The following is a 192,602-nucleotide window of genomic DNA, read 5'->3' on the forward strand; positions in this document are numbered from 1 at the left end:
TCCGTATGGATATGAGTAAGTACAACCTCTCATCCCTCAGATACTGTACAACAGCGGGTGAGGCACTTAACCCTGAGGTATTTGACGTATTCAAGGAGAAGACAGGATTCACTATATATGAAGGATTTGGTCAGACAGAGACGACTCTTACCATTGGTAACCTTGAGAATACTACTCCAAGACCGGGATCAATGGGTAAGGCAAGCCCAATGTATGACGTGAGGATCATGAAGGCAGACGGAACATTTGCTGCACCTGGTGAGACAGGTGAGATCGTCATCAACATCGCAGACGGTGCGCCGGACGGACTGTTCATGGAGTACTACAGGGATCCACAGAGAACAGCCGAGGTTATGCATGACGGCTTCTATCACACAGGTGATACGGCTTACCAGGATGAGGATGGATATTTCTGGTTCGTTGGACGTGTGGATGATATCATCAAGGTTGCAGGCTACAGAGTAGGACCTTTCGAGATAGAGAATGAGATCATGAGAATCCCTTATGTCCTTGAGTGTGCAGTTACATCAGTACCTGACAGCACAAGAGGTCAGGCAATAAAGGCCACTATAGTTCTCACAGAGGGTACAGTTGGCGATGAGAACCTCAAGAAGGAGCTCAAGAGATACTTTAAAGAGAACATCGCAAGCTACAAGAGACCTAGAGTTATCGAGTTCGTTGATGAGATGCCAAAGACCATCAGCGGCAAGGTAAGACGTGTTGAGATCAAGGAAAAGGACTGGAAGTAAGTCAGAAATCAGGTGAAGAAAAATGATAGATATGAGTAAGATCAAGCCATATGATAGATCGGTTTATTATTATGAGACGGACAGGATGCAGATAGTACACCACTCCAATTACATCAGATGGATCGAGGAGGCAAGGCTGGACTGGATGAAGCAGATAGGCTGGGATTACAAGTCTATAGAGGATGACGGATATATAATTCCTGTGCTTGGTGTGACGGCTGAGTATAAGAGTATGTGCCACTTCGGCGATGATGTGCTGATACATGTCAGTCTTTCGGAGTATACAGGTGTCCGTGTAGGGTTTTCATATGAGATCGTGGACAAGAAGACAGGCGAGCTTAGAACACTTTGCACAAGCTCACATTGTCTGCTGGATGGCAACAACAAGCTTGTGTTCATCAGAAAGGCATATCCTGAGCATGATAAGCTGTTTAAGGAGCTGCTTGAGGATTACAAGAAACGTCAGAGCAAATAAACAGAGCTGTTGTCTGGTGTATAAATAATTTAATATTGTATTAATTGATGGTTATTAATAGCTGGTAAAATTGTTTGTGTAACTTTTTTATCAGCTATTTTTATCTATTTAGACATGTAATTAGTTAAAACATCCTTTTTATATTATGGCGTAAATGCTATAATGGAAACGGTTGCGTGGGAATATATGGCAGGCTGGATGCTGCTGCAAGGAGGGATCTTTTGAAAGAAGTATCACTTGATAAACAATACTACAAAGAACATATACAGAACATATTATATGATAATTATGTGAAACTGGCGCTGGTCAACATTGATACTGGGGAGTATGTGAGTGTTATCAGTGTGGACAAGAATGCAGATAATTATAAAAGTACCTCTGACGTATCTTCCTATTTTAAGGATAACAAGGGACTGGACTGCTGTCATCCTGATGAAGTCAGAGAATTTGCATATATGTGTGATATGAAGCATGTCAAAGCACTCATAGAAGCCGGAGCCAGATCCATCGTGCGTAATTTCAGGTTTAGATTGAGACTTGGCGAGGACTATGAGTGGGTTTCCATGGATATAGAAGCTGAGAAAGAGCCGAGAGAGGACGGACAATGGGTTGTGTTCGGCATGAGGGCAGTCAGCCTTGACACCCTGGTGCTGGAGGATAGTCTCAGGACACTGACAAGGGTATACAGGCGTATATTCAGGATTGATGTGACGCACAATATTTGCGAGACATTGAGAGGCGGATATATAAGAAGCAGAGATGAGGTTAAGCATGACTGCCTTGGAGAGTATATGAAAGACATGACTATAGGCGGTGAGATATTCCCTGACGATGTGGACAGGGTAAGAAAGTGCCTGTCTCCTGAGTTTCTCATAAAATATTTTGCGAGTGGACATGACAGATTTACCATTAGATATAAGCGTAAAATGGATATGGTGTACAGATGGGTGATGACAGAGGTCATACCTACTGCTGACTATAGAGATGACAATAAGGTATTCTATCTTTATACGAGGGATATACATGAGGAGTATTCTGAGAGCATAGAGAAACAGGAGCTGTTGGAATTTTACAGTTACAAGGATACACTCACTCGTCTCGGCAATAGAAATGCATTTAACATTCTGTGCGACGCGTATGCAGACCGAAATGATAAGCGGTCGGTCGGATTCGTATTCAACGATGTGAACAAATTGAAGTACGTGAATGATCATTATGGACATAAAGAAGGAGATCTATATCTTCAGAGGGTATCGCAGATGTTGGCACAGCATTTTGGCGAAAATGCATGTTACAGGATAAGTGGCGATGAATTTGTTGTCATCATTATGGATATTGCTGAGCAGTCGTTTAACTCAATGATCGCCAGATATAAAGAGGTAATTGATGAGCAGGAGGAGGCTCCGGTTGCGTTCGGCGCAGTCTGGAAGGCTGAGGCTGATTCCATAGACAAGATAATGAACGAAGCCGAAAGACTGATGTATGAGGATAAGAAGAGATTCTATTCGAAGCATCCTGAGGTCAAGAGGCGCGAGAGCGTGGAGAATGAGGCAAATATAGCTGTAGGAACTACAAAGGATGGAGTCCCGCATTACAGGAATCTTGGAAAGACAGACAGGATATTTGATGCCCTTGCAGCTACAACACTCAGAAATTATATATTTATGGATGATCTCGATACGAATGTTACAAAATGGTCTGCAAGTGCGGTGGATTACTTTGGGCTTCCGGGGCAATACATATATGATACACAGAAAGTGTGGGAGAAGCTTATACATCCAGATGACAGAGCAATATTTGAACAGGATATTACAGAGGTATTTGCGGGGCGCAAAAAGTATCATGATGTAGAATATAGAATGAGAAACAAAAATGGTGAATATGTGGTCTGCACCTGCAGAGGTTTCATAACCAAGAAAGAAAATGGTGATCCGGAGTTCTTTGTGGGCACTGTCATAAACCACGGTGTCATAGATGGGGTTGATCCGGTGACTAACCTGCACAATCAGCATGAGTATACCAAGTATATATCAATACATTTGAGAAACAAGCAGATGATGAGCATTCTGGCAATAGGAATATCCATGTTCAACAGTATCAATATGATGTATGGATATGCATATGGCAATGCTGTTCTTAAGGATTTTGCCACAAAGCTCAAAAATGTCGTCGGTGGAAAGGGACTCGTGTTCAGACTTGACGGTGCAAAATTTGCGATTTGTTCAAACGTGTATACCAAACAGGAACTCAAAGAGGTATACAGACATGTACAGAATCTTGCACTTGACAATGTGGGTCTGAGCGGCACATCGATCCCGCTTAAATTGTACGGAGGTGGTCTGATATATGACCATGTAGGAGCCGATGAGGACGTGATAAAGAGCAGTGTGGAATATGCCCTGGAGAGATCCAAGGAGGATCATCATGGTGAACTTGTATTCTTCAATGAGGAGATCAAGGACAATGATAGAATGAGACTGCAGCTGTACAGCACAATACACAAATGTGTGGCAAACAACATGGAAGGCTTTTTCATGTGCTATCAGCCTATAGCAAATTCCGAGACGGGACACATAATAGGTATGGAGGCTCTTCTCAGATGGAAACACAAGGAATTTGGAGTGGTTCCACCGGGAATATTTATACCGTGGCTTGAGATGGAGCCGTGTTTCTTTGAACTTGGCAACTGGATAATAGAGCAGGCACTCACGGATGGTATGGAGATCCGCAAGATCAGACCTGATTTTGTGGTGAATGTCAATATATCAGCGACTCAGCTTGAGAATCATGGATTTAGGCAGGCTGTTGTGGATATATTAAAAAAGACGAAGTTCCCTCCTGAGTATTTGTGCATAGAGCTCACAGAGAGATGTAAGAATATGGATATAGCATTTCTGAAAAATGAGCTGGAATATTTCAGGAAACTTGGAATAAAGATCGCTATCGATGATTTTGGAACGGGAAATGCTACCCTAAATCTGCTCACGGAATTACCGATAGATGAGCTTAAGGTCGATATGTCATTTGTCAGGGGAATACAGGAGAGCAAGCCTAATCAGGTCCTTGTACAGGCGGTTGTGTCCTGTGCACATCAACTCGGATACAAGAGCTGCATTGAAGGTGTCGAGGACAAGGCACTGTTCGATTACCTTCATAGGTATGGTTCCACTTACTATCAGGGATATCATTTCTCCAGACCGGTTTGCCTGGAGGATTTTAAGAAATTGTTGTGAGGACGGACGAAGGCTGGCCCATTAGTGAGGGGGTACTGTGGTATCTTCAATCACGCTTGACTACTGTCGCTTCGATTTACTTCCATATACACTCGGTTCCAGCAGCGATAAGGGCGTTGCTGCTTACACCTCGGCAGGAAGCAGCGAAGCTTTGTAGTCCGCGCTACCGATTGCAGATATCACAGTACCCCCTCACCTACATTGGCCGGCCTTCTGACTTCATTGGTGCTATTGAGGTTTCGGGGCTGGGCGTCGGCGGATCTGCGCACCAGCAAGCACCATCGAAGCACAGACGTCTGCGCTACCGATTGTCGGATATATATATTACCAAGCGGGTCTTACGTTGTGTGAGGAAGGACATTTGCGTTATATGCGCTTCCAGCAGCGATAAGGGCGTTGCTGCTTACACCTCGGCAGGAAGCATCGAAGCTCGGTAGTCCGCGCTACCGATTGCAGATATCACAGTATCCCCTCTTCTGGGAATTGGTGTTATTTTAGGTGCTTTTTTGCGAAAAAGATAAAATTTTGTGCTCTTTGACTTGATTGCTTCAGGTTGACATAGAACATGAGCGTTGATAAGATTGGGGTAATTGTGACAATATAATATGTTGGGTGTATAGTCCCGGAGAATTCCGGCGAATGAGACATACCACACACATTGCGGACTGGGCGTATAAGGAAGCTTATGGTGCCTGGGAGGATGTTGTAAACGAGGTGTGCTCAGTAAGAAGAGAAGTGCGGTGAGAATCCGTCGCAACAGCCATTACTGTATGCAGAGCATAGACTCTGGCAAGTCAGATCGCTTGCTATATATCCATTCGGAATAATGTGAAAGGAGACACGATTATGAAGAGAAGAATTTTTGCTGTGTGTATGGCGATGTGCACGATGGCAATGGTTATGTTCACGGGAACAACAGGAAATGCTGTGAACGTGTATGCGGCGGCTGATGTAACGGATTCTACGATATATGCAGAGTCGGATGGTGTAACAGATTCTACGATATACACAGTGCCAGACGATATGACGAATCCAGCAGTATCTACAGCGACGAATGACGAGACGGATCCGGTGACAGGAACTGCGACAGAGGAAACTGCAGATGTGGCTGCAGTTGATTACACACAGGCCCTTGGCAATACTCTTGTATATCTGCGGAAGACTGCGGATGATCCACAGTATGAGGCTGAGTGGAATGTGATGACTCTTGCCAGATGCGGTTATGAGGATGAGGCATGGTATGGAAAATACTATGACAATATTGCGAAATATGTTCAGTCATGTGTTGAGGAGACAGGTTCTCTGAAGCTCGATAAAAAGCAGTATAAGGGTACGGATAATTCCAGGGTAATACTGGCCTTAACTGCGATTGGCGCTGATGCCACAGATGTTGGTGGATACAATCTGCTTGAGCCATTGGCCGATATGAATTATGTAACAACACAGGGAATCAATGGCCCGGTGTTTGCGTTGATTGCATTTGACACGGTAGGTTATGATATTCCGAAGCTTCCGGATGGAAGTGACGGTGTTCAGACGACAAGAGAAGGACTTGTTGAATATATCCTTGGACGGGAGCTTTCTAGCGGTGGTTGGGCATTTTCTGGTAGTAATGCTGACCCGGATATGACAGGTATGACAATTCAGGCACTTGCGCCGTATTACAAGTCTAACACAGAGGTTAAGACGGCGGTTGACAGGGCGCTTGATGTAATGTCGGGGCTGCAGAAGGCTGATGGTGGATTTGCTTCATGGGGAACTGTGAATTCTGAGAGCTGTGCGCAGGTGATATGTGGATTGCTTGATATAGGCAGGGATGCCGGAACAGATGAGGCATTTGTCAAAAATGGACATTCTGTGCTGGATGCTTTGATGGGATTCTATGTTGCGAGTGCCGGCGGGTTTGCCCATTATGTAAAACAGAATGGTGAACTGGCTGTAAATGGAATGGCTTCGCAGCAGGCTGGATATGCTCTGGCTGCCTATGACAGATTCAAAAAAGGAAAGAACACACTGTATGATATGTCTGATGCAAAGTCATTATATATCCGATCCGTGGCGACAGCGGATGTGAAACTCAGCACCAGCACGTATGTGTACGACGGCAAGGCCAAGAAGCCGGGCGTGACGGTGAAGATTGGTGACAGAGTGCTTAAGGATGGCGTGGATTACACCATTTCATATCAGAACAATGTCAATATTGGCAATTCGGCAAAGGTAGTGGTGACCGGCAAGGGAATATTCAAGGGCTCAGCCAGCAAGACATTTGTCATAAAGATGGCTGCGCCGGCTAAGACGAGTGTGTCGGCGGGTAATGGAGCAGCAGGCATAACAGTAAAGTGGAAGAAAGCGGCACGGGCTGACAGATATGTGGTGCTCAGAAAGGTTGGAAATGCAAAGAATTGGACGACTGTGGCCACCACAAAATCTCTGAGCTACACTGACCGGAAGGTCGCAAATGGCAAGAAATATATCTATGCAGTTAAGCCTGTTGGAAGTGGCGGGGAGGCTGCGTATACGACCCAGACAATATACAGGGTCAATCAGGAAAAGATAACAAAGATAAAGTCAACGGTGAAGAAAAAGTGCACTGTGACTTATAAAAAAAATGCGAGTGCTTCGGGTTACAGGGTGATGTATTCCACGGATAAGACATTTAAAAAGAATGTCAAGGTGTACAGGGCATCGGTAAACAAGAAGACAAATGTGACGTTGAGCGGACTCAAGGCGGGAAAGCGGTATTATGTCAGAGTTCAGGGATTCAAGAAGGTTGGAAAGACTTATTATTACGGAGCATGGAGCAAGACTGTAAACGTTGTGATCCGAAAGAAGTAGGCATATGGATAAGATCAAAGAATTTGTAAAAAAATATAAGAAACACATAAGCGGAGCTGTGATTGTTCTGCTGATCCTGGTGTGGGCTTTCTGGTATGGGGGGAATGCGCCGGGAGCCAGAGGCTTCAAGCTGGAAAAGACCGAAGAGGGACTCACAACTGAAGCTGTAGGCGGTGCGGAACTGACGGAGACAACGAAGAGTGCGACAGAGGAAAATACTGATGCAGGGAATGACAGGAAAAAGAAATCAGACAGTTCTGTAACCGATATCTCCTCAGAGACTCATTCGGATTCTGATACATCGGAAACAGAATATCAGACTTCCGCTGAGAGCACATCGGAGAATGTGACGGAGCGAAATTCTGAGACTACCACGGAGAAGAAGACGGAGGCTACTACAAAGAAGAATACCACCACGGAGTCTCAAAAAACAACGGAGAATAAGCCGGGGACCACGGCGACTACGGAAAAGCGGAAACCGGATAAGACAACTGCTGATTCTTCTGCCACGACAAAGGCAACCACAGAGAATACAACTGAGGCGCCGAAGAAAACCTACAGCTGCACTATATCAATAGGATGTTCCACAATATTTGACAATCTGGAACTGCTAAGACCGGAGAAAAAGGACTATGTGCCTGATGATGGCGTCATTCTGGGAACTGTGACAGCCACATTTGAAGAGGGGGACACAGTATTCGAAGTGCTTAAGTCGGTGTGCAGGGATTATGGTATACAGCTTGAATATTCATGGACACCTATGTACGGAAGCTATTATATAGAAGGAATTCACAATCTGTATGAATTTGACTGTGGTGATGGCTCAGGCTGGATGTACTCGGTAAATGGCTGGTTCCCGAATTATGGCTGTTCAAGCTATGAACTCAAGCAGGGAGATGTGATAAAATGGCTCTATACATGTGACCTGGGAGCAGATGTTGGATCCGAGATGCATTGACAGATTCGCTGAGACATGGGTACTGGACATAGTGATTGATAGGAGATAAAAATATAATTGTGAAAAGACAGGATTCATTTTCCACATATCACCCTATAGTCAATCTGGTATACTTTATATTCACTATAGGATATGCCCTGGCATTTACCCATCCGGTTTGCCTGGGCATGTCTTTTATAGGGGCATTTGTGTATTCGGTATTGCTTAGGGGATATGATGGCTTCAGGACTAATATAAAATATATGATCCCACTTATATTGCTGACGGCGCTCATCAACCCGGCGTTCAGCCATCAGGGAGTGACGATACTCACATATTTTCCGTCTGGAAATCCGTTGACATTGGAGTCTATAATGTATGGAATCATGGCTGCGTTTATGCTGGTGACAGTGATATGCTGGTTTTCGTGCTTTAACTGCGTTATATCATCGGACAAGATGGTGTATCTGTTCGGCAAGGCGGCGCCAGTGTTGTCACTGATACTTTCCATGACACTGAGGTTTATTCCGGACATATCAGGACAGTTTGGAAAGGTGTACAGAGCTCAGAGGGCATCTGGATACAAACCAAAAGGTTCGCATTTTGTGAGAATTAGAACGGGCTGCCATGTGTTTTCTGCCGTTGTAACCTGGGCTCTTGAACGGGCGCTTGTCACTGCAGACAGTATGAGATCAAGGGGATATGGACTTTCCGGAAGATCTGCATATTCACTGTATATATTTAGAAAAAGTGATACTAAAGCGCTTGCATTTATACTTGTGTGTGGATTGTATGTGCTGGCCGGCAGTGTGTGCGGAGGATTTGCGTTCTGGTATTATCCGTCTATAAGAGGAAGTATAAGTGGTACACTTACTGTAAGTATGTATGTAGTGTATGTATGTCTTATATGTGTTCCAGTATATATGCAGGCAAAAGAAAATTTTAAGATTCGCAAAATGTGACAAAGGAGAAGCGGTGAATATATTAGATATAAAAGAATTGACATTTGCATATCCCGATAGCAATGATGATTCGGGCGAGAGATACTTGCCTGATGCATTGAAAAATGTGACACTATCAGTGGGACAGGGGGAATTCGTGGTCATATTGGGAAGTTCCGGATGTGGAAAGACCACACTTCTTAGGCAGTTGAAGACAAGTATCGCTCCTCACGGAAGATCGTCCGGGAAGATAGAGTTCAAAGGAAGAAGCCTGGAGGAGATGGATGACCGGACATCAGCAAGGCAGATCGGATTTGTACAGCAGGATGTCGATGCACAGCTTGTCACTGATAAAGTGTGGCATGAGCTGGCATTTGGATTGGAGAGTCTGGGATACGATAATGGATATATCAGACGACGCGTTGCGGAGATGTGTTCATTCTTCGGATTATCCGGGATATTCCACAGGCGTGTCGCAGAGCTGTCTGGCGGACAGAAGCAGATGGTGAATCTTGCGTCGGTCATGGCTCTGTCTCCGGAGGTGCTGATACTGGATGAACCAACCAGCCAGCTCGATCCGATAGCTGCGAATGAATTCATAGCATGTCTTGTGAGAATCAACAGGGAGCTTGGCACGACCATCATCATGACTGAGCATAGGCTGGAGGAGGTGCTTCCGGTGTGCAGCAGAGCGGTGGTCATGGATGAAGGCACAGTGCTGTGTCAGGGAACTGTCAAGGAGGTAGCTGCCACCCTGAAAAATGAAGGACAGAGGTTAAAGGAAAAAGGTATAAACAGAAATGGATTGTATCTCTCCATGCCGGCGGCTGTCCAGGTGTATCTGGGGCTTGATGGCTCGGATGAATCTCCGGTGACCGTAGCGGAGGGGCGAAACTGGTTGTCACAGTTTGACAGTAAGTACAGGGAATCGGGGCATGAGGTTGCGCCTGGGTATGTGCTGGTGGATGAAGGGGATGCCAGGGAGGCAGATGGTCAGAAAACTGACCATGGTGCTGTAGAAACTACAAGAAAAATTGCGAATCGTCAGGACAAGTCCTGGGCAGTCAGGATAGATGAGGTTCACTTCAGATACGACAAGGGTTCGCAGGAAGTACTTCGCGGTCTGGATCTTGACATATACGATAATGAGATACTTATGATAAATGGAAGCAACGGATGCGGCAAGTCGACGTTGCTCTCCCTGATAGCGGGGGTAAATAAGCCGTACCGTGGAAGAATAAAGATAAAACAGGGTAAAAGTGTGGGCATGCTCCCACAGAACCCGGAGCTTCTTTTCACAAGACGTTCTGTACGGGAAGAACTGGTGGACGCAAGTGACAGAAAAAAGCTGGTGGACATAGTGAGGTTCTGTAAGTTGGAGCATTTGATGGACAGACATCCTTACGATTTGTCAGGAGGAGAGAAGCAGAGGCTGGCACTTGCAAAGGTGCTTCTGTATGATCCTGATATTCTGCTCATGGATGAGCCGACAAAGGGGCTTGATAATGGGTTTAAGGCAGAACTCAAGTGTATGCTCAGAGATCTGCAGCGACATGGCAAGACCATAGTGGTGGTGAGCCATGACGTGGAATTCTGCGCTGTGGCGGGAGACCGCATAGCTCTGTTGTTTGATGGGGAACTGGCTACAGTCAGCGGTGTTCAGGAATATCTGACAGGTAACAATTTCTTCACCACTGCGGCGGCAAGGATCTCCCAGGGGATACTTTGCGGTGCGGTTACTGTGACCGACATATTGAGGGCATATGGCGTTTCTGACAGCGAAGCCGGAGGGGAAGGCAGCTCTGGTGGTGACTCACGTGAGCCCAGATGTGAAGATGCAGATGTGGATGATGATAACAGGATTCCTGACGCTGAAATAACCAGAGATATTGTGCTGACGAAGGAGCGGGAGACGGACCCCCTGAAATGGTGGCAGATACTCACGATATCTGTCACGTCGGTGATCATCATATTCTGCTTCTGGCAGACTATGGTCCAGTCCAATCTGGCAGATCTTGTGCAGAGAGGGATGACCATCACGTCAAAGGGATGGAAATATCTGGCTATGTATGGAGTGATGATATGTGCCATAGCGGGGCTGCTCCTTGCTATAAGACCTGTCACCAGAAAGAAGAACGAGGATATCGTCATGGAAGCTGCCGGTCACAGATCCGTCAGGAGAACGATATTAAGTATAGTGGCTATGCTCGTTGTGATTCCACTTACGATATGGTTTGGATGCGAGAGACTTGGAGACAAAAAATATTATTTTATATCTCTGTTGATTATAATAGAGGCTATGATCCCGTTCTTCGTATCATTTGAGGGAAGAAAGCCCAAGGTAAGGGATATAGTCATATTGGCGGTTATGTGTGCTCTGGCCGTCACGGGCAGGGCGGCATTCTTCATGCTCCCAAACTTCAGCCCGACCATGGCCATAGTGATCATATCCGGAGTGGCATTTGGCTGCGAAGGAGGATTTGTGGTCGGCGCAATGTCCATGTTCGTGTCTAATTTTCTGATGGGGCAGGGCCCGTGGACTCCGTGGCAGATGTTTGCCATGGGACTGGTGGGGTTCATGGCGGGACTCTTCTTCTCCAAAAGCGGAGTGCGGACAAAGAACACGACAAAGCTTGGACTGTGCATATTCGGTGCACTTATCTGTATCCTGATATACGGCGGAATAATGAATCCGGCGTCGGTGATAATCTGGCAGCCGGCTGTGAACAGGAGCATGATCATAGCGTCATATGTGACGGGATTCCCATTTGACGTGGTGCATGGAACTGCAACGGTGATATTCCTGTGGCTACTGGCAAGACCATTTCTTGAGAAGCTTGACAGGGTGCGGATCAAGTATGGTGTTCTGTAGACAAATAATAAAATGATTGAGGATTACTGCTATGATAAGAAATGAGAAACTGGAAGATATCTCAGATGGAAGATTATACGATGCAAATGATATGGTGAAGGCGTACTGCGATGAGTGCAAGGGGTGCCATGCCTGCTGCACAGGGATGGGGAGTTCCATCATCCTTGATCCACTGGACGTGATGAGACTTTGTAAGGAGACCGGAAAGAACTTTACACAGCTGCTTGAAAAGGAGCTTGAGGTCAATGTGGTGGATGGTCTGGTGCTTCCAAATATAAGGATGACGGCGGATAAGTGCCCATTCTTAAACGATGATGGCAGATGCAGCATCCATAGCGCGAGACCTGGCTTTTGCAGACTCTTTCCACTTGGCAGATATTACACCGATGACGGATTCAGATACATCCTGCAGATACATGAGTGTGAGCGCGCGGGCAGGACTAAGGTCAAGGTGTCGAAATGGATAGATACAGAGGACTTGCCGCGGTACACGAAATATATAAATGACTGGCACAAGTTCCAGAAGGACATGCAGAGAAACCTGATCGAGTATATGCGCGCTGGCGAGGATGAGACAGCGAGAAATCAGACCATGCTGGTGCTGCAGGTTATGTATGTGGGAATGTATGATGCGGAGAAGGATTTCTATGATCAGTTTGATGCCAGACTTGCGCACATTAGGAGTCTGCTGTGTATGACGGAGTAGAAAGGGATGGAATGGAGTATCTGGATGTAACTTTGTTTACCTTGTATCGGAAATCACTTGATCATACAGAGTTATAAATGTAAAAACAGGGTATAGAGTTTATATGGGAAAAGTTAGAGATATCATAGATAAGACATTTGAATATGGACAGGGCAGAGGTGAACTGCCGGGAGTCAATGAGCTGGGTGAAGCTATAAGAATTTTGTCGGATTCAGAGAACCCTCAGAGCTCTCAGGATGATCTCTCTGACTTTGAGTATCTCAGAAGGAAGGCTTACGATCTGGCTCATCAGAGTTTTGGCAACAGGATATATATAAGAGGACTTATCGAGTTTACGAACATTTGCAAGAATGATTGCTACTACTGCGGTATCAGGAAGAGCAACAGCCATGTGGACAGATATCGTCTGACAATGGATCAGATTCTGGCTTGTGCCGATGAGGGATATGTGTTGGGATTTCGCACATTTGTGCTTCAGGGAGGCGAGGACGGAGGCTTTTCGGATGAGGCTATAGCTGACATAGTGAGGTGCATCAAGGAGAGATATCCGGACTGTGCTGTCACGCTGTCATTTGGCGAGCATCCATATGAGACTTACAGGCTGTGGCGGATGGCCGGGGCGGACAGATATCTTCTGAGACATGAGACCGCGGACAGGGTGCATTATGAAAGATTACACCCGGATTCGATGAGCTATGACAACAGAGTCAGATGTCTGTATAATCTTAAAAGTCTTGGGTATCAGGTGGGAAGCGGATTCATGGTGGGATCGCCGTATCAGACGCCGGTGAATCTGGCCGAGGATCTGCATTTCCTTGCGAAGCTGCAACCACAGATGATAGGAATCGGGCCGTATGTTCCTCACAAGGAGACGCCATTTGCGAAGATGAAGCAGGGAACGGTCAGGCAGACGTTGGTGATGATAAGCCTGCTGAGACTGATGTTCCCGAAGGCACTCATACCATCCACCACATCTCTCGGAACGATAGCGGCGGATGGCAGGGAGCGTGGGTTTATGCACGGTGCGAATGTGGTCATGCCGAATCTGTCTCCTGTGTCTGTCCGAAAGAAATACGAGCTCTACGACAACAAGATATGCACGGGGGAGGAATCAGCTCAGTGCCGCGGCTGCCTTGACAGGCGCGCAGAGGCGTTCGGATTCCAGATTGTTGTCGATAGAGGAGACTACTGATCTGCGTCTGCTCCTTGAGGACTCGCGTAAGCTCATTTTTACTCTCTCTCTTCCTTGATGAACATGAACAGGAAGCTTACGAACAACAGACAGCAGGAGAACCAGATAGTTCTCATGTCAAATATACGGATGAAGTGACCGCCCACAGCGGCACCGATTCCGAATAGCAGGATGATCGCCCAGTAGCACAGAGATTTGAACAGTGTGTTCCTGTCCTTTGTTCTGAAGTATGCACACAGGGCATCTGTGCCGCTTCGGATATTTCCAATGCACATGGTGCTGGCAAATGCGTAGCCATTGACCTTCCTGAATGCCTGAACCTGCATGGCACATGAAAATGAAACCATGGCATTTGCGAGAAGATTGAGTTTTATGGGAAGAAATCCCACGATAAGAAGCAGAAAAATCTCACACAATACAACGATCTGTCTCCAGTGAAACTGCTGCATATTCTGAAATTTCTGTTTTATACACTCGGCAGCAGCAATTCCAAGCGCAAAAAATAATAGAGGAACGGCATAGTGTACACACATTCTCCAGTTTCGGTCTACAAGATTCTGACCGAGAAGAACTATGTTGCCTGTCTGTGCATTTGCAAATACCTTTCCTCTGAATATATAGGTATATGCATCCTGCAGACCTCCTGATACTGACAGGAAGGCCGCGGTGATGAAAGATTCTGACATTTGTCTATGTGGATAAAACTTCATGGTTCATATACTCCTTGGTTGTAGATTTGACATTCAGGCGCTGATCCCATCTGGGGGACGGAGGTGCCTGTCCCCATTTGGGGATCAGGTGCAGTACCTGAAGGTTTTGTCCGTCAGGATCCTTGCAAATATCAGTCCAAGTGGCAGGGCTATGATGATCATGATGGCAGCCGCAAACCAGGACACGGCATCGGAAAGTGACATGATTCCAAAGTTGTATATTGCACGATAAAGATAAAGCCCTGGAACCATGATGACTATGGATGGGACTGTCAGTGAGATTCGCGGATAACCGTTGGTGCTTTTGATGAATGAAGCGAGCAGTCCGGCCGTGAGGGCTCCGGCAAATGCGGCGGCAGCTGCAGGGATGCCGGCAAGATCTACCAGTTCAAGACGGAGAGTGTTGGCTATGGCACCGATGGCAGCGGCTGTGGCGGCCATGTGTATGGAGCTGTTGAACATGATGGAGAATCCGAACACACCACAGAAGCTGGCAATCAATCTGAATACCAGATGAAGTCCTGGTGTTATGTCGAGTGCTACAAAATCCTGTGGGTGAAGCTTCAGCAGAAGCGCCATGATCCATGCGAACATCGTTGCCACAAGCACAATGATGATCGAGTATGTAAGTCTCTCAAGTCCGGATCTCAGATCCAGCTTTGCAAGGTCTATACCGCTGGTGATGAATGGAAATCCCGGTATGATGAACAGCATTGAGCAGATATATCCGGCTTCGTGGAAGGCGGGTATATGAAATGCCAGCTCGGCGGCCTTTAGCAGCAGTGCGTACACAAGACAAGCGGCTGACACGGATACAGCTATGTTCATATATAAAGTAAAATGGTGTTTGATAAGCTTTGTCCTTATGAGGTTTCCGATTCCGGCTGCGACAAATGCCAGCATCATTTCTACAGGCCCGCCGCCTAGAAGAAATGTGAAGGCACAGCAGGCGAGGGCAGAGGCAAGTCCGAGACGGAGAGGAGAGTACAAGGTATGTATTTTTTCTATTTCATCAAGTCTCTGATGGATTTCCTCACCGGTCAGATGCGCCTCTTCATTTGGAAAATTGTCAACAAACTGCTCCATTCTGTAGAGTTTTGAGGTGTTCACGCCTGTATTGGCGATGCACAGGGACTGTGATACACAGTCGTGACCGTCAAAACAGTTGAATTCTATGGACATGAGTCCGACATCGACGGTACATGTGACGCCCAGTTCCTTGGAAAGCCTGTTCATGGAAGTACGGACACGCCATGCACCTGTTCCGCATGAGAGCATGATAAGACCGACTCTGCCTATGACAGAAGCCTTTTCAATCAGACCTGCCTTGCATATGAGTACATTGCTGTCGGCACTGGCGTAGTCATGCCATGGGATCTCCATGTGATTTTTCTCCATAATGTCTATGTACGATTCTGCATTTGCGTTTTTTGCATTCTTACTTTTCCGCATATATGATCGCCTCGGCTTTCGCAACGTGTCTTTCCAGATTCTTCATGAGCAGTGAATCCGGCAGGAATATTCCAAGCTCGTCATATCGCATGCCTTGTTTGCCCAAAGTATCCTGACCGTAGAATACAAATGCCATGGGAAGATTCTTCTCCAGTTCAACCATGATATCCCACACAGCACAGTATGCCTCAGCTTCGGTCTCCTTGAGCTTTACCGTGTCCGGCAGCTCTCTGATGAGCAGGACTCCAGTGCACTCCTCAAGGATCTTCTGTTCGACTTCCATGTTGTCAGAAATGTATTCATGGCTGTATCTGTATGCCTTTGCAAGATACATATTCTCGTTGTGTGTCATATGTGTGTATATATCGTGAAAGTGCTGATAATCCTTTTCTCTTACAGAGTTTCTGTATTCAGGCAGAAGTTCGCCGTGCTCACCGGTCATGATGACAGGATTGGTCTTGCCATCGGCGTTGAAGCGATATGGGATGAGGTAGGAATTCCTTAGCAGATCGAACATGGTATTGTTGCAGATGGACATGAGGAATGCCGACATATCTCTGTCCAGATAAGCTGAGAGCAGTGATTTTGTAAATTCTTCCGGTGAAAGATTGCAGTCGAAGTCATCATTGCAGAACAGATAATTACAGAATGTGTCCATGAGCTTTTCACATGCCCAGGGATCCCTGAGGATTTTTTCAAATAATATTTCTGATTTTTCTTCCCTTGGGAAAATGGTCTTTTCTTCCATAGATATGCGCATCCTTTCATATGATAAATGCTGTCTTGTCATTTAAATCTGGTTAGATTATACTATTGGAGTAGCAATAAGTGAAAATCATAATTGATATGACAGTAATAACAAAATGATATGCTGGGGATGCTGCATGGAAAATAATTTTAAGAAAGGGAGTATAGCAGACATGTAATATAGTCTGTGGCTAACAATAGATTATGAACGTTAATTTCGAGTATTATAAGATATTTTATTATGTTGCGAGATATCATAACTTTACCAAAGCCGCAAAGGTTCTTGGAAACAGTCAGCCAAATGTGACCAGGGCGATGAACTGCCTGGAGCAGCAGCTTGGAAGGATACTATTTGTCAGGACAAACAGGGGTGTACAGCTCACAAGAGACGGGGAACAGCTCTATTCATATGTGGAGGCTGCAATGTCACAGCTTCTGACGGCGGAGGATGAGCTGGCAGATGGTGAGAATCTCACTCACGGAAGTATAACGATAGGTGTCAGTGAGACGGCGTTAAATATATATCTGCTGGACAGACTGCGGGCATTTCACATGGCGTATCCGGGTATAAATCTCAAGATATACAACCATTCTACACCTCAGGCTGTGGATGAAGTGAAGAATGGAAGTATAGACTTTGCAGTAGTTACAACTCCGGCTGATGTGGAGGCTCCTCTCAAGAAGATCGTGCTGCAGTCATATCGTGAGATACTTATCGGCGGAACGACATTTTCTTCACTTAAAAAGCAAAAACTGTCCATTGCGGAGATGAGGAACTATCCTATGATCTGTCTAGGCAGGGAGACTATGACATTCAGATTCTACGACAGAATATTCAGGGAGCATGGCGTGGAGCTTGCGCCGGACACGGAGGCGGCCACCACGGATCAGATACTGCCACTTGTGAAGTGTGAGCTTGGACTTGCATTTATACCGGAACTGATGGCGAGGGAGGCAGTAAAGAACAAAGAGGTTGTAAAACTTTCACTTGAGGAAAAGCTTCCGGACAGGAATGTATGTCTTGTGTATGACTGCTTGCACCCGCTGAATGAGGCAGCAAAGCAGTTCAAGAAAATAATAGTAGAAAGCAGGTGAGAATATGACACTTCAGCAGCTTAGATATGTGGTGATGGTTGCGGATACGGGCACGATCACCGAGGCAGCGAACCGGTTGTATATATCCCAGCCAAGCCTGACAAATGCCATCCATGAGCTGGAAAAAGAGATGGGGATAAATATATTCAACAGGTCAAATAAGGGAATAAGTCCGTCCATAGAGGGCGAGGTCTTCCTCGGCTATGCGAGACAGGTGCTTGAGCAGGCGAAGGTCCTTGAGGACAAATACAAGGGGGACGATGGCGGCAAGAAGAGCTTCTGCGTGTCCACCCAGCATTATTCATTTGCGGTAAATGCATTTGTTGACCTGATAAAGAGGTATGGACAGGACGAATATGATTTCAGCATAAGGGAGACACAGACCTATGAGATCATAGATGATGTCGCCAGGATGAGAAGCGAGATCGGAATATTGTTCATGAATGACTTCAATGAGAAGGTGCTGAACAAGATCCTCCGGGCAAATGACCTGGAATTTCATGAGCTGTTTGTGGCAAAGCCTCACGTGTTCATAAGCAGAAAGCATCCACTGGCGAAGAACGATATCATAACAAATGAAGAGCTGGAGGCGTATCCATACCTGTCATTTGAGCAGGGAGAGCACAACTCTTTTTACTTCTCGGAGGAAATATTCTCTACGACGGAGCGAAAGAAGAATATAAGAGTCAGGGACAGAGCGACACTGTTCAATCTGCTTATAGGCCTGAATGGATATACTGTGTGCAGCGGTGTCATAGATGAAAAGCTGAACGGCAAGGACATTATATCGGTGCCGCTGGCAGATGAGAGCGATATGAGGATTGGCTATATCGTCCACAGAAAGGCGATCCTCAGCAGACTTGGAAATACCTATCTCGGTGCGTTGGCAAATTATCTCACGGCTGGCAGTGACGAGCCGGAGGATTCAGTAAAAATTCCTCAGAGAAAGCTCCAGCGCAGAGGGCGCTTCAATGAGATGAGGGATGACGGAGAGCCTGCCTGTGGAGATGTGACGGAGAAGGCTGCGGAACATATGAGAAGGGTTAAAGCCACATAGCTGACATAGAATACAAGATATAAATATAGCGCGGATATAGCGTAAAACTATATTCACGCTATATTTTTATGTATTATACAAGTGAGGGATGTCTTTATATAATGTGGAGCAGACGCATGAAAGGCGCTTCGCACGGCGTCTGCGTACTTCGCAAGGAATCTCCCGCAAGCGGGTCCTCCTTACGAAAATTTGTGGAGCAGACGCATGAAATTACAGGAGGATATGATGAAGACATCGGTTATAGGATTTCCAAGGGTGGGAACATTAAGAGAGTTAAAATTTGCATCTGAAAAATATTTCAGACATGAGATAACGGCGCAGGAGCTTACAGGAATTGCAGCGGATCTCAGACACAGACACTGGATGACACAGGTGGCAGCAGGGATAGGCTTTATTCCATGCAACGACTTTTCATTTTACGATATCGTGCTTGACACAGCAGTTCTTCTCGGAATCGTGCCAAAGAGATATAGAGAGCTAAATGTCTCAAAGCTCGACACGTACTTTGCCATGGCAAGGGGGTATCAGGGAGAATCCGGGGATGTGAAGGCTCTTGCGATGAAGAAGTGGTTTAACACAAACTATCATTACATAGTTCCGGAGATAGAGGATGACACAGTGATAAGCCTTGACTGCGAGAAACTTACAGGTGAATACGAGGAGGCCAAGGAGCTGGGGATCAAGACAAAGCCTGTGGTTATAGGACCGTACACAATGCTTAAGCTCTGCAGATATGTGGGATCAAAGAATGCAGAAGACTTTGCTGATGATGTGGCAGAGGCTTACAGACAGCTCATCGCCGAGTGTGATGAAGAGAATGTGGAGTGGCTGCAATTTGATGAACCATCATTGGTGAGAGATATGGATGACGATGATAAGGCACTTTTCCACAGGGTGTATGACAGGGTATTTGCAGATCGTGCAGACTGTAAGATACTTCTCCAGACATACTTCGGTGATGTGAGGGATGTGTATGAAGATATCATAAATATGCCATTTGCCGGAATAGGCCTTGATTTTATAGAGGGCAAACAGACCGGTCAGCTTATAGACGGATACGGCTTCCCTGGGGATAAGGTACTTTTTGCCGGCCTGGTAAATGGCAAAAATATATGGAGAAATCATTACGACAAGACTCTCAAGGTAGTAGGACAGCTCCGCGATAAGAAGATAGATGTGGTTCTGTCTACATCATGCTCACTGCTTCATGTGCCATACACACTTAAGCAAGAGACGAAGCTGTCACAGGACTATCTGAGGTTCTTTGCATTTGCGGAGGAGAAACTTACTGAACTCTCGGAGCTTGCGACACTTGCTGAGAGTTATAACTATACAGAGCTTGAGGCATACCACAAGAATCAGGAGTTATTTGCGGGAACAAGAGACTGCAACAGCGACGAGGTGAGACAGAGGCTTGCGGCAGTGACTGAGGCAGATTATGCAAGACTTCCGAAGAGAAGCGAGAGGCAGGCACTTCAGAAGAAGGAATTTGGGCTTCCTGAGCTTCCGACAACCACTATAGGTTCATTCCCACAGACTAAGGATGTGAAGTCACAGAGAGCACAGCTCAGAAAGGGAGAGATATCTGAGCAGGAATATGTGGACTTTGTAAAGGGAAAGATAAAGGAATGTGTAAAGTGGCAGGAGGACATCGGACTGGATGTGCTAGTGCATGGCGAGTATGAACGAAATGACATGGTTGAATATTTCGGTGAGGCACTTGGCGGATTCCTGTTCACTGAGAAAGCATGGGTACAGTCATATGGAACGAGATGCGTAAAGCCGCCTGTGATATGGGGTGACGTATACCGCAAAAAGCCGATCACGGTTGATTGGTCTGTATATGCGCAGTCGCTCACAGACAAGATCATGAAGGGAATGTTGACCGGTCCGGTGACGATACTCAACTGGTCATTCCCAAGGGAGGATATATCAATCAAGGAATCTATATCACAGATAGCGCTTGCGATCAGAGATGAGGTGCTGGATCTGGAGGCGCATGGAATAAAGATGATACAGATAGATGAGGCTGCACTCAGAGAAAAGCTTCCACTCAGAAAATCTGATTGGTATACGGAGTACCTTGATTTTGCGATACCTGCATTCCGTCTGACACACAGCGGTGTGAAGGCTGAGACACAGATACACACACATATGTGCTACAGTGAATTTACGGATATCATACCTGCCATAGATGATATGGACGCGGATGTGATCACATTTGAGGCGTCAAGATCCGATCTGCAGATCCTGGATTCTCTCAGGGAGAACAACTTTGAGACAGAGGTGGGACCTGGCGTATATGATATTCACTCTCCAAGAGTTCCGTCGGTGGCAGAGATCGTGAAGGCGGTAAATGTCATGCTCACGAAGATAGGCAGGGATAAGCTCTGGATCAATCCGGACTGCGGTCTTAAGACCAGAGGTGTGCCTGAGACTGACGCCAGCCTCAGAAATATGGTTGAGGCTGCCAGACAGGTAAGAAAATAATATATAAAATGCTTGACAAATTCACATAAATATTACGCAAGTCAGTCATAATGATGATCTGGTTATACGGCTGGAGAAAGAGGATGAATACCGGGAAGTCGAGAATCTGGTGCGGGACAGTTTCTGGAATGTGTATCGTCCCGGCTGCCTGGAACACTATGTGCTCAATCAGCTGAGAAATGACAGTGCATTTGTCCCGGAACTGGATTTTGTAATGCTGTTAAATGGAGAACTCATCGGCCAGAATATGTTTATGAGAGCAGAAATAACTGCGGATGACGGAAGCAGTGTTCCAATTATGACGATGGGCCCTATATGCATAAAGAATGAACTTAAGCGTAAGGGCTATGGAAAGATACTGCTGGATTATTCGTTGCAGAAGGCTGCAGGACTTGGCTGCGGAGCACTATGTTTTGAGGGGAATATTGATTTCTATGGCAAGAGCGGATTCAGACCGGCAAGTGGGTTTGGCATTCGCTATCATGGACTTGATGAGGGGGAGGATGCATCGTTTTTCCTCTGCAAGGAGCTGATTCCCGGATATCTTGATGGAGTCACGGGTGAGTACGTTCCGCCAGAAGGATATTTCGTGGACGAAAAGGCTGTGGAAGAATTTGACAGCCAGTTTCCATATAAAGAGAAAAAGACACTGCCCGGACAGATATTTTCATAAGGAGGACCCGCCGTAAAATAAAAGAAAATTGTTACTAAAGCTCGCAAAGTTGCATAATCTGCCGAAAAAAGGTTGGAAAAGTTGCAAAAATCACCGCGAAAAGGTTGGAAAAGTTGCAAAAAATTGATATCATAGGGATAGAAAAGTTGCAAATGCAGTATGTGGGGTGATTTTATGCTGGAAAGATCGGCAAAAAAATATATAGATTCATGGATTCAGAGCGGCAGAGACGCTTTGCTCATAACGGGAGCGAGACAGATTGGTAAGACATATCTTATAAAAGAATGCCTCAGGGAAAGTGGAGTGCCATATGTGGAATTGAATTTTATTGACCAGCCGGAGCTTGCCACATTGTTTGGCGGTGCCAGAGATGCAAAGGATCTGCTTATGAGACTTAGTCTGGTGACAAAACAGCCTCTTGAGAAAGGCCGTACGATCATATTTCTGGATGAGGTGCAGGAGTTTAAAGATATAGTGACAAGAGTGAAGTTTCTGGTGGAAGATGGAAGCTACAGGTATATCATGAGCGGTTCGCTTTTGGGCGTAGAGCTGAATGATCTCAGATCTGCGCCGGTTGGATATCTGCGTGTATGTGATATGTATCCGATGGATCTGCACGAATTTATGGTTTCTGTTGGTGTGAATCAGAATGTGATCGACACACTGAAGGAATGCTTTACGCAGAGGCTGCCTGTTGATTCGTTTGTACATGAAAAAATGCTTGATGTATTTAATCTGTATCTTATCGTGGGCGGAATGCCGGAGGCGGTCAATACCTATGTGGAGACAAATGATCTTGCGAAGGTAGCGGAGGTACATGAAAAGATAGTTAAATTGTACAAGAGTGATTTTACAAAGTATGAGACAAGGTACAAGCTGAAACTGCAGGAGATATATGATGTTATGCCGGGACAGCTTGATCAGAAAAATAAACGATTCCAGATCAATAGTATAGGTAAAGGCCTCAGTTATGATAGGGTTGCAAATGATTTTCTGTGGCTTAAGGATGCTGGGGTTGCGATACCGGTCTACAATATAAGTGAGCCGAAACTTCCGCTTGTGATCAGTGAGAATAGGAATCTCTTTAAACTATTTTTCTCCGATGTAGGGCTGCTGACAAGTAGGTATTCGGATCAGGTGAAAATGGCGATACTGAATAAAGAAAAGTCTATAAACAATGGTGCGCTATTTGAAAATGTGGTTTCCCAGGAACTACTCAGCAAAGGTCATAAAGAATATTATTTTAACAGCAAAAAGCAGGGTGAGCTTGATTTTGTAATAGAACTGAATGGTAAAGTAGTTCCACTGGAGATAAAATCGGGTAAGGATTACAAACGACACTCTGCGCTGTGCAATGTCTTGGCTGATGAAAATTACGGAATAGAATATGCATATGTTTTTTCGGAGGGAAATGTAGAGGTCAGCGGCAAAAAAGTATATTTTCCGATATATATGACAATGTTTCTGGAAAACGAAAAGATGGCTGATACGGTATATAAACTCGACCTATCAGGGTTGACGTTCGATAAGGATATGTAGCATCAGTTTTCGCCTGTTGGCGAGCCGATGTTAAAAAAATAGGAGAGACAGCATGAAGATAAAGATGTGCGGAATCACGACCCCGGCCGATGTGGCCGCGGTGAATGAAGTGAGACCTGATTATATAGGAATGGTGATGTATTTCCCGAAATCAAAGAGAAATGTCAGTGCGGAGACTGCGCGCAGGTTGCTTGAAGAACTGAGGAAAGATGTGAAGAAGGTTGCAGTGGTGGTATCCCCGGATGCGGAGCAGATAGCGGAGATAGGTGAGCTGGGATTTGATGTGATACAGATTCATGGACAGACCAGCGATGAGCTTATAGAGAGTGCGCATTTGCCTGTGTGGAAGGCGTTCAATGTGAAGGATATGGATATGTACCCACATTATCAAAGCCTTTCGAATGTTGCAGGTTATGTGTTCGATGCCGGTGAACCTGGAAGTGGCAAGACATTTGACTGGAACAGTTTGACGGATATCGACAGAGATGGAAGGCTGTTTGTGCTTGCCGGAGGTCTCACGCCGGACAATGTGCGGCGGGCGATAGAGCAGGTGCATCCTGACGTAGTCGATGTGTCATCTGGCATAGAGTACGATGTGGTAGGTGGCGTCCAAAAATCGGGCAAGGATCCGGAGAAGATGCGCCGGATGAAGAGGAATACCGCTGCTTGGCAGATTTCGGGTAAATCTGATAATTGATTCTCGCTAATCACAGTCAAAATGGTGAAAAAGATACAAAATTGTATCTAAATACTCATATAAGCGGAAAAAAGGACAAAGTTTGGAGGCTTTGTCCTTTTTCATGAGATAAACTTAATTTAGCGATAATTTTGTATCTATTTCACATGCATGGTAAATCCAAATTCCCACTCATCCTCGTCAAATCTGTATTTCTCATCAAGCTCGGGGCCGCAGCTGTTGGAGCCGATTCCGTTCTGGCGATAGTCTATGCACAGGACGGATTTGCCGCTCTCCGGCAGCTCGTAGTTGTGGGCTGCATTGGTCAGTTCCTCTGCGGTGTAAGGCGAGGCGTTCATTGAAAATGGCACAGCGGATGTCACGGTTATGCTGTGGGCTGTTGTAGCTGCGATCGTTTCGGCTGTCTGCGCATTGCAAATGCTCTGATATGATGAACCGTTGACAAAGTTATTTTTGTCTGAGCTATTCCTGTCAGACTCGTCGCTTGCTCCAGTGGCACTGACCTGAACAAGGCTACAGTCAAAGTGGCTTCCATTTTCCTGTGGCATGATATAGTCCTCGTGCATCTCGTCAATGGATGCAGAAAATGAGCCATGCCAGCTTGCATGGTGCTTGTCTGCGTAGCTTTCATATGGACCCATACCGATATAATTTACATTTCGCATATCTTCTCTCAAAATCATCCTCACGCCAAATCTTGGGAGCGTAGGGAATTCAGCATTTTTCTTTACATGCATTTTTGATTTTATAGTTCCTTCAGGTGTTATTATCCATTCAGCGTTTATCCTCAGAACCGGCTGTACCGTCGGTGCAGAGAGGCTGGATGTACATGTAATCACAGCACATCCGTCTTTCACAATACAGCTTGTATCATAGGTCCGCTCGGATACCATATCATAGTGCGCTCTTAACCACTCGTTCTTTATATTTCTGTCATTGTCCGTAGGTGCGCGCCAGATTGTCTTATCGCATGGAGCAGCGAGAAGTTCCTGACCGTCAATTGCTAAGCCTGTAAAGTTTCCTGCGTTCCTGTCAAATATATATTCAAAATTACTTCCGCTGACAACAAATTCTGTGTCGCTTTCCGATACATGAAGATGGGCAGAAGCTGTATCCTGAGTAGTCAGATATTGTTCCGCCAAATTCTGCGCCTTGTCCAAAAACGATGCTTTATCCAGGACCTTGTCTGCGTTCTGTTTTTGTGTGGCAAGTTCTATCTCGTCAAATCCCAACACATCACCTTCCTTGACAAATGCACTGTCACAAGCTGCCTTATATATCACACGGAGAAACATTCTGTGTGTAATAATATCTTTTGTGCAATCGGCGACATCTGAACATTCAACAACACTTGAATAATCGGTAACATCTGAGCTGCCAGAAATGTCAGCATGACTTGCTGCATATAAGTCTGACAATGATTTCTGTATATTTGTAGTAGGGCTCAGGCTGACAGTTCCATCGCCGTGAGGTGCCACGGAAGGAACATCAATATTCCCGGATGTAACCACCTGTCCATCACAAGTGACTTCATAGCTCATAGTGAGGTAATCTCTGATATCAGTGAAATCCATGTAGTTGTGCAGCGTCAGAATTCCATTTGCCCCATCATAGCCGGTGATCCTGGCCGGACGGTGGATATTCTTGAATTCAAGCAGTCCGGTGTGTGGCCTGCGGTCAGGATAGACCAGGCCATCCATACAGAAATTGCCATCGTGGATAGTCTCGCCGCTGTCACCTCCGTAGGCATACATAGCCTTGCCGTTTGCCGCTTTGCCCTTGTATATGGCGTGATCGCACCACTCCCACACAAATCCTCCGCAAGTGGTTTCGTGGCTGTCGAAGAACTGGAAGTAGTCCTCCAGATCTCCAGGGCCGTTGCCCATGGCATGACAATATTCGCACAGGATGTAAGGCTTGTCGCCATCACCATCTATATATTCAGCCATCTCGGATATGGATGGATACATTCTGCTGTAGAGATCCAGATTACTGTAATCGTATTTTCTCTTGCCGTCTGTATACTGGGCACTCTCGTAGTGGGTGAGACGGGAGCTGTCATAGGACTTGACCCATGCCAGAGCCTCCTCAAATGTTACGCCGTATGCACTCTCATTTCCCATGGACCAGATGACCACGCTGGCACGGTTCTTGTCCCTGATGACGCAGCGCCTGATGCGGTCAAGAATGGATTCACAGAATTCAGGATTGTTGGCGATCGGCTCATTCCACCTTGCTGCCTTGTTATCCCAATTATTATCAGAATAGAACAATTCACTTGGACCGTGTGCCTCTATGTCAGCCTCGTCTATTACATAGAATCCATATTCGTCGCAGAGCTCATAGAAATAAGGAACATTTGGATAATGGCTTGTCCTTATGGCGTTGACATTGTGCCGCTTCATGAGAGACATATCCCTGATGATCTGTTCTCTGCTGATGGTAAATCCTGTCACAGGGTCAGAGTCGTGTCTGTTCACTCCATGGAACTTGATCGGCATGCCGTTGATGTACACGATCTTATTCTCTATCGTTATCTCCCTGATTCCTATCCTGTCAGTGATGACCTCTCCGGCACATCTGATGATGACAGTGTAGAGATATGGCTTTTCTGCATTCCACAGCACAGGGGAGTCAATCGACAAAGTAATGCTGCTGGAGCTGGCTGCGGTTTTGCCTTCGTCTGCATTGGTATTGGCATCGCTCTGAGCGGAAATTTCACATTTTACACAGCCTGATGAACATATGCTGCCATCGGCGTCCAGAATGGTAACTTCAATATCAAAATTTGAATCAGCGCCTTTATCAACCACTGTTTCTGGTTTTGATGAAAAACGGTCTTCAACGCAGGAATATTCTGTAAATGCTGTGAAGTCTATGGTTACATCTGCCTTAGTTGGATCCTTTATATCGTCACAGCTGGTCTTTATGAAATAGTCGTATACAGCACCCTCAGAGCGTTTCAGGATATATACATCCCTGAAAATACCGCTCATGCGGAACTTATCCTGATCCTCAAGATAGCTTCCGTCGCACCATTTGAGAACCAGCACGCAGAGCCTGTTGGAGCCGTTTCTTATGAATTCGGTTATGTCAAATTCACTGGTTGAGTGGGACACCTGGCTGTAGCCAACATACCTGCCGTTGAGCCATACATAGAAACAGGAATCTATACCCTCAAAGTTCAAGTGCGCGAGTGGTGCGTCCTCGTTCTGATCGTAGTCGAAGTCGGTCACATATGCTCCGCATGGGTTGTCCTTTGGAACATAAGGTGGGTCAAATGCAAATGGATACCTGACATTGGTGTACTGGTGATAGTCGTATCCGTGCATCTGCCATACTGATGGAACCGGAATATCATCGAAACCGGATATATCATATCCCTCACTGTGGAATTCGTCCTGAAGCTTATAAATGCTGTCATAGTAGCGGAACTTCCAGGTTCCATTCAGAAACTGTACTCTGTCCGAGTGATCCCTTGCATCAAGGGATGTGCTGTATGCCTTCCCAGCAGGAATATAGTAATTCCTATCCGGCATGGTGTTCTCATGCAGAATATGCAGATTTTCGTAGTGACGCGGAATGATCATAACAATACCTCCTGTGGTTAATTTAATATATAAAACGTTGTATATTCGTCGTTTGTTAGATATATTATAAGATAACGGCACATGAAAAGTCCATACATATAATGAGACAAAATATGCACATTCTAGTTTTATAAGGCGGATACGCCGCACCCTGCAAGTCCGCTTGCAGGGTGAAGTCTCTGAACAGACAAAAGAAAAAGTATAAAGCATACAGGATGTGCCTGCACACGCTTCAAAATAGTGTAAAAATAGTGAAATAATAGTGTAATTTGCCATATAGAAAGGAGCCACACATGTATACAAACTCAGCATATCTTCACAACTCACTGCTCGACATAGTGGACAAGAGCAGACCGCTCATAGTCACAAGCTGCGGAACTTACAAGCTGTATACGCAGAAGGAGTTTACAACCTACAGACCAAAAGGGCGAAAAGATTATCAGCTAATATACGTGGCGGCGGGTAAAGCACATTTTGAGATAGACGGAAAGGACATGATTGCCTGCCCCGGAAATATGGTTATCTACAGACCAAGACAGATGCAGAGGTATGTGTATTACGGGGACGAACACACGGAAGTATTCTGGGTGCATTTCACCGGGGGAGAGGTGAAGCAGATATTCAGACGATATGGGATAGATGATGATGTGAATATATTTTATGGTGGAGACCATGCGGAGTACAGAATTTTGTTCAGGCAAATGATACAGGAGCTACAGCTCTGCCGGGATGACTATGAGGAGATGTTGGAATACATATTCAGACAGATGCTTATCTCAGCTCACAGACAGCAGGAGCAGGATGATTCAAAAACCTTTTCGGTCATGGCAGAGGAGATGGACCGTGCGGCGGCATATTTGGGAGAGCATTATAACGAAGAGATAGTGGTGGAAAGTTATGCAAATGAGCATAACATGAGCGTGAGCTGGTTCATACGGAACTTTAGACAGCGCATCGGCACCACGCCCACACAGTACATTATGTCAAAGCGTATAGCCAACGCCCAGATGCTTCTCGAGAGCTCGGACTACAACATGACGGAGATAGCAAAGATAGTTGGATACGATAATCCGCTCTACTTCAGCAGAGTATTCAAGAAGGAAAAGGGTATGTCACCTATGGAGTATAGGAAGTCGCTCAGACATTGACAAATAACTGGAAAAAATTTATCAATAAGTGTATATATAATATAGAAGAAACTGCCATGTGTGTGTGGCGGTGGAAATTAACATGGAGGGATAAAACGTGAGCAGCAATTTATACAAATCAATATTATTTGTAATTTTGGCTATAGTATTTGTGGTGGCTAAGCTGATAAAAAAGTCAGTGTATTCCCTGGGCATGATGGTATTCTGTGTCAGCGTTTTGCTTGTACTGGCGATAATATTTTTAGTCAAATATATAAAAGAAAAGAGAACTGCTGATAAGTAATCGACAGTTACATATAAATAGTGGTGTAAATGATTGGAGGAACTGAATATGAAGGTTTTAATGTTGAATGGAAGCGCGAAGCCGCAGGGCAATACATACCGTGCACTTTACGAGGTAGGCGAGCAGCTCAAGAAAGAGGGAATAGACTATGAGATATTCCAGATCGGAGCAGCTCCACTGAGAGACTGCATAGGCTGTGGACAGTGTACGGAAAAAGGCTGTGTGTTTGATGACGATAAGGTAAATGAGTTCGTTGCCAAGGCAAAGGAAGCAGACGGACTGGTATTTGGAACACCTGTATACTATGCTCATCCAAGCGGACGTGTGCAGTCATTCCTTGACAGAGTATTCTACAGCAGCGGCCGTGCATTTGCATTCAAGCCGGGTGCATCTGTGGCAGTTGCAAGACGTGGCGGAACATCAGCATCATTCGATGTGATGAATAAATACTTTGGAATATCACAGATGCCGGTGGCTGGCTCTACATACTGGAATCTTGTACACGGACGCGTGCCTGGAGAGGCTGAGCTGGATGCGGAGGGTATGCAGACCATGAGGAATCTTGCTAAGAACCTTGCATGGATGCTCAAATGCTTTGAAGCCGGCAAGGCAGCAGGTGTTGCACTCCCTGACACGGAGAGAGGCAACCAGACGAACTTTATAAGATAAATTAGTAAAGATTATAATATCGTGAAGCAAATGACAAAGATTGAGTTTAACCTAAATCAGAACATAGTGTTAATGGTAGAAAGAGAGATTACATATGTAATCTCTTGAACTATAGTCAAGGTATGGAAATGGTAAGTATTCTACTGCTAACACTTTTTAAAATATAAATGCGTTTGATTCAAAGGAGATTTGGTTTGTGTTTGTTATTGCTGATAATGTGGCATCCGACAATGATCTGGTGATTCATGTAATTGCGTTTATATTGTGCTTATGATAAATAGAATATGTCAAAATGATAAGCGAGCTGTGGCCTTGTAAAGATCACAGCTCGTCGTCCGTCTCGATATAATCCGGCCGGTTATTGTTCATGGTTTCCTGGCTGGAGATGGTTCTCTGGCGTTTTTCCTGCCGGTAGGCATTAGGCGACATGCCGGTGGTCTTGCGGAAAATCTTGTGGAAAGCCTCGGCGGACTGGTAGCCGCATGAAAATGCAATACTTTCTATAGAAAGCTCAGATATGGTAAGCATATGCTGGGCTTTTGTTATGCGGAAATTCTGCAGGTATTTCACAGGACTCATCCCGGTGTACTGCTTGAACAGGTCAGAGAAATAGCTTCTGTTGATTCCAACGTAGTCAGACAGCTCCTCCACCTTCATTGGCATATAGAGATGTCGTTGTAACTGAACATATTAGCAAAATAATTTGTTGACATCAATATAGATATACTACATTATTGAATTACAAACTAGGTTGATCTGAACTTATATATAATTAAAGAGGGGGATAAAACACAATGAAAAAAATAAGACTAATTCTGGTAATGTTGGCTATTATATGCTCCGTTAATTTTTAAAAAATTACAGTGATTAAAGTTTATGGGGCGGAAGTGCCTGTAGAAAGTTCACAGCAGGCATATGGAAAAGAGGGAAAAAATAAATATAATGGACGAACATCAAACAAAATTAATACAGATAATAATATTTTAATTGGGAAAAGTCAAAAAGAAATCGATAAAATATTAAATGCTAATAAATTTGTTGGAGGTAAGAACAATCCGAAAGTTAATTCGGCGATAGAAAATCCTGTAAGTTATTTGAAAAAGAATGTTGGTAAAAAGACAGATGTTTATAGCCTAAAAAGCTCGAAAATATTGCCGGGCATTGGAAATACAAAATGTAATTCTTTAGGAGGAAATAATAATTGTACGTTGACAGCATTTTATAATATATTAAAATATTATAGAACACAGGGATATAATAAAATACCAAAAGATAATAACAAGATGTATGATATAGTAAAAAAGTGCGCGATAGATGTTGGCTATACAAAGAAAAGGGGATTGCCAGTTAATAAAAATAATAACTTGGTGAAAAGGACGTGGCAAAAGGGATTTGGTTATTCTTCAGGCACTGGAAACAGTAACTATATGTGGACATATTCAACTTTGAAGAAACAAATTGACAGTGGAAATCCGTGTATGTTTTCTATTGCAAATGGATACTATTATAATCATACTGTTGCAGTGGTAGGTTATAAGGAATATAAGAATATGAGAACGGGAAAGGTGTATACGTTTTTGGTGGTCCACGATGGCTGGAGTACCACAACAAGATACATAGCAATGAAAAATACTGGTGCGAGCTATGTCGCGTGTCAAACATCGATAAAGGTTCCGTCAAAAAAGAAGTAGAGGAGAAGAAAATATGAATATGGCAATTGTTGTGGCTGCCATCGGAGTTGTGGCAGTCCTTGTATCAATAGTTGGTATAGCGACTAAAAAGATGCCTTTGGTGATTACGGCGATGGCATTATTAGGTATTTGCATAATAGTTACGGGGGTAGAATTGTATAATGCACAAATGTGGCAGGAAATAGCTGTTGGGGCATTTGCTGTAGGGGGATTGTGCGTATGTGCATCTATTATTATGATGATAATTAGGTGGAAAAGAAAGTAGGAATTTGTAATATGTGTCAGCACTTATATTCTGGAATATCACAGATGACGATCACAGGCTCACCATATTGGAGAATTTTGCACACAGACGCCTGCTGATTTTTAGAAGAATATGCTGATGGCATTGATTTACTTTTGGTTAGCATACAGTAATAATGTCTGGTGCCTTTGCCACTGGAGATAATTTTAAAAATCATCATCTGTATCAATATAATCCGGCCGGTTGTTGTTCATGGTCTCCTGGCTGGAGATGGTTCTCTGGCGTTTCTCCTGCCGGTAGGCATTAGGCGACATTCCGGTGGTCTTGCGGAAGATCTTGTGGAAAGCCTCGGCGGACTGGTAGCCGCATGAAAATGCAATACTTTCTATAGAAAGCTCAGATATGGTAAGCATATGCTGGGCTTTTGTTATGCGAAAATTTTGCAGATACTTCACTGGGCTCATTCCGGTGTACTGCTTGAACAGGTCGGAGAAATAGCTTCTGTTGATTCCAACGTAATCCGACAGCTCCTCCACCTTCATTGGCATACTGTAGTGGTTCTGGATATATGATATGGCATGGTTCACATATGCGTTTCCGGATGGAGTCTCCAGCTTGTCTTTCTGTGCATTTGCGATGACAGACAGAGCGAGGTAGAGCATGCCCATGAGCCTGAAGTGATCTGCGTGATCCGAGGTGTTGTGAGCAAGCATATCAAATACGTACTTTTTCAGTTTGTCGCCATCCTCGCAGGTGAATATAGGCTGGTTCTGTGTCAGACCAATACTGCTCAGCGTGTCCTGGGCACATCTGCCAGAGAATCCGAACCAGACATACCTCCATGGATGGTGTTCGTCTGATATATATGTGGCAGGGGTGTCCGGCTCAATCAGAAATCCCTGACCTTTTTTCAGATGATAGTGTGCGTTCCCTACATAGAAGTCGCCCTCCCCCTCAAGTACAAAATGTATAAGGTAGAATGTTTTGACCGCAGGGCCTGCCTTGTGCAGCGGTTCGGTTATTGAGTGTCCGAACACATTCAGGTAGAGGTCTGTGTCATTTTCCTGAGGGAATTCCATTACGATCTTATTTTCCATTTTACAAACTCCGCATTTTCTTAATAAAGTAACTTCATAAATTGATCTGATAATCTTCAGGAGATTTTGGCAAAGTCCATATACAGATTCTCGTACTGTTCTAAATTTATAAGATCTGAACGTTTCTGTAATGAAGGCATATGAACTCGTTCTCTCATTATAATATATAAGAGTATAACATACATTCAACCGGATTATCCATACAATAATATGTTCCGCCAGAAAAAACAATCTAACAAATGGACATATATTTGCAACGCTATGCCATGTTCAAAATCTGTATATTGTTATAGAATTATATTCACAAAGCAAGAAGCGCAACGGCGTAGCGCAGAAAATGTGCGCAATATGGACAACAAAATAACGGACATTAAGAAAAAATATAAAAAGATGGAGAAAGGTGGAGTTACAGACAATGAAGAAAATCGCAGAATTAAAGGGAATTATCGCAGGTGGAGAGTTTGACGAGAAGCTTGCACAGATCTATCTCGACAAGGATATGATCCCATACAACAGGGAAAGATATGTAAAAGCTCTTGATAAATTTACAGAGTTATTCGGAGATCAGGAGGTTGCTATCTACAGCGCTCCCGGAAGAAGCGAGGTGTGTGGAAACCATACAGACCATCAGAACGGACATGTACTTGCTACATCGATCAACCTTGATGCCATAGCAATTGTGGCACCTAGAGAGGACGGCGTGATCGAGCTTGTGTCAGACGATATGCCAAAGGAAGTTATCAATGTAAATGATATCGAGCAGGATCCTGCACTTGAGGGAACAACAACAGCGCTTATCAAGGGCGTTGTTGCAGGGATCAGAGACTACGGATTCAAGGTAGGCGGTTTCACAGCATTTGTGACAAGCGATGTGCTCATGGGAGCTGGAATGTCATCATCAGCAGCATTTGAGAGTCTTATAGGAACTATCCTTTCAGGCCTCTACAATGACATGAAGGTTTCATCAGTTGATGTTGCAAAGATAGGACAGTACGCAGAGAACGTATACTTCGGCAAGCCATGCGGACTTATGGATCAGATGGCATGTGCAGTCGGAGGACTTATATATATCGATTTCTTTGACAAGGCAAATCCTGTCATCAAGCAGGTTCCGGTTGACTTTGAGGCTCATCAGTACAGCCTGTGTATCGTTGACACAAAGGGTTCACATGCAGATCTCACAGACGACTATGCAGCGATCCCTGTAGAGATGAAGCAGGTAGCAAATTACTTCGGAGAGGAGCTCCTCAGCAGAGTTTCAGAGGAGGACTTCATCAGTAAGGTTGGCGAGATGAGAGCAAGCGGCAAGGTGAATGACAGAGCAGTCCTTCGCGCACTCCACTTCTACACAGAGCAGGACAGAGTTGCAGAGGGTGTTGCAGCACTTGAGAATCAGGAATTTGACCATTTCCTCGATGTTATAAAGAGAAGCGGAGATTCATCATTCAAGCTTCTTCAGAATATATACAGCGCAAAGGATCCACTCACACAGAACGTATCAATAGCACTTGGATTCTCAGAGAAGTTCATCGGCGAGGATGGTGTGTGCAGAGTACACGGCGGCGGATTTGCCGGAACCATCCAGGCATTTGTCAAGAATGCGGCTGTTGCTGAGTACAAGAAGAACATAGAGTCGATCTTCGGAGAGGGCGCATGCCACGTCCTCAAGGTAAGACCTTACGGCGGAATCAAAGTAGTTGAGTAAATGTGATAATTTTTCGTAGAAAAATTATTATGTAGCACCAGCCTTCGCTGGAAGCGAACTTTAATGGCTGGTGTTCCCGTCTCGTTGCGGAGAAGAGAGTGTAGAAATAGATATAAGGAAAGAAGGGTTACAACCATGATAGATACAAATATCAAGCAGCTCGTTGAGTACGGAATTGCAAATGAGCTGATAGAGGAAGAGGATAGAATATATACGACCAACACCATCCTCGAGATGCTGAAGAAGGACAGCTACGAGGAGCCGGGTGAGGTGCCAGCTATAGATACACCGGAAAAACTTGAGGAGTGTCTCAAGGGGATTCTGGATTACGCAGTTGAGAATGGACTTATCGCAGAGAATTCAGTTGTCCTCAGAGATCTGTTCGACACGAAGATCATGAATGCGCTGGTTCCAAAGCCAAGCCAGATCATAAAGACGTTCAGAGAGAAGTATGCAAAGTCCCCAGAGGAGGCGACAGACTTCTATTATAAGCTCAGCAGAGCAACAGATTATATAAGAACATACAGAGTTGCAAGGGATATCAAGTGGGTAAAGCCTACAGAGTATGGTGATATCGACATCACCATCAACCTTTCAAAGCCTGAGAAGGATCCGAAGATGATTGCCCTTGCTAAGACCATGTCACAGTCATCATATCCAAAGTGCCAGCTGTGTATGGAGAACGAGGGATATGCGGGAAGGATCAACCATCCAGCAAGAGAGAATCACAGGATCATTCCTATAGAGGTAAATGGCAGCAAGTGGGGATTCCAGTATTCTCCATATGTATACTACAATGAGCACTGTATCGTGTTCAACGGACAGCACATCCCTATGAAGATAGAAAAGGCTACATTCCAGAAACTCTTTTCATTTGTTGGACAGTTCCCACATTACTTCCTGGGATCAAATGCAGACCTTCCTATAGTAGGTGGATCTATCCTCACACACGATCACTTCCAGGGCGGACGTTATACATTTGCCATGACAAAGGCACCTGTTGAGACAAAGATTACATTTGCAGGATATGAGGATGTTGAGGCAGGAATCGTGAAGTGGCCTATGTCAGTCATCAGACTTGACGGAGAGGATCCAGACAAGATCATAGAGCTTGCCGACAAGATTCTCGGCGCATGGAGAGGCTACACAGATGAGGATGCGTACATATTCGCGGAGACAGACGGAGAGCCTCACAACACGATCACTCCGATCGCAAGAATGAGAGATGGCAAGTACGAGATGGACTTAGTCCTTCGTAACAACATCACCACAGAGGAGCATCCACTTGGTCTCTATCATCCATGGGAGCAGTATCACAACATCAAGAAGGAGAACATCGGACTCATCGAGGTTATGGGACTTGCGGTGCTTCCTGCAAGACTCAAGGGCGAGATGGAAGAGCTTGCAGAGGTTCTTGTGGCAGGTGGAGACATCAAGGCCCACGAGAATATAGCAAAGCATTACGACTGGGTACAGACTTTCATTGGAAAGTACGATATAAATGCGGATAACGTACACAAGATACTTCAGGATGAGATCGGCGATGTATTCGCAAAGATCCTTGAGTGTGCAGGCGTTTACAAGAGAGATGAGGCCGGAAAGGCTGCATTTCTCAAGTTCGTAGATTATGTGAATGCACAGTAATATAGTGTGCACTAAAAATGCAATAATATATGTGTATCTGTGACAGACGTATTCCATAACTAATATTTATTAATGCCACATTTTATTGTGCATAACAGGATGTAGTGGTATAGTGTTGGAGAAAACGTCATTGCAAAATAAAAATGTTTATAAACTGGTGATCGACATTTGCGCAAGACATTAACAGTGCCCCCAAAAGCACAGGTGTCTGGCAGATGGTTATGAGTCACAGTATCATAAAGGAGGAAAACATTATGAAAATTTTGGTAACAGGCGGAGCAGGTTATATAGGAAGTCATACATGTGTTGAGCTGCTTAATGCAGGCTACGAGGTAGTAATTCTCGACAACCTTTACAATGCCAGCGAGAAGGCAGTCGACAGAATCAAGGAGATAACAGGAAAGGATCTCACATTCTACAAGGCAGATATCCTTGACAAGGAAGCTATGGACAAGATATTTGCAGATGAGAAGCCTGACTGTGTAATACATTTTGCAGGACTCAAGGCAGTTGGTGAATCAGTTGTAAAGCCACTTGAGTACTATCAGAACAACATCACAGGAACCCTCAACCTGTGCGAGGTTATGAGAAAGAACGGATGCAAGAACATCATCTTCTCATCATCAGCTACAGTATACGGCAATCCTGCATTTATCCCTATCACGGAGGAGTGCCCAAAGGGAACACCTACGAACCCATATGGCTGGACAAAGTGGATGATCGAGCAGATTCTCACAGACCTCCACACAGCAGATCCAGAGTGGAATGTAATTCTTCTCCGTTACTTCAACCCAATCGGAGCTCATAAGAGCGGACTTATCGGAGAGGATCCAAAGGGTATTCCTAACAACCTTCTTCCATATGTTGCACAGGTTGCAATCGGAAAGCTTCAGAGCGTTGGAGTATTTGGCAATGATTACGACACACCGGATGGAACAGGTGTGAGAGATTACATCCATGTAGTAGACCTTGCAGTTGGACATGTAAAGGCTATCAACAAGATCAAGGAGAATCCTGGAGTTAAGGTATACAACCTTGGAACAGGAAATGGTTACAGTGTCCTTGATGTTATCAAGGCGTTCAGCAAGGCCTGTGGACATGACGTTCCATATGTGATCAAGGAGAGACGTCCTGGAGATATTGCAACATGCTACTCAGACGCTTCACTTGCCAAGAAGGAGCTTGGCTGGGAGGCTCAGTACGGAATCGACGAGATGTGTGCTGATTCATGGAAGTGGCAGTCGATGAATCCAAATGGATATAATGACTAATTCCAAAATATAAATAACATAAAGCGGCAGAGCACCGACAAATACTATATATAATCAGATGTAGATTTGCCGGTGCTCTTTTCTATGTATTGACTTTTTAAAAGAGACGTTGTATAAGTAAGTAAACTACGCTTTCTGCGGTCTTTGTTAATTATGCCCTTTTTTAGGGCTTTATCAGATAGAAATGGGTGTTTGACATATGAGACTAGAAATACTGCTTTCGTGTATGAACCTTCAGGATGAGGATATCATAACGAAATCCCATATAGAGTCCGACACGATCATAGTCAACCAGTGTGGATATGATGGGTACAATGAATATGACAGGAACGGACATAAGACAAGAATTTTTTCGGTGAATGACAAGGGTCTTACCAAGAGCAGGAACTATGCTATAAAGCATTCCGAGGCGGATGTGTGTCTGCTGTGTGATGACGATGAGGTGTTCAGCAGGAATTACGAAGAAGGGATACTGACTGCGTACAGAGATCTGCCAGAGGCGGATGTCATCATATTCAACATAGGCAACAGACCTGCCCATTGGGGCGACATGCCTAAGAAGCTTGGATATCTGGATCTCATGCATGTGGCATCCTGGCAGATATCATTCAAGAGAGAGAGCATAGTCAATAATAATGTATATTTTGATGAGCACATGGGTGCGGGCTCGGGCAACGGAGCTGAAGAGGAATTCAGATTCCTCACGGATTGCAGGAAGAACGGACTTGCAATATATTATGTACCATTTGTCATAGCGGATGTTGCGCAGACAAAGTCAACATGGTTTAAGGGGTATAACGAAGAATTTTTCATAAACAGAGGTAATACGACAAGATACATCATGGGTTATGTACCGGCGGTATTGTACGCAGCGTATTACAGCATAAGGAAGAGACATCAGTTTGACAGTGATATATCATGGTTTAAGGCCTTCAGACTTATTATGAAGGGAATACATGAGAACAGGTTAGGGAAGAAGAAATGAGTGAAAAAATATTAAGTGTGATAATTCCGTCTTACAACAGCAAGCCATATCTTGACAAATGTCTTGGATCACTTGTTGTTCCGGAGCTTATGGACAAAATAGACGTGATAGTGGTAAACGATGGCTCGACAGACGGCAGTGAGAGTATATGTGAGGAGTACATTGAGAAGTATCCTGACAGCTATTCACTTATTAATAAGGAGAACGGAGGACATGGCTCAGCGATAAATGCCGGAGCTGAGAAGGCCAGGGGCAGATACATGAAGGTGCTTGACGCCGACGACTGGTTTCTCACAGAGAGTATTCCTGAGTTTATAGGAAAGCTCGAGAATGCCAGTGCGGATGTTGTTCTGACATGTCACCACACCATCAATATAACAACAGGGGAGATAAAGAACTGGAGATGTTTCCCTGATGAATTCGACAGAGAATATACTATGGAAGAGGTCATGTCAGACTGGAAAAAATTTGACAGAAGCCTCACATTCCATGGAATAACATATAGAACACAGTTTTACCGTGAGAATGGAGTCAGACTTGCAGAAAAAGTATTCTACGAGGATCACGAATATGCGACATATCCATGCTGCTTGGCAAAAACCATACTGCCACTCGATATGTTCGTGTACGAGTACAGGATCGGGGATGTGTCCCAGAGCGTATCCGCGCAGAATCAGTTCAAGAGAATCGACCATACCAAGATGGTCATAGTAAAGATGCTCAAGAACAGAGAGGACATCTCGGAGCAGTGGGCTCTTGAATACTGCGACAAGAAGATACATCTTCTTCTGCTGAGCTTCATGGTAACTTCCATGCTATGCGATTCCGACAGAAAGAGAGGTGTTGCACGGGTAGATCAGCTTATGAGTTATATAGTCAAGAGAGACAGACACGTCGTTGATATGACATTGAAGCATTATAAGATACTTAAGCTTCTGAATGCTGCGCATGTGGGTCTGGAAGGCTACAACAAAATGCTTAATTCAAAGCTTTACAACAAGGTAAGGCACAATAAGAGTTTTGAATAGATTTACTATGGAGGATTAACGAAAAATGAAAGTAAAAAGCGGAAGCTTTTTAGAAGTTTTTAATTATAAAGATCTTTTAAATCAGCTTGTTTCAAGAGATATAAAGTTAAAGTATAGAAGAAGTTTTCTTGGATATGTGTGGAGTATCCTGAACCCATTGCTCATCATGATCGTAATGGTTATCGTATTCTCCAAGATGTTCAACAGATCGATACCACACTTCCCTGTGTACCTTTTTGCAGGACGTATACTGTACGAATTTGTAATAGGTGCATGTGGTAAGGCACTTGGAAGTATAACAGATAATTCGTCACTGCTTAAGAAAACGTATGTGTCAAAGTTTATGTTCCCGCTGGCAAAGATCACAAGCTCACTTGTTGACTGCCTGTTTTCACTGGGAGCGTTTCTTATCGTTATCATATTCACACGTTCACCATTTTACTGGACGATGCTGTTGTTCCCGTTCATATTCCTTCAGGCCTATATATTTGCCTGCGGATTGGGCTTTTTTCTTGCACAGCTCCATGTATTCTTCAGAGATACAAGATATATATGGAATGCGGTCACCACAGCGTGGATGTACTGTTCAGCGATATTCTATCCTATAGATATGCTGCCAGACTGGTTGAAGTTACTTGTGAATTACTTCAACCCACTGTATGTATATATCAAGCAGTTTAGATGCATAGCGCATCAGGGAGTGATGCCTGATCTCACTACTATCGGTCTCGGATTCCTCTATGCATTCTTTTTCTTTGGACTGGGAGTGCTGTGTTTCAAGAAGAATCAGGACAAGTTCATTCTGTATATTTAGGAGGTGTGGCAGTTGGCTAACGTAGAAGAGAAAAAGAACGAACTTGATGATAAGAAGATTTTCACCTCAAATGCACAGCGTACAACAACTGTGGCAAAGGGTGAGACCATTATAGAGCTCAAGGATGTGACCATAAGATTCAACAAGAACAATCTGAAGGTGGACAATCTGAAAGAGTATTTTATAAGACTTGTGACAAAACAGTTGATGTTCCAGGAGTTCATAGCGTTAAAGGACATCAATCTTGATATAAAGAAGGGCGAGGCGTGGGGCTTCCTTGGAACCAATGGTGCCGGAAAATCCACCCTGCTCAAGGTAGTCAGCAGAATATTGAAGCCTGCCAGCGGTACTGTTAAGGTATCGGGAACTGTGGCAGCCCTCATAGAGCTTGGAGCCGGAATCGATCCACAGCTCACGGCCCGTGAGAATATATTTCTCAACGGAACTCTGCTGGGATATTCAAAGGCATTTATAGAGTCGAAGTTTGACGATATAGTTGAGTTTTCAGAGTTGCAGGATTTCCTTGACTCTCCGGTCAAGAACTTTTCTTCAGGTATGAAGACCAGACTTGCATTTTCCATAGCGACGGCGGTTGAGCCGGATATTCTCATTGCGGATGAGATACTTGCTGTAGGTGATATGCGATTCAAGAAGAAGTGTGCGGCCAAGATGACTGCCATGCTGGAGGATGGAACGACCCTGCTGTATGTATCCCACAACATAGCTGCTGTCAAGAAGCAGTGTAACAAGGCTATGTGGCTGGATCATGGAAATGTAGTTATGGTGGGAGATGCCGATACGGTATGCGATGCATTCAAGGCCGAGATGGATGCACCTGCACCGGCAAAGGCCCAGAGCAAGGACAAGAAATAACAAGAAATCAGGCAAGATGTTTGATATACAACACAGGAGGATTGGATAATGTTACAGAATGTGAAGTTGCAGAATGTGATGCTGCAGATGAATCTGGATGTGAACTTGATAGAGTATCCTGAATTCAGCGCCATTGGAAAGGGAGAGGAATCACCATTTATATACGACTCAGAGAAGAAATGTCATGTTGTTGAGAAGCTCACAAAGGTTAATTTCATGAGCTATTACAACTGCATTCAGGTAAAACGCTGGTCAGAGTATACAGGGGTAAAGAACTTCAAGCTCCACCTCACAATGAAGGGAAAAGCTACAATATCCGTATATGCAATATATTCAGCATCCGTTGCGGTTACCTACAATCCACTTGTATCACAGGTAGTTGAGAGTGATGAGGTTTCAGAGGTGGTTGTGAACATACCAGAGACAGATAAGGCTCTTGTAGGTTTCTATATGGATACCCTGGAAGATACAGAGATATACAGCGGATACTATTCTGCTGACATCGAGGAGGACAGAATAAGAGATGTAAATATCTCTCTTGTCACAACAACATTCAAGAAGCAGGAATATATCAAGCGTAATATAGACCTCATCAAGTCAAATGTACTCTATGATGGAAGCGACCTCAAGGGACACATGTTCGTACATGTCATTGACAATGACAGAGAACTCGATCCATCAGAGCTCGACAGTGAGGATCTCAAGGTTTATATGAATAACAACGTAGGTGGAGCCGGCGGTTTCACCCGTGGAATGATAGAGGCACTGGAGCTTCCAAAGAAGCCTACACATGTACTCCTCATGGATGATGACGTTATGGTCATGCCAGAGAGTTTGTTCAGAACATATTATCTGCTCAGACTCCTCAAAGACGAGTACAAGAAGTGCTTCCTGAGTGGAGCCATGTTCGATTACGACATACGCCAGAAGCAGTATGAGGACGTGGGATTTGTCCACAAGGCAGACGGATCATACGGTCCGGTCAAGTCAGCTATGGATATGAGGCTTCTCAAGAACATAGTTGCAAATGAGAACTACAGTTTCAATGTCGATGATGCATATGCAGGCTGGTGGTACTGCTGTATACCTGTGGAGCACATCGAGGACAGAGGCTTACCACTTCCGGTATTTGTCAGAGGTGACGATGTAGAGTTCTCACTGAGAAATAAGCCGGGATTTATAGCACTTAATGGTATCTGTATATGGCATGTGGGATTTGCAGGCAAATTCAACGCCGCCATGGAGCTTTATCAGGTTCACAGAAACAGTTTTGTTATCCAGGCGGCAAGCGGAATATGCCAGGATGTGGATTTCCTTGCGAGAGTAAAGGGAATGTTCTGGAAGGATATAACCAGATTTGCATACAACAATGCTGAGTTGCTCATAGATTCCATTGAGGATTACCTCAAGGGACCAGAGTATATCATGCATCTTGACGGAGAGCAGAGCCTCAAGGAGCACAATGCTAAGAACGAGAAGCTTGTGCCGCTGGCAGAGCTTGGCTATGCAGGGGATCTTCCTACAGATCCATACAAGTATGAGAGTCTTAATCTGTTCCGCAAGGCAATGTATGTGCTCACGATAAACGGACATCTTCTTCCAAACTTCATGCTCAGAAGAACACCGTATATCATCGCGTACGACTGGTTCTTTGTTCCGGGAAAGAATTACATGAAGAAGACTCTCGTTGCCGTGAACAAGAACGGTGGAACAGGAGTCAGAAGAACAATCAACAGAAAGCGTTGTTTTGCGCTTATAAAGAGATATAGAAAAGTATTGGCTAAATACAAGAAGACACATGTGGAAGTTGAGCAGGCTTACAGAAATGCATTTGACGAGATGAAGACAACTAAGTTCTGGAAGGAATATCTGCATATATAAAGTGATATGGAAGGAGTATCTTTAGGGTATGGCTACTATTAAAGGTATAAAAAACCGTTTGGCGGCTGCGGGAAGAGCACTGGGGGGAGATTACACCTCAGAGAAGAACGGTTCGAAGCCAAAGGATAAGCTCAAGGCGTCCCAGCGAGTAAATGCGGCGCAGAGGGCGATGAGCGGTGATTACGCTCTCAGAGACGGCAAAAAGCCTGTTGTAAAGGTCGAGCCTGCTGAGATCAGGATGAATAAGGTATTCACCACGAAGGAAAAAGCAGAGCCTGAGATCAAAGTGTTTGAGAAGCAGGAGAGTGCCAGACAGAGAGAAGAAGAGCGAGTAGAGTGGAGAAAGAAAGCGGTGAGACGCGACAGCGACAAGACAGTCGGATGCATACATCCTGATTACTGCTGTGGCTGCGGCGCGTGCTACAGTGTATGTCCGGTAAATGCTATAAGCATGAAGTATGATTCAGAGGGATTTCTTGCTCCTGTAGTGGATCGCAGCAAATGTACAAACTGCGGTCTGTGCAGAAAGATCTGTCCATCTATAAATCTTGAGTATAAGAACACTGTCGAGCCTGCATGTTATGCGGCATATGCAGACGATGAGATAAGGGCAAAGAGTTCGTCAGGTGGAATATTCACACTGCTGGCTGAGTATGCATTTGAGCAGGGGGGAGCTGTATGCGGAGCAGGATACACAGACGATTTCAAGGTTGAACACTTTATCATAGAGAGCCCGGATGATCTGGACAAGCTCAGAAAATCCAAGTATGTTCAGGCTGATGCATCGAAGGTGTATGCGGACGTTAAGAAGATACTCAAGGAAGGCAGAGTGGTAGTATTCTGCGGATGCGGATGTCAGGTCGCAGGACTTTACGCAACACTCAAGAATGTGGATATATCAAATCTCTACACAATAGATCTGATGTGCCACGGCGGCCCATCGCCAAAGCTGTTCGATGATTATCTGAACAAATACCACGGCAAGGATCAGGGCAAGGTTGCTGATGTTGGATTCAGAGACAAGGACTACTTCGGCTGGTCTACAGAGATGACTGTAAAGTACACTGACGGAACAGTTTATCACAGAACAAGGACACAGGATCCATATTACAGAGCATTCCTTCCTTGTATATCGACGAGAAAGTTCTGTGGACACTGCGCATATGCGAAGCTTCCGAGAACAGGTGATATAACACTTGCAGATTTCTGGGGAATCCAGAAGTACAACAGAGATTACACTGACGGCAAGGGAACATCCATTGTGTCAGTCAACAGTCCACAGGGTGAGAAGATATATGCTGCCATAGCAGACAAGCTGCTCCTGAACAAGGAGATACCTTGTGATGATGTACTCAAGACAGGACAGCCATTTGACCACTGCTTCAAGAATCATCCTGCCAGACAGAGATATTTTGAGCAGATAAAGAATGGCTCATCCATGGAGAAGGCATACGATTATGCCATAAAGGACAAGTACGATGTAGGTATATATGGCGTGTGGTTCGGTGCAAACTACGGAAGTGTTGCTACCTATTACGCACTTCACGAGATCATCAGATCATTTGGTCTGTCAGTGCTCATGATAGACATGCCTGCAGCCAAGACCGGAGCCGGCAAGCCTGACACCCATGCGAGAAGATTTGCAAAGGCACATTACCATGAGAGCAAGAGATACACACTGAAGGATATGAGGGAGCTCAATTCCAAGGTCGATACATTCATCATGGGATCAGATCAGGTGTGGAACAGAGGTATAAGCAGAGGCTTCGGCTTCTCATTCTATTTCGATTTTGTTGAGCCGGATAAGAAGAAGATCGCATTCTCTGCATCATTTGGACATGACAGGGATTTCTGTAATGTACAGGACAGGGAGACGATATCTGAATACATGAGACAGTTTGATGGAATATCCATCAGAGAGACCAGTGGAGTTGAGATCTGTAAGGATGTGTATGGAATAGATGCGGTGAGAGTTCTCGATCCTGTATTTGTTGCAGACAGAAAGGTATTCGATTCACTGGCAGACAAGGCAAAGAAGAAGCACGATGGCAAATATATGCTTGCATATATACTTGATCCAACTCCGGAGAAGAGAGCCGCAGTGGTTGAGGTTTCAGAGAAGCTCGGCCTTGAGGTAGTTGTTCTTCTGGACGGACGTCCAAAGGACCCGGTGAAGAACCGTCAGATCATGGATATGGACGACAAGATCGTCGACGACATAACAGTCGAGGACTGGCTGAACTATTTCAGAAATGCAGATTTCGTTCTCACTGATTCATGCCACGGAATAAGCTTCTCACTTGTATTTGAGACAAACTTTATCGGACTTGCAAACAGTGCAAGAGGAATGACAAGATTTGAATCCCTCGTGGATGTATTCCAGGTGAGAGATCATTACGTTCAGGATGCGGCAGACATTCTTGGAAATGATGAGCTGTTGAAGCCTGTGGATTACGACAATGTTAATAAGATACTTATGTCAGAGAGGGAGAGATCCCTTGCATGGCTTAAGGAAGTATTGTTCAGACCTAAGGAGTTTGAGGGTTATAGAGCATATCCAATTATAGATAAGAGATTGGCGGAAGATAAGGAGGATTAAGTAACATGGCAAAGTATGATTACCTCATAGTAGGAGCCGGATTATTCGGCGCAGTATTTGCATACGAGGCAGGCAAGAGAGGCAAGAGCTGTCTGGTTATAGACAAGCGTCCACATATTGCCGGCAACATTTACACAGAGCAGGTGGAGGGTATAAACGTTCACAAGTATGGCGCACATATATTCCACACATCTGACAAGAAGATCTGGGAGTATGTAAACCAGTTTGCAGAGTTCAACAACTACATTAACTCACCTGTAGCTTCGTACAAGGATGAGCTGTACAACCTTCCATTCAACATGAACACATTCAGCAAGATGTGGGGAATCAAGAAGCCTTCAGAGGCAAAGGCAATCATTGAGAAGCAGATCGCAGATCTGAACATTGGAGAGCCAAAGAACCTTGAGGAGCAGGCACTCAAGCTTGCCGGTACAGATGTGTATGAGAAGCTTGTCAAGGGATACACAGAGAAGCAGTGGGGAAGACCATGTACAGAGCTTCCTGCATTCATTATCAAGAGACTGCCTCTGAGATTCATATACGACAACAACTACTTCAATGACCGTTTCCAGGGAATCCCAATGGGCGGATACACACAGATCATTGAGAAGATGCTTGAGGGCGCTGAGGTCAAGACTGACACAGATTACTTCGATTTTATCAAGGAGAATCCTGACATCGCAGACAAGACTGTATACACAGGTATGATCGATGAGTTCTTCGGATTCCAGTACGGACCACTTGAGTACCGTTCAGTAAGATTCGAGACAGAGGTACTCGATGAGGAGAACTACCAGGGAAATGCTGTTGTGAACTACACACACAGAGATGTTCCATACACAAGAATAATCGAGCACAAGCACTTTGAGTTTGGAAAGCAGCCAAAGACAGTTATCAGCCGTGAGTATTCAGCAGAGTGGAAGCCGGGCGTAGAGCCATACTACCCTGTAAACAACGACAAGAACAATGCGCTTTACGAGAAGTACAGGGAGCTTGCAGAGACACGCAAGGATGTAATATTCGGCGGAAGACTTGGACAGTACAAGTATTATGATATGGACAAGGTAATCGCAGCAGCACTTGAGTGTGTTGAGGCAGAGTTCTAATCGTAAGATAGAGCATATTATAAAGCCATACAAAGGGACGCATACCGGAATACAGATTTTCCGTATATGCGTCCTTTTTGCGTGCCGGAAGCATGGGTGATACGGCAAAATAAAAAAGATATACACTTTCGACAGAACGTGATAGAATTATACTAATTATGGGCATGTTATTTGGTGGATACGGTGCCCAGGGGGTAAAAATTAAAAGGGTAAAGGGTGTATATGTTATGACAAGGAAGAGGATTGCGGTACTGACAGCCCAGGCTGATGAGTACACCCAGGGTAGATTCCTCTCGGGGTTTTTTGAGAAGGCATTTCAGCTTGATTATGATGTGTGCGTGTTCTCAATGTATCTGAAGTATCAGGATACAGCTAGCAGAGAAGTGGGGGACGCCAACATATTCAACCTGATAGAATTTGACAAATATGATGCGGTGGTCATATGTACTGACAGGATCAGGACGCCGGGAACAGAGGAGGGACTCCGGTGGCGTGTGGAGCATGAGTTTGATGGCCCGGTACTGATAGTCGGCGACGAGATAGAAGGATATAAATCCATAAATATTGATCACAGAAAGAATATATGCGGGCTTACGGATCATCTCATAGAAGAGCACGGATACCGTGATATAGTGCTGCTTGATGGCTGGGAGAATAATGCCAATTCCGAGCTGAAGAAGCAGGGATTCTTTGACAGCATGAAGAGTCATGGTATCGATGTGGATGAATCGTCGGTCTACTATGGCAATAACTGGTTTGACTCAGGACGCCAGACCGCAATGGAGATAACAGAGAACAGAGACAGACTTCCACAGGCTGTGGTGTGTGCCAGTGATCACATGGCACTGGGGCTGGCGGCTGAGCTGGAACAGAGAGGCGTGAGGGTCCCTGAGGATATAGCGATAACGGGATATGACGCTGCGGAGACGAACGATGACAGAGTCATACCGCTGACATCGGTTGATATACCTGCAAAGGTTGACGGCGAGTACGCCGCAAAATGGATAGACGCAGAGATAAACGGAAGATCTCTGGAGAACTATAGGAGCAGTGCGTCTATACACTGGGGAAAAAGCTGTGGATGTGAGCAGTGTACGGAGAAGCCGGGAAAGAGAGACGTGACGGCATGGGATATGAATGCTCAGCCGGGAAGCTATGGTTCATACTATAACCATATGATGGAGGATCTGTTATCCCAGAGAGATTACAGGGAATTCTACAATACCATATTCCAGTATGCCCACACGGATGGCAACATGAGCAGTTTCAGTCTCTGCCTGAATGAATATTGGAAGTTTCCTGAGGTCATGATGGGGTTAAATGCACTGAGAGTCGGATACACGAAGAATATATACAGGGTCATCAGAAGCTGCGGTGATGGAGACGGTGCGATAGATTTCGATGACTGTTTTGACGTGTCCAGACTGATACCTGAGCTGGATGCAGACAGGGACAGACCTGAGGCTTACATATTCACTCCACTCAATTTCGACGACAGATGTTTTGGATATGCGGTTGTGAGCTATGGAAGCGAGTGCAGGGCGTACGATATTTCATATAGCACATGGATCAAGCAGATCATGCAGGGCATGGAGGCGTTCTACAGACAGGCGAGTCTTCAGAAGCTTCTGGACAAGGTCAATGCATCGCAGATCCGTGATGATCTGACCGGAGTGTACAATTATAACGGATTTATGGCGAGGTGCAGGGATATGTGTAACGATGCCGTTGCACATGGCAGGAGCATTGAGCTGCTGGCTATAGATATAAAGGGACTGGGACAGATAAATGCAAGTCTCGGCAGAAAGGTCGGGGACGAGGCCATACAGGCACTTGCCAGAATGATCTCGGCATCCCTTGAGAAATCAGACGTATGTATGAGAATGTGTAACGATGAGTTCATCGTGGCATATCAGGTGATGGGAGATGCGGATGATCACGCAGACGCCATAGTTAAGAGTGTGGAGAGCCGTACCAGGGAGTTTAACAGGACAAATGGCGACAATTTTGTCATGGAGATATGCTATGCGGTGGACAGACAGATGGTTGCGAATGCGGAGGCTCTGGACAACTATGTGAACGCACTTATAAGCAACAAGAACAATGCCAAGATGAAGGCGTACATTGAGAGCACGAGAAATGCAGAGCTGTCACAGGAGGATATAGAGAAGGACAAGCTTGCCACGGAGATTCTTGACAGGAATCTGCTCACATATTATTTCCAGCCTATAGTTAATGCCCGCACAGGTCAGATCTATGCCTATGAGGTGCTCATGAGATCGGCAGGAGAGCAGTACATGTCTCCTCTCGACATAATACAGAGTGCTGAGAGACTTGGACGTCTGAGCGATGTGGAGAGAGCCACATTTATCAATGTGTTGAGACTCGTTGAGGACAAGCGAGAGGAACTTGAGGGCAGAAAGATATTCTTTAACAGTATACCGGGCTGCAGGCTGTCGGAGGAGGACACCGCTGTCATAGAGAGCAAACTCAGGGAATTTGGTGGACAGGTGGTCGTGGAATTCACCGAGGAGGCTGAGATGAGCGACCAGCTACTGGATCAGATAAAGGACAAGTACGGCAGGATGAACATAGAGACCGCCATAGATGACTATGGCTCAGGTTATTCAAATGTCAACAATCTTCTCAGATATATGCCGCGTTACGTGAAGATAGACAGGATGCTCATGACAAATATACATGAGGATCCGCAGAAGCAGCATTTTGTTAAGGATATTATAGAATTTGCGCATGACAATGATATCGTCACTCTGGCGGAGGGCGTTGAGCTGGATGTTGAACTCAAGGAGGTCATCAGACTTGGCGCAGATCTCATTCAGGGTTACTACACGGCGAAGCCTTCACCGGAGGCGATTGCCGAGATAGATAAGAGGATCATAAACGAGATAGTCCAGTACAATCAGAACGAGATCACAAAGTATGGCAAGAAGACCTATGTCATAACCGATGAAGACGAGATATCGATGGTTCAGCTTGCATTTAACAAATATACGGCGCTTGATTTCAAGAAGATAGATGACCAGTACAGGTACGTCAACATGACAGGTACACCGGGCTTCAAGTCCAACATGCTGATAACCATAGGAGACGGCTTCAGAGGCGAGCTCAGGGTGGACAGCATAAGCCTTGGAGGAGAGAAGGGCATACCTTGTATAAAGATAGAAGACAACTGCGATGTCAGGATAGTCCTCACCGGGGACAATGAGCTGCGCACAGGCGGTATACAGGTAGCCGAGTCGTCAAAGCTCGAGCTTGCCGGAGATGGAGATCTGAGGATCACACTTGCGGGTGGCAGATACTTTGGAATAGGAAACGATTTTGCGTCGAGACACGGAGATTTGTATTTCAATCAGGATGGAACGCTGTCCATAACGGCCACCGGAATGAGGGGCATTGGAATAGGATCCGGCCTTGGCGGTAATATATATATTGGACACGGACGATACGAGATAGATCAGAGAGGTCAGGAGGGTGTGATGATAGGCTGTATGGACAGCGACTGCACTCTTCACATAGAGAACTGCGACATGGAGATATACAATGGAATCGCCAGAAGTGTATCCATAGGCTCATATAACGGAAGCGCGGATATAGCTATTGACAATATATCCGGCAAGATATCCGGGGCATCCATCTCTACAGCAGTCATAGGAACCATGAATGGAAAGTCCTGCAGGGTTGCCATGAAGAATATCAATATTACCATGAACATCAGGGCAAATGAATGTTATGGTATAGGCTGCCGTGAGGGCGATACGGACGTCAGCATACAGTACGCTTACGTCAAGGTGGTGGCACAGGGCAAGGATGCCTACGCCATGGGTAACAGCACCCACACCGCCAGACTGGAATTCTCCAACTCGGATATCAACACACAGGTGATCAACAGTGTGGGAACTGATATAGGTGCAGAGGAGAAAAATATCGTGATCGGTAACGGCAGAGTGAGCTTCATGGTGAACGGAATATCAAAGAACAGGGAAGTGCAGATGGCCGATCTGTAGGCGCCTATTCCGAAGCGTACAGTTAATCATTATTAATATTGTGTTGTTGACTGTTGTGAAGTATAATACAGCCGATTGACATGATGGGAGAATATTTATGGTTTTTTCGAGTTTAATATTTTTGTTTGTTTTTCTCACTGCAAACCTGATAGCATATTTTGCGGTGAGCCCTGAGAAACGCAATAATGTATTGCTGATATTTTCACTGGTGTTCTATGCCTGGGGAGGCCCGAGATATCTTCTGCTCCTGGCGGGAGAGACTCTGGTGAGCTGGCTGTTTGCCATTCGCATAGATGAGGCACGTGCCGGATATACTAAGAGATCTGAGAAGTTTTATCTTGTGTGTGACCTTGTGATAATGCTTGGCTGTCTTGCGATATTCAAGTATCTGGGATTTTTCCTCGGTAACATAAAGGCAGTGTTCGGCGTGCCGAAGACCGTGCCTGGAATAGCTCTCCCAATAGGAATCTCTTTCTATACATTCCAGCTCATATCATATGTGGTGGATGTGTACAGGAATGAAGTCAGACCACAGAGAGAATACTGGAAGCTCCTTCTGTATTCAAGTCTGTTCCATCAGTGCATAGCGGGACCTATCGTCAGATATGAGACCGTTGCTGATCAGATAGACAACAGGGAGATAACAGCGAACGACATATACATGGGACTGAGAAGATTTTCAGTCGGACTGGCAAAGAAGGCGATACTGGCCAATTCCTGTGCCAGCATAGCCGACACCCTGCTCCCGGCGGGAGTAGCGAGCCTCAAGGCTCAGACGACACTTGGAATGTGGATTGGAATGATAGCGTATATGCTTCAGATATACCTTGATTTCTCAGCATACTCAGACATGGCCATCGGAATGGGAAGGATGGTAGGTTTCCACTATGATGAGAACTTTAACTACCCATATATGGCTACATCGGTAAATAATTTCTGGAGGAGATGGCATATATCACTCAGCTCATTCTTCAGGGATTACGTATATATACCGCTTGGCGGCAACAGATGCAGCACAGCGAAGTACATCCGCAACATGGCTATCGTGTGGTTCCTCACGGGAATGTGGCACGGAGCAAGCTGGAATTATATATTCTGGGGAATTTATTATCTGGGCTTTCTCCTTCTGGAGAAGTTTTATCTGGGCGGAAGACTCGGCCCTGTGGCATCCCGAATATATACGCTGCTCGTTATCCTGTTCGGATGGACCATATTCAGATTTGAGAGCCTTCGTGAGCTTGGAACAGTGCTTGCGGGAATGTTTGGAATAGGAACATCGGGATTTGCAAATATGGCACTTGGAACAATATTTGTGAAGAACATATTCTTCCTGATATTTGCATGTATTGCGTGTACGGATCTGGGCAAGAGACTCAGAAAATGGGCTATAGAAGTTGGAAAGGTCAACCCACTTGTATTCAACGTGTTCAATGTAACTGAGATGATAACACCGGTACTTATGCTCGTGATCTCAGTGCTGGCGCTTGTGGGTGCAAGCTATAATCCTTTCCTGTATTTCCAGTTTTAATGGGTGATTTTTATGAAGAGAAGATATACCAGAAGTCAGAGACAACAATTAAAGAAATTCAGAACTCTGGGTGTTCTTATATTTGCCGCAGTCATGGCGATAGGAGCATTTATTGGTCTGCTGTTTTTTGTCAGACCTAAGAAATCCACGGTGGAGAAGAGGATGCTTGCAAAGTTTCCGTCATTCACTATAACGTCATTCCTCGACGGATCATACTTCGAGGACGTGTCACTGTGGTATTCTGACACATACCCTATGAGGGATAAGCTTGTGTCGGCTGACCAGAGCCTTAAGAAGCTGTACGGAATACAGCTCGGAACGCAGGTGGTTGGAGGAAATGCCAAGGGCGATGAGATACCTGATGTGGACAAGAGTGCGGTGACCGCCACTCCTGATGATGCAGGCAAGGCGACAACTGAGAGTACCACGGAGGTTACGACAGAGGATCCTGAGATAGGACTTCCTGCGAGTCTGACATCGAAGAACAAGCAGGATGCGACAACTGAGAGCGGTTCGGTCCAGACGGTCGATCCACCAGATTCAAAGGCTATGGACAAGGCGTTCCAGAAGCAGCTTCAGGACAACCTGTATGTGAAGGATGGTTCTGCGTACAGCCTGTACTATTTCGTTCAGGACTCCGCAACAGAATATATAGATGCTATCAACAATGCAGCGGCACAGCTCTCGGGCCAGACAAATGTGTACGATATTCTTGTGCCGAACAATTCAGGTGTCCTGCTATCGGATGACGAGCTGGATAAGCTTGGCGGTTCCGATCAGAAACAGGCGATAGAGTATTACTATGGCATGATGAATGGCGTGAAGACGGTCGATATATTTGACACGTTAAAGGCGCATAAGGATGAATATATATTCTTCAGGACAGATCACCACTGGACCGCGGATGGCGCGTACTATGCGTATGAGGATTTCTGCAAGACGAAGGGCATAACGGCCATTCCACGTGACAAGAGGAAGACGGATACCTTCAAGGGATTCCTCGGAAGCTTCTACAGCACCCTGCAGAACTCTGACATGAAGAATAATCCTGATACTATATACGCCTACGAACCGATAGGAACAAATGACATGACCTACTGGAACGAGGATGGCTCGGAGCAGAAGTGGAATGTCATAATGGATGTGAATGGATGGGATAAGGGAACCATGTATTCTACATTTGTGGGCGGTGACACGCCGATGGCAGTGATAGAGAACCCGAATGTGACAGACGGTTCATCGTGTGTAGTAATGAAGGAGTCCTACGGAAATGCATTTATTCCATTTCTTGTGGATCACTACTCCAAAATATATATCATAGATTACAGATATTCACAGGTAAACATCCTTGACTTTGTGAAGAGCAAAAAGGTCAATGATTTTATCTGTATAAATAACATATCTCTCATAGGAGATAAAGATGTGGCGGCTACTATAAGCAGTCTGCTGCACTAGGGCATAATCGGAGAATTTGCAGACAGATGCCCGGAGATGGTCAACAGATATATGGAGACTGCTTCTGAAGGTACCAGAGGATTGTTCATGTTCTGCACCATAGATAATGACAAGGATGTGGACGTGTTCCAGGCGCTTGCAACTGTCGACAGACTTCTCTATCAGGAGAAGCGTGCAAAGAAGCTTCGCCGGATGGCTGAGTAAGACAGATATAAAAGACAAAATATATAAAGGCTTGAAAGAAGGAGAATGTATCATGGAGAGGTTAGGTTTCATAGGCATGGGTAATATGGCACAGGCACTCTGTGCAGGATTTGTGAATTCAGGGAAGATAGCGGCTGAGAGTGTATATGCATATGCACCACACTATGACAAGCTGGTGAAGAACTCAGAGAAGTATGGATTTACCCCGTGTAAGACACTTGCAGAGCTGGTGGATGCCGTGGATACGGTCATCATGGCATGCAAGCCTTATCAGATCAATGACGTTCTCGTTGAGATAGGAGAGAGACTTCACGGCAAGGCTCTTGTGTCGGTGGCAGCTGGCTGGGATTTTAAGAAGTACAGTGAGTATTTTGACAGTTCGGTGAGAGTGCAGTTTGTGATGCCGAATACTCCGGCAATGGTATATGAGGGAGTTATGCTCTTTGAAGCACAGAATTCCCTTGAGGAGGAAGAAAGGACACAGATCAAAGAGCTGTTCGCGGCTGTGGGAATTGTGGAGGAGCTTCCATCGAATCTCATGGGAATAGGAGGCGCAGTAACCGGCTGTGGTCCTGCATTTGTGGATCTGTTCATAGAGGGATATGCGGATGCAGCGGTTAAGTATGGTGTGCCTAGACAGACTGCGTACAGACTCATATCACAGATGATACTTGGTTCAGCAAAACTTCAGCTAGAGACAGGGGAGCATCCCGGCGTGTTGAAGGACAATGTATGTTCCCCTGCGGGAACAACCATCTGCGGTGTTGCATCCCTCGAGGAGTCAGGCCTCAGGAGTGCATGCATTAAGTCTATAGATGCGATCATGAATAAGTAATAACGGCAAAGCCCCTGTATGATTGAAATATCATACAGGGACTTTTTTATTTCTTGACTTTTTTATTTCTTGAATTTTGAGAGGATGCTTATAAGCTGCCTTATGTTCAGCGGCTTTGACAGGTGTTCGTTCATGCCCGCCAGACGGCATCTTTCGAGATCTTTAGCAAATGTGTTGGCGGTGATGGCGATGATAGGAATGTTCTGTGCATCCGGATGCTCGAGCTTTCTTATGGCGTAGGACGCCGAGATTCCATCCATCACAGGCATCTGAAGATCCATAAGGATACCGTCGTAGGTTCCGGCAGCAGATGTGGAGAACATGTCAACGCACACGGAGCCGTCCTCAGCGCGCTCACAGGAAATACCATTCATACCCAGAAGTTCAGACACGACCTCATAGTTGAGTTCGTTATCCTCTGCCACCAGAAGGTGCATTCCTACACACAGGGATTCTGCGTCGCTGCTATCACCGGATTGTCCAGACCACAGATCATCCTTTATGATATAAGGGACGTCGATGCTTACCTCGATGATAGTTCCACCACCCGGATTGCTCTGTACTGTGATGGTACCCTGCATTAAGTCCACAAGCTCCTTTACTATGGCGAGCCCCAGACCGCTTCCGCGCACTTTGCTGATCCTGGTGTCTGTCTCGCGGGAGAATTTGTTGAATATGCTCGCCTGATATTCAGGCTTTATTCCAATTCCCGTGTCGCTTATTCTGGCTACGAGACGTATCTTATCGGAGCCAGGTATATTCTCCTCATATAATTCAAACCCAACGTCGCCATGACCAGGGGTGAACTTGATGGAGTTAGACAGCAGGTTAGAGTAGATCTGTTTCAGCTTGAGTCCATCGGCCAGGATGTAGTCGTGATATATATCGTGACAGTTGAAGGTTATATTGAGTCCGTCGTTCATGAGAGCCTGATCGAAAACCATGTTCAGAGTATGACACAGCTCGGATACAGATGTTTCACAAGGCTTAAGCTGCTGTCTGCCGTTTTCCAGATTCGTTATGTCAAGGATGTTGCTGACGAGCTGTTCTATATAAGCCCCGGACGTCCTGAGCTTGCCCAGACAGTCGTCTATCTTGCTTGGATCGCCTAGTGATCGCTTTGCTATGTCGGCAAATCCCATTACGGCATTCAGAGGTGTTCTTATGTCGTGAGCCATCTTGGACAGAAACTCGGACTTTGCCTCGTTTGCCTTGTTGGCCTCCTCTGCCAGGAGCATCCAGCTCTGTTCACGTCTCTTTTGTTCGCTGATAAGCCTTGTTACATACAGTATGTTGGTCACGTTGCCAAGAGCATCTCGCTTCTTCACAATAAATCTTGCCGAGTGCCAGTTGCCGTCGTTGGCGAGATAATCCATGGCTATGGTCTCGTCTGTGTGGAGACGCTCTGCGATGGTCGACAGATCAAAGAAATCAAGTATCTTGTCCTGATATTCGGGAACGACGAAGCGGTGACACAGCTCCTTCATCTTGGAGGAAGCTCTTCCCATGCGGCCTGTAAGTCTGTGTACCTTGTTATCGCTGGACACCTCCTCGTACATGTCCTGTGTAAGATCTATCCTGTATATTGAGAAGTAGATCTTGCTTATGGCGGATATGATCTCATTGTTCAGGTTAGCCTCGTCAAGTGCCTCCTGGAGCTGCCTCCTCGAATTTTGTTCAAAGCTCACAAGCTCGTCTATCTGCTTGAAGCCAATCAGCACCCTTGAAGATGAAGCCGCTGAAAAAGGGAATATCTCAGCCTCAAAGTTTTCCTGGCCCGCTGCGTTCGGAGTCACCCGGTATCTGTAAGAAAGCTTAGGGTGAGCGGCAAGATGATTCTGTATATGCTCTGCGCTGAGGATTTCTGTGAAGTCCGGGGCAGATTCTTTGATGACATATTTTTCGTAATACTGTCCAATCAGCTCTGAGTAGCAGAATGTTTTCCCAGCTTTGATGTCGTGTATGTGGGCAGCATTTGCCGCTGGGTCAAGCTTTAAAGGCTCGAGAGAATCATTCTGAAGATCCACGCAGTAGACGGATATGTAGTCCGTGCACAGAACAGACATGAACGTCCTTTCACGGTTCAGATCCGACAGGCTCTTTTCGAGAGAATTATTGCGCTGCTCAAGAAGCTCGGTCATTCTGAGAGTCTCCCTTACATTTCCGAGATGACCGCCCACAACCCCAAGCAGACTTATAAAGGATTCCGAACTCTCTATGTGGGGATTGTCCACACCGATAAAGCCTTTGAGCTGGTCCTTATAGAAGATAGGAAATGCTATTTCAGAGTGGATATCCTGCATGACCAGAAGCTGATACTCGGAAGGCATGAGATCCTTCACATCCTCCACGTTATCTATGATCATACTGTCGCCGCGCTCAAATGCTTCCAGCCAGTAAGGCATGTCGGCGGAATCCACGGACTGAAGATTGTCAATCCATGGCTGCACATTGTCACCGCACCACTCATATGAGTTGCGGAATACGTTGTCAGTCTCATCCCAGTCAAAAATATAAACTCGTTCTGACGAAGTGCAACTTCCGATGATACGGAGCAGAGTCTGTATGGATGCTCGGAGTTCAAAACGGTTCTGGGCTCTGTCAATGGCAACCATCTGCTGTAGTATAACAAAATTATCCATAAAATACCCCCCTTTAGGTGTTGTAGGTTTTTGATATATTAATACATAAAGCTCTGTTTTTAAGACAATTTTACCTATTTTGAGAGAAAAAATCCATATTAATGGCAATTAATTCCATAGACAATATTTGTTAAAGACAATAGAATTAATGTGGGTATTTACAAAGAGCTTGCGTAATTATACAAAAGATCCAATATATGAAAAATACAAAAGCGGTTGCAAGTGAAAATACTACATTGAGGAGTGGATCAAATGAGAGAAAAAGTATTGATAGTCGATGACATTGAGCTGAATAGAGGGATACTTGCAGTTGCACTTGGTGATAAGTATGAAGTGATCCAGGCTGCTGATGGTGTGCAGACCATAGACATACTGAAGTCTGAGAGTGAAGGGATAACAGCGATGCTCCTTGATCTGATCATGCCGAATGTCGATGGATACGCGGTGCTTGATTACATGAGAGAACACGGACTGCTTGACAGGATACCGGTAATAGTCATAAGTGCGGAATCTGCTAGGGATGTTGAGGTAAAGTGTCTTGAAATGGGGGTTACGGATTTCGTCAGAAAGCCATTTGACATTGTGACAGTCAGACGCAGGGTCAAGAATACCGTGGATCTGTTCATGTATAAGAATCATCTGGAGGATAAAGTCAGACTGCAGACAAGAGAGCTGGAGGAGAAGAACAAACTGTTTCAGGCTCAGGCAGAGCAGATACGTGAGACCAATGAGAAGATAGTGGACGTTTTAGGCACGGTTGTTGAATACAGAAATCTTGAGAGCGGTGAGCACATCAAGAGGGTAAAGGAATTTACCAATATACTTGCAGAGAAGGCTGCGGAGAAATATCCGGAGTACGGCCTTACACCGGAGAAGATAGCTGTAATAGTTGCAGCCAGTCCACTTCATGACATAGGCAAGATAGCCATCAAGGACAGTGTGCTCCTGAAGCCGGGCAGGCTTACAGATGAAGAGTTTGAATATATGAAGACCCACACGACAAAGGGCTGTGAGATACTTACACAGATTGCAGGCACGTGGAGTGAGGAATACGAGAAGATCAGCTATGAGATATGCCGCCACCATCATGAGAGATATGATGGAAAGGGCTATCCTGACGGACTGGCCGGTGAGGATATACCGATATCGGCACAGCTTGTGTCCATAGCGGATGTGTATGACGCTCTTGTGAGTGACAGGGTATACAAGAAGGCTATAGAGAAGGGCAAGGCATATCAGATGATACTTGATGGAGAGTGTGGAACATTTTCACCGAGACTTATAGAGTGCTTCAAGGAGTCCAGACAGGAATTTGAAGAGCTTGTGTGCAGATATGAGATGAAGAAGGAGAACCAGATATGAACATCAGAGAGTGTTATGATACAATAGGAGCAGATTTTGAGGATGTACTTGGCAGACTTGGCAGTGAGAGCCTTATACAGAGATTCGCACTTAAGTTTATAGATGATGGAAGCTACAATGAACTGACAGAGGCTATTACGGAGAAGAATGCTGAGAAGGCATTCAGGGCAGCACATACACTGAAGGGGATATGTCTGAACCTTGGACTTAAGAATCTGTATACAGTGAGCTCGGATCTGACAGAGAAGCTCAGGGGGAGAGAGTTTGATGGATATGAGGCTTTGTATGAGAAGGTCAGTGAGCAGTATAAGATAACTGTAAATGCTCTTAAGAGTGTTGAATAGATCATTGTAGTGTGAGAAAAGAGAGGGGACTTATAAGATGAAGAAGAGGACTATTGCCAGAATTATGGCGGCCGTTATGGTCGTGAGTATGCTTGCTGGTTGTGGTGACTCAGACGGCGATACAGCGAAGAAGGTGAATCTTGATCCAGATCATCTGGTATCACTGAAGATATGGCATTACTACAATGGAACCCAGCAGGCAATATTTGACAATCTGGTTGATGAGTTCAATGCTACCAAGGGCAAGGATGAAGGGATATCTGTCCAAGCCGGTGAACATAGGAAAGTTTGAGGAAATGCTCTACAAGGTATGGAGCAGTCATAACAGAGAATTCAGCGTATTGCGCTAAGGGGGGGATAAATATGACACAGCACTTGCAGACGATGATGTGTGAATACACCATACTGATAATCATGCTCTATATAGGTGTGAGATGTCTTAATCAAAGAAATAATAAGATCATAAGATTGTTTTCTCATTTTGTATTCGGAGTAATTGCTTTCCAGATAATAAATATACCTGTAAGAATGGTTGACGCAGGACTGGTGCGTATGCCGGCCGCGGTGGTTTTTGTGTTGAATTGCGGATTCATGATCGCAGAGACATTTGTGACATATGAATGGTTTTATTTTTTCGAGAGTATACAGAATTCATTATTTGTGGAAAAAAAGATAATACGGGTATTGCGCAGTATTCCGCTTGTTCTGATGATTGTGCTGTGTGTGGTCTCGTGGTGGACAGGCTGGCTTTTCTACGTGGATGATACGGGCATGTATCGCAGAGGAGCATTGTTCGCACTTCAGGTGGTACTTCCATATACCTATGTATTTGTGACACTCGTCAGTGCGATAGTATATTCCATTACCAGAAGAGAGAAAAGATCTGCCGTCATCATAACTATAGCACTCATACCTGCGCTTATATGTTCAGTGTTGCAGATTGTTGCGGGTGGTTCTTATGTTCTGGCTGGACTGACGCTTTCGGCGATGTTCGTGTATATAGAGCTCTGCATGGAGGATATTAGAAAGGTTGAGAAGCTTGAGGTTATCGAGAAGGCCAACCACGAGCTGGAGAATGCCCTGGATATGGCGAATAAGGCTAACAACGCTAAGACGGTGTTCCTCAACTCCATGTCTCATGATATAAGAACCCCTATGAACGCGATAATAGGCTTCACAGACCTTCTGAATGACAACCTGTCCGACCAGGACAAGGCGCGCGATTATATAGCCAAGATCAGATCATCAAGTGATTATCTGCTGTCCCTTATCAACAATGTATTGGAGATGGCAAGGATAGAGAGCGGCAAGACAGAACTGGACGAGAGCAGTATATCACTTAAAAGTCTTGATTCGGTGTACTGGCTGTTTGAAAGTCAGATGAAGGAGAAGAACATAGACTTTACATGGAATGTGAATGTGAAGCATAACAATGTTCTATGTGATGTAGTGAAGATAAAAGAGATACTCATGAACATCATCAACAACGCATATAAGTATTCTCTTCCAGGAGACAGCGTTGCGGTGAAGATCGATGAGCTTCCATGCGACAGGGATGGTTATGTGAGGATACGCACAGTGGTCAGTGACACGGGAATTGGAATGTCGGAGGATTTCCTGGAGCATATATTTGAGGATTTCAGCAGGGAACAGACATCCACGGAGAGCGGACAGTTTGGAACAGGACTTGGCATGGCTATAGTTAAGAAGATAGTCGACCTTATGGGGGGAGATATAGATGTGCAGAGTGAACCGGGAAAGGGTACGACATTTACTGTTACACTTGAGCATCGTATATCCCAGAATGTTGAGGATGCTGGTTCGGTAGAGAAGCGCAACGAGGATTATTCATTTGAGGGCAGAAGGATAATCCTGGCGGAGGATAACGATCTGAACGCTGAGATAACAATGACGATACTTGCCGGTGCGGGCATGGAGGTCGACAGAGCCGCAGACGGAATCCAGTGTATAGACATGCTGGAGAAAGCGGAGCCGGGATACTACGATCTCATCCTCATGGATATACAGATGCCGAACATGGATGGTTACAAGGCAACCATGATCATACGAAAGCTGGACGACAGACGCCTGGCGGATATACCTATAATCGCTATGACTGCAAATGCGTTCAACGAAGACCGTAAGAAAGCCTTTGAGGTGGGCATGAACGGATACATAGCCAAGCCGATAAGCGCAGAGGATCTAAAGATGACGCTGGCTGGGATCGTGGAAGAATAATTTTGATGATTTTCCACATAATAACTCCAAAGCAATTATTTAACATGCAATGGAGGGTTAATACTGTTTATGAAGGCGACAGGAATAGTGAGAAGGATAGACGATCTCGGAAGAATAGTTGTTCCTAAGGAGATTAGGAAGGTTCTCAGAATAAGAGAAGGCGACCCGTTGGAGATATTTACCGGCAAGGAGGGCGAGATAGTTCTCAAGAAGTATTCGCCCATGGCTGATCTGACTGCATTTGCACAGCAGTATGTGGAGGCAATATCCCAGAGCCTTGGACTGCCGGTTGCCATCACGGACCGGGATTCAGTCATAGCGGTGGCGGGAATGCCGAAGAAGGAGCTGATGGGCAAGGAGCTTCACAGTGAGCTTGAGAGCGTGATAAACGACAGGAAAGCGATAGTTGCCCGCAAAGGCGATGCGAAGTTCATACACATAACCACAGACGACCTGGATTACGATGGACAGGTGGTGCAGACCATTATATCAGAGGGCGATGCAGTGGGCTCTGTCATCGTGATAGTGCGTGACAGCGGACACAGAATAGGTGAGATAGAGCAAAAAGCAGCGGTGATCGCGGCGGCATTTCTGGGCAAACAGATGGAAGGGTAGCCGGTAATGCAAGAATTTGGCAAAAAGTGAGTAAAATCAAGGGGTTTCGGCCTCGAAATCCCTTATTTTCCTTGACAAATATAACCATTTTAGGTATAACTATACATGTTGAGCTCAGAGTTTTCTGCTTTTGCGGGTAGCAGGCGGATGACAGAGAGCATTTATTTTTTAAAGGAGGAATTATCTAATGAATAAGACAGAATTAGTTGCAGCAATCGCTGAGAAGACAGAATTATCAAAGAAGGACGCTGAGGCAGCATTAAAGGCTTTCACAGACGTTGTAGCAGATGAGTTAAAGAAAGGTGAGAAGATTCAGTTAGTTGGATTTGGTACATTCGAGGTATCAGAGAGACCAGCTAGAGAGGGTAGAAACCCAAGAACTGGCGAGACAATGACAATCGCTGCTTCAAAGGCACCTAAGTTCAAGGCTGGAAAGGCATTAAAGGATTCAATCAACTAATCTTTAAGGGTTTGATATGAGACTTGATAAATACCTTAAGGTATCCAGAATCATCAAGAGAAGAACCGTGGCGAACGAGGCATGCGATGCCGGAAGAGTCATGGTCAACGACAAAGTGGCTAAGGCCGGAACCGATGTCAAGGTTGGAGATGTTATCGAGATAGAATTTGGCAACAAGACGGTGAAGGTCAGAGTTACAATGATTGCAGATTCCACTAAAAAGGAAGATGCCAAGGATATGTTTGAGTATGTGTAAAAATATGCCGGAATATACATAGTGTATTCCGGCATATTTTTTTTGTGGGCTCATATAGTTTATTAAATAGCTTGAGAAGGTTTCTGAACATGGGGGAAGTTAATAAGGCAAAAACCCACAAGGTGGTCATGGACAACAGGAACAGTCTGTCCATGACAGGGATCAGCAAGGTCACATCCATAGATCCTGATCTGGTTCTGCTGGTGACCGAGCAGGGGAAACTCAAGATAATAGGCAAGAATATGCAGGCGACAAATCTGGACCTTGACAAGGGAATACTGGATCTCACAGGAAATATCAACTCCATGATATATTCGGGTGACAAGGAAGGTGCTTTTTCTATAAAGGGGTTGTTCAAGTGATGAGCGATATGGCGGCAGGGCAGCTCTGGGGATATGGGATAAGTGTTGCAGCCGGAGCGTGCTCAGGTGTACTGGGATCGCTGTTCTGGTTCATCTCAAAGCTCTTTAGGAACAGCCGCGCGGTGGCGTGGATATGCGATATTACACTTTGGTTGATATTAAGTGTAGTAGTTATGGCGGTCAGTTACATATGCTGTGACGGAGATCTGAGACTATATATTTTTTTAGGATTTTTTTCAAGTTTTTTACTTGTATTTTTTACTATAAATTGGGCTGCTTCGAAAATTGCAAACCATATATTGTGTAAGAAAAAACAAGATTCAAAAAATGTGAAAATGTGACGGCGAAAAGTGCGTTGACATAATTAGTCTTAAATAGTAAAATTATGTCAATATGTTCGTTTGGCTACGAACTTTTTGTATATTATTACAAGAAAAGACAAGTAATAAAGTAATGAATGGGGAGTTTCTAATGAGTAAGACGGTCGGCAGATCAAAGTCAAAAAAGAATAACAAGATCACAACGAAGCTTGGAATGGTTCTGGTTGTGAGCTGTCTGATATTGCTGGCAGTGGTTGTACTGTACAAAGCACAGAGCCTGAAAGCACAGAAGGAGAGCCTGCAGGTTCAGGCGGCGGAGCTTCAGGAACAGCTTGACAGTGCGAAGGAAGATTATAAGAAGCTTGAAGAGCGTGAGAAATATATGCAGACAGATGAGTATGTTGAGGATGTGGCCAGATCACAGCTCGGTCTCATATATCCTGACGAGATCGTGGTAAAGCCTGAGGAATAAAGTCAGAACATAGCGGATGCTGATTTCAGCATTCGCTATTTTTTTGCGCATTTGACGGATATACTTCTTGTCACTATGAACAGGAAGGCGGGAAAATGTTGATGAGAGAAAAGGTAAATGGGTTCGTCGGAGTGATGGCGGTGGCTATTCTGTGTATGGTCAGCGGCTTATGCATGGTATGGGGGATAGCCCCGGTGGTTCTGGCTGTGTATGTGGCGGCCTGTGCGGTGTGTGGGAGATACATGATAACCTGCATCGGGTGTGCGGCGGGAGTCGCAGCCGGATCTATGGGTATAGCAGGGCTGTTGCACGCATATGAGTATATGATACCGGGGCCTGTGTATTCCGGTGTGATGGTGACGGAGAAATATCTGGTGCTGCTGGGACTTGCGATGTGTCTTATGAAGATCGTGTACTCCAGAAATTCCGGATCGTATGTCAGGGTGATCGTCGTCATGTCGGCTGCCGTGCTTATGGGAAACATAGTGGTATATGCGGATAACATGCTTATGGCTGCAGCTTATGGAGTGGTGGAGGCTGCGATATTCATGTGTGCAAGTGTGATACTGAAACCGGGGATTGGACTTCTATATACATATATCTGCGGGGATGCCTCGGATGTGGAGAGGGATGAGAGCTGGAATATAAGTCAGGGCATAGTGAGCCTCATGGCGCTGGCGGCGGTCGTTCTGTGGGTTGTTCCGGGTGAGGATATCTACGGTGTGAATCCGGCATTTATGCTAGCTCTGGTTCTGATATTGTACGCGGTGTATAGAACTGGAGCGGTGTACGGATGCGGAATGGCGGCGGTGGCGGGAAGCATTGTGTCGGTCAAGCTGAATGACAGCAGGTGGCTCATGTGGATGCTCCTTGTGACGCTGGTCATGCTCATAGGCCGGGCACTCACCGGGAGAAGAAAGGTGTCTGCAAGTCTGTTCTATGTTCTGGGGTGCGTTCTTGCCTCCGTGGCGGATGGAACAGTGCTGTGGAACGGCTCTGGGCGGGAGATTGCATTTTACTATATAAATATCGCCGTTCCGGTCGTATTGTTTGCGTGTATACCTGGTGCTCTGCTGGGCGCCATGGACGAGGAGACAGATCCGGCGTGTCTTCAGGCGGCTGCTGCGGAGATTAACAGACTCACGGCCTGCAAGATAGAAGATATGGCAAATGTGTTCAGACGGCTCGATTATACATTTGCCGGGAGCGATGAGCCGGCGATAAGCCTGGGACAGATCGGCGAGCTCGTGGATGGCTTCAGGAGACAGATAGATCTGATAGGTGAGGCGAGGGAGATATCCGATGAAAAGCTGCTGGGGCAGATAAGATCGCTGGGGATGGACGAGGTCAGGGTCACGGCATCCATGGACAGTGGCAACAGGAGCCGATACTATGTGGCGGGAAGAACGTCAGGTCAGGGCATGGTGCTGTCAAGACAGGTGGCTGATGTACTGAGTGGGTATTTCAGGAAGAATATAAGGGCGGGCATGGATTCGCCGAGCCTTTTCTTCGATGAGTACAGATCTGCCGTGTACGAGGAGGCGGCGCGTTACAAGGGGCGTTACCATGTCAGAAGGATAAAGAAATATGGCTCTCCGGTGTCGGGGGATAATTTCTCGGTGAAGGAGTATGAGGATGGCAGGCTGGTGATGATGCTGTCTGACGGCATGGGAAGCGGAAGCCTGGCCTCCTGCGAGAGCTGCATGATGCTGGACACCATGGAGGAGCTGCTGGAGGCGGGATTTGCCCCAGAGTACAGCATTGCATTTGCCAATCGATGTATGTCCAGGAGAAATAAGGGCAGAATATTCACGACATTTGATATGGTGGTCATAGACATGTACGACGGCACCATGAGGAGCTTCAAGCAGGGGGCGTCGGTGACCTATGTGATACGCCCGGGCGATGATGGAAATGAGGTCCGCCAGATAACGAGCACTACTCTTCCCGTGGGCGTGCTGGACGATGCCGAGTGCGACATGGCGGATGTGAAACTTGCGGCGGGGGATGCCGTGGTCATGGTGAGCGATGGGCTCTCGGATATGGATGTGTCCGATCACATGCAGGATGTGCTTAAGGGAATAAGAGTGGGTGACAGCAGACGGATGGTCGATGATATACTGGGCGCCATGATAGGACAGGGGGATGTGTCGCTTCGGGATGACGTGACGGTCATGGCGGCGGTGATATCAGGATCTGAGAAAAGTAGCGCAGCTTGAGTAACTCTATGCTATAATATGAAATTATGATATTTACAGAAGGATAAATGTATGGATGTATTTGAAAAAGATGTTCTTGAGTATATAAGAAAATACCACATGTTTGATGGTATAAGTCACTGCGTGTGCGGTGTGTCCGGCGGCGCGGATTCGGTGAGCCTGCTCACGGTGCTGGCAAGGCACAGGGCGGAGCTGGGAATAGATATACACGTTGTACACATAAATCACATGATACGCGGTGAGGCTGCGGATGGTGACCAGAGCTACGTTGAGACTTTGTGTGGTAAATATGGTGTCACATGCGACTCCTACAGGATCGATGTCAGGAAGCTTGCGGAGCAGGCCGGACAGACCGTGGAGGAGGCCGGACGCCATGCAAGATATGATGCATTTGACAGGATGCGTGCCAGATATGCGGATGAGGGCTGTGTGATCGCAGTCGCCCACAACCGCAACGATGTGGTTGAGACGGTTCTGTTCAACATGGCGAGGGGAACCGGAATGGGCGGCATAAAGGGTATAGCCCCGGTGAGGGATCACATAGTGAGACCGCTTCTGGGGAGCGACAGGAGCCACATAGAGGAATATCTTGACCGGCAGGGGATCAGATACTGTACGGATGCCACCAACAATGAGGATGATTACACCAGGAACAAGATAAGACACAGGATACTTCCCCTTATGAATGAGATAAATGGACAGGCCATGGAGCACATTTGCCAGATGGCCATGATGGCGGCTGATTACGAGCGGCTTGCTGCCGGACTGGTTGATGATTTCCTGACGGGACAGGGAATTGATGTCAGAAGTGAAGGCTGTGGCTGGACCGGAGACAGCACTGACCGGAGATATGAGCTGGACATGGCGGCTCTCAAGGAGCAGGACAGGCTCGTGCAGGAGCTTGTCATAAGAAAGCTCATCGGAATGGTGTGCGGAGGCCTGAAGGATATCGGCATGAGCCATGTGTCGGAGGTTACGAAGCTGTACTCGGCTGACACCGGGGCGGGGATCAATCTTCCTGCCGGTGCGAGGGTGTGGCTGGAGTACGGCAGACTGGTATTTGCCGGCGGTGAGAACCGCGCCGGTGACCAGAGCTGTCAGGACGGCGGGCTGCCGGGCTGCGTGGACATAGACATCACCTGTGATGGTGAGTATGAGCTGTGTGAGGGAAGGCTTACGGTCAGGATCTACGACAGACCTGAAGCCCTTGATCTTGCAAAAAAAGAGTGTACGAAGTTTCTTGATTATGGTAAAATAAAACAGTGTCTGCAGTTGCGGACATTTGAAAACGGGGATTATATAGTCGTTAATTCTGCGGGCTCGAGAAAGAAGCTCAACCGTCTGTATACTGACTGTAAGATACCGGTGGACAAGCGGCGTCATATTCCACTTGTGACATCCGGGCAGGAGGTCGTGTGGGCCGTGGGACTTAGGATTGGCGAGAATTATAAAGTGACAGAAGATACACAAAAGATAATTGAGTTGAATTTTAACAGGAGGAAACAGAGTTGAAAGAACAGATTGGTGTTATGCTCAGCAGCAGTGAGGTGGAAAACAGAATAAGCGAGATGGCAGCAGCCATAGATAAGGCATATGAGGGAAAGACGATACATTTGATCGGAATCCTTAAGGGAAGCGTGTTCTTCATGTGTGAGCTTGCGAAGAGAATGAAGAGTCCGGTCACCATGGACTTCATGTCTGTGAGCAGCTATGGCGATGGAACAAAGTCATCAGGTATTGTCAAGCTGAACAAGGACCTTGATGAGTCTATAGAGGGAAAGGATGTAATCATTGTGGAGGACATTCTTGATTCGGGAAGAACCCTTTCATACCTTGTGAAGCTTCTCGGCGAGAGAAAGCCTGCAAGCCTTGAGGTTGTGACCCTGCTTGACAAGCCGGACAGAAGAGTTATCCCGGTTGAGCTGTATATGACAGGTTTTGAGATCCCTGACAGATTTGTTGTGGGATACGGCCTTGACTGTGCCCAGAAGTACAGAAACCTTCCATATATAGGTGTTATAGAGCAGTAATATATTGATTAAGGAGCATATACATGGAAAATATGGATAAGAGAAAATTCAGGAATGGAATGATAATCTATCTGTTGATCCTGATAGTTGCTTTCATCCTCATAAACAGATGGATGCAGAGCGACAAGATTGAAGTGACCACCACTTACAGTTACACAGATCTGACAGAGGATTTGGATGATGGCAAGATATTGGCATTGTCGATACAGCCAAATGCAGAGATTCCTACGGCGGTAGTTCAGGTGCAGTTCACCAACGGAAAGACTCTTGCATTTTATTCCACAGATGTCAATGATGTCGTGAAGATTTATAACGACTATCAGGCAAGTGTGGACAAGTATAATGCGACCGTAAGCTCGGATGACGATAAGAAGGTCGTTGCCAGATGCAGCCTGAACGATGTGGAGAAGACGAGCATATGGAGTGTGATAATTCCGTATGCCCTTGTCATGATCGTCATGTTCTTTGTCATGCTGCTGTTCGTGAGATCATCACAGGGCGGTGGAGGCCAGATGATGAACTTTGGCAAGAGCAGGGCGAAAATGACAGAGCCTGATGAGAAAGAGAAGGAAGATAAGAAAAATAATAAGAAGAAAATAACATTTGACGATGTTGCCGGTCTCAGTGAGGAGAAAGAGGATCTCGAAGAGATAGTGTGCTTCCTCAAGAACCCGGGCAGATTCATCAAGGTCGGTGCACGTATACCGAAGGGAGTTCTTCTTGTCGGCCCTCCTGGAACAGGTAAGACACTCATGGCAAAGGCCATAGCAGGAGAGGCGGGGGTTCCGTTCTTCAGTATTTCAGGATCAGACTTCGTGGAGATGTTCGTCGGTGTCGGTGCAGCGAGAGTGAGAGATCTTTTTGCACAGGCAAAGAAGAACGCACCATGTATCGTATTTATAGATGAGATCGATGCCGTTGCCAGACAGAGAGGTACAGGACTTGGCGGTGGACATGACGAGCGTGAGCAGACTCTGAACCAGCTCCTTGTAGAGATGGATGGATTCGGAGCGAATGAGGGAATCATAGTTCTTGCAGCTACCAACCGTGTGGACATACTGGATAAAGCGATCCTCCGTCCGGGACGTTTTGACAGAAAGATATCTGTCAATCCTCCTGATATCAAGGGCAGAGAGGAAATCCTCAAGCTTCATGTTGCGAACAAGCCTCTGGCAGAAGATGTTGATCTCAACGAGATCTCCAGAACAACAGCCGGATTTTCGGGAGCTGATCTTGAGAACCTGATGAATGAGGCTGCGATCTCTGCTGCGAAGGCCGGCAGGGAATATATCAATAAGGAAGATGTCGACAAATCATATATCAAGGTTGGAGTCGGTGGTGAGAAGAGGAGCCATGTGGTCTCCGAGGAGGATCGTAAAATCACGGCATATCACGAGTCGGGACATGCGATACTGTTCCATCTCCTTCCATATGTTGGCCCGGTGCATATTGTGTCTATCATACCTACAGGTACCGGAGCCGGAGGATATACCATGCCGCTTCCACAGGGTGATCAGGAATATATTACTAAAGCGCATTTGCTCAACGAGATAAAAGTTAGCATGGGCGGAAGAATTGCAGAGAAGATCATATTTGGCAATTTTACCACGGGTGCTTCACAGGATATCAAGATGGCCAGCGGTTATGCAAGATCCATGGTTACGAAGTATGGAATGTCCGAAAATCTTGGATTTATCAACTATGAGAGCGATGATCAGGAGGAGGTATTCCTCGGGAAAAATCTTGGACATACCAAGCCATACAGCGAAAAGATAGCCGCCGCCATAGATGAGGAGGTTAAGCAGATCGTTGACGAGTGTTACAGGGAGGCTTATGAGATTCTGGAGCAGAATGTGGATGTTCTTCACAAGTCTGCAAAGCTTCTTCTTGAGAAGGAGAGAATAACAGGAGCTGAGTTTGAAGCACTGTTCGATAGAGACGATGCTAAGGATGCAGATGCAGATGTTCAGAGCAACGGTGCAGAGCAGAGTACAGCAGAGAATGTAAATGCAGCAGATAATGCTGTTGCAGAGCAGAAAGCTGAGACTCAGACAGACAAACAGTAATATATAAAGACAATACAGATGCCCGCAGTTTTCTTGCGGGCATTTGGCTTATGTTGGATATATGACGGAAGGGAGAACAAGGGATGAAGATAATAAAGAGAGGGATAAATGCGGTGATACCGTTCCTGCTGGCAAATGTATATCTGCTGGCAAGGTGTCCGGAGTGGAATATACCACTCATGCCGCTTATAGTTGTGGTGTTCATAGCAGTATATGTACTGCTGACCGCGATGCCGCTTCTCGGTCTGAAGAATATACAGTCTAAGGGTATCAGAAGGTGTCAGAGGGGATGCGAGAATCTGTATTCTTTCCTGGCGGCAACGGTCATGTCTGTGGCTGTGCTGATACTAATGTTGGTGCATGTGATAGATGTTGGTGCGTGGACATGGAAGAACTGGGTTCTGTACATACTCACGGCGGTGGCTGTACTGGCGGTCACATTCTGGGTTGGAATAATAAGGATATATGTGTCATCCAGGCAGCTCGGTATCAAATGGAGAGTGATCGGTATACTGTGCGGTTGGATTCCGGTGGTACATCTGATAGTCCTTGGCAAGCTGATAAGTCTGGCATCAGGTGAGACGGTTCTGGAGAACGAGAAGATTATAAAGGATAAGGCAAGACAGGCTGACCGGGTCTGCGCCACCAGATATCCAATACTCATGGTACACGGAGTGTTCTTCAGGGATTTCAGGTATCTGAATTACTGGGGAAGGATCCCTGCGGCACTTGAGGCGAATGGTGCGACCATATTCTACGGAAACCATCAGTCCGCCGCATCTGTGGCTGACTCCGGACGGGAGATAGCTGACAGGATACAGCAGATATTGAAGGAAACAGGATGCGGGAAGGTGAATATCATAGCCCATTCCAAGGGAGGCCTTGACAGCAGATATGCCATATCGAAGCTCGGCATGGCCCCTTATGTAGCATCACTCACAACGATTAACACTCCGCACAGGGGATGCGAATTTGCGGATTATCTTCTGGGCAAGATACCGGAGAAACAGCAGCAGACCGTGGCAAATGCCTACAATTCTGCACTCAAGAAGCTGGGTGACACAAACCCGGACTTCATAGCTGCGGTGACGGATCTCACGGCATCAGCGTGTGAAAACCTGAACAGAGAGCTCCCTGATCCGCAGGGGGTATACATACAGAGCACGGGTTCATGTATGAAGAAGCCTTCCGGCGGACGCTTCCCGCTCAACACCACCAACGCATTCGTAAAGCAGTTTGATGGTGAGAACGATGGACTTGTCGGATATGAATCTTTCAAATGGGGCTCAAACTTCATATATCTGAAGCCTCAGGGCAGGCGTGGAATCTCCCACGGAGACGTGATAGACCTGAACAGGGAAAATATAGATACATTTGATGTGAGGGAATTCTATGTGGAGCTTGTGAGTGATCTGAAGAGACGCGGTTTTTAGAAAATGCCCGGTGTTTTGTCTAATGTGAACAATAAAAAGTAAAAATCAGGTAATATTCAGGAAATGTATTGTGATATTGCACAATGACATTTGCCAAATAAAAAAATGTTTGGGCAGACTTTTGACGGGATTTGTATATAATAATACTTGTAACCCCCAATACATTATATAGTTTTGGCTACACCCCATAAAAGTAACAAAATACCTTCTCCAAAAGAGACAGTCGTTCGGTGACTGTCTCTTTTACTTTTGGTGAAAACAGAAATTGGGCAGGATGGTCTGATATGAGGCGATTCCTGCTGTATATTTGCAGCTAATATATGTTTTATCTTGTTGCCTAATCTCCCGAAAAGTATTAATATAAAAAAGAGTATGTGCAAGGGAGATTTTATTGTATGGTGGAAAAGAAGACCAATGGGCAGAAGATACATGATTATGTATATAATGTAAAGCCCATACTAAATAAAGGCGGACTGTTTGCGGACGGAAGCAAATATTATGTCAGCCCACAGGAGCCGGATGTGGATCAGGATGTGAATGTCAGATTCAGGACTACAGCCGATAATGTGGATGAAGTGTTCCTTATATATAATGAAGAAAAGATACAGATGACAAAGGAAAGCTCCAACAGAATATTTGACTTTTATACCGCAACGATACCTGGAGGTCTGCCATTCATAAGATATCATTTTGAGATACATTCGGGAAGGGTCACATGCTTTTATGACAAGCTGGGACCTACGAAGCAGAACGACAGAGAGTACGACTTTGAGATATGTCCGGGATTCAAGGTGCCGGAGTGGGCAAAGGGTGCGGTATTTTATCAGATATTTGTGGACAGGTTCTGCAACGGGGATACTTCCAATGATGTGCTGGATAACGAGTACGCATATATAGGTACCGGTTCAGTTCAGGTAAAGGACTGGAATCAGAGGCCGAGCACCATGGATGTGGGACGTTTCTATGGCGGAGATCTCCAGGGTGTCAAGGATAAGCTTGATTATCTGCAGGATCTGGGAGTGGATGTAATATATCTGAACCCTATATTCGTATCACCATCCAACCATAAGTATGATATACAGGATTACGATTATGTCGATCCTCATTTTGGAAGGATCGTTGATGATGAGGGTGACTGCCTTCCGGGTGGATGCCTTGAGAACAAGCAGTCATCGAGATATATCAACAGAGTTACAAATAAAAAGAATCTTGAGGCTAGCAATCAGCTCTTTGCCGAGCTGGTTGAGGAGATACACAAGCGTGGCATGAAGGTCATCCTGGATGGCGTGTTCAACCACTGTGGTTCATTCAACAAATGGATGGACAGAGAGTGTATATATGAGAACCAGGAGGGGTACGAGAAGGGCGCATTTGTATCGAAGGACAGCCCTTACAACACTTTCTTCAAGTTTTACAATGACAATGCATGGCCGTACAATACAACATATGATGGCTGGTGGGGACATGACACTCTTCCAAAGCTCAACTATGAGGACTCGCCGAAGCTGGTTGAGTACATCATGAAGATAGCAAGGAAATGGGTGTCACCTCCGTATAATGCAGATGGATGGCGACTTGATGTGGCTGCGGATTTGGGACATTCCCCTGAGTACAATCACCAGTTCTGGCGTGAGTTCAGGAGAAATGTAAAGGAGGCCAACCCCAATGCCATCATTCTGGCGGAGCACTATGGTGATCCGAAGAGCTGGCTGAAGGGCGACCAGTGGGATACAGTCATGAACTACGATGCGTTCATGGAGCCTATCACATGGTTTCTCTGCGGTGTTGAGAAGCACAGCGATGAGTTCCGCGGAGACCTTCTGGGTAATTACGATGCGTTCAAGGGTGCGATGAACTACCATATGTCCAGATTCCTGAGACCATCGATAGACGTGTCCATGAATGAGCTGTCCAACCACGACCATTCCAGATTCCTCACGAGAACCAACAGAAAGGTCGGACGACTTCACACCATGGGAGCGGATGCCGCCGATCAGGGCGTGGACAAGGGTATATTCAGACAGGCTGTCGTATTCCAGATGACATGGCCGGGCGCTCCTACCATATACTATGGCGATGAGGCCGGTGTGTGCGGATGGACAGATCCAGACAACAGAAGAACTTACCCGTGGGACCACGAGGACAAGGAGCTTATACAGTTCCACAAGGATATGATAAGAATACACAAGTCCTACGAGGCACTTAAGTCGGGCTCTGTATTATATCTCCACGGCGGACACAAGATACTCTGCTATGGAAGATTTACTGACAACAAGCAGGTGGTAGTCATCATGAACACCAACTATGAGGATGTGGATCTGAAGCTTCATATCCGTCAGATCGGAGTGTACAACCATTCGATCCTCAGAAGAGTCATGCTGACAAATGAAGAGGGCTATACACTGGAGCCACAGGATTTCATGGTGGAGCACAACGTACTCACGATCAAAGCTCCGAAGATGAGTGCGATGGTGCTTGTTCGTGCCTGATGGCCGGAAGACAAAGATATACAAGACAAAGATATACAAGACAAAGATATACAAGACAAAGATATATGACATAAAAATATAAAAAAGTTCCTTTGGACGAATGATGTTATTGAAAGAATCATTTGCCGGGGAGCTTTTTTATTTGCAAGAGTAATGCTTGCACAGAAAATGGATTGAAAATGGAATTGCTTGCCCGTGTTATCGTCTAAATCTGCGGCGAGCCGAATTCTATGTTTGTCCATGACTTTGTAACGATCCAAGAAACACCATCCAAGAAACACAATTTAGAAAACAGATAGATTAAACTACAGGTTGGGTGAAAAATATAGGGAGATAGGGTATATTGGACAAAATAGTATTGTAAAGAAGGAGGCAGATAGAATATGAGAGTATTGCTTTTGCTTAGGGGATCTGCCGGTTGTGGCAAATCTACATGGATCGAGCAGAATGGATTAAAACCATACACACTTTCAGCGGACGACATCAGACTGCTTTGTCAGAGTCCGGTGCTGCAGGTGGATGGTACGAGAGGAATCAGTCAGAACAATGATGGTACGGTGTGGAAGACATTGTTCAGCCTTCTTGAGATCCGCATGCAGAAGGGCGAATTTACGGTGATAGATGCCACGAATTCCAAGACTTCGGAGATGAACAGATATAAGAATATGTGTGAGACGTACAGATACAGAATGTATTGTGTAGATTTTACAGATATACCTATAGAAGAGGTGAAGAGAAGAAATGCCGGGAGGGAGGAGTTCAAGAGGGTATCAGATGACGTTATTGACAAGATGTACTCCCGCTTTGCCACACAAAAGATCCCTTCGGGAATCACGGTCATAAAGCCGGACGAGCTTGACAGCATCTGGATGAAGAAGAGGGATTTCTCCCAGTATAAGAGGATCCATCACATCGGGGACGTTCACGGATGCTATACAGCGCTGATGAAGTATCTGGATGACAATGGCGGTATAAAGGATGATGAGTTCTATATATTTACAGGTGATTATATCGACAGAGGCGTGGAGAATGCGGAGGTTGTAAATTTCCTGATATCTATCATGGACAGGAAGAATGTTCTCATGCTTGAGGGCAATCACGAGAGATGGCTGTGGCTGTGGGCAAATGACTGCACCGGCAGGTCGAAGGAGTTTGAGCTTGTGACAAGACCAATCCTCGATGCTTCCGGAATCGACAAGAAGGAGGTGCGGAAGCTTTACAGAAGGTTTGGACAGTGTGCTTACTATAGCTACGGTGATAATGTATATCTGGTGACCCATGCGGGACTCAGTGTGATTCCCGACAATCTCACATTTGTGGCAACTGATCAGATGATACATGGAGTCGGAGCTTACAATGATTTCGAGAAGATCGCAGAGACATTTTACGGGAAGATGCCGGCGAATTACTATCAGATCCATGGACACAGGAACACCAAGCTGCTCCCGGTGCGGGTGAATGACAGAGTGTTCAACCTTGAGGGCAGAGTCGAGTATGGCGGGGAACTCAGATGCGTTCGGGTGGATGCTGATGGAATCCATGAGGTGGAGATCCACAATGATGTGTTCAAGGCACCTGAGATACAGGAGGAACAGACCGTTACCACAAGCTCTGTTGCAGATGTGATCATCTCCTTGCGGGGGAACAGGTACATACAGGAGAAGACATTTGGCAATATTTCGTCATTCAACTTCACGAGCAAGGCATTCAATGACAGGGTGTGGGATGAGCAGACCACAAGAGCAAGGGGCTTGTACATTGACACATTCAAGGGAAGAGTCGCAGCGAGGGCGTATGACAAGTTCTTTAATATCAATGAGCGCCCTGAGACAAAGTTTGATATGCTGCAGAATAAGCTGCAGTTTCCGGTGACTGCCTATGTCAAGGAGAACGGTTTCCTGGGACTCGTGAGCTACGATGAGTACAACGACGATCTGTTGATAGCGAGCAAATCCACCATAGAGGGACCATTCGCCGGCTGGCTGAAGGATATGATATATGAGAAGGTGACACCGGAGAATATAGAGAATATGAAGCGGTTTGCGAAGGACAATAATGTGACATTTGTATTTGAGTGTGTTGATATGAAGCATGATCCTCACATCATAGAGTACCCGGAGAGCAATCTGTATCTGCTTGATATAGTTTACAACCAGATAAACTATGCAAAGTATGATTACGATGCGATGTGTGATACAGCCCACCGGTTCGGCCTGACACCAAAGAAGAAGGCTTGCGAGCTTGCAACCTGGCAGGAGTTCTATGACTGGTATTATGATATCCTTGAGGATGATTACGAGTATAACGGCAGAGTCATAGAGGGGTTTGTCATCGAGGACAGCGACGGATATATGACAAAACTCAAGCTTGCATACTACAATTTCTGGAAGTTTATGAGGACAATATCCCATGAGGCTATCAGAAACGGATATATCAAGAAGACATCGGCACTCACCACCCCTCTTGCAAATGAGTACTATGCGTGGGTGAGAAAGCTTCACGATACAGAGGATCCCGCAAATGTTCCGAGGGATATATGCACGCTTAGAAGATGGTTTTATAATGACATGAAGCAGGCGGAAGGCGATAGCCTGATATAGGTGATCATAAGAGATAACACGGTGAATGTTTGACGGGTTATGTTATATCATGGCAGCAGCCAGACATAGAAAATTATCCAGGCAGCTGCATATATTTACATGGTACGCTGAGTAGGAATGAGAGGTGATATTGTATGATATTTTATACGTCAGATCTTCATTTTGGACATGCAAATGCTATAAAATTTGATGAGAGACCATTTACAGATGTGGATGATATGGCTGATGGAATGATACATAACTGGAACAGCAGGGTAGGAAAGAATGATACAGTGTATATTCTCGGGGATTTCTGCTTTAAATTGAAAGATCCGGAGCCGATCCTTGCAAGACTTAAAGGACACAAGCGCCTCATCCTTGGCAATCACGATCAGGTAATAATGGGAAGTGAGAAGCTGCAGTCCTACTTCGATGATATACAGAAGATGGACTATGTGAGCGACAGAGGTAAGCTGATAGTTATGTGTCACTTTCCGATAGCTGAGTGGAATAAGAAGAAAAGCGGGGCATACCATTTCTATGGACATATCCACAAGAGCAGTCCTGAAGTGTACAGATTCATGACCGGCCTGGGACGTGCTTACAATGTAGGCTGCATGATCAACAACTACATGCCGTGCACCGCTGACGAGATCATCCGAAATAACGAGATATATCAAGCCAGATTACAGTCAGAGGCTAAATGATAAGAGGTATAAGGACGTATGTATATGTAACTGGCAACCTGTATTTTCAAGTTTTGTAATTCCACATGCTTCCAATAACTGCCGGAAGTAAAATCAGAATGCATCATGTAGCGAAAACATAGAAGTAAACGGAAAAGAAGGAATAAGGAGGAATTGTATAATTATGAAAATATTAAATGACATATAGTGTAATTTAATGTTATAAAAAACCAGCCCATAGGTGTTAACGAAAAAGTAGATTACCTCCGGGAAAGCATAATAAAAAGCCTGCACGGTGGTGTTGAAAATCGGTAGCGCAGACCTTCCTGCCTTGGCATTTTCTTGCTAAGTCGCAGACCTCAACGTCCTTATCGAGGCCGGAGACGCATGCAGATAGAAAATGCCAAGGCAGGAAGAAGTCAAGTGTGATTTTCACCACCGCCGTGCAGGCTTTTTGCGCTTTCCCGGAGTGGCACAATCCCTCGTCAGCACCTATGGGCGTCCGTCTCAGCACCCATGGGCATCCGCCAATCAATTCTTTGGAGGCAGCGTAATGTAATTTCGATCCACCGCCTGGAACAGCTTCGGCCGGAAATTCTCCTTGGTAAGTTCGAATATGGAGTGTGACACCAGGAAGTAATAAGCCTCCACAGCCTGATCCACGTTGATACTCGTGATCTCCGGGCTGTTCAGGTATCCCTTGATGGCAACGGTGAGACCCATTACCAGATACTTACATATAATAAGAGGAGACAGCATAGGATTGTCAGGAATCTGATCCGTGTCAAATATCTTCAGGTGTTCTTTGAAGAAACTGGTGAACTGTTCGATCATGACCTGCTCAAAGCTGTTCTGCCCGGTTGTCTCAAAAAGCTTTCTGTAAAGCTTCGCTTCATTAATAATGTGTGTGAAGAGATATTTTATGGCCTCAAGGATCATGTTGTGCTCAAGCAGTACCTCCAGTTCCTTGGTCACCTCATTGTAGAGCATGTAATCCATCAGCTCATATTTGTCTTTAAAATGTCTGTAGAATATCGGTCTTGATATTCCGACGTCTTCAGCGATCATCGTGACAGTGATCTTATCAAAGGAATATTCGTTTACAAGCTTTTTGAAGCTTTTGATAATTTTATCTTCAGTCTTTTCCTCGCTTGGATTAGGCACTTTCCCAAACCTCCCTCAGTTTATAATTTGTTTATAATCAATTTTGAATATGTGTTCAAACGTTTGTTACAGATTAGCATATTTGTAACAAAATGTAAACGTTTTCGTATTTTGGGTAGTTTATTTAAGAAATATCAGGTTGTATAATCCACCACAGAATAGAAAAAGGAGATGTTATGGCTATGTTAAAACTAGGAGAAAAGATAGTAAGTGCGAGGGTCGTAATACTGATTCTCAGCTTAGTTCTTCTCATACCAGCGGCATACGGTTATATCAAGACCAAGGTAAACTACGATATTCTGTCATATCTTCCGAAGGATATCGAGACCATGAAAGGTCAGGATATACTGGTTGACCAGTTCGGTACAGGAGCCTTCTCACTGTATGTGGTAGAGGGGATGGAAGACAAAGATGTATCCGCACTGAAATCAAAGATTGAAAAAGTAGACCATGTATCAAAGGTTATATGGTATGACAGCTTTGCAGACCTGTCAGTCCCAAAGGATATGCTTCCTGAAAGCCTTTATGATGCATTTAACAATGACGAAAAGAATGCCACAATGATGGCCATCATATTTGATGATACCACATCGGCGGACGGCACAATGGATGCCATCGAGGAGATAAGAAGCATATCAAACAAGCAGTGCTTCCTGTCCGGTATGTCAGCGGTTGTCGTCGATACCAAGAAGCTGTCAGAGAAGGAGACCCCGATATACGTACTTATAGCGGTTATCCTGAGTAGTATCATCCTGGCGATCACAATGGACTCTATCATGATCCCGGTACTCTTCCTTACAAGTATAGGAATGGCAATCGTGTACAACCTTGGATCAAATATCTTCATGGGTCAGGTATCATACATAACAAAGGCGCTGGCTGCGGTACTTCAGCTCGGAGTTACAATGGATTACTCCATATTCCTGTGGCACAGCTACAAGGCACAGCAGAAGGAATACACGGATAAGAAAGAGGCTATGGCACACGCCATCGCAGAGACAATATCATCAGTTGTGGGAAGCTCCATAACAACAGTTGCCGGATTCGTTGCACTGTGCTTCATGAGCTTTACCCTCGGACTTGACCTTGGTATCGTCATGGCAAAGGGTGTCGTACTCGGAGTTATCGCATGTGTAACGATACTTCCATCACTCATCCTTGTGTTTGACAAGGCGATAGAGAAGACAACACACAGAGTAATACTTCCAGAGTTCAAGGGAGTAGGAAAATTCATAGCTAAGCACTACAAAGTATTCCTTGTATTGTTCGTGATCATCCTGATCCCTGCAATATACGGATACAATCATACAAAGGTTTATTACAAGCTGGATTCATCACTTCCAGACAGCCTGGAGAGTGTTCAGGCCAACACAGAGCTGGCTGAGGCATTCAACATGAATTCAACACATATGATACTTGTCACAAATGATCAGAGTGACAAGGACACAAGAAACATGATGTCAGATATCGAGAACATCGATGGAGTTAAGTTCTGTCTCGGACTTGACAGCATCATTGGAGCAGGTATTCCAACCGACTTCATACCTTCAGATGTCACAGAGGCGCTCAAGAGCGATGACTGGCAACTGATACTCGTCGGATCAGAGTACGAGGTTGCTTCAGATGAGGTTAACAATCAGTGTACAGAGATCGATAATACCATCGATTCATACAACGAGAAGAACATGCTGGTTGGTGAGGCTCCTTGTACAAAGGATCTTATCACTATAACAGATAAGGATTTCGCATCTGTAAGTACAGTATCCATCGGAGCGATATTCATCATCATCCTCTGTGTATTCGGTTCAATATCACTGCCAATCGTACTTGTGGCAGTCATAGAGTTTGCGATATTCATCAATATGGGTATCCCATGCTTCACCGGAACAGAGATACCGTTCATAGCTTCAATAGTTATCGGTACTATCCAGCTCGGCGCGACGGTTGATTACGCCATACTGATGACAACGAAGTACAAGAGAAACAGACTGAACGGATACAGAAAGTTTGACGCCGTGGCAACAGCATGCCAGGAGTCAGTACAGTCCATAGTTGTCAGTGCACTTTCATTCTTCGCTGCAACATTTGGCGTAGGTCTTTACTCAGATATAGATATGATCAGCGCGCTGTGTACACTTATGGCTCGTGGAGCACTAATAAGTATGTGTGCAGTCATCCTGATGCTTCCATCAGCACTGATGCTCTTCGATAAGGTCATCATGTTCAGATACAGGAAGAACCTGATGGATGGACCATCAGCGAAGGTTAGCGATGAGGACACTGCAGCCACTCAGGTATAGCAGTTATAAACAGATGTAACTACGGAACTTTTGTAATCTATGAAAAGAGGTAATAATATGATCAAATGGAAGAAATATATATGCGTTGCATTATCAGCAGTTATGATGGCATCACTGGCAACAGGATGCGGAGATACAAATGACAGCTCATCCTCAGACAAGGCCGAGGCTACAACCGAGAGCGAGTCAGACACACTTCAGGATGCACTTACATCTGAGATATCCAAGGATGGCGCATCTGACGCAGACAAGGAAGAGACAGTATATGTCCTTGCCGATGCAAATGGAAATGCAAATGACGTTACAGTCAGCACATGGCTGAAGAACTCAGACGGTGCAGAGGGACTCAACGACAAGACAAACCTCACAGACATCCAGAACGTGAAGGGCTATGAGGAATACAAGGACAACGGCGATGGCACTATAACATGGGCTGCAAATGGATCAGATATCTACTATCAGGGCAAGTCAAATGAGGAGCTCCCTGTAGATGTAAAGATAACATACAAGCTTGACGGCGAGGAGATAGAGCCTTCAGAGCTTGCAGGCAAGAGCGGTAAGGTCACCATCAGATTTGATTATACCAACAACACCAAGAAGACAGTCGCAGTGGACAGCAAGAATACAGAGGTCATCTCACCATTTGTAATGCTCTCAGGAATGATCCTTCCTGTAGATAAGTTCTCAAACGTTCAGGTTGAGAATGGTAAGGTCATCTCAGAGGGAAGCAACCAGATCGTAGTCGGATATGCAGTTCCTGGATTCAAGCAGTGCTTACAGGATGGTATAAATGACAGCAAGATAGAGACAGCACTTGATAACATAGATGTACCTGATTATGTTGAGGTTACAGCGGATGTCACAGACTTCGAGCTCTCAATGACCATGACGGTTGCAGCAAGTGACCTTCTTGGATCAAGCGCAGAGGATGCCATAGACGAGGTTAAGGATAAGGCAGATGTGAGCTCACTCACAGACAGTGTGGATCAGCTCGGTGATTCTGCAGATCAGCTCGAGGAGGGTTCAGGAAAGATCACAAATGGTCTGGAGACTCTGAAGGATGGTACTTACTCATTAAAGAAGGGTGCTGACACACTGGCAGACGGTGCAGCTTCACTTGAGACATATACAAGCCAGCTGGCAGATGGTACTTCACAGATATCAACAGCCATGGGAACCCTGGACGATGGAATCAAGTCTATAAAGGATGGTTCATCAGCTCTCAACGATGGTGCAAAGACACTGGCAACAGGAGCAAAGACAGTTGATACAAGCGTTGGCACACTCAAGAGCGGAGCTGACAAGCTGAACAGTGGTGCAAAGGAACTTCAGGCAGGCTTTGAGGGAACAGACAGCAATCCTGGACTTTCCAAGGGAGCAAGCTCACTGGCATCAGGAGCAAGCAATGCATATGCAGGTTCACAGGCGCTTGCAAAGGGCGCTACAGAGCTCAATAATGGTGTGAACACATTGATCACCATGCTGACAGGAATGCCATCACAGATCGTAAGCCAGGCTCAGTCAAATGTATACAGCCAGCTCGGCGGTTCCATAACAAGCGAGGCCGGAATAGATGCGGCTATGTCACAGCTTGAAGGAGCACTTGCACTAGGTAAGACTACTCTGGATGCGGCAAAGGGCGATGGAACATACGATGCATATTTTGCACAGTACACAGGCCTTGCAAAGGCAAAGGGTGCTCTCAATGCGATCGATCAGATAGGAACGACCCTCACAGCTACTTTGACTTCAGAGGAGACAACAGCACAGATAACAGCATTACAGCAGGGTGCTGAGACACTGGATACCAAGATGGGCGAGCTGTCAACAGGACTCAAGACCATCAGTGACGGTGCTTCAAGCATTTCAACAGGAATCGATTCCGCATATGCAGGTGTCAAGGCAATCGCAAAGGGAACCGGAGATCTCTCAAGAGGTGCAGCAGCACTCAAGAAGGGTACAAAGACTCTCAGCGATGGAGCAGCTACAATATCAACAAATATGAACACACTGTATCAGGGAAGCTTAACACTGGCAAATGGAAGCAGCCAGTTAAAGACAGCGGCAGGAACTCTTGATTCAAGTGCAGGCCAGATCGCAGCAGGAGCAAAGACCCTCAGTGATGGAGCATCACAGCTTGACAGCGGAAGCAAGACTCTGGATGACGGAGCAAAGGAGCTTGTAACAGGTTCAAAGACTCTCAGCGATGGAATGAAGCAGTTCAACGAAGAGGGTATCAAGAAGATCACAAAGCTGTTTGCAGGCAACTATCAGGCAGACATTGATTATATAGAGGCACTCTTCTCAGACGACACAACTTACACAAGCTTCACAGGTACGATCGATGGTACAAAGAGCACAGTTAAGTTCATATATGAGACAGGTGCGATCAAGTCTGACGCTGAAAAATAAGCGAAAAAACAATGAAAATCTTCGTGTTGACTTTACTGTAGCCTTAGGTTATAGTATAAGCGTCCGTGAGGATAATGGTAACATTTACTATAGTTTAGGAGGATTAGAACATGTTTGATAAGGTTAAGGCAATATTCGAGGAGCAGTTAGGAGTTTCACAGGACGAGATGAAGCTTGACACAAACTTCAAGGATGATCTTGGTGTTGATTCACTTGATCTTTACGAGATCGTTATGAAGCTTGAGGATGAGTTCGATGTTGAGATCCCTGCTGAGGAGCTCGATGACGTAGCTACATTTGAGGACGTACTTAACTACCTTAAGAGCAAGGGTGTTGAGGAGTAATATTGCTAACTGAACAGATTGGACTGTTTTGAATACATTTGTTATTCAAAGTTGTCATGTATCGGACATGACATAACTTTGGTAGCCAGCCAGGACATGAGTCCTGACTGACCATCCAAGGTTATATATATTATATGAGAGTTGATTTACAGCAGATGCTTTGAGCCACGTGGCTTGATGGCATGTGCTTTTTTTATGCGTTAATACACCGCCAAGCGATGCCGGATTTTCGAGCTCGCTTGAAAAAATCCGGCATTACGAAGTGCGGAGCAAGCTGAAGTATTAACGCAGTATTAATTCTTGACCTTGCGATTTGCGGAGCCCTGTTCTATAATAAGGGATGGTTGACTTGGCTTCTGGATGTAGCATGAGAGATGGTTGATAAAATCCAGTACAGACAGACATCAATGATATGCGAATGTAAATCAATTACAAAATATAATAAAGGCGGTAAAAAAGAAATGGGTAAGACAGCAGTTATATTCCCAGGTCAGGGCGCACAGTATGTGGGCATGGCAAAGGATTTTTATGACAGTTTTGAGGACAGCAAGAAGGTATTTGACGAGGCAGATGACGTTCTGGATATAGAGCTTAAGAAGATCTGTTTCGAGGAGAACGATGACATCAACAAGACAGAGTACACACAGCCGGCCATGGTTGCTGCAGAGGTTGCCATATATGAGCACCTGAAGAACGCAGGTCTCAAGGCTGATGTATTTGCAGGACTCTCACTCGGTGAGTACAGCGCACTTGTTGCAGCAGGAGCCATGACTCTCGCTGACGGCATCAAGACAGTTAGAAGAAGAGGTATCCTCATGCAGAACGAAGTACCTCTCGGAATGGGCGGAATGGCAGCAGTCATAGCAATGGACGCTGACAAGATTGCCGAGATATGTGAGAACACACCTGGCAAGGTACAGATAGCAAACTACAACTGTCCTGGACAGATCGTTATATCAGGTGAGGCAGAGGCTGTTAAGGCAGCATCAGCAGCACTTGCAGAGGCTGGAGCCAAGAGAGTTATCCCACTTAACGTAAGTGGTCCATTCCACTCACAGATGCTTGTTCCAGCAGGAGAGAAGCTTTATGACTTCCTTCAGGGCGTGGATGTTGCAGAGGGATTTGCTCCTTACTACTGCAATGCAGACGCAGAGGAGATTACAGACGCAGCCAAGGTAAAAGAGCTTCTGAAGAGACAGGTGTATTCATCAGTAAGATGGCAGCAGACAATAGAAAACATGATAGCTGACGGTGTTGACACATTTATCGAGGTCGGCCCGGGCAAGACTCTTACAGGCTTCATGAAGAAGATCAACAGAGAGGTAAAGAGTATAAATATTGCAACTGTAGACGATTTAGCGAAATTGGAGGAACTGAATGCTTAAGGACAAGGTAGCAGTGGTAACAGGTGCCGGAAGAGGTATCGGACGTGAGATAGCAAAGACATTTGCCGGATACGGCGCAAAGGTAGTAGTAAACTTCAACGGCTCAGAGGAGCGCGCAAACAGCCTGGTTGAGGAGGTCAAGGCAGCAGGCGGAGAGGCAGTTGCATTCAAGGCAAATGTTGCAGATTTCGCTGAGGCTGAGGCACTCATGAAGTTCGCAGTTGCTACATATGGAAGAATAGATATTCTCGTGAACAATGCGGGAATCACAAGAGACAATCTTGTACTTGGAATGAAGGAGGCTGATTTCGACGATGTTATCAATATCAACCTCAAGGGTACATTCAACTGTATCAAGCATGTGTACAGAACCATGATGAAGCAGAAGTACGGACGTATCATCAACATGTCATCCGTAGTAGGTATAGAGGGAAATGCTGGACAGGTGAACTACGCAGCATCCAAGGCTGGTGTTATAGGTATCACCAAGTCTATAGCCAAGGAGCTCGGAAGCCGTGGAATCACAGCGAACGCCATCGCTCCTGGATTCATCAAGACAGACATGACAGATGCACTCTCAGACAAGGCAAAGGAGGCTATGCTTGACCATATCACAGTCAAGAGACTTGGTGAAGTATCAGACATCGCTGAGACAGCAGCATTCCTTGCTTCAGATAAGGCATCATACATAACAGGTCAGGTCATCAAGGTTGACGGCGGCATGAGTCTGTAGGATATACAGATCACGATCTGGAATAATACAAATAGAAAACAGGGTATCGCAACAATGTTGTGATACCCTGTATCTGTAATATGAACATTATAAAGTTATGTTTTATTTCTTGTTCAGTTTGGAGAATTCCTTTGCAAGCCCAAGAAGCTGTGCGTGCTGATGTTCTGTCAACTGGGTTGTATCAATATACTTGGCACTTGAATCATCCCCTTTGAGAAGATAATCAGTGGAGCAGTTGAAATATTCAGCGATGCGGAGAATCATGCTCACAGACGGGTCGATGGAATTGTTCTCCCAATTGCTTATAGTCTGGAATGCCACTGATAACTCCCCTGCAAGCTCTTTCTGTGTCATCTTGTTCGCGGTGCGCAGTGTTCTTAATTGTTCACCTATCATAATAATCAGAGCTCCTTTAAATCCAAAAAAACGTAGTGACCCTCACTAATTAATAATAGCTGAATGGTATTGGGTTTACAAAAGATAAAACTATACTTATAATAGAAAAATGGCTTTTTTTGTCATATTTTGGGCATTTGTTATTGATCAGATGTACTCTGATAGTAATGTGTGCATGCCAGGTTGTTTTGATTCGTACAAATGTCATAATAAATCATTACAACAATTCTAGTACGTTCATTTTTCAACATACTAGAATACTAAAAAGTGGAATAATACTATAAGCGAACAATATATCAGAATATATCAGGAGGTAACGAACATGGGAATCATGAAGAATATCGCACAGTCAGAGGTACTTAAGCTCAAGGATCAGGTGGCATATCAGGAGGGACAGGTCGTAAGTAAGACACTTGCCCAGAATGTATGCATGAGTATAACCTTATTTGCATTTGACAAGGATGAGGAGATCAGCACACACGAGTCTGACGGAGATGCATTTGTGACGTGCCTTGACGGTGTGGGCGAGGTGACAATAGACGGTGTCAAGTATGAACTCCACGAGGGTGAGTCAATAGTAATGCCTGCAAAGCGTCCACATGCCGTATACGGCAAGGAGCAGTTCAAGATGCTTCTGGTGGTTGTGTTCCAGTTGTAATTGAATCACGGAGAAAACCAATGAAAAAAGCACTTGTGGTATTGATCGTAATGGTGTGTCTGGCAGCCGGAATATGGGGAATCTTCATGCTGAGAGGCAGCGCGGGGAAAGCCGGGGGCCACGTAGAAAATGACAATGGAAATACAGGCGTAGCTGCTGATGTCACGGAGAGCGGAACTACGACAGAAGAGCAGACCGCGGATAGCCAGGAAACGACGGAGGTGACCGAGGAGGAGAAGCCGAGTCTGGTGGATGAGACACTTGCTGGGATGACGCTTCATGAGAAGGTATGCCAGATGATGTTTGTGACGCCTGAGGAGCTCACGGGAGAGGACGGCGTGACTGTGGCAGGGGATGCGACCAGACAGGCTCTGGAGAATTATCCTGTTGGCGGTATCGTGTACTTTGCGAAGAACCTTGAGAGTCAGGATCAGGTGAAGGAGATGATCGACAACTCCCAGAAGTACAGCAGTATAGGATTATTTGTGGCGACCGACGAGGAGGGCGGCGTGGTAAACCGCCTGATGGATACTGTCGGAACCACATACATAGGCTCCATGTACTATTACAAGGACGACGGAGACGAAACGGCATATGAGAACGCATACACCATAGCAAATGATATGTCGGCGCTTGGCTTCAATCTCGACTTTGCGCCGGTGGCGGACGTATGGTCGAACCCAGACAATACGGTTATCGGCGAGCGCGCATACAGTGATGACTACGCCCAGGCGGCAGAGCTCGTTGGAAATGCGGTGAAGGGCTTCAACGACGGAGGAGTCATGTGCACCCTGAAGCATTTCCCGGGGCATGGAGACACGGCGGAGGACTCACATTATAGCAGTGCCTATGTGCATAGAACAAAGGAAGAGATTATGGCGGATGAGATGCAGCCGTTCAGGTCGGGTATAGAGGCGGGGGCAGAATTTGTCATGGTCGGACATCTGATCGTCCCGGATATAGACGAGGTTCCAGCCACTCTCTCATACAAGATAGCGACCGGTATTCTCAGGGATGAACTGAAGTTTGAAGGAGTTGCCATAACCGATTCATTTGAGATGGAATCCATAGCGGACAATTACAGTGTGGATGATGCGGTAGTGATGTCGGTAAAAGCCGGAATGGATATGATACTGCAGCCGAAGGATATGGCGTCGGCGGTGAATTCCATAGAACAGGCAGTGGCGGACGGCGAGCTGTCAGAGGACAGGATAGACGAGAGCGTCCGAAGGATACTCACCCTGAAGGAGAGCCGCGGACTGCTCAAATAGCAAACTATGTAGTAATCAAAACTATTTAACCTTGTTATATATATTACATTGTGGTAAAATTATTTTTATCTGGGGTGCAAAAATGCACTGTCAGCAGATAGAATGAAAAATACGAGGTATGAGATGAAAAGAGTAGTTGTAACAGGCATGGGTGCTGTGACACCTATAGGAAACAGTGTAGAAGAATTCTGGGATAATATAAAGAAGAATACAGTTGGTATCGGAGAGATCACAAAGTTTGATGTCAGCGATTACAAGTGCAAGCTTGCTGCTGAGGTGAAGAACTTTGATCCAAAGCAGTATATGGATCCAAAGGCGGCAAGACGTATGGAGCCATTTTGTCAGTATGCCATAGCAGCTACAGGCGAGGCGATCAAGGATGCAGGTCTTGACCTTGAGAAGGAAGACAGAACAAGGATCGGAACATGTATAGGAAACGGACTTGGCGGTGTGGCAACCATAGAGAAGGAGCACAAGAAGGTTGTAGAGGGCAAAGCGAACAGAGTCAGTGTAATGATGGTTCCTATGATGATATCCAACATGGCTGCGGGCAATGTTGCAATACAGTTTGGCCTTGAGGGCAAATGTACTGACATAGTTACAGCCTGTGCCACAGGAACAAACTCTATAGGAGAGGCTTACAGATATATACAGGCAGGAGAGGCCGATGTCATGGTTGCAGGTGGTGCAGAGTCACCTATCTGTGAGACAAATGTATCAGGATTTATCTCAATGACAGCGCTTTCAAGTGCAGAGGATCCTATGAGAGCGTCCATACCATTTGACAAGGACAGATGTGGATTTGTAATAGCAGAGGGCGCAGGAGTTGTTGTACTTGAGTCACTTGAGCATGCTCAGGCGAGAGGTGCCCAGATCCTGGCTGAGGTAGTCGGATATGGTTCAACCTGTGATGCATATCACATCACATCCCCTAAGGAGGATGGAAGTGGTGCAGGACGTGCCATGAAGCTTGCCATGGAGGAGGCCGGAATCACACCTGCTGACGTTGACTACATCAACGCACATGGAACAAGTACCCATCACAATGACCTCTTTGAGACAAGAGCCATCAAGTATGCTATGGGCGATGACGCATACAACGTGAACATCAATTCCACAAAGTCCATGATAGGACATCTGTTTGGAGCTGCCGGAGCAGTTGAGTTCATAACATGTGTGAAGTCCATAGAGGATTCATACATCCATCCAACAGTTGGTCTCCGCGAGACAGAGGGTGAGATGGATCTCAACTACACCATGGGCGAGGGTGTACATAAGGATATTACATATGCGCTCAGCAACTCACTGGGATTTGGCGGACACAACGCAAGTATACTTGTGAAGAAGTTCGAGGCATAATACAGGCAGGATTACTGATAATTACATATAACAGGAAAACATCACTTCAGACACAGGGGTGATGTTTTTTTGTGCGCTGTCCCAGGTTAATAAAATAAATATTTGGGGGACATAAACTAATAAAACCACAAAACAACACAAAAAAACATGAAAAACAAATGAAAACCAGAAAAACCCACAAAATGTGTTGACAATCCCACATGGCGTGGCTATGATACAAAGCAAAACAGAAGCGCGTATCTGATTTTAGAGTGCAAAGGGGCACGGAGATAGAACTGTAAAGTTTCATCTCTGTGCCCCTTTTGTTTTAACAGGGAAATCTTTTGGAGGTGGAATATGGCTACTAAATCAAGCATTATGGACACTAACAGCTACAGTGATGACTACAGTTCACTGCTCAGTAACACGACAAGGGATATGATAAACCGCCGTGAGAAATGGATGGGTGGTGCATACAGACTTTTCTATAGAAAGCCGGTCAACCTTGTGAGAGGACAGGGACAGTACCTCTGGGATGCAGAGGGGAATAAATATCTGGACATGTACAACAATGTGGCAGGAATCGGTCATTGCCATCCTGCTGTGGTCGAGGCAGTTACAGAGCAGATGAAGCTTTTAAATACCCATACACGTTATCTGCATGAGAGGATCATTGATTACAGTGAGGATCTGCTGAAGATGATGCCGGACGAGATAGACAAGATAATGTTCATGTGTACCGGTTCTGAGGCAAATGACCTGGCACTCCGAGTGGCACAGGAATACACGGGCGGCACCGGAATCATAGTTTCAAGGGAGGCGTACCACGGAACAAGTGCTCTGACATCTGGATGTTCACCAGCCCTTGGAAGTGAGCAGCCACTGCTTCCGAATGTAAGACTCATTGAGACACCTGACTATTACAGACATGGCGGTACACCTGAGGAGTTCACCGCATGGTACTCAGGAGAGATGCAGAAGAAGATCGATGAGCTGGGGGCAGCAGGATATAAGTTCTCATGCTTCCTTGCAGATTCTATATTCTCATCAGATGGAGTACATCCGAATCCGGTCGGTTTCCTGAAGGCGGCCATCGATGTGGTACATAAGAATGGTGGTGTATTCATAGCTGATGAGGTGCAGCCGGGATTTGCAAGAACGGGAGATGCGTTCTGGGGATTCGCCAGACATGGGATCATACCTGACATGGTGACAACAGGAAAGCCTATGGGTAACGGAATCCCGATATCAGGACTTGCCGCCAAGCATGAGGTACTCGCCGCATTCAGCGACAAACTTCCATATTTCAATACATTTGGAGGAAATCCAGTGGCTATCGCAGCCGCACAGGCTGTGCTTAATGTCATAAAAGAAGAAAAGCTGCAGGATCATTGCAAGGTGGTCGGTGCAAAGCTTCTGAAAGCATTGCAGGAGGTAAAGGACAGACATCCTGATTCTGTGGGAGACGTCAGAGGCGCAGGCCTGTTCATTGGATTTGAGCTTGCGAAGAATGACGGCAAGAAGACTCCGGATCAGCAGAAGGCACTGGATGCCATCGAACTTCTGCGAGACAACAATGTACTGACTTCTGTTGCAGGTCCTTATGGAAATGTCTTAAAGCTTCGTCCGCCTATGGCATTCCAGGAGTGCGATATCGACTGGATAGCATCAACCCTCGATAAATGTCTGCATCAGCTTGAGTCATAGATAACACACGAAAAGGAGGAAGAATTATGAAAAAGAAGATTTGCTCAATACTTTTGGCAGCCGCACTGGCACTTACGGTGACTGCATGTGGAAGCTCTGGAGGAAGTACAGATGGGAGCACACAGGCAGTGACAACAAGCTCTGAGTCCAAGACGGACAAGGACACACTGGTGATCCTGGGAGCAGAGAACTGGCAGGCATCACTCAGCCCACTGAAGCACACTTCCACGATGATGCTTCACGCAGAGGCCATAGCTCTGGAACATCTACTGGTCATGGATGAGAAGACACAGGAGCCACAGCCTAATCTTGCTACTGAGTGGTCATATGACGACAGTCAGACAGTCTTGACGGTCAAGCTTCGTGAGGGCGTAAAGTTCCACGACGGTTCAGACTTTACCGCAGAGGATGCCGCAGCATCATGTGAGGCATATTCAAGCTCACAGAACGTATCCGGTTCATGGTGGGCAGATGAGTTAAAGTGTAAGGTCATAGACGATTATACATTTACCATAACTCCGGCATCGGGAAAGCCTCTTGGCTCTCTGGTCAACATGCTTTGTTCAACTCCGATAATGTCCGCTGACGATCTTGCAGATCCTGAGAACACTCTGGATAAGAGATACAACGGAACCGGCCCATACAAGATGGTAAGCTTTGAGAACGATACAGCGACATATGAGCTGTTCGACGATTACTGGGGAACTCTTCCTAAGATAAAGAAGATCGAGTACAAGTACGTTGCGGATGCCACAACACGTCTGTCAGCATTGCAGTCAGGTGAGGCCGATGTCATCGAGCGTGTTGATTCCGATGCGGTGTCTGTGCTTGAGTCAGACAGCAATATCGTGGTTGACAAGTTTCTCACCACAGAGTGTAAGCACCTTATTCCAAAGTTCAAGATGCCGCCTATGAATGAGAAGCTTGTCAGAAAGGCGATAGCCTACGCGATCGATTATGACGGAATCGTAAATGATATATTTGGCGGATATGCAGAGAAGGCAGACAGCTTTATCTCCTCAACTATATGGGGCTACAAGGCTGTAGGTGGTGTCGGCGAGTACGATCCTGAGAAGGCTGCAGAGTGCCTGAAGGAAGCCGGCTATGAGAATGGCGAGGGCCTTCCAGAGCTCAACATCTACACATCCGTTGGTTTTTACCCTAAGACAAAGGAATATTACGAGTACATTGCAGCTTGTTTACAGGCTGTCGGTATCAACTGTAAGGTTGTTCCACTTGATACTTCATCATGGGGCGATGTGTTATATGAAGAAACTCCTTGCTACATGATCGACTGTGGATGGCAGCCATCAGGTATCGAGCCTGAGCTGAAGCTGAATTCATGGTATGCAGCAGGTCGAATCAGCCACTATGAGCCTACGGCAGAGCTTCAGGACATCATGGACAGATTCGCAACTGAGACAGACCCAGATAAGAGAAAGCAGATCCTTCAGGACGAGTACCTTCCGGCCCTGGCAGAGGAGATGCCTGATATCCCTATCATCAAGTCCATGACTATCTTCGGAGTAAGATCAAATGTCAAGGGTCTTGAGTACACAAGTGGTGCAGATTATATCTTCACAAATGTCACAAAAGAGTAAGCGTATAGCAATATATTAGATTCACAAAAAGGGGCTGCATGTGTAAGGATACAGCATGTGGCCCTTTTTAAGAAGGGAGGAAATCAAAGTGCTGGGAACCGTTTTAAAAAGACTTGCACAGGGCATTTTTGTTACCTTTTGCGTTATATTTATCAGCTTTGTAATACTTCGAATGATACCGGGAGATCCGGCGAAGGTCATGGCTCCGACAGCAACAGTAGAACAGCAGCAGGCGATCAGAGACAGTATGGGACTGGAAAAGTCCATCCCGGAGCAGTTTAAAATGTACATGGTGAATCTGTTCCACGGAGATCTTGGTGAGTCCTATTTCAAGAGCGATACAGTCCTGAATGTTATGGAGCAGGCCACACCTTTATCATTGATACTGCTGATATCTTCAGTGGTCATATCGATCATATTATCCCTGATCCTGGGAACCATCGCAGGACTAAATGGAAATAAATGGGAGGATCGTTTCATCTCGAGTATTGCGGTACTGTTCCAGTCAATGCCTAACTACTGGGTATCCTCCGTGTTGATCATTATTTTCTCAGTCAGACTTGGACTGCTACCGTCAATGGATTATTCGGGACCTGCATCCTGCGTGCTCCCGACAGTTGCACTGGCACTTCCGCTCACGGCGGTGCTCACCAAGGTGGTGCGTTCCTCATTGATCGACAGTTACAATCAGGAATTTGTCAAGGTTGCATATGCGAGAGGAATATCGACAGTGGCGATATATTTCAAATACGCACTCAGGAATTCACTTATCCCTGTACTGATATCCCTAGGAACACAGCTTGGCTTTCTGGTAGGAAGTATCGTTGTTGTCGAGTATGTATTTAACTTCCCGGGAATCGGATACACGGTGTTAAATGCGATCCTTCGAAGAGATTACAACCTGGTTCAGGGAATTATCATTCTGTTTTCCGTATTCTTTATTGTTTTGAATATTGCCATTGATCTTGGAAGTATCCGTCTTGATCCACGAATGAGAAAAGCACAGGGAGGACTGTAATTATGAAGAAAAAAAGTAAATTTAGATCAGTCCTTCAGTGGATTGGTAAAAACAAATTATTTACACTTGGAATCATTATTGTAGGAATCTATCTCCTTGCCGGAATCTTTGCGTCGCTCATCGCACCGTCGGACCCGGGCAAGGCAAATCCATCCATCAGATTATTGAAACCGTTTCAGGATCCGGCACACTGGCTGGGAACTGATGCCATAGGACGTGATCTGTTCTCGAGACTTTTGTATGGAATCCGTACCTCAGTCATAATTGGTTTCTGCAGCGTTCTGCTGGCAGCCCTCATAGGACTGATAGTCGGAATCATATCCGGTCTCACAAGTCCGGGACCTCTGGATTCAGTGCTGATGAGAATCACCGATGTACAGATGGGATTCCCATTTATCGTACTTGCCATGATCGCACTCACACTGTTCGCACCGAATGAGGTGTCGGTAACCATAGTGCTGAGTCTGGCACTGTGGCCGGCCTATGCGAGAACGGTGCGGTCAAATGTAATACCCCAGAAGAGCACAGATTATATCGCAGCGGCAAAGCTCATGGGGGCGAGCTCATGGAGGATATCCACGAAGTATATCGGCAAGAATCTGATCCCTGCCATGCTTCCTCTCATACCGCTTGATATCGCCGGAATGATCATCAACGAGAGCTTGCTCAGCTACATGTCACTCGGTATAAATCCGCCAAAGATATCCCTTGGAAACATAATGTCCGATGCCCGTGGCTATATTGCATCTGATGCATGGTATATCATGATCCCCGGCATCGTTCTTATCATCATGGTTCTCGGACTGAATTTTATCGGTGACAATCTTCAGGTTCATTTCGATCCAAAGCTTCGCAAATAGGAGGATAACAGTATGGATAATAATACAGAAAAAGATACAGATGTGATCCTTGAGGTAAAGGATTTAAAGACCTATTTCAAGACCGGTCCGCACAAAGTCGTGAAAGCAGTTGAGGGAGTCAACTTCTCACTGCGGAAGGGCAAGGTGCTTGGAATAATAGGAGAGAGTGGTTCCGGCAAGAGCGTGACGGCGAGATCGATACTGAGGATCGTGGAATCTCCGGGTTACATAGCAGGCGGCGAGATCAGGTTCAAAGGTCAGGATATACTGAAGCTCCCAGAGAAGGAGATGAAGAGCATCCGTGGAAATGAGATCTCCATGATATTCCAGGATCCTACTACATCGTTCAATCCCTACATGACAATTGGAGCACAGCTTGCCGAGGCCTATAACGCACATACCCCATCGGGTTCAGAAAAGGCAAAACAGGAGATAATGAGAGTTCTCAAGCTTGTCGGAATAACCAACGGCGAGGAGGTCATAAAGAAATACCCGTGTGAGTTCTCAGCGGGTTTCAGACAGAGGATATTCATAGCGATGTCAATGATATTGTACCCGGATCTGCTCATAGCGGACGAGCCTACAACAAGTCTTGGAATCACCATTCAGGCGGAGATCATCGAAGCCCTCAGTGAGGTGCAGAAGCAGACCGGCATCTCCATCATGATAATCACCCACGACTTTGGCGTGGTGTCCCAGTTCTCAGACGACATATTTGTCATGTATGCGGGAAGATGCGTGGAGTCGGCATCCAAGAAGGATCTGCTCAGAAATCCAAAGCATCCTTATACGGTTGGACTTATCCGTTCTGTTCCGCTTCTCGAGGCTCGTAAGACGAAGAGACTGAAATCCATTCCGGGATTTCCGCCGGATATGTCAAATGTCCCGGAGGGATGTCCATTTGCTTCCCGTTGTGAATATGCGAAAGATATATGTCATAAAGAGGTGCCGGCACTGAAACCGGTTGGAGAGGGACATATGTGTGCCTGCCATTTCCCACTGGATTATGACATTAACGAAGATACAGAATTGGGGTGATCATATGAAGGATATAGTATTATCTTGCGATAATCTGCTGAAGCAGTATCCGGTGAAAAAGGGAATGTTCAACAAGGTTGTCGGACAGAAGAACATAGTCGACCATGTCTCGCTGGAGCTGGAAAAGGGCAAGACACTTGCAATCGTCGGAGAGTCGGGCTGTGGCAAGACGGTGCTGACGAGAGTCCTGCTGGGAATTGAGGACAAGACGGACGGAAGTATCGTATTTGAAGGAAAATCCGTGGACGATATGACGCCCCAGGAAAAGAGCGATATGAAGGCAAAGATACAGATGATCTTTCAGGACACTCTGGGATCGCTGCATCCGAGAATGAGTATCCGTGAATCACTGGAGGAGCCATTGATCCTGAATGGAGTGAAGGACAAGGAGGAGAGGGAGAAGATCATTCTGGACACACTTTCACAGGTCGGAATGGCACCGATGTTCCTTGACAGATATCCGCATCAGTTATCCGGTGGACAGAGACAGAGGATAATCATAGCGCGGTGTCTGGTCGTCACACCGAAGATCATATTTGCCGATGAGCCTATATCGGCACTGGACGTGTCATTGCAGGCACAGGTCATAAATATGCTGATGGATCTGCAGGACAAATATAAGTTGTCCATGCTGCTGATCGCCCACGATCTGGCTGTGGTGAGACAGATCGCGGATCAGATAAAGATCATGTATTTCGGAGAGATAGTCGAGAGTGCACCGAGCAGCGAGATATACAAGAATGCGCAGCACCCATATACAAAGGTTCTGCTCAAGGCGGCTCCGAGTATAAGCAAGGGACTTGAGGATGCGGGCTTTGACATAGACCTTAAGCCAGGTGATATACCTGATCCGGCAAAGCCGATGCCGGGATGTCCGTTCTGTACACGCTGTATATATGCGGATGAACGTTGCATGAAGGAGCGCCCGGAGGAGACAGAGGTATCACCGGGACATACGGTTCGCTGTCACAAGGCAGGACAGATATAACAGAGATTAAGGAGGAATCGTGATGGAATATAGTGCAGTCAGTACGATATGGATTATGGTAGGAACGGTACTCATTTTCTTCATGCAGGCGGGCTTTGCGATGCTTGAGACCGGCATGACGAGGGTAAAAAATGCAGGAAATATCGCCATGAAGAATCTGGTTGACTATTGTATCGGTTCGGTGACGTTCTGGTTGATAGGATTCGGAATTATGTATGGCGGCGACGGAGCTGTACTGGGTAAGATCAAAGGTGTGGCAATGGAATCGGTATATGGAGGCGGCATGCTTCCTGACGGAATCCCATTCTGGGCATTCCTGATATTTCAGACAGTATTCGCTGCGACGGCGGCGACCATCGTGTCGGGTGCCATGGCGGCGAGAACTAAATTTGCAGCATATTGTATCTACAGTCTGATGATAAGTCTGGTGATCTATCCTATATCGGGACACTGGATATGGGGAGACGGCTGGCTGGCACAGCTCGGATTCCATGATCTTGCCGGATCCACAGTTGTACATATGGTGGGCGGTGCCGCTGCATTTGCAGGAGCGTGGATGCTCGGCCCGCGTATCGGAAAGTATTCAAGAAGCGGAAAGTCGAAGAAGATACCGGGACACAGCATGCCGCTCTCGGTGCTTGGAATATTTATCCTGTGGTTTGGCTGGTTCGGTTTCAATGGAAGCTCGGTTCTGCCGCTGACAGGAGATACGGTGTCGCTTGTTGGTAAGGTGTTCTGTAACACCAATCTATCCGCTGCGGCTGGAGCAGTTTCAGCGATGTGCATAAGCTGGGCGTGGAAGAAGAAGCCAGATATCGCCATGACACTCAACGGCGCTCTGGCAGGCCTGGTTTCTATCACTGCGGGAGCCGACGTTATAAGTACACCGCTTGCGGTGTTGGTCGGAATCGTGGCCGGAGCGATAGTAGTTGGGGGAATGCATTTCATAGAGAACGTGGTAAAGATAGATGATCCTGTGGGAGCCATCGCGGCACACGGATTCGGTGGCCTGTGGGGAACTGTAGCGGTTGGATTGTTCTCAGACGGAACCGCCACAAAGACAAAGGGACTGCTGCTCGGTGGCGGTGGCTATCAGTGCGGAATCCAGATCCTTGGCGGAATAGTTGTGTTCCTGTATGTATTTGCAGCTTCGGCACTACTGTTCAAGATCGTTCAGAAGACCATCGGCCTTCGTGTATCGGCTGAGGATGAGATGGATGGACTGGATATCAGTGAGCACGGATTTTCAAATACTTACACAGAGGTGCTGTCCTCAGACGGAATAAGTGCGCCTATGATGAATGTGCCTAAGATCGATGGCAAGGCATTTGACAGCACAGAAAATGCGGAGAATCTTAACATATCCAAGGTGGTCATCATAGCGAGAAAGAACAAGCTTGACGCACTGCTTCACGCCATGAATGACATAAATGTAACTGGAGTTACGATCACGGATGTGACCGGATATGGTATACAGAAGGGAAATAATGACAAATATTACCGCAGTTCGGATGCGGATCTGAACCTGCTTCCTAAGGTGAAGGTCGAGGTCATAGTCAGCACTGTACCTGTGTCCAGGGTTGTGGAAACTGCGGAGAAGGTGCTGTACTCCGGCAACTATGGCGATGGCAAGATATTCGTATACGATGTGAAAAATGTTGTGAAGGTTAGAACCGGAGAGGTTGGAAGAGAAGCATTGATTGATGAGAGCAAGTAGGAGAGGAGGCTTTTTTATGCGCAAGACAACAATTGATGAGGCGATCGCAAGGGTCGATGACTGGAAGGGCAAGGAGATCAGTTGCAAGCCCGTTTCAGGAGGAATAACGAATCCGAATTTCAAAGTGGATGTGGAGGGAGAGCATTTCTTCCTCAAGATACCGGGAGCCGGCACGGATTACATAAACCGTGAAGTATGCCACGAGGCAAATGTGATCGCGGACGAGAGCAAGGCAGGCCCAAGAGTCTATTATTATTTCGAGGATACAGGTGTTGAGATATTCCAGTGGCTTGACGGCTACCGCCAGGTGACATTTGGCGATGTGTATGACAAAGATATATTCCAGTCGATATTCGAGAGGATCAGGGACTTCCACCATCTCGAGACAAAGCCGCTGAACCTGAAGCAGAGCATATTTGAACAGGCGTGGGATATGAACGCAAGGGCGAAGAAGGGCGGCTATATATCACCGTTTAATGACAAGATGGAGTATCTGCTCTCTGCTATTGAGAAGGCACTGGTGGGCAGTGAGGAGCTGTGTCCGTGCCACAATGATTTCTGGACAAACAACCTGATGTACAACGAGGAGACAAATGATCTGAAGATCATAGATTATGAGTATGCGTCCATGAATGATCCTTATGTGGATCTGGGTCTGATATCTGCTGTGAACTATTTCACCGAGGATATGGACGTGGAGATGATGAAGATATACGGCGGAGGCAAGGTTGATGAGAGAGCATTTGCTAGAATGAAGCTGAACAAGATAGCCTGCGATATCAAGTGGGCGTATTGGGCACTGTATCAGGCGGCCAGCTCCAACGTGGAGTTTGATTACATGAACTGGTATGGACAGAAGATGGCGAGACTGCAGCATTTCTGGCTCGATTCAAGGCTGGATTACTGGCTCGACGTTGCGAGGGAGAAGAGTACCCGTATCAGTTGATGATCAGCAGATCGTATTATGAAACCGGTTCATGAAAGGGAGATGTATAGCATGAAGGATTATTATAAGAATATGGAAGATTCATGGGTAGAATTTGTCAGTAAGAATATACGCGCACAGGCATATTCCGGGGAGGAGAAAGCCACCTCGGAGGTGTTTATGCAGGCCATGGATGAGCTTGGTATTGAGCATTTCCGCGATGAGTGCGGCAACGTGGTCGGAGTCATCCGCGGAGAGGGTGACGGTCCAAACGTGCTTCTGACTGGACATATGGATGTTGTGCCTGAGGGAAGCATAGATGCATGGAGTCCGTATTCGCCATTTGAGCCGAAGGTGGAGGATGGAAAGTTATACGGCAGAGGCATAAGCGATATGCTTGCTGGCCTGACTTCGGAATTCTTTGCATTTATGGAGATCAAAAAGCTGGTGGATGCCGGGGCGAAGATATCGGGCAATCTTATATTTGCTGCAGTCGTCTATGAGGAGCCGGCGGAGAGTATCGGAACGATTTATCTTATGGAGCACACTCTTCCGGAGCACGGCCTTGATGTTGACCTGTGCTATCTGGGGGAGCCGTCAGACGGCAATCTTGCCATCGGACAGCGAGGCAAGATCGAGCTTGTCATAGAGGTGTACGGTAAGGTGGCGCACTCGTCCGCTCCGCAGGAGGGCATAAATGCTGTTGAGAAAGCGCTCCCTATAATGGATGCGATCATGCATAACTTTGGCAGTGAACCGCTCGTACATGAGATGGGTAAGACGTCCATGGTCATCACTGATGTGGTGGTAACACCGGGACAGAAGTATTCCTGTGTGCCGGACTATTGTGAGATCACAGTGGATCAAAGATATGTGCCACCTATGACCATAGAGGATACGGTGAGCAGGGTTCAGAAATTCCTGGATGAGCAGAAGAAAAAGGATCCTGAGCTCAGAGCTGTCGTTCATCCGAGAATGAACAAGAGGACGTGTTACACCGGTTATGAGGCGGAGGCGGCAAAGCAGCATCCGGCGTGGGTGACCGGCAAGGATAATGAGTATGTCGAGCTGACATACAGGACGCTTAAGAAGCTTGGTCAGGATGTTGAGAAGATATACTGGCAGTTTGGAACCGACGGAAGCGTTATATGCGGCAAATACAACATACCGACTATAGGATATTCGGGTGCGATGATGAGTCAGGCGCATCAGGCACAGGAGCATGTGGAGATCGACAGGATCCTCGACTGTATAGAGGGATATACTGCGGTTCTCTGCAGGCTGTATGGACTGGATATGCCGGAATAAAGGTTTACACGGCACCGCTTATTTTGATACAATCATGTTGCAGGTTAGAAAACATAGGGCTCAGTTTATAAGGAAGTAAGGGAGGGGACAGATGTTAGCAGATCAGCGTAAACAGATAATATTAGATCAGGTAAATCTTAATCATTCGGTTACTGTTGCCAGACTGGTTGAGCTGCTGGGCGTGTCGACCGAGACGGTGAGACGTGATCTTGAGGATCTTGAAAATAACAACATGCTCACGAGGGTACACGGCGGTGCGGTTTCTGTGAAGAAGAGATACCGGTTTGAGGATATGGATGTCAGGGGCACATCCAATATGGAACTCAAGGAGCAGATAGCCAGGAAAGCGCTTGAGTATGTGAAGGATGGAGACACCATAGCGATAGATTCAGGCAGCACGGCGTCGTTGTTCGCCATGGCACTGAAGGCGCGCAATTTTGACTCACTATCCGTCATAACCTATTCCTCGGAGGTGTTCTCCATATTATCGGAATGTGGAAATTACAGGATAACCCTGCTGGGCGGTGAATATCTCCCGAAGGAGAAGTTGTTTTATGGCTTCCTGACACATGAGGCGATGCAGAAACTGTATTTTTCAAAGGCATTTGTAGTACCTTCGGCACTTTCGGTCGAGGATGGCGCACATGATTTTATAAGGGAGACCTATGAGAATCAGTGCATGCTGATAGGCCATGCTAGCGAGGTATTTCTGCTGGCGGACAGCACGAAATTCGAGACAAAGGGAGATTTCAAGCTCAGTGATCTCCAGCCTGAATTCACCATCATAACCGACGATAAGCTTCCGGAGTCCGTATACAATATGTATAGAGATCACAAGCTGAACGTGGTAAGTTGATGACAGTCAAAAAAGTGTCTGTTTGCCTCTCTTTGGGTGTACAGAAGATCGATAAAATAGTATAATAAATGTGCTATATAAAAGATTGGACGGACAACTAAAGGAGGGTTATGGTTATGTACGAGAACAAGGATATGCTCAGTTGGCTTGGCTATTTTGCAGACATGATGAAGGTCAGTCCTGAGAAGATAAAGATGCTGAATATATGCGGAAAGCAGAAGAACGTTGTTCCGACTATAGACACACACAAGAGAGTTCTTATATTTGCAGATCAGAGTCATGAGGATCTGTTGTATACGCTTTGGGAGAAGGGCTTTGGCGAGTATGACATGTGGTATGCAGAGGGTGTGGAGCCCGGCGGCGAGGTTCATCATGACAAGCTGGAGAAGGTGCTGAACAGGAAGATAACAGGGCCAACAGTTATATTCATCATGAATGAGAAGACAAGGGAATCCGTCAGATACGGAATTGCAAATGATTTCTTCTCGGCTGGAACAGTACACTATGTCGGCAAGGAGATAAGAGCAGTCATCATGAGTCTGCTGGATGTGGATACGCATGACACCATCTTGGCACTCCAGGCCGAGAGTATAGTCATTGAGGCTGCGATCGTGGCAAGCGAGGGCAACATTATAGCCGTTGAGCCGGACGAGGGTTCGAGAAGATCCATGGAGGAGAATGTTGACAAGTTCGGAGTACATAATGTACAGATAATCCCAGATATGAGCGAGGACACTCTGGCAGCCATACCTGTTCCGAGACTGGCATTCATAGTTGCAAATCATTATCTGGAGTCAGATATGGAGAGACTGCTCAAGATCAATCCGAATATGCAGTTTGTCATATACACACTTGATCTTGGAATACTTGCACAGGCAAAGCTCATATTTGACAAGCTCGGAATAAAGAATATGGAGGCTATTCAGATATCTGTATCCAAAACCAACAAGGACAACATGTTCGTTACCCAGCCGTCACCATGGCTTATCACCGGTGGAGCAGAGTAATCGACATCATAATATTTATATATAAGAAAAACCGCCTTTATGTAATAGGCGGTTTTCTTGTGTCCTCCAGACGGACGATTCCGAGGATCGTTCCCAGACAAATGATATCACTTGTGAGATACAGGGATCTATCACATCTGCTGACAGCTTCAAGGTATGGTGAGCCATCCTTTTCTGTATATTTTCTGATCATCTCGACTCCATTCTCGTTCAGGAATAACGCAATATCTCCGAAATGAGGAAAGTTTTGTTCCACGGCTATAATATCATCCTTAATATAGATAGGATGGAGCATATTGGTCGTGAGCCTCAGACAATAATCTGCATTTGGAAAATAATCGGCGGGTATCTCTATAAATTCTGTCGCGTGTGTTGAGTAGTCTGAATTGGAAGCAAGCGTGTGAGTTGAGGAAATACACGGAATCCTGCGCGTTTTGGCGCGGTACGCATCCGCTGAAGGAAGCTTCTTCTGCATGTGATCTTCAGAGTCCGCCATTAGCATGACCATCCGCTTGCCGTGGATGTTGAGTGTTCTGTATTTTTGCAGGAGATACAATTCCTCGTCCGTAAGGCTGCGCCTATGGAGAAATCCATCCATGGTACATCCAAGTGCGTCTGCGATGGATATCATAAGCTGTATTCCCGGGCTCTTGGTCTTGCCGCTCCTGATGGCTTTTATCGTATCCTCAGAGACATCTGTCAACTCAGCTAACTGACTGATCGTAACCCCGCGTTCAGCCATGACTTCCCTGAGTCTTTTCCCTATATCGTATTGTTGCTGCATGTAATTCACCTCAGTAACATTATATAATAGAAGAAACAGGCTTGTCCAGTTGAAAAGTGTAAGAATATACACTTTTGCGATTTGTGTGTGCGCAGAAAAGTGTATGAACTGCTCTTTAATATGAAATTAAATATGATATAATGAATTTATCTGTTACATCGAGAGATGACAAGGGGGTCATTTTCTACAATAGTCTGTCACAATGGGGGTGACGGATTACGGCAGAGGGAACAAGGCTATCACGTGTCGAGCGTTAGGGCGTCGAACACGAGATAGCCTTTTTTCGTGGGGGGGCGAAGGACGGACGGCTGAGTATTCTTCCGCGGGGCGGGTATATCATCTGCTATATATGTGGTATCACGCTCTACTTCCTTCGCTTCGGCTTAGCTTCTATATGCACTCGTTTCCGGCCGCGATAAGGGCGATGCGGCTTCCAACTCGGCAAGAAGCACCGAAGCTCAGTCGTATTCGCTACCGATACCACATATATAGCAGATGATATACAGCCGCGGAAGAATACCCAGCCTGTTTCTGGCGGAAGGGTGATGGGAGTGGCGAATTTTACTTTGATGATTTGGAAGAAAAGCTAATTATAAACGAAATGTTAAAATTATAAAAAAAGTATAAACTGGCGATACGTTAGATTTTATGCGGGTTTCTTGGGAAAACTGTGACAAAAAACTGTTTTTGTTACGAAAAATAATACAAAAATAAAAAATGATTAAAATTTGACTATAAGGGCAAATAAATGACTTTAAATTTGTTTTGAATGGTGATAAAATACGCAAGCAAGGAGCGAGAGTAGCTTTTTAGAAAAAAAGATAGGGGAGTATGACCGTATGAATGTAGTATTTTTTGATGTAGACGGCGTACTGAATTCGGAGAAATTCTTGTGTGAGAAGCATGGGGAGTTTATCAATCCTAAGAATGTGGCTAACCTCAAGATGGTTGTGGATGCCACAGGAGCGAAGCTGGTCATGACAAGTGACTGGAGAAAACAGGTGATTGATAAGGATATCAGTAAGGCACACGTAAGGGAACTGATAGACAGACTTGCGGATGCTGGAATGGAAGTATATGGGGCAACTTCTTCAGGGGATGAGCTCAGAAGCAAGTATGGAGATTATACCAGAGCCTGTGCAGTCAAGGATTATGTGACTGCGAATTCCGTAGAGGGATATGTCATACTGGATGATATGGATATGGACTGGGAGGCTCATGAACTCGATTCTCACTGGATCAACACAGAGAACGTACTTGTGGGGCTGTCTGAGGCAGATGCCAGGAATGCTATTTCTATAATAAACAAATAATAAATGAGAGAAGAAATAGTGTTTTGACATATAGGTGGTTGCGAAATAAGTAATTGAGAATGTGCCTGAGCTGTTTAGCTTTACCCACTCAGGGATATACGAAGCCGCCGGTCCTTAGATGGCGCGTTAGCGGCATCTTAGTACCGCAGCAGGCTGAGTTAAGCGGGAGCGCTCCCTGATGGGTATGCTAAAGCAGCTCAGACACTAGGATATTTGAATTTTCGCAAACACCTGATAGAAAACAGTGTGAAAGGAAGTGATGTCTTACGGATCTGGCAGAAGAGTTATCCAATGAACTCCAATGCAAAACAGTATTTACAATACCAATATTTGGTGGAATACCGGTAACAGAATCTGTGGTGGTAACATGGATCATTATGGCAGTGCTTGTGCTGTTGTCGATTATCCTTGTAAGGAATCTCAAAGTTGAGAATCCGGGTAAGAAACAGCTTGTGTTGGAGACCATAATAACTACTTTTAACAACCTGTTCAAAGGTGTTATCGGAGAGGCGGGCATGAAGTATGTTCCGTATCTGATAACGGTTATTCTGTACATCGGCATGGCCAACATCATGGGTGTATTTGGCTTTAAACCACCGACAAAGGATCTGAATGTGACAGCCTCACTGGCCATCATGAGTATCATACTCGTACAGGTGGCAGGAATACGAGGAAAGGGGACAAAAGGCTGGGTCAAGAGTTTTGCAGAGCCGGTAGCAATAGTTGCACCGCTTAATGTACTTGAGCTTGTCATCAAGCCGCTGTCGCTGTGTATGCGACTTTTTGGTAATGTTCTCGGAGCATTCGTCATCATGAAGCTGATAGAGGCAGTAGTTCCACTCATTGTCCCTATCCCACTCAGCCTGTATTTTGATTTCTTTGATGGATTCTTACAGGCATTTGTATTTACTTTCCTGACTACGCTTTACATGCAGGAAGCGATGGAGTAAAGATTATCTGATTTTAAAAATGAAAATAAGAAGGAGAAAATGATATGAACGGATTATTAGCAATTGGAGCAGGTATAGCAGCATTAGTAGGACTTGGCGCAGGACTTGGAATCGGTCTTGCAACATCAAAGGCAGTTGAGGCTGTAGCTAGACAGCCGGAGGCAGACGGAAAGATCACAAAGCTTCTTATCATCGGTTGTGCCCTTGCAGAGGCAACAGCTATCTACGGTTTCGTAATCGGACTTCTTGCAATCATTCTTCTTAAGTAATCAGATTTTTGGTCAGATGGATATTTTAATAGAAATATCTAATAGAAATATCTAATAGAAATCTGGAATTGCAGAAGAGATGCGGATAATAGAAACAGAAAGATAGGAGTGGCTATATGATTGATATAGAATTTTCTACAATAGCATTCACCATTATCAACTTAATAGTTCTGTTTCTTCTTTTGAAGAAGTTCTTGATAGGACCGCTCAACGATGTCATCAAGAAGAGAGAAGATATGATCGCTGGCACCATATCGGATGCCAACAATCAGAAGGCTGAAGCAATGAAACTCAAGTCTCAGTATGAGGATACCCTTGCAGGGGTTGATGCTGAGTGCAGGGATCTCCGTGAGAAATCCCGTGTGGAGGCCCAGAATGAGTACAGCCGTATCATAGATCAGGCTGATGCAAAGTCAGTCAAGATGATAAAGGATGCGGAGAAGACCATAGAGATCAAGCAGAACAAGGCACTTTCTGATATGCAGTCACAGATCGCAGAGCTTGCAATGGCAGCAGCCGGCAAGATCGTGGGCGGTGAAGGTGATGCGGAATCAGCAGGAGCTGCCATGTATGACGAGTTTTTGAATGAAGTAGGTGATTCAGGTGACACAGAAGGCAATTAATTACGGAATTGTCCTCTATCAGCTTGGAATCAGTCAGGACATGGTGGAGGAGATAAAGGCGCTTGTGGATGGTAGTCCGGAGCTGGTATATGCACTGGCAGATCCGGTGGTCAGCCACGCGGACAAGCGCAAGGTCGTTGACAGGGTATTTGACAGATTTGGCAATAAGGATCTGGTAAATTTCATGAAGACCCTGTGTGACAACGATGGATTTGACATGATACATGACATATTTGACGAGTATGAGAAGTATGCCAGAGAGCAGCAGGATATCCTTTCGGCAACTCTCTATTATGTCACACCGCCAACTGATAAGCAGAAGGCAGGTATCGAGAACTTCCTTATGAAAGAGTATGGAAGCAAGGCGGTACAGCTTTCTATGGTGGAGAAAAAAGAATTGATAGGTGGATTTGTCATAAGAACGGGAGACCGCGAGTACGACAGAAGCATTCTGGGCAGGTACAAATCCCTTAGACAGAAACTGGTTATGAGGTGATAAATTGAGTTCAATTAGTTCAGAGGATATTATTTCTATACTCAAAGAAGAGATAGAGAATTATGATTTTGACTCCAGGGACAAAGAAGTCGGTAAGGTCATCTATGTAGGTGATGGAATCGTAACCGTATACGGTATAGACAATGCCATGTACGGCGAGATCGTTGTTTTTGAGAATGGTGTCAAAGGTATGGTTCAGGATATCAGAAGAACAGAGATAGGATGTATTCTGTTCGGTCGTGATACAGGAATCAAAGAAGGAACAAAGGTCAGCAGAACGGGAAAGCGTGCAGGCATCCCTGTAGGCGATGCATTTATCGGACGTATAGTTGATGCCCTTGGAGCACCTATAGATGGAAAGGGCAGCATAGAGTCAACGGATTATCGTCCAATAGAGAATCCGGCTCCAAGCATAGTTGATCGTAAGTCGGTCAACCAGCCGCTTCAGACAGGAATCCTCTCGATAGATGCCATGTTCCCAATCGGAAGAGGACAGAGAGAGCTGATCATAGGAGACAGACAGACAGGTAAGACATCCATAGCGATAGATACCATTCTGAATCAGAAGGGCAAGGATGTCATCTGTGTATATGTGGCTATAGGCCAGAAGGCTTCAACAATAGCCAAGGTTGTAAATAACCTGAACAAATATGATGCCATGGACTACACGATAGTCGTTGCATCTACAGCAAGTGATTCAGCACCACTTCAGTATATTGCGCCTTATTCAGGTACAGCGATCGCTGAGTATTTCATGCATAAGGGCAAGGATGTGCTGATCGTGTACGATGATCTGTCAAAGCACGCTGTTGCTTACAGAACATTGTCACTGCTTCTCGGACGTTCACCAGGACGTGAGGCATATCCTGGAGATGTATTCTATCTCCATTCAAGACTTCTTGAGAGATCAAGTAAGCTTAAGGATGAGCTGGGCGGAGGCTCCATCACAGCCCTTCCTATTATCGAGACACAGGCAGGCGATGTATCTGCTTATATACCTACAAATGTTATATCTATCACAGATGGACAGATATTCCTCGAGAGCGATCTGTTCTTCTCAGGTATGAGACCTGCTGTCAACGTTGGTCTGTCGGTATCACGAGTTGGTGGTGCAGCGCAGACAAAGGCGATGAAGAAGGCCGCAGGAAGTATCCGTATCGATCTGGCACAGTACAGAGAGATGGAGGTGTTCACACAGTTCAGTTCAGATCTTGATGAGAACACCAAGGAACAGCTTCAGTATGGCAAGGGACTTATGGAGCTTTTAAAGCAGCCTCTGTGTAATCCGCTGTCAATGGCCGAGGAGGTTATCATTCTGGTAGCAGCTACCAATAAGGTATTCCTTCCAGTTGAGGTTTCAGAGGTCAAGAAGAAGAAACTTGAGATGCTTGAATACTTCCACAGTGCCCATAAGGATATCGTGGATGAGATCGAGGAGAAGCAGGTGCTTACCGATGAGCTGAAGGACAAGATAGTCGCAGCCGCTAAGGAGTTTATCGAGAGATAGATCTCAGGAGAAATAAGAAGATTCGTTGAGAGGTGATTTGATTGGCAAATACCAAAGAAATCCAGAATAGAATAAAGAGTATCAAGGATACTCAGAAGATCACCAATGCAATGTATATGATCTCATCTTCCAAGCTTAAAAAGGCGAGGACAGATCTTGAGAACACGGAGCCTTACTTCTACACACTCCAGGTTGCTCTTGCCAGAATGCTCAGACATGTTCCTGAGATGGAGCATCTGTATTTCGACAGCAGAGAGGGAATCAAGGAAGAGGACAGAAGGCGAGGTTATCTGGTCATTACCGCCGACAAAGGTATGGCTGGTGCCTACAACCACAATGTAATCAAGATCGCTGAGCAGGAGCTTGCAGCCCACCCAAACAGTGAGCTGTATGTAGTCGGCCAGGTGGGAAGACACTACTTCGCAAAGAAGGGAGTGCCTATAGATATACATTTCCAGTATACAGCGCAGAATCCTAGTCTTCACAGAGCCAGAGTCATAGCGGACAAGATGCTTGAGAACTATGAGAATGGCGATATAGATGAGGTATACATCATATATACCAACATGAAGAGCAGTGTGGTCGTTGAACCGCAGATGATACAGCTCCTCCCTATGAAGAGGACTGACTTCGCAGGCGTTCCTGCGGATGTGTTCCACGAGGAGATTACCATGGAGCCTTCACCGAAGGCAGTGCTTGACCGAATCGTGCCAAACTGTGTCATGGGATATATATACGGCGCTCTGGTAGAGTCCTTCTGCAGTGAGCAGAACAGCCGAATGATGGCGATGGACTCAGCCACAAAGAGTGCCAAGGAGATGCTGGATGATCTCAATATCAAATACAACAGAGCAAGGCAGGCAGCCATAACGCAGGAGATCACAGAGATCGCGGGCGGCGCCAGAGCTCAGAGAGACAGGAGCTAATAAGCTCAATAAATAATTGTAAAGGAGGTCTGATGTTTTGAAAAATGGTAAGATAGTACAGGTCATGGGACCTGTCGTAGACGTAGAATTTCCAGACAACGATCTGCCATACATCAAGGATGCTCTTGAAGTAGATAATCATGGAAAAAAATGTGTTATGGAAGTAGCACAGCACGTAGGAAATAATACAGTAAGATGTATCATGCTGTCCGCCAGCGAGGGACTTTCAAGAGATATGGAAGTCGTTGCGACCGGATCAGGAATCAAAGTTCCAGTAGGAAATCAGACACTTGGACGTCTGTTCAACGTGCTTGGTGAGACAATAGATGGCAAGGAGGATCTCTCAGACACAGAGCACTGGGTAATCCACAGAGAGCCGCCAACATTTGAGAATCAGAGTCCTGTCATCGAGATACTTGAGACAGGTATCAAGGTCATAGATCTTCTTGCACCTTACTCAAAGGGTGGTAAGATCGGTCTGTTCGGCGGTGCCGGAGTTGGTAAGACAGTCCTTATCCAGGAGCTTATCCAGAATATCGCATCCGTACATGGTGGATACTCAATATTCACCGGTGTTGGAGAGCGTTCAAGAGAGGGAAATGATCTGTGGACAGAGATGAGCGAGTCAGGCGTTATCGACAAGACCGCCCTGGTGTTCGGACAGATGAATGAGCCACCTGGAGCCAGAATGAGAGTTGCAGAGACAGGACTTACAATGGCAGAGTATTTCCGTGATGTAAATCATCAGGATGTGCTTCTGTTCATCGACAATATATTCAGATTTACACAGGCAGGTTCAGAGGTTTCATCACTTCTCGGACGTATGCCATCAGCCGTTGGTTATCAGCCAACACTTGCAAATGAGATGGGTGAGCTTCAGGAGCGAATCGCTTCTACCAAGGAAGGATCAGTCACGTCAGTCCAGGCCGTATATGTGCCAGCCGATGACCTTACAGATCCTGCCCCAGCCACAACATTTGCGCATCTGGATGCAAATACAGTTCTTTCAAGAAAGATCGTTGAGCAGGGTATCTATCCGGCAGTAGATCCGCTGGAGTCAAGCTCACGAATTCTTGAGGCTGATATAGTCGGCGAGGAGCATTATAATGTTGCAAGACGTGTACAGGAGATACTTCAGAAGTACAAGGAGCTGCAGGATATCATCGCAATCCTCGGTATGGAGGAGCTGTCAGATGAGGATAAGCTTACAGTTACCAGAGCCAGAAAGGTTCAGAGATTCCTGTCACAGCCATTCCATGTTGCTGAGAACTTCACAGGTATTCCTGGAAAGTATGTAAGTCTCAAGGATACGATCAAGGGCTTCAAGATGATCGTTGATGGTGAGATGGACGAGTATCCTGAGTGGGCATTCTTCAATGTAGGTACTATAGAGGAAGTAAAGGAAAAGGCCGAGAAGGGCCAGTAAAGGAAGTGCATAGATGAATACATTTTATCTGAGAGTTATTTCCAGTAATAAGATATTCTTCGACGGCCGGGCAGAGAAAATAGTTCTTCCACTTGAAGATGGAGAGAAAGCGGTTCTTGCACATCATGAGAATATGGTCATAGCTACCAGCATAGGAGAGATCAGGATCACCACGAGTAAAGGTGAACAGGTCATCGGTGTTGTGGGCGAAGGATTTGTTCAGATAGTAAATAACCGAGTTGTCCTTATCGTGGATTCCGCAGAGAAGCCGGAGGATATCGACAGGGTCAGAGCCAAGGAGGCAAAGATCAGAGCGGAAGAGAGACTCAGACAGAAAGAGAGTCTGAAGGAATACAAGCAGAGCGAGGCATCCCTTGCCCGTGCACTCACAAGACTCAGAGTAACAGAGAAGATATAGTGCGCAAAAGGAAAAACAAGCGGTTATGCGAAGTGAAACGAGCATGACCATTTGATTTTCCCTTGCGCCTATAACGAGAAGTCGTTCGGCGTAAGCCGAACATAGAGCGCGTCAGCGCGGGACTTCGAGTCTAGAAGAATCCCGTCAGTCGAAAGTGCAGCGGGACGAAGACAGAGCGCGTTAGCGCGGGACTTCGAGTCTAGAAGAATCCCGTCAGTCGAAAGTGCAGCGGGACGAAGACAGAGCGCGTCAGCGCGGGACTTCGAGTCTAGAAGAATTCCGTCAGTCGAGAACGTCAGCGGGACGAAGACAGAGTGCGTCAGCGCGGGACTTCGAGTCTATTATAAAAGGCAGTGCCAGCAGCGGGACGATGAAACCGATGTGGCGTTGCCTTTTTATGTGCAGACACAATAGATAAAATGTTACTTGACAACTTTTGCCTTTACTGAGAAAATTACTAGATAGTATATGGTGAACTGTATATACAGTGAACTATGTATATAAGAGTTTATGAAAAAGAGGACGTGTGCATGTATATGCACACATTTTTGAGTTAAAGGTATTTGGTTAGAGGTATTTATGTTAAGATTTATTTGGGTAATAGTTTCGTGCTTGTTTCTGATCATGTACTATGTGCCAAAGATGTCGTATTATGCTAGACACCCGGAAAAATATGGTGAGGATATATGTTATCAGATGGCACAGGTTATGTGCAATCATGTGAGACGTCGTGCTTTTATCAAGACGGTTGCCACGGGTATGGAGAACCTTCCTAAGGAGGGCGGATATATCATGTATGCCAATCATCAGGGTAAGTATGATGTACTGGGAGTTATAGTTTCCCATGACAAACCGATTACGTATGTCATGGATGCCAAGAGGTCGAAGCTGTTCATAGCAGATCAGCTTACGGATCTTGTGAAGGCACAGAGACTTGACAAGGAAGACATAAAGCAGCAGGTACAGGTTATAAACGATGTATCCACGGAGATCAAGGCGGGAAGGAGATATATTTTATTCCCGGAGGGAGGATACGATCACAGTCACAATGAGCTCAAGGAGTTCATGCCGGGAAGCTTCAAGATCGCCAAGAAGGCGAAGTGTCCTATCGTTCCAGTCGTGCTGTATGATTCCTTCAAGCCATTTGAGGGATGGTCACTGAGGCGTGTGACGACACAGCTTGCATTTCTGGAGCCGATCCCATATGAGGTTATAGCGGATAAGACGACCACAGAGATCAGGGATATGGTCGTTGACAAGATCCAGAGGAAGCTTGATACGATGGAGACAATGAATTGTTGGTAACGATATATGGATAATTATTCTGAACGGGCAGGTCATGTTGATGATCTGCCCGTTCGGGGGTTACGGAAGCTTGGTGTTGACTATATCAAATCAGGTGAATACAATATAAAAGGGTATTTAACCACAAAAACAAGGATTGGGAAGTAGAGATATGGGACAGAGTAAAGAGAGAAACAGTAATGAAAAAAGCGGATTCCTCAAGAAGCTTATAATAGTTCTGGCAGTGGCGATCGTGGTAGTATTTGCGGTATTTTATGTGATCTATTACAGATTTTCATATCAGGCGGACAAGCTGGCAAAGGAGACCGCCCGCATATACGCATTTGGCGATGGCGGAGAGATGGCTGACATGATAGCCCCGGGATACGTGAAGAAGTTTGAGGATTCGTCAAAGGTTTTGTCGGTGAGTGACATACAGGACATATATATAAACAAGTTCAGAGCGTATACAGATGAGCAGGTCGGGGATATAGATACGATCGAGTGCAAGGTCATCGATATACAGGCGGTGAGCAATATAGAGGATGTGCAGCAGCAATTTGCGGACAACGGAGTTAAGGGCGTGTCCCAGTACAGAAGTGTGGAAGCCGACTGGATAGTGACAGGCAAGGATGGCGGCGAGGTCACGGTACACGTTCAGGAATGTATGTTGAAGTGCGACGATGGCTGGTATGTGGACTATGTCCGTATGCCGGATGAAATAGACAGCATGAGTACGCCGGTCGATTCCGGGGATGCTGACAGTGAGGAGACAACAGAGGCGGAGACCACTGAATAATATTGTGTGTATAAGATTGGAAGGGCATACAGTATACAAGAAAGAAGGCTGACAAAAAATGTATGATGTGAGATCCATGAAGGCAGAGGACTTCATAGATGATGGCGAGATCCGTGAGACGCTGGACTATGCGGATCAGAACAAGGACAATGTGGAGCTTATCGACAGTATCATAGAGAAGGCAAAGCTCAGGAAGGGGCTTACCCACAGGGAGGCATCCGTGCTTCTTGCGTGTGAGATGCCGGACAAGATAAACGAGATATATGATCTGGCGGAGCAGATCAAGAAGGATTTCTACGGCAACAGAATAGTTATGTTCGCACCGTTGTATCTGTCCAACTACTGTGTAAATGGGTGTGTGTATTGTCCGTATCACATCAAGAATAAGCATATAGCCAGAAAGAAGCTCACCCAGGAAGAGGTGAGACGGGAGGTCATAGCACTGCAGGATATGGGTCACAAGAGACTGGCCATTGAGGCCGGTGAGGATCCTCAGATGAATCCTATCGAGTACATCCTGGAGTGTATAGACACGATATACAGCATCAAGCACAAGAACGGTGCAATAAGGCGTGTAAATGTAAATATAGCGGCGACCACAGTGGAGAACTACAGGAAGCTGCACGAGGCAGGAATTGGAACGTACATTCTCTTCCAGGAGACCTACGATAAGGAAGCGTATGAGAAGCTTCATCCATATGGACCGAAGCATGACTATGCATATCACACAGAGGCTATGGACCGTGCTATGGAAGGTGGTATAGACGATGTGGGTCTGGGGGTGCTCTTTGGTCTGGATAAGTATAGGTACGAATTTGCGGGGCTGCTGATGCATGCGGAGCACCTTGAGGCTGTTCATGGAGTTGGTCCGCACACCATCAGTGTGCCAAGAGTCAAGAAGGCTGACGACATAGATCCTGAGGCATTTGACAACGGAATAAGCGACGATGTATTCTGCAAGATCGCAGCATGTATCAGAATCGCCGTTCCTTATACAGGAATGATAATCTCCACAAGGGAGAATCCAACGGTCAGGGATGAGATCATAAGGCTTGGAGTGTCGCAGATAAGCGGTGGTTCAAAGACCAGTGTGGGTGGCTACTATGAGCCGGAGCCAGAGGATGAGAAGTCGGAGCAGTTCGATGTCAGCGACACGAGAACTCTGGATCAGGTTGTGAACTGGCTGATGACCAAGGGCTATATACCATCATTCTGTACGGCATGTTACAGAGAGGGCAGAACCGGCGACAGGTTCATGAGCCTGTGCAAGAGCGGACAGATACAGAACTGCTGTCATCCGAACGCACTCATGACGCTGGAGGAATATCTGGTGGATTATGCTTCACCGGAGACCGCGGAGATAGGCCGGAGACTCATACAGAATGAGCTGAAGAATATTCCGAATGAGAAAGTCAGACAGATAGTGGCCGAGAGACTTGACAGGATAAAGCACGGAGACAGAGATTTTAGATTCTAACACATTGTGGAGGAGCAAAATGAGTTTAAACGATACACCGTCGGCAAACAGAGTGCATATAGGTTTCTTTGGATGCAGGAACGCAGGCAAGTCCAGTCTGGTAAATGCAGTGACGGGGCAGAGCCTTGCTGTTGTGTCGGATGTGGCGGGAACCACCACGGATCCGGTGTACAAGTCCATGGAGCTGCTTCCGCTTGGACCGGTGGTCATCATAGATACACCGGGAATAGACGATACCGGCGAGCTGGGTGAACTCAGGGTGTCGAAGACCAGACAGGTGCTTGCGAAGATAGATGTCGCTGTGCTGGTGGTTGATGGTTCGGTTGGCCTTTCGGCGGCGGACAGGGAGCTCACAGAGCTTTTCAAAGAGAAGAATATAAATTATATAATTGCGTACAATAAGAGTGATCTAGTTAAGGATGATACACAGGTTCAGAATTCAGCGGAGAATTCCATATGGGTCAGCGCAGAGCACAGACAGGGAATAGAGGAGCTGAAGGAATTGATAGGAAAGCTCACGGTGACAGACACCATGACCAGGAGACTGGTCGGAGATCTGATACAGCCGGGTGATATGGTGGTGCTGGTCATACCGATAGATTCTGCAGCTCCGAAGGGCAGGCTGATACTTCCGCAGCAGCAGGTCATAAGGGATGTTCTTGAGACCGGAGCTACGGCTGTGGTGTGCAGGGACACGGAGCTTGAGGACACTCTGAGACGGCTGGAGGGGAATGTATCTCTGGTGGTCACTGACTCCCAGGCATTTGCAAAGGTTATGAAGATCGTGCCGTATGACATATATCTGACGTCATTCTCAATACTGATGGCAAGATTTAAAGGGCAGCTTGATGCGGCGGTAAATGGCGCATATGTCCTGGACAGGCTGAGGGATGAAGGCCAGCGTACAGATGCGGACAGCAGACCTCCAAGGATACTCATAGCTGAGGGCTGCACCCATCACAGACAGTGTGATGATATAGGAACTGTGAAACTGCCGAGATGGATACGCAGATACACGGGACTTGAGCCTGAATTTACATTTGTCAGCGGAACGGAATTCCCGGAGGATCTGACAGGATATGATCTGGTGATACACTGCGGAGGCTGTATGCTGAATGAACGCGAGATGAAGAGTCGTCAGGGAAGGGCGGAGCAGCAGAGTATCCCGATGACGAATTATGGAACTGCTATAGCTCATATGAATGGGATTCTTGACAGGAGTCTGAGGATTTTTCAGACAAAGACGGATATATAAATATTTGGATGAAAGGTGATCGATATGGCAAAGACAGGTTTGGTACTTGAGGGCGGCGGCCAGAGAGGCATATATACCGCCGGAGTCCTGGATGTGTTCATGGACAATGATATAGAGGTCGACGGTGTCATAGGGGTGTCGGCGGGAGCCATACATGGACTCTCCTATGTGGCGAGACAGAGAGGGCGCAACATGCGTTACAATATGAAGTACAGGAACAACAAGCACTACATGAGCCTGTACTCCCTTTTAACTACAGGAGATATATGTGGTGAGCAGTTCTGCTACCACGATATCCCGGAGAAACTGGATCCACTTGACTACGATGCATTCCTTGCAAATCCTACGAAGCTCTATGTGGGATGTTCTAATCTGGATACAGGAGAGGCGGAGTATCTGGAGTGTACAGATATGAGAAAGCCTGAGGATGTGAATAAGGTGAGGGCTTCGGCATCCCTCCCACTGGTGTCCAATATTGTAGAGGTTGATGGAATGAAGCTGCTGGATGGAGGTGTATCCGACAGCATACCGATATTTGCATTCAGAAGGATGGGCTACAGGAGAAATATAGTAGTTCTGACAAGACCGGAGGGATACCGCAAGGGCCCGGACAAGATGCTCAGGCTGGAGGCCGGAAGGTACAGGGAGTACCCTGAGTTCGTTAAAAGATGTCACATGAGACACATGTATTACAACAAGACCCTGGACAAGCTGGAGGAGCTTGAAAAGGAGGGTGATACGTTGATAATCAGACCGAGTGAGACTATAGAGATATCAAGGCTTGAGAAGAAGCCGGAGATGATCGAGGCCATGTATGAGCTGGGTGTGTACGATGCAAAGGAGAAATTGCAGCAGGTTAAGAAATTCCTGCGTGAGAGTAAGGAAGAAAGCAGGGACTACACACATGGACAGGCGCAGCAACAGACGGCGGTTACACAGCAGACCCGATAATGGAATATATGACAGATTGATACTTTCGGGAATGGACATTCCTGAGAGTGTGGATACACAGAAGAAGGCACAGGAGAATCACAGCAAAATGGCTGAGACTCCTGTGCCTTCTCTCATACTGTCACTTTCGGTATCTACAATATTCACCATGCTGATTGCAACCTCCTACAATATTGTGGACACTTATTTTGTCTCAGATCTTGGAGAAAGCAGTGTGGCCGCAGTGGGGATCATGTTCTCTGTTATGGCATTGATACAGGCTGTGGGTTACACCTGGGGCATGGGAGCTGGAAGTGAGATAGCGAGACTTCTCGGTAAGCAGAAGAAACGCGAGGCAGAGCAGACGCTTGCCACGGCGCTGGCGGGAGGAATACTGTCGGGCGCGGTCATGGCGGTTATATTTGCCGTGTTCAGGGAGGATGTGGTAAGACTTCTGGGGGCCACGGACACAAGTCTTGCTCCTGCTGGGCAGTATGGAATATATATCATGCTCGCGGCTCCGGTCATGTGCGGTGCCTATGTTCTGAACAATGCCCTGCGGGCTGAGGGGCAGCCGTATCTTGCCCTGCTGGGTATTCTGGCAGGAGGACTGTCAAATGCGTTATTTGACTATATATTGGTGAGAGTGCTTGGACTTGGAATAGCCGGTGCAGGCATAGCGACCCTTGCCGGACAGGGGATAAGTCTTGCCATAATGTATATATGTGTCAGGTCAAGGTGCAGCGTGGTAAGGCTTCATGTGTCTGATGTGTGGAGCTTCAGATATGGGGTGCGTATAGTGAGAACAGGGCTGCCATCCTTCCTGAGACAGGGGCTCATGTGCCTTGCGGCGGTCATGATAAGCAGAAGCTGCAGGCAGTACGGAGATGGAGCCATGGCGGGCGTCACAGTTGCAAATAAGATATTTGCAGTCATATTTGCGGTGCTGGTGGGCTATGGGCAGGGATTTGCCCCGGTGTGCGGGTTTGCCTATGGTGCAGGACTTGAATCCAGAGTGAAAAGGTCGCTGAGATTTACCATGATAACTGCGGTGATATTCATGTGCGCTATGGGTGCTGCGACCTGGGTGTGGGTATCCGAGGTGGCCGGTGTATTCTTGCATGAAGGTGGCACTCAAGCTATGCAGCTTGCGGCGCTGTCTCTCCGGGCGCATGCCATATCCATGCCGTTTGCAGCTGTGTGTCTGGTGACCGGAATGTACTATCAGGCTCTTGGAGCATATGGAAAAGCCACCCTCATATCCGCCCTGCGGCAGGGAGTATGTTTTATACCATTGGTATTCATACTGCCGCGCATGTATGGCGTAGATGGAGTGGCTTTTGTCCAGGCCGCCGCCGATGTGCTGGCGGGGATTGTCTCGGCCTTTTATCTGCTATATACAAATGAAAAATAGTCCGTGTTTATCATCTCGTCCGATATATACAGCCGGTTTTCAACCTCCTCGATCATCTGATCCACGTATCCATCAGGGATCTGTGACTCAGGGACGAAGTAAGAGGTCTCCCCCGTGCTGGCATCGTACCTGACCTTGTCGGTCATAAAGCTTTGATCCGCGAAGATCACAAGCTCATCGGAATCGGACAAAATGTTGTGTCCTGCCAGGAGTCTTGAGTCAAAGTCGGCTCCGAGAAGGTTTAACACAGTTGGAAGTATGTCCACACTGGAGCAGAGCTTGTCGACAACTACTGGCTTCTCCATGGATGAGCTCCATATACCAAACTGGTTGTGGTGAAGCTCAAAGTCATCACTCTCTATGTCCTTGCCCGCAAGCTCGTTGTAGGTGCCGTCGCTGAGTCCGTAAGGATAGTGGTCAGGTGCCACGATGAACAGAGTGTTGTCCAGCTTGCCAGTCTCTTCCAGCTTATCCATCAGGAATTCCAGAGCCTTGTCAAGCTCCATCTGGGCTGCAACATAGGCTATGGCCTCATCTGAGTACCCTTTTTCAGAGAGGACATTCTCGGCTCCCTCCCTGTTAATCATACATATATACTGATTGTCGTAATTGTAAGGCAGATGGCCGGAGAAACTCATAAAATACATGTTAAATTTGTCATCCTGAATGAAATCCCCATACACAGCCTCCATACATTCGAGATCGGAATACATAACGTGGTCAGGAATATCCAATCCTGCGCCGATGGCCTTGAAGGTGGTGTAGCCCATATTCGGATGGGTTCTTGTTCTGTCGTAGTATGTGGCATCAAAGTCGTGGTAGCCGTAGCTCTTGTAGCCCTGTGCGTTCAGCATATTGCCGAGGGCGTATGGCTGGTAGGTGTCCGCGGATGCCTCAAAGCTCCATTTGGAGGATGCCGGATACTGGCTGAGGCAGTTGGTATATTCGCCGTCTATGGTGCTGTGATACCACAGTGGGTTGTAGAAGTTAGTAAATTCAAAGCCTTCGTGATAAATCTTGTACAGTGTCGGTGTGGCCTCCCTGGATATTCCATATGTACTGAGACTTTCAGCGGTGACAAATACCACATTGTACCCCTCGAACATGCCGGTGTATTCGTCCGTGTAAGTTGGCTGTACCCCCGAGAAATATGCCGTCAGGCTTTTAAGCTCCTCGTCATCTGTCTGATTGTACAGACTTTGGAAATCTATGCTTTCATCGACCTGCGGAACATATACAGGCTCGTCGGCCTGGGTTGATCCTGCCGCCTGATCTGAGCCGCTGGTCTGAGAAGCTGATGAAAAATCTGTCTCGTCCGCAGATGCGGCATTGATATCTGATGCGGCAGTCTGTGCATCTGACTGATTATCTCCAATATCTGCAAGCTCAAATGTCTTGCTCTGGCTGCTCTGAGTCACCATGGTCACACAGTCTCTTCCCGTGGTGACCATGACTCCAAGCTTGTTCATGGACAGTTCAAGTACATAGCGTCCGTGGAACAGCGCATATGGAGTGTAGGCTGCAGTCCCGTGCACTGCCAGAATACAGATGGCAAGTACCCATGCAGCTGCGGAGATACCCAGCTGCACCAGCACTGCCCTGAGCACACCAGGCTTCTGCCCGATGCGGCATCTGCCAAATGAAAACCAGAACCTGTTCATGATGATAAGACATATAAGTGGCAGCAGGAACAGCACTATGATATACCAGTTGGATCGCAATGCTGAAAAAAGCACAGTCCTGAAGTTCATAGCATCCTGGGCACCGCCGATGGACACCAGACTCAAAAATGTTCTGAATATCTTATAGTATACAAATTGTGCAATATAGTAGATCGTAAATATACTCCACAGCAGGTAGGCTATGGCTGCATTTGCATATCTGTGCCAGAAGGAGGTCAGTGCTGACAGGGTAAGTCCGCATGCCAGCGCAAATGTCAGGGGATGTAGTATGTTGCTGCCTGCAGATCCATAAATTGCAATGTGAAACAGGAGCTCCATATAAATAAAGGCCAGCGGAAAGAATATGGAACGCCACAGCAGACCACAGTGTCTGCTTTGAGTTGTATCTGTTTTCATCTGGCATCTCCTTATTCGCGTGCGAGTATGTCGTCAAGTGCGCCCCTCACTCCTATAGGATCTGTGACCAGAAGAGTGTGGAAACCAAGCTTTGCGGCGGCATCGAGATTCGCCTGCCTGTCATCAAGAAAAATGGATTCCTCAGGGACAAGGTTATATTTGTTGCAGAGATGCTCATAGATGGCGGCGTCTGGCTTGGTCACGTGGTATTCATAGGAGACCACTCTTCCGTCCGTGTAAGGCAGGAAGTGGAATCTAGGCGTGTGGAGTGCAAACAGTCTTCTTGGGTAGTTGGACAGGAGGTAGATGTTGTAACCTCTGGACTTGAGATCCTTGAGCCACATGTCGGCTCCCGGGAACATGTCCACCACTTCATCGAGATTGTTCATGAACAGGTCTATGTAGCTGCTGCATTCCGGGCTGAGTTCCTTGAAACGTTTGATGAGCTCTGGCTCAGGCATATCGTCCAGGTCAAAATGATTCCACATAGGGTGGTTTATCATGTTGTGATCAAGAGTATCTATCACGTCCGCTGGTATGCCAAGCTTCTCCATGGTGCTTTTCCAGTGGAAGTCTACGAGGACCATGCCAATATCAAAGATTATATTTTTCATATGTATATTCCTTTCGTGTCGTATGCTGCCGTATAAGTGCAGATTATGTCGTCACAGAAATTTTAACTCATAATAGGACAAAAATATACTCAAATATTTGCGGAAATGCTGACAAATACCTAATATGCTTGTTTACAGTTTTCCGGTCACAGTGTTACAATGATTAAATCGGCAATGTAAGGGGAAATACAGTGTATGATATACGTATTTGTGGACTTTGAAATGAATATGATAGATTCAGAGTATAAGAAGGAAAAGAAAATATGTAAGAGCGAGATCATAGAGATCGGTGCGGTTAAACTGGATGAAGATTATAATGAGATAGATTCGTTTAAGAGTTATGTGAAGCCGGCATATGGAACCATGGCTTCGCGTATAATAAAGCTCACAGGAATAACAGATGATATGGTGGAGAATGCTCCTTCATATGCTTTTGCCATGGGGAGCTTTATAGAGTGGTGTGCTGATGCCGATGTGATATACGCATGGAGTGAGAATGACCTGAGACAGCTCCGCAAGGAGGCCAGGCTGAAGGAATACACGCACCCCGGGCTGGAAAGTATCATATCAAGGTGGAAGGATTTCCAGAAGGAATATGCCAAGCTCATAGGAACGTCAAGAAGGATATCACTGTCGGACGCTGTGTTTTATCTGGGAGAAAACTTTCAGGGGGCAGAGCATGATGCCCTGTGGGATGCCAGGAATACCGCTGAGGTGTTCAAGCTCTCAAAGGATGAGGAGAATTTTTTCAGGATCATGGCCCCGGTCATCGATGTGTACAAGCCCAAGAAGAATCTGACATATTCCCTGTCCGAGGCATTTGGAGATATACATCTGGATGAATAGATATGTAATTGATGACTACATAGAATAATAATGTGGATTATTAGGAGGACTTCATGAACTGGAATAAGAGGGATACAGTGAGGACCGTGATTATATTGTGCGGTGTGGTGCTGTTTGCATATGTACTGTTTAATTTTGATAAGGTGTCCAGTATGTTCAGCTGGCTCATCAATATACTCATGCCATTTGTCATAGGATTTGCCATAGCATTTGTGGTGAATGTACCTATGAAGGGACTTGAAAAGGTATTGTTTAAGAATAAAGACAGCAGACTGTACAGGTTCAGGAGACCAGTGTGCCTCATACTGTCGTTCCTGTGCATAATAGCTGTTCTCACGTTTGCAATAACTATGATCATACCTGAGATGTCCAAGACTATAACTATGTTTGCAGAGAAGCTGCCATCGGCCATGGATGATATACAGAGGAAGGCGATCAAGCTGATGAAGGACCAGCCGGAGATAGTTGATAAGATAAAGAGTATCAATATTAATTGGGATGCACTTATATCAAATGTGGTTGGTATTGTGAAGAACGGCGGCAGCAGTGTATTGTCTTCCACGTTCTCCATTGCCAGCAGTGTGGTAGGCGCCGTGGTCGATGTTCTGGTGGGACTGTTCTTTGCGTGCTACATACTGGCTCAGAAGGAGACTCTGGAGAAGCAGGTAAAGGGTGTATTGTATGCGGTGTTCAGGGAAGAAAAGGCGGACCGATTCATTCAGACTTGTGTTCTTGCGGATAAGACCTTCTCCAAGTTCATCTCAGGTCAGTGCCTTGAGGCGTGCATACTTGGACTTATGTTTTTCATTACGATGACCATATTCCGTATTCCGTATGCGCTTACGGTCAGCATCATCATAGCAGTATTTGCACTGATCCCGGTTGTTGGAGCATTTGTTGGATGTTTTGCCGGAACGATTATGATCCTGGTAGAGGATCCGAAGCGTGCCATAGTGTTTCTGATCATATTTGTCGTGTTGCAGCAGATAGAGGGAAACTTCATATATCCTCATGTTGTTGGCGGTTCGGTGGGACTTCCATCTATATGGGTACTTGTGGCGGTCATGCTTGGAGGTGATATGTTGGGCATTCTGGGTATGCTCATATTTGTACCGCTTTTCTCCGTCCTGTATGCGATGTCTGAAGAATATGTGGTTAAGAGACTCAGAGACAAGGGCATATCGTGGAGGAAATATAATCTGGCATGCAACATCCCCGAGGGGCGATGGAATGGAAGGCTGGATGAGGAATGTGCGTCTGATGTCAGCAAGGTGGACGCCGGGCAGACCGGGACGAATGAGTCGAATGCACCGGGCAGTACAGCCGGAAGCGGCAATTCTGGAAAAAATAATACAGGCAGAAATAGCACAGAAAGAAATAACATAGAAAGAAATAACACAGGCAGAAACAGTAACAGAAATAAAAACTACAAGAAGAGAAAGAAATAACGGCTCATATATGGCATCATCTGTGTGGTGATACATATAGCCGTTCAGAAAGAAGGATATACACATGTACAGAGACATAGCGAAATTGGTTTTATACAGAGATCTTGGTGAGGACAGCATACTTATGAAGCTGTCTGGAATATTTGAGGATTTTGATCTCAAGAGGTGTGAGAATGCGGAGCTGTGTGCCCGGATTTATGATCAGATCAAGAGACTGCTCGATCTTGCGACCAGCTATGGATTCGACAAGAATCTGTGGCACAACTATCTGGCATTTATACTCATCACCAATGAGAACTCATTCAGTATAACCAGTGAGAAGGTGGGAGCAAATGACGGAACAGTTAATTATTTTGCAAAGAATGATTTCAGGATATTCAAGAAGCTGTTCGACTTTGATTTCTCAGAGATAGAGAGCGCACTTGGAATAGATTGTTTCTCAACTATCAACAATTACAAGTCTATTGGCAAGAAGGAGAGAATGTACAATAAGAATGTCAGCGAGAAGGTTCAGGCTGTCAGCAATGCGATAGAGGAGGCTGAGAACGAGGACCAGATATTTGACATAGTGACATCATTCTACAAGGCATATGGTGTTGGTATGTTCGGTCTCAACAAAGCGTTCAGGATCACCCGTGAGCATGGAGATCTGGAGTTTGTACCTATAAATAACACAGAGGATGTCATGCTGGATGATCTCATCGGATATGAGATCCAGAAGAAGAAGATCGTGGACAACACTGAGGCATTTGTGGAGGGCCGCAAGGCGAACAATGCACTTCTCTTTGGTGACAGTGGAACAGGAAAGTCAACCACGATCAAGGCGATCATCAACGAGTACTATGACAGAGGACTTCGTATGATAGAGATATACAAGCATCAGTTCCAGGATCTGTCGCAGGTCATATCGCTTATCAAGAACAGAAATTACAGATTTATCATATACATGGATGATCTTTCATTTGAGGAATTTGAGATAGAGTACAAGTACCTCAAGGCTGTCATCGAGGGTGGACTTGAGATCAGACCTGACAATGTGCTCATATATGCCACATCCAACCGCCGTCATCTCATCAAGGAGACATGGAACGACAGGAATGATATGGAGAATAACAATGGTATTCACAGAAGTGATACCATTCAGGAGAAGCTGTCACTGGTCAACAGATTCGGAGTCACGATCAGCTACAGCGCACCTTCACAGAAGGAATACTTTGAGATCGTCAAGGGACTTGCTGAGAAGGAGCACATCACCATGGACGAGAAGGAGCTCTGCGCAGAGGCAAACAAGTGGGAGCTTGCACATGGCGGCATAAGCGGACGTACTGCACAGCAGTTTATCAACTACCTTAAGGGGCAGGGATTGTAAAAATAATTGCTGTTGAACTACGGTTTATATTTTGTTATTATTAAGTTAATTTTGTAGAGCAAGATACTTTGATAAGGAGTGTGGAAAGATGATAGATCTTAGCAGCAAGAAAGGTAAGACACTGGTATCCAGAATAATTGTTGTGGTTCTGTGTATCGCAATGGTTGTTACACTTTTAGTTTCAGCATTCTAATAGGAAAACAGGTCGAATTGGAGAGTAGATATGAGAGGAAAGTTTGGAGAGCACCAGACGGTGCGATCGATACTTAAGAGTCTGCCACGTACTGTCCACGACGATGTGACGAGAGCCGGAATAGGAGATGACTATGCCCGGCTCTTGTTGCGTGATGGGGGTAGCGGAGACACCGGCGCAGCTAAAAGCGTGAATGTTGCGGCTGGTGTGTGCTGTGACAGCGGGTATATGGGACTCAGACTTGATATAGCGAGACTTTACAACAGTATAAGGATTGGCGGATATATGCCATGGGCGGCAGTAGATACCATAGTTATGCCTGATGACGATGAACGACGCATGAAGAAACTGCTCAGAAAGCTTGCGGGCATATGTGCGGAATACGGCGTTGACATAGTGACGGGACATACTGAGGTGAACAGTGCTGTTGCCGAGCCAATTATAAGTTTGACAATGATGGGAATATCTGTAGGTCAGGAACATGCAGGATATGATGATTTAGACCTGTGTGGATCAAAACGACTGGCCGGTATGGATATAGTTATGTGTGGACAGACTGGCGTTGGGGGAACTTTGCAGCTCTACTATGACAATCAGAAGGAACTTTTTGAGAGATATTCGGAGAGCTATCTGAGACCTGTGGAGCAGCTCGAGCAGCTTATACTGCTTGGCGGCCAGGTTGACATAGCATTAGATCATGGCTGTATATATTCACACGACATATCGAGGGGCGGCGTATTTGCAGCTCTCTGGGAGATGGGAGATGCGCTGAAGTGCGGGCTTGAGGTATGTCATGACAATATACCGATACTTCAGGAGACAATAGAGATATGTGAGCACACCGGGGATAACCCGTATATGATAGATGGTTGTGGTTCTGCACTCTTCGTAGTTCCGGATGGAAAATTGCTGGCTGATAAGCTCTATGAGGCAGGATATGAGGCTTCAGTCATAGGCCATCTTACGGAAAAAAGCGATAGGGTTGTGGTGCACGACGACGAGAGGAGATTTCTTACACCGCCAAGGTTTTTATAGGAGGAGTAGTATGCTAAATATAGTATTACATGAGCCGGAGATCCCGGCCAATACAGGCAACATAGGAAGAACATGTGTGGCAGCAGGCGCAAGACTGCATCTCATAGAACCACTGGGCTTCCAGATAAATGAGAAACAGTTGAAGCGTGCCGGGCTTGATTACTGGGACAAGCTGGATGTGACAACGTATGTGAATTTCGAGGATTTCCTTGCAAAGAATCCCGGAGCAAAGATATACATGGCGACAACCAAAGCCAGGAAGAAGTATACAGATGTGAAGTTTGAGGATGACGCATACATCATGTTCGGCAAGGAGAGTGCGGGTATACCAGAGGAGATCTTGGTTGATTATAAGGATACATCTATCAGGATTCCGATGTTCCCAGACATTCGTTCACTGAATCTGGGCAACTCTGTGGCAATAGTGCTGTATGAAGCACTCAGACAGAATGATTTCCCAGGTCTAGAGGAAGCAGGAAATCTACATCGTCTTAGTTGGGACATGTAGTGATAGAGGGGGAATATACATGGCGTATCCTACAAGTGGAAAAAAGATGCTGAACATATGCATTCTGGACATACTGAAGAAATATACGGACTGTGACCACACCATGGATCAGAAGGATATCATTGCGAAGCTCAAAGAGGATTATGATATAACTGTGGACAGAAAATCCGTAAAAGCAAATCTCAATTGTCTGGTGGATTATGGCTATGACATTGAGTACACCGAGACGGAGAGAGAGAAGAAGGACGGCACAAAGGAGACACTTACATCAAACTGGTATTATAATCACGAGTTTGACGATGCAGAGCTTCGAATGATGATAGACAGTATCCTGTTCTCCAAGACCATACCGGCTGGTCAGGCGAGCCAGCTCATAGACAAGATAGCAGGTCTGTCAAATATATATTTTACAAACAAGATGACGCATGTGAGCAGTCTTCCGGGTCTCGAGCACACCAGCAACAAGCAGACACTGTTCAACGTGGGAATGATAGATGATGCCATATCTGAGAAGAAGCAGATATCATTTGTGTACAATAATTATGGTGAGGACAAGAAGCTTCATCCGAGACGGGAGGAGCCGTACGTAGTCAATCCGTATCAGATGGTGGCAAATGATGGAAAGTATTACCTCATTTGCAACTATGACAAGTATGACAATCTGTCGAATTACAGAGTGGATAAGATGACACAGGTCCAGATAGTTGACAGACCGGTGAAGAACCGTGCAGAAGTAAAGGGCATGGAACACGGGCTTAACCTTCCAAAGCATATGGCTGAGCATATATATATGTTTGCCGATGAGCCGGTGACCATAGTGATGCGTGTCAGAAAGGCTGCCATATCGGATGTGGTGGATTGGTTTGGAAGAAACTTTGATGTGGTCGATGAAAATATAGCCAGACAGTACGAAGGCTTCAGGGAGACTGAGGATGATGTAACTTACGTGCGGCTTGTGTGCAGCCGTCAGGCGATGGCGCACTGGGCGATGCAGTATGGAACCTCGGTGGAGGTCATTTATCCCACAGAGCTCAGAGCCCAGATCGGTGAGGCTGTAAAGGAAATGAATAACAAATATAATAATTAAAGAGATGGCTGTCAGTATAATTCAAAAAACTGGCAGCTTTTTTATAAAAAAAATCGCTTTTACTGCAAGAAAACACAGATTTTGATCGGAATATATATTAGAAACACACGGGGAGGTGAATGATATAGTAACTAGGAACAATTATATATCGAAGCTGAAACGGCATAATGAGAAAGCTCTGGAGTTTGTGGTTCAGGAATATGGCGGGCAGGTGAAAGCCGCTGTGTACAAGAATCTTTCGGGCATGCCGGAGGAAATTGAAGAGTGCATGGACGATGTGTTTCTGGATGTATGGAACAATATAGACAGATTTGACGAGAGCAAAGGCTCGTTCAGAAGCTGGATAACGGCAATTGCAAGATTCAGATCCATAGATTATCTGAGAAGATACAGCAGAAGATGTTCGGAGGAAGACATAGCAGACTATGAGAACAAGCTTGCAAATGACAACCTGCTGGAGATACTCAATGAGGAGATATCGGACAGCATGGAAAAGCTGCTGAGTGGTCTGTCGGATGAAGACAGGGACATCATTCTGAGGTACTACTGGGATGACCAGTGTGTAGATGAGATAGCGGAAGATTATGGGGTATCTTCATCATCTATCTACAGCAGAATGTCCAGAGCAAGAAGTCGATTGAAACAAGTGTAAAGGCGGTGAATGATCATGAAAAACGGAAAAGACAGAAATGTATATGACGTTATGAACGATGTAAATGTGGACATTGAGACCATGGATATGTCGGATGAAGAGAAGGATGCCTGTGTGAAGAGGCTCAGGCACAAGGTGAAGGCGAGGAAAACCGGAAGAAATCATGGATGGAAGACGGCGGCAGCGGCAGTGGCGGCTGTTCTGATCCTGTCGGGAGGCGGACTGACATATGCGGCAGAGAACGGCTCGCTGGCATGGTTTTTTGACAGCCTGAGCAGGGAGACTGGAAGTGTTATTCCATCAAAATATGTGGACGAGAGCTACATAAATAACGAGTATAAGGGCAGTGTAAAGGTGATAACCGAGTCCGATGCAAAAGTAAGCTTTGATCTGAAGAAGGTAGCAGTGGATGGCGATCAGGTCAACATTGCGATGGTGATCACATACGATGACTTTGACACAGAAAAATATGAGAGCTTTGATGCTCAGATGCAGATAATAGAAGGCGGTGCGAACATCGTCAGTGAATATGCGGGCAGCACGGCTCCTGGCGATGGAATCTCGCTCACGAACAAGCAGACAATGTCTGATATTGTATACAAGTTAAAAAAGAAAAATGCATACAAGGTGGGGGATGTCATAACCATGAGATGTAACAGCATTACCCTGTTCAACAAAAATAAATCAAGTGATGGCGCGGTCACCTATGTAGCAGACGAGGTGGATGGCCCTTGGACCTTACAGTTTAAGGTTCAGGATGATATGCAGGGACATAGTGTGGATGTATCCGGCATAGATGGCATTGAAAAATGTACAATAAATACAAAGGGCATAACCATTGACATTGCTGAAAATGCGGCGGTCGATGATGACTCGCTGGAGAATATAATACTTGAGATGACAGACAATAAAGAATTGAAAGATGTAGTATATGGAATCGGCAAGACCGGTGATGGCGACAGCATACAGAGAATGGAGTTGAACTTCACTAAGCCGATAGATGTTTCACAGGTGAAAAATGTGTGGATAGATGGTAGGAAATGTAAAGTGAAATAAATAGAGCCGGGTATTACAACAGAGACATTCTCTGGGGTAATACCCGGGCTTTAATATTCTGCGATATGTTATGAATCCTTGATCCTGAATTTGCCATTGCTCTTCACGCCGGATGATGACACGTTTGCTTCGGAGTGTTCTTCGCTGTGTGCTTCAATGTGAACAGGCTTGATAGGCACCTGCATATCCTTCTCCTTAGGAAGAGAGAAGATAAATTCGCTTCCCTCGCCCTCCTCGGATGTGAGGGTGATCTGCTCGCCGTGAGCCTTGATGATCTCCTTGGTTATGGCCAGTCCCAGTCCGGTTCCGGTCTTGTCCTTGCCGCGGCTCGGATCCGTCTTGTAGAATCTCTCAAATACCTTCTTCTGGGCATCCTTTGGAATTCCCACACCCTCATCCTTGACGCTTGTATATATCTTGTTGTCCTTCTCGGTCACCTGAACTCTGATCTGACGTCCCTCAGGTGTGAACTTTATGGCGTTGTCAACCAGATTGTATATAACCTGCTGTATCTTGGTCCTGTCGGCATATACCACGGTGTTGTCCGTGAGAAAGACGCTGTCCAGGAAAATTCCCCTGTCATTACATCTCTTTTCAAATGTATTGATGGTTGGCGTGATGATATCCCTGATATCGAAGTTGGACTTGTCAAGCTGCAGGTCAAATGAGTCAAAGTTGTTCAGCTCCAGAAGTCCCTGTGTCAACTTGGTCAGTCTCTGTGCCTCATTTAACACTATGCCGAGGTACTTCTCATGCTTTTCCAGTGGAATAGTGCCGTCCAGCATGGCCTCTATGTAACCCTTGATGGATGTGAGTGGCGATCTGAAGTCATGGGATATATTTGATATAAATGACTTCCTGTACTCATTTGAACGGCTCAGCTCATCTGCCATCTCCTCCATGTATCTCGCAAGTTCGCCGAATTCGTTCTTCGCGGTCACATTTACCCTGGCATTGAAGTTACCCTGGGCGTATGACTTGGACGTCTTGATGATCTCACGTATAGGCTTGAGCAGGCTGTTTGACATGAGCATAAGCGCGATCATGGCGATCAGCATGAGAATCAGGAATGGCACAAATGTCGTTGAAAGCATCCTGCTCTTTATGTCCTGTTTGAATGTCATAGGTGATGTCAGGATGATAGTTCCCATGTAATTGTTCCACGAGTAGAGAGGCTGGCCGATCACCAGAGTGTCCTCCGAGAAATAGCCGCCAAATGTATCCTCGAAGCAGAATGATGCAAACAATTCATCCGGTTCCACATAATTCTTGAGGTTGTCATTTGTGCTGCTGTGTGAATCTGAATCCTTGGAAGACCCACCGGATTCACTGCTTCCTGAAGAGCTTCCCGTCCTGAAAATAATGTTGCTGCGTTCATCGGTGAGCCAGATTCCCATGTCCAGGGTATCCGCCGCATGTTGAAGCTCCTTGTATAATTCCTTGCTGTCAATGGTTCCGTTGCTGTAATCAGTCATGGCGCCGTCGGCAAGCATTGTGATCTCGTTCTTCATGGTGGATTTGCGCTCTGAGAGAACAGAATTCTGTGCTGTTGATATACTGTACACCATGAGCAGTGCAAATATGATCACAACCAGCACTACGAATCCGACCACGATCTTGTCAAATGCTGTTTTCTTCATTATGATCTCCATTCAAACTTGTAGCCTATGCCCCATACAGTGGCAATGCTCCAGTTATGATTGTTGTTCAGCTTCTCACGAAGTCTCTTGATATGTACATCCACGGTCCTAGTGTCGCCCACATACTCGTATCCCCACAGCTTGTCCAGAAGCTGCTCTCTGGTAAATACCTGATTTGGTCTGCTGGCGAGGAAGTAGAGGATCTCCAGCTCCTTTGGCGGCATCTCGAGATTGTGTCCCTCAAAGGTTACTGTGTAGTTGGAGATATTTACGACCAGCCCGTCATACTCCACAAATGTACCTACATGGTCCGCACTTGTGACATCGTAAGCTGCGCTCTGTGGCTGCTTCTGTGCACTCTCAGACATGGCTGACCTCCTGAGAAGGGCGCCGACCCTTGCCACAAGCTCATTTGAGTCAAATGGCTTGACGATATAATCATCTGCACCGATCTTAAGCCCCAGCACCTTGTCAAATACCTCACCCTTGGCAGAGAGCATGATGATAGGCGTGTTCGATGTCTTTCTTATCTCTGTACACACCTGGTAGCCGTCCATTCCCGGAAGCATGACATCCAGGAGAATCAGATCAGGCGAATATTCTTCAAATAACTGTAGAGCTTCCGTTCCGCTTGCGGCTATCTCGGTCTCATAACACTCTTTGTTGAGGTAGAGTGATATAAGCTCTGCGATGTTCTCGTCGTCGTCAACGATGAGAATATTATTTTTGCTCATATATATAAACCTCCCAGTAAATTTATAATAATATAGTTTGTAAAAAATCCGAAGGCGTACACCGATTTCATTGTTGAAGCATTATTTTAAAGTTCCACTATGGTGACTCCCGCATCACCCTCTCCGAATTCTCCGAGACGGAAGGACTTGACATGTGGCTGTGATTTCAGAAATTGATGTATTCCTTTTCGGAGGGCTCCGGTGCCCTTTCCGTGGATGATGGTGACTCTGTGCAGATGAGCCATAAGGGCATCATCAAGGAATCTATCCACAAGTGATGTGGCTTCGTCGACCGTCATACCGAGTACATTTATCTCAGGCTTGATATTCATCATCCTGTTCATGCTCTTGCCACCTGTGACTGTGGCCTTCTGCGGTTTCTTCTTTTCATGCTCAACCAGCAGAAGATCAGTAGGTGGAAGAGATGCGCTGATTATACCCATCTGGACCTTCAGCTTACCCTTGGAGTCAGCCAGTGCCATGATGGTTCCCTCGGAATCCATGCTGATAACATGTACGGTATCGCCAACCTTGAAGTCGGATGCCTTGTGGTCTGACTTTACAGTCTTGCGCTTCTCCTCGTTCATCCTGCCGAGGTCGTTGATCTTCGCGCGGAGTTTCTGTCTCTCGGCCTCCATCGCCTTGGCATCGGCCTTTGCCGGGTTGGTGGTCCATTTGTTGTATTTCCTTATAGCGGCATCGGCCTCAGCCTTCGCCTCCTCTATGATCTCGGATGCCTCCTGGCGCGCCTTTGCCAGAATCTCGGCTTTCTTGTCTGAGAGCTCTGTATCCTTCATCTGTGCACGTTCCTTAAGTTGCTTTGCATCCTCCTTGAGTCTTGCAATGTCGGATTTGTCCTGTTCAATCTCCCTCTTGCTTCTCTCAAGATCCGCAATCAGGGTCTCAAAGTCAACTGTATCGCTGTCGATATTGGCCTTGGCGCTCTCGATGATGCTATCGTCGATTCCAAGCTTCTTCGCTATGGCGAAAGCATTTGACTTTCCAGGAATACCAATCATCAGTTTATATGTCGGCTGGAGTGTTGCCACGTCAAATTCGCAGCTTGCATTCTCGACACCCGGTGTGCTCATGGCAAATGTCTTGAGCTCACTGTAGTGTGTGGTTGCCATACATCTGACACCCATGTCGTTCAGATGTGACAGGATGGCGATGGCAAGTGCTGCACCCTCTATAGGGTCCGTACCGCCGCCCAGCTCGTCGAAGAGAACCAGACTGCCGGGGGTGACATGATCCAGTATGTACACGATGTTGCTCATGTGGGATGAGAATGTGGACAGATTCTGCTCTATACTCTGCTCATCTCCGATATCGGCAAATACGTCGTCAAATACATTCAGTCTTGAACCGTCAAGTGCCGGAATATGAAGTCCGGACTGTCCCATGAGTGAGAAGAGTCCCAGAGTCTTGAGTGATACCGTCTTACCACCGGTGTTAGGACCGGTCACGATGAGGAGGTTGTAGTCCTCACCCAGTTTGATGTCCACAGGTACGACGGTGTGCTTCTCCAGTAGCGGATGTCTTCCCTGCTTTATATCGACGATCCCATCGGTGTTGAATACCGGTTCGGTTCCCTTGTAGCTTCTTGCAAATGACGCTCTGGCAAATATGAAGTCCAGCTCTGCCAGCGTGTCAAAGTTATATCTGATATATTCTATCTCTGCCGCGGTCTGGGCGGAGAGGGATTCAAGTATCTTCTCGATCTCGGCAAGCTCCTGATTGTCAAGCTCCTTCAGCTCGTTGTTCAGGTTCACGATGGCCATAGGCTCGATGAACACTGTTGCTCCGGTCGACGACTGGTCGTGTATCATACCAGGAAAATGGTTCTTGTACTCGGCCTTGACCGGGATACAGTATCTGCCGTTTCTCATGGTTACCAGGTTATCCTGGAACATGGTCTGCTTGCTGGTATCGCTGACAAGCTTTGCAAGCTGGTTGTGCAGCTTTTCATTTGTCAGACGCTTGTTCCTTCGCACGGCCTTGAGCCCTGATGAAGCGTCATCGGCAAATTCGTTCTCGGAAATTATGCATCTGTGGATCTCCCTGGACAGATGCTCCAGAGGCATGAGCTCCAGAAATCTCGTGCGCAGGCTGTCCGGACATGTGGTGCCATCCGGGTTCATGCTGAGCCCGAGCATCTTGTTGGAAGCTTTCTCTTCCTCGATCTGCTCCTTGCTGCGTCTTCTCGTATCTGTCATGCTTGTGCCTTCGTTCTCACCATATCTTTTGGCGGTGAGTGCGAGGTCCAGCATGCTTGCCACATCAAGCAGTTCTGCGGTGGTGAGGATTCCCTCAACCTCAAGTCTCTTTAGAGATGCCCCGATATCTTTAAGTCCTGCAAATGATAGATTGCCCTGGGTGTTCAGACGACGAAGAGCATCCCTTGTCTCCTGCTGAAGAGTCTCGATCATGGCGAGATCCTTGCGGGGCTTTATGCGCTGACACTTCCTCTTCGCCATGGGTGATGAGGCAAATGTTGTCAGCATCTCAACTATTTTGTTGTATTCTATAACTCTTAATGTTCTTAGATTCATTTTCTGTGTTCCTTATTATTTAACTTTTTATTTTATAGTGCTTATGTAAATTCGTTTATATAAATATTTTCATACAAATGCAGATTTGTAAAATTCATATGCACGGGCATGAATCTTGTGATCATATGATGAATAGGATCAGTGTTTAACTCGATAAGTGCATGAAAAGCATAATTAAATATATATAAAGACTCTAATTATGAACATACATAATTGATTATACCCCTTATAATTATAGAGCGTCAACATATTGCAGGTGTAGAAATAGGCACATTTTCCCTGATTAATTCAGCGGCTGTGGTTGCGGGAGAAACACAAAGCTGATATTATAAAATACAGTTTGATCTGGGGGGAAAAATAAAGCGATATATGACTTAAGACAAAGAGAGTTGCGTATTACAAAAAGAAGAGGAGAAGACAGGTTATGAAAGAGTTATTGCAGTTTTTATTGGGAATCGTATTGATGATCGCGGGCAGTGTGATGTTCCTGAAGAATGTAGTCGTGTCCGATTGGGGACTTTTAAGTTCACTGTTTCGTATAGGTGGTGGTGTGAATATTGGAGGAATCTTTATTGTCCTGCTGGTCATCGCATTTATCGCACTTCTGGTTAAGCCGAACATGGGAACAGGACTTGTGTTCACAGGACTTTGTATAGCATTCTTTGTATGCATCATAATCTCACTGAATGTTTCACTGAGATATATGTCAGGACTTGAGCTCACACTGATCCTTGGAACACTTTGCGTGGGAATAGCATTTGTCATCAAGGGGCTGTTTGGAGTGAGAAAGCTTGACAGGGAAGAATCACGGAAGAATGTGAAGGCTGCTTCAGATAAGCTTCATGAGTATGATAAGATGTGATGTGTGGGAATATAGTAATATAGGCGGTTGTGGAAATGTTCAGTAAATACTGGATTTTCACAACCGCCTATTGTATTCTTATATATGATTAAAATTAAAGCATACAATAATAATTAAACATAGAAAGAGGAAAAGAAAAATGGTATTTATAACAGATTTCAACGAAGGCGACATGATATCAAATGTCTATCTCTGCAAGAACAAGCAGACAGGAACTACAAAATCAGGAAAGACATATTACAACCTGGAGCTTGTGGATAAGACAGGAAGTATAGCCGGAAAGGTCTGGGAGCTGAGCAATGCGATAGGACACTTTGAGTCAAAGAACTTTATCAAGGTGGATGGTCAGGTCACATCATTTAACAATGAGCTTCAGCTCAATATCAAGAAGATTCGTATTGCAGATGAGGGAGAATACTCAGAGGCTGATTATATGCCGTGTACCAAGAAAGATATAGAGCAGATGTACAAGGATCTTATGGCTCTCGTGGAATCACTCGACAAGGATTATTACAAGGTGCTTCTGAAGAAATTCTTCGCCGAGGATCCTGCATTTGTCAAGGAATTCAAGAATCATTCAGCGGCAAAATCTATACACCATGGATACATAGGAGGCCTCTTGGAGCACTCGCTGGCAGTTGCCAAGATGTGCGACTACTACACTACATATTATCCGGTGCTCAACAGAGATCTGCTGATCACAGCGGCACTTCTCCACGACATTGGCAAGGTCTACGAGATCTCCAAGTTCCCTGAGAACGACTACACAGACGCAGGTCAGCTTCTGGGACACATAGTCATGGGAACGATGATGATCCGCGATAAGATCAATACCATAGACAATTTCCCTGCCAAGGCGGCAAATGAGCTGGAGCACTGCATACTGGCTCACCACGGGGAGCTTGAGTACGGCTCACCAAAGAAGCCGGCACTCATCGAGGCTCTGGCACTGTCCATGGCGGACAACACAGACGCCAAGATCCAGACATTTATCCAGGAGCTGGATGCGGCAAAGGACAACAATGGCTGGCTGGGCTTCAACAGAGCTCTCCAGTCCAACATCCGAAAGACGTCGGATAATTAATAACGGCAATAGGAAGAGAGATAGTATATGTCAGATATTAGGAACAATAGGAGACCTAAGAACAATAGACGAGTAAATGGTATGCAGAGAAAAAATACCATGGAGGCAGTGAATAGTGCAAGTTCAGTTGTTAGAACATCCGGAACGGATGCGGCAAATACTGGTGAAGTCACACTTGTCAAAAATGAGGATTATCAGGTGCTCATCGAGGACATGGGCAATGACGGAGAGGGCATTGGACACGTTCAGGGCATGACTGTATTTGTCAAGGATGCCGTGGTGGGCGATCTGGCAGAGGTGAAGATCGTCAAGGTGAAGAAGAACATAGCCTACGGAAGATTGATGAAGCTCATCACACCATCGCCATACCGCGTGGAGCCGGTGTGCGACAAGGCGAAACGATGCGGCGGATGCACCATGCAGCAGGTTTCCTATGAGCAGCAGCTCGAATACAAGTGGAACAAGGTGAAGAACTGTCTGCAGAGGATCGGCAAGATGGAGAACGTGGAAGCCATCATGGAAAAGCCAGCCTACGGCATGGATGATCCATTTCACTACAGGAATAAAGCACAGTTCCCTGTCGGTAGGGACAAGAACGGCAATGTGGTCATCGGATTCTACGCAGGAAGAAGCCACGACATCATAGACACAGAGAGCTGTGCCATCGGTGCGCCAGTGAATGACAAAATAGTTGCTATCGTCAGAAGCTTCATTGAGGACAATCACATATCGACCTACGACGAGGAGACTGGAAGAGGTCTGGTCAGACATATCCTTATCAGAGTTGGATTTACCACCAAGGAGATCATGGTGTGTCTGGTGACAAATGGCAACAAGCTTCCGCATAGTGAGATTTTGATAGATGAACTGGTTAAGATAGACGGCATGACATCCATTTGCCTGAACGTCAACATGGAGAATACAAATCGTATACTGGGGGACAAGTGCATAACCCTCTGGGGACAGTCATACATCACGGATTATATCGGCGATATCAAATATCAGATATCCCCATTGTCTTTCTATCAGGTAAATCCTGTCCAGACAAATGTCCTGTACAACAAGGCTATGGAGTATGCGGACCTGTCAGGCGACGAGACCGTGTGGGACATGTACTGCGGAATAGGAACCATATCCTTGTTCCTCGCGCAGAAGGCAAAGAAGGTATACGGAGTGGAGATCGTTCCACAGGCTATAGATGATGCAAGACACAACGCCGAGATCAACGGGATCACAAATGCCGAGTTCTTTGTTGGTAAGGCAGAGGAAGTCGTTCCCGACATATACAAGAAGGGCGGCGACGGCTCCCACGCGGACGTCGTGGTCGTAGACCCACCGCGAAAGGGCTGCGATCAGGTGCTTCTGGACACTCTGGTCCACATGGCGCCGGAACGTATCGTCTACGTGAGCTGTGACCCGGCAACCCTGGCGAGGGATGTGAAGATACTTCAGGAGAAGGGGTATGAGGCGAAGAAGGTGGCGGTCGTGGATCAGTTTTGTCATAGTGGGCATGTAGAGACAGTAGTACTTCTTTCCCACAAAAAACCTGACAGCGTAATCAATGTAAAAGTAGAGTTTGGCGAGGGTGAGGGTAAAATTCCTCTTGATAATATCGAAAAGAGAGCAGAAAGCTATAAGCCAAAAGAGCGAGTAACCTACAAGATGATTAAAGAGTACATAGAAGCAAAATACGGCTTCAAAGTACATACCGCATATATTGCAGAGGTAAAGAGAGATTTAGGCTTGCCGATGTATGATGCTCCTAATGCGGTAGAGGAATTGAAACAACCGAGGAAACACCCAACACCAGAAAAGGTAGAAGCGATAAAAGATGCCTTGAAACATTTTGAAGTTATCTAATCGTGCGGGCGTATCATTAGAAATAGTGGTACGCCTATTTTTTTATCCTGATTTGCAGATTTGTTCTTTCTCTCACTTCTGGATATAATGAAGCCAAGAAAGGACGGTGGCAATTATGAGAGATAAAATCTATCACGCATATTTGGATAGCCACGAAAGGCAGATAGTTATACATAGCCTTGTGGAGCTGAAAAATAAACTCATACAGCAAGGCAGATATACAGACTGCGTTGACGAGCTGATATTCAAAGTCGCCAACGCCCCTGTTAAGAGAATGAAAATTGAATATGTCTAAGGCACATTACACCGAGCCGCTTATTCTTATTGATTTTAATTTTAAGAGTAAGCGGCTCTTTTGCGTTCTCTGATATGGTTACATAGCCGCCTTGACAAAGCGGCTAAATAAATGCGAAAGGAGGACGCACCTATGTCAAATTGCAAAGTGATTGCTCTGACTAATCAGAAAGGCGGTGTCGGAAAAACAACAACGGCGGTCAATCTGGGTGTGGGTCTGGCAAAACAGGGCAAGAAAGTCCTGCTCATTGATGCCGATGCACAGGCTAATCTCACAATGGCTCTGGGTTACAACAGACCTGATGATATTCCAATAACCCTCTCTACTGTAATGCAAAGCATCATAGACGATAAATCTTTTGATGCTTCTGGAGGTATCCTGCACCACGGCGAGGGCATTGACCTGCTCCCGTCCAACATTGAGCTGTCAGGCTTTGAAGTCAGGCTTATCAACGCGATGAGCCGTGAGCGTGTTCTGAAAACCTATGTGAATGAGGTCAGGAAGAATTACGATTATGTGCTTATCGACTGTATGCCCTCTCTCGGAATGATAACTATCAATGCTCTGGCGGCGGCTGACAGCGTGATTATCCCGACACAGCCCCATTATCTTTCTGCCAAAGGTTTAGAGCTTTTGCTTCGCTCGGTGTCAATGGTCAAGCGGCAAATCAACCCCAAGCTGCGGATAGACGGTATCCTTATGACAATGGTAATGCCACGCACCAACATTTCTAAGGAGATTACCGCAACCGTTAAGAGTGCCTATGGGCAGAGGATTAAGGTGTTTGATACGGAAATCCCTCATTCTATCCGTGCAGTGGAAGCTACCGCAGAGGGCAAGAGCATTTTTGCCTATGACAAAAGCGGCAAGGTAGCTGCAGCTTATGAACAGTTTGGAAAGGAGGTGGCAGATATTGGCGAGAAGCAGAGAAAGCAAAATCGAGCTGACTGCATACGATGACCTTTTCCAAACAGACGAGAGCCGTGAAGAAGCAAAGTTAAGTAAAATCAGGGATATACCGATTGCAGAGATTGACGAATTTCCAGACCACCCATTTAAGGTTTTGATGGACGAGGATATGGAACAGCTTGTCGATAGTATCAGGCGAAACGGTGTTATGACCCCTGCTACCGTGCGGCTCAAAGAGGACGGACGGTATGAGCTTATCAGCGGTCACAGGCGTAAAAAAGCGTGTGAGCTTGCAGGGCTTGATACACTCAAATGTGAGGTTAAGGAGCTGACCCTTGATGAAGCCATTATTGTAATGGTGGAAAGTAACTTGCAGAGGTCAACGATATTGCCGAGTGAGAAAGCCTTTGCCTATAAAATGCGGCTTGAAGCTATGAACAGGCAGGGGCAACGAACAGATTTAACTTCTCGACCAGTGGGCGAGAAGTTATTTAGCGTTGATAAAATGAGCAAAGATGTTTCTGATAGTAGTCGGCAAATTCATCGCTTTATCCGTCTGACCGAGCTTGTTCCTGAAATCCTGCAAATGGTGGACGACAGACAGATTGCTTTTCGCCCTGCGGTGGAAATCTCCTATCTGTCCGAGGAACAGCAGTACACCCTGCTTGAAGCGATGCAGTATAACGATGCTACCCCGTCACTTGCACAGGCTATCAAAATGAAAAAGTTTATGCAAGACGGAAAGCTGACGGACGAGGTTATCCAGAGCATTATGGAAGAAGAAAAGCCAAACCAAAAGGAAAAGCCCGCCTTCCGTGATGAAAGGATAACCAAGCTCATTCCAAAGAATGTCCCCAGAGGGCAGGAAACAGATTTTGTTGTTAAGGCGTTGGAGTTTTACAACCGCCACCTGCAACGAAGCAAGGCTCACGAAAGGTAAGCCACACACCGAGGGAGGGGTCTGTCTATGTGGAGGATAGCCATTTTTTCGGTTTCCCCCTCTCCACACCTCACCCCCTTAATTACTACCAAAACTATCCGAGAAAAGAAAAACTATGAGCTGTCCGATATAGGGCAGCTTTTTCGGTTAGTAAGGGAAATTTTCAATATTAACATTATCAGGAGGTAAGCGATGAAAATTCGTGGATTATTCAAAAAGGCTGCGGCTACTCTTATGGCTGCGGTCACGGCATTGTCGATTTTGCCTGCAACGACGGCGTTTGCAGCGGGTGACATTGGTACGATTTCCTTTAGCCACACCTACGACAGCAGCGGCAATGCTATGAGGTACAATTCGAGTGCCACCTTTGACGGTCATACCGCAGGCGGCACGGGAAACTATAAGTACCGTATGTTTGTGGACGGAGAAAACGCCTTTTGTATTCAGCCGGGTGTACCGCTGAATACGGGTAACACATTGAAAAAGGCATCTTCGGACACTTGGAACGCCCTTTCTGCCAATCAGAAAAAGGCAGTCGGGCTTGCCCTGCTCTACGGGTATCAGGGCAACCGCAGTAACCTTACAGGAAGCGATGATGAGAAGTGGGTTGCGACACAGACCCTTGTATGGGAGTTTGTCACGGGCTGCCGTGAAGCCACAGGCTCATTTAGCAAGACAAGCGACAAGGTTTACAGCCTGCACTTTGGCTCTAACTATGCCAACAGCGGAGCAAAGGCGGCATACGACCAGATTGTTTCGCTGATGAGCGAGCATCATACCATTCCGAGCTTTATGTCGGGCAGTAAAAACGGCATCACAAAGGAGCTTGCCTATAAGGACGGCAAATATACGCTGACCTTTACGGACAGCAACGGCGTTCTTTTCGATTATGCCTTTTCAAGCTCTGACAGTAAGGTAAGCGTGTCGAAATCTGGCAACAAGCTGACTATCAGCTCTGCCAAAGCCTTTGACGGTACGGTACGCATTACCGCAACAAGAAACAATATGCCGATAGTCAGCAGCAGTGCAAAGCTGATTGCCTACGGTGACCCGAACTTGCAGGACTTGGTAACAGGCGTTGAAAATGCCGATACCGTAGCCGCCTATATCAATGTGGAAACCCCGACAGGCACGATTGCCCTGAAAAAGACTTCCGAGGACGGCATTGTAGAGGGCATCCAGTTTACCATTAAGGGCAAGGACTTCAACCAGACAGTTAAGACCGACAAGAACGGTAATATTACCGTAGCAGGTTTAGTGCCTGACATCTATACCATTACGGAACAGGCGATTGATAAATATGAGCCGCAGCAGACCCAGACCGTTACCCTTATCGGCGGCAAGACCACAACCGTCACTTTCAGTAATGTCTTAAAGCGTGGAAGCCTTGAAGTGGTTAAAACTTCCGAGGATAATCTGGTGGAGAGCGTGAAATTCCACCTTTACGGAACTTCCCTTAGCGGTTATTCCGTTGATGAATATGCCGTAACCAATGCAAAGGGCGTTGCAAAGTTTGAAAATGTCCTTATCAGCGGCAACACCCCTTACACCTTAGAGGAAGTAGATACCGCAATCCGCTATGTCGTTCCTGCTTCCCAGACCGCACCGATTGAATGGAACAAGGTCACAAACCGCAGTTTCCACAACATTCTCAAAAAATTCAATGTGACGGTCACAAAGACCGATGCAGAAACAGGCAAGCCGCAGGGCGACGCTTCCCTTGCAGGTGCGGTGTATGGCATTTACAAGGGCGAAGAACTCATTGACACTTATACCACCGATGCAAACGGTCAGTTTACGACCAAGTATTATATTTGTGACAATGACTGGACTATCCGAGAAATCAGCCCGTCCGAGGGCTATCTGCTCGACACCACCATTCATAAGGTCGGTGCAGAGCCTGAGCTTTATACCGTAGAACTGAACAGCACGGAAAACGCCGTGAATGAACAGGTCATTAAGGGTAACATCTCCATTATCAAGCACACCGACAACGGCGAAACACAGATTGAAACACCTGAAGAAGGGGCTGTTTTTGAGGTTTATCTGAAAGCCGCAGGCAGCTATGAAGCAGCAAAGGAAACCGAGCGTGATACGCTCACCTGCGATGAAAACGGCTTTGCCCAGAGTAAGGATATGCCATACGGCATTTATACCGTGAAGCAGACCTCTGGTTGGGAGGGTCGTGAGCTGATGAAGCCTTTTGATGTATTTATCAATCAGGACGGTCAGACCTACCGCTATCTTATCAACAACGCAAACTTTGAGAGTTATATCAAGATTGTCAAGAAAGATGCGGAAACAGGCAAGACAATCCCGTATGCAGGTGCAGGCTTCCAGATTTATGACCCAAGCGGCAGCCTTGTATCTATGACTTTCACTTACCCCGAAGTGACAACGATTGATACTTTCTACACCACCGCAGACGGCGACCTTATCACACCGCAGACTTTGGAATACGGCAAGGGTTATTCTCTGGTTGAGGTGCAAGCCCCTTATGGTTATGTGCTGAACTCCGAGCCTGTCTATTTTGATGTGGTGCAGGAAAATTCAGAAGAAGAAAGCGGCATTACCGTTATCGAAGTGGTACGCTCCAATATGGCACAGAAAGGCACAGTTACCGTAACTAAATCTGGCGAGGTGTTCAGCACCGTTGCAGGCGACAAAGGCTTGTATCAGCCTATCTTCTCTGTCGGCAATCTGGAGGGTGCGGTCTATGAGATTACCGCCGCCGAGGATATTTATACTCTGGACGGAACGCTCAGAGCTTCTAAGGGCGAGGTTGTGGATACTATTACCACAGGCAAAGACGGTACGGCAAAATCCAAGGAGCTGTATCTTGGAAAGTACGAGGTCAAAGAGGTTACTGCTCCGTTCGGTTTCGTACTGAATGAGGAAATCCACGCCGTTGAGCTTGTGTATACAGGTCAGGAAATCGCCGTAACGGAAACTGCCACAGGTTTTGTGAACGAGCGTCAGCGTGTGGAAATCGACCTTGTGAAAGCCCTTGAAATTGACAAGGATTACGGCGTGGGCGAAAACGGCGAGTTTGCCGATGTAACCTTTGGCTTGTATGCAGCCGAGGAACTGACTGCCGCAGACGGAAAGACTATCCCTGCTGACGGTCTGATTGAGGTCATCTTCCTTAATGAGAATGGTCACGGCAAAGCAATCAGCGACCTGCCGATTGGCAGCTACTATGTGCAGGAAATCAAGACCAATGCGGCTTATCTTACGAGCGATACCAAATATCCTGTAAACTTTAAGTATGCAGGTCAGGAAACCGCTACTGTCCACATCACGGCAAACGAGGGCAACGCCATTGAAAACAAGCTGATTTACGGCTCTGTAAGCGGTAAGAAGTCTGATGAGGACGGAAAAGCTCTTGGCGGTGCTGTTATCGGCATCTTTAAGGTGGGTACAACCGAGTTTACAAAGGAAAATGCGATTAAGACTACCACATCGGCTGATGACGGTAGTTTTTCTTTTGCAAAAGTACCGTATGGAACTTGGGCAATCCGTGAAATCGAAAGCCCGAAAGGTTTTGTACTCTCCGAGGAAGAAATCCCTGTTACTATCGGCAAGGTGGACGAGGTTGTGGAAATCGAGCTTGTCAACTTCTATATCACAGGCAAAATTGAGCTGACTAAGGTGGACGAGGATTACCCTGAAAACAAGCTGACAGGTGCGGTCTTTGAAGTCTATGCCGATAAGAACGGCGACGGAAAGCTCGACAAAGACGATGAGCTGCTCGGAACAATGGGCGAAGTGGAAAAAGGCGTTTACCAGATGGGCGACCTCAGATATGGAAAATACCTTGTCCGTGAAAAGACAGCCCCAGAGGGCTTTGTACTTGACGAGGGCGTGTATGGCGTATCCATTGAGGAAAACGGCAAGACCTATGCCGTAGAGAACAAAGCAGGCGTTGGCTTTATCAACACTGCACAGAAAGGCTCTCTGAAAATCGTTAAGACTTCCTCTAATGGAAAACTGGAGGGCTTCTCTTTCAGGGTAACAGGCACGGACTATGACCAGACCTTTAAGACCGACAAAAACGGCGAAATCTTCATTGAGGGCTTGCGTATTGGCGAGTACACCGTTTCCGAGGTCAGCGACAATGCTTCCGCAGGCTATATTCTCCCTGCCGACAAGCAGGCAACGGTAAAGGTCGGAGCAACCACGATTGTCCAGATGCACAACGAACTTCGTGACACACCGAAAACAGGCGATGACTTCAATCCTGCCTTGTGGGTAAGCCTTGCGGCAGTATCCCTTATCGGTGCAGGCGTTCTCGGCATTGTTGGCTTTAAGGGCAGAAAAAAGAAAAAGGAGGACTAAGGAATGGACGCAAAGACTATCATTGCCATCGTGCTTGTCGTCTTTATCGGCGGTGCGGCACTCTGGCTCAATATCCGTCACAGAAAGAATAAGTGACCCATAAAATGCAGGAACGGGGGCGGCTGAAATATGCCGCCCTCTTTCCATATATGGAGGTATCCAATGCGGAACTTAAAGACCGTTGAAAAGAAAGTCAGGGCTATTCTGGAAAAGAACGAAGATGCCCGAAATGACGATATGGTGCTGTACCTTGCCCTTTGTAATGTGTGCCTGAAAGATGCGGGGGCAATCCCCCTTGCGGAAATAATGACACAGTATAAATATCTCGGTCTGCCGAGCTTTGAAAGTGTCAGCAGGACACGCCGCAAATTGCAGGCGAAGCACCCAGAACTGTCAGGCAACGCCCGTATGCAGCGGCTTCGGGCAACAGGCGAAAAGGCATATCGGAAGTATGCCAAAGAATGAGAGGTGTCTATGGACGAAGAAAAACGCTCCAATGGGGGCTATGAAATCATAGAGAGCTGTACTATCGGGAGTAACGAGCTTGTCATCGGTCATAACCCTAATGCCCCTAACCCTTATGTGTGTTGGTACTGTAAGGGCGGCGATAACTATTTCTGGGGCTACTACTGCAATGATATTTCTGCCGCACGGGAGAAGCTGAATGAACGGTATCAAACGGAGTGCCGTATGCCGTACAATCAAGCTGCCCCGAAGCAGAAAAATGGTGATGACCGTGAGCGATAAGCAAAAGAAATATGACTGTACGACCTGTCCTTATCCCCGATATAAGGACGGGTCAGTTATTTTCTGCGATGTCTGTATCCGCAAGATTTTAGACGAGCAGAAAGCGAAAAAAGAACGAAAGGAGCAGCCGAATGAGTGAAGAAAAAAGAATGCTCGGTAATTATGAAGTGACCCAAAGCATCTATGTTGGGGATAAAGAGGTTGTGCTTGCCGTGGATAAAAAGGAACAGTATCCCTTTTTAGTCTGCTACTGCGACTACCACAATCCGCTGTCAGCAGCGTGGGCAACTGAGGGCGTTGTTTCCGATGATTATCTGGAAGCAATGGAGATTTTCACGGAACGGGTACAATCTCAGATTGACCGCACCAGAGCCGAGCTGTCAAAGTTTCCTTTTGATAAAGCCGTGTTCACAAAGGAGCATTGTATTCCTGACGACCATAAAAGCAATATCGTTGGCAAGGTCGTCGTTCTCAATGCCGAGCCGAAACGGTATGAATATCAGCACCCTGCCTATCAGCTTATCTTGGCAGAGGGCGGCAACGGTGCAACAGGCGGCAGAGGTCAGGCGGTGTTTGGTACTTGCCTTGCCACGGGCGAAAGAGCCAGATGGGAAAGGTACGATGTGCTTGGGGAAATCAAGCCCGAATGTATGCCCGATTGGGCAAAAGAAGCCCTTGCCAAAGTCAAGGGGCAGGAAAAAGCCCCGAAGCACAAGGATTTAGAACGATAGGAGGACTGACAAATGGCAGTAAACCAGAAAGCGGTCAAGGTCTTAAACAAGATTTTGGAAGCAGGTTTTACCGATGAAAAAGCCATTGCCGCTATGACAATGGACGATATTCTCTCAATGCAGGGTATTACGGTTGCGGATATTTCCCTTATCAATGACCTGCAAAAAAGTATCAAGGCAAACAAGGTCATTTCCTTTTTGGCGGCGATGCCAATGAATGACCCAAAATAAATCTATAAGGAGGTGAAAACCTAATGGCTGCGAAGTATCAGCTAATCACAGAGCTGTATCGGCGTACAGGTGTTGCCGTTGCGAAAAATCCGCAGGCGTGGCAGGGATTTTTAGCTGCCGCCTGCCGCAACTATAAATGCCGCTTTGACGAACAGCTCCTAATCTATGCCCAACGCCCTGATGCCGTTGCCGTGGCACAGCTTGAAACTTGGAACAAACAGTTTCGGCGGTGGGTCAATAAGGACAGCAAAGGCATAGCGGTCTTTAACCCGAAAGGTCGCAGGAACACGCTGAAATATTACTTTGATGTGTCAGATACGCACGAAGGGTATTATGGCAGCCGCCCCGTTCCGATATGGCAGATGAATGAGCAATACGAGCAGGCTGTTATGGAAAGGCTCTCGGATAGGTTTGGAGAGGTGGAAGGCTCTGATCTTGCTTCTGTCTTAATGGAAACGGCAAAGAACGCTGTTGAGGACAATCTTCCAGATTATTTTTCACAGTTAAAGGACTGCACAAAGGACAGCTTTTTAGAAGAACTGGACGATTTCAATGTAGAGGTCATATATAAGCGGCTGGCAGCAAACAGCGTTGCTTTTATGCTGATCAGCCGCTGCGGTCTGGACACGGGCGAGTTTTTTGACCGTGAGGATTTTCAGGATATTATCAATTTTAATACCCCTGCCACCATTAACGCCCTCGGTATTGCAACGAGCGATATTGCGGAAATGGCACTCAGGGAAATCTCCCTGACTATCCGAGATGTGCAAATGGCAGAGAAAACCCAAAATCGCACCTTTGTACCGAAACCGCAGGCTCGGTATGATATAGGCAGAGAACAACCCGAAAGGAGCAAATACAATGAACGAAATCACTTACACCAAACAGGGCGATTATCTTATTCCCGACCTGACATTAGCGACAGAGCCAGAGCTTCCGCTTGGCAGATACGCTTTGATGCACAGGGATTATCTGGAGCAGCACAAGAGAGTGACATACCTCAACCTGCTGACAACGGGCAGGCTGAACGAACATCTGCACCAGACAGAACAGACAGCACTACAACGGTTGGAGCTTCTGACGAAGCAGCTACAAGCCGAACAGGGCGTGACCGAGGAACTGAAAGCGAAAGCCCCGATGCAGTGGGTCGGACTGATGAACAATATTCGCAGTCAGGCGGAGGAAGTGATACTGACAGAGCTGATTTACAATTAGACAGGTCATACCCCGCCGAGGAAAGCATCGCCAATGAAACAGAGGTCAGGGCTAATCTCCCTACCGTAGAGGAACAGATTGAAATGATAGCTGAAGCAGAGGACGAAAAATCCTCTGCTTTTGCTATTTCTCAGGAGGATATTGACTCTGTTCTTTTATTAGGAAGCGGTTTTCAAAACGGCAAGTACCGCATTTACCGTCAATTCCAGAAACAAGAGGACAGCAAAAATAATATCACTTTTCTCAAAAATGAGTATGGTATCGGCGGCGGTACGCACTACTTCCCAGACGGAACGCAAGGCGGTCAGTCCCACGATGGCAAAGGTATCCACATTGAAAAGCATGGCTCATACACCAATCCAGACCTTATCCTCTCTTGGAGTAAGATGGAAAAGCGGCTGCGTGAGCTGATAAAGAATAACCGCTATCTGAATGAAAAAGAGAAAGACCACTATCCCGAATATCTAAAGAGCGTGGAAGCTCCGCAGTATGAAATCGACACGCAGGAGAAAGTGAACAGGCAGAGATTTATTGATGCCCACCGTGACCTGCCCCCTGCTGATAAACGGGATACGCTCTCTTTGCGGCTGTCCGATTTTATCCGTGACTTGGACGGTTACGAAAAAAGTCTGCTTGAAAATGTAAACAGAAACGACCTTGCCGATGTGACCGCTGAGCAGATGGAACAGCATTTATCTGACCCTGCCACCGTTCAGCAGCTCATTGACTTTCTTGCTCTGGTACAGGGTAAGACTTCTGATATTTACAGCCGCAGCAATGCGTGGCGTTTTTCGCAGGAGCTTCTGGAGCTATATCCGCTTCGCTATCTTTACCATGAGGACGATGTGGTATATATCGGTGCCGATAAATACGAGGTTGTGGCATTCGATGAAAATGCCGTTTCTCTGCGTAATCCAGAGTTTCCACTGTTCGGCAAGGAACTTAGTCGGGCAGACTTTGAGGAAAAGCTAAAGGAAAACCCTGCCAACGACCACTTAAAGGTCGTTGTGACCGAGAAACAGAAAACGGAAATACCGCCTGAACAAAAGCCAGACGGCATCCAGTTTTCTATCGGATTTTCGGAACACCCTGCCTTTTATGACAGGCAGTTTAATGACCGCTACACCGATTTGAGCTTTGCACTTGGTAATTATCTGCTCGGCGTTCTGGACGAAAAGCAGCACCGTGAGCGTGAGGGCGATGATAATGTCGGTTGGTATCACAAGACGGATTTTGATATAACCGTTACTATTGGCGGCGAGGACTTCCACTATGATGGACGGTTTGATATTGGCGACGGCGAGGGCGATTTAATTGCCCATATCAAGAACTTTTATGAATATTCCCTTTCCCCAGACTGCCCGTTTATCCCAGAGTGGAAAAAGCAGGGCGAGGACTATTACCGTGAGAAGATGGAAAGTTTGCGTTGGGGGCGTGATGTGTTTATTCCGTATCTGGAGCAGCACAAAGACCTGACCCCAGAGGACAGAAAGCTCTTTGACGAGATAATGTCCTTTGAAAAGGAATGGTTTGTCCCTGCCGAGGAAACACGCTCAGTTACAGACAGGGAAATTGATATTCTGCGAGATGTGCTTTCGCAGATGAAAATGGACGATATTGGTCTGTCCGATGAAAACGGTGTTATTGTTGCGAGAGACGAAGAAAATCGGTGGCAAGGCACGGAGTTTTACCATTTTCTGATTGATGAAGCGATGAACTTTGATGAAAACGGCGAGTTGGTCGGAATGGTTATGGATGCGGATACTCTGTCAGACTTTAAGGAGCTTGCGAAAGAAAAAGGCATACCTGTTGCTTCTAACCGTGCAGTACCCCATTACACCGTAGAGCAGACTTCCGATGCCTTTGCAGACCCGTTTATCATACGGGATAACAGCATACCAGAGGGACAAGACGGACAGTATTATGATGTAGGCGGTATTTATCAGACCTTTGAAACTGAGGAAGAAGCACAGGAATATGCAGACACCTTAAATAGTGCCGAAAATAATGTCAATCTGTTCGCCCAGAAAGATGCAGAGCGAAGCAGACAAGAACAGGATACTTCTGACCTTATCGGCAAGGAAATCGTCATAGACAACCGCCGCTATCTCATTGAAAGCGTTGGGAAAGTCAGCGATGATGTGTCAATGCGTGACATCACTTTTAAGGACAGCGTAGGTTTCCCTATTAACCGAGTGGAGAAAATCGGCTATATCCGAAGTCTTTTGGAGCAGGAACAGCCAGAGCTACCGCCCGAAGAAAAAGCTGAGAAGTCTGCCGTTCCCTCTGCTTTACGACACAACTACCGCATTACCGAGGATACTTTAGGCGTTGGCGGTGCAAAAGAAAAGTTCCATAACAATATGGCGGCAATCAACCTTTTGCACGAACTGGAGCTTGAAAACCGTCTTGCCACGCCCGAAGAACAAGAAACCCTTTCAAAATATGTTGGTTGGGGCGGTCTGTCAATGGCGTTTGACGAGAATAACGCAGCGTGGGCAAACGAGTTTCAGGAGCTTTACGCAAGCCTGTCGCCAGAGGAATACCGTGCGGCGATGGAGTCCACTTTGACGGCGTTCTATACGCCGCCCGTTGTGATTAAGGGAATGTATGAAGCCCTTGACCGTCTGGGATTTTCAGAGGGCAGCATTTTAGAGCCGTCCTGCGGCACGGGCAATTTCTTTGGTCTGCTTCCCGACAGTATGGCAGGCAGCAAGCTCCACGGCGTGGAAATCGACGAACTCACAGGCAGAATTGCAGGGCAGCTTTATCAAAAAGCGAACATTGCCGTACAGGGCTTTGAGGAAACGAAGCTGCCAGACGACCACTTTGATGTGGTTATCGGCAATGTACCTTTCGGAGATTTTAAGGTCAATGACAGCCGCTACAATGCCCAGAAATTTCTTATCCACGACTATTTCTTTGCAAAGGCTCTCGATAAGGTGCGAACAGGCGGCGTGGTGGCATTCATTACTTCTAAAGGTACAATGGATAAGGCAAGCCCAGAGGTGCGGAAGTATATCGCCCAGAGAGCTGAGCTACTCGGAGCAATCAGGCTTCCCGATAACACTTTCCGAGCAAACGCAGGCACGGAGGTCACAAGCGATATTCTCTTTTTACAGAAGCGTGACCGCATTACGGATATAGAGCCTGACTGGGTACACCTCGATACCGATGAGAACGGCATCACAATGAACAGCTATTTTGTGCAGCACCCAGAGATGATTTTGGGTGAAATGAAAATGGAAAGCACCCGCTTTGGAATGGATAGTGCCTGCAAAGCCTATCAGGATATTCCTTTGTCAGAGCTTTTGCACAACGCTGTCCAGAACATTCAGGGAGAAATACCAGAGTATATGGGTGAGATTGACGAAATCTCCGATGAGCAGGACGAGGTTATCCCTGCTGACCCCAATGTGCGGAATTTCTCTTTTGCATTGGTGGACGGCAAAGTTTATTTCCGTGAGAATGACATTATGACCCCTGCGGCGGCATCTATGACTGCCGAAAACCGTATCAAAGGGTTAATCGAAATCCGTGACTGTGTGAGAAAGCTCATTGAGTATCAGACCGAGGGCTACCCAGAGGAAATGATACAGACCGAGCAGGAAAACCTAAACCGCTTGTATGATGCTTTTTCCAAAAAGTACGGGCTTATCAACAGACGAGGAAATTATCTTGCCTTTGCTTCAGACGAGAGCTACTTCCTTTTATGCTCTCTGGAGGTGCTTGACGATGAGGGAAACTTCAAGCGGAAAGCGGATATGTTTACGAAACGGACGATAAAGCCCCACCGTGAAATCACTTCCGTGGAAATGGCGAGCGAAGCCCTTGCCCTGTCTATCGGGGAGAAAGCCCGTGTTGATTTACCCTTTATGGAACAGCTCACGGGTAAGACACAGGAAGAATTGATTGCCGATTTACAGGGCGTTATCTTCCGTATCCCCGCCGCCGAGCCTGCAAGGTATGTGACTGCCGATGAGTATTTATCAGGGAATGTACGGGCGAAACTCTTAACTGCAGAAGCCGCAGCAAAGAATGACCCAGAGCTTGCGGTCAATGTGGAAGCCTTAAAGCAAGTCATACCGAAAGACCTGTCTGCGGCTGAAATCTCTGTCCGTCTGGGTACGACTTGGATACCGCAGGAGGATATTCAGCGGTTTGTGGTGGAGTTACTAACCCCGTCAAGCTATGCAATGGGCAGGCTAAAGGTACGCTACACCCCAATGAATGGCGACTGGTTTATTGAGAACAAAAGCTCCGATATTGGAAATGTAAAGGCGGACAGCACCTACGGTACAAAGAGGGCTTCCGCCTATCGTATTATTGAGGACACCCTAAACCTGCGTGACACCCGTATCTTTGACTATGTGTATGACGAACACGGCAACAAAAAAGCGGTGTTCAACGCAAAGGAAACCACGGCGGCACAGGCAAAGCAGGAAGTTATCAAGCAGGCGTTTCAGGACTGGATATGGAAAGACCCAGAACGGCGAAACCGCCTTGTGCGGTACTACAACGATACCTTTAATTCAGTACGCCCCCGTGAGTATGACGGCAGCCATATCACTTTTGGCGGTATCAGCCCAGAGATTACCCTAAGATCCCATCAGGTCAACGCCATCGCCCATATTCTTTACGGCGGGAATACGCTCCTTGCCCACAAGGTAGGGGCAGGAAAAACCTTTGAAATGGTAGCCGCCGCACAGGAAAGCAAGCGGCTCGGACTATGTAATAAAGCAATGTTCGTTGTGCCAAATCATCTGGTCGGTCAGTGGGCTTCCGAGTACCTGCGGCTCTATCCGAGTGCCAATATCCTTGTGACAAGGAAGCAGGATTTTGAAACGGGCAACCGCAAGAAGTTCTGCTCCCGTATCGCTACGGGCGATTATGATGCGGTCATTATTGGGCATAGCCAGTTTGAAAAAATCCCGATGAGCATTGAACGACAGAGGGAACAGCTTCAAAGGCAGCTCGATGATATTGAGCGTGGTATTGACGACGTGCAGGCAAGCAGGGGCGAACAGTTCACGGTCAAGCAGCTTATGAAAACCCGAAAAGGGATTAAAGCGAAGCTCGACAAGCTCAACGATACCAAGCGTAAGGATACGGTCATTGACTTTGAACAGCTCGGCATTGACAGACTTTTTATTGACGAGAGCCATTTTTACAAGAATTTGTACCTCTATACCAAGATGCGGAATGTGGGCGGCATCGCCCAGACCGAAGCCCAGAAAAGTTCTGACCTCTTTATGAAGTGCCGCTATCTGGACGAAATCACAGGAAACCGTGGCACAATATTCGCAACAGGTACGCCTATTTCAAATTCAATGGTGGAGCTGTACTCTGTTCAGCGGTACTTGCAGTATGACACGCTGATGCAGAACGGCTTGCAGCACTTTGACAGTTGGGCTTCCACCTTTGGTGAAACGGTTACGGCTCTGGAACTTGCCCCAGAAGGTACGAATTATAGAGCTAAGACGAGATTTGCAAAGTTCTTTAATCTCCCAGAGCTGCTGATGATGTTCCGTGAGGTGGCGGATATTCAGACCGCTGATATGTTAAAGCTCCCCGTACCAAAGGTCAATTATCACAATATCAAGACCAAGCCGAGTGAAATCCAGACCGATATGGTGGCAGGGCTTGCAAAGAGAGCTGAAAAAGTGCGGGCAAGGCTTGTCGAGCCGAACATCGACAATATGCTCAAAATCACGAATGACGGGCGTAAACTTGCCCTCGACCAGAGAATGATTGACCCGATGCTGCCCGATGACCCAAACAGCAAGGTCAACGCCTGTATCGACAATATGTACCGTATCTGGGAGGAACACGCCGACACAAAGGCTACTCAGCTTATTTTCTGCGACCTGTCCACCCCGAAGAATGACGGCACATTCAATGTCTATGATGATATTCGGGAGAAGCTGATTGCCCGTGGCGTTCCTGCCGAGCAGGTGCGGTTTATCCACGAAGCCACCACCGATGCACAGAAAAAAGAGCTGTTCGGCAAAGTTAGAAGCGGAGAAGTGCGTGTATTGTTAGGCTCTACACCGAAAATGGGAGCAGGCACGAATGTCCAAGACAGACTTATCGCCATTCACAATCTCGACTGTCCGTGGCGACCCTCTGACCTTGAGCAGCGGCAAGGGCGTATCGAACGGCAGGGAAATATGTTCCCAGAGGTTGAGGTTTACCGCTATGTAACCGAGCAGACATTTGATGCCTACCTCTATCAGTTGGTGGAGAGCAAGCAGAAATTTATCAGCCAGATAATGACGAGTAAAAGCCCTGTCCGTTCTGTCGAAGATGTGGACGAGGTAGCTCTTTCCTTTGCGGAGGTCAAGATGCTTGCCACAGGCGACGAGCGTTTTAAGGAAAAAATGGATTTAGACATTCAGGTTTCCAAGCTTAAAGTGCTGAAACAAAGCTACCTTTCCGAACATTATGACCTTGAGGACAGGATACTCAAATACTTTCCACAGACAGTTAAGGAATATGAACAGCGTATTGTCTGCTATGAAGTCGATACAGCCCTTGCCGAGCAGAACAAGCCGCAGGGCGAGGAAAAGTTTTGTGCGATGACCCTGCGAGGGATTAAGTACACCGAAAAAGCTGCCGCAGGCGAAATGCTCCTTGCAATCTGCAAGGAATATCCGCTGTCTACACCTACCGAAATCGGCAGTTACCGTGGCTTTAAAATGGAAGTTTTCTATGATACGGTCAATGCCCACTATTGTCTTAACCTTTGCGGAAAGGCAAAGTACAAGGTAGATTTAGGCTTTGACCCTCTGGGAAACCTGACCCGAATTGAAAACGAGCTTGCAAAGCTCCCTGCCAGATTGGAAGCTGCCAAGACTAAAAGAACGGAAACTATCGCACAGTTTGAAACCGCAAAAGTTGAGGTACAAAAGCCTTTTGCCTTTGAAGGTGAGCTGAAAGAGAAATCGGAACGGCTGAACGCTCTTAACATTGAGCTTAACCTTGACAAAAAAGACCCTGCTGTGCTTGATGCCGAGCCAGAGCAAAGCGAGGAACAGCCCGAAAGAAAATGTGAAAATCGGGAGCGATAAAGTCATTTGCAGATTTGTATTGCCCCACTTTGGGCAGTATAATAAAGGCAGATAGTTACAAGTCGGAGGTGTGAATGATGTCTGGAGAGTTCAGATTTGAAACCTTTGTAGATACCCACAGCAATATTTTCAACGAATATCTAAGTTCTGTTGTTGCCAATCTCTCTAAAGAGAATGAGGAATACAAAGCCATTCAGGATAAGATTGAGAGTTTGTATCAGCAGTATCCGAAAGTGTTGGGTGTGTTTGATACCGAACAAGTGGCGGAGCTTACCAAAGAAGAATGTGCAGCTCTGATTAGGATAATGGAGCTGAAAAATCAGCTTGCGGATATAGAATTGCAGTCAATTTACTTCCGTGGATGTTATGACAGCGTTGGGTATCTCAAAAAAGCAGGAATTTTATAACCGAGAAAAGGCGGCATTGGCGTAAAGCTGATGCCGTTCTTACATAGCCGAAAGGTAGAAAAATTCATACTCAAGTAGTATAATAAAATAATACAAAGTACGACTATAATTTTGAATGGAGAATATATAATGAAATGTATCTATTGTAATTCAGAAGTAGAACTTACTTCATCGGATATAATCACATACGCTATTACAGGTGCAAAGCTAACCAAGTCCTTTGTCTGTAAAACACATAATGCCTTTACAAATGATAATTATGAGAAAAAATATGTAGCCGATTTGGATTTCTTTAGAAACCATTTGGGACTTACAACACGTGATGGAAAACCAATTCAGTATAAAGCGGATATATCAATAGACGGAACAGAAATGCATAATGTCAAAATCAGTAATAGAGCCTCTTTGTATGCTCCCAAAGATGTTGTTGCAGGTGTGGACGATAATGGGCATAAAATCTTGATGGCACCTATGGAGCGAATAAATAAAATAAGCAAAGGAAAAGCAACAGCAGTCGATATTAGTGATGTAACTTTGCATAAGACCATTACAGCAGATAGCTTTCTCGGTTTCTATGCAGTTCATAGTGTTGCTAAAATGGCATACGAATGGTATTGCTATATAAACAACATAGAAGAATATAAAACAGAATATAAAGACATTGTAGATTATATTTTAGGAAATACAGACGGAGATTTTGTTGATATCATATTAGAAAGAAACTATTATTTTGCTATTGACCAATTATCAGAGGTAGGAACTAACGCATTTTTTCAATATGATGATATTGATGGGTATAGGTATGTTGTATTTGACTTTTGGAAAACAATCGCATATAGAGTGAGAATTTGTAAATCTCCCAATGGTGTAATACCTGAAATAAAGTCATTCTTTTTTGAATTATATTTATATCATATAGACGGAAGCAAAACTAAGACCGCATTTGGTGCATATCCTCTTGATGGCAAAACAAAGCCAGCATTTATTACAATAAAACCTGAAGATATGAAAATTGATTTATGGCGTGAATTTATGAAGCGTATTGAAAAGATAATGTCAACTATGGTTTTGTCAATCTATACCTTGAAAAAAGAAGTTGATTTGATTTCGTTAAAATTAAAAAAGTATGATGAGGGCAAAATAGATGTGGCTCAATTATTAGGTTTCGAAGAAAACAATATTGTAACTGTAATTGAAATTATATCCTTATTACACGCTAACAAGGATAAATATGATAAGACGAAAGCGTTCAATTCAAATTTACCTATTATCCTAAATTTGAGAGGAGATACCATAGGTAGGACAATAGAGGACAAGGAGAAATTTATAAAAACATTAGTTGAACGAGATAAAAGCAAGACATTGTCTGAATATATCTGGCAAGGTATTTTCACATTCCAAGAGATTTATGGATATGAAATGAAGTTAATAAACCAAGAATAATTACAATATTACATAGCCGAGAGGTTTTCTTAATCGAAAGCCCCTCGGCTTCTTCTATTTCAGGAGGTGATTTTATTGAATGAGAAGTAACCGACCCTATGTGAAACTTGACCCTGCCGTGATTGAGCAGGCACGGCAGATGGACTTACTTTCCTACTTGCAGAGGTATGAGCCAAGCAACCTAAAGCGTGTGGCAGGTAATGTCTATTGCACGAAAGAACACGACAGCTTGAAGATTTCCAATGGTAAGTGGTACTGGTGGTCGAGAGGTTTTGGCGGTGTTTCTGCCCTTGATTATCTCATTAAGGTCAGAGAGTATAGCTTTGTGGAAGCCGTGGAAATGCTCACAGGTATTACGGCAGACTGGAAGCCGCCGCCTGTTTCCGTACCCAAAGACGAGCCAAAGGTATTGCTCCTGCCACCGAAAAATCGTGATTGTAACCGAGTGACCGACTACCTTTTCGGGCGTGGGATTGACCTTTCTATCATACAGGACTGCATTGCAGACGGTACGATTTTTGAAAGTGTCAAGTACCACAATGCCGTTTTTGTCGGTAAGGACGAAAGCGGAACGCCAAAGTATGCCGCTTACCGCAGCACGATAGGTAGCTCCTTTAAGGGCGACGCATCAGGCAGCGACAAGCGGTATTCGTTCCGACTTCTGGCAAGAGAGCCGACTAATACGGTGCACTTATTTGAAGCCGCCATTGATTTATTGTCCTACGCCACTTATCTAAAGTGTGAGGGTAAGGACTATAAATCGGAAAATCTGCTCTCTCTTTCGGGTGTGTATCAGCCTAAGAAAGAGATAAAAGACAGCAAAATCCCCATAGCACTAACAACATTTTTGAACGCCAATCCCCATATTAAGACTATCATTCTGCATCTGGATAACGACAAGACAGGCAGGATTTGTACTGCCACCTTAAAAGAATTGTTGCAGAAAGACTACCAAATCGTTGATGATCCTCCGCCTGTCGGCAAGGATTTCAACGATTTTTTGTTGTCCTATCTGGGGATTGCAAGACCGACTGTAAGCCGTGAAAGGAGTGATGCCCGTTGATTGTCTGCTGATATTGCCTCAAGAAACCAGCCCAACCACAACAGATTTTAAGAATGAAAGCGAGGATTTAACCATTGAAAAAGTATGATGTAACCCTGACAGGACACTATGAAAAGAGCATTACTGTTTATGCGGAAAGCCCCGAACAGGCGGCGGAAAAGGTAAGGATTATTCTTTGTGATACCGACCTTATCGACTTTTCTGACGATGATTTTGATTACGGAGAAGCCGATATTCAGGAAGCCGATGAGGAAAGAACGGCAGAAAACAGAGCCGATGATGAGGACGAGGACGAATGTCTGAAGCACGAGGAATGTTCGGACTGTCCGTACTTCTGCCCGATGTGTGGAGAGTGCCGTCTGGAGGACGAGGACTAAGTAATGTCTTACCAAGCACTGAATTTGATTATCCAAAAGTCTTTGGATACCAAATTCGCTTGTTAGGGGGCTGCCCCTAATACCCCGATATGAGAAAGGAGTTTTTAAGAATGAGTGAGTTTCTGTTTTTTACCATCGGCACAATGCTCGGCGGTCTGGTCGGTGTTGTGCTGATGTGCTGCTTGCAGATTAACAGGCTCTCCAAAAAGGAGGGATTGGAAAATGAGAAAGCGAAGCGTCCAGATACTTTTCCGTCTTAACGAGGAAGAAGCCGAGTATCTTTATGAGCTTGTGCGAAAATCGGGTCGCTCAAAAGAAGCGTTCCTTAGAGAAATGGTAAAGGGCTATCAGCTCTGCGAAAAACCCGACCCCGAATTTTACAGGATAATGCGTGAGCTGTCTGCCATCGGCAACCGTATCAATCAGCTTGCCGCCAAAGCAAACGCCCTGAACTTTATCGACACGCCGATGCTCCGTGAGGAAGCAAGGAAGTGGCACGATTTTCAGCTTGATGTCCGTAAAAAGTATCTGCTTCCCCGAAAGGTATCTTAATGGCGGTGTGTGAAATCTGGGATGTAAAAGGCAGGCTCGACCACCCGATAGACTATGCCGAAAACCCAGAAAAGACCGCCAACCCCAAATACACCGAAGCCGACTTGCAGGCGTTGGTCGATGTAATGGAGTATGCCACCAACAAGGACAAGACGGAAAAGCGGTTTTTCGTCACAGGGGTCAACTGCGATACTGCCACCGCCAGAGATGAAATGATGATTGCCAAAGCTGAGTGGAACGATGAAAGCGAGATTGTCTGCTATCACGGTTTCCAGAGCTTTAAGCACGGCGAGGTCACGCCAGAGGTTGCCCACGAGGTCGGCGTAAAACTTGCCGAAAAGATGTGGGGCGACAGGTTTCAGGTCATCGTTGCCACCCACTTAAATACCGAGTGCCTGCATAACCACTTTGTCGTAAACTCTGTTTCCTTTTTGGACGGGAAGCACTACCACGATAATAAAGCCAACCTGCGGCTGCTCCGTCAACGCTCCGATGAGCTTTGCAGGGAGTATGCTTTGTCTGTCATTGAACACCCAAGCGGAAAAAAGAAACCCTATGCTTTGTATCAGGCTGAAAAGAACGGTATGCCCACAAGGGATAATGTGGCTCGGCAGGCGGTGGACGAAGCTATCAGCAAATCGTTTACGCTCAAAGACTTTGACCGCCAGATGGCAGAGATGGGCTATCGTGTGAGCTTTGATCCCAACCGCAAATACTGGACGATAATCGGCAAAGGTTGGGAACGCCCAAAGCGATTATATAAGCTCGGAGAGGATTACACCAACGAGAGGATTACGGAGCGTATCAGGGAAAATTCCTATGCCGTAAAATTTTCCAGATTTGCCGAGCCGCAAAAAACCGTACAGGTTTTCCGTGTGAAAGGCTCACTCAAAAATGCGAAAAAAATCGGCGGCTTGCGTGGGCTGTATCTCCACTACTGTTACAGGCTCGGTATCCTGCCAAAAAGCAGAAAACAGAATTATGCAAGGCTTCATTATCTTTTGAAAGATGACCTGATGAAGATGGAAGCCATATCACAGGAAACAAGGCTGCTCTGCCGCAATCGGATTGATACGGTGGAACAGCTCTTGTCATATAAAGGCTCTCTGGAAACGGAAATGTCGGAGCTTACCGAACAGCGAAAGGAACTGTATTCCAAATCCCGCAAATCAGGCGGCGAAGAAAAAGAAGCGGTCAAGGCTCGGCTTACGGAAATTACGGAGAGAATGAAATTCTTACGGAAGGAGGTCAGACTATGTGGGGGCATCGAAGCCCGTAACGATACCCTCAAAGAAAAGCTAACAACCATACGGGCAGATGAACAGCAAGGAAAGGAGCTGATGACGAATGAACACAGGAGGCGAAGCGGCAGAACAAATCGTCCGAATGAGCTTGGAGGGCTTTGAGGTCGCTGCCAAAATTACAGGTGCAGGTGCGAAGAATATCGCAATCCTTTTGTATTCCATTCTCAAAGAAGAACAGAAAACAAAGGGCAAGGCAAGGCTTACGAATATGCTCCGTTCTGGCAAGGAGTTAAAGGTATTTACCGTAAGGAACAGCGACCTGAAGAAGTTTACGCAGGAAGCAAAAAAGTACGGCGTTCTTTATTGTGTCCTTGCAGACCGTAAAAACAAAGACCCCAATGCGGAGGTCGATGTGATTGCCCGTGCGGAGGACGCATCGAAAATCAGCCGCATTGCGGAACGCTTCAAACTGGCATCGGAAGCAACGGCTTCTGTTGTGACCGATGTGGAGAAAGCCAAAGACGAAAAGGCAGGTCAGCCAGAGCCAGACATCGGCGTACAGGACAAGGCAGAGAAAGACAAGCTCTTAGATGCCCTGATGGGTACGCCAATCCAAAAGGAGGAAAATGCCCCAAACCCCTCGGTGGCAAAGACCGAAAAATCCCCTCTGTCCGAGCCTACCTCAGAGCAGCCAAAGAAATCCGCAGAGGGGGCTACTATGACTAAGGAGAAACCTTCGGTCAAAGAGGAACTGCGGAAAATCAAGGAGAGCCGAAAAGAGCAGGAAGCAGATACTTCTTCTGCCCTGGACAAAAGCTCCGCTTCTGACAGGGCGAAGAAGCCGCCCGCAGGCAAGACGGAGCATAAACAGCCCCAGAAGCGGAAAAGAAAACCAAAATCCAAAGAAACGAGGTAAACAGTATGAGCATTTATGATGTATTCAGCGGCGGCAGCAAGCCCTTTGATAAAGCGGAATGGGCTGCCCAGAAGCAGGCACAGCGGCAGGAAGCCTATGAGCTGATTGACAACACCTGCTCCGAGATGATGGAAGACGGCGAGAGCTTCCGCCAGTATCTTGATGTGCAGGGGCGTTTTGACCGCTACTCGGTGGCGAACGCCGTTTTAGTATCGGCACAGATGCCCGATGCGACACAGCTCAAAGATTATAACGCTTGGAAGCAGAGCCGTGTCTATGTGAACAAGGACGCACAGAAAATCGTTATCCTTGAGCCAAGCAAGGAGTACACCCGTGATGACGGCACGAAAGCGGTAGGCTACAACGCAAAGGTGGTCTATGACATTTCCGAAACATCGGCAAAGGACAGGCAGCAGGCACAAGAGCCGAAAACGATGCGTGAGCTTGTATCGGCTATGATTGATGCAAGCCCCGTTCCCTTTGTTCCCGTTGCCGACCTTGAAATCCCTGCCTACTATGACAGTAAACAGCAGACGATTTTCATTAAGACAGGGCTTACTGAGGAACAGCTCTTTGTGAGTATGGCAAAGGAAGTGTCGGCGGCGGTTTTCGATTTCAAGCATAACGAGAGCCGTGATGCTTCCGATTTCAAATCCTTCTGCGTTGCCTATATGGTCAGCACCCGTTACGGCGTGGACACCAGAGGTTTCAGTTTTGACAGGCTTCCGAGGGAGTTTTCGGAAATGGACACGCAGGTATTCAAAGGCGAGCTTGGCTCGATGCGTGATGTTCTGGGCGAAATCCAGAGCGATATGTTTAAGAGCCTTGAAAAGAACAAGCCGCCGAAGAACAAAGAGCAGGAACGCTAATCGGAGGTGCAGCCTATGAAAGAAGAACGATACCACATCGCACTTGACAAGTACGACAAGAATATCGTTATCAATGCTTTGAACACCTTGCGTACACGGCAGTTGCAGGAGGAACGCCCCACCGACCCTGTTGATGAGCTGATTGACAAGGTGGCGAACGCCCCGACAAAAAAGGTCAGGGTCATTCCGTGCAGGTGCAATGAGGAACGATAACGACCAAAAGACGGGCTTAATCCTTTCTATCTGCGGCATCGTTCCTGTTGTATGGCTTTCACTGCTGACAGCACCCTATGTCAGCGGCGGCATCGTGGAGATAGTCAGCGGCTTATCCGTAGCAGTAAATAACCCGTTTTCCATAACGGTGTGTGAGGACAGCGTAAAGACTGTCCTTATTTTTTTGCTTGCCTACGCTATGGGCATCGGCATCTATTTCTCCACACGCAGGAACTACCGCAGGCGGGAGGAACACGGCTCGGCAAAATGGGGCAATACAGGTACTCTCAACAAGAAGTACCGAGATAAAAACCCGTTCGAGAACAAACTGCTCACGCAAAATGTGCGTATCGGCTTGGACGGAAAGAAGCACCGCCGAAACTTGAATATTTTGGTCTGCGGCGGTTCTGGTGCAGGTAAGACAAGGTTTTTTTGCAAGCCCAACGCTATGCAATGCAACACCTCTTTCGTGGTGCTTGACCCAAAGGGCGAAATCGTCCGTGACATTGGCGGTCTGCTCGAAAAGAAAGGTTATGAGGTGCGTGTCCTTGACCTTATCAATATGCACCGCAGCCATTGTTACAACCCCTTTGTGTATCTTCGGAACGACAACGATGTGCAAAGGCTTGTGACCAATCTCTTTAAGGCGACCACCCCGAAAGGAAGCCAGTCGCAAGACCCGTTCTGGGATACGGCGGCGAGTATGCTGCTTCTGGCATTGGTATTCTATCTCAAATATGAAGCACCGCCAGAGGAACAAAACTTCCCGATGGTTATGGAGCTTTTACGGGCAGGCGAAGTGCGTGAGGACGATGACAGCTATATAAGCCCTCTTGACGAACTCTTTGACCGTCTGGAGATGGTAAACCCAGAGCATATCGCCCTCAAGTATTACAGGGATTATCATTCAGGCTCGGCTAAGACCTTAAAGAGTATCCAGATAACCCTTGCCGCAAGGCTTGAAAAATTCAATCTGGAGAGCCTTGCAGGGCTTACTGCCACCGATGAGCTTGACCTGCCAAGTCTGGGGGAAAAGAAAGTCGCTTTATTCGCCCTGATACCAGACAACGATACGAGCTTTAACTTTCTTGTGTCGATTTTATACACGCAGCTCTTTCAGCAATTATTTTATCTGGCAGACCACAAGTACGGCGGCAGCCTGCCCGTGCATTGCCATTTTATTATGGACGAGTTTGCCAATGTTTCCCTGCCAGACGATTTTGACAAGATACTGTCGGTTATGCGTTCCCGTGGCGTGTCGGTCAGTATCATCCTGCAAAATCTGGCACAGCTCAAAGCCCTGTTTGAAAAGCAATGGGAAAGCATCGTGGGCAACTGCGATGAGTTTTTGTATCTGGGCGGCAACGAGCAAAGCACCCATAAGTATGTGTCCGAGCTTTTAGGTAAGGAAACCATTGATACCAACACCTACGGGAAAAGCTCTGGACGAAGTGGGAACTATTCGACCAACTACCAGATGTCAGGGCGTGAGCTGATGACCCCAGATGAAGTGCGTATGCTTGATAACCGCTACGCACTTCTTTTTGTGCGTGGCGAGCGACCTGTTATGGATTTTAAGTATGACATCTTAAAGCACCCCAATGTAAAACTGACTGCTGACGGAGGTCAGCCGCCCTATGTTCACGGCGAGCCGACACAGGCGGTTGCGACCCTTGTGTTTGACAGCGAAATACCTGATAACGCCGTAAGCGTTATGCCTGTCAGCACTTCCTATGAACTTCTGTCCGATGAGGACTTAGAAGAAATATTCAACATCTAAAGGAGGATTTATCTATGAAATTTTTTAACAAGAAGGACACCCAGAAGAAAGTAACCACAAAGCTGCCCATGACGGGCAAGGTCAGAACGGGTTTCCGCCGCTACTGCGTGGCGGCGCTTGCCCTCACGATGGTGCTTGGCACATCTATGACCGCCTTTGCTGCCAATGACCCCATTCAGGTCGTCAACAACCTTTCCGATTTTATCTTCGGTCTGGTAAGGGCTGTCGGTATGATTATGCTCGGCTTCGGTATCGTGCAGGTGGGCTTATCCCTCAAATCCCACGACCCGTCCCAGAGAGCGAACGGCTTTCTGACCCTTGCAGGCGGCGTAGTCATTACCTTTGCAAAGGAGATTTTGACCCTCATCACAGGCTAATTCCCCATATCCAGAGGACAAAAGACAGAGCATATCGGGCAGATCACTTCGTGGGCTGCCCGATATGCCCAATTTTAACAAGGAGGTGGTCGAATGTCTGATAACTGGGTCGTACAGAACTTGGAGAACGCCCTGAATACTTGGAATGAGAAGTTGGCTGAAATATGGCAGCTCGTTACCCAATCCCCAGAGCAATTCAAGGGCGGTACGATATGGAATGTGATTGTAAATATCCACGGTGCGTTGCAGGCTATCGGGCTTGCCCTGCTCGTGCTGTTTTTCGTCGTAGGCGTGATGCGTACCTGCGGTAACTTTGCAGAAGTGAAGAAACCCGAACACGCATTGAAGCTTTTTATCCGATTTGCCCTTGCCAAAGGTGCGGTCACTTATGGTCTGGAGCTGATGATGGCTCTGTTTAAGATTGTGCAGGGCGTTATCTCTACCATAATGAACGCCGCAGGCTTTGGAACGGCAACACAGACCGTCTTGCCCTCGGAAATCGTGACCGCCGTTGAGGACTGCGGCTTTTTCGAGAGTATCCCATTGTGGGCGGTCACGCTCATCGGCGGTCTGTTCATTACGGTACTCAGTTTCATTATGATAATGTCGGTGTACGGCAGATTTTTCAAACTCTACCTTTATACCGCTATCGCCCCTGTTCCTCTTTCTGCCTTTGCAGGAGAGCCGAGCCAGAGCGTCGGCAAGAGCTTTATCAAGTCTTATGCTGCCGTGTGTTTGGAGGGTGCAATCATAGTGCTTGCCTGCATCATCTTTTCGCTGTTTGCAGCGACACCGCCTGCGGTCAATCCCGATGCGGCGGCGGTCACAATGGTATGGAGCTATGTCGGGGAGCTTGTATTCAATATGCTCGTCTTGGTCGGTGCGGTCAAAATGGCAGACCGTGTTGTCCGTGAAATGATGGGCTTGTAAGGGAGGTGCTATTTTGGAAGTCAAGATAAATAAAGAAATCCGTAACTACACGGAGAGTATGTTTTTCGGACTGTCACTCAGGCAGTTCATTTTTTCTGTCCTTGCCTGCGGCGTGGCGGTTGGCTTATTCTTTCTGCTTCGCCCGCACTTTGGAACGGAAACGCTCAGTTGGGTGTGCATCTTAGGTGCGTTCCCCTTTGCGGCTATGGGCTTTATCAAGTACAACGGTATGACCGCCGAGCAGTTTGTCTGGGCGTGGATAAAGTCAGAGTTTCTGATGCCGAAAAAGATTGTATTTTTGCCCGACAATCTCTATTACAAAGCGTTGAAGCCGACCATTGAAGCCCACGAAAAGGGCTTGCCTGCCGTGCCAAAGAAGCAAAGGGCAAAAGCACAGAAGAAACCAAAGAAAGCAAAAAAGCGTAAGGAGGTAGACGATGTTAAAAACGCTTAGAAATCTGTTCAAGCAGGACAAGGAAAAATTTGTTGTGCCGAAATCGGTGCAGAGCGTTATCCCGATAAAGACTATCTGGGCAGACGGTATTTTCCTTGTCGGCAGCAACAAGTACGCAAAGACCTTTAAGTTTGAGGATATAAACTATACCGTGGCAAGCCGTGAGGACAAGGAAGCAATGTTCCTTGAATATTCGGAGCTTCTCAATGCTCTCGACAGCGGTGCGACCACGAAAATCACAATCAATAACCGCAGGCTCAACAAAGCGGATTTTGAGCAGACCATTCTTATTCCTATGTCCGATGACGGTCTGGATAAGTACCGCACGGAATACAACAAGATGCTGCTTGATAAGGCAACGGGGGCTAATTCTATTGTGCAGGACAAATATGTGACGGTATCGGTCTGCAAAAAGAACATTGAGGAAGCACGGAACTACTTTGCCCGTGTGGGTACTGACCTTATCGCCCATTTCTCCAGACTCGGCTCGAAATGCACGGAGCTTGAAGCGGAAGAAAAGCTCCGTATCTTTCACGACTTCTACCGCACAGGAGAGGAAACGGCGTTCCGTTTTGATATGTCACAGACGATGCGGAAAGGTCACGATTTTAAGGACTTCATCTGCCCCGATACCTTTGAGTTTGAAAAGGACTACTTCCGTATGGGCGACAGATACGGGCGTGTGATTTTTCTCAGGGAATACGCCGCTTATATCAAGGACAGTATGGTGGCGGAGCTTTGTGAGCTGAACCGTAATATGATGCTCTCGGTTGATGTTATACCCGTTCCCACGGACGAAGCCGTGCGTGAGGTGGAAAACCGACTGCTCGGCGTGGAAACCAATATCACGAACTGGCAGAGGAAGCAAAACCAGAACAACAACTTTTCGGCGGTCATTCCCTATGACCTTGAACAGCAGCGAAAGGAAAGCAAGGAGTTTCTGGACGATTTGACGACCCGTGACCAGAGAATGATGTTCGCCGTGCTGACAATGGTGCATACCGCCGATACCAAAGAGCGGCTTGACAATGATACGGAAGCCCTGCTCACGACAGCCAGAAAACATCTCTGCCAGTTCGCCGTGCTGAAATATCAGCAGATGGACGGGCTGAACACGGCTCTGCCTTTTGGCGTAAGGAAGATTGATGCCCTGCGTACCCTGACAACGGAGAGCCTTGCGGTGTTCATTCCGTTCCGTGTGCAGGAAATCTACCATAAGGACGGCGTGTATTATGGACAGAATGTTATCAGCAAAAATATGATTATCGCCAACCGCCGCCATTTACTGAATGGTAATTCTTTTATCCTCGGTGTGTCTGGTGCAGGTAAATCCTTTACGGCAAAGGAGGAAATGACGAATATCATTCTGACCGACCCCAACGCCGATGTTATCATTATAGACCCAGAGCGTGAGTATTCGCCGCTTGTAAAGGCAATGCAGGGCGAGGTCGTCCACATCTCGGCAACGAGTGAAAACCATATCAACGCTATGGATATGAACTCTGATTACGGTGACGGTGCAAACCCTGTCATCTTAAAATCAGAGTTTATTTTATCCCTTTGTGAGCAGCTCATCGGCGGGGCAAGTCTGGGGGCAAAGCAGAAATCCATCATTGACCGATGCACGGCAAGTGTGTACCGCTACTATCAGCAGGGCAACTATCAGGGAACGCCGCCGACCTTACAGGACTTCCGTGAGGAACTTCTGAAACAGGATGAGCCAGAAGCAAAGGAAATCGCCCTTGCCATCGAGCTGTTTACAGACGGCTCTCTGAATACCTTTGCCAAGCATACCAATGTGGACACCCACAGCCGTCTTATCTGCTATGACATTCTGGATTTGGGCAAGCAGTTACAGCCTATCGGTATGCTTGTGGTGCTTGACAGCATCTTAAACCGTATCACGCAGAACAGAGCCAAAGGCAGAAATACTTTCATTTTCATTGATGAGATTTATCTGCTCTTTCAGCACGAATACTCTGCCAACTTCCTGTTTACCCTCTGGAAGCGTGTGCGTAAGTACGGTGCGTACTGTACGGGTATCACGCAGAATGTAGACGACCTTTTGCAGAGCCATACGGCAAGGACGATGCTTGCCAATAGTGAGTTTATCATTATGCTCAATCAGGCATCGACTGACCGTATCGAGCTTGCCAAGCTCCTTAATATCTCCGACCTTCAGATGAGCTATATCACGAATGTGGGTGCAGGTCAGGGGCTTCTAAAGGTCGGCAGTTCCCTTGTGCCGTTTGTCAATAAATTTCCACGCAACACAGAGCTTTACAGGCTGATGACGACCAAGTTTGGGGAGGTGTAAAGGTATGGCAGATATTAAATTCAAAAGTGCGGCTCACCGTGATTTCTTTCTGGAAAATATGATGAAAAGCAGGGTCAACGACTGCTATCACAGGGCATTTTTCTATGTAATGGGAATTGCATCGGAAACGAGGACAAACATTAACCAGATGTTTGACTTTAAGACCGACTGTATTGTGCCAGAGGGTATGCACGGCGGTTGGCAGACAAGCGGAACGGTCAAGGTCTGCCACCTTGCTTTCAATCTCTGGAACGGATATGCGGAGGAAGGACGGGAACGGTTTTTCACGCCAGAGGAATTATTCTGCTGCGAGTTTGCCCCGTATTTTATGGAGGGCATTAAGGTCAGGTATCCCGAATATTGCAGGGAACTTCCCACACCAAAGCAGCAGACAGACAATGTTCGATAACGAAATACCCTACGGGCATACCATTATGCCCATAAAATGGGCAGGAACAAAGAAAGGAGCAATCAATGAAAAAATATAAGATGCAGATTTGTGTAGCTGCCGCCGTACTGCTTTTCGCAGCGGCGGTTTTTTGCGGCTTTCAGGTGTATCACCACTATGCACAGGTGGACGAACAGACCGAAGCCTTTGAGCAGATAGCCGAGCTGGTGGAGCAGACCCCAGATACCGAGGGCGTTCCCGATGATACCCCTGTCAGCGAGGGCGAAGATGTGCTTGCAAAGTATAAGGAGTTGTATTTGCAAAACGAGGATATGGTCGGTTGGATTTCTATTGCCGGCACGACAGTCAATTATCCCGTGATGCAGACACCCAATGACCCCAACTTTTATCTGAAGCACAACTTTGAAAAGGCGTACAGCGATTTGGGAGTGCCGTATATCCAAGAGGACTGCGACCTTGCCGCAAGCGATAATCTTATTATTTACGGACACCACATCAAAGGGCAAAAGATGTTCGGGGCGTTGGAGAGCTACAAGGACAAGGACTTTTATGAGGAACACAAGAGCATTCAGTTTGATACCCTGACCGAGCAGGCAGAGTATGAAATCGTAGCCGTGTTCAAGACCGTTGCGTACAGCTCCGAGGGCTTCCGCTACTATGACTTTGTAGATGCCGAGGACGAGAAAGCCTTTGACGAGTATGTAAGCAAGTGCAAGGAGTTTGCCCTGTATGATACGGGCGTGACCGCCAAATACGGTGACAAACTCATTACTCTTTCCACCTGCGAATATTCCGCACAGAACGGCAGGCTTGTGGTGGTAGCAAAAAAGATTGCCTGACTGCTCCAGAGCTTGTAAGAAAGGAGGGCTTCTATGGCAGATATAAAAACCAGAGATGCGGTCAAAGGTACGATAAAGACCATAGACAAAGCCGCCGTTGCTTCCGAGCGAATGAAATCCGCTTATGCCAAGACAAAGGATAAAGCGGAACAAGGGTATTATGCGGACGAAAGCTCTGCCACCGAGTACGCTGCCGACAGAGTTTCCTGTGCTTCCGAGCGTGTGACCGAGGAAGGCGTACACCAATTCAATAAACAGGGTCAGAAAAGTATTCAGACCACACAGGAGAATATCGGAAAGACAAAGGACAAGATTGCCGATTTCAAGCAAAAGCGGGCTGCCAAAGCCGCCGAGCAGAGAATGGAAAGGAATATGTCAGAACAACACGGCTTGCAGATCCGTCACGGAACTGCAAGCCGTTCTGCTGCTCCCGATATGCCCCAGAGTGGGAAAAGCCAGCTCATAAAGACCCGTCAGCAAAGCAGGAAAACCATTAAGACCACCGCCCGAAATGCAGAAAAGGCGGTAAAGTCTACGGCGAAAGGCTCGGTCAAAACAGCCGAAAGAGGTGTAAAAACCGCACAAGCTACCTCTAAGGCAACAATCAAAACTGCCGAGCAGACGGCAAAGGCAACGAAAGAAGCGGCAAAGGCTTCTGCGAAAGCCGCCCAGAAAGCGGCACAGGCGGCAAAAGCCACCGCAAAGGCAACTGCGGAAGCAACCAAAACAGCGGTCAGAGCCACGATTGCAGCAGTCAAGGTGATTATCGCAGGAACAAAGGCTCTTATCTCTGCTTTGATAGCAGGCGGTTGGGTTTCTGTTGTGATAATTTTGATTGTTGTCCTCTTAGGTTGTGCCGTTTCTCTGTTCGGCGGTGGTGGCGGCAGCAATGCCTATACGCCTGTCAGTGCGGAGGTGGAAGCCTATGAGCCATTGATACAGAAATATGCCAAGCAATACGGTATCCCTGAATATGTTGAGCTTATCAAGGCGGTGATGATGCAGGAAAGCGGCGGGCGTGGGCTTGACCCGATGCAGGCGGCGGAGGGAAGTTTTAATACACGCTATCCCCACGAGCCGAATGGTATCCAAGACCCTGAATATTCAATCCAATGCGGCGTACAGGAATTAAAGGCAGCCCTTATCTCTGCGGAAGTGGAAAATCCGATTGATATGGAGCATATCAAACTTGCCTTGCAGGGCTATAATTTTGGAAACGGCTATATCTCGTGGGCGAAAACCAACTACGGCGGTTATTCCTATGCAAATGCGGTAGAATTTTCCACCATGCAGGCACAACGGTTAGGGTGGGAAAGTTACGGCGACACACAGTATCCCGCCCATGTGTTACGCTATTACCCGTATGGACGGGCGTTCACAAGCGGCGGCAATCAGGCAATCGTGGAGGTCGCCCTGACACAGCTCGGTAATGAGGGCGGTCAGCCCTATTGGTCGTGGTACGGCTTTGACGGGCGTGTGGAATGGTGTGCCTGCTTCGTATCGTGGTGTGCCGACCAGTGCGGCTATCTGGACAGCGGCATTGTGCCGAAATTTGCAGGCTGCGTAGATGGGGCAAATTGGTTTAAAGGCAATGGGCAATGGCAAGACCGAAACTATGAGCCGACAGCAGGTACTATCATCTTTTTTGATTGGGAGAACGACGGAGAAACCGACCATGTAGGTATTGTGGAGAAATGTGAGAACGGTGTTGTTTATACCGTTGAGGGTAACTCAGGAGATGCTTGCAGACAAAACCAATACAGTGTTGGAAGCAGCTCAATTTATGGTTATGGTATCCCTGCTTATTAAGAAAAGGGGCAAAAGAAAAACCAGAGGTTTAATCCTCTGGCTCTTTTGCCTTACATAGTCCGTTTACCGTTGCTTCTATGACGGAAAGCTCTTTATCGTCTAATTTGTTGAGCTGTGCGTCTAAGCGTCTGCGGACAGAACTTTTTTCGATTTCTTTATTTGGAAATATGTACTCGTCAACAGACACATCGAACATCGTAATAAGCTGGATAAACAGCTCAATACTTGGATACTGCCCCTCGTTTTCGATAGATTGAATGTGTCTGGGAGCATAGCCGATTATGCCAGATAGCTGCTCCCTTGTCATCCCTTTGGCTTCACGGGCTTTTTTAATTGCCTGCCCAATCGGCGTGAAATCAAAGTCAAAATGATTGTTCCTTTCGTCCATTAGCTCACCACCTATCCTCTGAAAATCTTACCTTTATATTTTACAGAGATGCGGCTTCTGATTAAACGATGCGAAATCTCTTGTAACGAGAGATAAAATATCCTATTGCAAGAGATAAAAATTCATATTTATATAGTTGAGGACATGGGCTCAGATAGTTATAATAATAAAACGTGTTTGAGTTCATTCACATAATTCGAGAATAAAAATTTTGATTTGGACTATCCTTTTATGTGTTTCAATCGTTATACATTATAGAACGGGATAAAGATTTTGAACTTCTAATAATGGGAAAGGAGGATTTTGTGCAAAATGATTTTCTACTAATCAGAAAAATGAAACAAGGTGATGATGATGCACTTGATTTATTTGTCCACAAATATTATCAAGACATTTTAAACTATTGTCATTATCATTGCTCTGATAAAACGTATGCAGAAGATTTGGCACAGGAAACCTTTGTACATTTTTTCTCAAAATTATCTGATTATCATTATAGGGGAAAAACTTTGAATTACTTATATACGATAGCCAGCAATCTGTGTAAAGATTATTTGAAGAAAATAAAGGAGATACCTCTGGAAGAAAATGAAATAGTGGAAGAAAACCAAATGGAAAATATTCTGAATAAAATTTTGGTAGAGCAGGCTTTAAAGCAATTACCAGTTGAATTATGTGAAGTACTTACACTTTATTATTTTCAAGAGTTAAAACTTACAGAGATTTCCGACACATTACAAATAGGACTTCCTCTGGTAAAATATCGTTTACGAAAGGCGAAAATTCAGTTGGAGGAAGTTTTGAGAAAGGAGGAATATGATGAATTTGGAAGAAAGAATGAAAATGTATAAGGAATCTGTACAAGTCAAATCTAAAGAAGAAAAAATACAGGAAACAATCTGTAAATCAAAAAATGCCTTTTTTATGGCAGAACAAGAACGAACGCTTTCTTACCACGAATTTTTATGGACACAGCTTCGTGTGATACAAAAAAGATGGTGGGTTCTTCAATTTATGCTTCTGGTAGCGTTATGGATTGCCTTAAGTTCTATCCATGATGAAATATATATTAAAAGAAGCATGGGTGTAGCAGCGGCACTGTTTGTAATCCTTATTATTCCCGAATTGTGGAAAAACAGGTCATGTGAGTGCATGGAAATCGAAGCAGCCTCATATTATTCGCTTAAACAAGTATATGCAGCGCGCATGTTATTATTTGGCGTTACAGATGTTTTTTTGATTACTCTGTTTTTAGGAACCGCTTCGGCAGGGTTGAACATTGGGTTGTCAGAATTAGTTGTTCAATTTCTTTTTCCGCTTTGTGTTACTTCTGGTATCTGTTTTGGAATCTTATGCAGTAAATATTCATTCAGTGAAACAGTTGCTATTATTCTGTGCGTTATATGGAGTGCAGTATGGCTTTTTGTTGTTTTGAATGAAAATGTATATACAATGGTAACTATTCCTGTTTGGTTAGCTTTACTGGGAGCAACAATACTTTTTCTTATTCTTACTGTATGCCGTATTTTAAAGAACTGTAATCAATATTTGGAGGTGTCACTTGATGAAATTAGAACTTGATGGTTTAACAAAAGAATTTGGTGATTTTACGGCTGTAAATCATATAGACCTTACTATGACAAACGGTGTATATGGTCTTTTAGGCGTAAACGGAGCAGGAAAAACAACCTTGATGAGAATGCTGTGTACCTTACTAAAGCCTACGAGCGGAACCATATATTGTAATGGGAAAGATATTTTTAGTATGGATAGCGAATACCGTAAACTGTTGGGATATTTGCCGCAGGAATTTGGATTCTACCCCGAATTTACCGTAGAGGACTATTTACTTTATATTGCAGCCTTGAAAGGAATCCGTCCTGTTGTCGCAAAAAAACGTGTAAAAGAGTTAATTGCTAAGGTTGGTCTTTCAAAGGTAGCAAATAAAAAAATGAAAAAATTATCTGGCGGTATGAAGCGCAGGGCAGGAATTGCACAGGCTATGTTGAACAACCCGAAGATTCTGATACTTGACGAACCGACGGCAGGGCTTGACCCGAATGAAAGAATTAGATTCCGAAATTTGATTAGCGAACTTTCAGAGGACAGATTAGTATTATTATCCACACATATTGTTTCTGATATTGAATATATAGCCAATGAAATTTTGTTGATGAAAGACGGAAAACTTATGCACAAAGGAACCGCAGACGAAATAATAAATTCTATGACGGAAACGGTCTGGGAATGTTTTGTGGAAAAGAACATGGTATCTGATTTTATGAAAAAGTATAAAATTTCAAATATGAAATCAGAAGCAGACGGTGTTATCTTAAGAATTATTTCCCATGAAAAACCATTTGTAAATGCCCAAAGCGTAGAAGCTTCGTTAGAAGATGTATTCTTATATTATTTTGGAGAGAAGGCAGGTGATGAAAATGCTGCGATTTGAAATAAAAAAGGTGTTTTCTAAAACTAAAAACAGGATAACAATTATAGTTTTGCTTGTGATACTTATTGCGACCAGTATTTTAACGATTAACAGAGTTGAGTATGTTGACGAAAGCGGGAATCATTTAACAGGTATTTCGGCAGCAAAAAACCTTAGAGAAGCCAAAAACGAATGGTCAGGCTACCTGACGGAGGACGTTTTCCAAAACGTCCTTGAAGAAAACAGAAGTATTAACAATGAAGCATCATCAGATAGCATTGAGGAAGAAAATAAGAGATTTGCAAAGAAACAGGGGATTTCAACAATCAGAGATGTTATCAATTATGCGTTTAGCGAATACAGAGATTATAATGATTTTGCCATTGATAACATTTCTGATGATGAAGCCAGCACTGTCTATGAAAGAAGAATTTCTACTTTAAAAGAATATCTTGATTCTGGAGAAGAAACATTTACAGAAAAAGAAAAAAGTTTTCTGATTCAGCAATATGAAAATTTAGATACACCTTTTTATTATGAATATATGGACGGTTGGTCAGCATTACTGCAAAACATATCAACATTTATACTGATTTTGGCATTAGTGATAGGTTTTTTTGTGTCTGGAATATTTTCAGACGAATTTCAGACAAAAGCGGATTCCATTTTCTTTTCAACCAGATTAGGAAGAAATAAAGGTGTTCTATCAAAAATAGGGGCGGGTCTTACGATTGTTTCAGCTTTCTATGCAGCTTTTGTATTTTTATATACGTTTATTGTCCTTTCGGTGTTGGGAACAGATGGAGCAAACTGTCCGATTCAGTTAGATTTATGGAGAAGTGCATATAATGTGACATTTTTACAGGCATATTTGCTGATTGTGGCAGGTGGTTATATTGGCACATTGTTCGCTTCCATGTTAGCAATGCTGGCTTCGGCTCTGACACGTTCTACACCAACTGCAATCATTGTACCCTTTATTATATTATGTGCATTTCCGTTTTTAAGCAGAATTATTACTTTACCGGGATTATGCTCTTTCTTCCCTGACCAGTTATTAGAAATTTATTTGGATATTAAAGAAGCTGGACTTGTAACACTGGGAGGTAAAGTAACAACAATAGCAACCGTTATTGTTCCTGTATATGCCGTGATATGCTTGATTCTTCTACCTATACTGTATAAGGTCTACAAAAAAACGGAGATAAAATAAATGAAGCGATATACAAGACGAAAAAGCTATAAAGTGAAAATATTATTTAGCCTGCTGTTTTTAATAATCTTGTGTATGATGGCAGGCAAGGTACTTAATTCAGATTGTACATTACTCCCTCTTGATAACATAACACATCATGTTGCCAGTGAGGATAATGGTTGGAATCTGATTCTTGTAAATCGCAATAGTTATATTCCTGATGATTATAAAGTAGAACTTACAGAATTATCAAATGGGGAAAAAGTAGATTCCAGAATTTATCCAGAATTGCAGGAAATGTTTAATGACGCAAGGGCGCAAGGGTATGGTTTATTTGTCAGAGATGGATATAGGACGCAGGAAGAACAACAGCAGCTATTGGACGAAAAGATAGAAGCGTATGAAAATGAAGGAAAATCGAAGTCCGAAGCAAAAAAACTTGCAGAGCAATGGGTGGCAATTCCTGGAACCAGTGAACATCAGTTAGGAATTGCGGTTGATATAAATGCTGACACTACAAAAAGTTCAAGTGATGATGTATATAGCTGGCTTGCGGAAAATGCTCATAAATATGGCTTTATAAAGCGTTACCCCTCAGATAAAACAGATATAACTGGTGTCATAAACGAACCTTGGCATTATAGATATGTTGGAAAAGAAGCCGCTTTGGAAATATATTCTCAGGGAATGTGTTTAGAGGAATATATAGATACGCTGGAATAGAATGGAGGTTGAGGTATATGGAATGGGTGTATTGCCCTATTTGCAAAAATAAAACTCGAACTAAAATACGAAAAGATACAGAGTTGATAAACTTTCCTTTGTTCTGTCCGAAGTGTAAACAAGAAAGTGTAATCAATGTGACAAAACAAAAAATAACAGTTGTAGAGCCAGACGCTAAGACGCAGAGCCGATGAACTTGTGAAATGAAATCACAGTTTGTCGGCTCTGTTTTTATATAATCACAGGTAGGACAAGCCCACCGAATAAAAAAAACGGTGCTTTTGGTGGGCTGTATTGTCACGCTTAAATGAATGCCCCTCTAAACCCGTTTTGAGTTTGGAGGGATTTTTTATGTGTTGGTCTAATACCATCACGCCGTTGTTTATAAGAAGCGGCAACTATTTACATAGTATCACGAATAAGCGAGGATAACCTGTTAAAAAAATCCCTGCTTGGGCGTGGTACTCTTATACCTCGAAAGTAGATGTCAAATCTCTACAAAATAGAAGTGATTATGCTTATATCCGCATTGGCTTGACAGCCTTTGCGGATTTTTTCGTGTCGCTTTTTGTAAAAACGCAGGACAAGCCTAATTCTGGCGTTGGATGCCGTTCACCGCCTGCCAATCTGAATTTTTCAAACAATTCAGATTGGAGGAAACAGAAGTGTTTGACAACACAAATCCCTATACAATCCGTTTCGATGAAACGGACGGCAGAAAACGCTACTTTGTAGCATTTACAGATGGGCAGGGTAACTTCCGAGAAACAGAGGTTTCAAAGGCTGTTTATATGGAGTTTTGCCACTTTATCAAGCGTGAGCGTAATCTTCGCAGGTCTGATGAAAGGCATTTGGAGCAATCGGAACTGACCGAGGAAACGCTTTGCAGACGGGCGGTACATAAGCCAAAGCCTGTTGACGATGCGGTAAACGATAATATCCGAATGGAACGGCTCAACCGAGCAATTATGGAACTGCCCGAAATACAAAAGCGGCGGTTTATGCTCCACTTCGATTTAGGCTTAACCTATGAGCAGATTGGAGCTATGGAGGGCTGTACGAAAATGCCTATCAAGCGTTCTATTGACAGGGCGATTGAAAAAATTCGCCTTGCATTAAAAAACTTTTGATTTTTAGGGGCTACTTATAGCTTCTGAGTGTGGAAACAGGTGAAGGGATAAAAACCTTTGCCTGTTTTCCTTTGTGTGGCGAAAACGGGATTGCACCTTGAAAACTGAATACCCATTCGCCAAATACTTCCTCTTTGTGATTGTGATGAGCATAAGCGTGTGTAGCGATACGCCAAGACCTGCCGATTAGCAGAAAGCGTTGAAAGGTGGTGAGCGAGTAACTATCGACTCAAAATATCGGGCAGCTCCCGATTTCGCCATAACCCACAAAGAGCATAATGGTACTCCCGTCCAGTCATAGTCCGAGCGTGATTAAACCGTCGCAGGCAATGAGGGCGGCTCTGTCAGAACGACAGTTGGGGTGGAACCCCCGTGGCGTCAGTTAGCTGCTGACCGTTTGGCGACTTCCCAGCGTGTTATAACGCATTGCATTTCGGGGTGTCGAGGACAAATTGAAATGCTCCTATCATAAAGCCAAACGCAAGGCGGTCTATGGAAACAGAGTTTTGTTTTATGCTCTCCCGACCTTAAATACTTCCTTGTGTTTGGCTGCCTACATAGGCAGAAATCTCTTGCCTAAATTCAGATAGGAGGTCAAACAAATGGAGAAAACGATTAAGCGTGGGGATATTTACTACGCAGAACTTAACCCCGTTATCGGCTCGGAGCAAGGAGGTACACGCCCTGTACTTATCATTTCTAATGATATAGGAAACAGGCATAGCCCCACGGTTATCGTTGCCGCTATCACGAGCCGAGTACACACAAAGGCAAAGCTGCCCACCCATACTGCTATCAGAGATTTTGAGGGTCTTAACAAGGACTCTATTATTTTGCTTGAACAGATACGTACTATTGATAAGAAGCGTTTACAGGAATATATCGGTATGCTTTCCGAAAGTGAGATGGCAAGAGTTGATAAGGCTCTTGCCATTAGCGTTTCGCTGAACATACTAAAAGGTACAAATTGATGATTTCATAGAAATTCGCACATTGGTCATTTGATGGCTGTACTTCTATAATTGAGGTACAGCCGTTTTAATTTAGCGGAGGTAGACAGATGGAAGATGTAAAAGTATCTAATGGTGCAGATTGCCAACTTGAACAAAAATGTGACGAGAAAGAACGATTTGACAAATTTATGAATGTGATGGTGCAAATCGTAGAAAAGTACGGGCAGTCAGTTTTGCAGGATTTAGATTGTGTTGCGTAGAAATACGCAACCTTACATAGAAACATTTTCCTATATTTATTATGGAGGTGCAATATGAACAGAGAAGGAAAAAAGTGCGTTCTGTATCCAAGAGTTAGTACAGAAATGCAGGTTGATGGATATAGCCTTGAGGGTCAGAAAAACGGATTAAAACGATTTGCAGACCGAGAAGAAATGGAGATTGTCGGCATTTATGAGGATGCAGGAAAGTCGGGAAAATCTATTGAGGGTCGCCCTGCGTTTAAGAAAATGCTTTCTGATATTGGGAATGGATTGGAAATAGATTATATTCTGGTATATAAACTTTCCCGATTTGGCAGAAATGCAGCAGACATATTAAATTCATTAGAGTATGTGCAATCCTACGGCGTAAATCTGATTTGCATTGAAGAAGGGATTGACTCATCACAGACAAGCGGCAAACTGTTAATATCTGTCCTTTCTGCTGTTGCTGAAATTGAAAGAGAGAATATTATCGAGCAGACGATGAATGGTCGCAGAGAAAAAGCAAGACAAGGCGGTTGGAATGGCGGATTTGCTCCGTATGGATATTATTTGAAAGACAATCAGCTTTTAATAGAAGAAAGTGAAGCGGCGGCTATTCGCATTATATTTGAGAAATTTGCAGGCTCGGATATAGGGTACGGCGGTATCGCTAAATATCTTAATTTGCAAGGAATAAAGAAAATACCCCGACAGAATGGTACTTTGGAAAATTGGAGTGGTCATCTGGTGAGGCAGATATTAGACAATCCTGTTTATTGTGGCAAAATTGCTTATGGTAGAAGAACAAGGGAAAAAGTTAAAGGCACGAAAAATGAATATAAGCAGGTACACGCCGAAGATTATATATTAGAGGACGGGCAGCACGAAGGTATTGTCAGCGAGGAATTATGGCAAAAAGTTCACGCTAAGCGTGTAGCTACGGGAATAAAGCAACCGTCCAAAACAGGTAAGGATAGGTCGCACCTTTTAACTGGTGTGTTGAAATGCCCTCTTTGTGGAAGCCCGATGTATACCAATAAGCACGCTTGGACAAATAAGGACGGCACATATAAAGAAGTGTACTATTATATTTGTGGCAGAAATAAGCAGGAGCGTGGTCATTATTGTGAGTACAAAGCATCGCTAAGAAAAACAGATATAGAGCCGCTTGTTATCGAAGCAATTAGAGAGTTAGTAAGTGATAAGAGCTTTGCAAAGGAAATTAAAAAACGATTTGGTGTCCAGACCGATACGAGCAAAATAGATAAGGAGCTTGCAAATTATGAAAGTAAGTTGAAAGAGGTTGATTTGAACAAAGCCCGTTTGGAACGGGAAATTGACAATCTTCCTGCTGATGCAAAATATCGGGAACGAAAAATCCACGATATGACAATAAGACTTGATGGACTGTATGACACAATAGTGGAGTTGGAAGAACGAATTGAAGATGCAAAATTGCGAAGAAGCTCTATTGAGATGGAAGCAATCACGCTTGAGAATGTTTACAGAATTATGGAGAACTTCAGCAAACTTTATGCTATAATAAGTGACGAGGAAAAGAAAAGCCTTGTTTCCTATCTGATTAAAGAAATTCAGATATACCCTAACGGCACATCAGACAGGATTTTGAAGTCGATAGAGTTTAATTTTCCGATTTATCGTGACGGACGGGAGATAAGGAAACTTTTGTGGGAAAACGGTAATACCGTTGAGACAATAGTTGCACTACATCGGACCGATATGTAAAAATCCTTGATTTTAGGCACTTTGAGAGGTTTTTTAGGTTCGACCAGAGTGACCGAAAAACATACAAAAAAGCAATTTCCGACGGTGTAAATGTGTCGGTTGTATTGGATAGCGTGTGTGGAAACACATCAAAGTCAAAATAATATCATCATCATTCAACTAAATAAAAGTAGCGTGAGAAACCGTTCATTTTCAAGAAAATTGAAAGTGAGCGGTCTTTCTTTTGGTTAAAGGAGTTAGGTTTCGTGAGTAACGATTATATGCGTTGATGAAAGGAGCGATTGTATGGAAACGATTAAGAATGTATCTATCAGCGAATTGCATAGTTTTAGGAATCACCCGTTTAAGGTGGAGACCAATACGGAATTATGTGAGCTGATGAGAAGTATTGAAAAGGAAGATGTGCTTGTGCCACTTCTGGTGAGGATGAATCCTTATGGAGATGGATATGAGGTCATATCGGGACACCGAAGAAAGGAAGCAGCTCTATGGGCTGGGGAAACTGAGGTTCCTGTTGTCATAAGAGAGCTTGATGATGACCAGGCAGTTGTGGCGATGGTGGATTCGAATCTGCACCGGGAGAATTTAAAGCCCAGTGAGAAAGCATTTGCCTATCGAATGAAACTGGAGGCAATGAAGCATCAGGGGAAAAAGGTATTGGCAGATGATATTACTTTGGCTCAAGTTGAACCGAGGTCTACCAAAAAGAATCCGGGAGGGCTTGTTTCCGGTGCTATGCGAAGTAACGAGTTGCTTGCAAAGCAGGCAGGGGAGAGCGAGGCTCAGATTAAAAGATATATCCGCCTTACCAATCTTATTCCTAAGATTTTGAATATGGTGGACGAAGGAAAGATTGCTTTTACAGTGGCTGTGGAGCTCTCATATCTGAAGGAAGAGGAGCAGTATGAGCTTCATGCCATTATGGATTTGGAGCAGTGTACCCCATCTTTATCTCAGGCGTGTCGCTTGAAGGTAATGAGCCAGCACGGAACATTGGATATGGATGCGATTTGTATGGTTTTAGAGGAAGAAAAGCCAAATCAGCGGGAGCAGATAAAGCTTCGTGCAGATGCATTGGCAAAGTATTTCCCGGAGGATTATACACCAAAGCAGAAGACGGATTTAATTGAACAGCTTCTGAAGGAGTGGTATGAGAAGCAGGAATACAGCAAGCAGGAAAGCCTTGGCAGCAGTTGTAGCAGAGCAAGATAAAGGAATGGAGGTAGTAGCGATGAGCAGAGAATTATCAACTTATGAAGCAATGGGTGGCACTTATACAGAGATGGATGGAGTGTTTTATCCGAATATTGTGGTTTCGGAGGAAGCAGATGTGTGGATTGGAAAATATGGTCTGTTATGGATAGATTATATAAAATCCAATCATGCAGAAAGGTACAGACACCATATTCGTATGGGAACCTTGAGTGCCAGTGCTTTTGAGCTAAATGAAGAGGCTTATGAAATGCTGGAAGGAATCGTGAATCAGTATCTGGAAAAGCATAAGCCACAGAATTCAGCTTCTACAGTGGAAATGTGGAAGCTTTGGGAACAGGCAAAACAAATGGCGGAAGAGGTCGTGCTTAGCGACATTGTACGCCAGTATCATTAGAATTTGGAGGATTTTAGTATGAGAGAGATTAGAGAATACAATATGAACGGAACTATTATTTTGGGCGTGGATAATGGTTATGGCAATGTAAAAACCGCCCACAGAGTATTTCCTACCGGAATTATAAAGTGTGACAGCGAGCCGGTGCTGAGTAAGGAGTATATCGAATATGATGGTGCTTATTATATTATTGGTGAAGGTCACAAGGGCTTTGTTGCAGACAAGCAGGAGGATGATGATACTTATATTCTGACTCTTGCAGCGATTGCAAAGGAGCTTGAGGAAAGAGGACTTACAGAGGCTAGAATTCATCTGGCGGTGGGACTTCCTTTGAAGTGGGTACAGGCACAGAGGGACAGCTTTAAGCAGTATCTGACCAGAGAAAGATATGTTTCCCTGAAATACAGAAAGGTAAACTATCTTATCGAAATTGTGGATTGCACAGTCATGCCACAGGGCTATGCGGCTGTTGCAGAGAATTTAAAGGATTTCAAGGGAATGAACCTGCTGGTGGATATTGGCAACGGTACTATGAATGTTATGTATCTGAATAACGGCAGACCGATTGAAAGTAAGTCATGGACAGAAAAACTGGGTGTGAATCAATGCTTTATTCGTATTCAGAATCGAATAATGGATAGGACCGGAACAAAATTACCAGATGAAATTATCAATGATTTCTTAAGATATGGCGATGCGGATGTAAGTGAGTCATATTTATCAGCGATGAAGCAGGTTGCTGAACAGTATGTACAGGAATTGTTTCAGAAGCTTCGGGATTACGAGTATAACGAGGATTTGATGAAGCTGTATGTTATGGGCGGCGGTGCCAGAATGGTGGAAATGTTTGGAAAGTACAATACGGATAGGACAACCTTTAATCATGATATTTGTTCAAATGCCAAGGGGTATGAATACTTCTGTTATATGATGCTTCGTCAGAAGAACTGAAAGTAGGTGGTTAAATGGCTGTAAAGAATCATAATTTTCGTTTCAATGAGGAAAAAGAAGCGGAAAGAAAAGCATGGCAAATTCTTCACTCAGAAGAAGTGAAGGAGGACTTTCGCTCTCAGAATGAATTTGTTATAGCTGCTATCAATGACTACTATGCAAGGCATCTTGCTCTCAAACGAGATCCCTATCTGGAATCGAGGGAGAAGGAGGATGCATTTGTAAAAGGAATTATTGAGGCAGTAGAGCAAAAGGTACTTGATAATCTGCCGGGGTTGGCGGGCATGTATATGATGCGGCAACAGTCTCTTTTATCCGTGTTGGGATTACAGGGGATGGTGCCTGTACAACAACAGGTGCCAATGCCGCAGATGGTTGCAGGAATGCAGATGTCAGGGCAGGCATCAGCATCCGTACAAGAGTCGGATCAAGGGCAAGAGACTATGGTTGGCAGAGATGGATGTGAAAAAAGAGATTACACTGAGGAGGATGAGAAAAAGTACCAGATAGAACCTGATATTAACGAGTTCCTTGATTTCAGTTTTTGTGGTGAATGATAGCAGATGACTACAAAGCTTTTGTAAATAAGAGCGAGGTAGCATCGTTAAATGCGGTTGGTGCTACTACATAAGTTGGTAGCACCAACTTTGCTGTTGTTATATGTAGTGGTACATTTTTTGTAAAATAAGAATGAAAATTAGCGAGTTATATAGTATAATATGTCTAAAAGATAATTTTTAGTTATCCGTCAGTTGTTTTATAGACGGCTGAAATTGAACCAAAAAACATATAACTATATGAGGTATATCAATTATGAAAAAAGTATTTATTAGTTGGTCGAAGAAAAAAAGTGGCGAATATGCTAAAATAGTTAAACACACAATACAAAAGTTAGTTCCAGAAAATCATGTCTTTATGTCTGAAGAGGACATTCAGGCAGGCGAATTTGTTCAGAATAAAATAATTAAAAGCATAGAAGAATGCGATATATTAATACTTTGTTTTACTAATGAGAATAAAAAATCACCATGGTTGTTGTATGAGGCTGGATATGCGAGTGGATTACATAAAATTGTAGTTCCATTTTTATTTGATTCAGATTCAATGTGGCATTCATGGATTGATAATCCTATGAATATTGCAAGAGAAATAAATTTTAATAAGGGCGATTTGTCAAAAGATTTTTGTGATGTTTTTTCAATACAGCAAACATCTGAAGTAAAATCTATTATCGAAGATTTTAGGCAAAAAATCGAATCTTGTAAAGAACAATTCAGAGAAGTTGATGAGCCTTGTGAAGATTTTGTTGATAAGCTTTCCTCTATAGATAAATTTACAATAACCAGTCCAATATTTAGAGATAGAACAGCATATTTCTTATCAGGATTTGAAACATTTGAATTGTGGAAAGCTATTATTCAATCCTTTTTGTATACCGGAAAATATTTATGGATTTACGGAAGAAAAAATATGAAATTATTTGGTGGAAATTTTTGCGAATTATTTGAATATTTAGATAATAAATCTGGTCTGCCCAATATGGGTGGTATAGATTTTAAAATTATGTTTTTGAACCCCGAATCTGATGAAGTTAGACATGCTCATAAAGACCAAGATATATTTAAACTTGAATTAGAAACTACAATATTGCGTGCTAAAAAAACTATCGGTTCAAATGAGATTTTACAAAAGTGTTGTCGTATGTATTCTAATAAAAGAGAAGAAATAATTATAAGAATAGATAATTGCATTATATATTGTAAACCTCATTTTGATATAAATGGAAATCCTAATATTATGACAAATTCTTCTTTTGAAGTTTTTAGTGCATTTTCTGAAAAAGGAATGCGATGTATTCAAAAATATCTTGAAATATGGGAAAGTGCAATTGATATGTTTTAATATTAATAATAAACCATTTTTTCGCTGAGCAGTAAATATGAATAATTAACAAAACCTTACTCAATAAAATAAGGATATTATCTTACGCTTATGTTTTATGTATATCAAAATTTGTTTTATTTTGAACAAATTCAAGAATAGTATTTACAGTTTCATTAATAGTTAATTTTCCAACATTAATTGAAATAAAGGTTTCAGGTGATTTTGACTGCATATAAAAGAATTTGTCACGTAATTCAGAGTTCATTTTGAATAAAAATGGAATGTTTTTTTCTCCATATTTATTTTTGTCTCTTATTTTAAGATGCGAATACAAATCTTTTTCACAATCAAAGTATAAATTTATATATTTAATATTTTCACCTGATATGGTATCATATAATATTTCGGGAATGATATGAACTCCGCAAATAATTGTTGGTATGCATTTTCTGTTTTGGCGCTTTATTATTTCATCAATTGAATTTTTCATTATAATACATTGTTGTTTTGATCTATCATAACTAAGTAATTCCGAATGTGATGCTGGTTCTTCAAAATTTCCATATATATTGGGCATACTTTGAGATAAATAGTCATTATATCCGCGTATTATTTCGCGTAAAATATCGGTTTCTTGTACGATTCTAAAATAATCCATTTTTTTTAATAGCTCATAAGAAATAGTTGTTTTTCCTGCACCTGGTACTCCTGAAATAAGTAAGATTAAATTTTTTTTTTCGCACATGAGCGCTTCCTCCCTGTTTTTATAAGAATGTTATTTTTCAAAAGTATCCCTTTGGTTCAATTTCAGCCGTCTATAAAACAACTGACGGATAACTAAAAATTATCTGTCGCTTGTATAGGAGGTCTCAATTTTAAAATTCTGTCGAGGATGTTTGGTGGTAAGTATATCTTTTTGTTTTGAAAGAGCAACATGAGTATATATTTCTGTTACAGTAATTGAACTATGTCCGAGCATTTCCTGAATGTATCTTATATCTACATCTGCTTCAAGCAAACTTGTAGCAAATGTGTGGCGAAACATATGTGGGGTTATATGTAAGTCAATAGATGCAAGAGAACAGTATTTTTTAATCATGCGTCTGATAGCCTGATCAGAGAGTTGGGTTGCATTAGGATTAACAAAGAAATATCCACTTTTACTTATTTCGGGCATATATTCAGCTTCGTATTTTTCGAGTATTAATAAGACATCTCTATTTCCAATCTGTATCATTCTTTCTTTTGCCCCTTTTCCATATATGCGGATTGTAGCATCGTGTAAGTCAATATCGACACTTTTTAAATTACATAGTTCAGAAATTCTCATGCCGGTAGAAAATAATGTTTCACATATAGCAATGTCAAGAAGAGTACGTTTTTTTCGATAGATGGTATGTGCAAGAGAGAGTTCTTTGTACATGGTTGTAAGTAGTGTTTCTATTATGTATAGAGGAATTGTTTTAGGAAGTAATATTGGTTCTCGGAACTTTATTTTTATTTTGTTGAAAGGGTTTTGCTCAATGAAATCTTTATACTCCAGGAAGTGATAAAAAGACTTTATTGATGCAAGCTTTCTTTTGGCTGTTTTGGGTTTGAAATTTTGGTGCAGGTATCCTATATATTTTTCAATTTCAGGTATGGATATAGTATTTATATAAGTATTGTTAAAAAAAGAAACAAATTGACCTAAATCAGTGCGATATGCCTTTAGTGTTTTTTTATCAAGCCCTTTTTGTGTTTCGCAGTATTCTAGATAGTTTTCCGTGATAGTAAATAACGTATTCATATGTAAGAATCTCCTTTTTATAAATCTTGTGTTCACATTAATGCATCGGGATATAAGATACAACAATTAAAAAAATGTAACGCAGAGTTTGCATTATTGTCTGTAATAGGTGGTGGTTTAGAAAAATTTATTTTGATATAATAGCAGCAAAATTAAAGAGAGGTATTTTCATGGAATTAAAGGATAAATTACAGCTTTTGAGAAAACAAAATGGCTATTCACAGGAACAACTTGCGGATAAACTGGGAATTGCTCGTCAGACTCTTAGCAAATGGGAAAACGGACAGGCAGTGCCAGAATTGGGTAATTTGATTTCCTTGAGTAATCTGTATGGAATAACTATAGACCGAATAGTGAAGGAAGATGATGAATGTAATATTTCTTTGTGTAAAAATGCGAGTATGGATATTAATAAGATTATAGAGTTTCTTCTTGTTGCAAAAAATAATACCTATGCAGTAGCAAACAACAAAGTAAAATAACTGCTTTTGATGAATATAAGAACTATGAATTCGATATGGAAAACGGCAATATGCAGGGGCATTGGATGGGTAAATTTTCTTATAAAGATGGTGTTACATTTATTGAATTTACAGAAGATGTAACCGCTAAAAAGCTGGTTATGAAGCCTTTTGTGGGAATGTATTTAAAGAAACAGCAGGCTAAATATATTCAGGATTTAAGGGAAGCATTGGAGGCCAAAAGATGACTTGTGATGAAATTATTGAAGAGTTAAAAGCAAATGCTTCTCAAAAATACAAAGCGAATGTCGTGAAAATGGGTATTCCAGAAGAATATAGTATAGGTATTTCGACGGCCGTTGTTCGTGCAATAGCAAAGAAAGCAGGAAAGTCAAATGAACTGGCAAGAGAGCTGTGGAATTCCAGTTATCATGAAGCAAAACTATTGGCGGTATTGGTTTTTGACAAGAAGACCATATCACATGATGAGATAGAAAAACTTATATGTGATAAGAAAGTGATTTGGAGATGTGAGAAAGGACACGAGTGGGAAGCTGCCGTTAAGAGCAGAACGATAAATAGGACAGGCTGCCCGTATTGTTCCCATAATAAAGTGTTGGGAGGATTTAATGACCTTGCAACACTTCTGCCGGATATAGCAGCCGAGTGGTCGGACAGAAATTATCCGTTACTTCCAACTCAGGTTACGGTCTTTGCCAATCGTAAGGCTTGGTGGAAGTGTAAGGATTGTGGCAGAGAGTGGAACACTCTTATTTCTACCCGTTGCAAGTTATGGGATGCAGGAGAAAAGGGACTTACATTATCTGCTTTTGAATGGGAGAAGGATAGAAAAACGCTGATATATGGGCAGGTAGACTATATGTATGGAGAAGCACTTTATAAGCCTGAAATGAAAGAAGGAAATCCTATAAGGTTATATAGTTTGGATGAAATCACGGAGATATTCTGTAAATTAGGACTTCGTATTTGTAACAGCTTTGCTGATTTCAGTGGAAAGCCGAGTTCTGATAATGATATTCAATTGATGGTTTATTCCATACGGGAATAAATCTTCATCAAATCTTTATTTTTCCCTGATAGATTATATTTCAGTGAGAAATGAAATATAGAAGGAAGGATAGTAAAGATGGAAATGATGTTGCAGACACAAAATCTATGTAAATATTTTAGAAAACAGAAAGCGGTAAATAATGTTTCGCTTAATATCGAAAAGGGACAGATTTATGGACTGCTTGGACCGAATGGTGCGGGAAAATCTACCACATTGAAAATGTTGACCGGTATGATGAAACCCACTGCAGGAAAGATTTACCTTGATGGAAAACTATGGAATAGGAAGGATTTGTCAAAAATAGGAGCGTTAATTGAAAATCCGCCTATTTATGAAAATCTTTCCGCCAGAGAGAATTTGAAAGTAAGACAATTATTGCTTGGTACAGATGAAAACAGAATTGATGAGGTCTTGCAGATTGTATCACTTACAAACACCGGAAAGAAGAAAGCAGGACAGTTTTCTTTGGGGATGAAGCAAAGACTAGGCATTGCAATGGCATTGCTTGGAGAACCGGAACTTTTGATATTGGATGAACCTACGAATGGATTAGATCCAATAGGCATCGAGGAATTACGAGAGCTGATCCGGTCTTTTCCGGAACAGGGAATCACTGTAATTCTCTCCAGTCATATTCTCTCAGAGGTACAGTTACTTGCAGATAAAGTCGGGATTATTTCAGGTGGAATCTTAGGATACGAAGGAGCATTAAAGCAGGGAGATAATCTTGAAGATTTGTTTATGAATGTGGTAAGAAAAAACCAGAAAGCAGGTGAAATCCATGGTTAATATTATAAAAGCAGAACATCAAAAAGCCAAAAGAACCATGCGAAAAAAGTTTATCTGGGGATTCCCTCTTCTTACATTTGTCATAGCATTTATATTTACTCTTGGGATGACAAATGCTTATGCAGAAAGTGTTTGGAACTGGTGGTATACACTTTTGCTGCCGGGGATGATTGCTCTATTTTGTTATCTTTCTGTGGCGCAGGAGAAAAAGATAAAATACTATCATTTAATGACTATTCCCACAGACAGAAGAAAATTGTTGCTGGGGAAAATTATTTATATTGGGTACATGATTTTGTTTTCTAATGTGATTGTGTTTGCAGGAGCAACGCTTGGAGGCTTTCTTCTAACGACACATGTTCCAGTTGGAGGAGCGTTGATTGCAGTATTGTTTCTGACGGTTTCTGAGTTATGGGAGATTCCGGTAGCTTTATTTTTAAGTGAACGATTTGGAATGATTGTAAACCTGTTCGTCTGCCTATTTATTACCGTCAGCGGTGTGGTAATATCACAAACCAGAATCTGGTATGTACTTGTTTCTGCAATCCCTATGCGAATGATGTGCCCGTTGCTTCATGTTTTACCAAATGGACTTGCCGCAGAAGCAGGGAATCCTCTTCTGGATACGGGAGTCATTGTTCCGGGAATGTGTCTCTCAATCATCTGGTTTGTTTTTGTAACGGTTCTGTTTTTGAAATGGTTTGAGAGAAGAGAGGTGAAATAAGATGATTGGAAGATCTCTTAATGCAGACTTGCGAAAGATGAAAGGAACATCTGTGATTCTGGCACACTTACTGATTCCGATTATAACCAGCGTTATATTTTTAATATATTACTTTTTTTCACCATGGAATGAAAATATGAAAGTGATTGCATTTTATCAGGCAATAGGAGCAGGACTTCCGGTACTTATTGGAATTTTTACAGCAAGTGTGATGGAACAGGAACAAAATGCAGGTGATTTTCAAAATCTGTTGTCTTTACCGGATAAACCTGCAGCATTTTTATCGAAACTGTTGATGCTACTGGTTTTGTGTCTGTGCTCTATCCTATTGACAGCAATCATATTCGGAATTGGATTTGGAAGAATCGCATCAAGCGATATCGAAATCATGAAAGGATGTATATTTGCAGCATTGCTGCTGTGGGGAAGCAGTGTTCCACTTTATCTGTTTCAGCTGATTCTGGCTTTTCAGTTTGGAAAAGGGGTATCCATTGGAGCAGGGATTATATCAGGACTAATTAGTGCATTGATGCTTACCGGACTTGGAGATTATGTGTGGAAATATGTATTTGTCTGCTGGACGGGTAGAGTACCATATACTTATCTGCAATCTGTATTGGGAGAAACTAGTGTAGGTGAATGGTTGTCATTCATACCAGGTTGCTTAATATTTACAGGGATTAGTATGGTATACTATTTTTGGTGGGTAAACCACTGGGAAGGAAACAGAATATCGGAATAGAATCGAGGGAAACTATGGCAAACATACTGGCAGTTGATGATGAACCGGCAATTTTGGAAATGATAGAAAGCATTTTGAATAAGGATGGACATCTGGTTACCAAAGTAAGTAATCCGCTGAAACTTAATATGGAAGAATTACATCGTTATGACCTGATTTTACTTGACATTATGATGCCTGGAATGGACGGCTTTGAATTATGCAAAAGAATCAGGGCACTTGTGGATTGTCCGATTTTGTTTCTTACCGCAAAAACGGAGGAAAAAAGTCTGGTGAACGGACTTTCGTTGGGAGCAGATGATTATATTTCAAAGCCATTTGGAGTGATGGAACTTCGGGCAAGGATCAATGCACATCTTAGAAGAGAGCACAGGGAACATTCTGTCCGGATGGTTTTGGGGAGGGCCTGTATTCAAATATCTCAAAAGAAACTATTGGTTGATGATAAGGAACTTCCTCTTACGAAAGCGGAGTACGAAATTTGTGAATTCCTGGCTAAAAACAGGGGACAGGTTTTCTCGAAAGAACAGATTTTAGAAGAGGTCTTTGGTTTTGACAGTGAGAGTAATGACAGTACCGTTATCACGCATATCAAAAATATAAGAGCAAAATTTGCGGATTATGATTATACACCGATAAAAACAGTCTGGGGGATTGGATATAAATGGGAAGAGTAAAGAGAAGCAATGCACTCAGCTGGATTTTTATGAGATATGTACTGGTCATGCTTGGATCATTAGTAGGTTTGGTGATTGTTGCTTGGCTGCTGCTGTACCTTTTGATTAGTGTGGGCTGTATCTATCCGGCGAATTATGCAGAGCAAAAGATTAATGAAGCATATGATACGATTTTACGTGCGGATAAAGTAACTGCTGAGATGATTCCTGCACTTTGTGATTATGTAATCTTTTCAGAGAATGGAGAGAAAATAGGTGGAGATCTGTCAGAACAATACGAACAGATAGCATGGAATGTTGCAAAGTACGGAAACGCATCCGGGAAATATTTTTATAAAGTAATTGTAAGGGAAAATGAATATGTTGTATTGCAATATCGCCTGACACCTCAATATCATTCAGCTTTTTTGAGGGAGCATTTTATAGAACCACAGAATGTGATGAGTATTATGTCAGTGATTGGAGCGGTAGCGATTATCATCATTCCGTCCATACGTTTTGGAAAAAGAATCAAAAAGCAGATGCAGCCTGTATTAGACGCAATCAGACAAATAAAGGATCAAAATCTGGAATATGAGACATCCTGTTCCGGTATCAAAGAGTTTGATGACTGTTTATCGGCAATCGATGATATGCGAGATGCATTGCGAGAATCTTTAGAAAAGCAGTGGAAAACAGAGCAGGAAAAGAAACAACAGATGTCTGCTTTGGCGCATGATATTAAAACACCTCTTACGATTGTACGGGGAAATGCAGAACTACTTTCAGAGACTGAACTGACCACAGAACAGAAGAATAATATCACTTATGTTTTGAACGGCACAACACAGATACAAAGTTATGTAAAACAGTTGATAGATGTCACAAAATCATGGAATTGCAGTGATGTTACCTATACAACGGTGAGGTTAGAAGATTTTTTCGCAGATATAAAGGAACAGGCACTCGGACTGGCAGAAATCTATCACCAGAAAATAGATTGGAAGGCGGGACAAAGTGATAAAAAAGTAACAATTGCTTATGATCCAATGTTTCGAGCCGTAATGAATGTGATTCAGAATGCAGTGGAGCATACAAAAGAAAATGGAATCATTTATATTGATGCAAAGGAGCAGGATGACCGGCTGACATTCATTGTGGAGGATAGCGGATCAGGATTTACAAAAGAAGCATTATTGCATGGCACAGAGCAGTTTTTTATGGATGACACAAGTAGAAATGGCGAAGCCCATTATGGGATGGGGCTATTTTTTGCAAAAACTGTGGCTGAAAAATATGGTGGAGGTATTAAACTTTCAAATTCTGAAAATACAGGTGGGGCGAGGGTAGAAATATTTTTCCTGAGTAGTCAAGAAACAAGCTAAATAGACCGCAATTAAGCTATGTAAAAGAAATTTTACATGCTTTTATCTAATATGTAAAAGCCTTTTGATAGACATTACTACTACGTTTGCTGTAATCTCATGGAAGAAGGAGGCATGACTTCTATGGTAAGTAACGATTCATAGCTGCTGGAAAAAGCAGTTGACTATATATTTTTCACCTTCCCTTCCTTTTTTAGGGGCAGGAGGACAAACCTGCCTCTCGTTTTAAGTGGATTGCTGCAAGCATGATTCTTTGATATAATCAATGCAACAGTTTTACAAATCGGTATTTGTCAACTTGTTAATTTCCAATTTTTAGTGATAGGAAGATACGCAATGAATGGTTTGATTATAAAGGTACTCAGCATAAGTATTGCGGTAGTAACCGTAGTATACTTGATTATTTATAAAGGAAATACCATGATTACAAAGATATTTAGCGTGTGTATTATAGCAGCAATGGTAATATACTGGATTGTTTATGAAAGAAATACAAGAAAGCGAAAAAAACAGGAATTACAGCGTGATGACTATTTATTTGCGAAAGAAAACGATTTGCCGTTACAGATAAATTGGAATGAGATAAATGACTTTTTGTCAGATTCCGGATATGGTGTAAATATGCCAATGGAGAATTGGTTTATGATGGATTGGGCGAGACAGCCCTGTGTGGAGAATGGTATAAAAGAAGGAAAGTTTTCAATGAAAGGGTTTCGAGTGTTACAAGCTTTAAGTAACGATATGAAACACATTTTTTATGATGTGTGGTTTAATTATGACCGTGGTCCGGATATAGAAGATAAAAATAGGAAGTACGAAGCCGTAAAAAAGGTGTTGGATACAAAATACGCCGGTTTGTCAGAAGAAGTACGGAAGAATATATATGACCAATTTGTTAAGATATATGAAAGAAAAATCTAATTATAATACAAAGGATGAAGCTGTTGAGTTTTTAATGAATGAAACTAATCTTACATATGAAGAATGTTCTAAAGCCAACGATTTCCATATTAGACTAAATAAGAAAAATTAATATACAATTCAAGTTTGTAGGGAACAACAGCTAAGACAATTTTATAATAAAACAGCGT

167 protein-coding genes (1 of these 167 only partly in view) are annotated in these 192,602 nt (G+C 45.2%); 149 read left to right on the forward strand and 18 right to left on the reverse strand.

All coding sequences use genetic code 11. From position 1 onward, the window contains the following. The 9 genes from DWW70_RS07700 to hydE all read left to right on the forward strand — a co-directional run. Positions 1–749: the 3' portion of an AMP-binding protein gene (locus tag DWW70_RS07700; RefSeq protein WP_015534572.1), read on the forward strand. Its footprint begins 928 nt before the window's first position; the window shows 749 of its 1,677 coding nt (coding positions 929–1,677); its start codon lies off the left edge, out of view; it ends in the stop codon at positions 747–749. A gap of 22 nt (positions 750–771) precedes the next feature. Next, positions 772–1,224 carry an acyl-CoA thioesterase gene (locus tag DWW70_RS07705; protein ID WP_015534573.1) on the forward strand — a complete coding sequence of 151 codons (453 nt, stop codon included), beginning with the start codon at positions 772–774 and terminating at the stop codon, positions 1,222–1,224. Positions 1,225–1,445: 221 nt separating this feature from the next. Continuing rightward, a complete protein-coding gene (locus DWW70_RS07710; protein WP_147360143.1) occupies positions 1,446–4,457 on the forward strand; it encodes a bifunctional diguanylate cyclase/phosphodiesterase in 3,012 nt (1,003 codons plus the stop codon). A gap of 846 nt (positions 4,458–5,303) precedes the next feature. Further along, complete coding sequence (locus tag DWW70_RS07715) at positions 5,304–7,292, forward strand: fibronectin type III domain-containing protein (RefSeq protein ID WP_118649588.1); 1,989 nt, start codon at positions 5,304–5,306, stop codon at positions 7,290–7,292. A gap of 4 nt (positions 7,293–7,296) precedes the next feature. Further along, complete coding sequence (locus DWW70_RS07720) at positions 7,297–8,250, forward strand: DUF4430 domain-containing protein (protein WP_055147424.1); 954 nt, start codon at positions 7,297–7,299, stop codon at positions 8,248–8,250. Between the two features lie 59 nt (positions 8,251–8,309). Further along, the gene (locus tag DWW70_RS07725; RefSeq protein ID WP_243017693.1) at positions 8,310–9,191 is read left to right on the forward strand and encodes an energy-coupling factor transporter transmembrane component T; all 882 of its coding nucleotides are present in this window, start codon (positions 8,310–8,312) and stop codon (positions 9,189–9,191) included. Between the two features lie 13 nt (positions 9,192–9,204). Next, positions 9,205–12,042 carry an ATP-binding cassette domain-containing protein gene (locus DWW70_RS15155; protein WP_118649589.1) on the forward strand — a complete coding sequence of 946 codons (2,838 nt, stop codon included), beginning with the start codon at positions 9,205–9,207 and terminating at the stop codon, positions 12,040–12,042. A gap of 31 nt (positions 12,043–12,073) precedes the next feature. Next, on the forward strand, positions 12,074–12,748 hold the full coding sequence (locus DWW70_RS07735) for a YkgJ family cysteine cluster protein (protein WP_055222243.1): 675 nt from the start codon (positions 12,074–12,076) through the stop codon (positions 12,746–12,748). Positions 12,749–12,851: 103 nt separating this feature from the next. Next, a complete protein-coding gene (hydE, locus tag DWW70_RS07740; protein ID WP_055147430.1) occupies positions 12,852–13,940 on the forward strand; it encodes a [FeFe] hydrogenase H-cluster radical SAM maturase HydE in 1,089 nt (362 codons plus the stop codon). A gap of 38 nt (positions 13,941–13,978) precedes the next feature. Here the strand turns inward: hydE and DWW70_RS07745 are convergent, their stop codons facing one another. The 3 genes from DWW70_RS07745 to DWW70_RS07755 all read right to left on the reverse strand — a co-directional run bounded on the left by DWW70_RS07745 (position 13,979) and on the right by DWW70_RS07755 (position 16,850). Next, complete coding sequence (locus tag DWW70_RS07745; protein WP_015534577.1) at positions 13,979–14,650, reverse strand: YoaK family protein; 672 nt, start codon at positions 14,648–14,650, stop codon at positions 13,979–13,981. 84 nt (positions 14,651–14,734) lie between these two features. Then, positions 14,735–16,102 (reverse strand): threonine/serine ThrE exporter family protein, encoded by a 1,368-nt coding sequence (locus DWW70_RS07750; protein ID WP_118649590.1) that lies wholly within the window; start codon positions 16,100–16,102, stop codon positions 14,735–14,737. Continuing rightward, entirely contained in the window at positions 16,089–16,850 is a 762-nt protein-coding gene (locus tag DWW70_RS07755) for a DUF4866 domain-containing protein (RefSeq protein WP_118649591.1), read from the reverse strand. Before DWW70_RS07755 ends, DWW70_RS07750 begins: the two co-directional genes overlap by 14 nt. Positions 16,851–17,053: 203 nt before the next feature. On the opposite strand from DWW70_RS07755, the gene DWW70_RS07760 reads away from it, so the two are divergent. The 6 genes from DWW70_RS07760 to DWW70_RS07785 all read left to right on the forward strand — a co-directional run bounded on the left by DWW70_RS07760 (position 17,054) and on the right by DWW70_RS07785 (position 24,400). Beyond that, a complete protein-coding gene (locus DWW70_RS07760) occupies positions 17,054–17,944 on the forward strand; it encodes a LysR family transcriptional regulator (RefSeq protein ID WP_015534579.1) in 891 nt (296 codons plus the stop codon). Positions 17,945–17,948: 4 nt separating this feature from the next. After that, on the forward strand, positions 17,949–19,001 hold the full coding sequence (locus tag DWW70_RS07765; RefSeq protein WP_055147439.1) for a LysR family transcriptional regulator: 1,053 nt from the start codon (positions 17,949–17,951) through the stop codon (positions 18,999–19,001). A 225-nt stretch (positions 19,002–19,226) separates the two neighbouring features. Continuing rightward, the gene (metE, locus tag DWW70_RS07770) at positions 19,227–21,491 is read left to right on the forward strand and encodes a 5-methyltetrahydropteroyltriglutamate--homocysteine S-methyltransferase (RefSeq protein ID WP_118649592.1); all 2,265 of its coding nucleotides are present in this window, start codon (positions 19,227–19,229) and stop codon (positions 21,489–21,491) included. A gap of 109 nt (positions 21,492–21,600) precedes the next feature. Beyond that, a complete protein-coding gene (locus tag DWW70_RS07775) occupies positions 21,601–22,164 on the forward strand; it encodes a GNAT family N-acetyltransferase (protein ID WP_243017694.1) in 564 nt (187 codons plus the stop codon). 174 nt (positions 22,165–22,338) lie between these two features. Further along, positions 22,339–23,703 (forward strand): ATP-binding protein, encoded by a 1,365-nt coding sequence (locus tag DWW70_RS07780; RefSeq protein WP_118649594.1) that lies wholly within the window; start codon positions 22,339–22,341, stop codon positions 23,701–23,703. A gap of 52 nt (positions 23,704–23,755) precedes the next feature. After that, positions 23,756–24,400 (forward strand): phosphoribosylanthranilate isomerase, encoded by a 645-nt coding sequence (locus tag DWW70_RS07785; protein ID WP_118649595.1) that lies wholly within the window; start codon positions 23,756–23,758, stop codon positions 24,398–24,400. 137 nt (positions 24,401–24,537) lie between these two features. Here the strand turns inward: DWW70_RS07785 and DWW70_RS07790 are convergent, their stop codons facing one another. Continuing rightward, entirely contained in the window at positions 24,538–27,990 is a 3,453-nt protein-coding gene (locus DWW70_RS07790) for a glycoside hydrolase family 2 TIM barrel-domain containing protein (protein ID WP_118649596.1), read from the reverse strand. Positions 27,991–28,283: 293 nt separating this feature from the next. On the opposite strand from DWW70_RS07790, the gene DWW70_RS07795 reads away from it, so the two are divergent. From DWW70_RS07795 to DWW70_RS07805, 3 genes are all read left to right on the forward strand, one after another. Next, positions 28,284–29,138, forward strand: a complete 855-nt coding sequence (locus DWW70_RS07795) for an AraC family transcriptional regulator (RefSeq protein WP_118649597.1) — start codon at positions 28,284–28,286, stop codon at positions 29,136–29,138. Between the two features lie 97 nt (positions 29,139–29,235). After that, positions 29,236–29,421, forward strand: a complete 186-nt coding sequence (locus DWW70_RS07800) for a hypothetical protein (protein ID WP_055222235.1) — start codon at positions 29,236–29,238, stop codon at positions 29,419–29,421. Between the two features lie 48 nt (positions 29,422–29,469). Then, entirely contained in the window at positions 29,470–30,090 is a 621-nt protein-coding gene (locus DWW70_RS07805; protein ID WP_015534585.1) for a flavodoxin family protein, read from the forward strand. Positions 30,091–30,411: 321 nt separating this feature from the next. On the opposite strand, the gene DWW70_RS07810 is transcribed toward DWW70_RS07805, so the two are convergent. After that, positions 30,412–30,753 (reverse strand): helix-turn-helix domain-containing protein, encoded by a 342-nt coding sequence (locus DWW70_RS07810; protein ID WP_022217016.1) that lies wholly within the window; start codon positions 30,751–30,753, stop codon positions 30,412–30,414. Positions 30,754–30,977: 224 nt separating this feature from the next. Between DWW70_RS07810 and DWW70_RS07815 the strand changes: the two genes are divergently transcribed. Both DWW70_RS07815 and DWW70_RS07820 read left to right on the forward strand, forming a co-directional pair. Continuing rightward, complete coding sequence (locus DWW70_RS07815; RefSeq protein WP_022217015.1) at positions 30,978–31,781, forward strand: hypothetical protein; 804 nt, start codon at positions 30,978–30,980, stop codon at positions 31,779–31,781. A 13-nt stretch (positions 31,782–31,794) separates the two neighbouring features. Beyond that, positions 31,795–32,046, forward strand: a complete 252-nt coding sequence (locus DWW70_RS07820; RefSeq protein WP_055222234.1) for a hypothetical protein — start codon at positions 31,795–31,797, stop codon at positions 32,044–32,046. Between the two features lie 185 nt (positions 32,047–32,231). On the opposite strand, the gene DWW70_RS07825 is transcribed toward DWW70_RS07820, so the two are convergent. Next, positions 32,232–33,122: an AraC family transcriptional regulator gene (locus tag DWW70_RS07825; RefSeq protein ID WP_015534588.1), complete on the reverse strand. Its 891-nt coding sequence runs from the start codon at positions 33,120–33,122 to the stop codon at positions 32,232–32,234. Between the two features lie 415 nt (positions 33,123–33,537). Here DWW70_RS07825 and DWW70_RS07835 point away from each other — a divergent pair, with 415 nt between their 5' ends. From DWW70_RS07835 to proC, 15 genes are all read left to right on the forward strand, one after another. Next, positions 33,538–34,827, forward strand: coding sequence for a galactokinase (locus DWW70_RS07835; protein ID WP_118649599.1), 1,290 nt, complete (start codon positions 33,538–33,540; stop codon positions 34,825–34,827). Between the two features lie 135 nt (positions 34,828–34,962). Next, positions 34,963–36,471, forward strand: a complete 1,509-nt coding sequence (galT, locus tag DWW70_RS07840) for a UDP-glucose--hexose-1-phosphate uridylyltransferase (protein ID WP_055280173.1) — start codon at positions 34,963–34,965, stop codon at positions 36,469–36,471. A 254-nt stretch (positions 36,472–36,725) separates the two neighbouring features. Continuing rightward, positions 36,726–37,742 (forward strand): UDP-glucose 4-epimerase GalE, encoded by a 1,017-nt coding sequence (gene galE / locus DWW70_RS07845; RefSeq protein WP_022217011.1) that lies wholly within the window; start codon positions 36,726–36,728, stop codon positions 37,740–37,742. 199 nt (positions 37,743–37,941) lie between these two features. Further along, positions 37,942–38,727, forward strand: coding sequence for a glycosyltransferase family A protein (locus tag DWW70_RS07850; protein WP_238051026.1), 786 nt, complete (start codon positions 37,942–37,944; stop codon positions 38,725–38,727). Next, positions 38,724–39,755 (forward strand): glycosyltransferase family 2 protein, encoded by a 1,032-nt coding sequence (locus DWW70_RS07855; protein WP_015534592.1) that lies wholly within the window; start codon positions 38,724–38,726, stop codon positions 39,753–39,755. The genes DWW70_RS07850 and DWW70_RS07855 overlap by 4 nt, the downstream gene beginning before the upstream one ends. Before the next feature lie 25 nt (positions 39,756–39,780). Beyond that, the gene (locus tag DWW70_RS07860; protein WP_015534593.1) at positions 39,781–40,569 is read left to right on the forward strand and encodes an ABC transporter permease; all 789 of its coding nucleotides are present in this window, start codon (positions 39,781–39,783) and stop codon (positions 40,567–40,569) included. Between the two features lie 12 nt (positions 40,570–40,581). Beyond that, the gene (locus tag DWW70_RS07865) at positions 40,582–41,442 is read left to right on the forward strand and encodes an ABC transporter ATP-binding protein (protein WP_022217009.1); all 861 of its coding nucleotides are present in this window, start codon (positions 40,582–40,584) and stop codon (positions 41,440–41,442) included. Positions 41,443–41,490: 48 nt separating this feature from the next. Beyond that, on the forward strand, positions 41,491–43,323 hold the full coding sequence (locus DWW70_RS07870; RefSeq protein WP_015534594.1) for a glycosyltransferase family 2 protein: 1,833 nt from the start codon (positions 41,491–41,493) through the stop codon (positions 43,321–43,323). Between the two features lie 28 nt (positions 43,324–43,351). Beyond that, complete coding sequence (locus DWW70_RS07875; RefSeq protein ID WP_015534595.1) at positions 43,352–45,922, forward strand: polysaccharide pyruvyl transferase family protein; 2,571 nt, start codon at positions 43,352–43,354, stop codon at positions 45,920–45,922. A 5-nt stretch (positions 45,923–45,927) separates the two neighbouring features. After that, the gene (gene glf, locus DWW70_RS07880; RefSeq protein WP_055223990.1) at positions 45,928–47,028 is read left to right on the forward strand and encodes a UDP-galactopyranose mutase; all 1,101 of its coding nucleotides are present in this window, start codon (positions 45,928–45,930) and stop codon (positions 47,026–47,028) included. 227 nt (positions 47,029–47,255) lie between these two features. Next, positions 47,256–51,053: an EAL domain-containing protein gene (locus DWW70_RS07885; protein WP_243017695.1), complete on the forward strand. Its 3,798-nt coding sequence runs from the start codon at positions 47,256–47,258 to the stop codon at positions 51,051–51,053. 97 nt (positions 51,054–51,150) lie between these two features. Next, the gene (locus DWW70_RS07890) at positions 51,151–52,581 is read left to right on the forward strand and encodes an MBOAT family O-acyltransferase (RefSeq protein WP_022217007.1); all 1,431 of its coding nucleotides are present in this window, start codon (positions 51,151–51,153) and stop codon (positions 52,579–52,581) included. A gap of 12 nt (positions 52,582–52,593) precedes the next feature. Beyond that, positions 52,594–54,036, forward strand: coding sequence for a DHHW family protein (locus DWW70_RS07895; RefSeq protein WP_118649601.1), 1,443 nt, complete (start codon positions 52,594–52,596; stop codon positions 54,034–54,036). A gap of 36 nt (positions 54,037–54,072) precedes the next feature. After that, entirely contained in the window at positions 54,073–54,240 is a 168-nt protein-coding gene (locus DWW70_RS14875) for a hypothetical protein (protein WP_158547596.1), read from the forward strand. A 52-nt stretch (positions 54,241–54,292) separates the two neighbouring features. Beyond that, positions 54,293–55,075, forward strand: coding sequence for a pyrroline-5-carboxylate reductase (gene proC / locus DWW70_RS07900; protein WP_055272153.1), 783 nt, complete (start codon positions 54,293–54,295; stop codon positions 55,073–55,075). A gap of 62 nt (positions 55,076–55,137) precedes the next feature. Here proC and DWW70_RS07905 read toward each other — a convergent pair whose 3' ends face one another. Further along, entirely contained in the window at positions 55,138–57,717 is a 2,580-nt protein-coding gene (locus DWW70_RS07905; RefSeq protein WP_118649602.1) for a hybrid sensor histidine kinase/response regulator, read from the reverse strand. A 252-nt stretch (positions 57,718–57,969) separates the two neighbouring features. Here DWW70_RS07905 and DWW70_RS07910 point away from each other — a divergent pair, with 252 nt between their 5' ends. The 18 genes from DWW70_RS07910 (at position 57,970) to DWW70_RS07995 (ending at position 77,669) form a co-directional block, all read left to right on the forward strand. Beyond that, on the forward strand, positions 57,970–59,079 hold the full coding sequence (locus DWW70_RS07910) for an HD domain-containing phosphohydrolase (RefSeq protein WP_118649603.1): 1,110 nt from the start codon (positions 57,970–57,972) through the stop codon (positions 59,077–59,079). Then, the gene (locus DWW70_RS07915; protein WP_118649604.1) at positions 59,076–59,423 is read left to right on the forward strand and encodes an Hpt domain-containing protein; all 348 of its coding nucleotides are present in this window, start codon (positions 59,076–59,078) and stop codon (positions 59,421–59,423) included. The genes DWW70_RS07910 and DWW70_RS07915 overlap by 4 nt, the downstream gene beginning before the upstream one ends. A 37-nt stretch (positions 59,424–59,460) precedes the next feature. Further along, positions 59,461–59,715 (forward strand): hypothetical protein, encoded by a 255-nt coding sequence (locus DWW70_RS07920; protein WP_118649605.1) that lies wholly within the window; start codon positions 59,461–59,463, stop codon positions 59,713–59,715. 71 nt (positions 59,716–59,786) lie between these two features. Continuing rightward, positions 59,787–61,661: a hybrid sensor histidine kinase/response regulator gene (locus DWW70_RS07925; RefSeq protein WP_118649606.1), complete on the forward strand. Its 1,875-nt coding sequence runs from the start codon at positions 59,787–59,789 to the stop codon at positions 61,659–61,661. A 69-nt stretch (positions 61,662–61,730) separates the two neighbouring features. Next, the gene (spoVT, locus tag DWW70_RS07930; protein WP_015534608.1) at positions 61,731–62,276 is read left to right on the forward strand and encodes a stage V sporulation protein T; all 546 of its coding nucleotides are present in this window, start codon (positions 61,731–61,733) and stop codon (positions 62,274–62,276) included. 187 nt (positions 62,277–62,463) lie between these two features. After that, positions 62,464–62,736, forward strand: coding sequence for an HU family DNA-binding protein (locus tag DWW70_RS07935; protein WP_015534609.1), 273 nt, complete (start codon positions 62,464–62,466; stop codon positions 62,734–62,736). Positions 62,737–62,752: 16 nt separating this feature from the next. Continuing rightward, the gene (locus DWW70_RS07940) at positions 62,753–62,992 is read left to right on the forward strand and encodes an RNA-binding S4 domain-containing protein (RefSeq protein ID WP_015534610.1); all 240 of its coding nucleotides are present in this window, start codon (positions 62,753–62,755) and stop codon (positions 62,990–62,992) included. Positions 62,993–63,081: 89 nt separating this feature from the next. After that, on the forward strand, positions 63,082–63,354 hold the full coding sequence (locus tag DWW70_RS07945; RefSeq protein ID WP_055272159.1) for a YabP/YqfC family sporulation protein: 273 nt from the start codon (positions 63,082–63,084) through the stop codon (positions 63,352–63,354). An 8-nt stretch (positions 63,355–63,362) separates the two neighbouring features. Further along, positions 63,363–63,695, forward strand: a complete 333-nt coding sequence (yabQ, locus tag DWW70_RS15475; protein WP_242859117.1) for a spore cortex biosynthesis protein YabQ — start codon at positions 63,363–63,365, stop codon at positions 63,693–63,695. A 130-nt stretch (positions 63,696–63,825) separates the two neighbouring features. Continuing rightward, positions 63,826–64,146, forward strand: coding sequence for an FtsB family cell division protein (locus DWW70_RS07955; RefSeq protein ID WP_055145071.1), 321 nt, complete (start codon positions 63,826–63,828; stop codon positions 64,144–64,146). Between the two features lie 95 nt (positions 64,147–64,241). Continuing rightward, positions 64,242–66,365: a SpoIIE family protein phosphatase gene (locus tag DWW70_RS07960; protein ID WP_117874417.1), complete on the forward strand. Its 2,124-nt coding sequence runs from the start codon at positions 64,242–64,244 to the stop codon at positions 66,363–66,365. 51 nt (positions 66,366–66,416) lie between these two features. Beyond that, a complete protein-coding gene (gene tilS / locus DWW70_RS07965) occupies positions 66,417–67,877 on the forward strand; it encodes a tRNA lysidine(34) synthetase TilS (protein WP_117874418.1) in 1,461 nt (486 codons plus the stop codon). Beyond that, positions 67,874–68,395 (forward strand): hypoxanthine phosphoribosyltransferase, encoded by a 522-nt coding sequence (gene hpt, locus DWW70_RS07970; RefSeq protein ID WP_022216999.1) that lies wholly within the window; start codon positions 67,874–67,876, stop codon positions 68,393–68,395. The genes tilS and hpt overlap by 4 nt, the downstream gene beginning before the upstream one ends. Positions 68,396–68,418: 23 nt before the next feature. Next, positions 68,419–70,461, forward strand: coding sequence for an ATP-dependent zinc metalloprotease FtsH (gene ftsH, locus DWW70_RS07975; RefSeq protein WP_118649607.1), 2,043 nt, complete (start codon positions 68,419–68,421; stop codon positions 70,459–70,461). An 83-nt stretch (positions 70,462–70,544) separates the two neighbouring features. Further along, positions 70,545–71,894 (forward strand): esterase/lipase family protein, encoded by a 1,350-nt coding sequence (locus tag DWW70_RS07980; protein WP_117874420.1) that lies wholly within the window; start codon positions 70,545–70,547, stop codon positions 71,892–71,894. Positions 71,895–72,289: 395 nt separating this feature from the next. Further along, positions 72,290–74,383: a glycoside hydrolase family 13 protein gene (locus tag DWW70_RS07985; RefSeq protein WP_118649608.1), complete on the forward strand. Its 2,094-nt coding sequence runs from the start codon at positions 72,290–72,292 to the stop codon at positions 74,381–74,383. A 383-nt stretch (positions 74,384–74,766) separates the two neighbouring features. Next, positions 74,767–76,983 carry an RNA ligase gene (locus DWW70_RS07990; protein ID WP_118649609.1) on the forward strand — a complete coding sequence of 739 codons (2,217 nt, stop codon included), beginning with the start codon at positions 74,767–74,769 and terminating at the stop codon, positions 76,981–76,983. Between the two features lie 134 nt (positions 76,984–77,117). After that, a complete protein-coding gene (locus DWW70_RS07995) occupies positions 77,118–77,669 on the forward strand; it encodes a phosphoesterase (RefSeq protein WP_118649610.1) in 552 nt (183 codons plus the stop codon). Positions 77,670–78,179: 510 nt separating this feature from the next. On the opposite strand, the gene DWW70_RS08000 is transcribed toward DWW70_RS07995, so the two are convergent. Further along, positions 78,180–78,812 carry a TetR/AcrR family transcriptional regulator gene (locus tag DWW70_RS08000; RefSeq protein ID WP_118649611.1) on the reverse strand — a complete coding sequence of 211 codons (633 nt, stop codon included), beginning with the start codon at positions 78,810–78,812 and terminating at the stop codon, positions 78,180–78,182. Positions 78,813–78,994: 182 nt separating this feature from the next. Between DWW70_RS08000 and DWW70_RS08005 the strand changes: the two genes are divergently transcribed. The 5 genes from DWW70_RS08005 to fabG all read left to right on the forward strand — a co-directional run bounded on the left by DWW70_RS08005 (position 78,995) and on the right by fabG (position 85,986). Further along, a complete protein-coding gene (locus DWW70_RS08005; protein WP_118649667.1) occupies positions 78,995–81,112 on the forward strand; it encodes an efflux RND transporter permease subunit in 2,118 nt (705 codons plus the stop codon). Positions 81,113–81,169: 57 nt separating this feature from the next. Next, positions 81,170–83,524 carry a hypothetical protein gene (locus DWW70_RS08010; protein WP_118649612.1) on the forward strand — a complete coding sequence of 785 codons (2,355 nt, stop codon included), beginning with the start codon at positions 81,170–81,172 and terminating at the stop codon, positions 83,522–83,524. 110 nt (positions 83,525–83,634) lie between these two features. Then, positions 83,635–83,868 (forward strand): acyl carrier protein, encoded by a 234-nt coding sequence (gene acpP, locus DWW70_RS08015; RefSeq protein WP_022216990.1) that lies wholly within the window; start codon positions 83,635–83,637, stop codon positions 83,866–83,868. Between the two features lie 461 nt (positions 83,869–84,329). Continuing rightward, positions 84,330–85,253, forward strand: coding sequence for an ACP S-malonyltransferase (gene fabD / locus DWW70_RS08020; RefSeq protein ID WP_015534623.1), 924 nt, complete (start codon positions 84,330–84,332; stop codon positions 85,251–85,253). Continuing rightward, positions 85,246–85,986 carry a 3-oxoacyl-[acyl-carrier-protein] reductase gene (gene fabG, locus DWW70_RS08025; protein ID WP_055224018.1) on the forward strand — a complete coding sequence of 247 codons (741 nt, stop codon included), beginning with the start codon at positions 85,246–85,248 and terminating at the stop codon, positions 85,984–85,986. The genes fabD and fabG overlap by 8 nt, the downstream gene beginning before the upstream one ends. A gap of 102 nt (positions 85,987–86,088) precedes the next feature. Here the strand turns inward: fabG and DWW70_RS08030 are convergent, their stop codons facing one another. After that, positions 86,089–86,382 (reverse strand): helix-turn-helix domain-containing protein, encoded by a 294-nt coding sequence (locus tag DWW70_RS08030; RefSeq protein ID WP_015534624.1) that lies wholly within the window; start codon positions 86,380–86,382, stop codon positions 86,089–86,091. A 322-nt stretch (positions 86,383–86,704) separates the two neighbouring features. Here DWW70_RS08030 and DWW70_RS08035 point away from each other — a divergent pair, with 322 nt between their 5' ends. The 14 genes from DWW70_RS08035 (at position 86,705) to DWW70_RS08100 (ending at position 102,674) form a co-directional block, all read left to right on the forward strand. After that, positions 86,705–87,040, forward strand: a complete 336-nt coding sequence (locus DWW70_RS08035) for a cupin domain-containing protein (protein ID WP_118649613.1) — start codon at positions 86,705–86,707, stop codon at positions 87,038–87,040. Positions 87,041–87,060: 20 nt separating this feature from the next. Continuing rightward, entirely contained in the window at positions 87,061–88,311 is a 1,251-nt protein-coding gene (locus tag DWW70_RS08040) for a glycoside hydrolase family 3 protein (protein ID WP_022216986.1), read from the forward strand. Positions 88,312–88,434: 123 nt separating this feature from the next. Further along, positions 88,435–89,670: a beta-ketoacyl-ACP synthase II gene (gene fabF, locus DWW70_RS08045; RefSeq protein WP_022216985.1), complete on the forward strand. Its 1,236-nt coding sequence runs from the start codon at positions 88,435–88,437 to the stop codon at positions 89,668–89,670. Between the two features lie 336 nt (positions 89,671–90,006). After that, positions 90,007–91,356 carry an aspartate aminotransferase family protein gene (locus tag DWW70_RS08050; RefSeq protein WP_118649614.1) on the forward strand — a complete coding sequence of 450 codons (1,350 nt, stop codon included), beginning with the start codon at positions 90,007–90,009 and terminating at the stop codon, positions 91,354–91,356. Between the two features lie 26 nt (positions 91,357–91,382). Beyond that, positions 91,383–92,957, forward strand: a complete 1,575-nt coding sequence (locus DWW70_RS08055) for an ABC transporter substrate-binding protein (protein WP_015534629.1) — start codon at positions 91,383–91,385, stop codon at positions 92,955–92,957. An 88-nt stretch (positions 92,958–93,045) separates the two neighbouring features. After that, positions 93,046–93,975: an ABC transporter permease gene (locus DWW70_RS08060; RefSeq protein ID WP_158576536.1), complete on the forward strand. Its 930-nt coding sequence runs from the start codon at positions 93,046–93,048 to the stop codon at positions 93,973–93,975. Between the two features lie 2 nt (positions 93,976–93,977). Beyond that, entirely contained in the window at positions 93,978–94,835 is an 858-nt protein-coding gene (locus tag DWW70_RS08065; RefSeq protein WP_118649616.1) for an ABC transporter permease, read from the forward strand. 12 nt (positions 94,836–94,847) lie between these two features. Further along, entirely contained in the window at positions 94,848–95,873 is a 1,026-nt protein-coding gene (locus DWW70_RS08070; protein WP_015534631.1) for an ABC transporter ATP-binding protein, read from the forward strand. A gap of 4 nt (positions 95,874–95,877) precedes the next feature. Continuing rightward, positions 95,878–96,861 carry an ABC transporter ATP-binding protein gene (locus DWW70_RS08075; protein WP_015534632.1) on the forward strand — a complete coding sequence of 328 codons (984 nt, stop codon included), beginning with the start codon at positions 95,878–95,880 and terminating at the stop codon, positions 96,859–96,861. Positions 96,862–96,883: 22 nt separating this feature from the next. Beyond that, entirely contained in the window at positions 96,884–98,578 is a 1,695-nt protein-coding gene (locus tag DWW70_RS08080; RefSeq protein WP_117550196.1) for an ammonium transporter, read from the forward strand. 16 nt (positions 98,579–98,594) lie between these two features. After that, positions 98,595–99,524, forward strand: a complete 930-nt coding sequence (locus DWW70_RS08085) for a choline kinase family protein (RefSeq protein ID WP_158576538.1) — start codon at positions 98,595–98,597, stop codon at positions 99,522–99,524. 51 nt (positions 99,525–99,575) lie between these two features. Then, positions 99,576–100,811 (forward strand): M20 family metallopeptidase, encoded by a 1,236-nt coding sequence (locus DWW70_RS08090; RefSeq protein WP_158576540.1) that lies wholly within the window; start codon positions 99,576–99,578, stop codon positions 100,809–100,811. 91 nt (positions 100,812–100,902) lie between these two features. Next, entirely contained in the window at positions 100,903–101,667 is a 765-nt protein-coding gene (locus DWW70_RS08095) for a DeoR/GlpR family DNA-binding transcription regulator (RefSeq protein WP_022216977.1), read from the forward strand. Between the two features lie 116 nt (positions 101,668–101,783). Beyond that, a complete protein-coding gene (locus DWW70_RS08100; protein ID WP_022216976.1) occupies positions 101,784–102,674 on the forward strand; it encodes a precorrin-6B methylase 2 in 891 nt (296 codons plus the stop codon). Between the two features lie 37 nt (positions 102,675–102,711). Here DWW70_RS08100 and DWW70_RS08105 read toward each other — a convergent pair whose 3' ends face one another. Next, on the reverse strand, positions 102,712–103,458 hold the full coding sequence (locus DWW70_RS08105; protein WP_015534638.1) for a helix-turn-helix domain-containing protein: 747 nt from the start codon (positions 103,456–103,458) through the stop codon (positions 102,712–102,714). Positions 103,459–104,297: 839 nt separating this feature from the next. Between DWW70_RS08105 and DWW70_RS08110 the strand changes: the two genes are divergently transcribed. The 15 genes from DWW70_RS08110 (at position 104,298) to DWW70_RS08180 (ending at position 118,545) form a co-directional block, all read left to right on the forward strand. Beyond that, positions 104,298–104,771: an HAD domain-containing protein gene (locus DWW70_RS08110; protein ID WP_118016934.1), complete on the forward strand. Its 474-nt coding sequence runs from the start codon at positions 104,298–104,300 to the stop codon at positions 104,769–104,771. Positions 104,772–105,043: 272 nt separating this feature from the next. Next, complete coding sequence (locus DWW70_RS08115) at positions 105,044–105,721, forward strand: F0F1 ATP synthase subunit A (protein WP_071849465.1); 678 nt, start codon at positions 105,044–105,046, stop codon at positions 105,719–105,721. A gap of 44 nt (positions 105,722–105,765) precedes the next feature. Next, positions 105,766–105,990 (forward strand): ATP synthase F0 subunit C, encoded by a 225-nt coding sequence (gene atpE / locus DWW70_RS08120; protein WP_004852001.1) that lies wholly within the window; start codon positions 105,766–105,768, stop codon positions 105,988–105,990. A 116-nt stretch (positions 105,991–106,106) separates the two neighbouring features. Continuing rightward, positions 106,107–106,613, forward strand: coding sequence for a F0F1 ATP synthase subunit B (atpF, locus tag DWW70_RS08125; RefSeq protein WP_022216974.1), 507 nt, complete (start codon positions 106,107–106,109; stop codon positions 106,611–106,613). Beyond that, complete coding sequence (atpH, locus tag DWW70_RS08130; protein WP_055145112.1) at positions 106,594–107,109, forward strand: ATP synthase F1 subunit delta; 516 nt, start codon at positions 106,594–106,596, stop codon at positions 107,107–107,109. Before atpF ends, atpH begins: the two co-directional genes overlap by 20 nt. 4 nt (positions 107,110–107,113) lie before the next feature. Beyond that, positions 107,114–108,616 (forward strand): F0F1 ATP synthase subunit alpha, encoded by a 1,503-nt coding sequence (gene atpA, locus DWW70_RS08135; protein ID WP_022216972.1) that lies wholly within the window; start codon positions 107,114–107,116, stop codon positions 108,614–108,616. Between the two features lie 41 nt (positions 108,617–108,657). Further along, positions 108,658–109,542 carry an ATP synthase F1 subunit gamma gene (gene atpG, locus DWW70_RS08140; RefSeq protein ID WP_022216971.1) on the forward strand — a complete coding sequence of 295 codons (885 nt, stop codon included), beginning with the start codon at positions 108,658–108,660 and terminating at the stop codon, positions 109,540–109,542. A gap of 37 nt (positions 109,543–109,579) precedes the next feature. Next, positions 109,580–110,968: a F0F1 ATP synthase subunit beta gene (gene atpD / locus DWW70_RS08145; protein ID WP_022216970.1), complete on the forward strand. Its 1,389-nt coding sequence runs from the start codon at positions 109,580–109,582 to the stop codon at positions 110,966–110,968. A gap of 13 nt (positions 110,969–110,981) precedes the next feature. After that, positions 110,982–111,386 carry an ATP synthase F1 subunit epsilon gene (gene atpC, locus DWW70_RS08150; protein ID WP_118649619.1) on the forward strand — a complete coding sequence of 135 codons (405 nt, stop codon included), beginning with the start codon at positions 110,982–110,984 and terminating at the stop codon, positions 111,384–111,386. A gap of 579 nt (positions 111,387–111,965) precedes the next feature. After that, on the forward strand, positions 111,966–112,691 hold the full coding sequence (locus tag DWW70_RS08155; RefSeq protein WP_022216968.1) for a lysophospholipid acyltransferase family protein: 726 nt from the start codon (positions 111,966–111,968) through the stop codon (positions 112,689–112,691). A gap of 151 nt (positions 112,692–112,842) precedes the next feature. Next, positions 112,843–113,469, forward strand: a complete 627-nt coding sequence (locus DWW70_RS08160; RefSeq protein WP_118649620.1) for a hypothetical protein — start codon at positions 112,843–112,845, stop codon at positions 113,467–113,469. A gap of 58 nt (positions 113,470–113,527) precedes the next feature. Then, entirely contained in the window at positions 113,528–114,946 is a 1,419-nt protein-coding gene (gene hydG / locus DWW70_RS08165; RefSeq protein ID WP_118649621.1) for a [FeFe] hydrogenase H-cluster radical SAM maturase HydG, read from the forward strand. A 19-nt stretch (positions 114,947–114,965) separates the two neighbouring features. Further along, the gene (gene hydF / locus DWW70_RS08170) at positions 114,966–116,201 is read left to right on the forward strand and encodes a [FeFe] hydrogenase H-cluster maturation GTPase HydF (protein ID WP_118649622.1); all 1,236 of its coding nucleotides are present in this window, start codon (positions 114,966–114,968) and stop codon (positions 116,199–116,201) included. A gap of 24 nt (positions 116,202–116,225) precedes the next feature. Then, entirely contained in the window at positions 116,226–117,152 is a 927-nt protein-coding gene (locus tag DWW70_RS08175) for a patatin-like phospholipase family protein (RefSeq protein WP_022216965.1), read from the forward strand. After that, complete coding sequence (locus tag DWW70_RS08180; protein ID WP_238050985.1) at positions 117,073–118,545, forward strand: MATE family efflux transporter; 1,473 nt, start codon at positions 117,073–117,075, stop codon at positions 118,543–118,545. Before DWW70_RS08175 ends, DWW70_RS08180 begins: the two co-directional genes overlap by 80 nt. Here DWW70_RS08180 and DWW70_RS08185 read toward each other — a convergent pair. Further along, positions 118,518–120,623, reverse strand: coding sequence for an LTA synthase family protein (locus tag DWW70_RS08185; protein ID WP_118649624.1), 2,106 nt, complete (start codon positions 120,621–120,623; stop codon positions 118,518–118,520). The genes DWW70_RS08180 and DWW70_RS08185 overlap by 28 nt on opposite strands. A gap of 11 nt (positions 120,624–120,634) precedes the next feature. Beyond that, a complete protein-coding gene (locus tag DWW70_RS08190; RefSeq protein ID WP_055145127.1) occupies positions 120,635–121,237 on the reverse strand; it encodes an HAD family hydrolase in 603 nt (200 codons plus the stop codon). Between the two features lie 195 nt (positions 121,238–121,432). On the opposite strand from DWW70_RS08190, the gene DWW70_RS08195 reads away from it, so the two are divergent. From DWW70_RS08195 to DWW70_RS08230, 8 genes are all read left to right on the forward strand, one after another. Next, on the forward strand, positions 121,433–122,083 hold the full coding sequence (locus DWW70_RS08195; protein WP_118649625.1) for a 3'-5' exonuclease: 651 nt from the start codon (positions 121,433–121,435) through the stop codon (positions 122,081–122,083). A 53-nt stretch (positions 122,084–122,136) separates the two neighbouring features. After that, complete coding sequence (locus tag DWW70_RS08200; protein ID WP_015534650.1) at positions 122,137–123,531, forward strand: AI-2E family transporter; 1,395 nt, start codon at positions 122,137–122,139, stop codon at positions 123,529–123,531. 64 nt (positions 123,532–123,595) lie between these two features. After that, the gene (locus DWW70_RS08205; RefSeq protein WP_015534651.1) at positions 123,596–124,900 is read left to right on the forward strand and encodes an ATP-binding protein; all 1,305 of its coding nucleotides are present in this window, start codon (positions 123,596–123,598) and stop codon (positions 124,898–124,900) included. A 223-nt stretch (positions 124,901–125,123) separates the two neighbouring features. Further along, positions 125,124–126,128: an AIR synthase family protein gene (locus DWW70_RS08210; RefSeq protein WP_118649626.1), complete on the forward strand. Its 1,005-nt coding sequence runs from the start codon at positions 125,124–125,126 to the stop codon at positions 126,126–126,128. A 10-nt stretch (positions 126,129–126,138) separates the two neighbouring features. Further along, positions 126,139–126,636 (forward strand): tRNA (uridine(34)/cytosine(34)/5-carboxymethylaminomethyluridine(34)-2'-O)-methyltransferase TrmL, encoded by a 498-nt coding sequence (trmL, locus tag DWW70_RS08215; protein ID WP_022216959.1) that lies wholly within the window; start codon positions 126,139–126,141, stop codon positions 126,634–126,636. A gap of 19 nt (positions 126,637–126,655) precedes the next feature. Next, the gene (locus DWW70_RS08220) at positions 126,656–127,723 is read left to right on the forward strand and encodes a WYL domain-containing protein (protein ID WP_118649627.1); all 1,068 of its coding nucleotides are present in this window, start codon (positions 126,656–126,658) and stop codon (positions 127,721–127,723) included. Positions 127,724–127,838: 115 nt separating this feature from the next. Then, positions 127,839–128,375 (forward strand): sigma-70 family RNA polymerase sigma factor, encoded by a 537-nt coding sequence (locus DWW70_RS08225; RefSeq protein ID WP_055224066.1) that lies wholly within the window; start codon positions 127,839–127,841, stop codon positions 128,373–128,375. Between the two features lie 15 nt (positions 128,376–128,390). Continuing rightward, a complete protein-coding gene (locus DWW70_RS08230) occupies positions 128,391–129,431 on the forward strand; it encodes a hypothetical protein (RefSeq protein ID WP_118649628.1) in 1,041 nt (346 codons plus the stop codon). Between the two features lie 68 nt (positions 129,432–129,499). Here the strand turns inward: DWW70_RS08230 and DWW70_RS08235 are convergent, their stop codons facing one another. From DWW70_RS08235 to DWW70_RS08245, 3 genes are all read right to left on the reverse strand, one after another. Beyond that, the gene (locus tag DWW70_RS08235; protein WP_243017696.1) at positions 129,500–131,071 is read right to left on the reverse strand and encodes a sensor histidine kinase; all 1,572 of its coding nucleotides are present in this window, start codon (positions 131,069–131,071) and stop codon (positions 129,500–129,502) included. Further along, positions 131,071–131,805 (reverse strand): response regulator transcription factor, encoded by a 735-nt coding sequence (locus DWW70_RS08240; protein ID WP_118649630.1) that lies wholly within the window; start codon positions 131,803–131,805, stop codon positions 131,071–131,073. Before DWW70_RS08240 ends, DWW70_RS08235 begins: the two co-directional genes overlap by 1 nt. A gap of 86 nt (positions 131,806–131,891) precedes the next feature. Then, positions 131,892–134,357 carry an endonuclease MutS2 gene (locus tag DWW70_RS08245; protein WP_118649631.1) on the reverse strand — a complete coding sequence of 822 codons (2,466 nt, stop codon included), beginning with the start codon at positions 134,355–134,357 and terminating at the stop codon, positions 131,892–131,894. Positions 134,358–134,781: 424 nt separating this feature from the next. Here DWW70_RS08245 and DWW70_RS08250 point away from each other — a divergent pair, with 424 nt between their 5' ends. The 30 genes from DWW70_RS08250 (at position 134,782) to DWW70_RS08400 (ending at position 170,638) form a co-directional block, all read left to right on the forward strand. Beyond that, positions 134,782–135,219, forward strand: a complete 438-nt coding sequence (locus tag DWW70_RS08250; RefSeq protein WP_118649632.1) for a hypothetical protein — start codon at positions 134,782–134,784, stop codon at positions 135,217–135,219. Positions 135,220–135,358: 139 nt separating this feature from the next. Further along, positions 135,359–136,303, forward strand: a complete 945-nt coding sequence (locus DWW70_RS08255; protein WP_022216953.1) for a 3'-5' exoribonuclease YhaM family protein — start codon at positions 135,359–135,361, stop codon at positions 136,301–136,303. A gap of 27 nt (positions 136,304–136,330) precedes the next feature. Then, complete coding sequence (gene rlmD / locus DWW70_RS08260) at positions 136,331–138,163, forward strand: 23S rRNA (uracil(1939)-C(5))-methyltransferase RlmD (protein ID WP_243017697.1); 1,833 nt, start codon at positions 136,331–136,333, stop codon at positions 138,161–138,163. A gap of 115 nt (positions 138,164–138,278) precedes the next feature. Then, positions 138,279–138,458, forward strand: a complete 180-nt coding sequence (locus tag DWW70_RS08265) for a hypothetical protein (RefSeq protein WP_015522518.1) — start codon at positions 138,279–138,281, stop codon at positions 138,456–138,458. Between the two features lie 132 nt (positions 138,459–138,590). Beyond that, the gene (locus DWW70_RS08270) at positions 138,591–139,418 is read left to right on the forward strand and encodes a ParA family protein (RefSeq protein WP_117688247.1); all 828 of its coding nucleotides are present in this window, start codon (positions 138,591–138,593) and stop codon (positions 139,416–139,418) included. After that, positions 139,372–140,307 (forward strand): ParB/RepB/Spo0J family partition protein, encoded by a 936-nt coding sequence (locus DWW70_RS08275; RefSeq protein ID WP_117688248.1) that lies wholly within the window; start codon positions 139,372–139,374, stop codon positions 140,305–140,307. Before DWW70_RS08270 ends, DWW70_RS08275 begins: the two co-directional genes overlap by 47 nt. A 192-nt stretch (positions 140,308–140,499) precedes the next feature. Next, positions 140,500–144,645: a SpaA isopeptide-forming pilin-related protein gene (locus DWW70_RS08280; protein ID WP_118649633.1), complete on the forward strand. Its 4,146-nt coding sequence runs from the start codon at positions 140,500–140,502 to the stop codon at positions 144,643–144,645. A 162-nt stretch (positions 144,646–144,807) separates the two neighbouring features. Continuing rightward, positions 144,808–145,110 carry a hypothetical protein gene (locus tag DWW70_RS08285; protein ID WP_015522521.1) on the forward strand — a complete coding sequence of 101 codons (303 nt, stop codon included), beginning with the start codon at positions 144,808–144,810 and terminating at the stop codon, positions 145,108–145,110. A gap of 9 nt (positions 145,111–145,119) precedes the next feature. Then, positions 145,120–145,392, forward strand: a complete 273-nt coding sequence (locus DWW70_RS08290; protein WP_117688250.1) for a hypothetical protein — start codon at positions 145,120–145,122, stop codon at positions 145,390–145,392. A 131-nt stretch (positions 145,393–145,523) separates the two neighbouring features. Continuing rightward, positions 145,524–146,123, forward strand: coding sequence for a hypothetical protein (locus tag DWW70_RS08300; RefSeq protein WP_117845077.1), 600 nt, complete (start codon positions 145,524–145,526; stop codon positions 146,121–146,123). Between the two features lie 12 nt (positions 146,124–146,135). Continuing rightward, positions 146,136–146,354: a hypothetical protein gene (locus DWW70_RS08305; protein WP_117688253.1), complete on the forward strand. Its 219-nt coding sequence runs from the start codon at positions 146,136–146,138 to the stop codon at positions 146,352–146,354. Between the two features lie 23 nt (positions 146,355–146,377). Beyond that, a complete protein-coding gene (locus tag DWW70_RS08310; RefSeq protein WP_118649634.1) occupies positions 146,378–154,639 on the forward strand; it encodes an LPD25 domain-containing protein in 8,262 nt (2,753 codons plus the stop codon). 74 nt (positions 154,640–154,713) lie between these two features. Continuing rightward, positions 154,714–155,046: a DUF6664 family protein gene (locus tag DWW70_RS08315; protein WP_015522526.1), complete on the forward strand. Its 333-nt coding sequence runs from the start codon at positions 154,714–154,716 to the stop codon at positions 155,044–155,046. Between the two features lie 129 nt (positions 155,047–155,175). Next, positions 155,176–156,489, forward strand: a complete 1,314-nt coding sequence (locus DWW70_RS08320; protein WP_118649635.1) for a hypothetical protein — start codon at positions 155,176–155,178, stop codon at positions 156,487–156,489. A gap of 79 nt (positions 156,490–156,568) precedes the next feature. After that, positions 156,569–157,552, forward strand: coding sequence for a DUF3991 and TOPRIM domain-containing protein (locus tag DWW70_RS08325; RefSeq protein WP_015522528.1), 984 nt, complete (start codon positions 156,569–156,571; stop codon positions 157,550–157,552). 74 nt (positions 157,553–157,626) lie between these two features. Then, complete coding sequence (locus DWW70_RS08330; protein WP_117688257.1) at positions 157,627–157,929, forward strand: hypothetical protein; 303 nt, start codon at positions 157,627–157,629, stop codon at positions 157,927–157,929. Positions 157,930–158,039: 110 nt separating this feature from the next. Continuing rightward, entirely contained in the window at positions 158,040–158,189 is a 150-nt protein-coding gene (locus DWW70_RS08335; protein WP_117688258.1) for a DUF3789 domain-containing protein, read from the forward strand. After that, positions 158,152–158,481, forward strand: a complete 330-nt coding sequence (locus DWW70_RS08340; protein ID WP_117688259.1) for a plasmid mobilization protein — start codon at positions 158,152–158,154, stop codon at positions 158,479–158,481. The genes DWW70_RS08335 and DWW70_RS08340 overlap by 38 nt, the downstream gene beginning before the upstream one ends. Next, a complete protein-coding gene (locus DWW70_RS08345; RefSeq protein WP_118649636.1) occupies positions 158,481–159,887 on the forward strand; it encodes a relaxase/mobilization nuclease domain-containing protein in 1,407 nt (468 codons plus the stop codon). The genes DWW70_RS08340 and DWW70_RS08345 overlap by 1 nt, the downstream gene beginning before the upstream one ends. After that, complete coding sequence (locus DWW70_RS08350; RefSeq protein ID WP_117733817.1) at positions 159,829–160,641, forward strand: PcfB family protein; 813 nt, start codon at positions 159,829–159,831, stop codon at positions 160,639–160,641. The genes DWW70_RS08345 and DWW70_RS08350 overlap by 59 nt, the downstream gene beginning before the upstream one ends. A 5-nt stretch (positions 160,642–160,646) precedes the next feature. Beyond that, on the forward strand, positions 160,647–161,510 hold the full coding sequence (locus DWW70_RS08355) for a hypothetical protein (protein WP_118649637.1): 864 nt from the start codon (positions 160,647–160,649) through the stop codon (positions 161,508–161,510). Between the two features lie 15 nt (positions 161,511–161,525). After that, positions 161,526–161,723 (forward strand): hypothetical protein, encoded by a 198-nt coding sequence (locus DWW70_RS08360; RefSeq protein ID WP_015522534.1) that lies wholly within the window; start codon positions 161,526–161,528, stop codon positions 161,721–161,723. Beyond that, positions 161,710–163,503: a VirD4-like conjugal transfer protein, CD1115 family gene (locus tag DWW70_RS08365; RefSeq protein WP_015522535.1), complete on the forward strand. Its 1,794-nt coding sequence runs from the start codon at positions 161,710–161,712 to the stop codon at positions 163,501–163,503. The genes DWW70_RS08360 and DWW70_RS08365 overlap by 14 nt, the downstream gene beginning before the upstream one ends. 14 nt (positions 163,504–163,517) lie before the next feature. After that, positions 163,518–163,880, forward strand: coding sequence for a glutamyl-tRNA amidotransferase (locus tag DWW70_RS08370; RefSeq protein ID WP_118649638.1), 363 nt, complete (start codon positions 163,518–163,520; stop codon positions 163,878–163,880). Positions 163,881–163,973: 93 nt separating this feature from the next. After that, positions 163,974–164,810, forward strand: coding sequence for a hypothetical protein (locus DWW70_RS08375; RefSeq protein WP_015522537.1), 837 nt, complete (start codon positions 163,974–163,976; stop codon positions 164,808–164,810). A 13-nt stretch (positions 164,811–164,823) separates the two neighbouring features. Continuing rightward, positions 164,824–165,264 carry a PrgI family protein gene (locus tag DWW70_RS08380; RefSeq protein WP_117688261.1) on the forward strand — a complete coding sequence of 147 codons (441 nt, stop codon included), beginning with the start codon at positions 164,824–164,826 and terminating at the stop codon, positions 165,262–165,264. Further along, positions 165,248–167,581, forward strand: coding sequence for a VirB4-like conjugal transfer ATPase, CD1110 family (locus DWW70_RS08385; protein ID WP_015522538.1), 2,334 nt, complete (start codon positions 165,248–165,250; stop codon positions 167,579–167,581). Before DWW70_RS08380 ends, DWW70_RS08385 begins: the two co-directional genes overlap by 17 nt. Positions 167,582–167,585: 4 nt before the next feature. Further along, entirely contained in the window at positions 167,586–167,990 is a 405-nt protein-coding gene (locus tag DWW70_RS08390; RefSeq protein WP_118649639.1) for a DUF6075 family protein, read from the forward strand. Between the two features lie 65 nt (positions 167,991–168,055). Continuing rightward, a complete protein-coding gene (gene srtB / locus DWW70_RS08395; RefSeq protein WP_015522541.1) occupies positions 168,056–168,829 on the forward strand; it encodes a class B sortase in 774 nt (257 codons plus the stop codon). A gap of 33 nt (positions 168,830–168,862) precedes the next feature. Next, a complete protein-coding gene (locus tag DWW70_RS08400) occupies positions 168,863–170,638 on the forward strand; it encodes a lysozyme family protein (protein WP_117688262.1) in 1,776 nt (591 codons plus the stop codon). Between the two features lie 28 nt (positions 170,639–170,666). On the opposite strand, the gene DWW70_RS08405 is transcribed toward DWW70_RS08400, so the two are convergent. Then, the gene (locus DWW70_RS08405) at positions 170,667–171,026 is read right to left on the reverse strand and encodes a helix-turn-helix transcriptional regulator (protein ID WP_015522543.1); all 360 of its coding nucleotides are present in this window, start codon (positions 171,024–171,026) and stop codon (positions 170,667–170,669) included. 305 nt (positions 171,027–171,331) lie between these two features. On the opposite strand from DWW70_RS08405, the gene DWW70_RS08410 reads away from it, so the two are divergent. The 15 genes from DWW70_RS08410 to DWW70_RS08485 all read left to right on the forward strand — a co-directional run bounded on the left by DWW70_RS08410 (position 171,332) and on the right by DWW70_RS08485 (position 183,911). Further along, entirely contained in the window at positions 171,332–171,877 is a 546-nt protein-coding gene (locus DWW70_RS08410) for an RNA polymerase sigma factor (protein WP_117688263.1), read from the forward strand. After that, the gene (locus DWW70_RS08415; protein ID WP_117688264.1) at positions 171,846–172,607 is read left to right on the forward strand and encodes a hypothetical protein; all 762 of its coding nucleotides are present in this window, start codon (positions 171,846–171,848) and stop codon (positions 172,605–172,607) included. Before DWW70_RS08410 ends, DWW70_RS08415 begins: the two co-directional genes overlap by 32 nt. Then, a complete protein-coding gene (locus DWW70_RS08420) occupies positions 172,591–173,478 on the forward strand; it encodes an ABC transporter ATP-binding protein (protein WP_117688265.1) in 888 nt (295 codons plus the stop codon). The genes DWW70_RS08415 and DWW70_RS08420 overlap by 17 nt, the downstream gene beginning before the upstream one ends. After that, a complete protein-coding gene (locus tag DWW70_RS08425) occupies positions 173,459–174,670 on the forward strand; it encodes an ABC transporter permease (protein WP_015522548.1) in 1,212 nt (403 codons plus the stop codon). The genes DWW70_RS08420 and DWW70_RS08425 overlap by 20 nt, the downstream gene beginning before the upstream one ends. Continuing rightward, positions 174,671–175,375: a M15 family metallopeptidase gene (locus DWW70_RS08430; RefSeq protein ID WP_118649640.1), complete on the forward strand. Its 705-nt coding sequence runs from the start codon at positions 174,671–174,673 to the stop codon at positions 175,373–175,375. Between the two features lie 17 nt (positions 175,376–175,392). Further along, the gene (locus tag DWW70_RS08435) at positions 175,393–175,569 is read left to right on the forward strand and encodes a cysteine-rich KTR domain-containing protein (protein ID WP_117688267.1); all 177 of its coding nucleotides are present in this window, start codon (positions 175,393–175,395) and stop codon (positions 175,567–175,569) included. 471 nt (positions 175,570–176,040) lie between these two features. Further along, complete coding sequence (locus tag DWW70_RS08440; protein WP_158576542.1) at positions 176,041–176,505, forward strand: RNA polymerase sigma factor; 465 nt, start codon at positions 176,041–176,043, stop codon at positions 176,503–176,505. A gap of 602 nt (positions 176,506–177,107) precedes the next feature. Next, on the forward strand, positions 177,108–177,476 hold the full coding sequence (locus tag DWW70_RS08455; protein WP_015522551.1) for a type II toxin-antitoxin system PemK/MazF family toxin: 369 nt from the start codon (positions 177,108–177,110) through the stop codon (positions 177,474–177,476). A gap of 89 nt (positions 177,477–177,565) precedes the next feature. Then, complete coding sequence (locus DWW70_RS14995) at positions 177,566–177,718, forward strand: hypothetical protein (RefSeq protein ID WP_015522552.1); 153 nt, start codon at positions 177,566–177,568, stop codon at positions 177,716–177,718. 54 nt (positions 177,719–177,772) lie between these two features. Further along, positions 177,773–179,449: a recombinase family protein gene (locus DWW70_RS08460; RefSeq protein WP_118649642.1), complete on the forward strand. Its 1,677-nt coding sequence runs from the start codon at positions 177,773–177,775 to the stop codon at positions 179,447–179,449. Between the two features lie 285 nt (positions 179,450–179,734). Continuing rightward, positions 179,735–180,661, forward strand: a complete 927-nt coding sequence (locus DWW70_RS08465) for a ParB/RepB/Spo0J family partition protein (protein ID WP_118649643.1) — start codon at positions 179,735–179,737, stop codon at positions 180,659–180,661. Beyond that, complete coding sequence (locus DWW70_RS08470; RefSeq protein ID WP_158576544.1) at positions 180,633–181,058, forward strand: TnpV protein; 426 nt, start codon at positions 180,633–180,635, stop codon at positions 181,056–181,058. The genes DWW70_RS08465 and DWW70_RS08470 overlap by 29 nt, the downstream gene beginning before the upstream one ends. Before the next feature lie 18 nt (positions 181,059–181,076). Continuing rightward, entirely contained in the window at positions 181,077–182,009 is a 933-nt protein-coding gene (locus DWW70_RS08475) for a ParM/StbA family protein (protein ID WP_118649645.1), read from the forward strand. A 14-nt stretch (positions 182,010–182,023) separates the two neighbouring features. Continuing rightward, complete coding sequence (locus tag DWW70_RS15000) at positions 182,024–182,566, forward strand: hypothetical protein (RefSeq protein ID WP_199669323.1); 543 nt, start codon at positions 182,024–182,026, stop codon at positions 182,564–182,566. Positions 182,567–182,822: 256 nt separating this feature from the next. Continuing rightward, a complete protein-coding gene (locus DWW70_RS08485) occupies positions 182,823–183,911 on the forward strand; it encodes a toll/interleukin-1 receptor domain-containing protein (protein ID WP_118649646.1) in 1,089 nt (362 codons plus the stop codon). Between the two features lie 88 nt (positions 183,912–183,999). Here the strand turns inward: DWW70_RS08485 and DWW70_RS08490 are convergent, their stop codons facing one another. Then, on the reverse strand, positions 184,000–184,638 hold the full coding sequence (locus DWW70_RS08490) for a zeta toxin family protein (RefSeq protein ID WP_118649647.1): 639 nt from the start codon (positions 184,636–184,638) through the stop codon (positions 184,000–184,002). Positions 184,639–184,737: 99 nt separating this feature from the next. Beyond that, positions 184,738–185,682: a tyrosine-type recombinase/integrase gene (locus DWW70_RS08495; protein WP_118649648.1), complete on the reverse strand. Its 945-nt coding sequence runs from the start codon at positions 185,680–185,682 to the stop codon at positions 184,738–184,740. 170 nt (positions 185,683–185,852) lie between these two features. Between DWW70_RS08495 and DWW70_RS08500 the strand changes: the two genes are divergently transcribed. The 9 genes from DWW70_RS08500 (at position 185,853) to DWW70_RS08540 (ending at position 192,432) form a co-directional block, all read left to right on the forward strand. Beyond that, a complete protein-coding gene (locus DWW70_RS08500) occupies positions 185,853–186,164 on the forward strand; it encodes a helix-turn-helix domain-containing protein (protein ID WP_118649649.1) in 312 nt (103 codons plus the stop codon). Positions 186,165–186,199: 35 nt separating this feature from the next. Further along, the gene (locus tag DWW70_RS08505; protein WP_118649650.1) at positions 186,200–186,391 is read left to right on the forward strand and encodes a hypothetical protein; all 192 of its coding nucleotides are present in this window, start codon (positions 186,200–186,202) and stop codon (positions 186,389–186,391) included. Beyond that, entirely contained in the window at positions 186,388–187,212 is an 825-nt protein-coding gene (locus DWW70_RS08510; RefSeq protein ID WP_118649651.1) for a zinc-ribbon domain-containing protein, read from the forward strand. Before DWW70_RS08505 ends, DWW70_RS08510 begins: the two co-directional genes overlap by 4 nt. A gap of 78 nt (positions 187,213–187,290) precedes the next feature. After that, positions 187,291–188,004, forward strand: coding sequence for a lantibiotic protection ABC transporter ATP-binding protein (locus DWW70_RS08515; protein ID WP_117614321.1), 714 nt, complete (start codon positions 187,291–187,293; stop codon positions 188,002–188,004). Next, positions 187,997–188,728 (forward strand): lantibiotic immunity ABC transporter MutE/EpiE family permease subunit, encoded by a 732-nt coding sequence (locus tag DWW70_RS08520; protein ID WP_118598728.1) that lies wholly within the window; start codon positions 187,997–187,999, stop codon positions 188,726–188,728. The genes DWW70_RS08515 and DWW70_RS08520 overlap by 8 nt, the downstream gene beginning before the upstream one ends. 1 nt (position 188,729) lies before the next feature. Next, positions 188,730–189,470 carry a lantibiotic immunity ABC transporter MutG family permease subunit gene (locus tag DWW70_RS08525; RefSeq protein ID WP_117550258.1) on the forward strand — a complete coding sequence of 247 codons (741 nt, stop codon included), beginning with the start codon at positions 188,730–188,732 and terminating at the stop codon, positions 189,468–189,470. Between the two features lie 14 nt (positions 189,471–189,484). Next, positions 189,485–190,147 (forward strand): response regulator transcription factor, encoded by a 663-nt coding sequence (locus tag DWW70_RS08530; RefSeq protein ID WP_118016914.1) that lies wholly within the window; start codon positions 189,485–189,487, stop codon positions 190,145–190,147. Further along, positions 190,135–191,511 carry a sensor histidine kinase gene (locus DWW70_RS08535; protein ID WP_118016913.1) on the forward strand — a complete coding sequence of 459 codons (1,377 nt, stop codon included), beginning with the start codon at positions 190,135–190,137 and terminating at the stop codon, positions 191,509–191,511. Before DWW70_RS08530 ends, DWW70_RS08535 begins: the two co-directional genes overlap by 13 nt. Positions 191,512–191,847: 336 nt before the next feature. After that, positions 191,848–192,432: a hypothetical protein gene (locus DWW70_RS08540; RefSeq protein WP_118016909.1), complete on the forward strand. Its 585-nt coding sequence runs from the start codon at positions 191,848–191,850 to the stop codon at positions 192,430–192,432. Positions 192,433–192,602 lie beyond the last annotated feature (170 nt).

The sequence above is a fragment of the Coprococcus sp. AF16-5 genome, assembly GCF_003479365.1.
Classification (GTDB): domain Bacteria; phylum Bacillota; class Clostridia; order Lachnospirales; family Lachnospiraceae; genus Coprococcus; species Coprococcus aceti.

What these genes read in the sequence shown, in the direction of transcription:
- DWW70_RS07705 (WP_015534573.1), top strand. Translation starts at nt 772, where the DNA reads ATGATAGATATGAGTAAGATCAAGCCATATGATAGATCGGTTTATTAT.
- DWW70_RS07715 (WP_118649588.1), top strand. Translation starts at nt 5,304, where the DNA reads ATGAAGAGAAGAATTTTTGCTGTGTGTATGGCGATGTGCACGATGGCA.
- DWW70_RS07720 (WP_055147424.1), top strand. Translation starts at nt 7,297, where the DNA reads ATGGATAAGATCAAAGAATTTGTAAAAAAATATAAGAAACACATAAGC.
- DWW70_RS07735 (WP_055222243.1), top strand. Translation starts at nt 12,074, where the DNA reads ATGATAAGAAATGAGAAACTGGAAGATATCTCAGATGGAAGATTATAC.
- hydE (WP_055147430.1), top strand. Translation starts at nt 12,852, where the DNA reads ATGGGAAAAGTTAGAGATATCATAGATAAGACATTTGAATATGGACAG.
- DWW70_RS07745 (WP_015534577.1), bottom strand. Translation starts at nt 14,650, where the DNA reads ATGAAGTTTTATCCACATAGACAAATGTCAGAATCTTTCATCACCGCG.
- DWW70_RS07750 (WP_118649590.1), bottom strand. Translation starts at nt 16,102, where the DNA reads ATGCGGAAAAGTAAGAATGCAAAAAACGCAAATGCAGAATCGTACATA.
- DWW70_RS07755 (WP_118649591.1), bottom strand. Translation starts at nt 16,850, where the DNA reads ATGGAAGAAAAGACCATTTTCCCAAGGGAAGAAAAATCAGAAATATTA.
- DWW70_RS07760 (WP_015534579.1), top strand. Translation starts at nt 17,054, where the DNA reads ATGAACGTTAATTTCGAGTATTATAAGATATTTTATTATGTTGCGAGA.
- DWW70_RS07765 (WP_055147439.1), top strand. Translation starts at nt 17,949, where the DNA reads ATGACACTTCAGCAGCTTAGATATGTGGTGATGGTTGCGGATACGGGC.
- metE (WP_118649592.1), top strand. Translation starts at nt 19,227, where the DNA reads ATGAAGACATCGGTTATAGGATTTCCAAGGGTGGGAACATTAAGAGAG.
- DWW70_RS07780 (WP_118649594.1), top strand. Translation starts at nt 22,339, where the DNA reads ATGCTGGAAAGATCGGCAAAAAAATATATAGATTCATGGATTCAGAGC.
- DWW70_RS07785 (WP_118649595.1), top strand. Translation starts at nt 23,756, where the DNA reads ATGAAGATAAAGATGTGCGGAATCACGACCCCGGCCGATGTGGCCGCG.
- DWW70_RS07790 (WP_118649596.1), bottom strand. Translation starts at nt 27,990, where the DNA reads ATGATCATTCCGCGTCACTACGAAAATCTGCATATTCTGCATGAGAAC.
- DWW70_RS07795 (WP_118649597.1), top strand. Translation starts at nt 28,284, where the DNA reads ATGTATACAAACTCAGCATATCTTCACAACTCACTGCTCGACATAGTG.
- DWW70_RS07805 (WP_015534585.1), top strand. Translation starts at nt 29,470, where the DNA reads ATGAAGGTTTTAATGTTGAATGGAAGCGCGAAGCCGCAGGGCAATACA.
- DWW70_RS07810 (WP_022217016.1), bottom strand. Translation starts at nt 30,753, where the DNA reads ATGCCAATGAAGGTGGAGGAGCTGTCTGACTACGTTGGAATCAACAGA.
- DWW70_RS07820 (WP_055222234.1), top strand. Translation starts at nt 31,795, where the DNA reads ATGAATATGGCAATTGTTGTGGCTGCCATCGGAGTTGTGGCAGTCCTT.
- DWW70_RS07825 (WP_015534588.1), bottom strand. Translation starts at nt 33,122, where the DNA reads ATGGAAAATAAGATCGTAATGGAATTCCCTCAGGAAAATGACACAGAC.
- DWW70_RS07835 (WP_118649599.1), top strand. Translation starts at nt 33,538, where the DNA reads ATGAAGAAAATCGCAGAATTAAAGGGAATTATCGCAGGTGGAGAGTTT.
- galT (WP_055280173.1), top strand. Translation starts at nt 34,963, where the DNA reads ATGATAGATACAAATATCAAGCAGCTCGTTGAGTACGGAATTGCAAAT.
- galE (WP_022217011.1), top strand. Translation starts at nt 36,726, where the DNA reads ATGAAAATTTTGGTAACAGGCGGAGCAGGTTATATAGGAAGTCATACA.
- DWW70_RS07850 (WP_238051026.1), top strand. Translation starts at nt 37,942, where the DNA reads ATGAGACTAGAAATACTGCTTTCGTGTATGAACCTTCAGGATGAGGAT.
- DWW70_RS07855 (WP_015534592.1), top strand. Translation starts at nt 38,724, where the DNA reads ATGAGTGAAAAAATATTAAGTGTGATAATTCCGTCTTACAACAGCAAG.
- DWW70_RS07860 (WP_015534593.1), top strand. Translation starts at nt 39,781, where the DNA reads ATGAAAGTAAAAAGCGGAAGCTTTTTAGAAGTTTTTAATTATAAAGAT.
- DWW70_RS07870 (WP_015534594.1), top strand. Translation starts at nt 41,491, where the DNA reads ATGTTACAGAATGTGAAGTTGCAGAATGTGATGCTGCAGATGAATCTG.
- DWW70_RS07875 (WP_015534595.1), top strand. Translation starts at nt 43,352, where the DNA reads ATGGCTACTATTAAAGGTATAAAAAACCGTTTGGCGGCTGCGGGAAGA.
- glf (WP_055223990.1), top strand. Translation starts at nt 45,928, where the DNA reads ATGGCAAAGTATGATTACCTCATAGTAGGAGCCGGATTATTCGGCGCA.
- DWW70_RS07885 (WP_243017695.1), top strand. Translation starts at nt 47,256, where the DNA reads ATGACAAGGAAGAGGATTGCGGTACTGACAGCCCAGGCTGATGAGTAC.
- DWW70_RS07890 (WP_022217007.1), top strand. Translation starts at nt 51,151, where the DNA reads ATGGTTTTTTCGAGTTTAATATTTTTGTTTGTTTTTCTCACTGCAAAC.
- DWW70_RS07895 (WP_118649601.1), top strand. Translation starts at nt 52,594, where the DNA reads ATGAAGAGAAGATATACCAGAAGTCAGAGACAACAATTAAAGAAATTC.
- DWW70_RS14875 (WP_158547596.1), top strand. Translation starts at nt 54,073, where the DNA reads ATGGTCAACAGATATATGGAGACTGCTTCTGAAGGTACCAGAGGATTG.
- proC (WP_055272153.1), top strand. Translation starts at nt 54,293, where the DNA reads ATGGAGAGGTTAGGTTTCATAGGCATGGGTAATATGGCACAGGCACTC.
- DWW70_RS07905 (WP_118649602.1), bottom strand. Translation starts at nt 57,717, where the DNA reads ATGGATAATTTTGTTATACTACAGCAGATGGTTGCCATTGACAGAGCC.
- DWW70_RS07910 (WP_118649603.1), top strand. Translation starts at nt 57,970, where the DNA reads ATGAGAGAAAAAGTATTGATAGTCGATGACATTGAGCTGAATAGAGGG.
- DWW70_RS07915 (WP_118649604.1), top strand. Translation starts at nt 59,076, where the DNA reads ATGAACATCAGAGAGTGTTATGATACAATAGGAGCAGATTTTGAGGAT.
- DWW70_RS07920 (WP_118649605.1), top strand. Translation starts at nt 59,461, where the DNA reads ATGAAGAAGAGGACTATTGCCAGAATTATGGCGGCCGTTATGGTCGTG.
- DWW70_RS07925 (WP_118649606.1), top strand. Translation starts at nt 59,787, where the DNA reads ATGACACAGCACTTGCAGACGATGATGTGTGAATACACCATACTGATA.
- spoVT (WP_015534608.1), top strand. Translation starts at nt 61,731, where the DNA reads ATGAAGGCGACAGGAATAGTGAGAAGGATAGACGATCTCGGAAGAATA.
- DWW70_RS07935 (WP_015534609.1), top strand. Translation starts at nt 62,464, where the DNA reads ATGAATAAGACAGAATTAGTTGCAGCAATCGCTGAGAAGACAGAATTA.
- DWW70_RS07940 (WP_015534610.1), top strand. Translation starts at nt 62,753, where the DNA reads ATGAGACTTGATAAATACCTTAAGGTATCCAGAATCATCAAGAGAAGA.
- DWW70_RS07945 (WP_055272159.1), top strand. Translation starts at nt 63,082, where the DNA reads ATGGGGGAAGTTAATAAGGCAAAAACCCACAAGGTGGTCATGGACAAC.
- yabQ (WP_242859117.1), top strand. Translation starts at nt 63,363, where the DNA reads ATGGCGGCAGGGCAGCTCTGGGGATATGGGATAAGTGTTGCAGCCGGA.
- DWW70_RS07955 (WP_055145071.1), top strand. Translation starts at nt 63,826, where the DNA reads ATGAGTAAGACGGTCGGCAGATCAAAGTCAAAAAAGAATAACAAGATC.
- DWW70_RS07960 (WP_117874417.1), top strand. Translation starts at nt 64,242, where the DNA reads ATGTTGATGAGAGAAAAGGTAAATGGGTTCGTCGGAGTGATGGCGGTG.
- tilS (WP_117874418.1), top strand. Translation starts at nt 66,417, where the DNA reads ATGGATGTATTTGAAAAAGATGTTCTTGAGTATATAAGAAAATACCAC.
- ftsH (WP_118649607.1), top strand. Translation starts at nt 68,419, where the DNA reads ATGGAAAATATGGATAAGAGAAAATTCAGGAATGGAATGATAATCTAT.
- DWW70_RS07980 (WP_117874420.1), top strand. Translation starts at nt 70,545, where the DNA reads ATGAAGATAATAAAGAGAGGGATAAATGCGGTGATACCGTTCCTGCTG.
- DWW70_RS07985 (WP_118649608.1), top strand. Translation starts at nt 72,290, where the DNA reads ATGGTGGAAAAGAAGACCAATGGGCAGAAGATACATGATTATGTATAT.
- DWW70_RS07990 (WP_118649609.1), top strand. Translation starts at nt 74,767, where the DNA reads ATGAGAGTATTGCTTTTGCTTAGGGGATCTGCCGGTTGTGGCAAATCT.
- DWW70_RS07995 (WP_118649610.1), top strand. Translation starts at nt 77,118, where the DNA reads ATGATATTTTATACGTCAGATCTTCATTTTGGACATGCAAATGCTATA.
- DWW70_RS08005 (WP_118649667.1), top strand. Translation starts at nt 78,995, where the DNA reads ATGTTAAAACTAGGAGAAAAGATAGTAAGTGCGAGGGTCGTAATACTG.
- DWW70_RS08010 (WP_118649612.1), top strand. Translation starts at nt 81,170, where the DNA reads ATGATCAAATGGAAGAAATATATATGCGTTGCATTATCAGCAGTTATG.
- acpP (WP_022216990.1), top strand. Translation starts at nt 83,635, where the DNA reads ATGTTTGATAAGGTTAAGGCAATATTCGAGGAGCAGTTAGGAGTTTCA.
- fabD (WP_015534623.1), top strand. Translation starts at nt 84,330, where the DNA reads ATGGGTAAGACAGCAGTTATATTCCCAGGTCAGGGCGCACAGTATGTG.
- fabG (WP_055224018.1), top strand. Translation starts at nt 85,246, where the DNA reads ATGCTTAAGGACAAGGTAGCAGTGGTAACAGGTGCCGGAAGAGGTATC.
- DWW70_RS08030 (WP_015534624.1), bottom strand. Translation starts at nt 86,382, where the DNA reads ATGATAGGTGAACAATTAAGAACACTGCGCACCGCGAACAAGATGACA.
- DWW70_RS08035 (WP_118649613.1), top strand. Translation starts at nt 86,705, where the DNA reads ATGGGAATCATGAAGAATATCGCACAGTCAGAGGTACTTAAGCTCAAG.
- DWW70_RS08040 (WP_022216986.1), top strand. Translation starts at nt 87,061, where the DNA reads ATGAAAAAAGCACTTGTGGTATTGATCGTAATGGTGTGTCTGGCAGCC.
- fabF (WP_022216985.1), top strand. Translation starts at nt 88,435, where the DNA reads ATGAAAAGAGTAGTTGTAACAGGCATGGGTGCTGTGACACCTATAGGA.
- DWW70_RS08050 (WP_118649614.1), top strand. Translation starts at nt 90,007, where the DNA reads ATGGCTACTAAATCAAGCATTATGGACACTAACAGCTACAGTGATGAC.
- DWW70_RS08055 (WP_015534629.1), top strand. Translation starts at nt 91,383, where the DNA reads ATGAAAAAGAAGATTTGCTCAATACTTTTGGCAGCCGCACTGGCACTT.
- DWW70_RS08065 (WP_118649616.1), top strand. Translation starts at nt 93,978, where the DNA reads ATGAAGAAAAAAAGTAAATTTAGATCAGTCCTTCAGTGGATTGGTAAA.
- DWW70_RS08070 (WP_015534631.1), top strand. Translation starts at nt 94,848, where the DNA reads ATGGATAATAATACAGAAAAAGATACAGATGTGATCCTTGAGGTAAAG.
- DWW70_RS08075 (WP_015534632.1), top strand. Translation starts at nt 95,878, where the DNA reads ATGAAGGATATAGTATTATCTTGCGATAATCTGCTGAAGCAGTATCCG.
- DWW70_RS08080 (WP_117550196.1), top strand. Translation starts at nt 96,884, where the DNA reads ATGGAATATAGTGCAGTCAGTACGATATGGATTATGGTAGGAACGGTA.
- DWW70_RS08085 (WP_158576538.1), top strand. Translation starts at nt 98,595, where the DNA reads ATGCGCAAGACAACAATTGATGAGGCGATCGCAAGGGTCGATGACTGG.
- DWW70_RS08090 (WP_158576540.1), top strand. Translation starts at nt 99,576, where the DNA reads ATGAAGGATTATTATAAGAATATGGAAGATTCATGGGTAGAATTTGTC.
- DWW70_RS08095 (WP_022216977.1), top strand. Translation starts at nt 100,903, where the DNA reads ATGTTAGCAGATCAGCGTAAACAGATAATATTAGATCAGGTAAATCTT.
- DWW70_RS08100 (WP_022216976.1), top strand. Translation starts at nt 101,784, where the DNA reads ATGTACGAGAACAAGGATATGCTCAGTTGGCTTGGCTATTTTGCAGAC.
- DWW70_RS08105 (WP_015534638.1), bottom strand. Translation starts at nt 103,458, where the DNA reads ATGCAGCAACAATACGATATAGGGAAAAGACTCAGGGAAGTCATGGCT.
- DWW70_RS08110 (WP_118016934.1), top strand. Translation starts at nt 104,298, where the DNA reads ATGAATGTAGTATTTTTTGATGTAGACGGCGTACTGAATTCGGAGAAA.
- atpE (WP_004852001.1), top strand. Translation starts at nt 105,766, where the DNA reads ATGAACGGATTATTAGCAATTGGAGCAGGTATAGCAGCATTAGTAGGA.
- atpF (WP_022216974.1), top strand. Translation starts at nt 106,107, where the DNA reads ATGATTGATATAGAATTTTCTACAATAGCATTCACCATTATCAACTTA.
- atpC (WP_118649619.1), top strand. Translation starts at nt 110,982, where the DNA reads ATGAATACATTTTATCTGAGAGTTATTTCCAGTAATAAGATATTCTTC.
- DWW70_RS08155 (WP_022216968.1), top strand. Translation starts at nt 111,966, where the DNA reads ATGTTAAGATTTATTTGGGTAATAGTTTCGTGCTTGTTTCTGATCATG.
- DWW70_RS08160 (WP_118649620.1), top strand. Translation starts at nt 112,843, where the DNA reads ATGGGACAGAGTAAAGAGAGAAACAGTAATGAAAAAAGCGGATTCCTC.
- hydG (WP_118649621.1), top strand. Translation starts at nt 113,528, where the DNA reads ATGTATGATGTGAGATCCATGAAGGCAGAGGACTTCATAGATGATGGC.
- hydF (WP_118649622.1), top strand. Translation starts at nt 114,966, where the DNA reads ATGAGTTTAAACGATACACCGTCGGCAAACAGAGTGCATATAGGTTTC.
- DWW70_RS08175 (WP_022216965.1), top strand. Translation starts at nt 116,226, where the DNA reads ATGGCAAAGACAGGTTTGGTACTTGAGGGCGGCGGCCAGAGAGGCATA.
- DWW70_RS08185 (WP_118649624.1), bottom strand. Translation starts at nt 120,623, where the DNA reads ATGAAAACAGATACAACTCAAAGCAGACACTGTGGTCTGCTGTGGCGT.
- DWW70_RS08190 (WP_055145127.1), bottom strand. Translation starts at nt 121,237, where the DNA reads ATGAAAAATATAATCTTTGATATTGGCATGGTCCTCGTAGACTTCCAC.
- DWW70_RS08195 (WP_118649625.1), top strand. Translation starts at nt 121,433, where the DNA reads ATGATATACGTATTTGTGGACTTTGAAATGAATATGATAGATTCAGAG.
- DWW70_RS08200 (WP_015534650.1), top strand. Translation starts at nt 122,137, where the DNA reads ATGAACTGGAATAAGAGGGATACAGTGAGGACCGTGATTATATTGTGC.
- DWW70_RS08205 (WP_015534651.1), top strand. Translation starts at nt 123,596, where the DNA reads ATGTACAGAGACATAGCGAAATTGGTTTTATACAGAGATCTTGGTGAG.
- DWW70_RS08210 (WP_118649626.1), top strand. Translation starts at nt 125,124, where the DNA reads ATGAGAGGAAAGTTTGGAGAGCACCAGACGGTGCGATCGATACTTAAG.
- trmL (WP_022216959.1), top strand. Translation starts at nt 126,139, where the DNA reads ATGCTAAATATAGTATTACATGAGCCGGAGATCCCGGCCAATACAGGC.
- DWW70_RS08220 (WP_118649627.1), top strand. Translation starts at nt 126,656, where the DNA reads ATGGCGTATCCTACAAGTGGAAAAAAGATGCTGAACATATGCATTCTG.
- DWW70_RS08230 (WP_118649628.1), top strand. Translation starts at nt 128,391, where the DNA reads ATGAAAAACGGAAAAGACAGAAATGTATATGACGTTATGAACGATGTA.
- DWW70_RS08235 (WP_243017696.1), bottom strand. Translation starts at nt 131,071, where the DNA reads ATGAAGAAAACAGCATTTGACAAGATCGTGGTCGGATTCGTAGTGCTG.
- DWW70_RS08240 (WP_118649630.1), bottom strand. Translation starts at nt 131,805, where the DNA reads ATGAGCAAAAATAATATTCTCATCGTTGACGACGACGAGAACATCGCA.
- DWW70_RS08245 (WP_118649631.1), bottom strand. Translation starts at nt 134,357, where the DNA reads ATGAATCTAAGAACATTAAGAGTTATAGAATACAACAAAATAGTTGAG.
- DWW70_RS08250 (WP_118649632.1), top strand. Translation starts at nt 134,782, where the DNA reads ATGAAAGAGTTATTGCAGTTTTTATTGGGAATCGTATTGATGATCGCG.
- DWW70_RS08255 (WP_022216953.1), top strand. Translation starts at nt 135,359, where the DNA reads ATGGTATTTATAACAGATTTCAACGAAGGCGACATGATATCAAATGTC.
- rlmD (WP_243017697.1), top strand. Translation starts at nt 136,331, where the DNA reads ATGTCAGATATTAGGAACAATAGGAGACCTAAGAACAATAGACGAGTA.
- DWW70_RS08265 (WP_015522518.1), top strand. Translation starts at nt 138,279, where the DNA reads ATGAGAGATAAAATCTATCACGCATATTTGGATAGCCACGAAAGGCAG.
- DWW70_RS08270 (WP_117688247.1), top strand. Translation starts at nt 138,591, where the DNA reads ATGTCAAATTGCAAAGTGATTGCTCTGACTAATCAGAAAGGCGGTGTC.
- DWW70_RS08280 (WP_118649633.1), top strand. Translation starts at nt 140,500, where the DNA reads ATGAAAATTCGTGGATTATTCAAAAAGGCTGCGGCTACTCTTATGGCT.
- DWW70_RS08285 (WP_015522521.1), top strand. Translation starts at nt 144,808, where the DNA reads ATGCGGAACTTAAAGACCGTTGAAAAGAAAGTCAGGGCTATTCTGGAA.
- DWW70_RS08290 (WP_117688250.1), top strand. Translation starts at nt 145,120, where the DNA reads ATGGACGAAGAAAAACGCTCCAATGGGGGCTATGAAATCATAGAGAGC.
- DWW70_RS08300 (WP_117845077.1), top strand. Translation starts at nt 145,524, where the DNA reads ATGAGTGAAGAAAAAAGAATGCTCGGTAATTATGAAGTGACCCAAAGC.
- DWW70_RS08305 (WP_117688253.1), top strand. Translation starts at nt 146,136, where the DNA reads ATGGCAGTAAACCAGAAAGCGGTCAAGGTCTTAAACAAGATTTTGGAA.
- DWW70_RS08310 (WP_118649634.1), top strand. Translation starts at nt 146,378, where the DNA reads ATGGCTGCGAAGTATCAGCTAATCACAGAGCTGTATCGGCGTACAGGT.
- DWW70_RS08315 (WP_015522526.1), top strand. Translation starts at nt 154,714, where the DNA reads ATGATGTCTGGAGAGTTCAGATTTGAAACCTTTGTAGATACCCACAGC.
- DWW70_RS08320 (WP_118649635.1), top strand. Translation starts at nt 155,176, where the DNA reads ATGAAATGTATCTATTGTAATTCAGAAGTAGAACTTACTTCATCGGAT.
- DWW70_RS08325 (WP_015522528.1), top strand. Translation starts at nt 156,569, where the DNA reads ATGAGAAGTAACCGACCCTATGTGAAACTTGACCCTGCCGTGATTGAG.
- DWW70_RS08335 (WP_117688258.1), top strand. Translation starts at nt 158,040, where the DNA reads ATGAGTGAGTTTCTGTTTTTTACCATCGGCACAATGCTCGGCGGTCTG.
- DWW70_RS08340 (WP_117688259.1), top strand. Translation starts at nt 158,152, where the DNA reads ATGAGAAAGCGAAGCGTCCAGATACTTTTCCGTCTTAACGAGGAAGAA.
- DWW70_RS08345 (WP_118649636.1), top strand. Translation starts at nt 158,481, where the DNA reads ATGGCGGTGTGTGAAATCTGGGATGTAAAAGGCAGGCTCGACCACCCG.
- DWW70_RS08350 (WP_117733817.1), top strand. Translation starts at nt 159,829, where the DNA reads ATGAACACAGGAGGCGAAGCGGCAGAACAAATCGTCCGAATGAGCTTG.
- DWW70_RS08355 (WP_118649637.1), top strand. Translation starts at nt 160,647, where the DNA reads ATGAGCATTTATGATGTATTCAGCGGCGGCAGCAAGCCCTTTGATAAA.
- DWW70_RS08360 (WP_015522534.1), top strand. Translation starts at nt 161,526, where the DNA reads ATGAAAGAAGAACGATACCACATCGCACTTGACAAGTACGACAAGAAT.
- DWW70_RS08365 (WP_015522535.1), top strand. Translation starts at nt 161,710, where the DNA reads ATGAGGAACGATAACGACCAAAAGACGGGCTTAATCCTTTCTATCTGC.
- DWW70_RS08370 (WP_118649638.1), top strand. Translation starts at nt 163,518, where the DNA reads ATGAAATTTTTTAACAAGAAGGACACCCAGAAGAAAGTAACCACAAAG.
- DWW70_RS08375 (WP_015522537.1), top strand. Translation starts at nt 163,974, where the DNA reads ATGTCTGATAACTGGGTCGTACAGAACTTGGAGAACGCCCTGAATACT.
- DWW70_RS08385 (WP_015522538.1), top strand. Translation starts at nt 165,248, where the DNA reads ATGTTAAAAACGCTTAGAAATCTGTTCAAGCAGGACAAGGAAAAATTT.
- DWW70_RS08390 (WP_118649639.1), top strand. Translation starts at nt 167,586, where the DNA reads ATGGCAGATATTAAATTCAAAAGTGCGGCTCACCGTGATTTCTTTCTG.
- srtB (WP_015522541.1), top strand. Translation starts at nt 168,056, where the DNA reads ATGAAAAAATATAAGATGCAGATTTGTGTAGCTGCCGCCGTACTGCTT.
- DWW70_RS08400 (WP_117688262.1), top strand. Translation starts at nt 168,863, where the DNA reads ATGGCAGATATAAAAACCAGAGATGCGGTCAAAGGTACGATAAAGACC.
- DWW70_RS08405 (WP_015522543.1), bottom strand. Translation starts at nt 171,026, where the DNA reads ATGGACGAAAGGAACAATCATTTTGACTTTGATTTCACGCCGATTGGG.
- DWW70_RS08415 (WP_117688264.1), top strand. Translation starts at nt 171,846, where the DNA reads ATGAATTTGGAAGAAAGAATGAAAATGTATAAGGAATCTGTACAAGTC.
- DWW70_RS08420 (WP_117688265.1), top strand. Translation starts at nt 172,591, where the DNA reads ATGAAATTAGAACTTGATGGTTTAACAAAAGAATTTGGTGATTTTACG.
- DWW70_RS08425 (WP_015522548.1), top strand. Translation starts at nt 173,459, where the DNA reads ATGAAAATGCTGCGATTTGAAATAAAAAAGGTGTTTTCTAAAACTAAA.
- DWW70_RS08430 (WP_118649640.1), top strand. Translation starts at nt 174,671, where the DNA reads ATGAAGCGATATACAAGACGAAAAAGCTATAAAGTGAAAATATTATTT.
- DWW70_RS08435 (WP_117688267.1), top strand. Translation starts at nt 175,393, where the DNA reads ATGGAATGGGTGTATTGCCCTATTTGCAAAAATAAAACTCGAACTAAA.
- DWW70_RS08455 (WP_015522551.1), top strand. Translation starts at nt 177,108, where the DNA reads ATGGAGAAAACGATTAAGCGTGGGGATATTTACTACGCAGAACTTAAC.
- DWW70_RS14995 (WP_015522552.1), top strand. Translation starts at nt 177,566, where the DNA reads ATGGAAGATGTAAAAGTATCTAATGGTGCAGATTGCCAACTTGAACAA.
- DWW70_RS08460 (WP_118649642.1), top strand. Translation starts at nt 177,773, where the DNA reads ATGAACAGAGAAGGAAAAAAGTGCGTTCTGTATCCAAGAGTTAGTACA.
- DWW70_RS08465 (WP_118649643.1), top strand. Translation starts at nt 179,735, where the DNA reads ATGGAAACGATTAAGAATGTATCTATCAGCGAATTGCATAGTTTTAGG.
- DWW70_RS08475 (WP_118649645.1), top strand. Translation starts at nt 181,077, where the DNA reads ATGAGAGAGATTAGAGAATACAATATGAACGGAACTATTATTTTGGGC.
- DWW70_RS15000 (WP_199669323.1), top strand. Translation starts at nt 182,024, where the DNA reads ATGGCTGTAAAGAATCATAATTTTCGTTTCAATGAGGAAAAAGAAGCG.
- DWW70_RS08485 (WP_118649646.1), top strand. Translation starts at nt 182,823, where the DNA reads ATGAAAAAAGTATTTATTAGTTGGTCGAAGAAAAAAAGTGGCGAATAT.
- DWW70_RS08490 (WP_118649647.1), bottom strand. Translation starts at nt 184,638, where the DNA reads ATGTGCGAAAAAAAAAATTTAATCTTACTTATTTCAGGAGTACCAGGT.
- DWW70_RS08495 (WP_118649648.1), bottom strand. Translation starts at nt 185,682, where the DNA reads ATGAATACGTTATTTACTATCACGGAAAACTATCTAGAATACTGCGAA.
- DWW70_RS08500 (WP_118649649.1), top strand. Translation starts at nt 185,853, where the DNA reads ATGGAATTAAAGGATAAATTACAGCTTTTGAGAAAACAAAATGGCTAT.
- DWW70_RS08505 (WP_118649650.1), top strand. Translation starts at nt 186,200, where the DNA reads ATGGAAAACGGCAATATGCAGGGGCATTGGATGGGTAAATTTTCTTAT.
- DWW70_RS08510 (WP_118649651.1), top strand. Translation starts at nt 186,388, where the DNA reads ATGACTTGTGATGAAATTATTGAAGAGTTAAAAGCAAATGCTTCTCAA.
- DWW70_RS08515 (WP_117614321.1), top strand. Translation starts at nt 187,291, where the DNA reads ATGGAAATGATGTTGCAGACACAAAATCTATGTAAATATTTTAGAAAA.
- DWW70_RS08520 (WP_118598728.1), top strand. Translation starts at nt 187,997, where the DNA reads ATGGTTAATATTATAAAAGCAGAACATCAAAAAGCCAAAAGAACCATG.
- DWW70_RS08525 (WP_117550258.1), top strand. Translation starts at nt 188,730, where the DNA reads ATGATTGGAAGATCTCTTAATGCAGACTTGCGAAAGATGAAAGGAACA.
- DWW70_RS08530 (WP_118016914.1), top strand. Translation starts at nt 189,485, where the DNA reads ATGGCAAACATACTGGCAGTTGATGATGAACCGGCAATTTTGGAAATG.
- DWW70_RS08535 (WP_118016913.1), top strand. Translation starts at nt 190,135, where the DNA reads ATGGGAAGAGTAAAGAGAAGCAATGCACTCAGCTGGATTTTTATGAGA.
- DWW70_RS08540 (WP_118016909.1), top strand. Translation starts at nt 191,848, where the DNA reads ATGAATGGTTTGATTATAAAGGTACTCAGCATAAGTATTGCGGTAGTA.